Here is a 230,686-nt window from a genome sequence, read left to right as displayed (position 1 = left end):
CTGCTTGGCCCAGGGTTCCAGAAAATCCTTCTGGAAGCCATGGCTGGGCGGCAGGTAATGGCTGATTTTAAGGGTAATATCGGCGGCATTGGCACAGGTTGCCCCGGCAAGAGCAGTGGCACCGGCCAAAAGGCCAAGGATGGTTTTACGTAAATTCAGGCGATTCATGTTTCTCTCCCTGTTGTTTTATCTTGTTTGTTGGCTGCCGTTATTTATGCAGCCAGACTGTTTTGATCTGAATTGATGGCACATTAATATTCCGGGGCGGCATCGGCAAAGCCGGGTAGGGTGGTACAATGGGCATCCACCGCGCAAATGGCCGGATAAGGCGATAAATCGACGTCGAACCGGCGGGCATTGTAAACCTGCGGCACAAGGCAGACATCGGCCAGCGAAACATCGGCCCCCAGGCAAAACGGCCCTTTGTCGCGATGCGGTGCAATCAGCGCTTCAAGGGTGTCAAACCCCGAGCAAATCCAGTGGTGATACCATTCCAGCTTGGCCTCTTCTGACGCGCTCAGCGTGCCCGTGATGTATTTTAAAATGCGCAAATTGTTTAACGGGTGAATGTCGCAGGCAATGGTGTGGGCCACCTCGCGCACGCCAAGTGCGGCCAGCGGTTCCGATGGGATCAGCCGGGGCGACGGGTATATGGCATCCAGCCATTCAATCAATGCCAGCGACTGACCAAATGTTTTACCGCCAAAGGTAAAGGATGGCACCAGCCCCGAAGGCGCAACCGATTTATAGGGCTTTTGTGCGTGTGCCCCGGTGCGCAGATCAACGGTTTCGACCTTGTTCGCTTGCAACCCTTTAAGGTTAAGGGCAATGCGAACCCGATACGATGCCGATGAGCGGAAGTAATCATAGAATATCAGGTCGTCTGGTTTCATCCCTGGCTCTTTTTTAAAAGGTGGCCTTGGCGTGCATAGGAACAGTTCTGCACGCATGACAAAGAAAATCCCCCTTGCTGCTGTTTGTTGGAATGGCTCTGATTTTTGGATGCCGGGCAATCCCAACTTCATTGCAAAAGCGATTTCCTCTTTCAGATTGGAATTATGCTATATATAATGAATTACGCAATATGAAATTTTCACAGGCATTTTTTGATCGTGACCCCATCGCATATATCGCAACACGATGCCATTGACCCGACGGTTGAAGAGGTCGGCGACACCCGTAAAGGCATTCAGTCTATCGAGGTTGGTGGCCGAATTATTTCGGCCTTGTGCGATTTTCAATATCCCGTGCCGCTAAAGGATCTGGCGGCCGCGGTCGATATGCCTGCGGCAAAGGTGCATCGTTATCTTACCAGTCTGGCGCGCATCGGCCTGGCGTTCCAGGATGACCGGTCCGGTTTGTATGGCCTGGGGCCAATGGCATTACGCATGGGTCTGTCTGCGATTGAACGCAATGATGTGGTGATGCGGGCCGGGCGTTTGCTGCGCAGCCTGACAATTGAATGGCGATCATCCGGGCATTTGGCAATTTGGGGCGAACGCGGGCCGGTCCTTATCCGGACGGAACATGGCGGGCCGCCGGTTATTTCAACCATGGGGCTGGGAACGGTAATGCCGCTTTTGCGCTCTGCCACCGGGCAGGCATTTTTGGCGGCCATGCCACGGTCAGCCATTGAACATGTGATTGTCGCCGAACAGGAAATTCTGGGTTGGAACGATGCCAAGGTGGATCAGTTAATCACGGAAACCCGCCAGCGTGGGGCGGCCGTGATCGAGGGTGACATTGTGCCAGGGCTTTCAGCGATCAGCGCGCCGGTTTTTAATCTCGACGGGGCGGTCGCCTGTTGTGTGACCCTGATGAACCCGCAGGCCAATTATTTTCAGCCCGGTCATGCCGCCTTTGAGGCGTTTTTGCGCGAAATTGAAGTGTTTAATCAAAACTGGGGCGGGCGCGCACGCGCAACGCCCTGACGACCGGATTACATGTGGTTGAGTTTGCCAAGGAGGGTCACCAGCGTATCAAAGTCTTTGTCGCCCAGAAAATCGCGGGCTTTTTGATTATAGGTAACGCCCGCCTGGCATAGGGATAAAAAGGCACTTTGGCCCTGCTTTGTCAGTTCGATCAGGTGAATGCGCCGGTCGTTTTCATCCTGTCGGCGGTTCAGCCAGCGCCGCGTTTCGATGGAATGAACCGCGCGGGACACTTTGGTTTTATGAAGGCCGGTTCGGGTGCCGATATCGGTTGCGGTTTGTGGGCCGTATTGGCCAAGTGTGGCTAACACGCGCCATTCCGATCGGGTCATTTTATAGCGGTCCCGGTAAATGTCGCGAAAGCCAAGGCTGACCTTTTCGCTGGTGTGATGCAGCAAAAACGGCAGGAAACCGTGCAGGTTGAATTTTTCTGTCATCGCGTCTGATCGCTGTTTGATAGTTACAAAAATTATAGTTACGAATGTAACTATATCAAATAATGTTAGGGAGAAGGCAATGACTGATCACATTGTTTCTGCAAAAAAGGACCCGGCAGCAAGTACGGGCGAACTGCATTATATGTCCGGTTTTGGTAATGATTTTGAAACCGAATGTCTGCCGGGTGTATTGCCGCAGGGGCAAAACAGCCCGCAAAAATGCGCCTATGGCTTGTATGCCGAACAGCTTTCCGGCTCGCCCTTTACGGCACCACGTGGCACCAACGAACGGTCGTGGCTGTATCGCATTCGGCCCAGCGTGCGCCACAATGGCCGGTTTGAAACACTTGATTTGCCGCATTGGAAAACAGCCCCCTGCCTGAATGATCATAGTCTGGCACTGGGGCAGTTACGATGGGACCCGGTTGAGATGCCAACCACCCCGACCGATTTTATTGCCGGGATGCGGACCATTACCACGGCAGGCGATGCATTGGGCCAGTCGGGCATGGCGACACATGTTTATGTCTGCAATGCCGATATGGTTGACGATTACTTTTTTAATGCCGATGCGGAATTGCTGGTGGTGCCGCAAATTGGCGCGCTGCGCATTTTTACCGAATTGGGCGTTATGGATGTCGCGCCGTTAGAAGTGGCGTTAATCCCGCGCGGCATGATGTTTAAGGTTTCCATTCTCGATGCGGGGGCCGATGGCGGGGCGCGGGGGTATGTGTGCGAAAATTACGGGGCGAAATTTACCCTGCCCGAACGCGGGCCGATTGGCGCAAACTGCCTTGCCAATCCGCGTGATTTTAAAACGCCCGTTGCCGCCTATGAAGACAAGGAAACACCGTGCCGGGTGCTGGTTAAATGGTGCGGGCAGTTTCATGTCACTGAAATTGGTCATTCGCCGCTGGACGTTGTGGGCTGGCACGGCAATTACACCCCGTTCAAATACGATTTGCGTACTTTTTCGCCGGTTGGCGCCATTTTGTTTGATCATCCGGATCCGTCGATTTTTACCGTGTTAACAGCGCCATCGGGCGAAGCCGGCACGGCAAATATCGACTTTGTTATTTTTCCGCCACGCTGGATGGTGGCGGAAAACACCTTTCGCCCACCCTGGTATCATCGCAACATCATGAGCGAGTTTATGGGCCTGATCGAAGGCCAGTATGATGCCAAGGAACAGGGGTTTGTTCCCGGCGGCATGAGCCTGCATAACATGATGTTGGCCCATGGCCCCGATACCGAAGGTTTCACCAAGGCATCGGAAACAAAGCTGGAGCCGGTCAAACAGGAAGGCACGATGGCCTTTATGTTTGAAACCCGTTTTCCCCAGCAACTGACCCGCTTTGCAGCCGAACTGCCCGGCTTGCAAAACGATTATCAGGATTGCTGGCAAGGGCTGGAACGCCGGTTTGACGGCACCCCGGAAGGCCGTCAGGACTAGTGTTAAAGCTGGTTGATCGATTTCCGATCAACCGGCCCTCAATCGGCGGGCGGGCTTTTTGAAAGCCCTTGCCTTACGCGCATAAGCCGCGCGATGCCGTCGCACCTAACCACATCCCTGCGCGTTAACCTCGCAGAGATGTGGAAAACCCGAATTTCACTATTTGAAATATGATTTTAAAAATGACCGGAAACATTCGGCAAGGAGACAGGACCGATGAAATTTGCCACCCTGAAAGACGGCAGCCGTGATGGAAAGCTGGTTTTGGTATCAGGCGATTTAACCCGCTATATCGCGTGCGATCATGCCCCGAACCTGCAATTCGCCCTTGATCACTGGAATGATCTGGCGGCTCCGCTGGCCGATATTGCAACCCGGCTGGAAAGCGATACCGATTATGGCCAGCCGTTTGATCAAAAACAGGCCCATTCACCGCTGCCGCGTGCCTATCAGTGGGCGGACGGGTCGGCTTATGTCAATCATGTGGAATTGGTGCGAAAGGCGCGCGGGGCTGAAATTCCCGAAAGTTTCTGGACCGATCCATTGATGTATCAAGGTGGATCAGACAGCTTTCTGGCACCGACCGAGCCGATTGTGCTGGGTGATGAAGCCTGGGGCATTGATATGGAAGGCGAAGTTGCCGTGATTACGGGCGACGTGCCGATGGGTGTGTCCCCCGAAGAAGCCCGCAAATGCATTCGGTTGGTGATGCTGGTTAATGATGTATCGTTACGTGGTTTGATTCCGGGCGAACTGGCAAAGGGATTTGGTTTTTTCCAGTCTAAGCCGTCATCGGCCTTTTCACCTGTTGCGGTAACGCCTGATGAACTTGGCGATGCCTGGGATGGTGGCAAGGTGCATTTGCCCCTGAATGTGGATTTGAACGGCAAACCCTTTGGCCGTGCCAATGCCGGGATCGACATGACGTTTGATTTTGGCCAGCTGGTGGCCCATGCCGCCAAAACCCGCCCGCTATGCGCGGGTAGCATTGTGGGGTCGGGCACAGTTTCGAACAAACTGAACGGCGAACCGGGCAAACCGGTGGCCGATGGCGGGGCGGGCTATTCCTGCATTGCCGAAATTCGCATGATCGAAACCATTCGCGATGGCAAACCGGCAACGCCATTTATGCAGTTTGGCGATAATGTTAAAATCAGCATGTGCAACCGGGATGGACAATCGATTTTTGGTATGATTGATCAAACGGTTGAAAAATATAACGGTTAAACTTGCGGGCGTGCTCGACGTGGCCCAAAGACAAAACCCCTGCCAGCATATGCTTGCAGGGGTTTTGTTGTTAATCAGAACGTTTTAATGACGGCGAAAAAGGAGGGTCAGCTTGGGTCGCGGTCTAATACCACGCCTGCACGGTTTCCTTTGTTCGCTCCATCGGCCCAGCTTTCCCGGCCATTTACCCATACATTTTTAATGCCATGCGCCGGTGTTTTGGGTTTTTCGTAGGTTGCACCGGATTCAATTGTTGCCGGATCAAACAGCACCAGATCGGCATATCCGCCTTCCCTGATCCGTCCGCGATCCTTAAGGCCAAAGCGATCAGCAGGCATTGATGTCATGCGTTTTACACCTTCTTCCAGTGTAAACAGGCCGATATCGCGTACATAATGGCCCAAAACACGCGGGAATGTGCCCCACACGCGGGGGTGCGAATGGTCGCCGCGTGCAATGCCGTCCGAGCAGATGATGGTGTGTTCGAACGACAAAATGCGCCTTACATCACTTTCATCCATGATGAAGAAAATGCCGGTGGCGGGGAGTAAACGCTCCATCGCGGTATCGAGGTCGGTGTTCCATTCCCTGGCAATATCGGCCAGATCACGACCGGCCATTTTCGGATAAGCCAGTGATTCCGCCACAATCACGCGGGTGGCCTGGCGATGGCGCCCGGAATTAAGCATGGTCGAGGATGCCGTCCAGGGTGTGGTATCAAGACTGACATCCTGATCAAGCATCGCCTTGCTAAACATTGGCAGGGTAATTTCCGACTGACCGTGATTGGCGAGCCCGGCACATTTATGATGACTAACATGCACCCCGCAACAGGCTTCACGCCCGATTTCAAGGGTTTCTTCAAGGGCTTCAATGCCCTGGTCGCCTTCGTCGCGCATATGGGTGACGTAAAGTTTGCCATGTGCCCTGGCAATGCGGGCCATGGCAATGGCTTCGGCGGTGGTGGCCGCGCGCGCAGGCGGATAAAACAGGCCGGTTGAAACACCAATCCCGCCTTCGCCCAGGGCCTGATCAAGCGATTTTTCCATTGCTTTTAATTCGGCGGCGTCTGCCGGGCGGCCAAGGTCGGCAACCTCGTTGATACGCAGGGTGCCATGCCCGATCAGGCAGGCGGAATTAACGGCGGCGGGGGATTGGCGCAACTGGTTGCGATAATCGGCAAACCGGGCGAAGCGGGGGCGGCTGGATGTCAGGATCATGCCCAGGGGTTGGGGTAGAATATCAATGGTTGCCGTAAGGGGGGCAATTGAAAAACCGCAATTGCCCGCAATGATCGTTGTCACACCCTGGCTAAGCATACAATCCATGCCCGGGTCGGTCAGCAGGGCTTCGTCGTGGTGAACATGCGGGTCGATAAAGCCGGGTGCAAGGGTTAAACCGGTGCAATCAACATCGCGTCCGCCATGCCATTTTGACAGTTCGCCAACGGCGACAATCCGGTCGTCACGGATTGCGACATCACCGTGTATGCGCGGTTGGCCTGTGCCATCCACGATATCGGCGTTGCGAAAAATGACGTCAGCTTGCATCGTCGGAAACTCCAGAATGCTTATAATTTATTGTTGTTCAGGCGTGTTTATGGGCGACCCTTGGTTGGGCCATTATGAAAAATGCCTGCATATTCGGCCTTAGTTGAACGTCTCGGCTTGTGCGGGTGCAGAAGGCGGGGCGTCATCGCCCGCCCAACGGGCTATGACATGGACAAAGATGATCACGATCATGAGGGGCACCGCAATCGCGACCCAGAGTGTCGAGAAATCAAGCGCGTCGGCCATTGTCCGGCTGTGGCGCAGAAGAAACCCCCGGGCCGGATTATTGCCAGGGCCAAAAAAGCAGTACCAGAGAACCGGGGTAAGATAGATGATCACAACGGCAGACTGGACGGTGCCGGTTACAATGCCCATTAGTTTGCCACCATTGCCTTCGCTTGTGAAAAGGGCGGGGTCGAAACGGCGTTTAAAGCTCATGGTCGCGCCGATAAGACCCGCCCAGATCATGGCATAACGGGCCAGTTCTTCTGTCCAGGAGGGCGGCGAGGCGAACAGATAACGGGCGATAACCTGCAACAATACCGACCCCACCAGCACTGTCAGTGCGATAATGGCAATAAAGCATGCAAGTTGATCAAGACCGTGGCTGATTGCCATGGCTGTTTTTCGGATCGTGTTCACCTTCACCGCCTCCTGCTTAATTACGAACCAATTTGAGCGCGTCGAGATACTTTTGTAAGTCGTCGGCGGCCATGATTGACGTCCATGTCGGAGCTGTCGCCTTCACCATCTTGTCGCGCTCGCCCGGTTCCAGTTGGGAAATGGTAACACCGGCCTTTTCCATTCGGGCCATGACGCTGGTGCTCCAGTTCGCCAGCCATTCACGATTGGCCGCAATCCCGGCATCAAGTGCCTTGTCGATTTCGGCTTTTTCGTCGGCCGGTAATGTTTCGTACCAGTCGTTGGAAACAAAAACGGCACGGGTTGAAGGCGAAATATCGGCCGGTGTGAAATGCGTCAGAAAAGCAGTGTGACCGGTTCTAAGCGAGGAATTCGGCGGATTGAGATAGCCATCGGCAATTCCGACCTGAATGGCATTTGCAACTTCTGACCATGCGACGATTGTGCCATTGGCACCCAGGGCTTCTTCATATTCCAGCTGTTCGGCATTAAGGGCGCGCAACCGCAAACCTTTAAGGTCCGACATTTTGGTGACGTCACGCTGGCTGTTGTGAATGCCAATGCCGACGCCGATATAGTTGAACCCGGCAAGGCGAACGCCGTTTTCAAGCAGTGGCTTGTTCATTTCGTCAAGAAGGTCGCTTTTTTCAATAACAGCGTCAAATTCAGCGCTGTCCTTGAACATGAAAGGCAGCAAAATGCCTTTTAGAAGCGGGCTCATGCCAACACCGGTGGAAACGGTTGCCAGATCGATTTCGACCAGCCCCTGGGCTGTTGCGTCGAACCGTTCCTTTTCGCTGCCTAATGTGTCGGACGGGAAAACAACCGCCTTGAAGTCTGTACCTTTTAACGCATCGGCAAAGCCGTGAACAAAGGCGGCTTCGGCATTGGTGGTCGGGTCATCAATGCCGTTCATGGCGATTTTAACATCGGCGGCGAATGCCGGTGCCACCATTGTCGTCGTCAATAACAGGCTGAGAGAGGCAAGAGCCTTCCCGGATTTCATCAAGGTCATGTTACGTGAACTCCTCTGTTGTACCCTTTTTTTGTTATCAGCTAAGCCCCAGGGCATGTGGCAGAGCCAGTGAGATGGCCGGAAAGAAAGTCAGCACGACCAGCAGGATGACTTCGGCAAAGAAAAACGGCAGCGTTGCGCGGATCAATCGCCAGTAATTGATGTTGCACGTTGTCGCCAAAATCAGCAGGACCCCGCCGATGGGGGGCGATAAAAGCCCCGTTGAAATATTGAAGCAGATAACGATGCCGAGATGGACCGGATCAATGCCCATCGCCAGCGCAACGGGAACAAAGATGGGAGCGAACAATGCCACAGCAGCTTTGACATCCATTGCCATGCCCGCGATCAAAAATACCACATTGACCAGCATCAGATATTGCAGCGGGCCAAGGCCCCATTCCGTGATCTGGGCGGCAATGGCCTGCGGGAGGCGATCAAGGGCGGCAATATAGGAAAAGGTTGAAATCGCACATAAAATGATAAACAGCGCACCCAACAAAACAGCGGTGCGGATGGCACTTTGGCGTACGGCTTCCAGATCAAGTTTGCGATATGAAAAACCAATGATCAGGGCTGCGCCAACCGCAACTGCCGCGGCCTCGGCCGGTGTCATGATGCCAAAAAGCGTGCCACCCAAAATGATGATGGGCAGGGTCATTGCGGGCAGGGCGCGAAAAAACGATTTTTTGATCGGGGGGATGGTTGCCGGGTCGCCACCACCTGGATGATCATCGCGCCAGGCATAAAAGGCGTTCATTACCATCAGGACTGCGGCCAACAGAAGCCCCGGCACAACACCCGCAGCAAACAGCGCCGTAACCGATGTATTCATCAACGCGCCGTAAAAAATCAGGATGCTGGACGGCGGAATGATCGGTCCGATGATAGAGGACGCGCCGGTAATGGCGACGGCATAATCCAGCGAATAACCGCGTTTTTGCATTTCGGGGACCAGCGAATTACCAAGGGCCGCCGCATCGGACACCGCCGACCCGGATACACCGGCAAAAAACACGCTGGTGAGAACGTTGACATGACCAAGCCCGCCTTTGACCCGCCCCAACAGTGACATTGAAAAATCAATCAGCGCAGAAGCAATGCCGCCCCGGTTCATCAAATCCCCGGCAAAGATAAAAAGTGGCATTGCCAGAAAAGCAAAAACGTCGAGCTGGCTAAACAAGCGTTGAGGCAGGGCCGCCATGAAATTGGCATGGTCGCCCAAAATAAACGTCATGATCGATGCCGCACCGATGACATACGCAATTGCCGCGCCAGATAGAAGCCCCGCTCCGATTAGGATAAGCAGAAATACCGCCTGCATCCTATTCCCCTTTCTGTTTTTTATTTAAAGCAAGACTGAAGTGCTTTCCTGCGTTAGGAAATAGAAAATATTTATTTCATCCATAGTAATATACTATGGATTGCGACAATTTGGTAAGGTACAGGAGCGCATTATGCGCGGGATAACGCTTCAGCGATTGCAGGTATTTTGCGAGGTTTATGAACGCAATTCGATCAGTGCTGCGGCCCGCGCACTGGGGTTGTCGCAACCAACTGTTAGCAAGCATTTGCGCGATTTCGAGGCAGCATCGGGTCTGACGCTGTTTGTGCTGGAACGCGGGCGTATTTTACAAACGGCGGACGCCGATGCGATTTACAGCGAAAGCCGGTTTTTGCAGGATGGAATTGGTCAGCTTGAGGGGCGTATCGATGCGTTGAAAAAAGGGGTGGGTGGCAAACTTTCGGTGATGTCGATCGGCCTTATGATGAACCATTTTGTGCCACAGGCCTGCGCCCGGTTGATGCAGAAAATGCCCCAATTGCGCCTGATCCTTGATATCAGCAAGGCGGCGCATCAAATGGAATTGCTACATGCGGGGCTGATCGACCTTGGGATTATGGCCGGGCGGGTAACGATGCGCGACGAAGAATTTACCTTGTTGGGGCGTGGAAAGTTAAAGGCCATCGTGCCACGTGAAAACCCGCTTGCGCAAAAACGGCAAGTGACACTGGAACAGATTTTTGACTATCCGATGGTGGATACCACCGCACGTGGGCCGATTGGCAATGTTCTTGAAGAAGCCCTTAGAACACGGGGGCTGAGCATGGCCGGGGCCGTGACCTGTAATTCGCTGGAAGCGGTGCCGCCGATGGCGCAAATTCTGAAACGGTGTGCCATCATTGATGAATTTACAGCCCGTTGCCTGCTGCAAACCGATATTGTCTGTGTTGACCTGGAACCAGCGATAAATTTTGATATCTGGGCTGTGACTTTGTCCTCGACCGGGAACCGTAACGCCATTCGCCTTTTTTCCGATGCATTACGTAGTTTGCTGGCAGAACGATAAGACACGGGCGGCAACAGGTCAGTGTAAAATCCGGTTATATACAAACAAAACCCCTGCCGACAAGACGACAGGGGTTTGTATGAAATACCGGTTTTGTTGGCTGTTAAAATGCCAGTCTTGGCAAAAATAATACCAGGTCTGGCAACATCAGCAGGGCAAAAACCAGCAGCAAAATGGCGGCCAGAAATGGCAGGGATTCCCGCACGTAATGTTCAACCCGGACATTCATGATCGCGCAGACGGTATACATGGCAACACCGACCGGTGGTGTCATTGACCCCAATGTTACCAGCGTCATCATCAGGATGCCGAAATGAACCGGATCAACACCAAGCTGTTTAATGATGGGCACAAAAATTGGCGTCAGCAGCAACACCAGAACCGTGCTTTCAACAAACAACCCGGCGACAAACAGAATGCCCAGAATGGCAGCAACAATAGCGGTGGGGTTGCTTAAACCTGACAGCAGGGCGCCCGAAACGGTTTGCGGGATTTGTAAAAACGTAATGGCAAAACCGACCATGCCCGACATCAGAATAATCAACATGATCATGCCAATATCGGAAATAGCATCGGCCAATGCACGTTTGATATCGGTAAAGCTAAGCTCGCGGTGGCTGAAAACCCCGACAACAACGGCATATACCACGGCAAAGGACCCAACCTCGGACGGGGTAAACAGCCCGCCACGAATGGTAATGATCAGCAAGACTGGAAACAGCAACGCCCATTTGGCTTCCCAAAAGGCTACGGCCAATTCACGCACGGTGGGTTTGCGCGCGTCCTTGGCAACATAATTGCGCTTTTTGGCGATGATATAGGCAGTGACCATTAGCACAATCATCATCAGCACACCGGGAATGATGCCAGCCAGAAACAGTCGCCCGATGGAAACATTGCCGACATACCCATACAGGATCAGCCCGATGGACGGGGGAATGGTGGCAGTGATAAGGGAACTTAGCGCGATAACAGCCGCGGAAAAGCCTTTGGAATAACCGTTCTCGATCATTTTGGGGCCAATAACGCGGGCTTCCATAGCGGCGTCGGCCACGGCCGAACCGGAAATGCCGCCCATCAAGGTCGACAGAATGATGGAAACCTGGGCCAGACCACCGGCCATCCACGAAACGGCGATGTTGGAAAATTTAAACAGGCGGTCGGTGATGCCGCTTTCGTTCATCAAGTGACCGGCCAGCACAAAAAACGGCACGGCCAGCAGGGGGAAACTTTGCGACACAGCGGCAATTTTTTGCACACCAATTGATAGCGGCATGACATTGGATGTGACAAAAAATGCGAAACCGGACAGGCCAATGGCAAAGGCCACCGGGGCGCCAATGATCAGGAAAAACAAAAAGATGGAACCGATCAACAGCATGGTCAGATTTCCTGCGTGGTCGTTTTGGGTGTGGTCACGGGCGGGATGGCATCAATCCCTTCTTCCGGCAGCGAATAAACAAGAACCTGTTCGGCCCGGCGGTTTCGCCATGCATCGATAATATTGTATATGATGGTGCCACCCAGAATGACCGACCCGACCGGCACGGCAATGGTGACAAAGGCATAGGAAATACCGGAATCACCAAACTGGCGCTGCTTGTTAAGGATCGTCAGGTCGTAACCTTCGACCGCAAGAATGGCTAGCATGGCGCAGAAGATCAGACCAACGGCAGTTTCAATAATCAGCCGATAGCGATGCGGTGCAAGACGGACAAACAGGTCAACGCCAAGATGCCCGCGCTGGCGCATGGCGCGGATGGCACCAAAAAAGCACAGCCAGATAAACAGCAATTGCGCCATATCGACCGACCACATGACAGGATGACCAAAGGTCCGCATGATGGACGCGACAAAAACCAGCATGACGATGGCGATGAATATTGCGGAAACCAGTGCAAACTCGGCCTGAGCCAGACGTTTTTTCATGCCCGGTTTTCCTCCCTTTGCTTGGGCGCCCAAAAGCGCCATGGACCAATGGTGGGGTGGGTGAATTGGGGTGTTCGCGATTTTAAAATGCCATCCAGCGTGGAAACCGGATGTTTTAACGCTGATCTGACACCGGAAAAGATGCTGCTGCGGGGCCGCGATAGCCCGTTAGCCGGAATTATTAAATTATCACACCTGAACATCACATGCCGGTCAATTCAGGAAAATTTCCGCCTGATATTTGGAATGTATCAGGGAAAGAAACAGACGAAGGACCGTTTGGACGGCCCTTCGTCTGTTAAAATGCTTACTGGTTCAGGATTTCATCAACCTGCTTGTGCAGATCGCTGTAACCCAGTTTTTCGTAAACGCCCTGGGTGGCTTCCTTGAACGGGGTGGTGTCGACTTCGGAAACTTCAACGCCGTCGTCTTTAAGCTGTTGTTCAATCGATGCCAGCGCATCGCGCGTGCCGTATGATGCGATGTCACCGGCTTTAAGCGATTCCTCGCGCAGGATTTTCTGCAAATCTTCCGGCAGGCTGTCAAACCATGCGGCACTGGTCACCAGACCGGTGATCAGGTTGATATGGCCGGTTTTGGTGATGTGCGTGATAACTTCCTGAAGGTTCGCGCCGACCACAGCAGGAAGCTGGGCTTCGGTGCCATCAATGGTGCCAAGTTGCAGGGCGCTGTAAACATCGGAAAACGGCATTGGTGTTGGTGTGCCACCCATTGCCTTGACCGTTTCGGTCCAGACAGGTGCGCCTGGTGTGCGCAAAACCAGACCATTAAGGTCAGCCGGTTTGGTGATTGGTTTTTTGGTCAGCAAATGGCGTTCGCCCTGCCACCAGTTAAATGACAAAACCTGATGGCCCGATGCCTTGCGCAGTTTTTGCACCCAGGTTTCAAACAGGTCGGATGTGACAACCTTGCGAATGCCGTCATAGCCCTGTGCCAGATAAGGGGCGCCAAGAATACCGAATTCTTTTTCAAAAACGGCCAGGCGGCCACCATCAACAATAACAGCAACCGGGGCACCGGCACGGGCCTGTTCAAGAACGTCTTCATCCGGGCCAAGCTGTGAATTGGGAAACAGCGTTACCTTGATCTGGCCTTTGGTGCGTTCATCAACATTTTTAACAAAGGCTTCAAGGCCTTTGTAAAGCGGGTCGCTGGTGGCAAGGGCCGTGTTTACACTTAGCGTGTAATCAGCGGCATGTGCCGCCATTGCCATGGTCATACCGGCAACACCCGATACGATGAAAGTTGTCAAACGTGAGATCTTCATTCTTTCCTCCCTGAAGATGCCAGCTATGGATGCCAGCCTTATTTTTTTTCAAATAGCATACTAATATATCAGTGTCAATTAACAGAGGGGCAAAAACTGCCTTTCTGGTGGCTGGAGTATGTTTCAGACGTTTGGGGCGGTTATTATTGCTGTTCGGGTGAGGTGGCTGACGGGGAATACCCAGGCCAGGTGACATGGCAAAGACACTTATGTCTTTGCGGTCTTTTGTTGACAGAACTGGACCTGATGTTTGGTGCCGTGACCCTGGCGTGCGCGGATGGCCGGGCTTTTTGGGTGTTGTACCTAGGGCAATGATGTACGGTGCGTTATTTTACGATGTGGCGTTAAGCCACTGGTTTTGGTGCCGACGGTATGGCAGTGCGAAGTTAGGCACCAAACATTTCGCGGTTGTTTTGAATGATATTGTCGAGTTCGTTAAGCGAGCCGGAAAGATGGTCGCGGACGTGGGATTCGGCGGTATGAAGATCCGATGCATGGATGGCATCAATGATTTTGCCATGTTGGAAAATTACCCGTTCGATCTTGCCCGGTGTGGGCAGTTGCAGGCAGCGAACCCGGTCCAGATGACCGCTATGTTCGCGCACGACTTCCCATAAATCCTCGTATCCGGCGGCAATAAACAGGGCGCGGTGAAAGGCGCTGTCAAGGCGTGAAAAGGCGGCGGTTTCCGTGCTGCTGTGGCGTTGTTCAGTCAGAATTTTTTCTGCCGGGGCGATTTTTGTCTTGTCCATTGCCAGCGCCAGATTATGGGCCACCTCAAGTTCCAGCGACGTGCGCAGGAAATGGGTGGATTTAACCTTATGGATACTGATAGGGGCAATCAGGGTTTTTGATTGCGGGAAAACTTCGACCAGCCCATCCTTTTCCAGTTTTAAAAACGCTTCGCGGACCGGCGTTTGGCTAACACCATAAAAATCGGCCAGCACAGCGCGTGACAGGCTGTATCCTGGCATTAGGTCCAGCGAAACAATTCTGTCGCGCAGGTCTTCATATACCTGCAGCGCGACCGGGCGGTTCCGGCTGATTTGAAAAGGTGTTGTATCCAGGCTTCCCTCGGGAATGCCACCAGTGATCTTTTGTCTCATCGCGTTCTTTCCTATGCCACTTTGTCTTATCCTACAATATGCCTTGCACGCGCAATACTAATATTTTACTATCCGCATTAACGCGAAATAATTTAAAAACAAGGTGCCCGTGTTATCGGGATTGGAACCCGAAATCTGAAGTGACAGTTTTTCAGGCGATCAGTTTGTCGCCAGTTGTGCCAGATTTTGATTTCTGCCAGTTCTGATCAACAGACCATATGACCATCGACCACCGTTCCGAGGAATTCATGACAAACAAGAAAACGATCAAAGCCGAAGACCTGCGCAGCGCACGGTGGTTCGCCCCTGATGATTTGCGGTCATTCGGGCATCGTTCACGCGCCATGCAAATGGGCCTTGGCCCGGAGGACTGGGAAGGCAAACCGCAAATTGCCATTATCAATACCTGGTCGGACGCCAATCCATGCCATGCGCATTTCAAATTCCGTGTCGATGATATCCGCCGCGGGATTACCGAGGCAGGCGGCTTTCCGATGGAATTGCCGGCAATCTCGCTGTCGGAAAGCTATGTAAAGCCGACAACGATGCTGTATCGCAACATGCTGGCGATGGAGACGGAAGAACTTTTGCGGTCTCATCCGGTGGATGGTGTTGTGTTGATGGGCGGGTGCGATAAAACCACACCGGGCCTGATCATGGGTGCGGTCAGCATGGGGTTACCTACCATTTATGTGCCTGCCGGGCCGATGTTGCGCGGTAACTGGCATGGCAATGTGCTGGGCAGTGGGTCTGACGCATGGAAATATTGGGATGAACGCCGGGCCGGTAACATTTCGGACGAGGAATGGCAGGGGATTGAGGGCGGCATTGCCCGATCTTATGGCCATTGCATGACCATGGGCACGGCCAGCACCATGACCGCCATTGCCGAGGCGCTTGGCATGACGTTGCCCGGTGCAACCTCCATTCCGGCGGCGGATTCAAACCATATTCGCATGTGTACAGCATCGGGCCGTCGGATTGTGAATATGGTGTGGGAAGACTTGCGCCCGGACCAGGTCATCACGGCAGCATCGGTTGAAAATGCGGTAACGGTGGCGATGGCAACGGGGTGTTCGACCAATGCGGTGATCCATCTGATTGCGATGGCGCGCCGGGCCGGGGTTGACCTGGATTTAAACGATTTTGACCGGTTAAGCCGGACAACACCCGTGATCGCCAATATTCGCCCGACCGGTGATAAATATCTGATGGAAGATTTTTATTATGCCGGGGGGTTGCGTGCCCTGATGAGCCAGCTTGCCCCCAAGCTGGATTTGACTTGTCAGACCGTAACGGGTGTGTCGCTGGGTGAAACGCTGGAAGGGGCGAAGGTTCATAACGAAGATGTCATCCGCCCGCTTTCGAACCCGATATACAAGGAAGGGTCGCTGGCCGTGTTGCGGGGCAATCTGGCACCCGACGGCTGTGTGATCAAACCATCGGCGTGTGATCCGAAATATTATGAACATGTTGGCCCGGCCCTGGTGTTTGACAGCTATCCGGAAATGAAGGCCGCTGTTGATGACGAGAACCTGGATGTGACGGCAGACCACGTTATGGTGTTGCGCAATGTCGGGCCACTGGGAGGGCCGGGCATGCCGGAATGGGGGATGTTGCCCATCCCGACCAAGCTGGTGAAACAGGGCGTGCGCGATATGTTGCGCCTGTCCGATGCGCGCATGAGTGGCACGTCATACGGGGCATGTATGTTACATGCCGCACCTGAAGCCGTTATTGGCGGGCCGTTGGCCTTGCTTAAAACCGGCGATATGATCCGGGTCAGTATACCTGATCGCACCATTGAAATGCAGGTGTCGGACGAAGAACTGGCCAGGCGCCGGGCAGAATGGAAAAAACCGGAACCGGCCTTTGCGCGGGGTTACGGCTGGATGTTTGGCCGCCATGTCAAACAGGCCAATGAAGGCTGCGATTTTGATTTTCTTGAAACCGGTTTCGGCCCCACGGTTGGCGAACCCGATATTTACTGATCTGGCGGAGCGTTTAAAGATGACCACCAAACTAAGTGCGGAAACCCGCGAAAAATATATGCAGGTTAGTACAGCAACCCTGTGTACGGCCCTGTTCAAACGCGGCTTGCGCAACCAGTTTATTCAGGATGTGCGCCCGTTAAAGGCTGATGGCCCCAATATGGTCGGCGAAGCCTATACCCTGCGCTATATCCCTGCGCGCGAGGATTTAAACCCGATTACCGTGTTCCAAAACCCGCAACATCCGCAGCGGGTTGCGGTTGAGCAATGCCCCGAAGGGGCGGTAATGGTAATTGACAGTCGCAAGGATGCCCGTGCGGCATCGGCAGGGTCCATTCTGGTATCGCGCCTGATGGTGCGTGGTGTTGCTGGTATTGTTACCGATGGCGGGTTTCGGGATTCCCCCGAAATTGCCCAGCTTGCCATTCCAGCCTATCACAACCGCCCGTCTGCACCGACCAACCTGACATTGCATCAGGCGCTTGATATGAATGTGCCGATTGGTTGTGGCGATGTTGCGGTTTTTCCGGGTGACGTTGTGGTAGGTGATCGCGAAGGCGTGATAATTGTTCCCGCCGACATTGCCGAAGAAATTGCCGACGAAGCCATGGAAATGACGGCGTTTGAAGATTTTGTGACTGAACAGGTTCTGGCAGGTAAAACCATTGTTGGCCTGTACCCGGCAACCAACCCGCAAACCCCGCTTGATTTTCAGGCCTGGCGCGAAAAAAACGGTCGCTGATTTTTTAACGACCGATTTTTAACTATTCGGCGGCAAAATGCACCTCGTACATAGATGTACGAGGTGTTTTGTTTTGAGCCTGTCGCTGGGGCGCAGTGCTGCGGCGCAAGGTGTTGAACTGTTATTAAAATTCATGCCAAACTCGACCGGCCCGCTATTTTTCACAATGCCTCAAAGCTGGGCTTCTATGGCAACTTTATCAAGAACAGACCAGACATTGATGATTTTGCCGTCGCGAAATTCATAAAAAACGTTCTCTGCAAATTTGATTTTTCGGCCATTGATGGCAAGACCCAAAAACTCGCCCTTGGGCGTGCAATCAAACATCAATCGGCTGGCAACCATTGGCGCATCGCAGCTTAGTATTTCAATGTTAAAACGCAGGTCGGGGATTTGCTCGTAATCGTTTTCCAGCATTGCGCGGTATCCGGCAACACCAAGTTCAGTGCCGTTATGGGATGCATCAGCATGAACATATTGCTCGAGATTGTCCCAGTCCTGATTGTTTAAGCAGTCGATATAGCGGCGATAAAGTGTGGCGAGGTCGGATTGGTGCATTTTTGTATCCCTGTTTCGGTGCCGTGCAACTGCACCTGTTTTACGCTAGGATATAATCAGACACAAATCAGCGCGAGGTAGCGATATGAAAATTGGCATTGTTGGGGCCGGAATGGTCGGAAGTTCGGCGGGATATGCCATTGCGTTGATGGGCATCGCCAGTTCAGTCATTTTTGTGGACCGCAATGCCGACCTTGCCCGGGCGCAGGCTGAGGACATATCCCATGCCGTGCCGTTTATGTCATCGTGCATGGTTCATGCTGGCGATTATGCTGATTTGAAAGGGGCGTCAGTGATCATTCTTGCCGCCGGTGTCAGCCAGAAACCCGGTGAAACCCGGCTGGAGCTTTTGGGCCGGAATGCCGCTGTTTTTAGGGAAGTGGTGGGCGAGGTTTTGCGTGTAGCCCCGGATGCCATTTTGCTGATTGCCTCCAACCCGGTTGATATCATGACGCAAATTACTGCTCGCTTGTCAGGGTTACCCGCAAATCGGGTGATTGGCTCTGGCACAATTCTTGATACTGCACGGTTTCGGAGTTTACTGGGCCGACATTTGCAAATTTCGCCGCAATCTGTACATGCCTATGTGCTGGGTGAGCACGGCGATAGCGAAGTTTTGGCATGGTCAAATGCGCGTGCCGGGTCGGAGCCGTTATTGTCATTTGCTGCGCAAATGGGCGCGCCCCTGAGTGATGATGTGAAAGCCGGAATTGATGATGGCGTACGTAATGCCGCCTATAAAATCATTAATGGCAAGGGCGCAACCTATTATGGGATCGGGGCAGGACTGGCGCGGATTGTAAAGTCCATTGCGCAGGATCAGCAGGATGTTTTATCGGTTTCGGTTGTGACGGGTGATGTGGCGGGGGTGAAAGATGTTGCCCTGTCGATCCCGCGGGTGGTGGGGGCAGGGGGCGTGAAGGCCGATATGATGCCAACCCTGGATAATACGGAAAACGACGCCCTGCACCGCAGCGCGAGCCTGTTAAAAACAACCGTTGAGGCGGTTGAAATTTAGCCTGCGATGTTTGGCAGGGCTATGAAACGAAACATATTTGGTAGAAACGCATGACGGGTCCATTATCGCCGGTGCCGCAGGATGAAGGCATTATTGAGTTTCAAAAACAGGCCGATGCGTTTTATCCGCCAGATGCGGTAAGTGCATCCATCGCCCAGCAACGTGCCTGGTATGATGCCTTTTGTGCCAGTTTTAACCCGCCAGACCCGGCGGGGTCGGGGTTCGAGGATGGCACAATTGAGAATGTGCCGGTGCGGTATTTTCACCCGGCAAAGCAACGCACAAAATGCTGTTTGTTGTATTTGCATGGTGGTGGTTTTGTTGTGGGGTCACGCGATAGTCACCATGCCATTTGTGCCGAAATCGCCGACTTTACCGGTGCGGAGCTGGTGGCGGTTGATTATCGGCTGGCACCCGAATATGTATGGCCCGCCGCATCGGATGACGGGTTTACTGTATTGCGCCATCTGGTGGCGCGGGGGCACCAACTGGTTGTGATTGGGGACAGTGCCGGGGCCAATTTGGCGGCCGGGCTAATGTTGCGGGCGGTTGAAGCCGGATTGACCCGGGCGATTAACGGGCAGGTTTTGATTTATCCTGCATTGGGCGGTGACGTTGCCCGCGGGTCGTACCTTGAGATGGCACATGCACCGGGGTTAAGCACGCAGGATGTTTTATATTATCGCAATATTTTAGCAGCCCCGGATGCCGATGAGGTCGCCAACCCTCTGAAAGCGCAGGATGTGTCAAAGGTGCCTGCCGCCTATATCAGTGCTGCATTTTTTGACCCGTTGCGTGATGACGGGCGGGAATATGCAGCCCGTTTGGCACTGGCCGGGGTGAATGTAACATATCGCGAAGAACCGCAAATGGTGCATGGATGGTTGCGGGCCCGCCATATGAGCGACGGTGCCCGAGCCGGGTTTGACCATATGTGCCGGGCGGTGGCCGGGTTTTGCCAATAAGCCCTTACCGGTGGTGGTGAATTAAATAACGGCCCGCAATTGGTTTTGCGGGCCGCTTTGCAAGTGCATTGTCGTTACATAAAATCGCGCGGGATGGTGCGGTTCCAGTTTTTTTCAAACACTTCCTTGTCCTGTTCAACTGCAATTACGCGGGCTTCGACGTGCCAGTCGGTTTTGGTGCAGCTTAGCGTTGCGGTACAAACCGTGCGGGTAAACCAGCCATCGCGTTCCATATCGCATGTCCAAACGGCATGGCCACGCATTGATAACGGATCATCAAGCGATATTGCCCAGGTTTCATCGCGAATTTGCCGCGTCGACAGGCCGGTATCGGGATGTTCGACCGCGCCCGTGTCTTCCAGAATGCAATATTCGGTTTTATTTTGCGTCAGGTTATGCCGCACTTCGCGCCGGGTGGTGGCGGGGTGGTGTTCGATATAGGTGGGCAGGGGATTGGGATTTTCGGGTTCAGGCATGTCGATTGGGTCGTGGTCGCCCAACAGCGGCAGGGACAGATTGATGCTGGCTGTATCGATGGTTAACCCGGCATTGAACGGGTCAGGTAGGATCATGGGCCAATAGGCGGTGGACAGGGCAACCCGTAATTTGTGACCGGGGCGGAGGCGATACCCGCAAGCATCAAGAACGACGGTGACAGACGTTTTTTCGCCCTGTGGCATGGGCTGCGGGTTGTTATAATTCCCGGCAGGGTCGCGGTGAGCCAGGTTAAGGACACCAAAAGAAATGCGGGTTGCCGTACCGTCGGGGTGCACATCAACAAGACGGGCGCAAAGGTTGGCCCAGTCGGCATCGCAGGCAACATTTAACGTAATTTCAGCTCTGCCCAGTAAATCCAGATTGTCGGTTAAAGGGGCGCTATCAAAACAAAGTGATCCCGCATCGTCGCTGCGCTGGTCGATTGCCATTTCGGCATCGGGTTTCAGCGTGAAATATTCGCCTGCGGCCGTGCCTGTATCAAGCGGGGATTTAAGAAAAACATCGTGGTTTTTATGACTTTCGACGGGGGAATTTTCGTCGTCGATAACCAGCCTTTCGTCCCTGACCGTATAATGAACCATTTCGGGTGATTGCCAGGTTTTTTTGGTGACCCAGAAACCGGCATCATGGTCGCGCCGGGGGGCTGGTTTGATGGCATCGAGAATGTAGGCACGCATTTGCGGCAGGGTTTCGGCCGCGTTATCGGCATTGCGCAGCCATTTATCCCACCAGCGAATGGCTTCACCATGAAAATCGGCACGGGGTTTGGGCCACGCAAAGTGTGGGTATTTATGTACCCATGGGCCAATCAGGGCTTTGGCCCGGTCTGGCATCCCTTCGATGGCGCGTATTGGCGTGTTGCGGTATCCGTCGGCCCAGCCTGCCATCACCATTGACGGGATTTTGACAGCGTCGAAATCCTCGCAGATCGAGGCATGTTTCCAGAAATCATCACGTTGTTGATGATCGAGCCATTCTTCCATGAAAAACGGTTCTTTTTCCAGGCGTTCCATCCACATTTCACGCCAGCGACCGCCGACCAGTTCCGGGTCGGGCGAGCGGGACTGATAGGCCAGCATTGTGGCGGCCCATGAAAGCTGAACAGCCAGGTGGCAACCATTTTTGTAATGAATGTCGTCGTTATAGCGGTCCACTGTGGAGGCGATGGAGATGACGGCTTTTAGGGCGGGTGGCTGCAGGGCAGCAACCTGCAGACAGTTAAACCCGCCCCAGGATATGCCCATCATCCCGACTGAGCCATTACACCATGCCTGTTCGGCGATCCAGGCGATGATTTCGCAGGCATTATCGAGTTCCAGCGGGGTATATTCGCCGTCTATGACACCATCGGATTCACCCGAGCCGCGAATATCAACCCGAACACCGGCAATACCGGCACTGGCAAATACCGGATAAGTTGATTCATCACGCGGGCTGGTTCCATCACGTTTGCGGTAAGGCAGAAATTCCAGCACCGCAGGGACGGGGGTTAAATCGGCGCTGTCGGGCATCCAGATGCGGGCAGCAAGCCGGGTGCCATCCTTTAATGTAATCCATTTATTTTCAATGACGGAATAGGGGGCATTGGTCATTGTTTATCCAATCTTCGGGTGCATGGGGTAAGGCAGCCTTGATATCGCCAGCCTGAAATCGGTTTGCGGCAGCAATAGGGTAACGTTGGCAATATCGTGTTAGTCCAAAAATAAAACCACCGCCCGGACATAGCCCGGGCGGTGGTTAAAACAGCTGTAATTAGTTACCAGCGCTTTCCATGCGACGGGTTGCCAGAACCTTTTCCAGCCAGCCCAGTTCCATTTCCGGTACTGATTTAAGCAAAAGGTCGGTGTAATCGTCGAACGGGGGCGATAGCACGCTTGAACGTGGGCCAAAATCAACCAGTTTGCCTTGAAGCATGACAGCAACTGAATCGGCAATGGCGCGGACAATGGCGATATCGTGCGTGATAAACAGATATGACACCTGGGTTTCGGCCTGCAAACGCATCAGCAAATCAAGAATGCCTTCTGCTACCAGCGGGTCAAGCGCCGAGGTTGGTTCGTCACACAGGATCAGGTCAGGTTTTGCGGCCAGGGCGCGGGCAATGGCGACACGCTGTTTTTGCCCGCCGGAAAGTTCAGCCGGGTAACGGTCGTAAAAGCCCGAGCCCATTTCGATTTCGTCGAGCAGTTCCTGAACCCGCTGTTTCTTTTTCGTGCCATGCAGGCCGAAATAAAACGTCAACGGGCGACCAATAATTTGACCGACAGTTTGGCGCGGGTTCATGGCGGTATCCGCCATTTGATAAATCAGCTGGATACGGCGTAACTGATCGCGGGTACGCTGTTTGTGTTGGGGGGGTAATGCCTCGTTAGCAAAGGTAATAGACCCTTCGCTCGGAGGTAAAAGCCCGGTAATAACGCGGGCAAGTGTTGATTTGCCCGAACCGGATTCACCAACCACCGCAACGGTTTGCCCGCGGGGCACATGCAGTGAAACATCGTGCAGGACCTTAAATCCGTTGCCATAGGATGCCGAAATATTATCGACAGATAACAAGGCGTTGGACTGGTCCCTGGCTTCACGCTGTTTGGTTTGGCGTACCGAAATCAGGGCCCGGGTATATTCTTCCTGCGGGTTCTCAATGATTTGCTGGACACTACCATATTCAATAGTTTCACCGTGACGCAGCACCATGATGTCGTCTGAAATCTGGGCGACAACGGCCAGGTCGTGGGTGATGTAAAGGGCGGCGGTGCCGGTTTCCTCGATCGCATTTTTGATGGCCGCCAGAACGTCGATCTGGGTGGTGACATCAAGGGCTGTGGTGGGTTCGTCAAACACGATCAGTTCGGGGTTGGAACAAAGTGCCATTGCCGTCATGGCACGTTGTAACTGCCCACCGGAAACCTGATGAGGAAATCGGTCGCCAAAGGTGTCCGGGTCGGGCAGGCCGAGAATTTTAAACAGATAAAGGGCACGTTCCCGGGCTTCGTCACGTGTCATCAGGCCATGTTCAAGCGTGGCCTCAATCACCTGATCGCCCAGTTTATGCGCCGGGTTAAAGGCCGCCGCCGCCGATTGGGCAACATAGCACACCCGTGCCCCGCGAATTTGGCGAATGCCTTTTTTGTCCGTTTTTAAAATGTCTTCGCCGTCAAGCAGGACTTCCCCACCGGTGATGCGCACACCACCCCGGCCATAGGCCAGTGCGGCAAGGCCAATGGTCGATTTGCCCGCACCCGATTCCCCGATCAGGCCCAGGACTTTGCCCCGTTCCAGATCAAATGAAATGCCATGAACAATTTCGATGTCCTTGGGGTTTTCCCCGGGCGGATAGGTGGTGGCGCCGATTTTAAGATTGCGTACCGATAACATATTAGCCATCTCCGCGGCCCCCCTTTAAGCTGGACGTTCGTTTCAGAAGCCAGTCGACAACCATGTTTACACAAATTGCCAGTGCGGCAATGGCACCGCCAGGAATAAGGGCAGCTGAAATACCAAAGATGATGCCATCCTTGTTATCCTTGACCATACCGCCCCAGTCGGCCGCGGGGGGTTGAATACCCAGCCCCAGAAACGAAAGGGTGGATAAAAACAGGATTGAAAAGGCAAAACGCAGGCCAAATTCGGCCAGAAGCGGCGTTAAGGTATTGGGCAGGATTTCGCGGAAAATGATCCACATTTTGCCTTCGCCGCGCAGCTTGGCAGCCTCGACAAATTCCATCACGGCAACGTCAAGCGCCACAGCCCGGCCCAGCCGATAGACACGGGTGGAATCAAGTACGGCCATCACCACGATCAGGATCCACAGATTTTGCGGTAAAACGGCCAAAACGACCAACGCAAAAATAAGTGTGGGGATCGACATCATCAGATCATTAAACCGTGACAGGGTTTGATCAATGATGCCGCGCGAAACCGCCGCTGTGAAGCTAAGGAAAATGCCAATTGAAAACGACAGGATAGAGGCAGCAAGGGCAACAAACAAAGTTGTCCGTGCGCCAAAAATCAACCGTGAAAGCAAATCACGGCCAAGGTTGTCGGTACCAAGCCAGAACTGGTCATTGGCGGCCACCCAGATATCACCGACAATTTCGCGTTCCCCGTGCGGGGCAATCAGCGGGGCAAAGATGGCACAGAAGAACGCCAGAAAAATGCCGAAAATGCCGATCCAGGCGGTAATGGGAATTTCACGTAATCTCATCGCGGATGCCTCAGTTTCGGGTTGGCAATAATGGCGATCAGATCAGCAACCATGTTAAGCAGGATGTAAACAGCCGCAAAGATAAGGCCGCAAGCCTGCACAACCGGCATGTCGCGCACGGTTACGGCATCGACCATGTACTGGCCCATGCCGGGATAAACAAACACCACTTCAACCACGACAACACCAACCACCAGATAGGCCAGGTTCAATGCCACCACATTAACAATAGGGGCAATTGCATTGGGCGCGGCATGCTTGATGATGGTTTTAAAGGCTCCCAGACCTTTAAGTTCGGCGGTTTCCATATAGGCAGATGACATGACACTGATAATGGCGGCACGGGTCATACGCATCATGTGGGCCAGCACCACAAACACCAGCGTCGCCGTCGGCAGGGCAATGGCAGCCAGGCGGTCGCTAAAGGCCATGCCGTCATAAACGGTGGCGGGGAAACTGGCGACGCCAAATTTAACGGCAAAAAACAGGATCAGCAGATAACCGATAAAAAACTCGGGCAGGGAAATTGCTGCCAGAGAAACAATGTTGATGATGCGGTCGGGAACGCGATTGCGAAAATGAACCGCAAGCATGCCTAGGCCCACAGCCAGTGGCACGGATATGATTGCTGCACAAAACGCCAGAAACAGCGAATTGCCCAGACGTTTGCCGATTTGTTCTGAAACCGAATTGCCGCTGGCCCAGCTTTCGCCAAAGTCACCCTGAACAGCATTACCAAGCCATTCAAAATAACGCGTGGTTATCGGGCGCTCCAGCCCTAGTTGGGAACGAATGTTTTCAATGGCTTGCGGAGTGGCCGATTGCCCCAGATAGGTTTGGGCAAAATCCCCCGGCAAGGCTTCCACGCCACCAAAAATCAAAATCGACACGGCCAGCAAAAGACCCGCACTTAGTCCCAGCCTTTGCAGGATAAGAACCGTTAGCGGATAACGATGTTTCAGACGGCGACGGCTTGGTTTGCCGTCATCCATGGCTGTATCCATGGGGTGATCTCTCCTTGATGAGAGCCGGACCAGGAAGTCGGGGCATCAGGCATATTATCGTCGGATCAGCCGGTTGTGGGCCCGGCTGGAATTGGTGTGGCGTGTAACGATGATGTGCTTGGTACAACGAATGCTGCCGCACGGCATAAAATGCCGGCAAAACGGCACGTTGTTAATTCCTGTCAGGCAAAATCAGTTTAATCGAACTGCCGGGAATACCCCGGCAGTTCGCAGGCAGGCAGGTCGCGAAACATCTATGGATGTTTCGCAGGATCAATCAGCTATCCAGCCAGACGCGGGTTGCGACATAGCCGTTGGACATGTCGTTGCCGATGTCGTGAACATAGCCCTTGAGATTTTTATTCGAGGCATTCACGAAATCGTTGAACATTGGCAGGATCAAGCCGCCTTCATCGCGGACCATCATGGCCATATCGCGATACATTTCCTTGCGTTTTGCCTGGTCCAGTTCGGCCCGGGCTGCCAGCAGAAGTTTGTCGAAATCCTCGCGCTTGAACCGTGTGTCGTTCCAGTCGGCGGTTGACAGATAGGCGGTTGAATACATCTGGTCCTGGGTCGGGCGCCCCCCCCAGTAAGATGTGCTGAACGGCTGCACGTTCCAGACGTTGGACCAGTAACCATCACCCGGTTCACGTTTGACTTCGATATTGATGCCAGCCTTTTTCGCGCTTTCCTGATACAGCACGGCGGCATCGACAGCGCCAGGAAAGGCAACATCGGATGTCCGCAGCAGAACGGACCCGTCATGGCCGGATTTTTTGTAATGGAATTTGGCTTTATCAGGGTCGTACTTACGCTGTTCGATGCCTTCGGGGAACAGGGCATAGGTTTCGTTGATCGGAAAGTCATTACCGACCTTGCCATACCCGCCCAGGATTTTTTCAACCATGGTTTCACGGTCCATGGCGTATTTAAGGGCCAGACGCAGGTCGTTATTGTCAAACGGCGCGGTGTCGCAATGCATGATGAAGACATAGTGACCGCGACCCGAGGTTTGCAAAATATCAACACTCGGCGCACGTTTCAGCAAGCTGACGGTTTTAGGATCAACACGGTTGATATAATGAACCTGGCCCGATGACAGGGCGGCAACGCGGGCGGTTGCATCGTTCATGACGATCATTTCGATGCTATCGACATAACCGCGATCCGAACGCCAGTCATTTTCGTTTTTCTCGAACGTGGCGCGGACACCGGCATCATAGGTTTTAAGTTTGTAAGGCCCGGTGCCAATTGCTGCATTGGGGTCGTCGTTGCCGCCACCTGGCTGAATGACAAGGTGATAGTCGGTTAAAAGCAGCGGCAGGTCGGCGTTGCCTTCGGTCAGGGAAACAACCAGTTTATCGCCGTCGGCTTTGATATCGGTGATGGATTTCAAAATGCCAAGGGCACCGGATTCCGATTTTTTGTCGGTGTGGCGATGCAGGGTTTTAACCACGTCATCAATGGTCAGTTCCTTGCCATTGTGGAACTGAACGCCCTTGCGGAGGGTGAAGGTCCAGGTTGACGCGTCGGCCGATGATTCCCAGGATTCAGCCAGGGACGGAACCGCCGTGCCATCATGCGGGTGACTTTCAACCAGCGTGTCGCCCCAGTTGCGGCCTAACACAAAGGTGAATTGCGACTGCGATTTGGCCGGGTCCAGAATGTCGGTAGCGGCACCGCCCTGAAGGCCCAGTTTGAGGTGCCCGCCCCGTTTGGGTTCGGCGGCTTTGGCTGTTTTGGAATACAGGCTGGTCGCAGCAGTAAGTGTCAAACCGGCAGCCATCGAGCTTGCGATAAATTCGCGACGGCTGAGGCCATGCGCTTTTACGCTGTCGGTCAAATATTTAAGAGGGTCAGTCATCCCCGATTTCCTTTTTTGTGTTTAAATAATACTGATCCAGTTGGTGTGGCCCTTGTTGTTCGTTTTTATGGGCGTGACCTGGTGGGTATGGTCATTTTGCGACCGGTACCTGTCTTGTGCAGGTATTGAAAAATGGCCGTTATAAACCGTAATGGTTGTGTGCTTGTGTCCCCCCTTAAATGACCTGGATAATACCCTTAAAACTGTGCCGGTTGTTTCCGGGAAAGCAGCGTATCTTGCAGTCTAGCCAGCGCATTGAACGCCCGGCCCTGCGAATTGTTCCCCTTCGACAACCGTATAAACGTTACACCACATTTGGTGCAGCGTTGTTATGGTTGCACGACATGATTGCTCCTGACAACCCAAGGGGTGAGGGTTATTCGGTACTTTTTATTTAAACATTTGTTTTTAAAAGATTTTTGTTGGTGCGGAACGCCTTCGGACAGTGCCAAAAAGTACTTTGACATCAAATTAAATCGCGTTGTGCGGGAATGAACATTTTAACGAATCAAAAAATCGTTTCGGCTGGACCGGCTGTTTCATGATGTATCAGGTTATTTGAAACGGAATAATTATTACAGAAAGTTGTGTCGGCGGCCAGGATAGCATTTTCGCAATAACGGTTCCGGTATTGTGATTTTTAAGGTGCCGGGAAACCATGCCCGGGTATTTGCGGTTGCAATTTCAAGGTGCGTGGATGGTTGACGACAGATTTCCCGGTAATCGTGAAAACGATGCGACTTCCGTAGCGCTGGATGGCCTTGTGATCTGTACTTCTTAACGTGGGGAATTGACCGTGCGGTTTCGATGATGCGCGGGCAAATTTTGGCTTCGACCTTGTTACGTTCCCACCGAATGATGGGAAGCGTACCGGGGATTGTGCTCACGCGTTAGTGCATAGGGTGCTTTTTTACTGGTCACGACGGCTGAGGGTGACGCGGTTGGACCCGGCGGTTAGGGCGGGAACCCGCCGACCATAACCGATGCCCTGTAACTGGTGCAATAATCGGCCATACGCATCACATACATAATGTGATGATCAATCGGGCGGGCCATGTTGAAGCATTTGAATGCTTTATGATGCCGATGCTTTTGCACCCGATAAATGGTGACATCCGCAGTGAAACAGGAAGCAGATGTACTTATAAGGATAAGCGATCAGGCGAGTGAACTGCAGACGATAGCAGGGTTTATCGCCTTGCAGTTCTGGCCTTAATCCGGCGTATCAAATTTTGGGGGCAAACATGACTAGCGAAAATTGGTACGATTTAGATTATCAATAACATGCTTGATATGCTGGCGCATGGTGCTGCGTGCTTTTGTACGGTCTTTGTCGCGAATGGCGGCAAAAATGGCTTCGTGATCTTCGATCCACTTTAACCGCAATATCGGGCTGCGAATGTGGCGTTGCAGATTTTGCCATAAAGGCGAATTCATACTTTCCCAAATACGTTTTAACGTGTCCTGGGCTATCGTATTGCCGCAGGCTTGGGAAATGGCGTGATGAAACTCGCGATCGCCACGTTCGGTTTCTGCCGCATTGCGATGTTCGTCGCGCATAACGTCAAGGGTTGCCGCAATACGGGCAATGTCTTCCGCCGTTGCGTTGGACGCGGCAGCAGCACAAATCTCGGGCTCAAACATCAGGCGTGCGTCAAGGATTTCCTCAAGGCCGGGCAGGTCGGGTTGCTCGGTGATGGTGCTTTTTTCCGGCACGTCGGGGGACAGAACATAAACACCAGACCCAACCCGGATGGATACCAGACCCGCAATTTCCAGTGTGAGCAATGCCTCGCGCACACTGGTACGTGATACTGAATAATAGCTGGACAATTCGCGTTCGGTCGGCAGGCGGTCGCCCGCCTGGAACTCGCCCGCAACAATCCGTTCTTCCAGGGCATCGGCAATCTGGCGAAACAGCCGTTGCGGTGCAATGATGCGCTTGGGTGTGGGGCTGCTTGTCTTGTTAGCGGCCATTATTATAGAAACTCCCGGGATCGACCAGATTTACAGTTGTGTCGAAGTCCGCCCGATAGGCACCAATCGCTTTGCGATCAAAGGTGATGCCTAATCCCGGTTTGTCCGACAGGTGAATCCGGCCCCCTTGTACCTTCAAAGGTTCTTCAAGGATACCCTGATCTGTGAAAGCCCCGCCGTCAATATTTTCAACCGCATAACAGCCCGGAATGGCCGTTGCCACAATGGCAGAAGCCTCAAGTGCACCGTGCGGGGCGATGGTCAGGTTTGCCGTCATGCCAAGATGGGCGATTTTCAGCCATTCCGTAATGCCGCCAACCTTCAAAACGTTGGGTTGCAGGTAGCTGACCGCACCTGACGAGACATAACGCCAGAAATCATAACGGGTTGATACTTCTTCCCCAAGGGCAATCGGGATTTTGCATTGCCGGGCGAGGCGGGCATGGCTATCGGCGTCTTCCGAGATCATCGGTTCCTCGATCCATACCGGATCAAAGGGTTCATACATTGCAATCCGGCGCAAAGCTTCGCCCGGTTTGAAACGCTGGTTTGAATCAAGCATCAAGGGGCGGTTGCCAATGACTTTGCGCACGGCAGCAACGCGCGAAACATCCTCGTGCGGATCATCGCGACCGACCTTGATTTTGAACAGCTGGTTTCCGGCGTCAAGGAATGCGCGTGTTTGTTCAACCAGTTCTTGCTCGCCAAGGTGTAAATTTACGGCACTGGCATAGACGGGTAATTCGTCGACGCCGCCCCCGATCAGGCGGCGTACCGGCAACCCGGCCAGTTTGCCACGCAAATCCCAAATCGCCAGGTCGATACCGGCAACCGCAAGGGCACCCAACCCACCCGAACCGGGTTGATGGCATCGTTTCCACAGCGAAAGCCAAAGTGCTTCGTGATCAAAGACATTTTTGCCAATACACATTGGCGCAAGATAGCTGCGCGCAAGGGCTGCCACCGCCACCCCGCCAACACCCATGGTCGAGGACCAACCGGTACCTGTCATGCCATTTTCGAGGGTGATATCGATCAGAATATGTTCGTGATGCGTAATGGCGTGTGCCGCAGACACCCAAGGTCGGACCAATGGTACGCGAAACACCTCAACAGTAACTTCCGCGATAGAAAAAGGGGTTAAAACGGCCACAAACGCTCTCCTAAAATTGGTCCAATTGGTATATTGGTCTAATCAATTATTGACAGCATCCATTTCACATGTCAAGCAAGTCAGGCTGTTTGGCCGGTCTTTACAATGGTCGCAAATATTCAGAAACACTGGGAGGATATAATGACAAACTCTAGGAAACGTGGGTTGATGACCCGACGCGATTTGCTGCGCGGGACTGCCGTTTCGGCGGCATCTGCTGCCGCATTGGCGGTTTTTGGTTCACCGGGCATGGCGTGGGCAGAGTCGGTGGTTACATTGCGTGCCGCACATGTTGAGTCGACCGACAGTGCAACGCATAAGGCTTATGTTGCCTTTGCAGAAAAGGTTAAGGCTGCGACGAATGGATCGGTTGAAGTGCAGGTGTTTCCCGCAGGTCAGCTTGGCAATCTTCGTGATCTTTATGAAGGTCTCGGGCTTGGCTCTATCGATCTGACATCGTCGGGGCCGGATTATACTGCCAACATTGCCCCGGTGATGGTAACGGCGGCCCTTTATTATTCTTATAGCAGTCCCGAGCAAGCTGACCGTGCATTGCAAGGCGAATTTTCCAACCGTCTGTCTGATGCATTGGCAAAAAACGCCGGAATGCAGATTCTGGCGTGGGGCGAGCTTGGCTGGCGGTCAGTCTTTAATGTGAAACAGCCTATTACGGGCGCGGCTGATTTCAAGGGGCTGAAGCTTCGTGTGCCGGAGGCAAACCTTCATATTTTGCCGATGAAAGCATTGGGTGCGGCGCCAACGCCCATTCCTTATGCCGATGTTTACACATCCATGCAGACGGGCATTGTAGATGGTGCTGAAGGTACGCCCGCGGTGGTGACCCAGCAGAAATTTGACGAGGTCGCAAAATATTACAGCCTGACCCGCCATCTTTATAACCCGCTTCATCTAGTGATCAGTGATATTGCGATGTCACGGCTTTCGGACGAGCAGAAAAAGGCCGTTAAACAGGCGGCCCGTGAAGCCTTTAACGACCAGCGCATTCAGGCACGCGCTGATAACAAGGCTGCACTCGACACGCTGGTCAAGGGCGGGATTGCTGTTAATGAAGATCTTGATGCTGCGGCCTTGCGTGAAATTGTCAAGCCAACATGGGATGTTCTGACCAAGGATCTTGGTGCCGAAGGTCAGAATCTGGTGAATTTGTTGCTCAACGCCTAAGGTCATTGTCTGCGCCGCAAGCGCAGACAATCCTTTGACGGCTAAAAACGAGAGGGTTCATGATCCAGCTTTTTGAACGGATTTTGACAGCAATCATTGTGACCATTTTCCTGTTTTTCGTTCTGATTACGTTTGGTCAGGTCGTGATGCGGTATGTGTTTTCCGACTCTCTGGCCTGGATCGATGAACTTTCGCGCTATTGTTTCATCTGGCTGGTGTTTTTGGCCGGGGCCATAATGTGTCGCAAGGGCGCACATCTTGCTATCGACCTTATCGAGGAAATGGCACCGCCAAAGGTTCGCCGGTTTTTGTTAATTCTGGCCGATCTGGGACTTATCGGTTTTGCCGCCCTTGTTGGTATTCCCGGCAATACATTGATGCAACATAACTGGACGTCTTTGTCGCCCGCTATGGGGGTGCCAATTGCCTGGGTTCAGCTGATTTTGCCGATTTTCGGGGTTCTTGCCACGCTATTTTCGATTGCACATCTTGTCGACCTTATGCGCGGTCGCACTTCTGAGGGCGATGAGTTCTGACATGCTGATTACATTGATCGTTTCTTTTGTTGCGTTTTTGGTGTTTCGCGTTCCGGTAGCTGCGGCAATGGGCCTTTCAGGGGCTTTGGCGTTGTTAACATCGGGGATGCATATACCGATGGCCGTTGTGCCACAGCGCATTTTTGTTTTGCTCGATAGTACATCTTTGCTGGCAATTCCATTTTTCATTTTGGCCGGTGCGATTATGGAGCAAGGTGGCATTGCCCGCCGTATGATCGGCTTTGCCGAAAGTCTGGTGGGGCATTGGCGCGGCGGGCTGGCGCAGGTCGATGTTTTGTCGAGTTCGATTTTTTCAGCATTGACCGGCTCAAGTGCGGCGAGTGCATCTGCGACGGGTTCTGTTATGATCCCGGCGATGAAGAAGGCCGGTTATCCGGCAGGGTATGCGGCCGCCCTTGAATCCTGCAGTGCCTCGATTGGTCCGATTATTCCGCCGTCTATTATTATGGTTGTTTACGGGTCACTTGCCGGTGTGTCGGTTGGCGATCTGTTCATGGCCGGGATTGTGCCGGGCGTTTTGATTACGATTGGCCTGTTCATCGTTAATAATATGATGGCGCGTCGGTATGGCTGGGCCAGTGGCGAGCGGGTGGGTTGGGCCGGTCGCCTTAAGGCTTTGCGCTATGCGATTGCCGCATTGCTTGCCCCGTTGATTTTGATTGGGGGTATTTTAGGCGGAATATTTACCCCGACCGAGGCAGGTGCCGTGGCCGTGGTCTATGCTGCCTTGATCAGTTTGGGGCTGTATCGCGAAATTGGCCTTAAGCAGTTTTATCGTGTTGTGGCCGATGCCGCGATGACCACCGGCATTATTGGTTTGATCATTGCGGCAGCCGGAATTTTTGGATGGGTGCTTGCGCTTGCCCAGGTGCCACAAACGATTGTGCTTTGGGTTGAAAGTCTGACGTCAAATCCGCTGATTGCCGTTTTACTGGTTATTGCGGTGGTACTGGCGATTGGCTGTGTTGTTGATGTAACAGCTGCGGTTATTATTCTGGTGCCGGTATTTGCGCCGCTGGGCGCGCATTACGGGTTCGACCCGGTGCATTTTGGCATCATCATGTGCCTTGCGCTGGTTTACGGTAATGTCACACCACCGGTTGGGTTGTTATTGTTCATAACTGCCGGAATTGCCAAGTGCTCGGTCAAAGAGGTGATGCGTTATCTGTTTCCCTTTTACATCTTGCTGGGGACCGTTTTGACGATAACGGTCTTGTGGCCCGGTCTTGTTTTGATGTTTTCCAGTCACTAGACAAAAGCTGTTTTGATCGATGTTCCGCTCTCTCGTGAATGGCCAAGCAGCCGGACAAAAAACGTGTCCGGCTGCGTAAGCGAACCTTGGAATAACTGATGCGCAGATTTTATAACGTGTCGGTTACAGCTTTGCCAAAGTCGCTACAAGACAAGTGTCCACCCAGATCCCTGGTGCGGGTATCCGGGTTTTCCAGGGTTTTGATGATGGCTGATTCAAGCTTAATGGCTGCGTCTTGCAAATCATTGCGCCCGGTTTGAATTCCTTTCCAATCAAGCAATAGAACCGTAGAGAGCAGGAGGGATACCGGATTGGCGATATCCTGACCGGCAATATCCGGGGCCGAGCCATGTGATGCCTGCGCGATTGCATTTTGATCGCCGACATTAAGGGACCCGGAAAGACCTAGCCCTCCAGCCAGCTCGGCGGCCTCGTTTGATAAAATATCGCCGAACATATTTGTCGTGACGATTACGTCAAACGCATCGGGTGTTCTGATCAGCAGAGACGCCATGGCATCGACATGTTCGTCGCGAACCGTAAGTCCGTCTTGCAGTGCTGCGGCCTTTCTGGCTTCGGCCAGAAACAACCCGTCACTCAGTTTCAGGACATTGGCCTTATGCACAATCGTTAAATGTTTGCGGCGTTTTGCGGCCAGTTTTGCAGCAAAGGCTGCCACGCGATAGCTGCCCTTGCGGGTAACCTTGCGCATGGCAAGGGCAAGGTCTTCTGTCGGCATGACCTCTCCGGTACCTGCGAACATCGTGCGGTCAGCATAGAAACCTTCCGTGTTTTCACGCACAATAACCAAATCCATGGCTGGCGTACGTGCCGAAAGCCCGTTTATGGTGCGCGACGGTCGCACATTGGCATAAAGATCCAGATTGATCCGCAATGCAGCCGAGGGATTGATCCCGCCGTGGTCGGCGGGCGGATAATGTGCGGTGTCGACCGGTCCAAGGACGGTCATGTCGGTATTGCGGACCCGCTCGATCAAATCAGGTGTGATAGTTGCACCATGTTTTTCCAGCGACGAAAATCCGACATCCTCTTGCGAAAAGCAAAGGCCAAGTGACATGCTGCGATTGAGTTTCTCAAGGATCGTTCGGGTTGCGGCCGTTATTTCCGGCCCTATCCCGTCACCGGGCAGAAAAAGAACCTCCATTACGTGACGACCCTTTTCACAATGTTTTCCGGCACCAGAATCCTTCCTTCAAACAAGCGCCGTGCCGTACGCACCACACCGCCGGAAACAACAGAAAGATTGGGGCCAGATCCTTCAAGTGTCAGTTCTACAGCAATCATGCCGCTCGGATGTTCAATCTGGATCCATTGTTGCGGCATGGCCTTAAGGTCGATCATGCCGTCCGCGATGCTGCCCGAAAGGGACGCGCACGCGGCAACACAGATTGCCCCTGTTACGGCATGGGTGGCGTGGCAATTATGGGGAACAAAATAGCGCGAAGTAATGTCTCCGCCCCGGGTCGGGTTTGACAATATCGCCATTTTGGGCACCACCTTGCCCGTGCAATCTCCCAGCCCCATCAGTTCGGAGGCTTTGCGTCGGATTGCTTCAAGTCGCGCCAATAGATTGGCGTTTTCATCCAGTTCGGCCTTGCTTTCATGGCCGGTCAGGCCAAGGTCGTGTGCGCGAAACATCACCATGGGAACAGCAACATCGATGCAGGTTACTTCTACCCCGTCGATATAATTGATCGGCTTTCCTGTTGGCAGTAACTGCCCTGTTTTACTGCCCATGATGTTTTTAAAACGCAGGATTAGCGGGGACGCCGTACCCGGAACGCCGTCTATCGCGGCGTCCCCGTTATAGGTAACCCTGCCGTCTGGTGTGGCCACCAGCACGTCAACCAGGGCACCAACATTGCGGTTATAGATACGAACCAGTGTTTGATCCCCTGTAATGGGTACCAAACCTGCTTCAATCGCAAACGGGGCAACGGCGGCAGTCATATTACCGCAATTGGGGTTCACATCAACCTCGGCCCGGTCAATGGCCACCTGGGCAAACAGGAATTCCACATCGGCGTCCGGTCTGCTCGATGGGGCAACGATACAGGATTTGCTGGTTAAGGTATCGGCCCCGCCAATACCGTTTATCTGGCGTTTATCTGGTGACCCCATTGCCGCAAGCAAGATCTGGTCACGCAAGGCAATATCATGGGGAAGGTCACTTTCCAGGAAAATGGGTCCTTTTGATGTTCCGCCGCGCATCATGACGCAGGGCAGCGCATATTGATCATTTAATATTACGGTGTTTTTCATCATGCTCACCCTAACGGCCATGGAAGTTCGATCAGGTCCTGAAGCAGGCCCCCCGGAAAATCGAGAACCAGCGACCATGCCAAAAAGCACAAACCACCAATCGCCAGGGTTGTTAGCAAAATGCTTCGTACCCACGACGCTCCGGCCTTTAATCGAAGAAAGGCAACGAAAAACCCGGTAATGGCGATCAGGAAGCCGAACAGCGCGGTTCCGGCGACCAGTCCGCCAACCCAAAGGACATAGTGCCAAAGGCCTGCTGTTGGTTTTTCTTCGTGCTGTGCCAATTCGAATTCATGATCAAAATTCGCACCATGTGACGGTGGTGATGTGACCAGTTGCCATATCAGGATGGCGGTAACCACAAACATCACAACCGAAACAGAACCGGTAAAAACGCTGCCAAGGAATGAATGCTGGGTTGCATCCCATATGCCGAGGGAGAAAATCGCAAGGATCAGCCCGGCAAACAAAATTTGCGGGGTGCGATTTGGGGTATGGGAATGGCTGCTTTCTTCTTCTTCGACCGGATTGACCGGGTGTTTGCGCATGCCCATCAGAATGGAAATTACAGTCAGCGCCAGAATGATCATAACGCCCGGACGCACCAGAAATCCCCAGTCATAGAATTGCAGGGCCTGATACAGGTAAGTTTCGGTGTTGGATGCCAGAACAAAACCAATCAGAAATGCCGGGCGGGGCCATCCAAAACGTTTCATTAACACGCCGAAAACCCCAAGGACCAACAGAGCAATCATGTCGGAAAGGGAACGTGTTGCCTGAAACGCGGCAAAGCAGATAATGGTGATCATAAACGGCGCAAGATAGCCGTATTTGATCGTTGTCAGCCGCGAAACAAAAGGCGACAGCAACAGCGCGCCACCTGCACCAGCCACGTTGGCGATCGCCAGGGACCAGATAATTGTATAGGTGATGTCAAGGTCGCGGCCAACCATGGCCGGGCCTGCTTCAAGGCCAATCAGCACCATGCCGCCCAGAAAAACAGCCATGCTGCCCGAACCGGGAATGCCAAATAACAAGGTGGGGACAAGGCCGCCGCCCTCCTTGGCATTGTTTGCACTTTCCGGTGCCAGAACGCCGCGAATGTCGCCTTTGCCAAACTGGGATTTGTCCTTTGCCGTTTGCACGACATGGCCATAGGCGATCCAGTCAACAACACTGCCGCCAAGCCCCGGCAAGGCACCGACAATGCTGCCAAGCCCGGCACAGCGCAGGCATAGCCATTTATGGCGGATCATATCACGCACGCCATCGCGCCAGCCTGACCCCAGCGTGCCATTGTCGGAAATCGAGCGGTTTTGCCGGCAGAGATCAATAATTTCCGGAAAGGCGAACATACCCAGACCGACAATGACAAGCGGCAAACCGTCCATGAGATAAACGGAGTCAAAGCTCATGCGAAGTTCACCCGTTGCGGGGGCACCGCCAAGTGCGCCTAGCAACAGGCCAAGACCGGCTGCAATCACGCCTTTGGGCAGGCTTTTGCCCGCCAGCACACCGACCATCGACAGGCCAAGAACCGCCAGCATGAACAATTCGGCCGATCCGAACGCCAGAATGAGCGGCCTTGCAATGACAACAAAGCCAGTCAAAATAACGGCCCCGACCAGGCCACCGACCAGGGATGCTGAAAACGCGGCGCCAAGGGCACGGGCACCATGGCCTTTTTTCGCCAATGGAAAACCGTCAAGCACGGTTGCCTGTGACGCGCTTGACCCGGGAATGCCCATCAGAACAGATGTAAAGGTATCCGATGTGGGGATTACTGCTACCAGGCCGATCAGCATGGCAAGGGCTGAAATCTGGTCCATGCCATAGATAAATGGCAATAGAAGCGATAGCCCTACGATTCCTCCCAATCCTGGCAGGATACCGACAATCATTCCCATTCCAACGCCCAGCATCAGATACATCAAATGTTGAGGCTGCGTGAAATGAGACAATGCTGTCATCATTGCATCAAGCATTAAAAAAACTCCGGTAGAAGGCAAAGTTCGCCTGTTCCCTGCAAGCGACCGTAAGGTCGGCGGGTGAGAAAAGAGGGGTGGACGATGTCCACCCCGGATCAGGAAAAGGGAGACTTCAGGTTTTCAGGCTTAGAACTGAACCGAGTATTTTTCAGTCAGCCATTTTTGAACCCATTCACGTGCGTCGTCAGGAACGTCGACAGCCTGACGGAAAATGCGTTCGGCAGGCTCTCCGACAATTTGCTTGTATTTGCCAAGGGTGGCTTCACGGTCGGCAAGGAAGCTTTTGTCTTCGGTTGCTGTCTGTGCGGCAGTACGATAGGCCTCGACAATGTTTTCAGGCGTGTCTTTGGGCAGGAAGACCATTTTCTGTGCCGGGAACCCGGCGATGAAAAAGGCTTTGTATGCTTCCCAGGCCGGACCGGAAGGTTTTTCACCCTTCATCATTTCATAAGCTTCAGGGAAGCTTGGCAGATCTGGAAATGAGGGGTCACGGACAATATTGCCATCGTCATCCATCGCCCCCCACGAGAAGAGGGGCACGGCACTGCCAATATCGACCAGCGGGGTCACATTGTTGATAAATGCCGACGAGGTTTGATAGTCGATGTTGACTTCGCCCCGTTCAAAAGCCAGCCGCCCGGCACCACGCCCCTTCATGCCAAATACGGCATCAACATCAAGGTCAAGAAGTTCGAATGCCAGCAAGGGGACAAGGTCCAGCGATGTTGCGCCCTGGCTGCCATAGCGCAAGTGAATACCTTCCAGTGCTTTAATATCTGCTGCTGATTTAAGGCCGAGGTCGGAATTTACATAAACGACACCGCCCGTTGGTGATGCCAGCACAACGCGCCAGTCGCGCATTTCATATTGGACACGTTTGTCGCGCAGCAAATAGGGAAACTGTGTTGAACCCGAGGTGCCAATTACGGTTAATCCGTCGGGTTTTGCACGAGCTTCAAACTGGTTTGCCCCCGAAGTGGATCCCCCGCCTGGAATGTTTTTGACAACCACAGTTGGGTTGCCGGGCAGAAAGACACTGAAATAGGGTGCCCAGAAACGGCCCCAGGTATCTGTGCCACCACCTTCTCCAAACGGAATGATCAGTTCAACACGTTCGCCGGAAAAATCAGGTTCTTGTGCCATTGCGGTTCCGGCAAAACCAAAAACAATGGTGGCGGCAGCACATACTGCCTTTAGCGAATAACGAGTGGATCTTCCCCATGACATCAGGCATTCCCTCCAATAATGTTGTTGTTTCTCAACCGGAAGGATGCGAGCGGCACATAATATGCGGCATGTACAAACAAACGATTTCCTCCCGATCAGGCTTTCGGCTGTTTTTTATTCCGGTCATTGCCGGCGCCGCCGTGTGCCTGTGAAATTAAACCTAGTCGATAAATGCTGTCAGTTTGCTGTCGATGTTGTAATTTTTAATTTCTGCGTCGATTTTTGATGTTATTGAAGACATATGCGCATCCTGATCGTAGAAGATAACCTTGTTCTGGCCGACAAAATTGCTGCTGCGATGCGGCAAATGGATCATGCTGTTGATCTGGTGCATGATGGCGAAGACGCCTTGTCGCTTGTCGTGCAGGAAACCTTTGATCTTTTAATTCTCGATCTGTCATTACCGGGCATCGATGGTCTGGAAATTCTGAAAAGCGTTCGGCGCCGTAAAATCAATTTGCCGGTCTTGATATTGACAGCGCGTGGAAATCTTGACGAACGGGTAGCGGGCCTTGACGCTGGAGCCGACGATTATATGGTTAAGCCATTTGAATTGTCAGAACTCGAGGCGCGGGCGCGGGCGCTTTTGCGGCGCAATGTCGGGGTACGCAACCCGAATATTTCGGTGGGAAAACTGGTCTTTAATTCAATCGACCGATCCGTAAGCGTAAATGGCGCGTCCATTGCCTTAACACCGCGCGAACGGGGTGTGTTGGAAGTTTTGTTGCTAAATGTCAGTCAAGTGATCAGCAAGGAAAAAATCGCGCTGCATTTGTTTGGTTTTGATGATGAAGCCAGCGTGAAATCGATAGAGCTTTACATCAGTCGGTTGCGTAAAAAGATCGCAATGGCCGATGTGGAAGTACGGACAATTCGTGGTCTCGGTTATATGATTGACGAATGACGGAAAATATTAAGACAACTTCCCTGCGGGCAAGGCTGCTGCTTTGGCTTTTATTGCCAGGGCTGATTATGGCATTCGGTCTTCTTGCTAAAAACTACCTTTCGGTTAGTGAAGTCGCGAACCGTATTCAGGACCGCCTTTTGGTTGCGTTGGCTGTTACAATTTCCGAACATGCGATTAAATCCAGTGGTGATCTTTTATCGCGCGATATTGAACTGCTTTTGGAAGAATTTACCCGCGAGAATACCTATTACAGGGTGCAGGGGCCAAATGGGGCTTTTGTGACAGGTGACTTTGGTCTTCCGCGTGCCCCCAAAGATTTGGTTCTGCAACCGGGGGTTCCGTATTTTTACAATGCTTATTACCGGAACGAGGATGTACGGGCCGTTGCCATGAAATACCTCGTATCGGACCCATCGTCGAATATTCATGGATGGGTTACGATAGATGTAAGCCAAACGCGTCGGCAACGTGACACCCTTATTCATGATGAACTATTGGGGTCGACCACCGATTATCTGGTTTTGATGTTTATCAGCGGTGTTTTTGCATGGATTGGCGTAACGCATGGTCTTGCTCCGCTTCAACGTTTGCAACAGGCCATTCGACGCCGATCTACTGATGATTTGCGCCCCATCCGCCATGTGATGCCCAAAGAAGTGTCCGATGTGGTGATGTCGCTTAATGCGCTCTTGGCCCGTCTTGAAAGTTCAATTACGGCGAATCAACGCTTTATTGCCGATGCTTCCCATCAATTGCGAACGCCGCTGGCAACCGTGCAGGCCGAAGCAGAGTGGGCCTTGCGCGATATCAGAAACGAAGAAGACAGACAGGCGCTTGAACGTATTGTTCAGCAAACACGCCAGACCGCCCGTCTTACCTCGCAGCTTTTAAATCTGGCGCGTGTCTCGCCCGAAGGGCGCAAAGTGAGTTGCAATGAAAAGATTAATCTTCTGGCATTCGCGGCTGATGCGACATCGGAAATGTTACGATCTGCCGTGCGCCATAACGTTGATCTGGGATTTGAAGACCAAAGCGAGGGTCTGAGCTGCGACATTGAAACCGGTAACGAGGTGCTGTTGCACGAAGCTCTCGTGAACCTGATCGATAATGCGATTATGTATAGCCCTGCGGGCTCTGTCGTTACGGTTCGGGTGATTGGCAGTGGTGCCGCAACCGGGCCGATGCTGGAAGTTGAAGATAACGGGCCGGGTATCCCCGAGAAAGACCGGGACGCGGTTCTCGAACGGTTTGTAAGGCTTGATAACAATAATAAGCAAGGCTCCGGTCTTGGCCTTGCGATTGTTAAGGAAGTCGTCGAGGCGCACGAGGCAACTTTAAGTCTCGACGCAGGGGCAAATGGCAGGGGATTGCGGGTCCGAATTGCTTTTCGCTAACAAATTTACCGTTTGAGGCAATAAGGCCCCGCAATTGATAGGTGCTATTATTCTGGTGGTTGTGCTTTGGAAGCAATGGGGCCTATGACCGGTTTTTGCTGTCGCAGACACCGACAACTGCTTTGTGGTCATTCTTTTCAACCGCAAAAACAATCAGCGCGATCAGACGATAAAACCCGTGTATGAATTTGCCATAAGGCATCGACAAAAACAGGGTTAAAACGACACCCAGATGAAGGCAAAGTGCTATGCCAACATAGGGCGTGTCACGAACAATCATCAGGCCAAGCCCGGTTATGCTGGTAAGCAGCAAAAGTACCAGAAAGCTGATATCCATGCCTTTGTTGGTTTTGCCTTTTGGGGCGGTATCGGCCCTTTTTTTAAGCACAAGTAAGCCAATAGGGCCGACAATCAGGCCCAGACCACCCACAATACCAAACAGTTTAGGCAGGCTTGTAAAACCGTATGGGGCCTGCATGTCAAATCCGTAATGCATGATCGTACCTGACGATGTTGCCGCAAAACACAGCATGAAACCCCAGAATGTCATTTGATGGAACCAGCGGCGCGCCATCGACGGGGTTTCATCGGGATAAGAACACCCCTGTCCATTGCCGCCATCAAGATATTTGAGCGACAAGGCATCTTTGATGCCTTGATAAACCTGGGGATAATCAAGTTTCAATGGGTTTGGCAGTTGCATTGTTCGCCAAAATTTGGCGGTTGATGCGGCCAGTGCCAGCAAAACGAAACCACCCACAGCGCCAAACAGGGCGGCCAGAACATTGTGGGGTATTACACCGTAAAATGCAGTGTCGTGAACGGCAAAAAAGTCGGCACCGGTTAGAATAACTGTTGCGGCAAAGAATGCGGCGATGACGACAATTGACAACAGGCTGACCCAAAGGCCGTTATTGACAAACAATTTGCCCATGAAGCCAGGCCAGGCATAAACGCCATAGTTTTCCTGACGCAGTTCAGCCATGGCAGCTGGCACATTAAGCTGGAATTCGTGCGGGGGGGCATATTGGCAATTGTGATAACACGCCCCGCAGTTATGGCAAAGATTGGCCAGATAATCGACAGTGTCGGCATTAAATTCCAGTCGCAGTTCCATCGCCTGGAAAACAGCACAATGGCCCTCGCAATAGCGGCATGCGTTACAGATGGACATCACCCGTGCAGCTTCGGTTGTTTTATCGGTTGAGCGCATAATCAGCAGCCTCGCTTCCTGCAATTCGTCCAAATACATTGCCAATCGTCATGCCGATGCCGGCCAGATATCCTTGGCCTAGTACATTCCCGGCCATGATCTCGCCGGCGGCATAGATGTTGTCGCTTAGGGTGCCATCAGCCATTTTCATGCGCGCTTTCTCACTGACTTCGACGCCGAGATAGGTAAATGTAATACCCGGGCGCAGGGAATAGGCACTATAGGGGGGCTGATCAATGCGGCGGGACCAGTTGGTTTTGTTAACGGTCAGTCCGCTGGTATGAAGACCGTCCAGTGTTGTGTGGTCAAAATCACCGGGTTGAACCGCGTTATTGAAGTTCGAAACAGTTTGCTCCAACATATCGGGGTCCAGGCCGATTTTTTCGGCCAGTTCCTTAATGGTATTGGCAATAACCGCGGGAAATACCGGGGGCATGAAGCCGCCTTTGGCTTTTTGGTCAATGATCACATGGGCGACCTGCCCTGGCTGATCTGCGACCAGTCGTCCCCAAATGGCATAGCGTTTGGGCCAGAAATCTTCACCTTCGTCGTAAAAACGCTTGGCATTTTCATTGACCACAATACCAAGCGACACACAATCAACACGGGTGCAAATGCCGCCGTCAAATTTTGGCGCTCGCCCGTCAATGGCAACGGCATGGCACTGATTGGGTTCCCCGATCTGGCTGGCACCATTATCGAGCAGCATCCTTAAAAGATCGCCTCGATTATAAGGTGTGCCGCGGATCAGGAAATTTTCGGCGATGTCGCCCCAGGCTTCTTTAAGCCATTCAATATTGGCCTCAAACCCGCCCGCGGCCGCAATAAACGCCGTGGCTGAAACAGTGTCGTCCCCGATACGAAGGCTTTTAAATTCGCCATTCCGGATATCGATGCCGGTTACCATTGCATCATAGTGAATTTCGATGCCCAGTTTTTCAGCGTGGCGATAAAGCGCATTTAGCAGTTGTTTTCCACCCCCCATGAAAAACGCGTTTGTCCGCCCCAGGTGTAAAGTGCCGCCAAGGGGTGGTTGAAACTGTACGCCTCGTTCTTCAAGCCAACTGACCGCCCCGGCAGATTTGCGCAATGTCATGCGGGCAAGTTTTTCATTGGTTTTGCCCTTGGTGACGCGCATCAGGTCTTCCCAATATTCAGCTTCATCGTATGTGCCGCTTAGCACAGATAGCGGACCATCATGCAAGGGGCGCAGATTGCGGGTATGGCGGGTATTCCCGCCACGATAGGGCCGGGGGGCCCCTTCAAGAAGGCACACCCGTGCGCCTTTTTCGGCCGCAACGATGGCGGCAATAAGCCCGGCTTGCCCGCCGCCGGCGACAAGGACATCGTAATGATCATGCAGTGTTTTCACCAAGGCGTTACCTTTTTGTATTTTATAGAATACTATTGTATACAATTGTTCGCAAACTTGTAGTTTGAAAATGAATGTGTCAAGTTCAAACCAAGAAAAACAATCAAGGTACCTGGTCATGAGCTCTGATTCCGTTGATAAACAACCCCGCGGCGAAGTCGCTTATCGGAAGCTTCTGGCGGCCATCCAGCATGGAGAACTCAAACCCGGGACGCGAATCCGCGAGGTGGAGGTGGCGGAAAGGTTTGATATCAGCCGCACCCCGGTGCGTGATGCAATCCGCCGCCTTGAAAGTGACGGGCTTTTGATTCATGTGCCGCGCCACGGGGCCGTAATAAAGGAACTTGATCATCGCGAAGTGATCGAACTTTATGAAATCCGCGAGGTGCTCGAAGGTACCGCAGCACGCTATGCTGCGCGTCACGCATCAGAGCTGGAAATAGCCGAGCTTGAGGATTTAAACGAGCTGATGCTTAAAAACAGCCATGATCAGGTACAGGTCGCTGAAATTAACCGGCTGTTTCACCAGGCGTTATATCGGTCGGCAAACAACCGTTATTTGATTGATGCGCTTAATTCCCTGTCAAATTCAATGGCGCTTTTGGGCGGCACAACGCTGCAATATGACGGGCGTCCACAAAGTGCATATGACGAACATAGCGAGATAGTTGAGAATATTCGCAATGGTAATGCCGATGCAGCGGATAGCGCTGCACGCCTTCATATTCGCAATGCGCAAAGATTGCGCATGAAACTGTTGCGCAACACCCAGCAAGATAATCCGCAATTGACGCCATAATATTGGTGCGGGCGATGAAGATGCTGTGTTTGAACGAGTGTGCGAGTAGTTGACCAAGCAGGATTACCTTGGCGCATTTCCCGTTATGATTACGCGAGTTAAAATCGAAATCGTGTGCATCGGCCGAGATTTCGGTGTTTTTTTTGCGAAACTTAGGTTGGGTCGCGTATGGTCAGGGCCACATGACCTGTGCGTACAGTTGGACAGAGGTCTTGTTTCAGGTTTCGCTATGTTCCTGGAAACCCCGGGAAAGGTCGGCTAACTTTTAGAATTATCCGCTAAAATCCGGGGGATAATTTTCGGTGTCATTGAACGTGGTTTTGTTAATTTTCGCAACTTCGTGAACCGTAATGTCCGTCAATATTTTAATGGACCAGTTAACAAGAGGGTCGCTTTCCAGTCGTCTGGGCCAGATCATATAAAAAGTGACGGGTTGGAGGGCTAATGGCAGCTTGCGATGAACAAGATTGAAATGACGAATATGCGCCAGGGCGGTAACATATGGCATTGTCGTTACATAGTTACTTTGCTCGAGTACAAAACCTGTAATGCCAAAACCCGACAGATAGGCTGAAAACGGCAATTGATAGCCGGTACGTTTCAGGGCTTCGTCAAAGTTCGTGCGCTGCTGAAACATATTTGAAAAAGCAAAAAAGCTGTATTCTTTCAAATGACACAGTTCAATTTGTTCGCGTGAAGCAAGTGGATGGTTTGGCGACATCACGGCAACACGGATATCGGAAAATAAACGTTCGGCATTTATGCGTTTGGGAATGTCACGGAAAAGACCAATCGCTATATCGATCTGTTTGTTATCGATCTGGTCCGGGTCAAAGGCACCATGTACAGGATGCAACCGGGGAATAACCTCGGGTGCTTTTTCAGATAAAACACGCAACAACGGCCCGGCCAGCACTATTTCGAGATGTGCGCCGAGACCAATATTGATGACACCGGTCGCCTGGGCCGGGTTAAAACTTTCTGGCGCGTGAAAAGCGGCCTCAAGTGTTCCCAATGCTTCGCGAACTGTTGCGTGAAGTTCAAGGGCGCGCTCGGTTGGCTGAAATTGGCCCTGGTTCCATACAAGTAGCGGATCGGTAAATATCTCCCTTAATCGTGACAGATCCCGACTAACGCCAGGTTGTGTTTTGTTGAGCAACTGGGCTGATTCAGTCGCAGATCCCGTGCGCATCAAAACATCAAAAGTGACGAGCAAGTTCAGATCCATGCGGCGAAGGAAAGGCATCAGGTCTGCATTCACGAGCTTCTCCCATGGTTTTTTATGAATATACCAGTTTTGGTATAGCTCGTATTTATAATATTTATTCGCTATGGCCGATTTCATCTGCCACGCTTCTCGGGCCGGAAAAATGAAACTGTTTAAGGGAAACAGGAAGCAAACGGCAGGCCGAATGGTTTGCCAACATCCAGACGGGAGGAAAAATGAAAAATCGTTCCACAGCACTGACTGCAGTCTTTGCCACTGCCGCTGTTTTGATGGTAGCGCCTATGGCGCAGGCACAGGATGCCTTGAAATTAAAAATTCAAACCGCCGCAACAGCCAGCCATTTCAGCTTGCGTTATCTTAATGAAAACTGGACACCAAAACTTGCAGAAATGACTGATGGGCGCATTACCATTGAATTGCTGCCAAACGGGGCGGTTGTCCCCCATCGTGATACCCCGGATGCCGTTTCAATGGGCATACTTGACGGCGATTATACGTCGGTCATGTATTTTGCCGGTCGGGACCCGGCCTTTGCCCTTATGGGGGATTTGACGGCCGGTTACGACAGTGCAGATCAGACACAGGCATTTTGTTCGATTGGCGGCGGACGAGAAATGCTGCAAAAGATCTATGACGAAGAAAACCTTGATGTTCACGTTGTCGGATGCGGGGCCTATTCCCGGGAATCTTTTGTCTCGAAAGTGCCTATTCGCGGTGTCGCCGATCTTAAGGGCAAGAAAATTCGGGCACCCGAAGGGTTGGCCTCTGCGGTCTTTAAGGCCGCCGGTGCGACGCCGGTAGCGATCCCGGGCTCTGAAGTCTACACCTCGTTGGAGAAAGGCATCATTGATGCGGCGGATAATTCCGCCTATTCAAATGATAAAGCTAATGGAATGCACGATATTGCAAAATATCCGATCTTCCCCGGCATTCATTCAACGCCTTTTCAACAGTTTACAATTTCCAATTCTGTGTGGGACGGGCTTTCCAAGGCAGACCAGGAAATTTTGACCGTGTGGTACGAAGCCGCGACAAATGATCTTCGGCGTGCGGTTGACCAGCATGACCGTGAACTTGTTGCGATTGACCGGGCTGGTGATGATATCGAAGTCATCGATTGGTCGCAAAAAGATCGTGATGCCTTCCGGGAAATTGCCATGGGTGAATGGAAGAAATTTGCCGCAGGCTCGAAACTGGCGGGAGAGGCCTACGATACTCATGTGAAATTCCTGAAAAGTATTGGTCTTCTGGCAAACGATTGACGTGCTGGCCCGGGTGACGAATTAACACATCCGGGCCGTCTTCGTTGCCTGACCAAGGGAAGTTTTTGACCCCAACAGGGTAGTTTCAGAAATGAGTGATGCAGCCGCTTCACAAAGCCGCGACTATGAAGAGCACGGTCTCGACGGTTACGAAAACAAAGCACAAACCCGTAGCGGTATTATTGATCATCTAAGCCGTTATAGCGGTATATCGATTTCGGTTCTTATTGTTGTTGCGGCTTTCGCTACTCTATGGGAAGTCGGGTCTCGTTATATTCTGCACGCCCCGACTGATTGGGCCTTTGAAGTGGTGATGACCCTGATCGCCGCATCATGGATGTTCTCTGCGGGTTATATCACGTTGAATAAAGGGCATATCCGCATTTCTGTGCTGAGTGATATTGCCCCGCCCCGGATACAGCAATGCCTTGAGATTTTTGGCATGGTTGTGGGCATTCTGGCTCTGTTTCTGCTTTTAAGTGATGCATCGTTCCGCGCTTATGGGGCAATTGCAAAACTGGACCGTACCGGCAGCGCCTTTAATTCACCCTTGCCAACACTGACCAGCGCGTTCCTTGCCCTTGGTGCAGCATTGTATTTGATGCAGTTGATGGTCAATTTGCATCAAAGCCTGGCATCGGGTATTGGGAAATCGCTGGTTAAATTTGTTGCCTTGTTAATGGCTGTATATTTTGTTGCCGGCCTGGGTGTGGCGATCTTTGGGGATACCAGTCCTTTTGCCATCATAACCGAATTTGCCAGCAATATTGGCAAGGCACTTGATCCCTCCAAAGCCCTGGCGTTACGCAAGGTTGATCTTGGCACTCTCTCGATCATTATGGTGCTTATGCTCATCAGCCTGATGATGACAGGGATGCCGCTCGGGATTGTTACCCTCTTTGTTTCAGTAATTATCGCGATTGGCTTTTTTGGTCCGCGCGGCCTGTATCTTGTTTCAACCAATGCTGCGGGAATGCTGGAGCATTATACCCTGGTTGCGGTGCCGTTTTTCGTCTTGATGGCAGCCATTCTTGAACGCGCTGGCGTTGCCGAAGATCTATTTGATGCCATGTCGGTTCTTGCCGGTAATTTGCGGGGGGGTGTCGCCATTCAGACGGTTGTCGTGGCGGTTATTCTTGCGGCCATGTCTGGTGTCATGGGGGGCGAAATCGTCATGCTTGGCCTTGTGGCCCTGCCACAAATGATGCGCCTTGGCTATGATCGGAAACTGTCTATTGGTCTGATCTGTGCATCCGGGGCGCTGGCAACACTTATTCCCCCGTCGATCATTATGATTGTTTATGGTTTGTCTGCCGAAGTTGGCATTGGTCAGCTTTTTATTGGCGGGATCGTTCCTGGTGTATTGCTGGCATTCTGTTACGCCGCATATGTTCTTATCCGGGTTAATCTTAACCCGAAGCTTGCGCCAACTGCTGCCGAGGCGGTTCAGAATGGCCTTGTGCCTGTCAGAAAACTGGGGCGCCAAAAGCTGATCTCTGTTGCGATGGCGGTTATCCTTATTTTCTGCGTTATGGGTTCTATTTATGGGGGTATTGCTTCGGTCACCGAAAGCGCGGCTGTTGGTGTTGTAGGGGCTCTTCTGATTGCATTTTTGCGTGGGCGTCTGTTTCGCACCAGTTTGCTTGGTGACACGCTGGTTTCGACCATGTCGATGGTCGGAACCATTATGTGGCTGATTCTGGGTGCTATTTCTTTTGTTGGTATTTTTAACCTTGTCGGGGGCGGGGACTACCTGCGTGAGATGTTCCTTGATCTTGGGTTGCCAGCACTAGGTATCGTCATCGCCATGATGGCCGTTCTTCTGGTTCTGGGCACTTTCATGGAATGGATTGCGATCGTTCTGATTACCGTGCCGGTCTTTGCGCCTGTGGTCGTTGCTCTTGCGCCGGATCTTGGTCTTTCTCCAACAGAAGCCAAGTTGTGGTTTGGTATCCTGTTTGTTCTCAATATCCAGATTTACTTTTTATCACCACCATTCGGGCCAGCCTGTTTCTGGTTAAAGTCAGTGGCGCCAAAAGAAATTACGCTTCAGCAGATTTTTGCGTCGGTTTTGCCATTCATCGCCATTCAGTTCGTGGTTCTGTGCCTTTTCATTGCATTTCCTGACCTCGTATTGTGGCTTCCCGACCTGCTGTCACACTAGCGCCGGGATATAACAAGGAACCGTTCATCATGAGCAATCCTGAAAACAAACAGATATATCAGCCGTATGGTATCTGGCCCTGGGTGACAGGCGTTCTTCTCGCCTTTGTCCTTGTTGTTATTCTTTTTGCGGGTGCCGGGGGCATCTGACAAATCCGGGCGACCTATTTATCGTCCGGATTGCGATCTCTGAAAGAAAAAATGCTACAGTCATCAATTGAACAGCGCGATATTTCCCTTCGTTTGCGCGGAATGGGTTCATTCCATATCGGGGGAAAAGTTGTTGAACTTACCGATGGGGAGCCACGGCAGGTCCAGTTGACGCGTACCGGGCGACCCGCGACCATCGACCCCAACGGCAGCTATGTTGTCGGGCAGATGTATGTGCAATATTTTTTGCCTGATCCTGCCGTTCAGAAATTTCCATTACTGTTTTGGCATGGCGGGGGGTTAACAGGGGCGTGCTGGGAAACCACACCTGACGGGCGGCCAGGTTTTCGGGATATTTTTCTACACGCTGGTTGGGATGTTTACGTCAGCGATGCCGTGGAACGAGGGCGGGCGGGGTTTGCGCCAATCCCCGATGTTTGGGAGCCCCCGATTTCGCAAACCATCGAAACCGTTTTTGAACGATTCCGTTTCGGGAAATACCTTCCAAACGGAAAGACCTTTTGCGCGCAGGATTATGCATTTAATAAAATAGCTTTCCCGATGAATTCTATCGAACAGTTTGCAGCACAAATGGTTCCCCGGTGGACGCAAACCGACGATCTGATTATTGAAGCTTATCTTGAGGAATTACGCAAAGTCGGGCCGGGGGTTATTATCGCACATTCCCAAGGGTGTGTTTTTGCCCTGGAGGCTGCAGCCCGTCACCCGGAACTGGTTTCGGCGTTGGTTTTGCTTGAACCGGCTGCGATCTCTCATGTTGCAACCCTGGCTACTGAATGGCCTGTGCCGACATTGATTGTTCTTGGTGACCTGATTGAAAAAAATGCCAGATGGATAAGAATGCGCGAAGATATTCGAAATTTCGCCGGCAATTTTCCATCGGTTGAAATTATGTCACTGCCGGAACGTGGAATTTATGGAAACAGCCATATGTTAATGATGGATACGAATTCTGCCGATGTCGCAGCAGTGATTCAGACCTGGCTGGAAGGTTTGCCTGTATGATTGGATTTACCTTTGGTGAAAATCCCGCCAGTTGCGCCTGAGCGCGCTGTATTGGTGTTATTCTTGAGTGTATCACGTGGAATTCGGGGTAAAGATAAACACGATTGTCATGCTTTAGCCTGAAAGACGCAGAACAGTGACGCAATAGCCCGATCACACGGTGTTGGTTTCTAGGAAGTGGGTGTTTCCTCAGTTTCGATAGAAAAACGTGTTCCGGCTTTGTTGCGAATGATTTGTTCAAGGTCTTCTAGCGCGCCAATCGCGGCAAAGCCTTTTCTTGCTGCGGCAAAGCTGTTTGCGGCCTCAATTTTTGGGCCCATCGAACCGGCCGCGAAATCGACCGGGTTCAGGGTGCCAGGTTTTACATGGCGGATGGCTTGTTGTTGTGGTGTTCCAAAATTCAACATAACAGCGTTAACATCGGTAAGCAGGATCAGCCCGTTGGCATTGACATCGCGGGCCAAAACCGCCGAGGCACGGTCTTTGTCGATCACCGCCTCGACACCGTGCCATTTACCATTTTTATCCTTGGTAACTGGAATGCCGCCGCCTCCCACCGCAATAACAATTGTGCCGCTGGCTGACAGGGTTTCGATTGAACGTTGCTGTAAAATGCGTTTGGGCAGCGGCGAGGGGACAACACGGCGTTTTTTGCCGCCATCATCCACCATCGACCATCCCCATTTGGCTTGTAATACACGGGCCTCGTCATCGGAATATTGCGGGCCGATTGGTTTGGTCGGGTGTTTGAAGGCAGGGTCGTCAAACCCTACCTCCACTTCTGTCAAAAGTGTTGCAACATCGCGTTCGGTCGGCAGATTGTTACGCAGTTCGGTTTCCAGAAGGTAACCAATCATGCCTTCGCTTTCGGCATCGAGCACATCCATCGGATAGCCGTCTACCGCGCGATATGTGGCGTTTTGCAAGGCGATTAGTCCAACTTGCGGGCCATTGCCGTGGGTAAGGATAATGTCGTGCTCGCCCGCCAGCCGGGCAATGCCCGATGCCACCGCGCGAATATTTTCCCGCTGGTTTTCGACGGTCATTTTCTGACCACGACGTAACAGGGCGTTACCCCCCAGGGCAATGACGAACCGCATGATTTTCAGGCCCCCATTGTTGCCACAAGAATGGCTTTGATGGTGTGCAGGCGGTTTTCGGCCTGATCAAACACGATAGAGGCGGAAGATTCAAAAACCTCCTCGGTGACTTCCATACAACTGATGCCAAATTTTTCCTGTATGTCCTTGCCTGCGGTGGTGTCTGCATTATGAAATGCAGGCAGGCAATGCATGAATTTAACAGCCGGGTTGCCGGTACGTTTTAAAAGGGCGTCGTTGATTTGATAGGGGGTTAAAAGACGAATACGGTCTTCCCAAACCGCGTCATCCTCGCCCATGGAAACCCAAACATCGGTATAAACAAAATCACACCCGGCAACACCTTCGTCAATGTCCTCGGTGATGGTGATTTTGGCGCCGGTTTGTTGGGCAATTTGCCGGGACGTTTCAATCAGTTCTGACGATGGCCAGCAAGATTTTGGTGCACATAAACGTACATCCATGCCCATTTTGGCCGCACCAATCATCAGCGAATTGCCCATATTGTTGCGTGCATCGCCAAGAAAACAGAACTTCACGCTATGGAGCGGGCCGTCAAAATGTTCACGCATGGTCAGAAAATCGGCCAAAATCTGGGTCGGGTGAAATTCATCCGTCAGGCCATTAAAGACGGGCACGCCAGACCATTGTGCCAGTTCTTCAACCGAACTTTGAGCGTAACCGCGATATTCGATGCCGTCATACATACGGCCCAAAACCCGCGCGCTATCCTTAACCGTTTCCTTATGGCCGATATGCGACCCGGTTGGCCCCATATAGGTTACAAGCGCACCCTGGTCATAGGCGGCGACTTCGAAACCCGATCGGGTACGGGTTGAATCTTTTTCAAAAACCAGAACGATATGTTTGCCGGTCAGACGTGGTTGTTCGGTGCCCGCCCGTTTTGCGGCCTTAAGATCGGCGGATAATTGCAGCAAATAGCCAATTTCGGCCGGGGTGAAATCAAGCAGTTTTACAAAACTGCGACCTTTGAGGTTAAAAGCCATTTTCATTTTCCTTGATCAGACTGTTATGCGTCACGTTCGATGGGGCAGCTCATGCAATGGCTGCCACCACGCCCGCGGCCAAGTTCGGATCCTTCGAGGGTGATTACCTCGACGCCAGCTTTGCGCAGCAGAGTGTTGGTATAAACATTGCGGTCATAGGCAACGACGACCCCGGGTTCGAGGGCCAGAACATTGTTGCCATCATCCCATTGCTCGCGTTCGGCTTCGTATGAATCACCGCCGGTTGGCACAATGCGCAGCTTTTTAAGGTCCATCGCGCTGGCAACGGTTTCAACAAAGGATGTTTTTTCCGCACGCACATCAATGGTGCCTTCTGCCTCACCGGGCCGAATAGAGAACGCCTTGATGCGGTCGACAACATTGGGGAACGTCGTGACCAGGTCGCGGTCGCAGAAGGAAAACACCGTATCAAGATGCATGAAGGCACGATCACGCGGGAAGGCAGCGGCAATGACACGGTCGACTGCACCTTGACGAAACAATTCGCGCGAGAGTGATTCAACGGCTGTGGGGGTAGAACGTTCGCCCATGCCGATCAGAACCGTCCGGTGGCCAATCGGCATAACGTCGCCCCCTTCAAGGGACAATCCTGCCTGTGCCTGTTCGTTTTCGCCCCACCAGATCGAAAAGTCACCATCGCGAAACATGGGATGAAACCGATAGATCGCCGCCATATTCATGGTTTCCTGACGGCGTGCGGGCCAGTGCATGGGATTAAGGGTAACACCGCCGTAAATCCAGCAAGTGGTATCGCGGGTGAATAGCTGGTTGGGCAAGGGCGGTAAGACAAAATCATGCGGTTCCATCAGGGCGATGGGCAGGCTGGTACTTTTTAACGGCAATTCAGCAACGGCAATGCCACCGATCAGATATTCGGCCAGTTGTTCTGCGGGCATTTCCCCAAGCCAGGTCATCATTTCGTCGCGCAGAACGGCACCGAGATGTGCGACAGATAGCCGTTTGTCCAATAGCCATGCACGGGCGTTTTTGTCTGCGACCGTGTCGGATAACAGGTCTTGAACCAAATGGACCTTGATGCCGCGGCTTTGCATTTCATCGGCAAAGGCCTGATGTTCCTGTCGGGCTTTTTTGACCCATAAAATATCGTCAAACAGCAGTTCCTTGCAGTTTGCCGGGGTCAGACGCCGCAGCGACAGGTCGGGGCGATGCACGATGACCTGGCGCAGTGTGCCACATTCGGACTGAACAGAAAATTTTGTCATTTTACGCGGCCTTTCAGATGGAAACAGAGGTTTTGAATTTCTGTTTGGTCTTGGTTTGGCTAGGCTTCACGCACCACATAGGTGTGATAAACCACACGGCCGGTGCTATCGTGTTCTTTGTAAATGCCCTGAATTTCGTATTCAAAACCGGGGAAAAGATTGTCGTTTTCCTCGAACATTTTGAAATAATCCAGTTGCGGGCGGGTTTGTTCTGAATAGCGTTCACCGGGCACCATCACGCCAATTCCCGGTGGATAAACCACCGTCAGGGTTGCAGCGATGCGGTTTTCCAGTTCGGAAATCGGAATGTAATCCACCTCGTTGGCAACAAGGGCGGCATGTGCCTTTTGCGGGGTTAAAGCCAATTCTGGAAAATGGCCGAGTTCAAACTGCTGGCGTTGCAGGGATGGCAGGTTGTGCCCTTTGAAAAAAGCATGCATTTCCTTTGCCAGCGTCTGGATGCTGACAGTGCCGTATCTTTCCGGATAGGCCTTAACCTTGGCGGGCATCATTTTTGACAGCGGTGCATCTTCATCAAACAGTTTTTTGAAGTCACATAACGCCGATAGCAGCGTGCCTGCCTTGCTGCGTTCAATTGCCGGAGTGACCAGAAACAGGATGGAATAAATATCGTTCTTTTCGCAAACAATGCCGCGTTCGCGCAGGAACTGGGCCAATAAGGGGGCCGGAATGCCCAATGGGGCAAAGTCGCCGGTTTCTCGATCAAATCCGGGCATTAACAATGTCAGCTTGTTGGGGTCGGTCATGGCAAGGCCGCTGGCCATATCGCCAAATCCGTGCCATTTGGCACTGGGGGCCAAGGCCCATGCTGCCGGGTTCCGTGCCAGTTCGGATGTGTCAACATCTTCCCATGCGTGCTGCTCGCCCCGGGTGTCCGATAGTGAAATTTTGTCCGGGACGAACGGGTCAAAAAACCATCCGCCATCGGCTTCGTAGCGGCGTTTGTAAAACCGGATTTTTTTGCGAATTTCAATGGCCGTGCGAATGGCCTGATCCCACAAATAGGTACCGTTCGGCCCCTTCATCATTTGTGCGCCCACATCAAGCGATGCAAAAAGCGGATAAAACGGCGAGGTCGAGGCGTGCATCATAAACACCTCGTTGAAGCGCCGATGTGCGACCAGCCGTTTCTGATTTTGAATATGGCTGTCTTTGATGTGAATTTGCGATGCCTGCGAAAAACCGGCCAGCTGTTTATGGGTTGATTGCGTGGCAATCAGGCCCGGGGCATCGTCGCCAAGGTTTTCAAGCCCCATGGCAAAATGGTCTTTAAACAGGGGGTGGAACTTCATGAAGCCAGCCCAGGCTTCATCAAATAAAATATAGTCGCACAGCTTGCCAAGTTTTTCGATGATCTGGCGAACATCGTAAATTGTGCCGTCATAGGAACAATTTTCAAGTATGGCCAGGCGGAACGGGCGTTCGCGTTTCCAGGCATCGGGGTCATTCACCAAGGGGTGGTCCTTGATGCGCTGGCGCAGTTCATCTTCTGCCAAAGCCGCCATGTCCATCGGCCCGATCAGGCCATAGGAATTGCGAACAGTGGGAATGTAAACCGGAACGCCGCCTGCCATCATCAGCGCGCCGTGATGCTGTGATTTATGATTATTGCGGTCAAACAGCACAAGGTCGCCGGGGCTGATCAGCGCACCGGTGGCAATTTTATTCGAGGTGGAGGTGCCATTGAGGACGAAATAGGTGCGGTCTGCCCCGAAAATTTCGGCGGCCTGCCTTTGGGCTTCAAGGGCGGGGCCTTCGTGGATTAAAAGGTCACCCAGTTCTACCACCGAATTGTCCAGATCGGTGCGGAAAATGGCCTCGCCCATATAATCGAAGAACACTCGGCCGACGGGGCTTTTGCGATAGAACATACCCCCTTCGTGCCCGGGGCAGGTCCAAACTTCGTTTCCGGCCTCGGCATAGTCCAGAACCTTGCCGAAAAATGGTGTTTTGTGCTGATTGGCATATTCGTGGAAATGGCGGGCAACGAACTTGGCGATGAAATCCGGGGTGTCTTCTTCAAGGTAAATCACACCGCGCACACGTTCGATCAGGCCCGGGTCCAGTTCGGACTTTCCTAATTGGGATGCCAGCACAAACACCGGTGGCGACAGCCCCATAATGGTAAGCTGGTCGAGAAAGCTGTTAAGCCGGGTTATTTCTTTTGCGGTTTGCCCGGCGATCAGGAAACAGCCAAAGTTGACATCGCGGGCAAGCTGTATTTCTGCTTCCTTGATGCTGGTTGTCCGAACCACTTTCGGACCCAGTTTTTCAATTTCCGAAAGTATTTCGCTTAAGGCCGTGTTCTGTATGTCGTGATCGTGACTTTCGGGTTCTACAACCAGAAACTTAAACAGGTCATAAAAACTCATTTTGATCGCCTTTCAAAGGTAGGGGCCGGGGAAGACCAATAGGCGCGGTTCATTCCGGAGATCTGCTTGCAACATCTCCGGAACGAACAGGTATCAAAGCCCGATATTGCCACTGGCAAACAGGTAGATTGCGATAAGCGCGGTCAGGGTCATGAGAATGGCAAAGATTTTTTCGACGGCGTGAAATACCGGTGCATCGGGTTCCCAACTGCGCCGCGCCCACCAAAAAACCGGAATGCCCAGGGCATAAACAATCGTCGACATCAGGAAATAAACCGGCCCCGCAGCATAGAGAAGCCACAGGCTGTAAATCGTTCCTAATACAGCCGTTGTAATGGCCGCATTGCGCGAAGATATGCCTTCTGTCTTGAATTGCGGGGCAAAGGCCAGCTTGCACAGATAAAGGGTGCTGGCAACATAAGGCGGCAACACCATTACACCGGTAATGCTGATCAGGAAAATCCAGGCATCATTGGCAAAAAGGACAACAAAGATTGTCACCTGCATAACGATGCTTGAAAGCCACAAGGCGGGGGCGGGTGTGTGCTGTTTGTTTTCGTGTGATAGTGATTTGGGAAAAACACCATCACAGGCCGCTGCAAACGGCACTTCGGCAACCAGAATGGTCCATGCCAACCAGCACCCTAGAACCGAGATCAACAGTCCCAGATTGACAACAACAGCCCCCCAGCCCCCAATGATCTGATCAAGGATATAGGCGCTGGACGGGTTGGGAAGCGCGCTTAACTGTTCCTGTGACATGATGCCAAAAGGCAACAGCGAGATCAGTGCATAAATGGTCAGGCTGGCAATCAGGCCAATAAGCGTGGCACTGCCGACCATTTCAGGTTTACGCGCCCGGCCGGATATGACGACGGCACCTTCAATGCCGATAAACACCCACAATGTCACCATCATGGTGCTTTTGACCTGGTCCACAATCGGGCCTAATCCCTGTTCATTGCCCCAGGCATCAAAGGTGAACTGGTCCCAGTGTGCGGCGATGGCCGTAACAATCAGGATCAGGATGATCGGAACGATTTTGGCAATGGTTGCAACAACATTAAGCGAGCTTGCCTGTCGCACACCGCGTAAAACCAGAAAATTCATCGACCAGATCAGCAGCGACCCGCCAAGAACAGATTGCCAGTTACGCCCGTCACCAAAAACCGGCCAGAAATAGTTCAGGGTTTGCATGACAAGCACGGCAAAGGCAACGTTGCCAAATGCCGCCGACAGCCAATAGCCCCACGCCATTTCAAAACCAACGAATTTGCCAAAACCGTGTCGGGCATAGGCATAAATGCCGGTATTAAGGTTGGGTTTTTCATCGGCAAGAATGCGAAATGAATTTGCCAGAAAATACATACCGACACCGGTGACGACCCAGGCAATAAACACGGCGATCAGGCCTGCCCCTGATGCCATGTTCTGGGGCAGATTAAAAAGACCGCCGCCGATCATGGACCCGATAACCACTGCGACCAACCCTGCCAGACCGAGCTTTCGGGATTCAGGGTTTGCATTCTGTGTAGTGGGTTTGTCAGTCATGGAAAACTCCCTTGATCATGCTCATTTCCCTTATATTTTTGGGGTGAGGAAATGATTGTTCCGGGTCGATCAGGCACCGGATTTGTTCAGGACATACGTGTGATAGACGGGACGGCCATCGGCATCGCGCTGTGTTTCGACCCCATGTGTTTCGTGTTCGAAACCGGGGAAGCGGGCATCAAATTTTTCCATTGCCGACAGATAATCGAGGATGGATTTTGAAGATCGGGTGATTTTTTCACCGGGCATTAAAACCGGAATGCCGGGCGGATAAGGCACAATCTGAACGGCCAAAACCCGATCCATAATTTTTGAGACCGGCAATCTTTCGACATCACCGCGAACCATTTGGTTATAGGCATCACGGGGTGTCATGGTGGCAACGGGTAGTTCCATAAATGCCGCATCAAGATGGTCGAGAAGGGCGGTTTCTGCCAGAAACGCATGCATTTCGGCCGCAAATTCTTTAATGCCCAATCCTTGATACTGTTTAGGAAATGATTTGGTCAGGCTGGGAATAACGTCTTCAAGGGGGGCATTTGCATCATACGCATCTTTAAATTCCAGCAGCGCACTGACAAGCGAACCCCATTTGCCCTTGGTGATGCCTATCGAAAACAGGACCAGAATGGAATAGGGCTCGGTCTTTTCAACAACGATGCCGCGCGCATCAAGAAATGCCGATACAATGGACGCAGGAATGCCGTTTTCCGCAAGGCTGCCATCGGCATTAATGCCCGGTGTTAACAGCGTCACCTTGATCGGGTCTAGCATGCAATAGCCGGCACCAAGGTCGCCAAAGCCATGCCATGTGTCATCGTCCGCATTTAGCGCCCAAAATTTCGGGTCGTTGGCAAGCATGTCGGGGTTGGCATCCACAAACGATGCGGCGCCGGCATGTTGAGGCTGCCAGGTTTCAAACCACCAGTCATTACTGTTTTTGCCCAGAATTTCCTCGCCGATACGGCCAACTTCCTGACGAAAATCAATGGCCTCGCGAATGCATTCTTCGGTTAATGCCGGGCCGGCATCGTGCATCATTTTTGTTGAAATATCGGTCGATGCCATGATGCTGTATTGCGGCGAGGTGGAGGTGTGCATCATGAAGGCTTCGTTAAACAGGGCAAAGTCAATTGGCTTGCGCCCCTGACGCACATGAACCATGGATGCCTGAGACAGGGCTGCCAGCAATTTGTGGGTTGATTGGGTTGCGGTTACTGTCGGGTCCGAGGTTTTGTGCGGTTCATCATGCATGCCGAACCGTCCGGCATAAACCGGGTTAAAACGGGCATAGCCATACCATGCTTCGTCATAATGAATGCGATCAACGCTTTGACCCAGAAGCTGCGTTGTTGTTGTAATGTCGTAACATAATCCGTCATAGGTCGAATTCGTCAGAACCGCCAGCACCGGTTTGTCCCGGCCTTTTTTGACCAGCGGATTGGCCTTGATTTTGGCTGCGATTGCTTCCGCTGTCATTTCTTCACGCGGGACGGGGCCGATGACCCCGCGATGGTTGCGGCGTGGCATCAGATAGACAGGTACAGCGCCGGTCATGTTCAGGGCATAGTTCAGCGATTTGTGGCAGTTTCGGTCCACCAGAACGACATCGCCATCGGTTACAAAGGCATGAAGGACCATTTGATTGCTGGCCGAGCTTCCACCTACGGAAAATACCGTGAAATCCGCCCCGAATGTCTTTGCGGCGAACTGTTCGGCTTCCTTCAAGGCGCCTGAATGGTCATTCAAAGAGCCCAACTCGCCTACCGAAACCGAAAGGTCGGATCGCAGCATTTCTTCGCCGTAGAAGTTTAAAAAGGCGCTGCCCACGGCCGTTTTACGAAAAGCCGTTCCACCGGTATGCCCGGGCGTATGCCACGAATATTCGTGGACCTTGGCAAAATTGGCCAGCGCCCCGAAAAACGGGGGTAGCACAGTATCAAGATAGCGGCGGGCAGCGGCAACAATGCGCCCGGCAATAAAGGCGGGGGAGTCTTCAAACAGCCAGATATAGCCTTCGGTTTCTTTTAAAAGTGCAACGGGAAGGCGGCCAATGGCCATGCGCGATGTTGCGACAAAAACTGGCAGATTGCGGCCATGGCGCCGGATCGCATGGACCAGTGTTTCAAGCTGGTTAAGGTTATCGGTTTCGTGATCCAGTCCTAATATCGCGCAGCTTATTTGCGGTGTCGCGGCGATATAGGCGGCACCCTCGGCGTCGCTGTGGACAAGATCAACGGTTAACCCGGACAACGTAATGTCATCAACAAGTTCCCGTGCCCGGTTGGCCAGCGGGCTGTCCGTATCATTCGTGCCTGTAACAATTAAAACGGGAAATTTCTGCCCGAGGTGAGGGGGCATTGGCGTGTTGTGCATGGGGATTCTTCCGTGGGGCTGGAGGAAGGCATGGCGAGTGGGGTTAGAATGATGCACGGCAAGTTATTGTTACCGTTAAAGTCATTCCATTTCTGTGACGTATATCAAATATTATTAAATTAACTGATTATAATTAAAATGCAACTTCTTCCTGCTGCGTCATACAATCTTGCATTGAGTTTGTTTTTCGAATTTGCGACGTATGACCTGTTGCTGCGAGGTTGTTGACGTTGGCGCATCAGATCTTGGTAACCATATATAATGGCCTAACGACGCCGATGCAGAGCAAAGGCTAGAGAGATACAAGCGGGAATAAATCAGTTAATGCGGGCGGAGCACTTGCCAATTCAAACTTCAACCTGATATCTCACCAAATATCGTCTCATCTCTTTATAGCTGTAGCCTGTGCAACAGTTCATTATGTTACAGACCGGTAGGGGTTCAAATTCTTGGCGCCCAAAACAATTACCCTTAAGGATGTTGCTGCAGTTGCCAATGTATCCCGTGCAACGGCTGCGCGCGCATTAAACAGCTATGGATATGTCGGAGAAGAAGCCGCCGCACGTGTTTTGGAAGCAGCAGAAAAACTGGGCTATCGCGGTAACCGTGTCGCCCAGGCGCTCCGACATGGACAGCTGCCGATTATCGGGTTTGTGCCTGGTGACATTCAGAACCCTTTCTTCGCGCGGATTGCGCACGATCTTGACGTTGAGCTGCGCAAGCACCGCTATAACCTTTTGATTGCCAGCAGTGAGGAAGATGTAGACCAGGAAAAGGCGTTGCTCGACAATTTGCGCGCTCTTAATATCCGCGGTTTCATTCTGGCGCCAACATCTGGTGATGACAATCAGCACATCGCCAGACTTGCCAAAGACGGCGCGCCAATTGTTCTGATTGACCGTGTCGCAAAAGACATACAATGCGACAGCATCCTCGTCGACAATGAAGGCGGTGCCAAAGAAGCTGTCGATTATCTTATTGCAAACGGTCATCGCCGTATTGCGATCCTGCAAGATGATTCGCGTATTTTTACCGCACAGGAGCGTTTTGCCGGCTATACAAAATCTTTGCAGGAACACGGTATTACCGTGGACAAAAACCTGATTAGTGTTTCGCGATCAACTGTTAAACATGCCGTCGATGCAACCATACGCCTGTTTAGCCGTCGCGACCGCCCAACAGCACTGTTCACGGTTGACAGCCTGATGACACAGGGGGCCTTGCTCGGGCTGCGCACAATGGGGTTATCGGTTCCCAGAGATGTGTCTCTTGTCGGCTTTGACGATTTTGATCTTGCCACATTCACCGACCCGCAGATTACTGTTGTTGCACAACCGATTTCCAGGATCGGACCGTTGGCAGCCGAACTGATTCTTGAGCGGATCAAGGGCTCGCAAGCGGCACCCCGGAACACAACATTCCCGACAAAACTGATTATTCGCGGATCGGTTTCAAACCCCCAAATCTGAACAATTCAACTCTCCGCCAACAACATACATCCGAAAAGCGTTCGAAAAAGTTTCTTGCCAAACGGAAAATCGTGTGGCTAACTTTGCGTGTGAGACCGATCTCACTCTTCGCAAGCGCAAACCTGTTTCTCTTTTTTTTAGAAAATATGAGATCGATCTCATTGATTTGAAAACCGGTAGAACCATCCTGAACCGTGTTGCGGCACGCATGTCGCCGTTATCACGTTCTCCGATAACCGGAACACAAGGAACGACTAAATGCTGAATTTCGACAAGGACCGCTTTCTCAAGATTCAAAGTGGTGCCGTTGCCATCGCAGAGGACGTTCGCGCCCTTATGCGCAATGAACTCGCCAATGGCGTGGAACGGCTCTATTTCATGGGGACTGGAGGCGTACAATTGCTGACATTCCCGGCCATCGAACTTGCCCAGCGCTATTCGACGTTTCCTGTCAGCGCACAATATCCTGCTCAGGTGGTTCTTGATCCCCCTGCTGGTTTTGATGAAAAAGCGCTGGTTGTTTTGCCCTCCCTTTCCGGGACGACAAAGGAAAGCGTCGAACTTCTGGCTTTTCTGAAGAAGCGTGGTGTTCGCACCCTGTCACTGACAGGGCATTCTGACACACCGCTGGCGCAGGAGGCAGATTACAACTTTACCAATTTCGCCGAGGACGATACCTCGTCGGAATCTTTCTATCTTCAGACCTTGCTAATCGTTCTTGCTCTTTTGGCCGAGCGCGGTGAAATCGACGATTACGAAACCATCGTTTCCGAACTGCAAAATGTTCCCGTCCTGTTGGCTGATGCCAAGGCTGCTTATGAAGATCAGGCTGCCAAACTGGCCAAGGCCATCCAGAATGAAAGTTATCATATTTTTACCGGCGCCGGCGCTGTGTGGCCGGAAGCCCATTATTATGGCATGTGCATTCTTGAAGAAATGCAGTGGATCCGAACTCGTCCGGTTCATGCGGCGGACTTCTTCCACGGTACGTTGGAACTGGTGGAACCTGGCGTCAGTGTCTTTGTCTTCAAGGGCGAAGATGCGTTCCGCCCGCTTTCGGATCGCGTCGAGAACTTTGTGAAACGTTATACAGATCGCGTCTGGGTTCTTGATACGGCTTCGGTCGAACTGCCAGGACTTTCCGATCGGGTTCGCAGCCTGATCTCTCCTGTCGTTCTGGCGACCCTGCTTGAACGGCTTAGCGCACATCTTGAGGTTCTGCGCGACCACCCTCTGACCACCCGTCGTTACTACAAACGCGTCGAATACTGATGCCACAAAACATCACGGAGGCTTCACATGGGAAAATCAACTAAAACAATGACGGTCACAATGACCGCGCTGGCACTTTTTGGTCTATCCGCAACGAGCAGTTTTGCCCGTGAAAACGTCATTGCCGATCCGAATGCAAAGGTCGATTACAGCGGTACGGTGTCTATTCTGACCAAATTCGGTCTGCAACAGCTTTCACCCTATTTTGCCGATATTGCAAAAGAATATGAAAAGCTGCACCCCGATGTGACGGTTAAACTTATTCAGGAAACCGATGACAGCGTTAAAGACAAAACCAAGGCACTCGTCGCAACAAATTCACTGCCTGACATCTATTTTTCCTGGACAGGCAGTTGGGGAGGCAACTTTATTCGCGGAAAACGCGCTGTTGACCTGACTCCGGTGATCGCCCCGGACACGGATTGGGGTAGCAAAATGACACCCGCTGCAGTTAAGGCTTTCATTTACAACGGGAAATATTATGGCATCCCGTTATATCTCGACGCGAAATTCATGGGGTACAATAAGAAGATCTTCGCCGATCTGGGTTTGAAAAAACCCGATAATTTTGAAGATTTTCTCAAAAGTTGCGATGTCATTCGCCAATCGGGCATCACTCCGGTTTCCATTGGCAACAAGGAAGCCTGGCCGCTTGTTCACTATGTCGGTCAATTGCTGGCTTATAACGTCCCGCAGGAAACGCTTGAGCAGGACTTCGACCCCGACACTGCCAAATATGACAATCCCGGCTATGTTTTAGCACTCGAACAGTTCAAGCAGTTTCAAGATCGTTGTACGGAGGGTGCGGAGATGAATGGCACATCCTACCGGTCCGCACTTCAAGCACTGACCGACGCAAAATCGGCCATGTATTATCAGGAAATCATCGAATTTGACCAGTCAACGGGTGCTGACAGCCAGTTAAAAACCGGCGATTTCGGCTTTTTTCCGTTGCCTGCGCCGGAAAATGCAACCGGCGACCCGCATGCCATCGAAGGTGCGCCTGAAGGATATATGATCAACACGGAAGCCGAAAATGTCCCGCTGGCGATCGATTTTATGAAATTCGTCACCACCAGGGAACACGGTAAAATCCTTTCGGCACCCCCTTATGGGCAACCCAGCGCGGTTATCGGCGGTGCGGATGCATCCATGATGAACCCGTCTGTTGTTGAAGGCATGGCCGAAATCGAAAAAGCTTCGTACCTGATGCCCTGGCTTGACACCGTTAACCATCCCCGCGTTGCCGCAGCATGGTTGTCCAGTTTACAGGCCCTGGCTGGTGGATCAATGACCCCGCAGGATGTCATGGGAACAGTCCGAGAGGCCTCAAAAGCCGTAGCAAAGTGAGGTCAGGATGACACCCTTTCCTGAAAATATTGAAAGCGGCGCCTTAGGATATGGCGCCGCGACCCGCGGGCTGCCGGAAGCCGAGAGCACTTTCCATTTTTACATGGGTAAAATACTGTCATTACGCTGGGCTCTTCTTGCACTCATTGTTGTTGGCTGGTTCGTCTATTTTCCAATTATCGACAATTTCAGGGTCAGTACGACCAACCAGGACATATTCACCGGTGAACTTACCAATGTCGGGTTTGCAAACTATACCAGGTTGTTCCATGACCCCGTGGTATGGCAGGCGCTTTGGAACAACTGCCTGTATGCGATCCTGTCTATTGTTTTTCAGGTCTTCGGCGCGTTTATGGTTGCAGCACTTATTGAAGGGCTGGGGAGCGTTCGCTGGCGGAATTTCTGGCGTGCCATCTATTTTGTCCCTTCTGCCATCTCGACCACGGTCACTGGCTTGCTGTTTTACTTCATCTATCAACCCGATCTGGGCTTGCTTGATGGTGCATTGAAATTTCTTGGACTTGAACAGCTTTCGATCCCGTGGCTGGGCAACGAGCACACGGCAATCTACGCGATCATTGCAATGAGCCAATGGCAGGGATTTGGCTATTCAACATTGTTGTTCACCATCGCGATCCAGAAAATTCCCAAAGAACTTTATGATGCCGCAATTATGGATGGTGCGGGGCCGTTGCGTCGCCTGTTCAAGATTACACTACCCATGACCCGTGAAATGACCGGTCTTATGACCATCGTTACTATTACCGGCGCCTTTCAGGTTTTTAACGAAGTAATGGTGATGACGGCGGGCGGCCCGAACAACAGCAGTCAGGTTCTTGGAACATGGCTTTACCAACAGGGCTTCATTCAAAACGACTTTGGCTACGGCGCCGCAATTGCCGTTGTGATCTTTGTTGTCACGATGATCTGTGGGGCAGCACAGCTTTGGTATACCAAAAGCCGGAGAGTACAGTCATGAGCAGTACGACTTTTTCCCCGCCACAGACCGAACACGCAAATGCGTGGGCCGTCATCGCCAAAACTTTCCTGCTGGCGTTTCTGGTGTGCCTGGGCATCATCGTTTTATATCCGTTATTCTGGATGGCATTGAGCGGTTTCAAGTCCAATTCGCAAATCTTTAACCAGCCTTTTTCGTTTCCCGATAACTGGTCTCTCGACAATTATGTTGCCGCGTGGAACCAGGGTGTCAGCACCTTTTTAACCTCCAGCCTTCTGGTAACGATCGCCTCGACCATCTGTACGATCTTTATCAGCGCATGGACGGCCTTTGGCTTGACCAGAACAAAAATGCCGGGAAAACCGCTTGTGATCATGTTTGTTCTTGGCGGCATGATGTTAAGCCCGACAGTCGCGGTTATACCGTTGGTGCGCATGTTGCAGTCGCTTGGCCTGTACAATACGCACTGGGCACTGATCATTCTTTACACTGCCTTTCGCGTTCCCTTCACGACCTTTCTGATCCGTGCCTATATGCTTGAATTACCACGTGATCTGGATGAAGCAGCCATGATGGATGGTGCCACTGAAGGTCAGATTTTCAGAAAAATCATGCTGCCCTTATGTCAGCCCATCATCGTTTCATGTGTGATTTTACACATCCTGTTTTCATGGAATGAATATCTGTTCGCGATGATTTTCACCAGCGACGTCAGTGTTCAAACCTTGCCGGTCGGCTTGACATCCCTGATGGCAAAGCATGGCACAAATTATGCCCAGGTGTTTGCCGCCATGACGATTTCGGCCCTGCCTATTGTGATCATTTTCTTCGTTATGCAACGCTACTTCATTCGTGGCCTGACAGAAGGTATCGGCAAATAATTCTTCTCCAGACAGGAGCCATTCCCAATGTCGCAACTTACGTCCCGCCAGCTGATTGGGGCCAATTTCAGCTTTCAACATTTTCCTTTTGAAAAGGTCGCCGAAGTGCTGCGCGATTTTGGTTTCAAGGAAATAGAATTATGGGGCATTACCCCGCATCTCGATCTGTTTCATGGCGATGATAGTCGTGTAAAACAGGTGCGTGAAATTCTGGTCGAACATGGCTTGTCAACCTGGTGCTACACGCCAGAACAGGTAATTTATCCGATCAATATTGCTGCAGGTGACCCCGTATTGCGGCAAAAAAGCATCGATCTTTTTTATCGCGCCGCTGATATCGCCGCTGATCTGGGGGCCAAATATCTCTTTTTGACATCCGGGCGCGGTTTTGAAACCGACTGCATCGAGAAAGCCTGGGAACATTCGGCCCATGCAATTGGCCAGATTGCCGATCATGCCAGACGGAACGGCTTGCGCTGCCTTCTTGAACCGTTGCAACGGGTTGAAACTAACCTGATCACCGATGCGCGCGGTCTTGAACGCATGCTGAATGAGGTGTCACGCGGCAATATTGACGTTGTCCTTGATACGGTCGGAATGGCAACAGCTGGCGATACTGTATCGGATTATTTTGAAAAATTCGGGGACCGGCTTGCGCATATTCAACTGGTCGACGGTACACCGAACGGTCATCTGGTTTGGGGGGACGGCAATTTGCCCCTTGGCGACTATGTGACGGAAATTGCGAGCTTCGGTTATAAAGGGAAAATATCGTTCGAACCATTTGGCAATGGTAGCTATGCACTTGATCCGGTCACGGCTCTTAGCCGAAACCTTCAGGCGATCTCGCCGTATCTTTACGATTGCGCGGTGTCGGCATGATGTCCAACACATCCCCCAAACTGATTACGGTCGGAGATAACTGCCTTGACGTTTATCTGACCAAGAATGTCATGGCGGTTGGCGGCAACGCATTGAACGTTGCCGTACAATGGACACGAAAAGGATGGTCCGCCCGATATTTCGGGGCGGTTGGCAAAGATAGTGAAGGGGACGTCATTGTTGACGAGATTACCCGGATCGGCCTTTCAAACGATGATGTCGAGCGCCTCGCCGGGGATACCGCGGTAACCCTTTTGCAGGAAAAAGCCGGTGATCGCCGCTTCCTGCTCGAGGATCTCGGGATTGGTGAAAATTACCTGCCGTCAGTCAGCCGCTACAAGGCCCTGATTAATGCTGACTGGGTCCATCTTGGAACGAATTCTTCGCAACAACTGGTCCGGCAACTTGTCGCTGACGACATCGCCTTCAGTCTTGACGTCTCGACGTCTCATTTTGCCATAACACTTGTTGGTGTTCCTTTGGTTTTCGCAGCCGGGCCGGAAAACCCCGACGAACAGGTTACGCCAATCATCGCGGCACTGCGGCAGGCAGGAGCAAAAAATGTCGTTTTGACCTGCGGAAAGCGCGGCGCTTATTTTGACGATGGCGCAACCATCTGGCATGCACCGGCCGAAAAGATCGATGTTGTTGATACATGTGGCGCTGGCGACAGCTTTATTGCCACCTTCATCACCGCGTTCTGCTGCGAGCATAAATCTGCCGAAACAGCCCTTAAGGAAGCCACAGCCTCGGCGGCGGAAACCTGTCTGCATCAGGGCGGGTTCCCCCAGAAACTTCGCCGCATACCGGCATGGCTGTTTCATAAATACGCCAAAGTTATTACGTCCGCGGAGGACTGCTGACATGTCAAAAATTCAACTTCGTTTACCTAGTATTGCTGCACGGGATGACCGTTCTTTCTGGTTGCATGATACTGCAATTTCAGCCGCGACAAACCGGCAGGAAGGCGAACAACATGCCGATGTTGTTGTTGTTGGCGGTGGTTACACCGGACTGTGGACAGCTTTACGCATTCGGGAACAGGCCCCCGAAACACGTGTTGTTGTCCTTGAGGCAGATTTTTGCGGGTCTGGTGCTTCGGGCCGGAATGGCGGGCAAGTTCATTCCTGGTTTGCCGAACTTGACCACCTAAGTGCTGTTGTTGGCGAACAGGAAGCACAGCAACTTTGTGTCGCCTCGGTCGATGCCATTGCCGAACTGGAGCAATTGCAAAAATCAGGCATGATCGACATGGATTTGCGGCTTGACGGTTGGTTCTGGACGGCAAGTTCCAGGTCCCAGGAAGGCGCATGGGACCGGGCGCTTGCCCTGACGAAAGCCGCGGGTGTCGATCGATTTAAGGTATTATCGACGGCAGAGATAGAAGCTCGCACAGGCTCATCTGCATCTTATGCGGGAATTGTCGAGCCAAATGCAGGTACGGTCCACCCCGCAAAACTGGCAATTGGCCTTAGAAACCTTGCCATCGTCAAGGGTGTGATCATTCATGAACAAAGCCCGGTAACCAACATCACTCCCGGGAAATGTTGCAAAGTGCAAACACCTCGCGGAACCGTGCATGGCAAGAAAATTGTACTGGCGACCAATGCATGGCTATCAGCCATTCCCGAGCTTAGACAATATATGTATGTCGTCGACAGTCAGGTGATTGCAACTGCAGAGATACCGGATTTTCTTGATCACATCGGGTGGCGGGACGGTTCGGCGATTTGTGATTCACAAATGCAGGTTCTTTATTACCAGCGCACCAAAGGTGGCCGCATCGTTTTTGGCCGGGGCAGTGGCAATGTTGCCTTTCGCGGTAATTTCGGCGCTGATTTCAATCGAAGCCCGGAACATGGCCAGGATAACATACGGGAACTTCATCGTGTTTACCCTGCATTGCGCGATGTTCCGATAGAATTCGATTGGGCAGGGGCCATCGACTGCGTTGCAGATCATGTTCCGGTCTTCGACCATTTGCGTGAACATCCAAATATTTTTTACGGCATGGGGTTCAACGGCACGGGAATTGCCCAAACTCCGATTGCCGGGCGAATTCTTGCCAGTCTGGTTCTGGGAAAGCAGGACCGCTGGAGCAGCAGCGGCCTGGTCGGAATTAGCCGGCGTCTGAAACTGCCACCGGAACCTTTCCGTTATCTTGGTGCAAAACTGGTGCGCCGTGCCATTCGCCGCCGGAATGCTGCCGAAATTCAAAACCTCGCACCAGGTTCCATCACCCGCTTTATCTCGGAACTCACTCCGGGCCGCCGTGTACAAGACTGAGATAATCCGCGTCTGCGCAAATCTGGAATAATAAAAAGGGGAAGGCTTATGGCCGAATTAACATTGCAAAACGTGAAGAAATCCTATGGCGAATTGTCCATTCTTCACGGCATAGACCTTAAAATCGCCTCCGGCGAGTTCACGGTATTTGTCGGCCCATCCGGGTGCGGAAAATCAACATTGTTACGCTCTATTGCCGGTCTGGAAGACATTACATCCGGTGAATTGCGCATTGACGGGCAATTGATGAACAAAGTACCGCCATCTCGTCGCGGGATTGCGATGGTGTTTCAATCATACGCTTTGTATCCGCATATGACCGTGTATGAAAACATGGCCTTTGGCATGCGGATCGCAGGGGAGCACAAGAACCGGATCGACGAACGTGTGCGTCAGGCGGCGGCCAGTCTTCAGTTGCAAGACTATCTTCAACGCTTTCCAAAGGCGTTGTCAGGAGGGCAGCGCCAGCGCGTTGCTATCGGGCGGGCAATTGTCCGTAATCCAAGGGTGTTTTTGTTCGACGAACCGTTATCCAACCTGGACGCGGCCCTGCGTGTGGCAACGCGTATCGAGATCGCCAAACTGAAAAAGGCAATGCCGAACGCAACGATGATTTACGTAACGCACGATCAGGTCGAGGCCATGACACTTGCCGACCGGATTGTTGTGCTGAAAGACGGCAAGATCGAACAGATCGGGTCACCGACAGAACTTTACAGAAAGCCAGGTAACCTTTTCGTTGCCCAGTTTATCGGCTCACCTGCAATGAATATATTACCCGCGATTATCGACCAAACTGGCACCAGGACCATTGTACACCATATTGCGGACCGCAAAGTGCAGGTCCCAGTCACCACTGATACACAAACACATGGATGCGATGTCCACTTTGGCATCCGCCCGGAAGATTTGTTTGTTGCCCCGGGCGAGGAATATGTTGTCGAAGGCCTTGTTGACCATGTTGAACAACTTGGCGAAGTTCAGCTTGTCTATGTAAAGGTCGGCACGGAAGAGAGAACAATCGTGGCTAAATTGCCCGGTTATGCGGAAATCGAGATCGGCAGCACATTAAAACTCGATGCCAAACCTCAGGACCTTCATCTTTTTGATCAGGCAGGTCAGTCTCTGCTTCAATAGGATGCCTCGAAGATTAAATCAGAGACTTCGTCCTGTCGTGGCTCTGATACCTGCCATTGGATCAGAGCTTCCTTATGCACAACCTCAAGACCGGGTTAGAGCCATGTTAACAATCCTAGTGAAAGGGCCGGAATAAATGTCACCAGTCCCAGCACGACGAGCATTACCAGATAGAATGGCAATAGGGATTTGATTGTTCGTTCGATGCTGACGCCACCGACGCCGCAGCCGACCATGAGCGAAATACCAACTGGGGGTGTGCATAGTCCAATACCGAGATTAAGCATCATGACGATGCAAAAATGGATCGGATTCATGCCGATTTGGGTGACAATCGGTAGCAGGATCGGAGTGAGGATCAGAATAAGGACGCCCATATCCATCAACATTCCCAGAACCAGAAGAAGTAAATTGACCATAAGCATAATGGCAATCGGACTGGATGAGACGCCAAGAATGAAATCCGCAAGCGCAGAAGGAACCTGTAAATAGGAGAGCAGAAACCCGAACGCGGAGGATGTCATGATAATTGCGACAACCATTGCCAGCGTTTCAAGCGTGCCACTCATGATTTTACGAGCTTTTGCGCCGTCCATTGAACGGTAGATAAAGGTTGTCACCAGGAGGGCGTAGGCAACGGCTATGGCTGCTGATTCAGTGGCAGTGAATATACCGAAAATGATACCGCCTATGATGATAACGATAGTGAACAGTCCGACAGAGGCCCTGGTCAGAATGCCAACTGCATCTTTAAGGCGATAGCGCTCGCCGCGGGGGTGGTTGTGTCTGATCGCCATAATCCAGCACAGCAGCATCAGTGAGCCAGACAAAATCAGCCCGGGAATATAGCCGGCGATAAAGAGACTGCTGATTGGAAGGCCGCCTGCAGCAAGTGCAAAATATATCATGTTCTGGCTTGGTGGAATCAGAACGCCCTGTACTGATGAGGTAACGGTCACTGCAACCGAATATTCGGCAGGGTATCCCCTGTTTTTCATTCCCGGTATCAGAAAGGAGCCGATGGATGCAACATCGGCAACAGATGACCCCGAAATTCCGCCAAAAAACGTACTCGCAAGCACATTTCCCTGGGCAAGGCCACCTCGGAAACGTCCTACCAGTACATCTGAAAATTTCACAAGTCGGTCTGATATCCCACCTTCGGTCATAATATTGCCGACAAGGATGAAAAACGGGACGGCCAGAAAGGTAAAAGAGAAAAGCCCGTTAATCATGCGCTGACCGATCATCATCAACGGCAATCCCAGATAGAATGCTGTGATCGAGGACGAAAGGCCAAGGGCGAAAGCAACCGGAATCCGGATTACCATGAGTCCTGTAAAGCTGCCGAGAAGCAGCAGTATTCCGATTTCCTGTTCGCTCATCTGTGGGCTTCCGCTTCGGGGTTGGTATCTGTGCTTAGTGATCGGGTAACAAGGTTCGTGATTGCGTTTAGTCCCATAAGGCAACCACTAGAAAAGGCCGAGAAATAAAGCCAGCTTTTGGGGAGTTGAGAGGCGGGAAGCCGACTACGCCCGGTAACAGTTACCAGGTCCCATCCCTTGAATATAAGGATGGAGGCAAAAATCAGGATCGCGATCTGGGCCAATGCATCAACGACTTGTCTGCCACTTGGCGGCAGCAGATCGCGAAAAAACATGATGGAAATGTGGCTGTGTCGGCGTACTCCGATTGCCACAGCAAGCATACCGAACCAGACCAGGCTGATCATTGCCACTTCTTCGGACCATTTGGTCGGATTGTTAAATCCGAAGCGCAAGATAACCTGAAGCACGGTAACGATGACGATTAGTTCCAGCAGTCGATAGCAGATAAACTGCGCGACAAGATTGGCACCATCCACGATAGTGGCAATCTGCTTTAGGCGATTTTGCACTGGCACCACTTGGTTTGCCTCTTGGAAAAGCAGGTCAGGGGCAGTGCCCCCGGCCTTTGTTGGGGGAAATCAATTCACTTCGCTAATGCGATTGATGTAATCGCTCAGTTCGGGGAATTCGTCATAGATTGGCAGGATGGCCTGCTGGAAAGGCGTATTGTCAACCGGCAATACGGTAACGCCAGCGTCAATAACGGTCTGTTTTGCCTCGGCATTTGCTTCAAACATCAGTTTACGTTCGTAAAGAGCTGCTTCGTGGGCTGCACGTGAAATGGCATCTTGCTGTTCAGTGGGCAGGCCATCAAAGGTCTCCTTGTTCATGACAACAATGGCGGGAGGACTCAGATGTTCGTCTTCAAGAAAGTTCTTAGCCACTTCGTAGTGGCCTGAGGTCAGGAAGCTTACGAAATCGTTTTCCGCCCCATCCATGACGCCGGTTTGCAGACTGGAAAAGACTTCGCCATAGTTCATCGGGGTCGGGATTGCGCCCAAAAGCTCTACCATACGTATTGCAATAGGGGAGTTCTGGACGCGTATCTTCCGGCCTTTCAGGTCATCAAGACCGGTCAGCGGCAGGCCTTCACGTGTGTAGAAGCTGCGGGAACCAGCTTCCATGAAGTCAAAGCCGACAAGGCCTGCTTTGGTCATCTCGTTTCTGACGTCTTTGCCGATGTCTCCGTCAAGAACCGCATATTTGTGATTGGTATCCTTGAAAATGTATGGCAGTGCAAAAACGCCGACAGACGGTGTTACATTTGCAAGTGTTACGGCATTGACGCGTGTCATTTCGATAATGCCGACCTGGGTTTGCTCGATCGTTTCTGTTTCCTGACCAAATTGCCCGCCGGCATAGACCTGAATCTGGATTTCGCCATTGGAATATTCCTGTGCTAGTTCGGCAAACCGGTGCATGGCGATGGTTACCGGGTTGTTTTCAGGCTGGTTTTCGGCCAGACGCAGGACGGTTTCGGCCAATGCTGCCTGTGACGAGGTCACAAGAAACAAACAGGCAGCAAATGATTTTATTACGCTGGGGTATCGCATTAATAGGTCTCCGTTAATATAAAGCGTTGCTGAATGCTGTGTTCAAACAGCCCGCCCTGTTGGCATTAACTCTTGTATTCATTGCCGAGTTTTTCTGCGGAAGGTGCATCGAGAAAGAGATAGGTGTTCGAATGTTTTTGAAGCGAGGAGGCTGGGCACATGTCGCTGACCGGGCCTTCTAGCGCACCTTTCACGGCGTCGGCTTTGCGGGCGTCGGGAACGGTGCAGATGATGGTTCTGGTTTTCAGAATTTGCGGGATGCTCATAGTGATGGCGTATAGGGGAACGTCATCAATAGACGGGAACCAGCCCTCAGAAACCTGCTGGCTTCTGCAGGCTTCATCCAGTTGAACCCTGAGATAGGCCTGGTCAGTTTCCAGATCCGCAGGCGGGTCATTGAAAGCAAGGTGCCCGTTTTCTCCGATGCCGATAAAGGCAACATCGACGGGCCGGGAGCCAACCGTGTGGTTTAACCGCGCAATCTCCTGTTCCGGATCTGCAAGGCCATTGATGGCTTCGAAATGTTTAAGTGACGGAATTTGTTTCACAAAACGTTCGATCAGGTATCCGACGAAACTGGCCGGGTGATCCTTTGGCAGTCCGATATATTCATCCAGGTGGAAAACGCTGCATTTTGACCAGTCGATATCGGTGCGGGCGACCAGGGCCCGCAGCATATCGAACTGGCTTGCGCCAGTGGCAAGGATGATCCTGGCCTCTCCATGCTCAGCGATGGTTTTAACGATCAGGTCACCACCGATTGCCGCAGCTTGTGCGCCAGAGTCCTGTTTGGATTTATTGATAAAGATTTTCATATCATTCAAACTTTATAGTCAGGGGTTCAGGAATTTATGTGGACTTGCCAATTGCCGATACGTGCCCCGGTCACATGCCATTGGGCGTCGTGCTGTTGCCAGAAAACGCATTCGGCAATATCGCCGACAGACGGAATGGCCGATTTCCCAAGAACGGAGAGCGGGGTGTTGCGGGCCATGCAAAAGGTTGTGGCGAGGTCGTAGCCATGCCAGTTCATGATATTGCGGACGCACTGATCGAGCGTTACCCCTGATCCGGCAAGATAGGGCGATCCCGGTTCACGCACGATGCCATCCGTGCCACGTTCGATTGTGACATCTCCCAGGGTATAGGTGCCTGGCCGTGCCGCTGCGGCGGCGGTTGCATCGGTTACCAGGGCAACACGGCTTGCTTGTTTTGCCCTGATCCAGGACTGCAACATATAAGGCGGTACATGAACGCCATCGGCAATAAGTCCCGCAATCAACCTGTCTTCGCCAAGTTGCGCAAAAAGCGGATTGTTATTTTTCTCAAGCATGTGGGCGATGCCATTTCCCAGATGGGTCGACATTGTTGCCCCGGCTTCTATGGCTTGGAGGATTTGGTCGCGGGTGGCACGTGTATGGCCAAGGGAAACGGTCGTTCCCCGGCTGATAAGTTCACGTATGAACTGCGTGCTGCCGTCATGCTCCGGTGCCAGGGTCATCATCGCGATAGGAGTTCGCAACCCCTCGGTCAGATAATCAAAGTTTTCAATACTGGGCAGACGCATTGCATCTTTGGGGTGACATCCGGCATAACCGTCTTTGGCCGACAGGAACGGGCCTTCGATATGGATGCCGTCGATCATCACCGGGCCAAGGCGGCTGTTGCAGATTGCACTGTCAAGGGCGCGCAAGCGGGCGCGGAGGCATTCGGTGTGGGCGGTAATAATGGTCGGTAAACACCGTGTGACGCCGGTCGCAAGCATTGCTGTCAGGGCATGATCAAGTTCTTCGGCAGTCAGGTCATCTTTGTTGAAATCAATGCCGCCAAAACCGTTTACCTGTAGATCGACCATCCCCAATGTGGACATTTCATTTGCCTCCGTGTTTTTGGGGGTGTCCACGGATGCAATTCGACCGTCACCTGCGACGAAGAAGGCAAGGGGCTTTGTCGGCCCGGATATGATGACCCGGGATGTCGTCGTCTGTTGTAGTTCCAGCATGCTTACTCGCTTGTTATTCGCGTCTTCGTCGTTAGAGATTGTTGTTTTTCAACTGGTCCCATCAGCCAAGATGCCGGATGCGGGGGATGTATTTATCTTCGAGGACCTTGTTGGCAGCATCGCCGCCCGGCATGTTGGCGCTGCGCCAGACCGGTGGTTTCCCATCCATGGCAATGATTGCCCGGATCGCTTCGATCACAAGAAGGTTGAGAACAAACACGTTGCAGAAGGTTGACGTTGATCCCGTTTTTTCGTCGCAACCTTCAATGTCAACGATTGCATCGCCTAGTGGCAGATGGTTTTCGAGAAAGTAATCTGCTTCGGAATAAAGGTTTTTGCCGGACTCATGACGGGCAGGATGATCCGCTGGAAGATTATCGGCAAAAGACCGCGAAGTGACAGCAATCACCTGCATGCCGCGTTTTCGCGCTTCCAGAAGAGTATCAATGCACATAGCGTTTACGCCGTAGGCATTGACGATCACAATGACCTCGCCGGGTTTTTTACCAACCTGGTAAGAGTCCAGAACGCCTTTTGCATAGCCATGAGTTCGTTCGATAATGTTGGACCGTTTGGCGCCGTGGATCAGGTTTGTGCCCGGATCGAGGATTGCATTGATCGGGGCAAGGCCGCCTGCGCGCCACAGCAGTTCTTCGACACCCATGTTGGAATGACCACCCGGGCCGATAACATGGATCAGCTTGTCTTCCATGATGGCTTTTGCCATTACGGTGGCGGCCTTTTCAATTTCGGGCAGGCCCTCATGGATCTTGTCCATCAGCGTTTTAATCGTAGCGTGATAAAGTTCGGTTTCACTCGACATTTGAATTCTCCTTTTTGCGCATAAGGCGCAGGTTATCTGCCAGCCGATCAGCGCTGACGATAAAGAACAGGACGGCTGATACGGAAATGGCGGCGTAGGCATAGCCTGTTGGCAGATCCCATGTGTCAAAGGGGATGCGCATACGCTTTTGTGCGATCTCTATTCCTTTGAAAAACATGATTGCAAACAGGCTCATGGCCAGAAGTTCAATGAGAATGGCGATTGCCCGACGGGCCTTGTCTGGCAGACGGATGACAAAGGCATCCACCATCATGTGTCCGTTGGCGGCGTGCAGGACAGCAGCCCCGAGAAACACTAGCCAGACAAACATTAGTCGTGTGGCATCCGGCACCCAAAGCCAGGTGGTGCCAACAAGATAGCGCAGCACAATCTGGACTGTGAACAGACCGAAGATCGACATGAACAGCGTGGTGATGACAATTTTTGAAACGGACAGCAAAAATCTGATTATGGTTTTCATTGCCATCTCCTTAATTGCCGAAAACAAGATTGGGCAACCAGGTGACGAGTGCAGGGACATAAGTGCACAAAAGCAGAACCCCGATGAGGGCCAGCACAAAAGGCCAGATTTCTTTCAGAAGTTCTCCGAACCCTACCTGTGCAATCTTGCATTCGAGGAATAGCAGTACGCCAATCGGCGGGGTTAGCAGCCCGATCATCAGATTAAGGACCACGATCACGCCGAAATGGGTCGGATCAATACCGAGTTCGATGGCGATTGGAAGAAGCACAGGAAAGAAAATTAGCATTACCGGCACGGCATCGAGGATGCAGCCAAGGATCAAAAGAAAAATGTTGATCAGAAGAAGGAATGTGAAGGGCGACAGGTCCCATTCCCGTATGAGTTCGCCAAGTTGATCCCCAAGCTGGACATAGGCAATAAGGTATTGATAAAGGCCGACAACAGCGAAAATGATCATCACCGATGACGAAAATACAGCCGAATTGAAGAAGATGCCCGGCAGTTCTTTGAGATGGATGCTGCGATAAACGAAAAGGGAAATGGTCAAAATATAGAGAACGGCCAGAACCGAGACCTCGACAAGTGTAACGAAGCCGAAGATTAGACCGCCAAGGATGATAACAGGGGCCATGATTGCGAAGAAAGAATCCCGCAGAAGTAGCTTTAGCGCACTCATGCTTAGTTCTTTTTGGACGGTGGGGTAGTTGCGTCGTCGACTGATTACAAAAATTGCTGCGACTAATACGGTCCCCATAAGCAAACCGGGGACTATGCCGCCCAGAAACAACTTTCCAACAGAAATTCCGGAAATAATTCCGATAAAGATCATCGGGATACTAGGGGGGATGATTGGACCCAGTACGGCCGCAGCACCATTGATTGAAGCCGCAAAGGCCCGGTCATAGCCGCGTTTGACCATGGATGGAATAATCACGGATGAAACCGCACTTGCGTCGGCAACTGCCGACCCCGAAACCCCGGCGACGATCAGGTTGACGACAACTGCAACATACGCAAGTCCGCCTTTGGCGCGACCGATCAGGTAATCTGCCAGCTCTGTCAGTTTGGAGGTGATCCCGGATTTGTTCATAAGTTCGCCAGCAAGAATGAACATGGGGATCGCCACCAGCGTAGCAGAATCCACACCACCGACCATCGTTGATGCGACCATTCGAAGGGATATTTCACCTTCGATCAGGATATACAAAACGCCGCTGACACCCATGGCCAGCCAGATATTCATTCCGAGTGCAATCAGCCCGAAAAGAATAACGAACAGAAACGCAATCATGGCTCTGACAATTCTTGATGGAGGAAGATCGGAGGCGGATCAGGCTGTGGACCGATTATCCGCTCCTGCCTTATTCGTAGGCTGCTATGGCCTTGATCAGACCTTTGGGCCATTTGTCGCCTTCGAAATTATCGAATGCGCCTGACAAAGCATCACGGATGCTATCAAGGTCGGGGTCCACTATTTTCATTTTGGTGGACAAACGATCGTACACGCTTGCCATTAATTCATTTAACAGTTCTGTTTCGTAATTACCGGCTGTTTCGGCAGCATCGGCAATGATATTCTGTTGTTCGTCGCTTAATTCTTCCCATTTTTCCGAAGACATAAAGAATGTCTCTATGTCGCGGATGTAATCAGTTTTCATGTAATATTGCTGAACTTCATACAGGCTGGCGGAATCAACAACTGCGGCGCCGTTTTCCTGGGCATCAACCACACCGGTTTTCAGGGCAAGGTAAAGATCGCTGAAGGGAATTTGTTGCGGTATGGCTCCAAGGGTCTGCATGGCACGCAGAACGGTTGGGCTTGCTGCAGTGCGTATTTTCAGGCCTTTGAAATCTGCTGCGGTGGAAATGGCACGATTTGCCGTCAGGCCGCGAGGGGCTGTTTCGCCATTTATTGCGATGATCTTGATACCGGTATCTTTTTCCGCAGCATTAATGATTGGCGCAAATATTTCTGAATCAAGAACGCCCTTCATGTGAGCATAGTCACGATAAAGGAAAGGAATGGCTGTCGCTTCAAACGCTTCGCCACCATTGATCCAGGCAAGTGTATTGATGCCACCATAAACCATTTCAAGATCGCCGGTCTGCATCTGGACGAACATATCCTTGGCACCGCCAAGTTGGCTGTTTGGATAGATCTTTACCTCGATTTCTCCGTTCGTTTTTGCATTTACAATGTCTGCAAATTTCAAAGCGGCGAGATGCGTTGGATAATTGGTGTCGCGGATGTGGCCAAGGCGAAGAACTTCTGTTGCGTTTGCACTAACGTATGGGGCAACGGACGCGCCAAAGGCAATCAGGGCACTGGTGATGATTCCTATTTTCATAAAAGCTTCCCATGATGATCTATGTTATTAGGGCGATCTATGCCGCCTGAATTAATTAATATCATACGTTGTTATTTAATATAGTCAAGTGATCATGCAGCTTCCATTCGACACTATAATTTCCGATTTTTCAGCCAGTGCGTTGGACCGCGACAAAACGCGGATCTATCAGGCAATATGTGACCAGGATGAAGTCAGCCGAAAACGGCTGGCAAAACACCTGTCAATGCGGCCGACGACAATCTCGACTTTGGTAAATGAGCTAATCAAAGATGAGGTTGTTGAAGAAGTGAGCACAGTAGCATCTTCAGGACAGGGGCGGCCGGAGGTTGTGCTGGCACCGGTGCGCGATCGTTTTATTGTTATTATGTTGCAAGTTGTTTCGCGTACCATCCGGTGTCGTCTGGTTGATATGAGTGGTTCCCTCTTGGGCGAGGAAATCATCGAAATCAATCGCGACGAAGCCGATAACAGTATGATCCTTGCCGCGACGGAAAGTTTGATCGAAAAGCTGATCGCAAACACTCCGGAGCGATCGGAAATTTTGGGTATAGGTATTGTTGTGCCGGGGATTATCGACCGGCAAAACAGGCTCTGGATTTATTCCGCGCGGTGGCCCCGGATGCAGGCTCTTCCTTTTGATGAAATTGGCGAGAAATTTGGCTTGCCGGTAGGGGTCAATCGCAATCTTAACCTAGAGCTTCGCACAAGATTGTTGCGCAAGAAGGAAGAACGGGAAGGTAGCGTGCTGCTTATCCATTGGGGTTACGGGATTGGCTCATCATATGCACTGAACGGATCAGTAATTGAGTCGAGCATTGGTAGTTTCGGGGAATTCGGGCACTGGACGGTTGACCCGTCATCAATGCGGCAATGTCATTGTGGAGAAAGTGGATGCCTGGAGACGATTGCTTCCTTGTGGTCGCTTCTGCCGGAGCTAAGAACGATATATCCCGTTGTTCCATCTGAAGAAACCGCGTTTGAGGCATTTACGCGCGAGAATGATATTTCCGAATTGCCAATGATCGAACGCGCGGTTGATGCTTTTGCTCTTTCCCTTGCCAATCTGAACAAGGCGGTTTTTGCCGATCGAATTGTTCTGACCGGCCCGTTCGTTAATATTCCATCTGTTCTGAAACGTCTGGAGAGCCGGTTTTTCCAGCATTTGCCGCATTATGCACATGGTAAATGCCAGATGTATGTGGCCACACTTGGTGCCTTTGATATTACCCAGGGCTGTGTCATGCCTTTTTTCGAGGAGCGGATGCGCACCATTTTTACAGCACATGATGAAGCCAGATAGCCGTATCTTTCGGTATAAGCGGGTTATTCAGTGCTACAGTACGATGTGCAGGCTAACGTAAATGAGGTGTCATGCCCTGTTGAATTTGAACAGCACGAGAAAACCCCGCCTTTGTCGGGACGTTCTCGTCATTCAATTCGCTTGCACATCTCGGCAGTTATCTCGATATGCGGTCTCCAACATCCCGGTAATTAAGGAATAAACTGATGTCTGATCATTCTCGTCGTATTGTTGTGCTGGGGACGGGGGGAACCATCGCCGGCTCATCATCAGAGGCGGGTGCCAATGTCGGTTATACAGCGGGGACGGTACCGGTAACGGCACTTCTGGACGGTTTTTCTGCTCCGGCGGGGTTCGAATTGCATGTCGAACAGGTCGCACAGATAGACAGTAAAGATATGGATTTTGCGACCTGGCACAGCCTTCTTTTGCGCTGCCAATATTGGCTGAGGCAGGATGATGTTGCCGGTTTGATTGTCACCCATGGCACAGATACCATTGAGGAAACATCGTTCTTCTTGCATTCTGTTTTACAATCATCAAAACCTGTTGTCATGACCTGCGCAATGCGGCCTGCCTCATCCAACAACCCGGATGGGCCGCAAAACCTCCGCGACGCCATTAGCGTTGCGACAACACAAGGGGCAACAGGCGTTATAATCGTGTGCGCCGGTGAAATGCATGGTTCTAAAGACGTCAGCAAAGTCCATCCTTATCGGCTGAACGCGTTTAGCTCAGGCGATGCCGGGCCCATTGGTTATGTAGAAGAAGGCAAAGTTCGGTTGGTGCGTAACTGGTCATGCTATGACGCGCCTTTCGTTGGCAATACGGCATTTCCGTTGCCCGCCGCAAATGAATGGCCCCGTATCGAGATCATCCTTAGCCATGCCGGAGCTCGCGGCGAGATTATTGATACCTTGATACGCGAAAAGCAGGAAAATCACCCTGACGCAGTGGCGGGCATTGTGCTGGGTGCAACAGGAAATGGCAGTCTTCACCAGGCACTGGAGAAGGGGGGCATCGCCGCACAGGACGCCGGTATACAAGTGCTGGTCGCCACGCGTTGCATTGCCGGACATATTATTCCGTCATTAACCGAAAAACTGCCCTTAAGCACTGATCTATCACCGACAAAAGCAAGGATTGCGTTGCTTTTACAGCTTCTTAAAGACCGCAAGGAATTGGCTGTTTCATAGAAAAATAATTCTTCATTTTCAGCTTGTTTGAAGCATTCACCCAAACAAACATATGAAACTGAAAAAAGTGGGAACTTGGTTTCTCGAACCAACCGTTAGTGCCGAAATGGATTTACCGCGTAGCATCGGATGAACAGCCAAGTGGCATAAGTTAGCGAATGCCGTTTGACTGTATGGATATCTTGTTTACAGGAATCCGGTCGTTGGCGGGTACCGTCAATGCCGGGAAGGCCGCAGATAGCCACACGCAACATCAAAGCCAGGTCAATTTTTCAAGATTTGACCGACACATTCATTATAGAGATTGTAAAAATTCTGAGGTTTACTTTCCTCGACGATCTGGCCTGTTTCTATGGAAATAATGAGGTCGGAATAGTCCGCGCATACGTTTTACGTTTTTGCTGTCCGCCCGATACTAAATGTCAAAGAGAGAGGCAAAGGATAGTCACATCCTTTGCCTCTCTAAAACTTGGTTTTATAATGCGGAATTGTATTCGAAATTATTGCAATAAAATCAGATCATTAACCCATCTTTTCGGAAGCATAACTTCCTGGGCTGGCGGGAAAGACAATGGTTTTATTGCCATTTAAAAAAGCGCGCTGGTGAATATGGGCATGAATGGCCCGGGCCAGCACCTGCGCCTCAATATCGCGTCCCAGGCTGACATAATCTTCAGGGGACTGGGCATGGGTGATGCGCACGATATCCTGTTCAATGATGGGGCCTTCGTCCAGGTCCGCCGTTACATAATGCGCCGTGGCCCCTATCAGCTTTACCCCGCGCACAAATGCCTGCTTGTATGGGTTTGCCCCCTTAAAGGATGGCAGGAATGAATGATGGATGTTAATCACCCGTCCTTGCATTTTCTTGCAAACCTGATCAGACAGAATTTGCATATAGCGGGCAAGAACGATCAGTTCGGCTTCTGATTCCTCGACAACTTCCATCAGGCGCTGTTCGGCCTGTGGTTTGTTTTCCTTTGTCACCCGAATGTGGTGAAAGGGGATGTCGTGATTAACAATCAGCTTTTGATAGGTCAGATGGTTGGATACAACCCCGACAATATCAATTGGCAAGGCACCAATCCGCCAGCGATACAAAAGGTCATTCAGGCAATGACCGAAATTTGACACCATCAACAGAACCTTGGTCCGTTGCGCGCTGTTATTAAGCGCAAAAGTAATGTCAAATTCGGCCGCGACCGTTTCAAAACTGCTGCGCAGGGTTTCAAGATTTGCGCCTGTTTCCGACCGAAACGTAATGCGCATGAAAAACTTTTCTGTTTGCGGGTCATCAAACTGCGCGGAATCAGTGATGTTGCAGCCGTGATCGGCAAGAAACCCGGCAATTGCTGCTACGATCCCACGGCGGGACTGGCATTGAACGGTAAGGACAAAATTATCCACAAATTGCTCCTTCCAGGAGGTTGGCTAGCTGGCAGGCTGGCAAGCTCAGGCCGCATGTCCAAAATGACGGGTCAAAAGATTGCAAAGCGAAACGGTCCAGGTTGTCGGTATCAAAAGGTCAAAGGTTTGATCCCCCTTGCGATCCACCAGCACCCCAACATTGTGCATTCCTGCCTGAACAAACGTTCCCACCGGAAAGGCCGAAGCCGAAAAATCAATGGCCATCACCCGGGCCAGCAAACCCGCAGCACCGGCCCCTTCAAGGCGCAGACACCGGCGCGCATCGGATAGATTCAGCACAACCATGTCATCGACACTGGCGTGATCGACCGGCATAGCGGACTGAAGCAGCACACGGTTCGGGGCAATACGCCATAACACGCTGTTTTCATGGCGCATGGCAGTGCGATAATCGGCCGGCAGCGACAGGCCAAAGGATTGCAGGGCAGCATTCACCGCCGGTTCAAACCCGTCCCACCCGGCAAACTGGGTAATATGCCCGGTTGCGACCTCGCTGATGGTTACGGCTTCACCTGTGCTGATGGCGCCATTGACCGGCAATTTGTTATGTTTAACCATTTTGACGAAGCCCTTCGGGGTCAAAGAAATGATGCGAGACGACCTTTGCCTGCAAGGTGCTGTTACCGACAAAATCGACAACACGAATGGTTTCACCCAAGCGGGTGCGACCCCGTGATAACAGCGCCAGGGCGATATTTTTCTTCAGGGCAGGGGAATAGGTTGTTGACGATACCCAGCCTTCACCGTGCCCTTCGGCCGGGCCGGTTTGGGCAAATAAAAGCGACCCCGCCTTTGCCCCCTGATCGCCAATAATTTCCAGGCCGACCAGGGTGGGACGGTCGGGGTTTTCGAGATGCGGGCGCTTGCGCAACACCGCGCCCAGGAACGGCTTTTTGCCCGATGCCAGGCCTTCCAGCCCCAAATCCTGCATTGTGGTGCGGCCTTCAATTTCCGCACCGGCAACATGGCCTTTTTCGATGCGAAGGGCACCCATGGCTTCGGTGCCATAGGGTTTTAACGAATGCACCTTGCCCGCCGCCATCAGGCTTTCCCACACCATTCGGCCCGATTTGGCAGGCACATAAATTTCATAGGCCAGCTCGCCAGAATAACTCATGCGGTGAAGACGGCAGTTAACACCATTAACAAGCACATTGGTAAAGTGATTGTTGGGCAGGGCATCGCGGCTTAAATCGTCACCGGTCACATCGGCCAGCAATTGCCGGGATTTTGGCCCCGCAATGGCAAAGGTCGCCCATTGGTCGGTAATGGTGGTGACATGCACCTTCAAATCTCGCCAAGCGGTATCAAGCAGCAACTCGGCCTTTGCCAGAATTTTCGCCGCATTGGCCGTCGTGGTGGACATGAAATAGTCATTCTTGCCCAGCCGTGCAGTTGCGCCATCATCGAGGACAAAGCCATCCTCGCGCAGCATCACGCCATATCGCAGGCGTCCAAGTGCAAGTGTTTTAAACCCGTTGGTATAAACCCGGTTTAAAAATTCGGCCGCATCGGGGCCCTGAACCGCAATTTTGCCCAATGTTGACACATCAACAATGCCAACATGTTCGCGCACATGGGCCGCCTCGCGGATATAGGCACGGCGCAAATCCTCGCCATTTTCGGGGTAATACCGTGGGCGCAACCAGGCACCTGCTTCAGTAAATTCGGCACCATTTTCGCGGTGCCAGTCATGAATAACCGACAGGCGGGTGGGGCGAAAATGCAGGCCGTGTTCATGGCCGACAATGGCGCCAATGGTAACCGGCGTGAAGGGCGGCCGGAACCGTGTTGTCCCGACAGCAGGAATATCCATTTTACGCAGTGCCGCCATCCGCGACAGCGCATTCAAATTCGATGTTTTCCCCTGATCGGTCGCCATGCCCGATGTGGTATAGCGTTTCAAATGCTCGACCGAGACATAACCTTCCAGATGGGCCTGGTCGATATCTGCCAGTTTGACGTCATGCTGAAAATCAACAAAGGCTTTGCCCGGTGTGGTGCCATCCGGCTTGGTAATGATGGTTACCGGCGACAGGTCATTGCCCCAGAACGGCTCGGTAAGGGTCAATTCCGGCGCGTCACCGGTTTTGCTACCGGCATCAAACCCTTGACGAAGCGCGTCTTCACAGCTTGTCGTGCCCATCAATGCGCCAACACAGGTGATGTTTTCACGCTGACGTTGAGGTAAAAATGCCTCAAGGCTTTTATGGTAATCGGGCTTGCCGAAACGCTGACTCCATAAATGTAAAACGGGGGCCCATCCGCCTGAAACGGCAATAAGATCGCATTTGATCATGCGTGGGCTGCCCGTTGCGTGGCCAGCCGTATCAACCGGTACAATTTGCGCGCCGGTCACACATTTTTTGCCCCGGGCCTGCAAAATGCCGTGGCCTGCCAACACCGTAATCCCCGCCCGCACCGATTTTTGCACCAGAACGGACGAAATATTTTCCCGCACATCGCAAATGGTTACCGTTGCACCGGCATCGCGCAGGTCAAACGCGGTTTGATAGGCACTGTCATTATTGGTGGCGAGAACAACTTCCTGCCCGCACAAAACCGCATAGCGGTTCAGATATTCGCGAACGGCCGATGCCAGCATGACACCGGGCACATCATTGCCTGCAAAAACCAGCGGGCGTTCCAGCGCACCTGTTGCCAAAATGGTTTTGGCCGCGCGCAACAAACAGTAACGCTGGCGCGGTTTGTCCGCTTCTGGCACCTGCATATGGTCCTGCAGGCGTTCAACCAGGCCAAACACATCACCATCATAGGCACCAAAGGCGGTTGTGCGGGTCAGAATGCGCACATTATCCATAGCGCGCAATTCTGCCGCCGTCTGTGCCAGCCAGGCATCACTTACGGACCCAGCCTGTTCATCCAGCAAACTGCCGCCCAGCACGTGGTCCTGGTCCACCAGCACTACATTATCGCCCTTGCGCCCGGCAGCCAGTGCTGCCGCCAGGCCCGACGGGCCAGCACCAATGATCAGGGTGTCGCAAAATGCGTTGATCTTTTCGTAATGGTCGGGGTCATCGATTGTTTTGGCAAAGCCCATGCCGGCGGCCTTGCGGATGAACCGTTCGCAAAACATCCAGAACCCGGTGCCCTGAAACGGGCCAATAAAGGTTTTGTAATAAAACCCGGCACCAAAAAATCGCGACATCAGGCCAAGGGGCGCGCCTATATCAAATTCAAGGCTGGGCCAGGCATTTTGCGGGGTCGATGATAAACCGGCAAAGGCTTCGACCAGGGTTGCCTGGGCGTTGGGCTCGTGGCGGGCGCCATCGCGCAAATGCACCAGGGCATTTGGTTCTTCGGCACCTGCCGCTATAATCCCGCGCGGACGGTGATATTTAAAACTGCGGGCGACAACGCCCTTGTTTCCGGCCAGCAGGGCCGATGCCAGTGTATCGCCGCCAAAGGCCGTAAACTGTTTACCACCAAAACGGACGGCAAATTTCTGGCTGCGGTCAATGCGGCCGCCATTTGAAAGTCTGCGCGATGTCATTTGGAAACCTCACGAGCAAGGAAGCTTTGACCCATTTCATGGGTCAGGGTATCGCGTTCAACCACCAGCCACTGGCGGCACCCCGTCACGTGATGCCAGTATTCGCGGTGCGGACCACGGGGGTTGTCACGCATAAAGACGTAATCGAGCCATGCTTTCTGGTCGGTTTCGGCAATGTCGGGCTGCTGCACGGTGGCATCGGCACCATAGGTAAATTCGGTTTCGTCGCGTAAGCCGCAAATGGGGCAATGAATTCTCAGCATGATTAAACCTCAATGCGCGTTTGGTTGCGGGCCAACGCCCTTTTCGTCGATCTGATAGCCGCGCGCGAACCGGTCCAGGGTGAATTCGGCGTTGTCGGGGTGGGGTTCGCCCTTGGCAATTGTCCAGGCAAAACAAAAGCCCGACGCCGGCGTGGCCTTGAACCCGCCGTAACACCAGCCCCCATTCAGCCACAGCCCCTCGACCGGCATTTTCGAGATGATGGGCGAGCCATCCATACTCATATCCATCACCCCGGCCCAGTGGCGCAAAAGGCGCAACCGCGATAATGACGGCATCAGGGCCTTTGCACTTTGCAGGGTATGTTCCACAATCGTCAGGCCACCGCGCTGGGCATAGGAATTAAACCCGTCAAGGTCACCGCCCAGAACCAGGCCACCCTTGTCAGACTGGCTGATGTAAAAATGCGCCGCACCAAATGAAATTACGCTATCGACCAGCGGTTTTAGTGGTTCGGTGACAAAGGCCTGCAAAACATGGGTTTCAATGGGCAGGCGCAAACCGGCCTTGGCCGCCAGATGTCCGCTATGCCCGGCCACGGCCAGGGCAACCTTTTTCGCCCGGATCGGGCCGCGACTGGTTTCAACCCCCACAATCCGGTCCTGGTCCCACAAATAACCGGTCACTTCGCATTGCTGGATGATATCAACGCCATTCTGGTCGGCCCCGCGGGCATAACCCCATGCCACGGCATCGTGGCGGGCTGTTCCGGCGCGCGACTGGTAAATGGCCCCGTGAATGGGGAAACGGGCATTTGCCGAATAATCCAGATAGGGCAGGCGCCGCATCACTTCGGCACGGTCAAACAGTTCAGCGTCAATACCGTTGGACCGCATGATATTGCCGCGCCGCCGTGCTGCATCCATCTGGCCAGGCGAATGGCACAGATTATACTGCCCGCGCTGTGAGATCATGACATTATAGTTCAGATCCTGGCTAAGATTTTCCCACAGCTTCATGGAGCGTTCATAAAACATGGTATTGCCGGGCATCATGTAATTTGAACGGACAATGGTGGTGTTTCGCCCGGTATTGCCGCCACCCAGCCAGCCTTTTTCCAGCACGGCCACATTGCGAATGCCATGTTCCTTGGCAAGGTAATAGGCCGTTGCCAGGCCATGCCCGCCGCCGCCAACAATGATTACATCATATTCCGGTTTTGGCACCGGGTCGCGCCAGGCGCGGGACCAGTGCCTGTTCCCCGTTAGTCCATGGCGCAAAATAGACAGGGCAGAATAGCGGCTCATGCGATTTCCTCATGATAATCAGTGCTTTCACGAACCACCATGAGGACTTCGTCATGTGTGAGAAGGTCTCGCTCGATGGCCAGTTCAATGAAGGGGCGTTTGCTGGCAACGGATTCCTGAACCAGTCGTGCGACCTCGGCATAACCAAGTTTGGGCACGAACACGGTGGCAAGAGCCGATGATTGAAGAAGATTGGTAAGGGACTGTTCGGTATCGGCTTCGATCCCGGCGATACATTTATCAGCAAAAATGCGGGTCGAATTGGCCAGAAGCTCGATTGAATCAAACATGCGCGAGGCAATTACCGGCTCGAAATGGTTGATTTCCAACTGCCCCTGAAGGGATGCCAGCGACACCGCCGCATCATTGCCAACAACGGCAAAGGCAACCTGCTGCATCATCATGGGCAGTACCGGGTTAACCTTGCCCGGCATAATCGATGACCCCGGCTGAACCGATGGCAGGCGCAGCTCGCCAACACCACTATTGGGGCCGGATGCCAGAATGATCAGGTCTGATGCAATCTTGCCGATTACTTCGGCGCAAATGCGAATTTCGGATGATAGTCTTGCAAAGGCATCGGCGTTTTGCATGGCATCAAACATGTCTTCGCCGGGCGAAACATGGGCACCAACAATGGCCTTCAGGTGATAATAAACAGCCTTGCGATAACCCGCTGCCGCCCCCAGCCCGGTGCCAATGGCCGTCCCGCCCAACGGCAAAACCAGCATTTCGTTGCGCGCAATGCGCAATTTGGCGATCAGGCGGCGAATGGCCGCGGCATACCCGCCAAATGCCTGGCCCAGGCGCATGGGTTGTGCTGCCTGCATGCAGGTCCGGCCAATGCGCAACACATCGTCAAATGCGCGGGCACGATCCGAAAGCGTAACAGCCAGATGTTCCAGAACATCAATCAATGCATAGGATTTATCGTAAATCGCCAGTTTGACCGCAGCAGGCAACACATCGTTGGTGGACTGCCCCTTATTCACATGGTCGTTGGGATGAATGATATCGTAAGAACCAACCGGTTTTCCCAGTTTCTGAAGTGCGCGGTTCGCCAGTACTTCATTCATATTCATATTGATTGACGTGCCACCGGACCCTTCCAGCAGATCGACAATGAATTGTTCGCCATGTTCGCCACCGGCAATTTCGGTTGCCGCATCAATAATGGCATTGGCAATGGCGGTCGGCAGCACGCCAATATCGCGATTGGCTGCAGCGGATGCCTGTTTGATCTGCGCTAACGCCTTTAAAAGCTCGGGGGCGTCGCGCAGCTTGCGAAAGGAAATATTGAAATTTTCCTGTCCGCGTAGTGTTGCGACCCCGTACAGCGCGCCTTCTGGTATTTGGCGCGATCCCAGGCTGTCGGTATCTGTTCTTGTATGTGGCATGGTGGTCCCTGACTTCGGACTGTCGATGCGCAGAACCATGACAAAGCCGGGACGGGATTTGAATCAAATAAGCCAGACTTAAGTTAATTCACTTAACATCATAATTTGGATTAATAGTATAGCGAGAAAGCAGTGGGGTTTTCTGTTATCCGCGATCAGTTCTGGCACAGTTAAAATGACAAAACACCAATATATTTCATATGCTTAACTGAAATCATCCGGCTGGATCGATTTGAAAACCTTGTCAGCTCTGAAAAACGGGCGTTCCCATCCGAACGCGGATCAATCCGGCAATGATGGCAGACAAAAAGGTTAATCCCCGTCCTGATCGTGTTCCGCCCCAGGCGTCGCGTCCATATCCGCATCCAGCGACAAATCGGCCAGACTGGTAATTTCATCTGGCACCGGGGGCTGCCACACCATTTCGGTCGAGATATTGGCAAGCCAGGGAATTTCGCCAACAATTTGCGGCACGGTATGGTTTAGCAACATATCGCGTGCCGCCTGCGCAATGCGCGGACCCAGGGTATCAAACTCGCCCCGGCGGGTAACCAGCGTTAATTCACGCGAAAAGCCGGGGCTGGGCAGGGGCAATACCGCCAGGCCCGGCAGGTGCAACCCGCCCTGTATCAGGCATAGGGGTGTCGTAATGGCAACACCCACACCGCCTACCACCATTGCCAGCAAGGAATCCGAGGTATCAAACGATAAAACTTGCGAATGTTCGATCCGAAGGCGGCGCAAATGCCGCTCAACCTGCATGCCCATATGCGACCGCGCGCTATAGCGGATTAAGCGGTGGTCAATCAGAATATCGCGCAGGGGCCGGTTGCGCAGGGTATCACCCCAGGCAATGGGTGCTACCAGCACAAAGGGTTCACGAAAAAGTGGAAACCGCATTAATTCATCAAGTTCATCCATCGGGTCGGATGTAATGGCTGCGTCAATTTCGTGGCGCATCAGGGCATCGGCATGTGCGTTGGCAAGGCCGGAAAATGCTGTCACGCGCAGCGCGATTGAGCCTTCCATCAAATCGCGGATCAAAACCGGCCCAACGGCGGATGCAAATGTATCGACCATGCCCAAGCGCAAATTTTGCCGTTCCGGCCGCAGGGCAGTTGCCCGGACTTCCTCGATTGCGCGTTCCGCCCGAATGGCAATTTCGCGAATATGGGCCACCAAAACGCGCCCGGCTTCGGTGGGCACCAGGGGGCGACGGTTGCGATGCACCAGGGTAACATCCACCTGCGCCTCGGCCCGTTTCATGGCCTGCGAAACAGCGGATTGCGTCATGCCCAGTTGGGCGGCCGCCGCGCTCATGCTACCTTCTTCGATAACAGTTGCTGCAATTTCAAGGGCATGAAGATCGGGAAGGGGCATGATTAACTTTAACCGTATTAATGGAAATCAGTAATTCCACTACTACTAGGGAATTCCAATTGAAGCAACCGGCAAGTTTAGGGACAGTCAAATCCGTTAAAGGCATTTCTCTCCGCTCATAATAATAACAAGCCAAGAGAACGGATCGCGGCGATTAAAGCCACGTTTATCACCAAGGAATTATCAGGGGTATAACATGATCAACCTAAAAGCACTTGCGCTTGCCGCATGCGTTGCATTCATCAGCACGGTCGCGTCTGCTCAGTCACTTGAATGTGGAGACGACACACTTTGCCGCGTCAAAGCAGCGGGCACTTTGAAAATCGGCACCAAGGACGATTATGTGCCCTGGTCCTATCGCGCCTCGGATGGCAGCTTTATGGGAATGGAAGTCGATATCGGCAAAAAAATTGCCGATGGACTGGGGGTCAAGGCGGAATTCGTGAAGGTCACCTCCGCCAACCGGTTTGAATTTCTTGCCCAGGGACAGATCGACCTTATGATCGCTTCGGCATCCGATACGGCGGATCGTCGCAAGATCGTTTCGTTTGTGCACCCCAACTATTATTCGTCGGGTTATTCGGTGTTACTGCCCAAAACCATCAAGGCAACCGAATGGAAACAGATTTCCGGTCAGACTGTGTGTGCTGTTCAGGGCGCATGGTACAACAAACCCGCACAGCAGGAATTCGGCGTTAAAATTCTGGCTTTTGCCGGCACGGCGGAAACCGAAGCCGCGATGAAACAAGGGCGTTGCATCGGCCTTCTTGAAGATGACAACCAGATTAATGTCCGCCTGTCAAAGGAACAATGGGCCGATTACCAGATGCCGCTGCCCGTGATGGCCGAGACCCCTTGGGGCATGGCTGTTCGTCATGATGATCAGTTTTCACCCTTTGGCTATTTTGTTGCAGGCATGGTTGCCCAGATGCACCGAGATGGCACGTTGCTTAAACTTGAAGCCGATAATGGCATCAAAAACTCCGCCTATCTGATCAAAATGCATGAAGCGCTCAAAGATCACATCAACTGATCGTAAGCCCGCATTGGTCCGGCGTCATTGGACGCCGGACGCAGCAGAGTATCGGATATGATTACTGACATTCAGACTTTCTTCCGCGAACTGGCGAATTCGGGGATCAATCTGACTATTTTCTATGATGCGTTTGACTTTGAACGTTTCATTACAGGTCTGGGCAATACGGTTTTGCTCATTCTCGCCAGCACCTTTTTCTCGATCATTATCGGAGCGATCGGTACCGCCATTTTAACATCAGGGCGGGCTTTTCCCGGCTTTCTTGTACGTAGTTATGTTGCCATTTTTCGCAACACACCGCTGATCGTGCAGATGTATTTCTTCTATTTTGCCATCGGCAGCATCATGCCGGTCGGCCAGAACGAACTGGGCCTGCCCGAACCCCTGCTGGGCAGTTTCAGCTGGGCGGTCATTTCGTTATCGCTTTATGCCGGGGCTTTTAACGTTGAAACATTCCGCGCCGGGGTAGGGGCAGTTCATGGCTCCTACGAGGAAGCGGCGTTCGCCCTTGGTTATAATCGCAGACAGGCCTTTTTCGCCGTCACTGTCCCACTGGCACTCAGGTTCTCGTTTGCCTCGTTGTCAAACAACCTGGTTGATCTGACCAAGGCAACAACAGTTGCCTATGCCGTTGGTGTTGCGGAACTTTTATATGTTTCAAACCAGATCTGGTCAGACTCGCTCAACACTATCGAAATGATGAATGTCATGCTCGTCATCTATCTGGTTCTGACCGGGGCTGTTGTCTTTATCATCAACCGGGTGGAAGCCGCGATGCGCTTGCCGGGCTTTGGTCTGGGAGACAACCAATGACCACATCAAACCTGTATCTTCAGATCCTTGAATGGATGCCGTTTGTCCTGCAGGGCTTTGTGATGAACATCCTCATGAGCCTGCTTGCCATTGTCATCGGCACGGCAGTTGGTACTTTTCTGGGGCTGGGCCAGCTTTCGCTCAATTTCACAATCGGCCTGCCATCCAAATTGCTGACCCAGTTGTTTCGCAATGCGCCGTGGCTGGTTTTGTTGTTTTACTGCATTTTCCTGATGCCCTATCAGGTCAATATCGCAGGCATCACCATTGAACTGCCGAGCTGGCTTCGCGCCACCATCGGCTTTTCCTTTCCGGTGGCAGCCAATTTCTCGGAAATTGTGCGCGGGGCAGTCAAATCTGTACCGCGCGGACAGTGGGAAGCTGCCGAAGCACTGGGTTACAGCCGCAAGGCAACGCTTTTTCGTATTATTCTGCCGCAATGCCTGACCCGCATGATCCCGCCCTGGATGAACCTGTATGCTTTGCTGTTAACCGCAACGCCGCTTTCCATGATTGTCGGGGTAGAGGAAGCACTGGGCCGCACCCAGGCCGCCGTTCAGGCACAAAGTGATTCCCGCGTGCTGATCCCGATGTATGCAGCGCTTCTGGCAATGTTCTTTCTTTATACCTGGCCGATCAATCGCCTCTCGTTGGTGCTTGAACGACGCTTCCGCACGAAATGAGGTGCTGATATGACTATTTCTCCCAATTCTCAGCCATTGATTTCCCTTCGGGGCGTTCACAAATCCTTTGGTGCCTTCGAGGTGCTGCGTGGCATTGATATGGATATCCGCAAAGGCGAGGTCGTTGCCATTATCGGCCCGTCAGGCTCGGGCAAATCAACGATTTTGCGCACCATCAACGGCCTGACCCCGGTTAACAAAGGCACCATCAAGGTTGGCGATATCACGGTAAGCGACCCGGAACTTGACCAGGTCAAACTGCGCCATCGTGTTGGTATGGTATTTCAACAGTATAATCTGTTTCCCCACAAAACTGTGCTGGAAAACGTCGCCATGGCACCGATCCAGGTTCTCAAGCAACCGCGCCGCGAAGTTGAAGACCGCGCGCAAAAGCTTTTGGCCGACATGCGCCTGCCCGATAAAGCCAATTCCTATCCCGGCGAACTTTCCGGCGGGCAGCAACAGCGCGTTGCCATTGCCCGTGCGCTTTGTATGGAACCCGAAGTCATCCTGTTTGACGAGGTTACAGCGGCACTTGACCCGGAAATGGTCAAGGAAGTCCTTTCGGCCGTTCGCAAGGTGGCCGAAGACGGCATGACCTGCATTCTGGTGACCCATGAAATGGGCTTTGCCCGCGAGGCTGCGGACCATGTCTATTTCACCGATAAGGGCGTAATTGTTGAACATGCGCCCCCGGCAGAGTTTTTCTCGCAGGCCAGCGACCCGCGCACGGCCGAATTCCTGTCCAAGGTTCTCTAGCAATGGCAGCTATCATTGACGGAAAGGAATTTGCCCAGCGCATTCACGATTTTGTTCGCGAACAGGTGTGGCAAATTCAGCAGGATGCAGGGCGGGGCAGTGTGCCCGGCCTCGCCACCATTCTGGTGGGGGAAGACCCGGCATCCGAAGTTTATGTGCGAAATAAGGGCCGCAAAACCCGCGAAGCCGGCATGGCATCCTTTCAGCACCGTCTGCCTGCCACTATTGGCGAGGATGAATTGCTCTCGCTGATCGCGACCCTTAATCAGGATGCCGATATTCACGGCATTCTGGTGCAATTGCCGCTGCCTGCACATATCAACAGCGATAATGTCATTAACGCCATTGCACCGGAAAAGGATGTTGATGGCTTTCACACCCGCAATGTCGGCCTGCTGGGAAGTGGACAGAAGGCAATGTTGCCCTGCACACCCTTGGGATGCACGCTGATGCTGCGTGAACATTTCGGCACGTTAAAGGGCAAAAATGCATTGGTCATTGGCCGGTCCAACATTGTTGGCAAACCGATGGCGCAATTGCTGCTGGCCGATGATTGCACGGTGACCATTGCGCACCGATACACCGAAAACCTGATCGATCATTGCCGTCAGGCAGATATTGTTATTGTTGCCGTTGGCAAACCCGGGCTGATCCCCGGCAACTGGTTAAAGCCGGGAGCTGTGGTTATTGATGTGGGCATTAACCGTATTATCCAGGATGGCAAAACAATGCTGGTCGGCGATGTTGATTTCGCATCTGCCGCCACAGTTGCCAGCGCGATTACACCCGTACCGGGCGGTGTTGGTCCCATGACAATTGCCTGCCTGCTTTATAACACCTTGACGGCTTATTGCCGCATCCAACAGATTCCTGAACCAGATGAAACCGGCTTCACTCTTGCCGAAGGCATCGGCCAATTGCGCGAGTTCCGGGAAGCTGGGTGATCGCAACGATAAATTCACTTCATTTACACGGTAATTAAGTAACAGTGGGTATTCCAACATCGAGAATGCCCACTATTACTTATTATAGATGAGACGCAGGGCATAATTGGCTGGAAACTGGCCGCATGCAACTGTTGGCCAATGTTGTCTTACCTGTACCTCTTTCTCCAATTAGCAGGACAGGAACGCGTAATGGTACCCGTTTATTAAGTTGTTCCATCGCGTCTCTGAGTGCTTTACTGCTCACATTGGCGGAATTTCATGTCTGGTCGTGCGCCGAGGTAGCGTTGAAGAGTGGTATCAAGCGCAACAACAATATGGGAGTCCCTGTTGCGTTGGCGGATTTGTTCGGAACCCGGTCTGGTCATCAGGTTCGGCGGGCACCGTTCCGGACAATTGGTTGCATGTGTCGTCAAGGCGGGTAAAGCCCGTTACATAGGTGTGTCGTTGATGTATGCGGGGCAACTCTAGAAAATTTTCGCTGTCTCTCGGGCGAATGGATGGAAACGCTTCGTCTTCATGCAGAACCACGTGAAGCTGCTCTACGGTGAGGAGGAGAGAGAAATGCTTCTATTCTGCAAAGCTGAGAATATTGGCGGCGTCCCGTAGAGCCCGTTTGCGCGCGGTCGTTTGACTCGTGATTGGAGCGAGCAAAGCGTGTGCTTCCAAACCGACGAGTCTTCTGCACGCGGGTGAGTGAGGACGCCGACAGGCGCATGGCAGAGGCAGTTGCAGAAATTGTGCAGAACAGGGAGGTTTCCAGATCGCAGATCATACTAGCACGGGTTTTGTCGAAGTCCGACATATCGGGACGATGATGTTAATTAGCCTTGATCAATGACCTTGCCAAATCATAGACGGAACGTAAATCCGGCCATCAGCCAATTTGCGGGCAGTTCGTAATATGCCAGCGGATTTAAGAGTAAAGGTTTCAGCCAGGTCGAAGTCGACCAAAACGTCGATCGTGCCAGAAGCGTGCTCAAGCACCACGTTTGCAGGACTGCTGTCGGGACGGGTCAGTAGGCCGTCAGCGACACTTCCTGGCGTTAAAGCACAAGCGGCCAAACATTGCGCGCCGGTAACAGCCATACTGGGATGTGTGTTCCATGGCATGAAATAACGGGCGGCAATGGTGCCATTGGCTTTTGCCGGTGCTAAAAGGCCAAACTTCGGGGTAACCGATTGACGAACATCCCCCATCCCCATCTTTCTTGCGGCCTCGCGGCGTATACGCTCCATTCGAGCAAAAAATTCAGTGTTTTGATCCAGTTCGGAAGCACTTTCATAGCCCGATAATTCGAAATCGGATGCCCGCGCGATTACCATCGGCATCGCCACATCCATACAAGTGACTTCAATACCCTCAATTGTATCTCGTAAATTGCCTGTGGGGATAAAGCTGCCGGTGACCTTTCCTACAACTTCCATGAATTGCAATGTAACCGGTGCTGCGCTGCCTGGGACGCCAGCGATCGAGGTATCTCCGCCATATACCAGTGTCCGCTCAGGTGTTTGAACACGGGCTAATATCCGTGCCCCTGTATTTACCGCCCGAATTCGGATTTCTGTTTCGTTTTCCTGTGGTTTCACAAGGCTCATTTCAATTGCAGCAGGCCCCACGGCGGAAAGAATGTTTCCGCATGTCGGCTTAAAATCTACCAGTTGGTGCTCCACTGAAACCTGGGCAAAGAAATAGTCAATATCTGCCCATTCATCATTGGAGGGCGAAAGCATTGCGACTTTGGTTGTCACTGCTGCTCCGCCACCGATCCCGTCAATGTTTAACGGGTGGCCCGAGCCAATAGTTGCGAGCAGAACTTTTACCAGGGTGTCTTGGTCTTCTGGTAAATCGGAACGCCTGAAATATGGGCCGCGTGAGGTGCCCCCCCGCATGAAAACGAAGGGAATTCCAGTTTGTGTCACGGTAATTTCCACTCTTTCTAAATCGACAGAAATGTCTTTGTGGAGACTGCAATATTACTGTTTCGGCCATTTGGCCGGCGCTTAAACAAATGCGCTTCCCCTGTGATCCGACTTCATCCAAAACTGCTTCAACCAGTTGGATAAGGCCTTGTAAGCAGCGTTGCCGGGATCATGGAGCATCATGCAATGAGGGGCATCGGGAAGATGGCGATATTCGTATCCGAAGAACGCAGCGACTGCTTCATCCTGCCCCGCCGGGTGACGAAGCGGGTCTTCCAGTCCAGCTTCCAGGACAAGTCCTTTTGGAGGGCCGGCTTTTACGGATATTCGCAGATTGTAACGGTCATTTAATGCGCGTGGACTTTCAGAACACAATGAGGGCAACCACATTTCTGCATTTTCAGCTCCGCCCATGTAAATATCGCGAAAACGTTTGAGCGAAGGGGGAGGGTAAGGTTTGCCCGTCGGTAATTCGGATACAGCAGCAACGCCCGGCATATTGCCCGGAGGAGAGGGCGCAAGCAGTGCCATCGCCGCGACGTCACGGTGTTCTGCGGCAACGGCGAGGACGAGGGCCCCCAAAGAATGCCCAATGACAACCGGACGCTCAGGCAACTGGTCAATGCCCTCGCCGACAACCTTTGCAAAATACGGAATATCCATGCTTTCATATCCCGTCGGGGCAGGAAGACCACCATGCCCCGGCCAGTCCACAGCGGCGACCTGATACCCTTCCTGCAACAGGTAACGCATCCATTGTGCATAACACCATGCCCCGTGATATGCGCCGTGGACCAGTAGCACGACAGGTTTCGTTCCGGTTTGCGTGGTCGAGGTCCAAAGCCGTCCGCCAGAAGGCAACATGAAGGAGGAGCAGAAGTCGCGGAGATTAATCACGCCTGTTCTCCTGCCACCACTTCGGAATGGCTTGTCTTGCTGCAGAAGGCGACAATTAAAACGACGATTGCCCCAAGGCCGTTAATCACAAAAGAAGGCCAGAACAGCATCAAGCCGCCGAGGATGAGGGCACCTTGAAGTGTGCGTCCCAACGGTCCGAGGAACCACCGGGAGAAAGCGGCAGATAGAGAGATTGTTCCAATAAAGCATGCAGCAAGCGCCAGCACGATATTCAGTGTTGTTCCTTCAAGCAAAGTCTCGGGGCGAAAGACAAATAAAAATGGCAGCATGTATTTGATCACGGCAAAACGCATGGTTTGAACAGCCGTTTTCCACCAGGATGCGTTTGCCAGGCCCGCAGCGACGAAGACGGCAGAACAGACAGGGGGTGTGATGGCCGAGAGAACCGCGAAATAGAAAACAAACATGTGAGCCTGGAGCGGTTCAATGCCGATGGCATTCAAAGCAGTTAAAATCGTTGATACCGCAAGAACATAAGCTGCCGTTGTCGGCATCCCCATGCCGATGACCATGACCACAAAGCCGGCAAGGAGAAGGGAGAGAAACAGGTTTCCATTTGAAAGTGACAAAACGGCATCACCAAACTTCACGCCAATTCCCACAAAACCGATGACACCGATCAATACGCCAGCAGCAGCACAGAGCGTGCCAAGCGTAACGAGTGGTGAAGCGGCTTCCATAACCGCGTGACCAAGATCCATCACCCGTCGCTTTAAGCTCGACAGGCTCAAATCTCCGAGGGCCAGATACAATACGGTGAGGGTTACGCAGGCCATCAGGATGGATAGACTTACCGCGTATCCAGCAAGCAGCATGAACAGCAGAACACAAAAAGGTGCTGCAAGCGGTAGCCAGACCGATGGTTTTTTCAGCCGGGAAGCATCGGGCATTTCTTCTTCAGGAAGCGTTCCGACATTTGCACGTACGCTTTCAAAATGAACGGATGCCAGAACCCCCGTATAAAACAGGATGGCGGGTACCAGTGCCAGAGCCATCACGTGCCCGACAGGCATATTCAGGAATTCTGCCATTAGAAACAGGCCCGCACCCATCAGGGGCGGTGTGATTTGCCCCCCGGAAGATGCCGTTGCCTCAATACCACCGGCAACCTCCGGACGGTATCCCATGCGTTTCATCATCGGGATAGTGAAGCTGCCCGTCATTGCAACATTGGTTACGGATGAACCTGTCATCGAACCCACCATAGCCGAGGAAATCACGGAGATTTTTGCCGGGCCGCCACGCATGCGACCGCCGACAAGTTTCGCAATGTCCATCATCGTTTCGCCGGCGCCTGTTGCCATCATCAGGGCGGAAAACAGGATGAAGAGGACGAGAAAACTGCAGAAAATGTCAAAGACCTGGCCCCAGATGCCATCTGTTGAAAGGTAAAGCATCGAGGTCAGCATTCGTAGGCTGACACCGCCATGTCCGAGGCGCCCTGGAAGCATATCTCCAAACAGTGCATATGCCCCGAACACGCCAACGAGAATGGCAAAGGTCCAGCCGATTGTTCTTCGGGAAAGCTCAAGAATGGCCGCTGCCAGCGCCAGGCCAAGTACAATTGCCTGAGGCCTGTTTGCCACAGGGTTCATCATGACATCCCAGTAATTCCAATAAACCCATCCTGAGGCGATCAGGATTGCAAGAAGCATTACGATATCAAGTAGACGTCCCCAAATTCGCCCTGCCTGAGTGGGGCTTAAAAGGACAGCAAGGCCGGCGATGAGCGATAATATGATGGCCCGGTGTTGAATATTGGGGAGTTGGCCAAAAACCGCGCCCCAGGCTGTCAGGCCAATCAACCCGGCTGATAAACTGAATATTGCAATGGTTCGAATGCTGAAACTGCCAGGCTTGTATTCTTGCGTTTCGGCCCCGGACCTTGGTTCGGTTGTATTCATCCGTTCGTCCCTCTCCACGCGGATCTGTTGCCATTTGACAACAGATCCGGATGCTATCCCTGTGATGTTGGAATGATCAGTTCAGTCCGGCTTCAGTTTTTCATCTCGGGGGGCAGCAGGCGCTCAGGTACCTGATAGCCGGCTTCCCTGTAAGCCCGGACTGCACCGGCATGCAGAGGATATGTCGATACTTCCAATGTCTGTTTTGCGATGTCGACACCGTTGATTGCGCTAAGGGCGGCTGTCTGTGCCTTGGTGGAGGCAAGCATGCCTTTGACCAGTTGGTAGGCCATGTCTTCATCCATACGATCAGTGGCGGTAAAACCGATCCAGATGGCGTGGACTGTATAAGGTTCTGAACCTTCGGTAACGCCGGCTGGCATATTGTAAAAACTCATCCACGGCAGGGTTTCATGGATTTTGTCAATCTCTGCCTTTGTAAAGCCGATGGGGCGCAAGGGCGTTGTAAGGTTTAATTCTGCCGAGGCGCTGTCGAGACGCGGTCCCTGCGTGGCGCGCATTTGACCATCGCAGCGGCCATTTTTTAGTGCATTAATGGCATCTGTACTGTCTGACATGTAGAGTTTGGGGTGAATATTCAGGGCCTTGAGGATGCGTAGCATGTTGGTTTGTTGAGATGAGCCATTCATGCCCGGATGAAAGCAATTCCCTTCAAAACCAGCCAGATCGGTGATACCGCTTGCTTTTGTTGCCATCATGTTTTGGATGGCAGGAAGGGTCCACCACAACACGCGAAAACCTTTGTAGCCCTGTTCTTCAGCGTCGGCGATGAGATCGGGCGAAATTCCCCCGAAATCAAGCTCGCCTTCCTGCAAAAGGACCGAGTTCGCAGAAAAGCCTCCGGTGCTGACAACGGTGACATTCAGGTCTGGTTCGTGGTCAGTGATGCCATTCGCAACGGCGCTATAATACGGGTAAAATGCCGAGGTCGTTGTTGACCCGCCCATATTCAATTGGGTTTCCGCTGTTGCGGACCCTGCAGCAATAAGAAAAGTCATTGCGGCGATAGTTGATAGTAGTTTCATCGATTGGTTCCTCCCTATGATTTTTTTTTACAATTCCAGAAACTGACTGATAAAAAAAATTGTTTTTTTTTATTCTGTCATAAATTAAATCTATGGGTATGCAGCAACTTTCAACACGACATCTCATTGCAATTATAACGATCAGTGAAGCTGGTTCGGTAACTGCGGCGGCGGCGGAACTTAATGTTACCCAGCCAGCGCTTAGTGCGACCATTCGACAGGCAGAGGAAATCGTTGGAATTGCCCTTTTTGACCGCACATCTCGTCGCGCAAAACCGACGCCGGCAGGGCTTGCTTTAATTCCTGAGGCCCGTCGTATTCTTACTGATGTATCGCGTGCAACCCAGCAGCTCAGAGACCTTGCCGAGGGGCGTATTGGTCACCTGTCTATCGCCTCTTTGCCGTCAGCAATTTCTGAAATTGTGGCACCTGCATTACGCAGATTTATGGCGGAATACCCTGGTATTCGGGTTGCTGTTCGCGATGCCCTTAACACTGAAGTTGCAAGAGCCGTTAAATCCGGTGAGGCTGATCTGGGGTTCGGTATCCCGGGCGAGGAAGAAAACAATCTAAAAACAAAAACGCTGTTTGAAGATCGTTTCATTGCGGTTCTTCCCGCTGGGCACTTTTTGGGAGAACGGGAAACTGTTTACTGGGAGGACTTGCGATCAGAAACGCTGATTGAGGGTGCCAAAGGCTCAAACACACGTGCCAGTGTTCGCGAGAACCTGAAAATCGAAGGTGTCGGCAGTGCGATAGAATGTTCCTTTGTGCCAACCACGATTGGTATGGTTCGTAATGGTCTGGGTGTTAGCGTCCTCTCTGAACTGGCTTGTCGGATATTTGCAAACGACGATCAGATTGCTTTACGTCCTTTGTTGCCAATCGTCACAAGACCAATTTCTATCTTGCAGCGAGCGGACCGGGATCTCAGTCCTGCGGCTCAATTATTTATGAATTTTCTTGAATATTTAGGCGACAACGAGACCTAGATGGCGGCGCACGCAAACGAAGCCTGTGCGCGTTTCCCGAATGTTGGAGGTTGGAATAATGGCTCCGGTGCGCGCCCATGCACATATTGTGATGAGCATATTTAAGGCGATCACCAAAAACAGCCGGGATTTTGTTCCATATGTCGAAAGGCGGCGTTTTACCAACAGCCGCCTTCCCGTTAAATGTGTAATTTCCTGTCGGGCCATCGCACCGGCCAGAGCTTTTAGCTCTGGAAAAAGGCAGTCGGCATGAGGATTTTATTGACCTGACTGATCAGATAACCCGCTTCGGCAGACTTCTGTAGATATGCTTGCCATTCCGGGTCGGCTTTCAGGTTGGCACGCTTTTGCGCGCGATCCGATGCACTGTCATAGACCCAAATATGAATATAGGAATTTACATCTCCGGTTTCGGTTGCAGCATAAACAACCGGATCCCCCAGATGTTTCTTCTGGATATGCCAACCGGAATCTTCATAAAGTTTAAGATGCTTGGCGATGGTGCCAGGACGGCAAGTGTATGTACGATGATCGTAAATCATGGTCAAAATCCTTTTTGTGAGATCAGAGATCGTCGACGACATGACTCTCGTCAGCATAACGAGGAGAGTGCCGGAAAAGATCGGTGATGGCGTAGATCAGCATGATCGCCGCGCTTATGGGTACGCAGCAGTAGAGAAGGGCAACCGGAAGCCCTAAAATCGGTGTTGAAGCTGAGCTTTTCTGTGCGAGAAAGGCGCCCTCAAACAGCAGAAATGACAGAAACAGGATATTGACGAGAGCAACAAGGAAGGTGTGAAGGCGGCGTTTGGCCCGTGGTAATGTGTAGAAAAGCCAGTCAATTCGGAAATGCTGGTTTTCCCGCCAAAGTTCTGCCGCGCCAAAAAATACCATCCAGGCAAAACTCAGCTGAATGATTTCGTCATACCATCCCAGTGAAAACCAATTGGTAAACCGGGCGATAACGTTGCCGCCTAAAATGAACATTAAAATCACCAGACAGGTGATGGTGATTGTACGTAGAGCAATGCCAAGCGCACGATCAATGGAGTTCAGGATATTCATCAACGACCACCTCCCATTACTAACGAAGGCAACCAAGTTGAAACTTCCGGTATGCAAACAACGAGCAACAGCACGAACATAATACCAAGCAGATAGGGCCATAATTCACGGACCAGTGGTCCTATCGGGACATCTGTGACACTGGAAACCGCAAAAAGCACCATTCCGACAGGGGGGGTTAGCAGTCCGACCATCGAACACATGATCATGATGACACCAAACTGTATCGGGTCGACGCCAAGCGTATGCATAATCGGCATAAATATGGGAACGGTAATTACCAGAACGGCAATCCCTTCCAGAAACATACCCAGGACCAATAATATAAAGACAATAATTGCCATAATTACGGCCGGATTGTCGGAAAGCGACAGCAGCAGATTGATAACGGTGTTGGGAACGCGCTGATGGATCAACAGCCAGCCGAAGAACCCGGCCGCAGCAATAACGAACAGGACGCGCACCGTATGAAGCAACGTGTCCCATAAAATGCGGGGCAAATCCTGAAACGAGATTTCCCGATAGACAACCAGGCCAAGAAAAGCAGCATAGAAGCTTGCTGTTACACCGGCTTCGGTCGGCGTGAAAATGCCACTCAGGATGCCTGCGATGATGATGAAGGGGGTCCCCAACGGCAAGAATGCGCCTTTGAAGGAATCCCATATTTCGCGATAACTGGCCCGCATTTCACGTGGAAATTTGCGAATAACTGCCACCAGGTAAACGGCACACATCAACGCCAGGGCCATTAAAACACCTGGAATAACGCCGGCCAAAAACAGTTTTACAACTGATGTGCCGGTGAGGCTGGCAAAAATTACAAAAGGAATGCTGGGGGGAAATACCGGGCCAATCGTTGAAGAAGCCGCAGTAATCGCAGCGGAAAACCGTTCATCATATCCGCGATCGCGCATGGATTTGAATTCGACCTGGCCCAGCCCCGCTGCATCGGCAACCGCAGCTCCTGACATACCTGAAAAGATTAAACTGGCAACTACGTTGACTTGCCCCAATCCCCCCCGGACATGGCCGACAAGGGCTGCCGCAAATCGAAAGATGCGTTCGGTAACGCCACCGGTATTCATCAGGTTGCCAGCCAAAATGAAAAAGGGAATGGCCAGCAATGTGAAGGATGTTGTGGCCGAATACATGCGTTGCGGCAACATGGTCAGGATCGACGTTTCACCAAGTGCTAAATAAGTTCCGATAGCAGTCACCGCGAGGGAAACAGCAATGGGGACGCCAAAAATGATCAACCCGACAAGCGCAAGAAGCACAAACAGGGAAAGCATGGTCTCGGACTTTCTGAAAAGGTGGGAGCGGAAAAGCGAAGAGGACTTTCACATCCTCTTCACAAAGAAATCACCCTGTCTGAATGACTGGGCCAATGTGTTATTTCCCGAGAAATCCCATGAAAGTCTTCATGTTCTCTTCTCCGGCATAGGCTTTTACGCGTTCATATGCCGGGCCCATCTTGGCCTTGAACTTCGCAAGATCAGGTTCTGTAATTTCGACACCTGCGGCCTTGATTTTATCCAGATCAGAGGCTTCTTCATCCTGCACCAGTTTGCGCATCAAGTTCCCCGCCGAGACACTTTCCTCACGGACAATTTTTTGTTCGTCAGGCGTCAGGGAATCCCATTTGTCCTTGTTGATCACATGGACCATCGAATTGTAGACATGGTGGGTAAGTGCCAGATTGTGCTGCATTTCATAAAGTTTGTTGTGAAAGATTACACTGATCGGATTTTCCTGACCATCGACAACCCCGGCAGTCAGTGCACCAGGAAGTTCCGGAAAGGCGATCTGGGTCGTTTGAGCCCCAAGAGCTTCAAGAGCGGCAACAATTTGTATTTCCGGGGGCGTGCGCAATTTCAGCCCTACCATGTCCTCCGGGGAATTGATCGGGCGAACCGAATTGGTCACATTCCTGAAACCATATTCCCAGTTCGACAGCATGACCAAACCCTTCTTTTCAAGTTTGGGCGCCACCCATTCCATGAACGGACCGTCAAGCACCTGGTGGGCTTCGTCGTAGGATTTGAATGCAAACGGCGTCATGACGGTTGCGAATGCTTTTTCGTATTTATCAAGAGCGCCCTGGGTCGGCAGATTCATGTCGACCACACCAAGAACCGTCTGTTCAAGCTGTTCGGGCGGGCTGCCCAATTCGTTCGCCGGATACAGTTCGATACTGATGTCACCATGGGTGCGGTCTTCGACGTTCTTCTTGAATTGTTGTGCGGCAATTTGTGCCGGATGGTCTTCTGCAGCAAAGTGCGCCAGACGCAGCACCGTTTCTGCCTGGGCACTTTGAACCGTTGAGACAGTCAGGAATGTTGCCAGTACCGATATCGCGGCCTTGGCTATTGTTTTGTTTTTCAAGATGTTTCCTCCGTTGAAATAAAAATTACGCTTTGCACGTTTTGTATTTTTGGGGCTGCCAGCGTGACAGCCCGAAGAAACGAGATGTCGCTTCAGGAATTTTTAGGAAAGGCCGCTTCGACGCCCGACAGCTTTTCATAGGCTTTGATCACGGCAGTGCATCCTTCCGCCCCATGCCCCATGATTGATGCCAAGGCATAGGTCTGGTGAACAGATGCCGCCAGGAAGCCCGGAAGCCCTGCTTTTTCAAGCCAGCGAACGTAATATCCCACGTCCTTTTCAGCCCATTCGAGTGACATATGCGGTGTAAAATCACGCTCAAGCGTCTTGCGACCATATAGGTCCATCATGCCGCTCTTTCCGCCCGCCGCCGAGATGATGTCGATCACCTTGGTCATGTCGAGGCCCTCTTTCGCCGCAAGGGCAAAGCCCTCACAGAAAGATGCGACATTGGCAAAAGCGATGAAGTTATGAATCAGCTTCAAGCGAATTGCATGGCCGCTCGGTCCAACATGGAAAATGTTCTCGGCATATGTATCGAATAAGGGGCGAAGATCCTCCAAAAGGTCTGCTTCGCCGCCATAAAGCACATTCACACATCCCTGTTCTGCATGCATCGGGGTGCGTGTCATCGGTGCTTCGCAATACCTGATACCGGCTTTTTCACAAACCTTGCTCATCAGATCGACATGGTCGGGGCTGGTGGTCGTGTGATCGAGAATAATTTGTCCCGGGCGCATTTCCTTTAGACAGCCGGTTTCCAAATCGATTGTCAGTTTCTGAACATCTTCCGCGCGACCGATACAGAATGCGATCACATCACATTTCTGTGCCATTTCGACGACAGAGGATGCAATGCAGGCCCCGCGGCTTTCAGCAAGTTTTACCTTTTCCGGGTCGAGGTCCAGGACATGAACCGAGACTCCTTTCAGCAGCATGTTTTTAACCAAACCGCTACCCATGCCGCCCAAGCCGACAAATCCTATACTTTTTTCAAACGCCACGTTGTCCTCCATTTTTATCTTCGCCTTAATCGGATTTGGCGAAGTGCGATTTCATAATTAATCCGCATAACATGTCCCCTTGTTGTCTGACAACATGTTTTTATGTTGACAACGCATGATGCCGGCTTACATAAACCGGGAAGACGATGGCCGACGTTGATGTTGGCCAACGATTGGTAAAAAGGCATTTGGTCGTGGATTCTTTCACTCGAATAAACAGGCGCCCCAGCTTGACGGACGATATTTCGCAAAAGCTTTCTCGAATGGTCCTCGAGGGGGAACTGGCCGCCGGACAACAATTGCCGACAGAACAGAGTCTGGCCGAGAGTTTCGGGGTCGCCCGAACCGTTGTCCGGGAAGCAATTTCGCGTTTGAAACACGACGGTCTGGTCGATTCCAGACAAGGTGTTGGTGCCTTTGTCGCCGAGCCAAGCGCACGCAGCGCGTTTCGTATCAACCCCGCCTGCTTTGAAAAACGCCAAAAGCTTCTTGAAATTCTTCAATTGCGAACCGGGATTACCTCCGAGGCTGCCGGGTTGGCAGCACGTTCGCGCAGTGATGCTGATATTGAATGTATGGAACAGGCCTATCGGGATATGGAAAGTTCCCTTGCCGAAGGGCACGACGGTGCCGAACAGCTTGTTCTGGCCGAACGCACATTTTATCGCCACATCGCTGAAGCGTCGGGCAACCAGTACATTCTGGAATTTCTGTCTATGCTTGATGCGCGGATTGATATGGAATTGCGTTCCGTCGCTGTCAAAAACGCACGTGTGACAGAATGGAGTGCGGAAGTCCTGGTCGAACACCAAGCCGTTCTGGATGCGATACGCGACCAGAATGAAGATGCGGCATCCCAGGCGGTGCGGCACCATTACACCTATGCGGCACAACGTCTGGCGGATCGTGCTGATTTGGCAGACACTTAAAGTCGGGCGTTAAGCCCGCGCTATCATTTTAAAAATATCAAAGTCTGGAGGAGGCACCGATGCAACGCACGGGAGGCCAGCTGATCACTGACGTCTTGATTCAACAAGGTGCGGACCGAATTTTTGGTGTGCCAGGCGAGAGTTTTCTTGCTGTTCTTGATGCGCTTGTCGACGCGCCGCAGATCGAATTTATTGCGGCCAAACATGAAGGTTCAGCCGCATTTATGGCCGACGCTGATGGCAAGCTGACGGGACGTCCCGGTCTGGTTCTGGTCACGCGGGGCCCCGGCGCTTCGAACGCCTATTCCGGTATTCATGTTGCCTATCAGGATTCCACGCCATTGATTATGCTGGTCGGGTTGATCGGACGCGACGATACCGAACGCGAAGCATTTCAGGAATTTGACCTTAAGGCGATCTTTGGCACTCAAACCAAATGGACCGCAGTGATCGATGACGCCGCACGCATTCCGGAACTGTTAACCCGTGCATTTCAGGTCGCAACTTCCGGTCGGCCCGGTCCTGTTGTATTGGGTTTGCCCGAAGACATGTTGCGCGACGTCGTCGACGTTAAAAAACTTCCCCCCCGCATAACGCCTGTTCAGGCATCGCCGGCGGCAACGCAACTTGTCGATCTTGCCGCCATGCTATCCGATGCCAGTTCCCCTCTGATTATAGCCGGGGGTGAAACATGGGACGAGGACGCATGTAACAACCTCGCCAAATTTGCCGCAACATGGAAACTTCCTGTCGCCTGCAGTTTCCGCAGTCAGGATCGCCTCTCGGCGTTGCATCCCTGTTATATCGGTGATGCCGGATTGGCAATTAACCCCGATCTTGCGCAACGAATTCGCGATGCTGATACAATTCTGGTTCTTGGTGCCCGGCTGGGCGACTGCACGACATCGGGCTATACGCTGCTTGATGTCCCGGTCAGTACGCAAAAACTAATCCATGTGCATCCTGACCCCGACGAAATCGGGCGCGTTTATGCACCCGATCTCGGCATATGTTCCGGTATGAAAAACATGCTGGCAGCGTTGGTCGACATGAAGGTTCCGCAAGATGGCATAACCTGGTCGAGATGGACCGAGGCCGCCCGTGCAGACTATCTTGAATGGTCAACGCCCAATGCCGCCTCGCATGGCCCGGTCAATCTGTCCAAAATTATGGGTTATCTGAACGAAACGCTGCCCGAAGACGCCATTCTGACCAACGGGGCGGGTAACTACACCGTTTGGGTGCATCGTTTTTACAAGCATCGTCAATACAGAACACAGGTCGCCCCGACATCGGGCACCATGGGCTATGGCTTGCCCGCCGCAATCGCCGCAAGCCTGCGCCATCCGGACCGGCTGAGCATTTGTTTTGCCGGTGACGGTTGCTTTCAGATGACCTTGCAGGAACTTGCAACCGCCCAGCAGTTTGGTGCAAAGGTGATTGTGATGCTGTGCAACAATGGCATCTATGGCACCATTCGCATGCATCAGGAAAAGAACTATCCGTATCGTGTTAGCGGAACCGATATTGCGAGCCCGGATTTCGTTGCCTTGGCAAAGGCATATGGACTGGAAGTCGCCAGAGTTGAAGAAACCGGGCAATTCGCCGACGCGTTCGAAGTGATCAAGTCTTCGGGAAAATCCGGAATTATCGAAATCGTTACAGACCCGGAAGATTTAACCCCGCGGAACTCGCTTTCGCAAATTCGCGGAAACGCCAAATAGTGAAAATGACATAACATATCGTGACATGTGCCTCGGGGGTGATATGGCCTAAAATATCACAGGGGGCATGCATGCACGGACTGATGTGTTTGAATATATTGGCATGTTCTATAATCCCTGGTGCGAACTTGCCAATAAAGGGATGACGCCACGATTAAGCTGCAAATTTAGCGGCAAGGTCACTTCCGTCATCCGAACTGGCAAGCAGCCAGTTCGATCAACCGATGGCGCGTTCTGCCTGATTGGTATGGTCTATGTTGGATCGGCATTGGTTTAGTGCGTGCTGTCCGCATTATTATTGTTCCTAAGTCCAATATAAAACAGGAGGCTGGGACGTGCGGATATTTATATCTGTTGATATCGAAGGTGTTGCCGGGGTTTGTGAGACCCTGCAGGGTCGGCGCGGTAACCCGGAATACGAGGTTGCCCGCCGCCTGATGACCCAGGAAGCCAACGCCGCCATTGCAGGCGCATTTGATGGTGGTGCGACCGAGGTCACCGTGGCAGATTCCCACGGCCCGATGCGCAATATCATCGCCGAAGACCTGGATGACCGCGCCCGGCTGGTTTCGGGCAAACCGCGCCCGTTATCCATGATCCAGGGCATTGATGACAAACATGATGGCGTCATTCTGATCGGTTATCACGGTGCGGCATCAAATTTTGGCGTCATGGCCCATACCGTAAGCGGCCTAGCCTTTCATTCCATCATGATCAATGGCGTACAGGCTGGTGAACCAACCCTGTTTGGCGGGTATGCCGCCGAAATTGGCGTACCCCTTCTTGCCATAAGCGGGGATGACCGCCTGGCGCAGGAAATTTCCGCCCAGTTCCCGTCTGCCCGTAACATCACGGTCAAACAGGCATTGGGCGCTGGTGCAATGAACAGCCTGTCACCGAAAAAATCGCGCGAAATGATTACACAACAGGTCAGCGACGTCGTTGCCGCAGCAAAAGGTGCCCCGGTTGAGAGCCCGTGCAAGGTGCCGCTAACCATTTCGGTGCGCTTCCACAAACAGCTTTATGCCGATGGCGCGGCCCTATTGCCGCAAATGGAACGGTGTGATGCACAAACCCTCAAGTTTGTTGCCAATTCACACGCCGATGCCATCAGCACCATTTCCGCACTGGCGCTGATTGTAAACGGCCTGCAATAACAGCAAGGTCCCAAAACAAAAACCGGCTTTCTGGAATTTGCACCAGAAAGCCGGTTTTTTTATGTGCGTCATATTTCGCGGGTATCGGCGGTGATCAGACCGTACATGCCCGATAAAACGCCTGAAATTCCGGTAGGACTTTACCGTTATAGGATGGTGTTGCCTGCCCGTTCCACATGGCATTCAAAACGGCTTCTTCCACGGCCTCGACACTGCAATGGAAAAACGCATTCATGCAGCTTTCCGATACAAACTGCCCAGCATAAACCGCATCGCCGTCGCGCGCCTTGACGTTTTGGGTGGAAAAGGCCACTGCGATATCACCGCTTTGATGGCCAAGGTAACTGCCCAACCGCCCCAATGCCGCCGACGACCGGCGGCTCAGCCGCGAAAGCTGACGGGAGTCAAGCGGGGCATCGGTTGCCAGAACGATAATGATCGATCCCTTATCGAAATCCTCGGCCCCAGCGGAAGCAAGAACGACAGGAGCTGATGGTTTTTGCCCCAGCACCCGCAATTCGGATTTTTGGCCGAAATTGGATAAAACCAGCGCACCAACTTGGTAATGCACCCCGCCAGCAAGCTTTACCCGCCGCGAGGCCGAACCAATGCCACCAGCAAAGCCAAAAGTTTTCATGCCGGTCCCGGCACCAACCGTTCCCTGGTCAAACTGTGTACCGGCATTATCAATGGCCTTGTCCACCATGGCTTCGGTCACGTGAAATGCCTGAATGTCGTTTACCACGCCATCATTGCATTCCATCACCAGCGGGTTAACCGTTGCCATTTTGCGGCCCACATCGGGGTTTTGCCCAATTGTGCGTTTGATTACGGCCTTGGTGCAATCCGCCACGCCAAAGGTATTGGTTAAAATAATCGGTGTTTCAATCTCGCCCAGTTCTTCGACCTGGACCAAACCTGCACTTTTACCAAAACCATTTAAAATGGCGGTTCCGGCATGAACGGGCCGGTCAAACAGGTTGCCATCATGGGGCAAAATGGCCGTTACACCAGTGCGTGCCGTATCGCCGCTTTTATGGGTAAAATGGCCGACTTTCACACCGGGCACATCGGTAATCTGATTGGATGGTCCCGTAGGATGAACCCACCAATCGGAACACGCTATCGCGTTTCGCAAGTTTTCTGTCATGTTTTTAATCGCCTGGGATCAGGCTTATTCTTTTTCAAGTTTGGGGTCGAGCGCATCATGTAGGCCATCGCCCAGAATGTTGAAAGACAGGACCGTAATGAAAATGGCGAGACCGGGGAACAAGGTTAAATGCCATTCACCTGCCATCATGTAATCACGCCCGGTCGACAGCATCGCACCCCATTCCGCGGTCGAGGGTTCAACCCCCAAGCCCAGGAATGACAGACTGGTTGCCGTAATGATGGATGTGCCAATACGCATGGTGAAATAAACAATCACAGCACCCAGCACGCCAGGCAGAATGTGACGGAACATAATGATAAAGTCTGATGCGCCCGCTGCACGTGCCGCTTCGACATAGGTGCTTTCCTTATGGGCCAGCGTGCCCGAACGCACAATGCGCGCAAATGCCGGCACACTGAAAATCGCCACAGCCACAATCACATTGGTCAGGCCCGGGCCAAGAATGGCGACAATACCAATCGCTAACAGCATACCGGGAAAAGCAAACAGCACGTCGGATACCCGCATCGTGCAAGCATCCAGCCAGCCGCCATAATAACCGGCAAAAAGACCTGCCAAAACACCAATAACGGCACCGACCGAAACCGACGTAAACCCGATAAACATCGACAGTTTCGCCCCATTCATCAGGCGGGCAAAAATATCGCGGCCAAATTCATCGGTCCCGGCCCAATGCAGGGCCGTCGGGGTTTGCAGGGTGTTCATATAGTCAAAGCTATCGGGGCTGAACGGCAAAATAACCGGTGCCAGAAACGCCGTCACATACATCGCCAACAGGAAAATTCCCGCCGCTACCGCGACTTTGCGTTTGGCAAAACGTTTCCAGAATTCCTTGAACGGGCTGGTCGCCGGTTCGTTCAGGGCCGGTGGCGCATCAATAACGATTTCAGGTTGTTGCGTCATCACGGTATCCTAGCTATAGCGAATTTTCGGATTGATCAGCCCGTAAAGGACATCAACCAAAAGATTGATCAGCAGAAATTCAAGCGAGAAAATCATGATCTCGGCCTGAACCACGGTGTAATCGCGAAAACGGATGGCATCGAGCAACAACGCCCCCATGCCCGGCCAGCGAAACACCTGTTCGATCACAATCGACCCCCCCAGCAAGAAGCCGAACTGCAGGCCTGCCATGGTCACAACCGGAATCAGGGCATTACGCAGAGCATGCTTCCAGATGACAATTTTTTCCTTAAGTCCCTTGGCCCGGGCGGTTCGGATATAATCCTCGCGGACAACCTCGATCACGGCGGAACGTGTGAAACGCGCCATAATGGCGGCAACACCCGCACCCAGTGTCAATGACGGCAATACAAGGTCCGAAGGGCTGTCAAATCCGCTGGTGCCAAACCAGCCCAACTGGACCGAGAAAAACTGCATCAACAGCAGACCCAGCCAGAAAGGCGGCATCGAAATGCCGGAAACAGCGGCGAACATACCGGCATGATCACCTGCGCTGCCACGTTTAACGGCCGAAACCACCCCTGAAATCAAACCAAACAACACCGACCAGCCCAACGCGCATAATGCAAGCCATACGGTGGGCATAAAGGCCCGGCCAATCATGGTTGTGACCGGTTCGTGCGTTCGCAACGAAATACCCAGATTGCCGCTCAGGATATTACCGATAAATTTGAAATATTGCTGATAAAGCGGCGCATCAAGGTTAAGGGTCCGGCGAACAATTTCGACTTCTTCCAGCGTGGCATGTTCCCCGGCCAACACACGGGCGGGATCGCCCGGCAGTGCATGGACGAACATAAAAACAAATATCGAAATCAGAAAAAGAACCGGAATTAACGCAAAAAGCCGTCGCAGGAAATATTGAACCATCTGGTGCTCTTGGTGTCAGCGGCCCGGTAACATGTTGCCACATTACCGGGCCGGAAGTTTCAGGCGGGCTTATTTTTCGAAGGCAGCATGGGCATATTGCATGGTGCCATCGGGCATCGGGAAGGCACCGGTCAGGCCTTTTTTACGACCTGCCAGGGCGTTATCAACCGCCAGCCACACAACCGGTTTGTCTTTCCAGATCTGCTTCTGGGCGATTTCATAGGCCGCAGCGCGTTTTGCCGGATCAGCCGTTTCAAGGGCGTCATTGATGGCTTTGTCCACATCCGGGTTGGAATAGAACGCCTCGTTATACATATTCGGGATCCAGCCTTCGGTCGAATAAACCGGGCGCAGATGCCAGTCGGCATCACCGGTTGAAGGCGACCAGCCGCCAATAACCGAATCAAATTCGGCGGTTTCCGGGGTTACGCTGGAACCAAACAGCTTTTCAGCGCGGGTTGCCCCTTCAAGCGGAACGATATCAACCTTAACATTGATCTGCGAAAGCTGCTGTTTGATGAACTGCAGCATGCGCACTTCGGTCGAGTTGTTGCGCGCCCAAAGATTGATCGAGAAGCCATCAGCATAACCGGCATCCGCCATCAGTTCCTTGGCCTTGGCAACATCGGTGGTCAGGGCCGGGCTTTGGGTGGCATGGAACTGGGTTGCCGGTGCCAGCGGTGAGTCCGGAACGATGGCGTGGCCGCCATAAACAACCTGGGTAAAGGCGTTTTTATCGATCGCAAGGTTAAAGGCTTCGCGGACACGAATGTCTTTGAACTCTTTGCGCATCATGTTCATCGCCATGACCCAGACCGAAATGCCCGGCTTTTCCAGCACTTCATATTTGTCGGATTCACTGACACGTTTCATCAGCTCTGCCGGCAGGATCGGCACGAACTGCACTTCGTCAGACATCAGCATGGAAACGCGGGTACCGTTTTCAGCGACCGGAAAGAACGTCACCTTGTCGAGTTTCGGCCATTCGGAATCCCAGTAATTATCGTTCTTTACAACCACCAGCTTTTCGCCCGGCACCCATTCCTGAAATTTGAACGGGCCGGTACCAACCGGATGCTTGGCAAAATCCTTGCCATATTTTTCAATCGCAGCCGGGCTTTCCATCACAACAGACGGATGAGCCAGCGTGTTGATCATGGCGCCAAACGGTTTGCTCAGTTTGATAACAACGGTGTAGTCATCCGGTGTTTCAACGGATTCAACCAGTTTGAACAGGCTGTGTTTTTTCAGGTTCAGGCTGGGATCTGCCAAACGGTCCAGGTTGAACTTAACCGCTGCAGCATTAAAATCGGTGCCATCCTGAAATTTAACACCCTGACGGAGTTTAAGGGTGAAAGTTCTGGCATCTTCACTGCCTTCCCAACTGGTGGCCAGTTGTGGAACCAGTTTCATGTCGCCATCAAACGAGATCAGGCGTTCAAAAATGCCATTCGCGACCGAATAATCGACATTGTAGTTTGAATCCTGCGGGTTCAGACCCTGGATAATCTGGTTTAGGGCGATCGATAATTCCGCGGCCTGGGCAGCCTGATAAGTGCCAAAGGTTCCGGCCAACATGGTTGCGCCAAGGATTGCGGTTTTCAAAATCTTCATATTCTAATGCCTCTTTGCTGATTTATGTGGTTGTTATTGTTGTTATAACCATCGGTTTTGGGTTGGACGTTTATTCCGCGGCAACAAAATGCTTTGGTGAAATTTCCCGAAGAGAAAGCCGGGCAGGCGGGTTGTTAACAGAGCGCACCGGGCTGGGAACTTCACCGGTAATCAGGGGCCGGTTTTCAATGCGAAAGGCTGGATCGGGAATGGGGGCTGCATCCATCAGGCGCTGGGTATAGGCATGTCCGGGATTTTCAAAAACGTTGCGCCGCGTTCCGGTTTCAACGATTTGCCCCAGATACATCACGGCAATGCGATGGCTGACACGTTCGACGACGGCCATGTCGTGTGAAATGAATAGCCATGCAAGACCGAATTTTTGCTGCAAATCCATCATCAGGTTGATGACTTGGGCTTGTACCGACACATCAAGTGCGGATACGGCCTCGTCGGCGATGATCATTTTGGGATTGGTGCCCAGGGCGCGGGCAATGGCAATGCGTTGGCGCTGACCACCGGAAAAGGCATGGGGATACCGTTTGGCATGATCGGCCGAAAGACCAACCTGTTCGAGTAACCATACAGCCCGGTCCATGGCGTTTTTCGGGCTTTCCAGCCGGTGGATCAGCATTGGTTCGCAAATGGAATAGCCCACGGTAAGGCGCGGGTTAAGCGACGCGTACGGGTCCTGAAAAACAAACTGGATTTGGCGGCGCAGTTTTTGAAGGTCGGTGTGCGACATGGCCGACATGTCCTGACCATCAAAATGTAGCCGGGATGATTGCGATTCAACCAGTTTTAAAATTGATCGACCGGTTGTCGATTTGCCACAACCCGATTCCCCGACCAGGCCAAGCGTTTCCCCTGGCCAGATATCAAGATCAATACCTTCAACGGCATGGACACGTTTGGTGGTGCGGCCCAGTAAACCTTCCTTGATGTCAAAACGGGTGGTTAGATCCCGTACCGATAACAGCGGCGGTTTGGTGTAATCAATTGCCGAAATTGCGGCATCAGGTTCGCGTGCAAGCGATGCGGCAACCTTTTCGCCGGGAATGGCAAATCGGGCGGGCTGGTCCATGCCCTTCATCGATCCCAGTCGGGGGACGGCTTGTAACAGGGATTTGGTGTAGGGATGTTGCGGATTGGCAAACAGGGATTTTACATCACCTTCTTCAACCTTTTCGCCACGATACATAACAATCACACGATCAGCGATTTCGGAAACAACACCCATGTCGTGGGTAATAAACAAAACCGACATGTTATTTTCGACCTGAAGGTCGCGAATCAGGCGTAAAATTTGCGCTTGAATGGTTACGTCAAGGGCCGTGGTTGGCTCGTCAGCCAGCAATAATTGCGGACGGCAGGACAATGCCATTGCAATCATCACCCGCTGACGCATCCCGCCAGACAGATGATGAGGATAGCGTTTGAGAAGATTTCGCGCATCCGGGATACGCACCTTTTCCAGCATTTCCAGGGCAATTTCGGTTGCTTCGGCGCGACGTTTCTTCTGATGGGTGATGATTGGTTCAATCAGCTGTTCCCCGATAGTGAAAACCGGGTTCAGCGATGTCATCGGTTCCTGAAAAATCATGGAAATTTCATCACCGCGCAGGGTGCGAACACTTTCATCATCAAGCTGGCAAATGTCGTCAAATGCTCCGTTGCGGCGACGGAGTTTGATGGAACCGTTGGTGATGGCGCCATTGCCAAATTCGATCAGGCGCATCATTGACAGCGCGGTAACAGATTTCCCCGACCCGCTTTCGCCAACAATGGCAACGGTTTCACCTTTATAGACATCAAGATTAAGGCTATTAACCGCTGTTACAGGCGCAGCGTCATTACCAAATTCCACTGTCAGGTCGCGCACGGATAAAAGGGGGGATGTGGTCTGTTCTGCCATTCAAATTTCCCTGAAGTATTTCTGGCGTCATGCGGCCAAATTTGTCTTGCAGGGAACGTTACTGTTTTGAGTCAGTACGGGCCAAAGCTGTTTTGGCAAGATATATGCCGATTTTGCATAGTTTTGCCTGTGCAGGAATGTATGGTTTCCTTTACCGGTGCAAGATCAAGCGGTTCGGGTTTGTCTCTATGTGAGTGTACGGTGGCGTACTATATGCAATTTCATAATTATGCCAGTTTTGTATGACATCGCCAAATTGACAAAAACATGGCCTTGTCACCTTTCGGGCGCGGGACAATAGTGTCGGAAAACATAACCTCTTTTTTCCGGATTTTTGCTCGGAGCATCCATATGACAAATCGTTTCTCACTGGCCTTGCACGGCGGTGCCGGCACAATTTTGCGTTCTAAAATGTCCCCTGAAAAGGATGCAGACCATCGCGCAGGTATACAGGTTGCGCTGGCTGCTGGTCACGCTGTGTTGTCAAAGAATGGCAGCGCAATGGACGCGGTTGTCGCAACTGTTTGCGCCCTTGAAGACAATTCCCTGTTTAATGCCGGTCGCGGTGCCGTGTTTACGTCGGCGGGTAAACAGGAAATGGACGCGGCCGTCATGGATGGTGCAACCCGGAGTGTCGGGGCGGTTGCCGGTATTTTTGGGCCCCGGAACCCTGTATGTGCCGCCCGTGCGGTCATGGATACGACCGACCATGTTTTATTTGGTGGGGCGGCAGCAATTGAAATTGCGCGAAATGCCGGTTTGCCATTTGAAGACGCCGACTATTTTTATACCGATGCCCGTTGGCAGGCTTTACAGGAAACCTTGCGCCTGAGGGCAGAAGGCCGGGAAAGCGATGATCCGGCCCGACGACACGGCACCGTGGGGGCCGTTGCGCGCGATATGCACGGCAATGTTGCCGCGGCAACATCAACAGGCGGGATGACGGCAAAGGCACCTGGCCGTATTGGCGATACCCCGGTGATCGGGGCTGGCACCTTTGCTGATAATGAAAGCTGTGCTGTTTCGGCCACGGGCCACGGCGAGGTTTTTATCCGTTATTGTGCGGCACACGAAATTTCTGCCCGGATGCGTTTTGCAGGCCAGTCATTGGCAGATGCCGCGCAGCATGTGGTGATGGAAGACCTGGCAAAAAATGACGGATCGGGTGGTTTGATTGCGGTTGATCGCGCCGGAAACATCGCCATGCCCATGAACAGCGAGGGCATGTATCGCGGTTGTGTAACCGAGGACGGACAGTTTAAAACCTTTATTTACGCAGATGAATAGGCGTTTTAGCCCTGGTCACTGGTCAGGGCAGCCCATAACTTGCGGGTGATCGAGCGTTTGGTGTCCGCTTTGCGGTAAATCTGGATATCAAGGTTATGCGACCAGGTTTCAGATTGTATTTCAACAAGTTCGCCGCGCTGAATTTCGGCTTTTGCACAGCTTTCCGGGACGATGGTTAATGCACCAAATTCAAGCGCCATCCGCTTTACGAATTCGGACGTCGGGCTTTCGCTGATTTTTTTGAATTTTTTCCGGCATTTGGGATTTTGTGAAAACATCAGAGATTCAATTTCAGCGAAATATCCGCTTTTGGAATAGCCGATAAAAGGAATTTCCTGGTCCCTTTCAGGGTGTAACAACGGTGTTTTGCCGTCGGCGGCAAAGGGCGAAATCAGGATCATGCGTTCACGTGCAAGGGTCATCGCCTTGAACTGGGTGGTATCGAACAGGACGGGTGCTTCCTGGCTGCAATATTGCAGGACAAAATCGATGTCGCCATCTGCAAGATGGCGAACCATATCGTGGAAGTTTTCCGTCATGATATGGCTTGTGAACGGGCCTATTTTTTCCCGGATGTTTTTTAACCAGGCGGGGATAAAGCTGATGCTTAGCGTGCTTGCTGCGGCAATGCGGATGTCGGGCCTTTCGGCGTGTTGCAATTGGTGAAACTGGGCGCGGTCGTGATAAATATCATGCAGTACGGTTTCGGCCGTATCGCGAAACAGGCGACCTTCTTCGGTCAGGGTAATGGGATAGGTGCGCCGGTCAATCAGATCCGTGCCCAGCCAGGTTTCAAGGGCACGAATGCGGCGGCTGAACGCTGGCTGGGTAACATTTCGTTCCTTTGACGACCGGGAAAAGTTGCGGGTTCTTGCCAGCGAGACAAAATCTTCCAGCCATTTTATTTCCAATTGGTCTTTCTCCTTGGTCCGGTAAAATCCGATAAATAACGCAACCCGGCTATTGGGAACGGGATGCCGTTAAAAATACACTACTTAACCTGTCAATTCGCGCACAGCCAATATATTTACACCACAAACACGGGGGTTAGCATCATAAATACCCTGTTTGTCCTCGTTCTTAAACGATTGCACATACACGTATCTGGCGAACGGCCAGGCCGGTTTTAAGTGCTGTTTTTAATGGGAAAATTCCCCGAAAAAAGAAGGCAAAGTTTATCGTGTCGCCGCTATGTTTGCCAGTGCCGGGCAGAAAAAATAAAATGTTCTCTAATATAATTTCGCTTTCTGCTACATGCTGTGGGACGGCAGGTGGAAAATGACCTACGCACGAAACATAAATTTAAATAATTTTTTTCTACCGTCACTTGAAAACATGGTCAAATCAAACGCATAATCTAATTAACGGGTTGGGTTATTGTCGCACAAATTCAACCTGGAAAGAACGAGTGAACCAAAGCACTTAGGGTGAGTGCTTGGTAACGCGGCAACGTTTGAAGGGGCAGGCGTTGAACATTGAATGGGCACATTCGGGTGCGGAATCCGAAGAGGGTCGCTATCCTCTGACGTCACCGCAATCTGCAATCTGGTTGGATCGGGATAAGGGAAACGATCCTGCACGCTATAATATCTGCAATGTCATAACATTTGAGGGTAACCTTGATATTGCAGCCTTGCATCAGGCGATTATTCGCACTGAACGGGAAAATGATGCGCTGCGATTGCGATTTTGCGATGAAAATGGCGACATTTCGCAGTCATTTGCTCCCGCCTGTTTGCCCACGGACTTTAGCGTTGTTGATTTACGTTTTTCCGACGATATTGAGGCTTCTGCCTGTGAAGAAGTGCGTTATGCCCGCACCCGCCTGATTGGTCCCGATGGTAATATCCATTGTCGCCACCGGTTGCTGCGACTGGCAAATGACCGTTACTGGTGGGTTCGGGTTTATCATCACCTTGTTTGCGACGGGTTTGCTGGCAATTTAATGGCGGATCGGGTTGCAGAAATATATCGCGCTTCACAGTCTGACGTGGCAGCCCCCGATACCAGCTTCCGACCTTATCGCGAATTTATCGCCTCGGAAATTGCCTATGTGAACAGCCCCGCCTATCAACGCGATTTGGCCTATTGGACCGAACGTTTGGCATCCGATAAACCGGTCACGCGTTTTTCATCCCGGCCCGAGCGACAGGCCAGCCAGCAGGCGCAAGTGTTGCTGGGTTTTGACGGGGAGAAACTGGTCGCGCTTGAAGACGTCGCCAGCCAGTGCCAGACTTCACCGACGTCGGTGATGATGGCAACCTTTATTATGTTGCTGGCCGAAGTAAGTGGAAATCGCCATCCCGTGATGACCTTGCCGGTACTTAACCGGATCGGGCGTAATGAACGCAACATGCCAGGAACATTTTCCTGTGTTGTGCCGCTCGATGTTAACCTTGACCAGCATGCCAGCTTTGCCGAACTGGCCCAAAACATATTTACCAGAATACGTCGTGATGTGCGTCATATTCGCCTTGGTCCGGTGCGGATGCGCGCGGCAATGCTGGGTGCGAAAAGTCTGTCGGGTAGCGGGGCATTTTTTAACAGTCTCGGGTTGATCTCGGCGCCGGATTTTGCCGACATAAAAACAAAATACCAGCATGTTTATACCGGTCCGGTTGCTGATTTGGGGTTGGTCTTCCTGACCGAAGAACTGGGCAATGACGAACGGGAAGGCGCGCTGATTTGGCAATACAACGCCGAACGGATCAATCTGGACGAGGTTAAGAAAATTGCCGCCCGGTTTGAGGTGTTACTCGACGCAGTTATTGCCGATGGCGGACAACAACCGATCGCCACGATTAGCCATAATATGCAGGCTGTTGTTGATCTGGATTTGCCAGGTTTGCGCGGTGATCTGGCACAAACAGCAAAACAGGATGATATTCTTCCTGTTGTTCTGCCAACGCAAATGTCCGCCGCCCGGCAAGGTGAATTGATCATTGAAATTAGCCGTATCTGGGAAGGGTTAATTCAGGTTGATGCTATTGACCCTGATGCCAATCTGTTCGAAATCGGGGCACATTCGTTGCTGGTGCCGCGTGCTCAGTTTGCCTTGTCAAAACTGGCTGGCCGTAAAATTGCGTCGGTCGAAATTTTTGAGCATTCAACCATCCGGTCTTTTGTGCGGCATCTCGGCGCGCTTGAGGCACCAGATGAGATGGTCGACGAACGTGTCGTTGCAGTTGCAGGCGTTCAAGATGTACCGGCCCCCCAACATCAGATAATGGCTGATCCCATCCGCAAGGCAGAGCCAGCGGAGGCATTGGCGGCATCTTCTGACCCGTATGTTTGGCAATTATCCGCCAATACACCGTCGGCGCTGGACGACAAAATCGCCGACCTGCACAGGCGGGTGACGACCATGGTGGATCATGCCGATCTGCATGATGTGACTGCCGGGGTTGATGATAAACTGGATGGATCGGTTCGTGCGGTTGTTGTTGCGGCGGATAAGGCAACAGCATGCCAGGCTTTACGGGATGAAACATCCCCTGCCCGCATTTCGGGCACGGTGCCTGCGGTCGTGCCGCCGGTTGTTTTGATGTTTGCGGGGCAGGGTGCCCAAAAGCCGGGCATGGCCCGGGCCCTTTATAACACCGATATTCTGTCAGCCGATCTGATTGACCGTGCCTGCACGACGGTTGCGCGCCTTTCCGGCCCGCAAGATTTGCGCGATCTTTTGGTCGTTTCGGACGGCAATTCCGATGATGTTGAACGCCTTGCCCAAACAGCCTGTACGCAACCTGCATTGTTTATTTTTGAATATGCACTGGCCGATTATTTGATCCGCCGCGGCGTGCAGCCTGCTGCTTTGGTTGGGCATAGCATTGGTGAATATGTTGCAGCATGTCTTGCCGGTGTTATGTCCTTTGACGATGCATTGCGTTTGGTTGTTTTGCGCGGACGGCTGATGGAAGCCACAAAACCAGGGGCAATGTATGCCCTGTCAATGGTTGCGACCGATGTTGACGAATTATTAGCCGCATTTGGGGGCGATTTGGCAATCGCGGCGGCAAACGGCCCGCGCCAGCATGTTGTTGCAGGATCAGTCGAGGCGATTGAAAGGCTGGCAAAGTACCTGGACCAGCGCGGTAAACCTGGCCGAAGATTGACTGTTTCCCAGGCATTTCATTCTTCACTGATGGATCAGATTCTTGATCAGTTTCGCAATGTGGTTGCCAATGTAAATCTTTCTGCGCCGAAAATTCCGGTGCAGTCAAATCTGACAGGCCAATGGCTTTCAGATGCCAATGCAACAAGCCCGGATTACTGGGTTTCCCATTTGCGCAATACGGTTCGGTTTGCCGATAATATCACAGGGTTGCTGGCAACATTGCCGGGTGCTTTGTTGGTTGAATGCGGTTTTGGTAACACGCTTTGTCGGTTGGCAGCGGTAAATGGCGTTAAAGTCAGCAAGTGCATCCCCCTGCAGCCGGCATTAAACGCTGCCCAAACTACGGACGACGACACTACCGGTTCGCTCGCATTGCTGCGCGGTGTTGCTAAAATGTGGGTAAACGGGGTTGATGTTAAACCGGGTGCTGCAACGGCAAAGTTGCCCGATCGGAACGACGGGGAAGTTGCCGCATACCCACAGACAGGCATGACAAACAAGACATCCGGTTGTGTTTTTGTTGGCGGGGATACTGTCCGTGCTGGTGATGCCCCGATCACTGCCACATTTCCCGCGCATCCGGCGATAGAAGGCCAGTGGCTGGCCCGCCGCGACCTGCCGCCAGATGATCGATATCATATTGTGTCTAGCCTGCGTTTACCGGATGGAGCCGGGTTTGATGCATTGCGGTTGGTGCTTGATAAAATCGTTGCCCGGCACGAAGCATTTCGCTCAACCTTTGTCGAGCAGGAAGGAGAACTGGTTCAACGTGTTCACGCCCATATGGCTGTTCCGTTCATGCGCCTTGACCAGTTTGAGGATATTCGGACCGGGTTGTTTGACATTGAAAAGGGGCCGTTAGCCCGTTTTGGTTATGTTGAAAAAACCAGAACGCTACCAGCGCTTCTGGCGGTTGCCGTTGATCATTTGTGTTTTGACGGTCAGTCTTTTGGTTTGCTGCAAGCCGAAATCGAGGCCGAGCTTGCAGGCGAGGAGGTGCGTAAAACCTGCCCGGCCCAGGTTCTGGCCGAGCGGGCCCATCGTGACTTGAAAGGCGAGCGCGGCAACGAAGCCCGCGCATTCTGGCAAAGCCGGACAGAATATTTGCTTGCCGAACGGTTGCCATCTGACCCGATGGCCAATCATAATAACCATGACACGCACGCAGGAAAACGCTTGTTTTGGCGTTTGTCATCCCGGCAAAAGACCGCACTTGATACATTATCGAAATATGCCAGTCGCGCCACCCCGACAGCCTTGTGGACCGCACTGGTCATTGCGGTTATTGCACGTCGCAAGGAAAGTGGTGCCGCTGTTTTGGGCATGCCGTTTGCCGGGCGGGTTGATCAGGATAGCAGGCAATTCCTGGGGTGTTTCGCCAATGTTTTGCCATTAGCGATTACACCCGACATGTCACGTGGCCTTGATGATCTGGTGCAAAAGGTCGGACATGAAATTCTGTCGGTGATGGATGTGCAGGACTATCCTTTGTCGCGGCTAAGCATGGACCTTTCGACCATCTCACGCGGTCCGGTTGGTCTGCCATGTGATGCGGTTAGCATTATTGAAATTAACGAAGACATCTACGACCTTAACGACCTTGATTTTGGGGCTGGTAAGTTCCCGTTGATGTTGGCGCTGGTTAAATGCGGTGCAGGCACACATCTGGCAATCGAATATCAGACCTCGACTTACGGGACACGCTGGGTTGAGCATTTTGCCGAACATTTCCTAACCCTGATTTGTGCCTGGGCCGAGGAACCAAAACGCCCGCTGGGCACTGTTGAAATGATTCCGGCAACTGAAAAACAGCTTTTGTTATCAGACTGGAATGATACCGGGTCAGATTATCCGCGGGATTGTGGTCTTGGGACGTTGCTTGCAAAACGCGTTAATGACCCGCGTTACCAAGAACGCGTCGCCCTTGATGATGGCACAACGACCCTCACATATCGTGATATGGGCATCAGGCTGGCGTCGATCTCGGCGGAACTTGGCACACTTGGTGTCATGCCGGGTGATATCGTTGGTTTGGCCGCAGCGCGAAACATCGACAGTATCCTTACCTTGCTGGGCATTGCATGGCACGGCGCTGTTTATTTGCCGATCGACAAGGCATTGCCACCGCAGGCAATTAACGATTTGATGGCTGAGTGCGGGGCACAAACCCTGCTATGTGATGCGGATGAATATCAACGTCTGTCAGAACTGCAAAAAATATATAATATGGCAGGGCTACCGGATGGAAAAGAACCGGAAAGTACAAACGAGCATCCACTTGCAGCCAACAGGGCGGGCAATGATCCTGCCTATGTTATGTTTACATCGGGTTCTACCGGAAAGCCCAAAGGGGTTCTGATACCTAACCGGGCGGTTGCGCGGCTGGTTCTGAATAATAAAAGCCTGCCTTTTGATGAAAACGATGTCATTGCCCAGGCTGCTCCGCTTGGTTTTGATGCTTCGACACTGGAAATATGGGCGGCTGTTTTAAATGGCGGGCGTTTATGTATCATTGCCGATGATGCACTTTTTGACCCGGGCATGATGCGCGTGGCAATTTGCCGCGGACATGTATCGACGATGTGGCTGACATCCAGCCTGTTAAACCGCATTGCTGACGAGGCCCCTGAGAGTTTCCAGACGTTAAACCGCCTGTTAAGCGGTGGCGAAGCATTAAGCCCGGCTCATATCGCAAGGATCCGGGCCGCTTGCCCGGATTTGACGCTGATCAACGGGTATGGACCGACTGAAAACACGACCTTTACCTGCATGCACACTATTAGCGATGCGGATATTGCCACTGGTAATATTCCAATTGGCACGCCTGTTGGCAACAGCCGGGTTTACATCCTTGATGCGCGTGGGGAAGTTACCCCGATTGATGTCTGGGGTGAATTATATGCTGCGGGTGACGGGTTGGCGCTGGGCTATACCGGGGCGAAAGAACGCACCGAAAAAGCGTTTTTTACGGTAAATTGTCTGGGCGACGAACGGTTGTATAAAACCGGGGACCGGGCACGCTGGCGTGCAAATGGTGTGATTGAATTTGGCGGGCGCAATGACAGCCAGGTTAAAATTCGCGGGCACCGGGTCGAACTGGGTGCAATTGAAGACAAATTATCGATGCAAGATGGCATCCGTAATGTTTGCGTCATGGCGATCGGGAAGGGTGCTGATGCGTTTTTGGGGGCTGCTATTGCCGCCGACAATGACCAGCGTGATATCTGGACGGGTGCGCTTTCTCGCGATTTGCCTGGCTATATGATCCCTGAGCGTATCGTGGTGCTGGATCATTTGCCCGTTACAGTAAACGGGAAAGTGGATCGATCGCGCCTGCGTGAGATTTTGCTGGTGGCGGAAACACGTGTTGATGCGCAGGCAGATGCCGATGCCAACGACGTGCAACTGGTGATCAACCAGTTTCAAAGGTTATTTGGCGATAAGGAAATCACCCCGAATTCGGATTTCTTTGCCCTTGGCGGGCACAGTCTGATTGCAATGCGTTTGGCCGGGCTTATCGAAAAACAGTCAGGTTTTCGGCCAAAATTGCAGGATATTTTTGCCGCCCGAACGGTTGAAAATCTTGCGCGACTGGTTGCGAATAACCGCCAGGTTTCAACCGGGCAAACATTGTTGCGTACCCAGGGAGATGTTTTCCCATTATCAAGTGGACAGGCCAGATTATGGGTTTTGCAGCGATTGCAACCGGAACTGGCGGTTTATTCCGTCCCGGCGACACTGGAAATTACCGGGGCAATTGATGCAGCTGCATTACAACGTGCCCTTTTTGCCCTCGAAGACCGCCAGCATGCCTTGCGCCTGCGCTTTCGCGCAGACCCCGAACACCCTGATGGGGTAAGCCAGTATCTTGCGCCGGCAGGCAGCTGGATATTGCAGCGCCATCAGATGACCGAGGATACAGCGCGCCAGTTTGTCACCCGGGAAACAGCACGCCCGTTTGACCTGGATAATGCATCAATGAGCCGGGCTGATTTGATTACGCTGGCGCCGGATCGTCACTGGCTGATGATATCGTTGCATCATGCCATATGCGATGGTTGGTCGATGCCGGTGTTATTACGTGAAATTGCTGCTTTTTATGGTGCTGAAACAGGGGCTACACCGCCGCATTTGCCCGAAATTGACCGTCATTATGAAGATTTTGCCAGTTGGCAGCGGGGCTTTTTACAAAGTGATGCAGGCAAGGATGCCATTATCCGCTGGAAAGACCGGCTGGATCCATTATGTGAACCACTGAACCTGCCAACCGATTATCCGCGCCCGGCAGAGCGCCGGTTTTTGGGTGATTTTGTTGATTTTGATATTGATGCTGATAATGCCAGGTTAATTGACGCGGCAGCAATTCGTCACGGCACAACGGCCTTTAATATCCTGACAGCCCTGGTGCAGGTTCTGCTTTATCGCCATTGCGGGCAAACCGATATTCCACTGGGGATGCTGGTGGCTGGCCGCGAGCATGGCGCATTTGACAATACCATCGGCTTTTTTGTTAATACGGTTCCGTTACGCCAGAAAATTAACCCTGAGCAATCGTTTGATGCGCACCTTACCCAAACCGGTAAATGTATCAGCGATGCGTTGGCCGACCAGTCCGTGCCATTTGAAGTGATTGTGAATGCGGTTAATGCCCCGCGTGATCTGTCGCGTAACCCGTTATTTGATGTGCTTGTCGCGTGGCAGGACGGGACGCCTGAAATGGGCCATTTGGGTGGTGCCGGGCTGTCATTGGTCGAAATGCCATTTCCTTATGCCAAATTTGATCTTGGGTTCTATTTCTGGCGGGCCGCAGGGGCCTTGCGTGGTCAGCTTGAATTTGACACCGACCTGTTTGATCGAAATACCGTCAAAAGCGTAATTGCGCGCCTGAACAGTTTGTGCCGTGCGGCATTAAATAGTGAACAAACCACGTCGCTTGCGCATCTTGCCATAATGCCAGATGACGAACGCGCCCTGATCGACCAGTTTAACGCGACCACGCTGGACCTGCCTGTTGACCGTTGCATTTCCGAACCCTTCCTTGATCAGGTGGCGCGCACCCCTGATGCCATTGCCGTTGTCGATGAAGGTGGTGAATTATCCTATACGCAGTTTGCGCGTCGCGCTGCCGGTATTGCGGCACGGTTGCGGGCGGCAAATATCGGGCGCGGTGATGTCGTTGGCATTGCTGTGCGCCGTTCGATCAATATGCTGGCTGCTGTGCATGGAACTCTTTTGGCGGGTGCGGCTTACAGCCCGCTTGACCCTGATCACCCGGCGCAGCGCCGTCATGACATGCTTGAAGACCTTGGCAAGGAAGCCACCGTTATTACGACTGCCGACTGTGCCGGGTTGTTTGATGGTACCACAACCATCCTGATTGATGGTGCTGACGATGCCGATGTGCCCGTTCTGGCAAGCAAACCCGACGATTTGGCCTATGTGTTGTTTACATCAGGCTCGACCGGGCGCCCCAAAGGGGTGGAAATTATCCATCGGGGTGTTTTGAACCGCATATTATGGATGCAGGATGCATTCCCGATTGGCCCGGGTGATGTGATTTTGCAAAAAACGCCAATCACCTTTGATGTTTCGGTGTGGGAGCTTTTCTGGTGGTCATGGACCGGGGCAAAGGTTGTTTTGCCGTCCCCCGGTGCTGAACGCGACCCGCAACAAATCGCCAGTGAAATTGACCGGCATCAGGTGACGATTATTCATTTCGTACCGTCCATGCTGGCAACGTTTTTGTTTGCCATTGAAAGTGGCATGGTTGAAGCGGCCCAACTGTCCAGTTTGCGCCGGGTTTTTGCCAGTGGCGAAGCCCTGGATGCCGCGACGGTCAGGCGGTTTAATGAATTGTTACATCAGCCGTTTGGAACCGAACTTCATAACCTTTACGGACCGACCGAAGCCACAGTTGATGTAACCTGGCAGGCGTGTTCGCCCCATCAAACCGGTGGCATTGTTCCTATTGGCAAACCGATTGCCAATACCACGGTGCAAATTCTGGGTCAGGAAATGGATGTTCTGCCCATTGGTGTAACTGGTGAAATTGTTTTGGGCGGCGTCCAAATTGCGTTGGGGTATCGCAATCGGCCTGAACTAAGTGCGGAAAAATTCCCAAGTGACCCGCATAATGATGGCTGTCGCCTTTATCGCACCGGCGATCTGGGCCGGTGGCGGCGTGATGGCACGGTCGAGTATCTGGGCCGCATTGATCATCAGGTTAAAATTCGCGGTTTCCGTATTGAATGCGGCGAGGTCGAGGCGGCACTTGAAAGCCACCCATTTGTTGAACGTGCGCCGGTCAAGGCTGTGAAAGTTGGCGGTTTTGACGAATTGCATGCTTTTGTTCTGGGCAAGGATGGTCTGAGCGTTTCAGATTTGCGTGACCATTTGCGCCAGCGCCTGCCCGAATATATGATCCCGGCGCGGTTCTTTGCCCTTGATCATTTGCCGCAAACCAGCAGCGGCAAGGTGGATCGCAAGGCGCTGTCAGGCCAGCCGATGGTTGCGAGCAAAGCCCCATCGGATCGCCAGGAAAAGCAAGATGAAAAAACGGTGTTATCGGCCAGTGAACAGGGCCAGATCGAATTAAAAATACGCCAGTTATGGCAACAGGTTTTACCCGACATTGACCCCGGCCGGGACGACGGTTTTTTTGACATCGGCGGCAATTCCCTTTTGCTGTTAAAATTGTTTGAAAAGATCAACACTATTTGGCCCGGTAAAATGGGTGTTGCCGATCTGTTTGCCAATCCGTCGATTTCCCGCCAGGCTGATTATTTGACCGGGCAAAATGCACATTCACCCGCAAGTAATATGGCATTACGCGCGAACGGTCATTTTGCCACTGACGAACCGATTGCCATTATTGGCATGGGTGTTCGGGTGGCCGGTGCCGACGATTTTGATCGTTTTTGGCAAAACATTGCGACCGGGCGCGATCACGTCGGGGCGTTACCAGTCACACGCGACGCCGAAACCCGCGAACTTTTTACCGTAATGGGCAAAGCCGTTCCCAAACAGTTTCGCGAAGCGGCATATCTTGACAGTATTTTTGATTTTGATGCCGCCCGTTTCCGTATGGCACCGGTCGATGCCGGGTTGCTGGACCCGGAACAACGGTTGTTTATTGAAACGGCCCTGATGGCGATGGAAGATGCCGGTTATGGTGGCAATGCGTTGCGGGGCCAGAATGTGGGGGTTTTTGCAGGCGGTGGTGCCAACCCGGTGTGGCGGGTTGCAATGGAACATGTTGCAAAAACCCGGGCTGAACAGGTTTTTGCCCTGAATGTGCCGTCAAACATTGTGACACGGTTGTCGTTCCTGAAAGACTGGCATGGCCCGGCGCAGGTGGTGGATACGGCTTGTTCATCGTCGCTGGTTGCGGTGCATCAGGCCTGCCAGAATTTGCGCAATGGCACATGCACGGTCGCCATTGCCGGTGGTGCCAAATTATTACCCTGTCCGCCCGATGCGGCAGGCGGGTTTACAATTGATTCCTCAACCGCGCGCACGCGCGCCTTTGATGCCAGTGCCGACGGTACCGGCATGGGTGAAGGCAGCGTTATTTTCGTTCTGAAGCCCTTAAGTGCAGCCATGCAGGATGGCGATAATATCCATGCTATTATTCGCGGCAGTGCTGTTAACCAGGATGGTGCATCCAGCGGGGCGGCAGCCCCCAATCCCGCAATGCAGGCCGAGGTTATTGCGCAGGCCGCCCGGGCCGCTGACATTGACCTGACTACCATTTCATATTTCGAAGCACATGGAACGGGAACCGCGTTAGGCGACCCGATCGAAATTGATGGTCTAACGCGGGCATTTGCGGGTGCCCACCCCATCGCCGATCCAGCCTATATTGGTTCGGCCAAGGGGAATTTCGGGCATCTTGATGGTGCTGCCGGTGCCCTGGGCCTTGCACGGGCTATTATGGTGTTGCGCCATGGCGACGTACCGCCGCAGCCGTTTTTTGAAATGCCAAACCCGGCGATTGATTTTGGCCGTGCCCCGGTGCGTGTCACCGGGCATTTGGCAAAACTTCCTGATCGCGGCGCAGGTATTCCGCGCCGGGCCGGTGTCAGTTCGTTCGGGCTTAGTGGCATTAATGCCCATATTGTGCTTGAGGCGGCACCTGCCCGTTTGCAAGCCGATGATACCGGGCAAACTGACAGGGATCATTTTATTGTTTCTCTTTCTGCCAGCAGCCCTGACGCGTTGCGCGAATATGGTAAAAACTTACTGAGAATACTTAAAAAAACGCCCGCTCTTTCGGTTCGCGATATTGCTTTCACACTCGCTACCGGGCGAGATTCCCTGAAATATCGATTTGCGGTTGCAGTTCATGATTGTGATGCCTTGGAAAGTCATCTTGAACGCTTGGTAAACGGTAATGGGCACATTGGTGAAGCAACCAATGGCGGGCAAAACCACACGGTTGATGCCATTGTTGCCGTGACCGATGATGTAACCGCGCAATCACAAATATCAGCCTATCTTGATGGTGCGGTGCTGGCTTGGCCTGAAAATTACAGGGCGCGGCGGGTGTCCCTGCCGTCGGCCCCTTACGTTCGTAAACCCTGCAAACCGGTGTTTGATGTTAAAATAGCAAAAGCTGTTTCTATGTTGCAGGGGCCGGTTGACACTGCCACTGCTCGCAGTTTTGCAATCAACATTAACGATCCGGGATTTTGGCCGGCAAATGAACATCGCCTGAACGGCCAGCCAACCCTTGTTGGGATGGCGGTTCCTGCATTGATTGCACAGGCGGCTGCCCAAATGGGGAATGGTGCTGGTCCGGTTTGTCTGTCTGATCTGGTATGGCACCATGCTTTGATGGTAAACGCCGTTCCTGATGGCAACGTGACACTTTCATTCGGCAATGATGACAGCGTGGAACTGGGGGGACGCCTTAAAAATGGTCAGTGGCGTGTGTTCGCCAGTGCGCGTTATATGCAGGCCGCCTCTGATGTTGATGGTAACAACCTGTCGCTGGCGGCCTTTCGCGCGAAGGCAACTGTTTCTGTGCCGTTGGCGGCATTTACCGGGCATTTTGGGGCCATTACAACCAGTTCACGCTGGGATTGCACCGTTTCGCTATATTCTGACCCGGCCAAAACCGTTGCGATAAAACAGTTGCGCCTGCCATCGCAATATCATGCGGATCTGCAAAACTGGGTGTATCACCCAGCACTTGCCGATGTTGCATGTAGCATGGCCCTGGATAATCAGAACGGTCCGTCTGTGCCGGTTGGTGTGGATGAAGTAATTGTTTATGGTGTGTCTGGCACCGATATTTTGGCATGCGGAGAATTACAACCATCAGGCAAGCTGAATGTTACACTGTTTAACGGTGTAACCGGCCAGCCTGTTGTTGCTGTAAGAGGTATTCGCTTTGCCAAAACCGGCCAAAATGCCTTAAATCAGGGGCCAACGACCCTTGAAATAAGTTGGCACCCCGAAAATGTTGAGGCACATCCGTGCCCGGTCGGCTGCCTGTTTATTGCTGACGGTGATTTTTGGCCGGTGCCAAAACAATGTCGGCTTGTTCACCCTGAAACGCTGGATAAAGCAACCTTTGCCGGGGTTTCACACGCGATTGTTGCCTTGCAACCCGGCGTGGATGCCGTATTGCGCACGGCCCAGGTGTTGCGAAATGTTCTGCGAAATATAAGTGGGCCGTTGCGTCTGACAGTGGTTGGGTGCGGGGCATTTGCCCCGGATGGTGAATTTGCAATCGACCCGGACCAGTCTGCGGCGGCAGGTGTTGTTATTGCCGCTGCTCACGAAGAACCAAAATTGACCCTGAGTTATGCCGATATGCCGCCAGATACGGTTTCATCCGTTATCGGGTCGGAACTGGCGGCAATTCCTTCGCGGGACCCGGTTGTGGTTTATCGCAATGGACAACGGCTGGTCCGCGATCTGGCAATGTTTGAAAATTATGACGGTGCCAAACAATCCAATTGGCCCGATCACGGGGTATGCGTGGTTACAGGGGGTACTGGTGGTTTTGGCCTGGCGCTGGCGGTCGAAATGGCCGCAGGCGGCAAGGTTGAACTGGCTTTTATTGGCCGCCGTGACGAAGCATTGCTTGATGCTGAAACAAAAAGTCGGCTTGTCGCCTTGCGGGCCGAGGGCATCGATATTTCACTGTTTTCCTGTGATGTATCGGATCAAAAATCCCTTGATCAAACCCTGGCGCACATCAGAAGCAATCTGGGGCCGATTACGGCCATTGTCCATGCGGCAGGCCTTGCCGATGGCGGGTTTCTTGCCGTGCGGGATATGGACAGTTTTAACGATATTTTGTCGGCCAAGATTGCCGGTGCGCGGAACCTGGATCAGTTAACATTGAACGATCCGGTTCAGGCATTTGTCATGTTTGGCAGTGTTACAGCGATAACCGGTGCGCCGGGGCAATCGGCTTATTGTGCGGCCAACGGGTTTCTGGGCGGGTTTGCATTTTATCGTCGCGCACAGGGTCGCCCCGCAATGGTGATAGACTGGTGTACCCTTGCTGGTCAGGGTATGGCGGCGCGAAACAATGTTGTTCTTCATGACGGCGCATGGGTTTCACCGCAACAGGCTGTGTCTTTGTGGCGCAGGGCTCTTGAGTGTGGTTTGGCGCAGGTTGTTGTGCTTGATCCAGCGGTTCTGGGCCATAACCAGTCCACCGAAGCTGCCGTTAAAACCCCTGCCGTAGATGATCGTGTATTGCCAAAACCGACCCGCAATACGATCGCACGTATTGCCGCGATATGGGCCGAAACGCTGGGATATGACACACTAGACATAACCGAGGATTTCTTTGCGCTTGGCGGGGATTCGATTACAGGGATGCAAATCGTTGATCGAATGCAAAACGATTTATCCCTGTCCTTGACAATTTCCGATCTGTTTTCGGCATCGTCGGTCGTGTCGTTGGCCCGATTGCTTGGGGTGGACGAAACAGACGCAGATATTATGACGTCTGGCAGGGACGTGGATACCGACGGCAAGCAAGTGGACCCGATTGTCGCAATTGGCCGTATTTGGGCGGAAACACTTGGCTATGATGCCGTCGACCCGACCGAGGATTTTTACGCACTGGGTGGTGATTCAATAACCGGGATGCAAATTGTTGACCGGATGACGCAGGAGCTTGGCTATTCGCTAAGCCTGTCTGATTTGTTTGAACATTCTACTGTCGCAGGACTAGGCAAAAAGCTGCTTGATCCGTGGCCGGAGAATAGCGAGTTTGGTCATGACGGGCATAACCAAATTGCCGGTTTTGATGATGCGCCAGCGAATTTTGTACCGCAAGTAACCGCCGATCAGCCCGGTGACGACAGCACACACCGGATGGCGTTAATAACGTACCCGGCTGCCCCTGAACAATTGTCGGTTTTAAATGCCGGGCAAAAGGGGAATATGGGCACGGCATTTAATTTGCCCCATGCCTTTTTGCTTGATGACACCGTTGATATGGGGCGTTTGCGTGCAGTGATCACGCAACTGATTATACGTCACGAAATTCTTCGCACCCGGATATCCACACAGGGCGACAGTTGGCAGATGGAGGTTCTGAAACCTGAACACGCCATGCCCGACCTGACACCGGTTATGGTTGATGGTGAGGTTGAAGATGCCTGTGCTAGGTTGGTAAGAGCATTTGATCTGAACAGCGAAATTCCTGTTCGCTGGCAATTCCTGACGGACCAAACCGGCAAATTGGCTTTGTTTTTCGATATACATCACGTCCTGGCTGACGGTTCTACGACGGAACGGTTGTTGGGTGATTTGTTTGAATTGTATCTTGGCAAAACGTTGTTGCCGTTAAAACATCAGTTAAGTGATTATGCCCTGTGGTGCCAGCGGGGGGAAAACCAGGCCCGGTTGGCGGATGCCAAAAACTATTGGCAGGCAAAGTATCGCGGTGCGTTACCGATGATCAATTTGCCATCTGATCGGCGGAGGCCGGCATTTCATACTTTTAACGGTGAAATTACGTCGTTTGAATTGGACAGCAACTTGCTGGCTGATGCTCGTAAATTTGCTGCCACGCAGCGGGTGACGATGTTTACCCTGATCCTGTCGACCTGGTTTGCCGTTTTGTCACGGTTGGCCGAAACAAGTGATCTGGTTATCAGCGTTCCTGTAGATGCACGGGATGCGAACGGGTTCCGCGATATGCCCGGTATGATGGTGTCCCTGTTGCCATTGCGAACCTGCCTTGAGGATGGTGAAACTGTAAAATCACTGCTGGCTAAAATGCAGTCCCAGCATGTAGAGGCTTTACGCCATCGCGCTTATTTTCTGGACATGTTGCTAGACGATTTATGCCCCCCGGCTGCGCCAGATCGGACATTGCTGTCGGAAATATCGCTTTCCTATATGAACTATCGGGCTGCGGCAGATGATGCCAATACACATATTCGTCCCGTTGGCCTGATGCGGCACCATTGCAAAAATGATCTGTCAATTTTTGTGCGTGATCTTCCCGAGCGCATGACAATCTCGTTTGATTATTATGCCGATATGTTTGATCGCACCCGGATGGATGATTTGGGGCGTATTTTTGCCGCAACCTTGCGCCGCCTGATCCGTAGTGACAGTCAGAAACTTGATGCTATCAGCCTGTTACCGGCAGAACAGAGCGCACAGTTTGACCTGTGGGAAAATGGCCCCGATGTTCCGATATCGATGCACGAGGGGGTGTTTGCCGAATTTTCCCGGCAGGTTGCTTTGGCACCAGACAATTGTGCCGTGCGTGATGCTGCGGGTTCCTGGAGCTATGCCGACCTTGCAGCACGGGCCGGAGCCATTGCCCGGTATCTTGTGAATGCCGGTGTTGGACAGGGCGATCTTGTTGCCATGCATATTGATCGCGGGCGCGAAGCCATTGCTGTAATACTGGGGATTACGGCCCTTGGTGCCGGTTATGTCCCGCTCGATGCGGCTTATCCGGCGGAACGTAATCTGTTTATTCTTGGTGATAGTAACGCCACACTGGTTTTGGTTGATGACGTGGGCCGGGCCTCATTGGCAGATATTGCTAATGACGCGGTTCGAATGTGTCATGTCGCTGATATACCTGATATCGGAGGCGAATTTGTGGCCCCGGTTCTTGATGTTCCGGAACGTGCCCCCGCCTATCTTATGTATACATCCGGGTCCACCGGGCAGCCAAAAGGGGTGCTGATCGAACAGGGCGCTGTCATGCGGTTGGTGCAAGGGGCGGATTACACCGGGCTTTGCGCAGGTGGCGTGATGGCCCAGGCCGGACCATTGGCATTTGATGCGGCAACACTTGAAATATGGGCGCCTTTGTTAACCGGGGCCGAAATTGCGGTGATCGCGCGTGATACCGTGCTGGACCCGTCACAATTTGGCGCAGCGCTGGCAGCGTTTGGTATCACGACGATGTATATGAGCGTCGGTTTGTTTAATCGGCAGATTGATGCCGACCCGGCCAGTTTGTCGCGGTTGCGGACATTAATGATCGGCGGGGAAAGTATCAGCAAATCGCATGTATCCAAATTCATGGATATTTGCCCGGATACCAGTTTGATTAACGGCTATGGCCCGACGGAAAGTACAACATTTGCAACCGTGACGCCGGTTTTGCGTTCCGATATTTGCGAAGAAAGCGATTTTACAATCATTGGTCGGCCGATTGCCCATACCAGAACCGTGATCCGTGATGCCCACGGTTTGCGGACACCGGTTGGTGTATGGGGCGAGTTAATGATTGGCGGGGGCAGGCTGGCACGTGAATATTGGTGTCAGCCGGAACTGACAGCAGAAAGGTTTGTTCCTGATCCTGATAAACCCGGTGCGCGCCTTTATCGCACGGGAGATATTGCCCGCTGGACGGGTGATGGCCGGGTCGAATTTGGCGGCAGACGCGATAATCAGATCAAGCTGCGGGGGTTTCGGGTTGAACTTGATGAAATCGAACATCAGTTACAACAGGCACCTGACATTCAGAATGCGGTGGTTTTGTACAACCATGACGGGGTACATGGCGGCGAGATTATCGGGTGTATTCAGCAAGTACCCGGTAAAAACACTGTGCAGTCCGATGTGTTGTTAGGGGAACTGCAGGCATGGCTTGGCCAACGCCTGCCGGGCTATATGGTGCCGACAAAATGGTATCTGGTTGCCGATATTCCCGTTACGGCGAATGGCAAGGTTGATCGCAACGCATTACTTTCGCAGGTAAATTTGCAATTACCAGCCGGGGCGCAGGCCAGCAACGTTGATAGCAGCCTTAGCCCGGATGAACAGGTGATTGCCGATATTTTCAGCGATGTTTTCCAATTGCCGGTTTACGATCGCAACACCGGCTTTGCGGCGTTGGGGGGGCATAGCCTGATGGCGATCCGCATTGTAAACCGCATTGCTGACCGCATTGGTAAACGCATTAGCATGGCCGACTTTTTTGCCAGCCCGACGATTGCGGCCCTGGCCCGGCATGTGAACAGCCTGCGTCAATCGAACGCAAATACGCAAAAAGCGGGTATTTTACCTGCACCTGTTATGGATGAATATCCGGCCAGCCACGCCCAAAAGCGCCTTTACCTTCTATCCAGGATGGACCGTAACGGTAGCGCCTATGGCATGGTTTATGTGATGCGGTGCGATGGTTCCTTACGTGCCGATATTTTGCAAGAGGCCCTAAAGCGCCTGATTGTGCGTCATGAAACCTTGCGCACAGGTTTTCATGAACAGGACGGGGTGATTACACAACATATCCACCCGGTATCGGCGCCAAATGTTGTTGTTCAGGATGTTTCAAACCATGCCGACCCTGCGCGCGAGGCCCTGCGCCTGACCCGTGAAGAAGCGGCCACACCGATAATACTGGATCAGCCCCCGTTAATCCGGGGTCGTATGATTACAGTTGGCAAGAACGAAATTCTTCTGGTTTTAACCACGCATCATATTGTCGGAGACGGTTGGTCATCGCGCATTTTGCAACAGGAACTAGGTGCGTTGTATCAGGCTGTTTTGCATGAAACCGACCCTGTTCTTGCACCGCTTCCGATTAGTTATAAGGATTATGCCTGGTGGCAGGCGGGACAGGACTGGTCGGCGGCGGCTGCCTATTGGCAGGAAAAACTGCGTGGCGCGCCCGGGCAGATTGCCTTGCCGACAGATCGCACGGCACCCGATGTTCAATCCTATCGCGGGGCACATGCTCATTTGCAAATTGATCGCCCGGTGCTTGAGGGGCTGCACAAACTGGCGCAGACCCACAACACAACGCTGTCGGCGGTTGGTTTGGCCTTGTTTTCGGCCATGCTTTATCGTCTGACACGCCAGCAGGACATGGTTATTGGCATGGGCGTAGCCGGGCGCGAAAGGACCGAGACAGAAGGGTTGATCGGGTTTTTCGTAAATGTTTTGCCGATCCGGGTACAGCTTGACGATGAAACGGAGCTTGGCGCACTGATTGACCAGTTACATGCCAATATTGCCGCGGCGCTTGACCGGCAGGATTACCCGTTCGATGAACTGGTGCGCGCGGTTGCCCCCAAACGGAATGCCAACCGTCAGCCGCTTGTGAATGTCGTATTTGAATATCAACGGTTCGGCGATTTGCCAGGTATGTCAGATACCGGCGATACGTCCGGGCTGCCGCTGGCGAAGGATAACCGGTCGGGTCTGCTGCCCGATAATCTGGATGCCTTTGTCGATAATACAACAGCAAAACATGACGTTATTCTGTTCCTTGTCGAGGAGGCGGGTCAGGCCCGCTTTACGCTGGAATATGATACCGACCTGTTTGATGCCGAAACCATGCGACGCTGGCTTGCCTTTTTGGGCAAATTTGCCAGTGCCGCTGCGCTTGATACCTAAAGGGACAGCCAAATGAAAATCGCCGATTTTGATTTTGACACTATCGAGACGTCCCGGAATGCCGAGACCACCAAACCGGAAGCAACAATTGCCAGCATTGTTGAGCGGTTTGCCGATATTGCCCGTTCGTTTCCGGATCGTTTCGCGATTGTGGATGAAAACGCCAGTCTGACCTATGGTGCGCTTGACCGTGATAGCAACCGGATTGCGCAGTTTATAACCAGTCTGGAACTTGCGAAAACAGCGCCACTTGGCATTATGACGGGCCGTAATCAGCATTATATTACGGCTGTTCTGGCGGTGTTAAAGGCAGGGCATGCCTTTGTGCCGCTTGACCCGACTGTGCCGCTGGTTCGCCGTGCAGCCATGGTGCGCAATGCCGATATTGCATTGGTGTTGGCAGATCGCACCCATATTGGCGATTTACATCAGTTACAGTGGCGTTGCCAGGGGCTGGCGCATGTTTTATGCGTTAATCATTCTAACATTGACGCCCTATCGGAAATGCCCGGGTCGCTGATGTCGGTTGAATTGTGGGATCATCTGGCAGGTGATGATGCCGACAATATTCAGGCGGGGGGCTGGAAAAGTGCCTTTACGGGGCAGCCGATTGCACAAAGTGCGATGGATGCCTTTGGTGCCAATGCGCGCAATAAAATCACCGATCTGGTTTCCAAAGATGCACATGTGCTTGAAATCGGCTGTGCTTCGGGCTTTACGATGAAGCATGTTGCACCGGTGGTGGGGCGCTATGTTGCTACCGATCTGTCCCGGCGCAATGTTGAACGGACCGAAGCCCTGGCGATAGAATCCGGTATGCGTCATGTTGTCGGGCGTCAATTAGGTGCACATGATATTGATGTTTACGAACCGGGTTCATTTGATTTGGTCATTCTTAACAGCGTGATCGAGAATTTTCCCGGTTTTGGATATTTGCGGCAGGTTCTGGCCAAGGCCGCCCGTCTTTTGAAGCCGAACGGGGCGATTTATCTGGGCAATGTCTGGGATGCCGACAGTAAAGAGCAATATCTTGCCGATCTGGCAATGTTTGCGCGCGATAATGCAGGCAAAGGCTATGATACCCGGCTTGATTTTTTAGAAGACCTGTTTGTACCCGAAGCATTCCTTAAAGACTGGGTTGCCGAACAGGGCGGGTTCGTGGCTCAGCGCAGTGCCATTGCTGCACCAGGGTTTGACCCTGCACCTTATACTTTTGATTGTGTTTTAAGGCCTGATAGCGCGGTAAAACCTGCCTTGGGTCAAAAACGTCGTTACGATAGCACGCATCTTGCGCGTCAGGTGGATGACGCCGTTACAGTGGCAACAACCGCCCATGACCTTGCCTATATATTGTTTACCAGCGGTACAACCGGGACCCCTAAAGGGGTGATGGTTGAGCACGGTTCGGTGGTTAATCTGGCCCAGTCGGTATTTGATACCCAACTTGACCCGATTAAACATCACGATAGTAACCGCCCTTTGAACCTTAGTTGTGTTGCGCCATTTGCTTTTGACGGGTCCATTGTTCAAATATTTGCCGCCATTTTGAATGGTCAAAGCCTGTATATTCCCGGCTTGGAAACACGGACAGACCCCGAGAGCCTGCATCGTTTCATCATCGATCACGAGATTGACCAGCTTGATGCAACGCCAAGCCTGTTTTCCTTACTGCTTGATTATTGGCAGGAAAGCGGGTTGCATTGTGGCGCGCGGATGGTTGTTCTTGGTGGCGAAGTTGTTTCGGCCGATCTGGTCGAAACATTTTTTGCCAGTGCCCAACATGGCAATTGCAAGCTGGTCAATGCCTATGGCCCGACCGAATGTTGCGTTTCAAGTGCGCAATATGTGATGACATCCCATAATTATCGCCAAATTTTGCCGCCGCCGATTGGAAAGGCCATTCAGGGTGTGGTTATTGATATTTGCGATGATCAGGGGCGCGTATTGCCCGATGGCGTGCCAGGTGAAATTCGCATTGGCGGGGCCGGTGTGGCGCGGGGTTATTTAAACGATATGGCCCAGACCGGGCAGAAATTTGTGATCAATGCTGATGGTGACCGATGGTATCGCAGCGGCGATATCGGCCGTCGGCGTAGTGACGGCGAGATTGTTTTTGTTGGCCGCGAAGATGGCCAGGTCAAGGTACGTGGTAATCGACTTGAACTGGGTGAAGTTGAAAATGCGCTATGCCGACATCCGCTGGTGCGTCGGGCAACGGTTACCCTGCGCGCAGGTCGCGTTGCAAATAGTGCCGATATTGTTGCCTATCTTGTTGTTGACGCGGGTTTTGAAGCAGCTTCGTGCCGCAGCATGCTTGAACAAAGCCTGCCGGCCTATATGGTGCCAGGCCACTTGATATGTGTTGCTGACATTCCGCTAACGATTAGCGGTAAAGTCGACCTTTCAAAATTGCCCGCCCCGGACGAAAAGTCGGACCTGCGGAATGCCAAACCGGCCAAACCGTTATCGAACGACCTGGAGCGCACGGTGGCGGGGCTTATGTCGGCGGTGCTTGATTGCCGTATCGAGGATGCTGACGCTGACTTTTTTGAACAGGGCGGGCATAGTGTTCTGGCGGTTCAGTTTTTGTCAAAAATCAATCATATGACAGACGTTAAAATACCGCTCAGTGATTTGTTTAGTTGTTCCAGTGTTGCGAAACTTGCCGCCCGGATAGAGGACCGCCAAAAAGAACAATATGCGAAAAGTCCGATTGTTTCGGTGAATGCCGAAGGATCGGCCATTCCGATGGTTTGTTTCCATCCCGTTGGCGGAAATATTTTGTGTTATCAAAATCTTGCGCGGGAACTTGGCCCTGAACAGCCGATTTATATGGTCGAGGCACAAGGTCTGGAAGAAGGCCAAACCCTGTATCCGTCGGTTGAGGAAATGGTAGCGGCCTATTTGCCCCACATTCGCAACGCTCTGCCAGAAGGGCCGGTTCATCTGACAGGGTGGAGCTTTGGCGGGTTGCTCACCTTTGAAGCGGCATATCGGTTACAACAGTCCGGTGTTGATGTTCGCGGGGTTTATTTGCTTGATGCGGTAGCCGTGCCGGACTCGGTACGCGAGATTTTGCGCAAGGATGAAGCCGAATATCTTGCGGATATGTTTTCGGAACTTGGCTTGCTTGATGTTGATATGCTTCGGGCAATGACACCGGAACAAAGGATTGATTATTTGCTGGTACGTGGCAAAGATTCGGATCTTTTGCCTCAAAGTGCGGATCGCAGTGTTATTCGGCGTTTGTTGGCGGTATTCCAGAATAATGCGCTGGCAGCGATTCATTATGTACCGCCCAAACTTGACGATATCGATGTTTTGCTGGTGCGACCAACAACCGCAAGCCTGGCCGCACCGGGCATTGACGGCGACCCATATAGCGGTTGGGAACAGTTTGTTGGTGCGAACCTTACCCTGAAATGGGTGAGTGGCACTCATGGATCCATGATGATGGCACCAGATATTGTTGGCGTTGCCAAATGTATCCGTGAACAACTTGGCTGAAAATTCTGACCCGGGGCAGGTAACATCTGCCCCGGACCCCGATGTTAAGGGTATTTGGCGTTATGAACTGGCCCTTACGTCCAGCGAAAGTCTGACAGGGAAAGTGCTGTTTCGCGGGGAAGGGTAAGCCCGAACCAACCCTTAATGCCGGGCCAGATCAGGGTGCGGTATTGGGCAAAGTTTTCATATTGCACAACAAAAATTCCGTCCTGCATTTCGATTGATGACGGGGCATATATTGCTAACGGCGTCATCATGCCGGTTGTCAGGGTTTTTCCGATGCTTTCGCGCGCCACCCAGATCAGGCCAGCGCTGGCTTGGGTGCCAAGGTGCAGGCCGGCAAGCATTTCGGTGATGGCAGGTTTTAAGTCAGCCAGAATTAAGTTGGCATCGTCAGTGGTTGGCAAGTCGATATCAATTCCCATCGGATGAGCGCGATGAAACACCAATGCCGCCGCATAATGGCCAGAATGCGTGATTGAAACACCAAGGTCATTAAATGCGGTGTGGGCACTTGTGATGACAGGCTGATCAAAAACACCGTTATCGACTTGCGCCTGTCGCGGATTATGACCCGGGCAGTGATGAGAAAGTGCCAGCTTTGCCGCAAGCCTGCCAAACGTAAAACTTTGCTGGCGTTTGACATGTGTAAATTTGTTGATACGGGTAATTTCAGTTTCGTTTAACAGGGACGCAACCAAATTGTTACAGGTCGCCGGTATCAGGCAATCAAGGTCGATTATTGCCAGTGTTGCGCGTAGCAGTGTATCGCTTGCAAAGCTTCCGGGTGCCTTGTTGCGTGTTAATACAAGTGATTGAATGCTGATCGCATCCGGATTGGTCATCTGATGGTCTCGTACTGATTACCGGGATTAAATATTTAAAGTGAACAAAAATACTTGGGTGTGAACTCTATTATAAAACACAAATATATTTATCGCGATCTGGTCTGACAAACAGGTTCGGCACCAGATAAAAAAATGCCCAAAGCATGCTTTGGGCATTTTTAATAATATTACGATGTGCAGGCCAGAATCAGGCTTTGGCCGTTGCTGCACCACCGGTGGATTTTGCAGACGTTGTTTTGCTGCTGCCACCTTTAACAAATTCCGACGCTTTGCGTTTGCCTTCGGCAAATTCGCTTTTGAAACGGTCTTTCATTTCTTCTGAGTCGAAATCGCAAGCCGTGCCACCGCGGGCGAAATGCCAGGAAAAGACGCGCCCAAGGGCATAGGTGCTGGCGGCTGCAAAGGTTGGCATGGCAACCATACCAAACACAGTGCCCGCGACCGGGATACGACGGATAAGGCTTGCTGTTGCTACGCCAACGCCGGTAACCGGGAATACTGTTGCAACAAGGGTCGCAACCGAGTTTTTGATGGCATTTTCCGAGAACGGCACGCCGTAAATGTCACACAGCTTGGCAAGCATCCGTAACTGGATGGTGCTGCTTGTTGCCATTTCAAGGAAAGGAATTGGAACCAGACCACCCACCGCAGCATAAACGCTGTGGCGATGGATGCAGTCACGGGACTGAGCACGGAGCTCGTCAGCTTCTGCCAGCGTGACTTCTTCAGTCTCTTCGATTGTCTCTGCTTCGCTCATAATCGCCTCTTCGTAAATAGCTGTATGTCGATGGATGGGCTAAATAAACAGTGATAAGATATCTTTTATACTCTACCTCAACTTACGACCATTCGCAACGCGTAGAAGTAATTATCATTTTAGGACATTTTCATCAGCGGTTGAGGCAAGGTTTTTTTCGTTTGCGTTTTTAGGATTGAATATTTTTCCCGACATTTCGGACGCAATAATAGATAATAACGTGTTTTGATGGTCCTGAATAAAGAAATGACCGCCATGATAGGTGTGTATTGTAACGTGCGCATTTGTTGCCTGATGCCATCCGGCAAGTTCCCCCGGTCGAGGACTGGTATCCGTTGTGCCGCCGAAAACAGTAACAGGGCAATTCAGTTTTTGCAGGTTCCGGGAAGATGTTGTTTCGACCAGTTTGAAATCTGCCCGTAGTGAGGGTTCGAGCAGGGCACGAAATTCTGCGCTTTCCAGTATTTCTTTTGGTGTTCCGCCATAGTTGGCAATGTGTTGCCATAATTCATTCGATGGCAAGGCGTGAACCGGTGGCCTTGACAAGGGCAGGTCGGGGCCACGAAGAGCCGCAATAAACAGATGCGCAGGCGTGTGATGCCCCTGAATTGCCAGATGGCAGGCCAGATGATGGGCAATGATACCGCCCATGGAGTAGCCAAAAAATGCAAAGGGCAGGTCAAGTAACGGTAAAACTGCCTTTTCCAGGCCTGGAACCATCTGATCGATATGATCAATTGCAGGTTCCCCCAACCGCTGTTCCCGGCCGGGCAGACAAATAGGAATAACCTCAATATCGTCTGGCAGCTTTGATTGCCAAAGGCGATAAAAAGACGCCCCGCCCCCCGCACATGGCAGACAAAACAGGCGCATCCGCGTGGAATGTCGGGGTGTTGGCTGTATCAGCCAAGGTGTCTGGGTCATGTTCTGTGTTTCTGAATTTTATGCTTGCCGATAAAATCGCCAGGTAAAGGTAATACTAACAGGCCGTTGCATTTCATCGTGACGCAACAGGCCTGTCACAGGATGGGTTATTTTCTGGGCGCTTCTTTGGTGCCAGGTGTTTCAGGTGCGCCCGTCGGATCGGCCTGGGCCGTTGGCTGGGGTTCGCCATCGGGCCCGACTGGATTATTGCCAGGTGCGGCAGCCGATGACAGCGTTGCGGTTTTCTGGCTGGTTTGGTTGCCATTTGGCATGCCATCAACCGGTGCGGCAGGGGCCTCGGTGCTGGTAATGCCAGGTGAAATGGCATTTTGCGGCGAAATATCTGGCATTCGGGCATTAAGCTGTTGCCCGGATGGCAAGGTGTTCATTGTATCGCCAGTTAAATCTGTCGATGAACCCTGGTCTTTTTCCGGTTTATTGCCATCGTCGCTGATGTTGTTATCTGCGGTATTTAAAATAACCGGCAGGCCATCTTTGCCACCAATGATAATTGTTTTACTGTTTTTCGACGTTGCCAGCGCCATGGTTGCCTCGATACCGCGCAGGCGCAAATATTCCGGTGTAATTGTTTTGGCAACGATATCCTGAAATTCGCGAATACCTTCGGCTTCGATTTTTTTGCGCTGTTTTTCCTTTTCTTCGCGCGCAAGCCGGAAATCATATTCCAGCATCGATTGATATTGTTCAGCCTTGCGTTCAATCGCGGCAGAGACACGTTCCGGTAACGTTACCGAACGGATCAGCACATCCTCGACAATTACCAGCTTTCCCTGGAAACTTTGATTAACCAGCGATGACCCCAACTGGTTGACCATGCGTTCGAGAATTTCAGCCTGAATGAAAGCACGGGTTTCGGTGTAAAGCTGTTCAGGGGTATAGCGCGAAATCAGTTCACGCGCGTGCGAACCGATTTCGGGGTAAACAAGTACCTCGGGGTAACGGGGGCCGACCAGTTTGTGCAGGTTGCCGGCATTATCGCGGTTAATGCGGTAGCGTACAGCAATATCGACCTTCATCGACAGGCCGTTCGATGAAATGGTGTCATAGACACGTGACTGATTTTGAAGGCGGGCATCGTAAATATACATTTCATCCCATGGGAAGATCATGTGGATGCCTTCGCCATAGGTATGATCGGTTACAGTACCGCCAAAAAAGCGATACCACAGCACACCGACATGCCCGGATGGCACGGTAATGAATATCTGCGGCGCCAACGCAATCAAACCGATTACGAAAAACAGCAGTGTTACCAGTATTGACGTGCGATATCTGCGAAGCAAGGCCGCCAGCCCGTCGAGATACCTGTCGATGATGGCACGAAGGCCGCGATTTTGTTCCTGCCCGCTTTCTGTCTTCCCTGTGTCAACGCCAGGTGAAACAGTTGCCGTGTCGGCGCTCTCAACCATTCAATGTCTCGTCCAAACCGGGAAATGCCAGAAGCTGCATCAGCATGCTATTCGATGTCATAATCTTTTATTCTCCTGCGCAGCTCGCGGGACGGGCGTGCAACGAGCTGTACAAGAAAATCGCCAATCGGGGTAATGATCAGTGCAAGAATGAAATGCCCAAGAAACCCGAATGCTGTATTGCGCCCGAGCATGCCGCATATTGCTGCGGCGATGATATACAGAATGAGAACGACGAACTGCATTGCTTTCCCCTGCGGACGCTATGTCCTGCCCCAAAATTTCGGCACTATATTTTTGAACGCGCCTTGATAGTTATTTTCAAAATCAGGCAGCGGCGGTTTGCCGCGCCACAAATTCCTTACCTTCTTCAAATTTCTGGCGGAAATGCCGCTCTGTTTTTTGGGGGTCAAATGTCAGAAAAGTGCCACCCGCGGAAAAGTGCTGCTGAAAAACCTTGCCCAGTGCGTATGTTGCCGCACCGTTAAAACCGGGCATGGTTAAAATGCTTAACCCATAGCCAATGACCGGAACAGATTTGGCCATTGCCCCGAATACGCCGGTTGCCAGCAGGGATTTCCCCAAAGCACCACTGCTGAGACTGCATATCAAGGCCGCAATCGCCGACTTGCCGCTGTTGCGGTTAAATGGAACGTTATAAATGGCACTAAGTTCGGCAAGCATTTTTAACTGAACAGCAACAATTGTTGCACTGTCAACCAGGGGTATGGGAATAAAGCCGCTGCCCACTGCCCACATTGTATTGCGGCGCACGATAGCGCTTGCAAGACGATGTTGCTTTAACTGTTTTAATTCAGCAAGTTTTTCCGCACTCATGACGGGCAGTCCTCTGATCGCAACAAGGAATGAAAGCATACCGGCTAAGGACTGCTACTGCAAACCTTATCAAGTTGGGGTAGCAGTCATATACAATCTGCTGGTGGGTGCTTGACGTTGGTACAGGACACAGGCAAACATGCAGCCAGCGGGGGGATAGGTTTTCATGATATTTAACGTCAGGGTTAACAGCAAAACAGACCGGGCTGTCAGTGTTGGAGGATGGTCGTGAGTTTGGCTCTCAAGATCGGTCTTGCGCTGCTTTTGGTCTTTGGTGCGGCAATTGCCATGACAACCGGGCTGAATTATTTGCGTTTTGATCAGACATTGCATCACCTGCTGTCCCAGCGCATGACGGTTGTGTTGTCCGAAACCCGACGCGATATTGTTGCAGGCCTTGATTTGGGGTTACGGCTTGAGAACATGGAAAATCTGGATGCCATTCTTGGCAGGCGTCTTGATATGTCGGAAGGTATCAGGAACATTCAGGTTTTTGCCTGCGATGGATCGCAAATTGATGTCGCGCAGGCAGGTTCTGTTGCGCCACCGCCATTTTCTTTGCCAGATATGGATCAATGGCAAAGTTTTGATCATGATCGTGCGATTATGGGAACGTTACTGCGCGATAGTGTGGGGCAGTGCGCGGGCTATGTTCGGATTATCACCGATATTTCCGATGCAAATGCCCAACTTGACCATGTTTTAAGCCGGATGTGGCAGGCGGCCATGATCAGCCTTGGGACGATTGTGCCGGTTTTGCTGGTTCTGTTTGTATTGATGCGCCGACGGCACCGGGTTTTTGTCGAACTCAATGATGATCTCGAGCGTGCGCTGGACGGGAAAGCATCGGCTGTTTCTGCCCATGACGGCGATGTTCTGACCGGCGGTGAAATGCGCATGATTTCCCTGTATCGGCAATTGCGTGACCAATTGTCGCGTGAGAACGCAAATGCCGAAACCAGACATGATGACGGTTTGATTGACGGTGATGATCAGTCCGGGGATGGACAAAAACATGAAAAATGAACCTGTCATCCGTCGCAGCGGCCTGTTTCCCAAGGGCACGATCTGGGTTTTGTTGCTGGTCAGTGTGGTTGCCTTGTGTATTGCACTGGTTGGCATTTCCTGGCGTGCAGCTGATCTGGCACGAGATGACCTTCGCAGTGAAACCATCAAGAAGGCCACCATCGAGGCACAGGTTCTGGTCGAAAAGATTGCCCGTGCGCTCGACCTTGGTATTCCGCTTGATAAAATTACAGGGTTCGATGACCTGATCGTCGGGATGCAGGATGGTGACCCTGATCTGTTGTTTGGCGCGATCCTGACATCTGACGGACAAGTGCTTTTTAGTGGCGGGCTGGAGCCTGCTGCTTTTGAGAAAAGTCTGTCACTGTCGCAGGACGATCAGCAACAAAACCGGTTTATCCTGACCCGTCTGCCCCTGAAAACGGGCGACGGTGCGCTGGAAGCTGGCGATACCAGGTTGGGCAGTCTTGTCATCGGGCATGATCGCCGGGCGCTGATGCGTCCGTTGATTGACAATCTGTTTGATATTGGTGTGATTTTGCTGATTGCGCTGGCATTGTCATTTGAACTGATGCTGCTGGTGTTAACGGTCAATGTCACCATGCCGGTCAGGGTGGCATCGCGGGTCTTGGCCAATATCCATGCCCGTAAATTTACGCTTTTGCATGGTCAGTCAACGCGCGATGATATTGGCCAGTTTATGGGCCGTATTAATGCGGTGGTCGCAAACACGGCGCAAAAAGCCGGGATTATACCCCAACCCGCCCGCGAGGTTCGGCTGGTAGGGGTCAGGATGCTGGCCTTTATGTTTGTTCTGGCCGAAGAACTGGCCCGGCCAATTATGCCTGCCTATTTCAGCGACCTGACAGCGCACACGATGGGGGGGCAACTTGGTGCCGGCATTGTGATGGCGGTGCATCTGTTGATGATCGCAATTGCCATGCCGCTTTGCAGCCTGATACAGGGAAAAACCGGCCCGTTGCGTATGTATCTGATAGGGGCATGCCTGGCGACGGTCGGGCTTTTCGGGGCGGCCAGTGCCATCGGGTTCTGGGACCTGGTGATTTGGCGTGCTTTGTCCGGGCTTGGCTATGCCACTACCTTTGTTGCCTGTCAAAGTTATGTTCTCGATGCCACGACCGAAAAAAATCGCTCGCAAGGAACCGCGATGATGGTCAGCGGGATTATGCTGGCCGATATTTGCGGACCCGCGATAGGTGGCATTATCGCCGGATATTTCGGGGCATCGCTGACCTTTTTCATGGGTGGTTTTGTGGCGGTGTTTGCCACCGGCCTTGCCTTTTTCCTGATGGATAGCCAGGTCGGATTGCGTGGCGATATGGCTCCGGCCTTGCCTACACGGGCGGCGTTTGGGGCATTGTTGCGTAATCGCCGTTTGCAGGTAGTGATGGTGTTTGCCGCGATTCCTGCCAAATTAATCCTTAGTGCATTCTTATATTACCTTGTGCCGGTTTTGATGTTGCAGAGTGGGGCAACGATTGCCGAAATCGGCCGGGTTATCATGCTATACGGGATGGTTGCCTTGCTGTCAGGCTGGGGTGTTGCCCGCTGGACGGACCGTAAGCAACAAGAAATGCGGGCCGTTGGTATTGGCGGGGTTATAACGGCCATCGGGCTGGTAATGGCCGGAATCTTCCCCGCAGGGTCGGTAATTGCGGTTGCGGTTGGTATGCTGGGCCTGTCGCAGGCAACATCCATTCCGGCACAGGTTTCACTAAGCCTTAAACTTAGCCGTACATTCACGGAAAAACATGGCACGGGCCCTGTTTTGGCTGTTTTGCGGCTGGCCGAACGGTTTGGCGGTGCCAGTGGCCCCTTGATTGCCGCGATGCTGGTGCATTATTTCGGTCCCGAGAAGGCTATCCTTTATCTTGGGTGTGGTGCGGTTATTTGTATTTTGTGTTTTGAAGTGCTTATCGGGCGATCACCGGTCGACAAGGATATTGCGGATAAAGCAGGGGTGAAACAATGAACCGGTTTTATGCCTGTATTCTGCTAGTGTTTCTAACCATAATCGGGGCAGGCAATGGACCTGCCCATGCATCAGACCACCGCGCGTCCCCTGACCATCCTTTTCATATTGCGATGGTTCTCTGGCGGGGTGAAACCCAGGTCGAAGAAGGGTTTCGCGCCTATTTTGCAAGCCGTAACATCCCGGTGGATATTCAGGTTTATAATATCAACCGGGATATCAGTGCCATTCCCGATGTGATTGCCCAAATCCGCAAGAACCCGCCGGATCTTGTGTATACCTGGGGGACGGGTGTTACAATGGCGGTCGCAGGTCGGTATGACGCTGTTGACCCGGTGCAAAATATTACCGAACTGCCTGTGGTTTTTGTGATGGTGTCGGCACCCTGGAAAACCGGGATTGCTGCGCCGCCCGGTCAAATGCGCACCAATATTACCGGCGCGAGCCACATTGCCCCGCTTGCGGCACAGATTAATGCTATTCGGGCCTATCGCCCCATGAAGCGTCTGGGCGTGGTTTACAATGTTCAGGAAAGCAACTCGGTTTCGAATATTGCCGACCTTAGGGCGCTGGGCACGGAAATGTCGTTTGAGGTTCTGGCCGAACCCCTGGGTGAAAACGGCACCCCGGACCCTGACCGTATTGCCGGTGCTGTGGCCGATCTGGCAAAGAAGGGGGCCGATTTTTTATATATCGGGCCGGACAACTTTATTGGCACCTATCGCGACAACCTGACAGATGCGGGCTTTGCAAATGGCCTTGGCACGTTCAGTGCCACAGAACTTGAGGTGCGCGAGGGACATGCCCTGTTTGGTCTGGTCAGCCATTATGAACTGGTGGGGCGTCTGGCCGCAAGCAAGGCGGCAGACATTCTGATCAATGGTGCAAAACCGGGCGATTTGCCAATTGAAACATTAAACCGTTTTTCCTATCTGATCCGGCTATCTGCGGCAAAACAGTTGCAACTGTACCCGCCGTTGCCATTGCTTGATTACGCGGAAATTGTAAAATGACGACGATCCGTCGCCTTGGCACCGAACACTTGCCTGCAATTATTGGGCTTCATCACAAGGTCCTTGCATTATTGCCGACGAAAAACCTGGCCGCATGTGAAACAGATGGCTTTTTCGCGGATCATATTGCGACCTGCGGGCATATTTACGGGGCTTTTCGTGACGATACCCTGATGGCCTATAGTGTGTTGGGGCTTCCCCGCCGGGATGATCCCAATTTCGGTGTCGATCACAATTTGCTGCCGGGACAATTGGCCGGGGTGGCCCATATTGATGGTGTATCGGTGGCCCCTGAATGGCGCGGCCAGGGCTGGCAGCGTAAGATGATAAATCACAGGCTGGCCGCTGCTCTGGCTGCTGGTCGTTCTATTGCCCTGTCGACTGTCGCACCGGGGAATGTGCCCAGTTTGCGCAGTTTGTTGTCGTGCGGGTTAACCATACGGGGAATGGTCGAAAAATTCGGGGGTATTCGCTATCTTGTAAGGCGTGATCTGGCGGTGGATTTTGCGCCTGTCCCGGTTACGGGCAATGGCACCGGGGAACGACCGCAAAGTGACATGCAATGGATTAATCTTGATGATCTGCCAAGGCAACGCACAGCGATAGCGGGGGGGTGTATCGGGATGGGGGGGCGTGTTGACGGGGGCAAGATCCAGATTGGTTATGTCCCTGAATAATCGTCCCGGTCGGCTTATTGATCATCTGTAAGGTATTTTGATTTGGCGTTAAGCAGTCTTGCCGCCTCTGCATCGCGTGCAATATAGGCTTTTTGCCAGTCACAGGCGTGCGGGTCGGTTTCCCAATAACAGGCTGCACCACTGTGGAACGGCAAGAAATTGCCTTTTTTAAACATGTCATCGGCCTCAACACTTAGAAACATCGGCATCATTTTGCGCAAATCGGCAAGATGCTCGTGCACGATCCGTGTTAACCAGTAAACAACATAGGAATTGGCCGGTTCATAAGCGATCAGGGATGCCTTGAAACCGAAAGATTTAACCGGTTTATTTTGACCGGGATACGTGTTGGCAGGCAGGGTTTGGTTAAAGAAATAACTGTTGTCTTTAACCAGTTCCTCGGTCGGGCCGCCGCCCATGCCAACGACTTCTGCATCGCAACCCAATGTGTCGTTAATCGGTTCTGCCGGATGTCCGATCCATAGGCCGAACGCATCGAGATAGTTATTGCAAATGCCAATGCCGTTGTAATCCTGTGCAACGCCATAAACCTGGCCCAGGTCCTTAAGGCCGATATCGTATTTTTTTAACAGTTGCAGCCACAATCCCCGCGAAGCTGATCCTTCGGGGCCAACATTGATGCGTTTGTTGCGTAAATCAGCAACGGAATGAATGCCCGAATCCTTACGCACGACCAACAGGCCCATTTCATCATGAAGTGACATCACAGAACGGGCACCGGGAATTGGACTGATGCCGTTCTGGGCCTCCCAGTTCGTATTGGACTGGACGATGGCAACCTGAACGCGGCCTTCTTTCATCAATTCAACATTGCTGCCAACCCCTTGCGAACGCAGCGGAACACAATGCACGCGATGTTCCTCATAGGTTTGGCGCATGAGTTCGCAAATCCTGGCCGCGACCTGAAAGTAAACACCGTTGGTACTGCCGCTATAGATGGCAAGGTAATAGGAAGGGCGTGTGTCGCCAGTTTCAGAGATTTTCTGGCTCAGGCCGCCTATCCCTTTGTAATCGCGCCGATATTGCGACAAAGGGATTGCATCGGGCTTATAAATCAGCCCGTCTATCATTTCGGGATTTGTCGGTATTTTTTCTGTGGGTTGATTATCGAACTGATCAATATTGCCGGTCGCATTATTTTGGTTGGCCAGCCGCGATGATGTATCTGGCGATGCATCGGGCAGGTCACTGCCTTGCGCGCAGGCAACAGAAATCGCGCCAGTCGATGCCACAATAAGCAGGCTGACCAGCAGCGCGTTTTTCAGAAGCCCGAATTTTTTGCCCATTGTGACCTGTTGCATTGGATCGCCCTGTAACCCCCTGGTTGCAAAAGAGAGTGTAATGGACCGCAGCATCCCCCGTCGAGGACGAAGTTACGCTGTTGTCGTCTGATATCAATTTCACGATTTGGGGGCGCGGTATAGCCCGGCAATTGTATTTTCATAATAATTCACGACATATGGATAGTGTTGTGACCAATTGAGTAGTAAAAACTTTGTTGCTTTACGGGGGCGATGGCGTGAACAGGCGGGTGTCTGAGACGGTCATAATAGATGCGGGGTATGGAATAATTGTCGAAACAACCGGATTCAGGCATCGATGCCCTTTTTCCCGGCCGGGATGAAATCTATCGGGCGCTGGACTTGATTTCAGACTGGCAGGAATATCGCCCCAGTCCGCTTCTTTCCGCTCCGGGTTTGGCAAAACAGCTCGGTATCGGATCGGTTCTGATCAAGGACGAAAGCAGGCGTTTTGGACTGGGCGGTGTTAAGGCACTTGGTGCGCCTTATGGGTTGAAACAACAGTTGCTGGACCTTGGGCTTGTGCCGGGCAGTACCGATTGTTCAGGCTTTACGGCCGTTGCGGCAACAGACGGGAATCACGGGTTGGCGTTGGCGTGGGCGGCAGCAAAATTTGGCTGCAACGCCCGTATTTATGTCGGCACAGATGTGAATGTGGGTCGGGTGCAGCGCATGCGCGACAATGGTGCCGATATTGTGGTGGTTGCAGGCACCTATGACGATGCCGTGCTTGCCGCAGAAAACGCCGCACGCGACGCTGGCGTATTACTGATTACCGATACCGATTATCACGGTGGCATTAAAGTAACCCGCGACATTATGGCCGGATATGCAGTTATGGGCATTGAATGCGCCCGGCAACTGGAACAGATTGGCGTTTGGCCCGAACATGTTTTTTTGCAATGCGGGGTGGGCGGCATGGCGGCAGGCTGTGTGCTGGGCCTGTGGCATGAAAGTGGTTGCAAGCCCGGTGTGATTACTGTTGAAGCCACCAACGCGGCTTGTGTGAAACAAAGCCTTGCACAGGGGCGCCCGGTCTCTGTCGCCGGGCAGTTGCTAACCCGGATGGTCGGTTTATCCTGCGGGCGACCAAGCCTTCCGGCATTCGATATTTTGCAAAAGGTTGCGCGAGGCAGCATTGCGATTGATGATGCCATTGCCCTTCATGCCCAGACAGAACTGGGACGGGGAATAAATGGGGATGTGCCGCTTGATTGCTGGGACACGGGCATTGCCGGTATCGCCGGGTTATGGCATGTGGCGCAAAGCCCGGTTTTGCGGGCGCAATTTAACCTGGACGCTAACAGCACTGTTCTGGTGGTTAATAGCGAGGGCGCCATGCCCGCACGGTATGCCAGTACAATTACACCTGTTCCCGCCTATGCGATCACTGGACAGCCATAACGCCGGCAGCTACACTCGCCGGGTTAATTCGGCCCGGGACACAATATCTTAATGGCCGGACCAGGGGGACTTCAAACCAATGAAATTGCTTGATCTGTTGTCGTCGGGGGATAACAGGCTGTTAACCCGTCTGACGCTTGCCGGTGGACTGGCAGGGGGCGGCAGTGCTGTGTTGCTGGCAATCGTAAATGCGGCAGCCGAACAGATTGAACAAACCGAAATTGACAAGGTTAACTGGTTTCTGGCCGGGGCATTTATTGCCGTATCAATAGTGTATTTTTTTTCCGAGATTTATCTGGTTGCCCATATTGGCGCGCGCATTGAAAATGGTATTCACCGTGTGCGCGCACGCCTTTTGACAGGTTTGGCAAATGCCGACTTTGCCCGGATAGAACGTTTCGGGCGGACCCGCCTTTATGAAAGCATCACACAAAGCAGCCAGGTAATTTCGCAAAATTCACAATTGCTGGCCCATGCGTTTCGCTCGTTGCTGCTGGTTTTGGCGGTGATGTTGTATGTCTTGTGGTTGTCCCCGCTGGCCTTTTTTCTGATCGTGATAGTGATCGGGTTTGGCACGATGATTTATTTACGGATGGGGCGTGAATTATCGACTTGTTATCATCGGCTGGCAGCGGCAGAAAATTCCCTGTTTGAAAGGGTTGCCGACCTGTTTTACGGCATCAAGGAAGTGCGGATGTCCTCGGCACGCAGTGATGCGTTAAATACTGCTTTTGCCGCGACGTCGGCCCATAAGGAAGAAACCGCCGTTCAGGCGCATGATCTTACCTTTCGCCAGCAGGTAATGGGCATGATGGCGTTTTATATTCTGCTTGCGGTGATTGTGTTTGTTGTTCCGGTTTATTCCCCCGGCTTTTCCGGCACGGTGATGAAGGTCAGTACGGCAGTATTATTCATGATCGGGCCCATTAGTGCCGTTGTGCAAAGCTGGACTGTGCTTGGCGCGGCGGAAAACGCGGCATCGCGAATGATCTCGCTTGATGCTGACCTTGCCGCAATGGCGGAACCCGTGGCCGAAGATGATGGCGCGATGGTTGCCCGTGATTTTACCCGCATCGGTTTTCATAACGCGATTTTCCGCTATGCTCATCGGGATCAGAACCATGGTTTTCAACTGGGGCCGGTAACGCTTGAAATTGCGCGCGGGGAACTGATTTTTATTACCGGTGGCAATGGTTCGGGAAAATCAACCCTGATCAAATTGTTGACCGCTTTATATTATCCGACCGACGGCCATATTGAAATTGATGACATTCGTCTTGGTCCGCAAAGCATCGGCTCGTATCGCCATCTGATTTCAACTGTTTTTTCCGATTTTCATCTGTTTTCCTGTCTTTATGGTTTGGGCGAAATTGACCGCACCGAAGCGGCCTTCTGGTTGCGAATGTTTGAACTCGACCATATTACCGGCATAAATATTCCTGACGAAAAAGACCCGGCAGAGACAGATAGTGCGAACACCCTGTCGGTTGGACATGCCCGCTTCGTTCGTCAGGATCTGTCACAGGGACAACGCAAACGTCTTGCGCTGATTGCGGCCATTCTTGAACATCGTCCGATCCTGGTGCTTGATGAATGGGCAGCCGACCAGGACCCGCATTTTCGACGGAAATTTTATCGCGAGATTTTACCTGAGCTTTGCAAACGTGGCCTGACGGTTGTGGCAGTAACCCATGACGACCATTATTTTGATGCTGCTGATCGTTGTCTGCATCTTGAAGCCGGGCAATTGCACGATGTGGCAGGCAAAAGCAAGGCCGATAGCGTTCATGACGCAGGAGGCCCAACAGCATGATTTTGGTCGATCTGATCCGGCAAAGAACGCGGGTTAGCCTGCGCGGAGTTGCGATGTTGACCGCCCTGTCGGGCATTGCGACCACCATGATTTTGATGGTGGTTAATATGGCGGCCGAGCAGGCGGCACAAGGACAGGCCAGTGTACGATTGCTTGCGCTGATGGGCGTGTCGCTTTTGGCATATGCGTGGTCGCAACGGCAGTCTGATGTCATTGTTGCGCGCGAAGCCGAACATATTTTGCATAATTTGCGGCTGCGGTTGTTTGATAATGTACGCAAGGCCGGGCCTGATACCCTTAATGATATTGGTCAGGGGCCACTGCAAACGGCACTGACCCAGGAAATGCAGACGATTTCCGGGGCCTTGCCGATGATTCTGACGGGGCTGCAACAAATGGTGTTGCTGGTTTTCGTCAGTCTTTATATGGCTTGGCTTTCAATGCCGGCCTTTATCATGGTGATGGGTTTTAGCGTAATTGCCGCTGTGGTGCATTTACACCGTGCCCGCAAGGTAAGTGATGCCACCCGCGATGCCGTGGCAGAAGAAAACAAGCTGTTTGATGGCCTGACGGATTTGCTGCAAGGATTTAAGGAAGTCCGCATGAGCCGGGCGCGCCGTGATGATTTGATGGTGCAACTATATGACCTTTCTGATCGTACACGCCTTGCTAAAACAGCAATCAAACGTCAATGGGGACGGGAATTTTCATTAATTCAGCTGGCATTCTATGTGATGATGGGGCTCATGGTGTTTGTGGTGCCAATATTCACCACGGATTATCACGAGGTTGCCACCCAAACGACAACCGCGGCCCTTTTCATGATCGGGCCGATTGGATCGTTATTGTTTGCCATTCCGTCTTTTGGCAATGCAGAGGCATCGCTTGCCCAGATTTCCCGGCTTGATCAGGCACTGATCGCTGCGGCGTCACTGCCAACAGGTAAAGATGGTGTGGTAAAAACGGGGCAAGGTGCCGTTTTGCCCGTAGATGATGTGGTTCGCGATATTACATTAAGCGATCTTTGTTTTGCATATCGTGATCAAAACGGGGGTAAAGGGTTTGCTCTGGGCCCGCTAAATGCAAAATTCGAGCGCGGCAAGATCAGTTTTATTACCGGTGGCAACGGGGCTGGTAAATCGACCATGATTTCGCTGTTAACCGGTCTGCGCAGCGCAGAAAGTGGTGATATCCTGGTAAACGGTGTGCCGTTGGCACCCGACCAGTTGCAATCCTACCGTGACAGGTTTGCCACTGTTTTTAGTGACTATCATTTGTTTCGTGACCTGTTCGGGATTGCTCCGGTTGACCCGGAACGGGCACAAATGTTGCTCGAAAAGATGGAAATCGACGATAAGGTTGAACTGGTCGATAACGCCTTTTCGACAACAGATTTGTCCCAGGGGCAACGTAAACGGCTGATGCTGGTAACAGCAATGCTGGAAGACAAACCGGTCCTTGTGCTTGATGAATGGGCGGCGGACCAGGACCCGTATTTTCGCAAGATTTTTTACGAATATCTGCTGCCGGAATTACGGGATCAAGGCAAAATTGTTATCTGTGTTACCCATGATGACCGCTGGTTTCATATTGCAGATCAGGTCTGCTACCTTCGGGATGGTGCGTTCGAAGGTTAGAGGGCGCCTAACATGTAATGCCGCGGGATTCAGTGTTGAAACCCGCGGCATATATATGATTTATCAGATGCTTCACGCGATCCTGTTGCCATCTTTTGCAAAGGCATGAACATTATCGGCTTTGGCATTAAGCGATATTGTTGTTCCCGTGGTTATTTTTGTGCCAACGGGTTGCTCAAGAATAACCGGGTCATGTCCTTCTATGTCGGCATGGATCAGGCAAGCATTGCCAAGATATTCGTTCAGGCGAACCTTCCCTGACAATATACCTTCTCCGGGTTGCACAATTTCAAAGCTGTCTGGTCGTATTCCGAAATAATGCGCGTTACGGTCCAGTTTCAGGCTTTCCCGCAGGTTTTGGCATTCATCGGTCAATTTGAAAATGTTCATCTTGGGCGCACCGATAAACTGTGCCGCAAACAGGTTTTGGGGGCGCTCATACAGATCATGCGGTGTTCCAACCTGTTCGATACGCCCGTCTCGCAAAAGAACGATTTTGTCGGCCAGCGTCATCGCCTCGACCTGATCATGGGTCACATAAATCATTGTCCGTTTCAAACGCTGATGCAGTTCGGAAATTTGGGTACGCATATGGACCCGAAGTTCGGCATCAAGGTTTGAAAGGGGTTCGTCGAACAGAAAAGTTTGCGGCTGTCCGACGATGGCACGGCCAATGGCCACGCGTTGCCGCTGCCCGCCGGAAAGCTCACGCGGATAGCGCTCCGTCAGTTTTTCAAGCTGCAACATGGTTACGGCCTCGCCAACCCGTGTTTTGATTTCGCTTGCCGATGTTTTGCGAACCTTTAAGCCAAAGGCAATGTTTTCATAAACGGAAAGGTGAGGATAGAGCGCGTAGGATTGAAACACCATGGCGACCCCGCGTTTGGCGGGGGCGAAGTCGTTCATTCGGCTGCCATCAATTTCAAACGTTCCGCCGGTGATGTCCTCAAGCCCGGCAATCATACGCAAAAGTGTGGATTTCCCGCAGCCGGACGGGCCGACAAAAACGCAGAACTCGCCATCTTCAATGGTCAGATCAATTCCCTTGATGACATCGACGGTGCCATAGGATTTGCGGAGTTCCTTTAGGTGTAGTTTCGCCATCGTTTTACTCCACACGGCCAAACAGTTCGAGCCTTGGGGTTTCGCGGATGTGTTTTGGCCAGGAAAGGGGCACTTCAAAACGCGTCGCGAGCAGGTCCTGGAAAGCGGTGAGTTGGCTTTCTGTTTCGCGCACGGCACGCGGTGTTATTTTGTGGTCAAGGCAATAGGCCGCCAGCGCGCCAACACTTTCGCCAATATTCCATTCCACCGGATGCAAACGGTAACAGCCGTTGGTCAGGTGGGTTGTGCCAATATTTTTACAGGCAGGCAGCATGTTTTTGACGCGCTGCGGTATCAGGCTGCCGAGTGGTATTTGAAACGGCCAGTTGGCAATATCGACATAGTTGCGCGGTGCCGTTGACGGGTGAAGGTCGATGCGATAACTGCCAACACCCACTGAATCATGGAACTGTTCTGCCCCGACAAGGCCATCTCGCGCATCAATACCAACATGATTTTCGGTAACAGTGAACAGCGCCTTGATCCGCCGACTTTCGCGGATATAGGGGGCAATGGTCAAACCGTCTAGTGTGCCCATTGCGTTTCCAGCGGGTTTAAGGCCGCGGTAACCATAGCCACCATCATGGCGGGGGGCTTCTGTTTGCATCCAGTAAAGCATGGACAATGATAGCTGACGTGCCCCTTCCAGGTGTTTTTGGGCTTCTTCTGCCGAAACGCCAACAATCGGGCCATCGCAATAATCAATTTGCGGCCAGTTAACCAGGCAAATATCGGATGGATACTGATCGCCGACATGATTACGACGATAGAAAATGCGCCGATAATGCCAGTTGTCAGGGGCGAATTTTTCATCGCTGTCCCCCACGAAAAGCGGGCGGTTGTCTGGTTCCAGTGTTACCGGATTGGGGCCAACAAATGAAAGTTGACGGTCGGGCCAGAAATCCAGCTTGTAATCGCGCCAGATATCGTAATCGCGCGGGCGTTCTATCGTATGATCTTCATCGGGGTGGTAGCTCATGGCAAAGCACCAGCTAACGGCCTGCTGGTCGAACGGGTCTGCGTCACCGGGTAACGCCGATGGCTCACCGGTTTGGGCCTGGCTTTCCGCACCAATGACATGTTCAACCTTGCCAAGCTCTAAAAGGTCGCCAAGTTCAGTGGCGTCAATGAAGTAGGCGCCCGTCAGAACAATGTCACCATATTCGGCAGAATGAACCGTAACAGAGGTAAATTCGTCGTCCCTGGTTTCTACAGCAACGGGCTTTGCATTCATCAATATTGTCAGGCGGCCGGTTGCAAACCATGGTGCCAGCATGGCGTCGATCGCGGCAACGCCTGCGCGCGGTTCAGCACAAATGGGTGATACATTGCCACTGCCAGGGTTAAGGGCCTCATCGGCCATTGCCTCGTCGGTCAGGGGATAATTACGGCGATAATATTCGCGAATATGCTGCCGAAGCTCGCGGTAGCTTGCGGTTGAGCCATCAGATTCAATCCACGGATTTTCATCAGGCGGGACGGCCTGTGTGGTTAATTGCCCGCCCAACCATTTAAATTCCTCTGTCAGGATGACGCTTTTGCCAAGTTTCAATGCGGACAAGGCAGCGGCTATCCCTCCCAGTCCGCCTCCGATGATTACGATATCAGAGTTAAGTTCTTTCATTTTTTATCCTTTCACGCCTGACAGGGCGAAACTTTCGACGATTTGGCGCTGGGCCAGAATGTAAACAACAAGCATGGGAATAACGGCAAGCGCGGTTGCTGCCAGTTGCAGATGCCAGAGCGGCAAGCCGTAGGTGTCGGTAAAATTGGCAAGGGCAAGCGGGAGGGTGAACAGTTCGATGTCGTTCACAAAAACCAGTGGTTCGAGAAACAGGTTCCAGGAAAACAGGAAGGTGATAATGCCAACGGCTGACAGGGCCGGCCTGGACAGGGGCAGCGCCACCTTGAAGTAAACCCCGAAACGTGAAAGCCCGTCCATGCGCCCGGCTTCTTCAAGTTCTTTGGGCAAGGCCAAAAAGAACTGCCGCATCAAAAAGGTTGCCATAACCCCCTGCGAACCAAAAAGCGGCAACAGGATGAGCGGCATATGGGTGTTCATTAACCCAAGCTTTTTCATCAGGAAAAAATTGGGAATGATGGTGACTTCCTCGGGCATCATCAGTGCGGAGATCAGCAATAACAGTACCAGCGCACTGCCGGAAAACCGTAAACGTGCAAGCGCATATCCGGCCATTGATGCCAGAAACAGGGTTAACCCCGTTACAAGCACAGCAATGTAAAGCGAATTGAAATATTGCCGGGCAAAAGGCTGGTAGGCGAAAATTTCTGAAAAATTCGACCAGTGTATTTGTGACGGGATCAGGGATGCCGAGGAAAATACGTCTGCCTGCCCTTTCAGTGCACCGGCAAGCATCCAGATGAAGGGAAAGACAAAGGGGATAGCCAGCGCGCAAAGACCGATGATCCAGCAAATACGGGTGATTTTCTGTTGGGTGCGATAGGTCATTTACGCGCCGCCTTCAGGATCGTTTGCAGGATGGTAAGCGCCAGAATCAGCACGAACAGGATGACGGCAAGCGCTGATGCGTAACCGGTATTGAAGAATTTGAAACCCTGTTCATAGATGTAAAAGGCAAGCACCAGTGTTGCGTTCTGTGGTCCACCGCCCGTCATCAGATAGATGTGGTCGAAAACCTTCAGGGAACCGACAACTGTAATCACCATGATGACAAGTGTGGTGGGGGCAAGAAGAGGCCAGGTGATCCGGCGGAAAATTTCCCAGCCATTGGCACCTTCAAGTCTGGCCGCTTCCGTATAGTCGCGCGGGATGGATTGCAGCGCTGCGATATACAGGATCATGTTCAGCCCAACTGTTTTCAAAACACGGGTGAAAATGACAGAGGCCATGGCCCAATGTGGTTCGTGTAACCAGTTTGGCCCGTTAATGCCAATGACGGATAATGCCCGGTTAACAGCGCCACTTTCATGTTGAAGCAGGAATGTCCAGATGATGGCCCAGGCAACGGCCGAGGTAATAACCGGTGCAAAAAACACAGTACGGAAAAACACAGCCCCGCGAATGGACCTTGAAAGGGCTAGTGCCAGTCCAAGTGCCAGTAACATGTTAAGGGGCACCAGCCCTGCTGCAAAGATCAGCGAATTTACCAGTACGTCCCAGAATGTGTCGTTGCGGGTCAGGGCATCGACATAGTTTTCCATCCCCACAAAGTGCGATTGCTGGCTCAGCAAATTCCATTCGGTGGTGCTGTAATAGAATACTGCGATCAGGGGACCGACGAAAAAAATCATAAAGCCCGTTAGTATCGGACTTACGAAGAGCCATCCCGATATCGCTTCGCGCGCTTTCAGTGTCAGGGATGGCCCCTTGATGGCAGCGGACATGTTCGCTTCCTTTGTAGGGCAATGTTGGATGCAGGTTTTACGCGTGCCGGGTTAAGGGCGACGATAACGGGTGGTATCGTCGCCCATCCTGGTGGTGCGTTACAAAAGGGGCTGAATGCCCTGGCAAAGTTTGGTCATGGTTGCCTGAATGTCGGCATCCTTTGACCAAAGCGCATCGAACTCCGGCCGGGCTTTTGCTTCGATTTGTGGGAAATGTTCATGGCTTGGCAGGACGGAACCGTTTTCAATGCCCTGGGCAACAATTTTCATTTGTTCCGGGGTGATTGCCGGGTTACTGGACAGGAACGCGTCTCCTTCAAGCACGGATTTACGTGCCGGCGGAAAAAATTCGGCCATCTTTGCAACGTTTTTTGCGTTGGTCATATAGGCGAGAAATTCAGCTGCGATATCTTTGTTCTTACCCTGTGCAAAGGCAACGACAGCTGCCTGGCCAACGGTTGCCGCATTTCCGGCGGGGCCGGCGGGCAGGGGCGCAATTCCCCAGTCAAAATTTGCGTCGGCCAGTTTGGAAACGCGTGAAATCTGGGTAACGGTCAGGGCTGATTTACCTGAAAAGAAATCACCCTGTTCGCCAGGGGGAACGGCTGATCCATCGACATAAATCATGTCGTGAAACAACTTGATGGCCTTAACGGCCTCGGGGCTGTCAAGGTGGCAGGTTTCGTCCGTCCATGCATTCCCGCCATAGGCGCGGATGATCGGGATCAGGTTATGCCATACGCGTGCGCTATAACCCTGGCCATCAACTGTTTCATAACCCCATACCCCTGCATCTGCGTTGCGCAGGGTGGCTGCATCTTTTTTAAGCTGTTCCCAGGTCCAGGTACCATCTGTCGCACGCTGGTCCGGTGTTTCCAGTCCGGCGGCATCGTAAAGCGATTTATTGTAATAGACGAGAAACGGCGACGTCGAAAAAGGAATGCCATAAACACCATCGTCTTTGGTCCAAAGGCCCATGGCAGATGTCGAGAAATCGGCATAGTTGTAATTTTCTGTGGCGTGCAGTGTCGTTGAAACGTCGGCCAATGCGCCCGCTTCGACAAAAGCCGGGGCCGAGTTTTCAAGCAGCCAGCCAAGATCGGGCGGATTGCCCCCTGCCATTTGTAATGTCAGCTTTTGCACGTAATCCCCAAAGGGAATGGTGTCGTAGCGGACGGTTACATCAGGATGGGTTTGCCTGAAACCGTCGGCGATATCATTTAACATATCAAGATGTGCCTTGCTGCCGGTCCAGACGGTAAAGCGCAGTTCCTCGGCGTTCACGTTTGTTGCTATGGTTCCACTAAGCACAGCTGCGCAAATTAAGCGCTTAATCATTATGGTTGACATTTTTTATTACCTCCCGTTTCAGATTAAATTTAGATGGCTTGCAGGGTGCTGCCTGGTACGAAACCGCAAGGCAACGTGGTTTTTATGGGGGTGTTTTCAGGACTTCTGATTTGGGCAATCAGGTTGCGCACGGCGACTTCGCCCATTTCTTCCCGGGGAACGGAAATACGGGTCCAGCGTTCCACATCGGCGGGGCGGGTTAACGGAGATGCCAAGGCAACGATGGAAATGGTTTGCGGGACACTGCCTGACATTGCAGCCACCTGGCGTTCCAATGCAACCGCATGCTTGAAGGTTTCGGTCAGAACAACAGTATTTCCGTCGTCCAGACACCGGCGAAGCCATGCACCGTCGATGTCATCAGTTTCAAGTCGTTCAACAGAAAGGGTCAGGTTTTCTGCCTGCCGATCCATAAAACCACGTTCGCGGTCAATATTTTGTTCGCGTACTTGCGTTGCGCCCACAAACTTTAATTTACGATGGCCCAATGCGGCACAGCGTTTTACAACGTCGGCAACTGCAGCGGTGTAATCGGCAGCGACCCAGTTAAGTTCCGCCTTGTCAGTGTCACGTCGGCCAATCGTTACAAACGGAAACCCGGTATCGTAAAGCCGCTTTAGTTCGCGTTTGTCGGGTTCTTCGCCCAGCAGAATGGCCCCGTCGGCAACGCCCATGCGATTGGCCCCACCCGGAAAAATGCTGCGCGGCCCTTTTTCAAGCGACGATGACGTAAAAAGCAGCAAGTCCTGCCCAAGTTTCATCGCGCCACGTTCAATGCCAAGCAAGAACGGATAGAAAAAGTTTTCGCTGTCGGAGGGAAAGATGGCTTCATAGGTAAAAACGCCAATGATATTGCGTTTTCCCCCTGCCAGTGACTGGGCGACAACATCGGGGGCGTAGCCCAATGTTTCCATCGCCGCACGGACCCGTTTTTCGGCTTCTTCCCCAACCCGGATGGTTTTGCCCGGCTTTGGCGAAATCACAGCAGATACTACGGCGGTTGAAACACCGGCCATCGCGGCGACATCGCTTTGGGTGACGCGCTTGATGCGACTTTGCTTGACGGACACGCGAATTCTCCAGATTTGATCTTGATTAAGCGTATAATCAAAAAGAAAAGCGCTGTCAATACGGTGTGAAACTGTAGCGTCAATGACTTAAGCGATCTGAACCAAAGGGTGAAAATGCCTTTGGGGATCCAGCCACCATTTTGATGGGAAAAGATATTAAGTTTGCTGTTAGCGGTCGTTGTGCATGTGCAGGGCGTGAAATTTTCCACGTTTGCTGTGCGCGCAAAAAGTGTTTTTTAGAAAGACAAACTGGAATAATTCCATTTTCAGAATGGATGTTAAATGTCATATGATGACATTTGAATAAGTCATAATGCACTTTTGTGTGTCTTCTTTTCCTGGTCCGGAATGCTTGTCGAACGAACAGGGCGCTTGGTGATTTGCACAATGCCCATGTTTTGATTGGGGCAGGGAAGACATTAAAAAGCACATGATTGACGCTGGTTACTCAATGCACAACTTGATATCCCCCTATTAACAAAAAATTGCATCCGAGGAGAAACGTTCGTGATTCTTCAACTTTTTCCGGTTTGGGCATTATTGCTCTCTTTGCTGGCTTTTTTCGTTCCTGGTCCATTCACCTCGCTAAGTGCGGGTATTGTGCCGCTGCTGACGGTGATTATGCTGTCCATGGGCCTTACGCTGACGGCGAAAGATTTTGCCAATGTTGCTAAAAGCCGCAAGGCATTGGTTGTTGGTGTTATTTTGCAGTTCCTGATTATGCCGGTTGCAGCCTGGTTGACGGCTAAGTTGTTCGGGTTCGATGCCGAACTGACTGTTGGCATGTTGCTGGTGGGCAGTGTTGCGGGGGGAACTTCGTCCAATGTGATGTGTTACCTGGCAAAGGGTGACACCGCACTTTCAATTTCAATGACGGCAACTTCCACCATTATCGGTGTGTTTCTGACCCCGGTTCTGGTGTCGCTTCTGGCGGGGCAAAGCATTGATGTTCCCGTACAGCCGATGCTGCTGGCATTGGTCAAGGTTGTTCTTGTGCCGGTTATTCTTGGCGTTGTTTTGAACGAACTGGCATCAAAATGGGTTCGCAAGATCGATATGATCTTTCCCTATGTTTCGATGGTTGCCATTTTGCTGATCATTGCCATCGTGGTTGCGCTTAATGCCGGTACGATAGCAAGTGTTGGTCTGATCGTGGCCTGTGCGGTGGTTTTGCATAATGCCATTGGTCTGTGCCTTGGCTATGGGGTAACCGCACTGCTTGGATTTGATCGCAAAATTTGCCGGACCATTGCCTTTGAGGTTGGGTTGCAAAATTCCGGTCTTGCAACGGCGTTGGCAATGAAGTTTTTCACCCCGGTTTCGGCCTTGCCCGGCACATTGTTCAGTGTCTGGCACAATATTTCCGGGTCGTTGCTTGCGGGTTACTGGAGCCGCAAGCCGCTGGGTGATTTAACCGACGATAGCACACCCGAACGTCGCGTTTCCGAGACCGTTTAATCAAATAAAAACCCGGACCGGATGCTGCAATGGCAGAATCTTTGGTCCGGGTTTTCGTTTTAATATGTCAGGTATGGCAACGGACATTCCACCATCAAAGATGCCGTTGTGTTATCGCTGATCCATCCTGATCAATGTGCCTTGGAACGTCCGGTCGGGCACAGAACGCCACTGGTCCCCCCCAGAACATCCCCATTAAGGTTTAGGCCCAAAAACCGGTGCCGGTCAAAATAACCGGGCATCGACAGGCCTGCTGCCGGTGCGGCCATAAAGCCGAACCGGGCGTAATATTGTGGATCCCCAACCAGCAGAATGGCCCGGTGGCCCGCGTCAAAGGCGGCATTGATGGCAGCGTACATCAAACCAGCCCCGACACCGGAACCATTATAGACCTTTTCTACCGCAAGCGGGCCTAGCATCAGGGCCGAACCGCCATTGCCCGCCTCGACATTCCACAACCGGACAGTACCGATCATGTGTTTGCCATCATGGGCAACAAAGGCCAGCCCGTCGGCCGGAAGGCGGCCTGCACGGATCACTTCGGACGATTTTTTAAACCGTTCCGGTCCCATCACGCGATCCAGAAGCTTTTCCCGGTCGATATGGGACGAAGCACCTTCGCGATCAATGACAATCATTGGCGGGATGCCTAGATGATATAGGCGGCCAACGGCGAAAAGCCGTTAAACGCCACCGATGCATAGGTTGTGGTGTAGGCGCCAGTGGCTTCGATCAAAACCTCGTCGCCAATTGTCAGGGCAATCGGCAGGTCGTAGGGTTTCTTTTCGTACATCACATCGGCGGAATCACAGGTCGGGCCTGCCAAAACACACGGGGCCACATCGCCGCCATCATGAAGGGTGGTAATCGGATAGCGAATGGCTTCGTCCATGGTTTCGGCCAGGCCACCGAATTTACCAATATCAAGATAAACCCAGCGCACCGGATCATCTTCGTGCTTGCGCGAAATCAGCACCACTTCGGCTTTGATAACGCCAGCATCCCCCACCATACCACGGCCCGGTTCAATGATGGTTTCGGGCATATGATTGCCAAAATGATGATGAAGGGCATCAACAATGGCGGCACCATAGGCCTCGGTTGCCGGAACATCACGCAGGTAACGGGTCGGAAAACCGCCGCCCATATTGACCATGCGCAACGTAATGCCTTTTTCTGCCAGGGTGCGGAAAATCATTGCGGCTTCGCCAAGGGCGGTATCCCACGCATCAAGGTTGCATTGTTGCGACCCGACATGGAACGATACACCATAGGCATCAAGGCCGAGGTGATGGGCATGTTGCAAAACATCCAGTGCCATGCCTGGTGCGCAGCCAAATTTGCGCGACAGCGGCCATTCGGCGCCAAAACCATCGGTCAGAATGCGGCAAAACACGCGCGACGCCGGCGCAACACGGGAAATTTTTTCAACTTCTTCGATGCAATCAACGGCGAACAGGCGCACACCCAGCGCATAGGCACGGGCAATGTCGCGTTCTTTTTTAATGGTATTGCCAAATGAAATCCGCTCGGCAGAAGCACCAGCAGCCATCGCCATTTCAATTTCCGGCACCGATGCGGTGTCAAAATTGCTGCCAAGGTCGGCCAGAAGGCTTAAAACTTCCGGTGCCGGGTTGGCTTTGACGGCATAAAAAATGCGCGAGTCAGGCAGGGCACGGGTAAAGGTTTCGTAATTGCGCTGAATCACGTCCAGATCAACAACAAGGCACGGACCTTCCGGTCGGTTCTGGGCAAGAAAATCAATAATACGCTGCGTTGCCATGGGGGCGTTCTCCCATTCCACTATAAAGAGCATAGCGACACCTGATGCATCCTGACGCGGTGGAGGCGCAGAATGCGGTCTATCGTCATGCCAGACGTGAACACCGATGATCCGGGTTCGCGAAAGTTGCCTCGATATAAGAATGGGAAAATGCCATTCCGCACGGCGGGCAATGATGGTGTGCCTCTTCAGTGTCGGTGGTATTTGGACAACCACCTGAGACCAAAAAAGCCCTACACCGTCGTTGCTTTAAGTAAGTCCTACAGGGTTCCTGATCAGGACCACCACAGGCACGTGCGACTTTGGGCAAGTCGGGATTTACGCCTGTTCTAACCTTTGTGCAAGTGAAATTTTCAACCATTTTGTCATGGTTCAATCGCAGGATCGTCGAACAAGTCCACGTCCTACGCAAAAAATGGCGTAAATGGCCGTGTTTTGCCCGGTCGGCTTTTTTATTCAAGGTGTTTTGGAATGGGGCATTGCAATTTGCGCATATCACACGACCTGAACAACCGCGTTTGATGACCAGGTGTGTGTCTGTCAGTCGGGGACCGTTGCAATATAATGCGGGTAGGGGCCAACAATGTGCCATCCCAGGCGTTTTTGTAACCGGATCGAGGCCGCGTTGCGGCGTCGGGTAACACTCCATAACGCGTCAAACCCGCGTTCGCGATACAGATCCATCGTATAGCCAATGATCCACTGGGCAAGTCCGGTGCCCCACCAAGGCCGCAGCACCGCGACGCCGGAAAACAATGACGTCCTGGTGCCTTCGGTATAGGCCGCGATCTGACCGCTGGCATCGTCGCGGGCATAAACCATCCAGACGTCATCATCGGTAATCAGGCGTCTGATTTTTGCCCCGGTGAACGCGACACCTAATTGTTCATTGGCATAGGCGCGATTGTAAAAATTGGCCAGTTCATCATCGATCTTGTCATCAAGACAGCTGGCGTCATAGAGATGAAAAGACAGGCCGGGGACTTCCTTATAGGAATAATCATCGCCGTCCCATGCAAGCTGCACCACGTCATCTTCGGCGACAAAGCCGGTTTTTTTAAAAAAACCGGCTGCGGGGAGGGATCTTTCATCAAGCATCGCGATCTGATGGGTCAGTCCGCGTTTGCGAAAGGCGACATCCATTCCGTTTTTCAGGGCCGTACCGATACCTTTTTTCTGGCAATCGTTGGGGACGAGATAAACGACGGAGCGTGCATTCTCATTGCGGTAGGGACGCCAGTTGGCAAATGCGACGCCCTTTGCCTGATCATCCTTTACGGCCAGCAAAACGACTTCCATGCTTTTATGCGGCGCTGCAATCACCGATTGCCAAAAATCATAGTAAGGCGATGCCGGATCATTTCCACCCCATCTCGCGACCAGTGCGACCAGCAAGTCTTGCATGCAAGCCGGATCATATTCGACAATCTGGCAGGCTAAGGGCTGTATCGTGGTCATGAAACGTTTCTTTCTTAAATGCCGCGGAAGCAATATGCGGTGGAATGGCGCAGCACATTTTGAGAACAAAAAAGCGCGATTGCCAAATCCAAATGGCAATCACGCCCTTGTCAGATAATTTTTAGCCTGCCGACATCAGAATTGTCACATCAGAGACCACGCATATCTACTAGAATTGTGGGGCCTGTTCGCTGATGCCGCAAGCGCAGCCGCTGGGAACGGGCCAAGCCGACAGGTTCTGATCGTCGCTGATGGAACGGCAAGCCGATATCGGCGGCCTAGGGCCGCTGGCGGAAAGCGTTTCTTCGGCATTGGTCCAACAGAAAGTTGGCCGCACCGGAGCTGCCACTGTCAGTTTCTCATCCTTGATATTCATACAGGGGCCGAGGCACATGGTGTTCGGATTTGGCACAGGGCCGGATAGTACGGCAAGAGCCTCAACATCGCTAATGCGCGATAATAGCGGTGTTGGGAGACTGGTTGAAACCTGAGCGGTTTCGTCGTCATTAAAACGAGAAAAAACCGGCGGGGGCAAGTGACCTGCCCTGATGGAATTGTTCTGTGTCATAACCCCTGCTTCTCCTGATTGTGTGTCTACGCCAATAAGGACCGCCCTTGCGGCGTAATCCGGAATTCAGGCTGAAAATCCTTGCTAAAGGACTGCCCGCCTATTGTAAAATTTCAAGAAACTTTATTTTAGTTTATTGATCTCCCAAGACTTTTTATTGCATGACCTTACGCGATGAATGAAAATGATGCAACTGAAGGATGATTTGGGTCTTGGGAAATTGTCGGGTGTTAAACCCGGACAAAACAAACAACACAAGACGGGTTACAGCTCGTCAAAAAGAGGGGCCGGGTCACAAACCGGCAAAGATCGGTTTATGGGACAAAATAGCAGTCATTATTTGGCCATCGCACCGCATTTTAATGTGCATCGTATGGGGGATGACCAGTTTATTTTATTGTCCGAAGATCAAAGTTTCCGGCTGTCCGGGGCAGGGTATATGATGCTCATACCCTTGCTTGATGGTCAGTTTACCCGTGCGCAAATCCTTGAACAAGTGGCCGGGCGTGCCCCTGTTGACGAGCTTAATGCTTTGATCGATACCATGCTCGCCAAGCGCTATGTCGTCCCGGTCGAGCCATGGGCAGATAGTGCGCGATCCGCATTCTGGAGTGCACAGAACCTGCCGCCGGTTGATTGCGAAAGCCACTTGGCGAAGTACCGCGTAGCGGTGGTGCCGTTGGGCAAGGATGGACCGGCTGGGTCCGTGCAGGCATCGCAACTGGCTGCCATGTTGATGGCGGCGGGGTTTTGCATCAGTGATTATAAAAATGCCCATGTTTCGATCGTGCTGGTCGAGGATTATCTACAGCCCGCCCTTGGCGATTTCGCCCGGTCAGCCGCACAGCGAAAAGCCCTGTGGATTCCGTTCAAGCCGGGCGGTATGTCCGCATGGTTCGGGCCGGTCATGGGCAGCCACAGCGGCGAGTATAATTGTTATTTCTGTCTGGCACGACGGCTGGCGGAGCACCGGCCAACTGAGCATGTGCTAACCCCGACCATGATGGGTGTTCGCGCGGCAAAGGCATGGACCCCGGCCACTTTGGCGATTGCAAGTGGTCAGGCAACGCTGGAAATGACCCGCTTCGCCCTTGGTCAGTCGCAACAGATCGAACAGCGCCTTATGACCTGGGGCATTGTTGACGGTCAAAATGCGGTGCACATGGTGCCGTTGTTTGACGATTGCCCCTCACAAGATCGCGCGCAGGCGCATGGGCAGAACGGGGGGGCTGATGGGACAAAGAATACCGTCGATGCCGTTCCGATCCGGTTGCTGCCGGTTAAAAATTTCGATGGTGCCGACAGTGGCTGGCGTGCCCTTTCGCCAGAGCAAGCATTGGCGCGGTTAGAACCGATCGTCAGCCCGATTACCGGAATTGTCGCCTATATAAGTCCGGTTGCCCTTGGCGAAGGGTTGCATGTTTACAGCGCGTCCCAAGGGAGCAGGAGTGCGATTGATCCGCGCCAGAACCGCACCCTTGGCCGTGCGGGCGGGGCAGCAGGCAAAGGATTAAGTGCAAAACAGGCAAAAATCAGCTGTCTGGCCGAGGCGGTCGAGCGATATGGCGCGCAATGGGTGGGCAGTGAACCCCGGCGACAGGCAAGCTGGCGCGATCTGGGCACACTTGCCCCACATCCCCGTGATTTGTTGCAATATAGCGACTTTCAATACGAAAACCGGGCCGAATTAAACAAAACGATTGGCATGATGGGCCGGATTGCCGAGCCGTTTGATGAAACCGCATTGGTTGACTGGAGCCCGGCATGGTCGCTGCGTGATGACGCTGCGCGCTGGTTGCCCAGCCGGTTTTGTTTTTATCAATATCCCGACGGTCTTGCGCCGGGCGATCATAAATTCTGTTGGGCGGATTCCAATGGCTGTGCCACGGGGGGCAGTCTTGAGGAAGCCATCCTGCAAGGGTTCCTTGAGGTGGTTGAACGCGATGCGGTGGCGATCTGGTGGTATAACCGCCTGCAGGTTCGACAGGTTGCGTTTGACGGGCTTGATGATACCTATGTGGCGCAGGTTCAGGATTATTATCGCGGCTTGGGGCGTGATATCTGGTTGCTCGATATCACCACAGATCTTGGGATTCCGGTGGTGGTTGCGGTTTCGGCAACCTTTGATGGTCGTCGTATCCTGACCGGTTTTGGGTCGCATATTGACGGGCGGATCGCCGCCTTGCGCGCCCTGACCGAAATGCATCAGATTATATTGTTCGATCAATCCCCCGATACGGAGCGCAGTGCAAATCATCTGGTTGATGATGCGCTTTGGCAATGGCTTGATCAGGCCAGTCTGGATGATCATCCCTATTTGAAACCCGATGGTATGATCACGGTGCATGAGATGCCCGCCCATCAGTTTGACAGCATCGATCAGGCGGTACGTTATGGCGTTGACCGCGTGGCGCAGGCAGGCCACGATTTTATTGTTGTTGATTACAGTCGTAATGACTTGCCGCTGAATTGTGTGCGGGTAGTTGTGCCCGGCTTGCGCCATTTCTGGAACCGCCGCGCGGTGGGGCGTTTGACCGAGGCACCGGTGCGTATGGGGAACCTTGCCCGGCCTTTACGCGAAGACGAACTTAATCCTGTTAACTTTTTCATTTAGGGCATTTTTTATGACATTCGATGCGGCCGAACCGATACCCGGTATCATGCTGTCGCCCATGATTACCGCGGTTTCGTATGATGCAGATCGTCTTTTGCTGTCAGTGCATTTTCAAGATTGGCCAAGCCGGGATTTGCCCTGGAATGATGCAGCGCTGGCCGAATTGATCGGGAAGATGCCGGGGACTGCGGGTATGTCGCTTTCAGACATTGGGCGCGCAATGGGGAGCTTGTATCCTGGCATGTCTGATGCTGATCTTGGCAAAGCCACCGACACTTTTTTGCTTTTTCTGTCTCAGAACGACATGCTCCACTGGTGGTTTGGCATGGCACAGCAACCCTTGTGCATTCTTCATCCGCAATCGCATCTGTTTTTCCCAAGATTTAGCTTGGGGCCGTTGCCCGATGGGGTGGTTTTGTCGCGTTTTGTCTTTATGCGGCGTGACGGGGATGCTGTTCTTCTGGAAAATCCTGAATATCATGCGGTGTTGCGCTTTACTGCCGCCGGGCGGGATTTGCTGCCGGTGGTTTTTGCTCATTCTGCATCTGACGCGGCAGCAGAAGTAATTTCATCCCATCAGGCCTTCTGGCATTTTCTGTGGTGTTCAGGGTTTCTTGAAACTGGCGCAACCGATACGCCATCCCGGCAAGCGTGGGATTTTCATGACCGGGTTTTTCATGCCGGATCACGGTCTTTTCTTGGATTAGCGCGCCTCGGTATCCGGGAGCACTTAAATGACACGGTTGCACCGCCCCCCGCTCAGAAACCGGCAATGTCGAACCGCAAGATTAACTTGTTGCGCACACGCGACGGCGAAGCAACACCGCAATCTCGGCCCTTAAGCAGTGTGATGGAAACCCGGCATTCTGTGCGCCACCCCGGCCACTTTCCGCTCAGCCTTGCCGATTTGGGTGTGTTTTTATGGCGCACAGCTTCTGTCCGTGGGCAAGGGTCTGGCGGGGGGCAGGAATTGTTAAAACGGCCGATGCCCGCGGGTGGTTCGATCCATGAGCTTGAATTTTATATTGCGGTCCATCGCTGTGACGGGCTCGAACCGGGGCTGTATCACTATCATGGCAGCGAACACGCCCTTTATGCCCTGCCGACCAAACCACCCTATGTGCAAGCGATTGTATCCAGGGCCGCCGGCGGCATGGGACAGCCCGACATTTTGCCTGATTGTGTGATTGTCATGGCGTCCCGGCTGTTGCGACTGGCGTGGAAATATCAGGCAATTTCTTATCGGCTGTCGCTTTTGCATGCCGGGGTGGCGATGGAGACATTTTATCTGGTGGCCGAGGATATGGGGCTTTCGCCCTGTGCGGTCGGCAACGGCGATTCATCCCTGTTTTCGATTGCCACGGGCCTGCCCGAGGACGAAGAAGCGGCAATTGGCGAATTTGTTTTGAGCGGTCGTCAGTTAACTGGAACGGCAGGGGGTGAAAGCGGGCTGCTGCAATAAAAAGCCCGGAACCGGCACGACCATCATATTATTGTCACCGTCATCGCTGATTTTTGCCTAAACCATTTGGGACGTTATAGTAGGGATACTCGCCCATGATCACGACTGTCCGATTGTTTAAATCCTGTATCGTGATGGCGGGCCTGTCGCCGTTTGTTTTGACTGGATGCCAGACATTTATGGCCGATGACGTTGCTGCCAACCCGGATCGTCAGCCGCCAGCCCTTATTATGCCCGACCGACCGGCGGTGGCTGATGACTGGTCGGACAATTTGCCGATCATTTATAATCAGGTGGCGGGATGCCTTAATGCAGACCCGACACCACCGGCGCGTGTGGTTGATGCCGGGCAAAATGCGGATGGGCAAATTGTCATTGATATGCTTGGTGACAGTGGCAGTTATATCCGTTGCATCAGCGATTCCTCGGGCAAAAGCAAACCGGTATTGCTCGATCAGGTGGCCCCGGCCGATTTGCCCGGCCCTGTTTACACATCTACCCCGTATCCGCCCCCCAAATCGCCCGACGCTGCAATATGTTATGAACATTTTCCAGTGTTGGACAAAACCGGTTGGCAACTGGGGTGGCTAAGTTATGCGCAAGCGGCAGGTGACTGCACCGATCGGACCGTTGCCAAACCATAAACCGGAATTTACGGTTGCTCGAACCGGGCCGCACCTGTGTTTTCTTTCATATTGCCGGGTGGTCTATGTGACCGCTATTTTAAAGCTGTAAACACCGCAAGGATGAAAGAAACCTGGAATGACCAAACTGAAAATCACGGCAGGCCCGTTTGTATTTGATGGCAAACTGGAAACCGAAGCCGCACCCAAAACCTGTGCTGCTTTTGTGGAACGCCTGCCGTTTGAAAGCAAAGCGGTTCATGTGCGCTGGAGCGGCGAGGGAGTATGGATGCCGCTGGGGGATTATCAGTTTGGTGTTGATTATGAAAATCATACCAGCTATCCGGCACCGGGGCAGATTATTCTATATCCCGGCGGGATCAGCGAAACCGAAATCCTGCTGGCTTATGGCGGTGTTCATTTTGCATCCAAGGTCGGCCAGCTTGCCGGCAACCATTTCATCACCATCACCAGCAATCTTGATGACGTGGTTAAACTTGGCAAAATGACCTTGTGGGAAGGGGCGCAGGATATCCGGTTTGAGCTGGCTTCCGATTAGTCCGTGATCGTGTTTGGGCGGGATGCGGGCCGTTTAAGCAGCATTGATGTACCGCCCGAAATATTTAATGACCAGCGGGTTTATGACAAACACGATGCTAACGACCGTGGCGGGTGTTAATAGCAAGGTTTGATGCCAAATCTGCCAGCCCTGGGTGAATGGCGCGATCACATAAATCAGCATTGTCACCAGCGGATAGACACATGCGATCATGATGATTACCAAGCGGCGTTTTAGAGGGCGCACTGCTGGCGGGTTGCTTTGGCAAGGGTGTTGTGGCCTGGTGGGACCAGGATATTCATTTGTTTGCATCATATGTTTTCCGGCTTAATAATCGGCGCTGGGCCGTTTGCGGAAATTTGTAAACCATGCATCAAGTCGTGGGTGTTCAGTGCCAAACGGCAGATTGAAGCGTTCGCGCGCTGTCTGGAAAATTGCAAATACGGTGAAATCCGCGATGGTTGGCTGGTTACCAGTCAGAAATTTGTTATCCCCAATTGATTTTTCCAGTGCATCAAGAATTTCTGTAACATGCCTGAACATGATGTCGGCGGTTTCTGGCGAAGGTTTGGGCTGCATATGCGGGAAACTAGTCGTTACATTCCATAGCCAGACCTGCGTGCGAACCACAAGATCGGTACCCAGCCGTTCAAGGGCACGAACCTTGGCCCGCGTTTCGGGATCGTCACCGATCATTGAATTGGCGGGGTAAAGCTCCTCGAGATATTCAACAATTGCGGCAGAGTCCGTTATAACCTCGCCATGATCGGTTACCAGTGCGGGTGCGCGACCGGCGGGATTAATTGCCAGATATTCTGGCGATTTGTGTTCTCTGTTGGCGTAATCAAGTTCGTAGCGAGGAATATCCAGTTCCTTTTCCGCCAAATAAATCGAAACCCGCCTTGGGTTTGTTCCGGCTTTAAACTGATAGAGTAACATTCAAAATCATCTTTCTAGGAGGCATCGGACAAACAGGAAGACGGGGTGTTTACGCATCTTCCTCTGGGGGCAGTATGTGCCCGTTGGTGTAAATCTAGATTTGAATTTATTATGTTACTATATAGCCTTTATACTATTACTAAAGTGATGGTGAGCGGGAGGGATGTATGCCGTCAAACCGGTTGATTCGTTCGGATGACAAAGAAGAACTGGCGAAATTTTTACGTTCCTGCCGTGAACGCATTTTGCCCGAACAGCTTGGTTTGCCAGCAACACGTCGGCGCAGGACAAAAGGACTGCGCCGGGAAGAAGTCGCGACATTGGCTGGTGTCGGGTTGACCTGGTATACCTGGTTTGAACAGGGGCGCGATATTCAGGTTTCGGATGATTTTTTGCTGCGCCTGTCACAGGGGTTGCGGCTTAATCGTGCGGAGCAGGAACATTTGTTTGCACTGTCTCAACATAAGTCCGGGCAAGCTGTTCCGCGTGCGGCTGATTTGCCGCCAAGCTTGATTGCAATCGTCAAACGGTTACCAGATGCAGCATATGTGCTGGATAAATGCTGGGACGTGCTGGCTTATAACGATGCAGCGTTAAACCTGTTTGAGGATTTGAGAGCCGATAAGCCAAATATGTTGCGGATCGTGTTTTTCTCGGACGCGTATCGCCATAAAATCAAGGATTGGGCATTTGCCGCCAGACTGGTTTTTCTAAAGGCCCGGCATGACTTTTTCACAACGGGGCGCAGTCCTGTTCTAGGTTCTTTGCTAGACGAGGTGATGGAGGCCTTTCCCAAAGCCAGAGACTGGTGGGACGACCCCCAATCCCTGCGTATTGGCGATACTAAAATAGAGCTGAATGACCCCAAGACAGGATGGACAACCTACCATCTGAGCATCTTTGCCCATGAAGACCATCCGAATCTTCGATTGGCGATCTACACCGCCTAGCATCGTAGCATCAGGCGTGGACATCCGTGCTTAACGTGGGTGTGAAATATTGCTTTCAGAATACCGGGCACGGGCAATTATCGGTGCGTTTCGTGTGGTCCACAGTACAAAAACGGCAGCAAAGGAAACCGATGCTGCCGTTTTTTGTTTGAGACGAGTTAGGCGGTTTACTCTGCCGCCACCGTCTTGCCGTCATGTTCCAGCATTTCGCCCTGTTTGCGTTTGCCAAGGATTTCGCGGGCTTTGGCGTATTGCGGGTCGTGCCAGAAAATCAGGCAGCCATTACAGCCCCGGCCACAACAGCCCTGGGTGCCAACGCGCGGGGTGCGGAAGCTTCGGTCTTTCTGGCGGTCATCAAGGGCGGTTTGCAGGGCTTCGCGTTTAACGTCGTAGCGTTCCGGGTTGCCCTTGCCCATTTCAATTTTATGGCCTTCCTGATCCAGCTTCATGCGTTGCCATTCATCGGGCGTTAAGGCTTTTTCCTTGCGGATGATGGTCAGTGGCGGGAAGGCGGTGCGCAGATAATCCGGGTCTTCCTGTTCAAGCAGGGAAAACGGAATGCGGACCATGGGTTTGGCCCCGGCATGAACGGCTTCGCCGACCTTGCCGGTATTGGCATCGATGAATTCATACATGCGGATGAAAATGGTTTTGCGGCCCTTGGGCGGCACAATTTCCAGAACATCCCCGGCCAGCAGGCGATTTTTGACCGAAATGACAAAGGCATCGTCTTCAACCCGTTCAATCAGCCCGGCAAATTCCCAGTCCGATACGTTTGATGCATTGTCATAACCGTGCGCGTAATTGGTCAGGCGGCCTTCATGGAAGGCCAGCGTATAGCCCCGGTTGGGGATGGTTGCCAGTTCCTTCATATAGGGTTCGGGCGACCAGTTTTCGGGGTCTTCGTACCAGTCATCAATTGCCATGCGATAGGCGCGTGCGACCAGCCCGGCATAATAAGGGCTTTTACCGCGACCTTCGACCTTCAGGCTGTCCACACCGATTTTCAGGTAGTCTTCAAGTTTCGGCATGATGCACAGGTCGCGCGAGTTCAGAATATAAGACCCGCGTTCGTCTTCCTGAATTTCCATCAATTCGCCGGGGCGCATTTCTTCTTCAAGGAAGAAATCAAACATTTCCATGTTTTCTTCAGACAGCTTCAGTTCCTTAACTGTGCCGTCTTTCAGTTTCATATGGACCTTGTATTTCCAGCGGCATGAATTGGCACATGCGCCCTGGTTCGCCCCGCGTTCGGCCATGAAGTTTGACAGCAGGCAGCGCCCGGAATAGGTCATGCACATCGAACCATGCACGAAGGCTTCCAGTTTGATGTCCTGGCATTTTTCGCGAATTTCGGTCAGTTCCTCGTAGGAAACCTCGCGGCCCAGTACCACCAGCTTCGCGCCAATCTGCTGCCAGAATTTTACGCTTTGCCAGGAGCAAACATTGGCCTGGGTTGACACATGCAAATCAAGTTCCGGGGCATGTTCGCGCACAAACATGAAAACACCGGGATCAGCAACAATCAGGCCATCTGGCATCACCTTGCGCACGGTATCAACATATTCCGGCAGCTTGGCGATGTCTTTATTGTGCGAAAACAGGTTCAATGTCAGATAAACGCGCACCCCATGTTCGTGGGCAAAGCCAATGCCTTCCACCACATCATCGAGCGACATTTGGCTTTTGACCCGCAACGACAGATCGGGCGTGCCCATGTACACGGCGTCGGCCCCATACAGCACGGCTATTTTTAGCTTTTCCAAAGAGCCAGCAGGCATCAACAATTCGGAACGGCGCGATTGATCACTCATATCGTCGGGTCTTTTTTCATGGAATGCGGGGAAAGTCTCTCTCTTACCTGCGCGTCATATCACAAATGCACGCCAGATTGCGCCCAAAATCGCATATTTCAGGCATTCTGCAAAGGCATGGCTTTGCAAGGCTGCGTTGTGAGAGGCCAACAGTCGCTGTTATTTTGCCAGTTTTGGGCAAAACCGGGCCAGGTTTTGCAAATAATTGGCCAGAACATAGGCGGCAATATCGGCGTCGGCTGCCGTAATTGCTTCGTCGGGATGGTGGCTTAACCCGTCTTTACAGCGCACAAACAACATGCCGATGTCGCATAAATCATGCATGGCAAGGCCGTCATGGCCGGCACCACTAAACAGGCGTAACGGGGTCAGGCCCTGTTTGGTAATTGCGGCTTCCAGCCCGTTCATCATCCAGCCAGCACAGGGTACACCCTCGGCCTCGTAGGTTTGATCGGCCGTAATGGCGACAGTGCGGTTTTGGGAAATGTGCCCAAGTGCAGACAAAATGGCACCCCGGCCATTCACACGTACCGCACGTTCGGGCGCGCGCAGTTCAATCGTCAGATCCACAGTATCGGGAATAACATTGACCGCGTTTGGCAAAACCTCGATTTTTCCGACCACACCTACCATGCCCTCGGTTTCCCGGCAGACCTGATTGACCTTGTGAATAATATCGGCTGCGGCAAGCAGGGCATCCTGGCGTTTATCCATTGGTGTGGTTCCGGCATGGCTGGCTTTGCCCTTGATCAGCACGCGGTGACGTTCAATACCGGTGAGCGCGGTGACGATGCCAACAGGCAGGTGGCGGCTTTCCAGCACCGGACCTTGTTCGATATGGATTTCCAAAAACCCAAGGGTGTTTTTGCGATCGCGTTTCAGGGGCGCGATGGCATCGGGGTTACAGCCAAAGTCGTGCAAGGCGGTGCGCACCGAAATACCATTATCATCGGTTGCATCCAGGGCTTTGGGGTCAAACGTGCCCGCCAAGGCGCGCGAGCCGACAAGGGTGGATTGAAAACGGGTACCTTCCTCGTCCCCGAAGGCAACGATTTCGATGCCGAAGGGAAGGTCGATGTTGCGATTGTAAAGGTCACCAACCACCGCAATTGGCAGGGCCACACCCAGCATTCCGTCATATTTTCCGCCAGAAACCACCGTATCCTGATGCGACCCCGTGATCAATGTGGGCGCCCCTTGTTGTGCCTTGGCATCGCGGCCAACAATGTTGCCGGCGGCATCAATTTCAGTGTGCAAGCCGGCTTGTGTCATCCAGTCGTGGATCAAGGTGGTGACCTGTTTATGTTCGGGGCTGAGAAACAGGCGGGTGACGCCGGGGCCGGATTGCGAAAATTGCGCGGCTTGTTCCAGGCGGTCATAAACAAGTTGTCCCAGCATGGGGAGTCTCCGATATGTGATGCGGCGATTATGGCGGGTTATGTTCTGGTGGCACAGTGTTGATAGGAATTAATGTTGGTGCGGATGATCCGGTGTGGGCAGGCGCACAAAGAAAGATTGATAATCGCTTTGTTGTGTCATGTCGTAAAGCCGGTGCAGCTCGGTAATCGGCTGGGGATGATCGTCAACGCGCAGATCCAGTGGCAGGGCATTTGGCGCAACAACCTTGATCACAGCTGAACTAGTGCCACGTTTGTCCCCACCCGCCTCAAACGCCGCCTTTAATGCACACAGCAGGGCACGCGAAAACGGGACGCCGTTTTTCAGTGCCTGTTCAAAGCCCGATTTCATGGTGGGAATAACCTCATCATTCGCCAATATATTGCCCCCGGCGACAAGATTGGGGGCAATGATATGGGCATGGTGCGCGGTGTTGGCATGGCCCGTCCAGGCGGCCCCGTTGCCCTTTGCATCAAGCAACAACATTTGCCGATAATCCCGGCCCTTGTCGGCGTCGGTCAGATTTTTAACCACCGAATCGGCATTTTCGCCGTTTTCCAGCTGTTTTAGCCCGTTACCACCATACCAGTAGTTGGTAGAGAACCCCTGTGTGGCAATGGCGCCCACCCCGGCGCGCAGATGCGGAACAAAGCCCCCTACGGCAAGGTTGCCGGTGGCGGTAACCAGGCCAAGGGCGTTGGTTTGCGGGTCTTTCGCGATAAGAGAGTAGGTCATGTTTCCTGCCTGGTCAGAGGGGCGGCAATGCGGGTTGGTTAAATTTATTATGATAAATAATTGCCGAAATCCAATTTATCATTATAAATAGAGTTTGCAACCGTGATGGCCAAAAGGACGGGCAACGGCTTTTGGTTCGGGAAACGTTCAGAACAATAACAAGCGGTCGTTGCCGCAAGGTTCGGATTCTGATCCGGGCGAGATCGAGAGGCTTAATAACAGGGAGGCTTGAATGAAAAGCCTGTTTAAGGGGGCGCTGATCGCAGCAGCCCTGACAGTTTCAGCATTCTCAGCCGGGCAGGCTGAGGCACAGACACCACCGGGCGTTCTGCTGGTCGGACAAATTGCCGAACCAAAATCGCTTGACCCCGCAGCGGATACGGCGGTTAACGACTTTCGCATTCTGGTTAATATGTATGACGGTCTGGTGCGCTATAAGGATGGCACGCTTGAGGTCGAGCCCGACCTTGCCACCAGCTGGACCATTTCGGACGATGGCAAGGTTTATACCTTCAAGCTGCGCGACGGGGTGACGTTTCACGACGGTACGCCGTTTAATGCCGAGGCGGTAAAATACAATTTTGACCGGATGCTGGATGAAAAGCACCCGGAACATGACACAGGCCCGTTTCCGCTGGCGTTTTTCTTTAGCACCGTTGATAAAATCGACGTGCTTGACGATCTGACGGTGAAGTTTACCTTAAAAGAACCTTATGCGCCGTTTTTGTCCAATCTGGCTTATCCAACCGGCCTGATTGTATCGCCCGCAGCGGTTCAGAAATACGGCAAGGATTTTGGCCGTCACCCGGTGGGGACCGGGCCGTTCAAATTTGAAGAATGGGACAGCAACGCCAAAGTGGTTGTCAGTCGTAATGACGATTACTGGGATGGTGCACCAAAACTTGACGCTGTTGTTTTTCGACCGATTACCGATGCCAATACCCGTGTGGCTGAATTGATGGCCGGTGGCATTGATTTGATGGTTGAGGTGCCGCCCGACAGTTTGACCAACCTTGCCGGTGACGACAATTTTCAGGTTTATCAGCAGGCGGGGCCGCACCTTTGGTTCCTGATTTTGAATATGAAGGAAGGCCCGTTCAAGGATAAGCGTGTTCGCCAGGCGGTTAACTATGCCATTAATAAAAAGGCATTGGTGGACAATGTGTTGCAAGGCACAGCCGAGGTTGCAGCCGGGCCAACACCCCCTGCCTTTGCCTGGGCCTATGACAAAAGCCTGGATCCTTATCCCTATGATGTGGAAAAGGCCAAACAACTGATCAGCGACGCCGGGGCCACAGGCAAGGAAGTGACTTTTTATGTCACCGAAGGCGGTTCCGGTATGCTTGATCCGATCCCGATGGGGGCTGCCATCCAGGCAGATCTGGCGAAGGTCGGTCTTAAAGTTAAAATCGAAACCTATGAATGGAATACCTTTCTGGGCAAGGTTAATCCGGGTTTGGCAGGCAAGGCTGACATGGCCGAAATGGCCTGGATGACCAACGACCCCGACACCCTGCCTTACCTGGCCCTGCGCACTGATGCCTGGCCCGATAAGGGCGGTTTTAATTCCGGCTATTATTCCAACCCCAAGGTGGATGAATTACTGGAAAAGGCCCGCACCTCGACCGATCAGAATGAACGCGCGAAGCTGTATCGCGAGATGCAGCAGATTGTTCATGATGACGCCCCGTGGGCCTTTATTGCCAACTGGAAACAGAATGCTGTGAGCAGTTCGGCGGTAAAGGGCTTTAAACTGCAACCGTCATTCTTCTTGCTGTTAAAAGACGTTAGCAAGGATTAAGGCCGTTTGCCGATGACATTGTAACGTCATGGTCCTTGTGACCATACCGACATGTGGCCGGGTGTGAAATATCATGTCTTTTGCACCCGGTATCTTTTCCCGCATTCACACCGACGAGCCGTAATCATGCACGTCTATATCCTTCGCCGACTGGTTTTGATGGTCCCGGTACTTTTCGGGCTGACCGTGATCGTGTTTTTAATCATGTCGCTTATTCCCGGCGACCCGGCCCTGGCGATTTTGGGATCTTATGCCACCCCGGAAAATGTTGCCAAATTGCGCGCTGATCTGGGTCTGGATAAATCACTGATCAGCCAATACTGGATCTGGCTGACCCATATGTTGCACGGTGATTTTGGCCGGTCCTACAGCCTTAACCGCCCGGTTTTAGATGAAATTCTGGAACGGTTTGGTGCGACGCTGATTTTGGCGGGAACATCGTTGGTGTTGTGTACGATTTTGGGCCTGCTAACCGGTGTGGTGTCGGCTGTGCGCCAATATGGCTGGGCCGATAAAACCCTGACCTTTGTGGTGTTGATCGGCATTTCCGTGCCGTCATTCTGGTTGGGGCTGATGATGATGTTGCTGTTTGCGGTCAATCTGCGCTGGTTGCCGGTTAGTGGCATGTATGCGATTTACGGCGGGGGCGACTTGCCCGATTTGTTGCGCCACCTGGTGATGCCGTCGATCACGTTGGCGGTGGTGGCAACCGGGGTGATAGCCCGGCTGACGCGGTCAAACATGCTGGAAGTTTTACGACAGGATTATATCCGCACCGCACGCGCCAAGGGCCTTGATGAAAGACGGGTGATTTATCGCCATGCCTTTAAGGCGGCACTGGTGAATGTCATCCCGGTGATCGGGGTGCAAGCGGGCTTTGTGCTGGGCGGGGCGGTTTATATTGAAACCGTGTTTCAGTGGCCCGGTATTGGCCGGATGCTGGTAACTGCCATCGCCACCCGCGATATTTTGCTGGTGCAAGGGGGCGTTGTGATTGTGGCGGCAAGTTATGTGCTGTTCAATCTGTTTGCTGATGTGTTGCAACATCTTATCGATCCGAGGGTCAAGGCATGAGCAACCCGGCAGCAACCGCAAAAATGGCGGCAAAACCCCGTAAATCGTCGGCCCGTCCGTCGGCATTTAAATTGCTGGCGCGCAATCACCTCGCCCTGCTGGGCGCAGTGATTTTGGCCGGTGTTATTATTGTCGCCCTGATCACACCGTGGCTGCCTTTGACAGACCCGGACGCAACCGACCCGGCCAACCGGCTTTTGCGGCCCTTAACAGACGGGCATTTTCTGGGAACCGACCATTTGGGCCGTGATTTGTTATCGCGGCTGTTATGGGGCACACGGGTTAGTCTGGCTGTTGGCATTTCGGCATCGTTGTTTGCTGCGGTGTTTGGCTCGGCGATTGGTATTATTTCGGGCTATTTCGGCGGACGCACTGATAATGTTTTGATGCGCGGCATCGATATGGTGATGGCATTTCCCTATATCCTGCTTGCTCTTGCAATTGTCGCCGCCCTGGGACCGGGATTGATGAATGCGCTTTATGCCATTGCCGTCGTCAATATTCCGTTTTTTGCTCGCAATATTCGCGGTGTCACGGTTGGGATTGCCCATCGCGAATTTGTTGATGCTGCCCGTTTGTCGGGCAAGGGGCATGTTCGCATTTTGCTAAGCGAGATTTTACCAAATGTGATGCCGGTGATTGTGATCACCATGTCGACCACGGTGGGCTGGATGATTTTGGAAACAGCAGGGCTAAGCTTTTTGGGCTTGGGCGCGCAACCCCCACAGGCCGACCTTGGGTCGATGCTGGGCGAGGGGCGCAAGTTGATTACAACCGCCCTGCATTTATCGGCCATTCCGGGCGGTATGATCTTTTTATTGGTTATGAGTATCAATTTACTGGGCGATGGTATTCGTGATGTGCTTGACCCGCGTTTAAAATCGGGTGCATTGGCCCGCCCGGCACCTGTTACCCGTATTGATCGTTCCAAGACCATGACGAACGGGAACGTTACCGATGCAAACCCAAACATAAATTCAGGCCGTGATCCTATTTTGTCGGTCGAGGATTTACGCACGGAATTTGTGCAGGGCGACGATGTTTACAAGGCCGTTGGCGGTGTGTCTTTTAGCGTTGGCCGCAATGAATGTGTTGGGCTGGTGGGGGAATCCGGGTCGGGTAAATCCGTCACGGCTCTTTCGTTACTGGGGCTTGTGGCATCACCACCGGGCACCATTGTTGGCGGGCGGGTTATGCTTGAGGGCCGCGATGTGTTTGACATGCGCGAAAGCGAAATTCGCGCCATTCGCGGAGGCCGTGCTGCCTATGTGTTTCAGGACCCGCTTTCAACCTTGCACCCGTTATTTTCGGTGGGGGATCAATTGGTTGAAGCGATCCGCGCCCATAACCGGGTCAGTTACAAAGATGCCTGGGCCAAGGCCGTATCGCTGTTGCGAATGGTGCGTATTCCCAACCCCGAACAACGTGCAGATAGCTATCCGCATCAACTTTCGGGCGGGATGCGCCAACGGGTGGGCATTGCCATGGCGCTGGCCAATGAACCCGAACTGATTATTGCCGACGAACCCACAACCGCACTTGATGTGACAGTACAGGCGCAGATTTTGAAATTGATGAACAATCTGCGCACGGAACACGGTACATCGGTGTTGTTTATTACCCATGATTTTGGTGTGGTATCGGAAATTTGCGACCGGGTTGCCGTGATGTATGCGGGCCAGATTGTGGAAATGGGCACCACTCAACAGGTTTTGCAACAACCCGCCCATCCCTATACCAAACGCCTGATCGATTGTGTGCCCCGGTTGGGCGAAGCCAAACGTGACGTGGCGGCCATTCCCGGTTTGCCCCCGGCGGTGAACAATTTACCCGCAGGATGTGCCTTTGCCGAGCGCTGCGACCGCGCGGATGATACCTGCCGGGCAGGGGCCGTCGCCCTTGATGATTTAGGGGCGGGGCATGCCGTTCGCTGTTTGAAACCGATGGGAGGCGAAGATGCCTGATATTGTTCTTCAAACCCGTGATCTGGTGCGTGTTTTTGGCGGTGGACGCACTCTTTTTATGGGCAAAAAACCATCTGTTTATGCCGTGCGCGGGGTGGATATTGCAGTGCGTAAGGGCGAAACCCTTGGCGTTGTCGGGGAATCCGGTTGTGGGAAATCAACATTGGCGCGGATGCTGGTTGGGTTGGACCGGCCCAGTGCGGGCGATGTGACTGTATCGGGTGAACCGTTAAATGATTTGCTGTCACGTGATCGTCATGCGCTGTCGCGGCGTATTCAATATGTGTTTCAGGATCCGATCAGTTCGCTTAACCCGCGCAAGCTGATCCGCGAAACATTATCGGCACCGCTGCGCTATTTGCGCAATCTTTCGGGTCAGGCCCTGACCGAGCGTTTGGAAGAATTGATGGATTGCGTTAATTTGCGGCCTGAATTTCTGGATCGCTATCCGCATGAATTTTCAGGCGGGCAGGCCCAACGTGTGGGCATTGCGCGGGCCCTGGCAGCAGAGCCGGAAATTATCGTGCTTGATGAACCGGTATCGGCCCTTGATGTGTCGGTGCAGGCGCAGGTTTTAAACTTGTTAGATGACCTGAAAAAACGGTTTGGTTTAACCTATATTTTCATCAGTCATGATTTATCGGTGGTCGAGGCGGTAAGTGACCGTGTGGCTGTGATGTATTTTGGCCGGGTTGTTGAACAGGCCGCCGGACAGGCCCTGTTTGTGGCACCGCGCCATCCTTATACCCGGTTGCTACTTGATAGTGCGCCGGTACCAGGCAAACGGGGATTGCAAGGCGAGGATGCCAATGCCGAACTGCCAGATCCGATGGCACCCCCGCCGGGCTGTGCGTTTGCGCCGCGGTGTCCATATGCGCAGAATGATTGCCGAAAAAAAGTACCCGAAGCCGACTTTGGAATGGATAATCATGCCGCGGCCTGTTTTCACCCGCTTGGCGCGATGACATAAGACAGACTGGCCCGCAAAATTGATTTGCCTGAATGGGGCAGCATACAGGTCGCACTAGCGGCATATGGAGCGTGAATGACCGACCGACCGACATTTCCCAAATCCCGGCAGGATGCGCTGGATAAAACGCGCAAGCGGGACCGCAAACGTCCCGAAGCGATTAGCGAGGCGATAAAGGATTATATTGCCCAGAAACGCTTGCGACCGGGATCACGCCTGCCCCAGGAGGCAGAGCTGATTTCGCTGCTCGGCGCATCGAAGGGCACCGTGCGCGAGGCATTAAAATCGCTCGAAACGCAGGGCCTGATTGCCACCCGGACCGGGCCGGGGGGTGGGGCGTTTATTGACAGCGTGCCCGAACAACGCGCTGTGGAATTGCTGGGCAATTACTTCTTTTTCAAGGATTTATCGATCCGCGATATTTATGAATTACGCATTTTGCTGGAACCTGAAATGGTTGCCGCCTGCATTGGCCGGATGGACGAAGCCGATTTTGTGCGCCTGGAAGAAAAGATGACATGGTACGCTCGCCAGCCAGCTACCATCGAAGAAGCTCATCGCCAGCGGATCAAGGAACTGGAATTTCATCTGGTTCTGGTTGAGATTTGCCCCAATCCGCTGTTGGCCTTTGTGTGCCGGTTTATGATTGATCTTTTGATGAACCTGACGGTTTGTAAAAAGATCTATGATCAGCCCAATACCGAATTGCGCGAGGTTGGCCGCAGTTATCAGTTGCGTTTGATTGAGGCATTGCAAAATGGCGATGGCGAAACCGTTCGTGCTGTTACCTATCAGCATATGTGCGCCGCCCAACGCCTGATGGAAGAACAGGAAGCGGTGGTTGAACGCCGCTTTCTTCGGGTGGGCAGCAATGACGTGCCGCCCGATCAGCCGTTAAGTCCTGAATTGCAGGCGCTTTCCTCGATTATCACCAAACACTGATTTGGCCGTAGATGTAATTCGGCCCGATGACTGACAGGAGTTTTCATGTCCGCCCCGCATATTGACCGTGACTATCTGGCTGCCATTCTGGGTCGGATGCTGCAAATTCATAGCCCGACGGGGATGACCGACGACATCGTTGCGCTTGTTTGCAACGAATTGAAAAACTTTGGCGTGACGTTTGATTTAACCCGGCGTGGTGCCATCGTGGCAGAATTACCCGGTAAGCGCCAGGTCCCTGATCGTGCCGTGGCTGTTCATGTTGATACGCTAGGCGCGATGGTCAGGGAAATTAAGGATAACGGGCGTTTGGCGGTGGTTGCCGTTGGTCACTGGTCGTCGCGTTTTGCCGAAGGTGCCCGGGTGACCGTGCATGGTGATGACGGCAAAAGCTGGCGCGGGACGATTTTGCCCAAAAAGGCATCGGGCCATACCTATAATGCCGAGGTTGATAGCCAACCTGTTGATTGGGCACAGTTGGAAGTACGCCTTGACGCGCGGGTTGCAAACAAGGCCGATGTGGTGGCAGCCGGGGTCAATATCGGCGATTTGATCGCGGTTGATACCAATGCCGAATTTACCGACAGCGGATTTGTGGTGTCACGCCACCTTGATGACAAGGCCGGGGTGGCATCGGTGTTGGCCATGATGAAGGCGGTTATGGAAAACCGGCTGGAACTGCCGGTGAATTGCCATGTTATTTTCACCATCGCCGAAGAAGTGGGGCTGGGCGGGGCCCATGTGCTTGATCAGGACGTCGGTGAACTGGTTGCGGTGGATAATGGCACCTTTGCACCGGGCCAGAACACCAGCGAATATGGTGTCACCATTGCGATGATGGACATGTCCGGCCCGTTTGACCGGCGTTTGAACCACCATCTTATGGATTTGTGCCGGGCAAACGACATTGACCATTCGCGCGATGTCTTCAAGTTTTATCGCAGCGATGTCGCCTCCGCCCTCGAGGCCGGATACGACACCCGGGCGTCGTTGATTTGTTTCGGGCTGGATGCCTCGCACGGGCATGAACGCGCCCATATGGACAGTTTTGTTGCCGTGGCGCGGTTGTTGCTGGCCTATGTGCAAAGCCCGCCTGTCGTTTCCTGATAAACGGGTTGGTTAAGAACATTGCGGCAGCCAGGATGACTGCCGCAATGTGTTTGAATGTATCGTCACATACGATGTTATTTGATCTTTTTGATCTCGCCCCGGTCAATTTTTTGCCAGTATTGAACAGCCTCGCGTTTGACGATTGGCATTAGAAAATAAAGGCCAATGACATTGGGCAGGGCCATGGCAAAGATCATGGCGTCGGAAAAATCAATTACCGGGTCCAAATTCATGCTGGCCCCAAGAATGACGAACAGGCAGAAAAACGCCTTAAAGGTTATTTCCTTGCCTTTGCCTTCGCCAAACAGATAGGTCCAGGCCTTTAACCCGTAATAGGACCAGGACAACATGGTGGAAAAGGCAAAAAGGACGACAGCAAGGGCCAGCACGATCGGGAACCATGTAAAGGCGGTTGCATAGGCCGCAGATGTGAGTTCAACCCCGGTCAGGTCGGTTTGCAATTGGCCGGATATGGTAATGACCAACGCCGTCATGGTGCAAATCACCACGGTATCAATAAAGGGTTCAAGCAGGGCAACATAACCTTCGGTAATGGGTTCTTTGGTGCGCACGGCAGAGTGGGCGATTGCGGCTGAACCAATCCCGGCTTCGTTGGAAAAGGCGGCACGTTTGAACCCCTGGATCAGCGCACCGACAATACCACCGGCAACACCCGCGCCTGTGAAGGCGCCATCAAAAATACGATAAAAGGCATCGCCGACATGTTCGATATTCATTCCGATGATGACCAACCCTGCCAGCAGATAAATTACCGCCATGAAGGGCACGATTTTTTCGGTAACCTTGGCAATGGACCGAATGCCGCCAATGATGACCATGCCGACAATGATGGCCATCACCAGCCCGAACAGCCAGCCGCTATCGGCTATGAAACTTTGTTCACCGCCAGTTACATTTACAATTTGCTGAAAAGCCTGGTTGGACTGAAACATATTGCCGCCGCCCACAGCGCCGCCGATACAGCAAATGGAAAATACAATGGCAAGGGTGCGGCCCAGACCGGGTTTTCCCTGTTCCGTCAGGCCTTTGGATAAATAATACATTGGTCCGCCCGACACACGGCCATCGGGATATTCGTTACGAAATTTAACGCCCAGGGTGCATTCGGTGAATTTTGATGCCATGCCAAGAAGGCCGGCCAAAATCATCCAGAATGTGGCACCCGGCCCGCCAATGGAAATGGCAACAGCCACTCCGGCAATATTGCCAAGACCGACAGTACCCGAAAGGGCAGTGGCCAATGCCTGAAAGTGCGACACCTCGCCAGCATCGTTGGGGTCGGAGTAATCACCTTTGACCAGCGAAATGGCATGACCAAACATGCGAAATTGCACAAAACCAAAATAAAGGGTGAAAACTGTGGCGGCAATAACCAGCCAGCCAACAATAAGGGGGAATTCTGTGTCGCCAATGGAGACAGAATAAAAAATCGCCCCGGCGATTACATTCGAAATCGGGGCGATTGCTTCGTTAATGGCCTGGTCCATGCCGCTTTCCTGCGCATGGGCCAGTTGCGAATAAGATAAAATGGCGACACCGGCCGTGGTGGCAGGAATCCATTTGGGCGAAAACATGAGGTGCTCCTGATTTTGTCTTTTTTGTTTGCTCGTGTTCTTAACGGCGACGGGGCCGGCTTATGGGACAACGGTAACCGGCAAGGGGGCTGCCTGAACCAGGGTTAGGGCCAGACTGCCAAGTAACCTTGCGCCGAGTGCAGACCCGCCTTTGCGGCCAATGATGATCTGGGTGGCCTGCTGTTCCTTGGCGATTTTGCACATCAGTTCACCCGAATGCCCGTATCGGACTTCATAGGTCACGGCGATGTTTTTTGTTTTAAGGATTTCAAGGGCGGGGTTAAGGGTGGTTTCCGCGCGTCCCAGTTCTTCGCTGCGGCGTTGATGGCGTTCTTCAAGTTCCTGGGCGGACAGGAAACTGTAGGGGGACCATTCCAGAATATAGGCAATGTGAATGGGGCAGCCTTCGGCCTCGGCGCGGGCGCCGGCAAATTTTACGGCCCGATGGGCCGCGTCGGTGCCGTCAAACCCGACCAGTATGGGGTGTTCGGACATTTTTCTTGCTCCATGAACGGGGAAGGGTGTGGGTTTTCATGTTGTGGGCGATACTCCGTCTCTGCCCGGTAATGCCGGGTGATACACATGGACAGGCCGCAAAATACAGGCGCACCACTGACGAAGGGATAATCGGAAGGGAGAGCGGGCAGGCAGGTACTTAAACCCGGAATATTGACGGTAAATTGCATCCCTGATTTCCCTGACCAGCAGGCATTTCGCCGCGTGCTGTTCGTCCCTGACGGGGTCGGAACGGGGGTGCCGGATTGAATTTCCCCATTATGTCGCAACCCGCAGATTGAAGGGTGCAACGCTTCAGGTTGTTAAATGTTCCAGAAAAACTATCTTAGATTTAATTTTAATCTGGTTCAAATACCGATATAATTCCCCTGGGCCGGTGATATCCGGGCTTTTGGGCACGTTTTTATCGCCGTTTTTACCGGTTGATTTTTAATCTTGACCAAATGATCAGGATTGATCATGCTGTAAAGGTCAGAGAGAGGCTTCTGACCGCGTATGCAAAGTTTAATGACAAAAACGCGGCAGAATAAAACGGGATCGACGGCCTGATCGCAAAATGCGACGGGTTTGTTGAAAAACGCCAGGAATACATTTGCCGGATATGTCAGGGTTGGCAGGCTTTGCTGTGCCAACAACACCCGCGATGTATCTGCGATATGTATTTCAATCCGCACATGTCTCTCGCTGACACAGGAGAGGACGCCTTTACGGCAGGGAGACATGAAATGACGACCCAGCAGGCAAAGCCCGCTTTGCAAACCGGCCAGATGTCGGCGGTTGCCATCGACGATAATTTTACCGATCTGCACCCGCCTTTTTCCACTTTGCAGGCGATGGCAGAAAGCAATCGCTGCCTTTATTGTTACGATGCGCCTTGTGTTACGGCGTGCCCGACATCGATTGATATTCCAAGTTTCATCCGCAAAATCAGCACTGGCAACCCGGACGGGGCGGCAAAAACCATTTTGTCGGCCAATATTATGGGCGGCACCTGTGCCCGGGCCTGCCCGACAGAAGTGCTGTGTGAGCAGGCCTGTGTGCGCAATGTTGCCGAGGACGAAGCCGTTGAAATTGGCAGTTTGCAGCGTTACGCCGTGGACCATTTAATGGCACGAAACCTGCCGCACCCGTTTAAGCGCGCTGCGGCAACCGGCAAAAAAATTGCCGTTATTGGTGCGGGGCCCGCAGGGTTAAGCTGCGCGCATCGTGCTGCCATGCTGGGCCATGATGTGACGGTGTTTGAAGCCAAGCCAAAGCCGGGCGGCCTTAATGAATATGGCCTTGCCGCCTATAAAATGACCAACGATTTCGCCCAGCGCGAGGTTGAATTCCTGCTGGGTATTGGCGGCATCACCATCGAATATGGCAAGGCGCTGGGCCGTGACATAGCGCTTGCCGATGTCAAAGCCGCCTTTGATGCCGTTTTTGTTGGTGTGGGTCTGGGGGCGACCAATAATCTGGGCCTTGCCGGTGAAGCCGCCAGCGGCGTTGATGATGCGATTGATTTTATCGAGGAATTGCGCCAGGCCAGCGACAAATCCACCATGCCGGTGGGCAATTCGGTTGTTGTGATCGGCGGGGGCAATACCGCGATTGATGCCGCTGTTCAGGCCAAGCGCCTGGGCGCGGATGAGGTCACATTGGTCTATCGTCGCGGGCCGGAACATATGTCCGCTACCGAATTTGAACAGGAACTGGCCAAAATCAATGGTGTCATCGTGCGCTATTGGGCCAAACCGGTCGAGATCAAGGCCAATGGCCGTTTGATGGGCATGGTGTTTGAAAAAACTGCGCTGGATGACAGTGGCAAGCTGGTGGGAACTGGCGAAACGTTCGAGATCAAAACCGATCAGGTCCTTAAGGCGATTGGTCAGAAGATTAAAACCGATGATCTGGCCGGGATGGAAATTTCCGGTGGCAAGATTGTGGTCGATCACACTTACCAGACAACGGCACCGGGCATTTTTGCCGGCGGTGACTGCATCAAAAGCGGCGAGGATTTGACCGTGCAATCGGTTGAAGATGGCAAATGTGCCGCCATCGCCATGGATGCCTTTTTGAAAACCGCCTGAGCATTGCCCGCCGAGGAGAGAGAACATGGCTGATTTAAGCTGCAAGATTGCCGGTATTGATAGCCTTAACCCGTTCTGGCTGGCATCTGCGCCGCCGACTGACAAAAAATACAATGTCGTGCGCGCCTTTCAGGCCGGTTGGGGCGGCGTTGTTTGGAAAACGCTGGGCATTGATCCGCCTGTCGTTAATGTATCGTCGCGCTATGGCGCGCATCATGACCAGAACCGCCGCCTGTTGGGCATTAACAATATCGAACTGATTTCCGACCGCCCGTTGGCGCTTAACCTTCAGGAAATTCGCGAATGCCGGGCTGAATGGCCCGATCATGTGATTATCGGGTCGATGATGGCACCGATTGAGGAACGCGCCTGGAAGGACCTGGCCCAGCAAATCGCCGAAAGTGGCGTGCATGGCCTGGAACTGAATTTGGGCTGCCCGCATGGCATGTGCGAACGCGGCATGGGCTCTGCCATTGGTCAGGTCCCCGAAATGGTTGAACAGGTCACACGCTGGGTCAAGGAAGCGGTGGATATTCCCGTTTTCACCAAGCTGACGCCGAATATCACCAACATTCTGTGGTCGGCCGAGGCCGCGTTAAAGGGCGGGGCGGATGCCGTGTCGCTGATTAACACGGTTAATTCGATCATCTCGGTCGATCTTGATCAGATGGTGCCCGAACCGGTGGTGGATGGCAAAGGGACGCATGGCGGATATTGCGGATCGGCGGTGAAGCCGATTGCGCTCAATATGGTGGCTGAAATTGCCCGCGCACCGGAAACCCGGGCGCTGGAAATTTCGGGCATTGGCGGTATTACCACCTGGAAAGACGCCGCCGAATTTATGGCGCTGGGGTCCAATGCGGTGCAGGTTTGCACGGCGGCGATGATTTATGGTTTCCGTGTGGTCGATGATCTGATTGATGGCATGTCGCAATGGATGGATGACCAGGGTTACACCAGTGTTGACCAGTTTACCGGCAAGGCGGTGCCACAGGTGGCGAACTGGAACGAACTGAACATGAATTTCGATACTAAAGCCGTGATTGACCCGGATAAATGTATCGAATGTGGCCGCTGCCATATTGCCTGCGAAGATACCTCGCATCAGGCGATTGCGATGAATGCCAAGCCCGAAGGCGGCAAGGAATTTGTGGTGATCGACGAGGAATGCGTGGGCTGTAACCTGTGTTACCACATTTGTCCGGTGCCTGATTGTATCACGATGGAGCCGGTCAAAACCGACAAACCCTATATGACCTGGCCGCAACATCCGCTGAACCCGATGCGTGACGCCGCCGAATAGGCGCAGCACCCCGCAAGTTTTGCATTTATATGCCCCACATATGAAAGGACTTTGATTTATGACTGCTGCGTCAACCGCTCGTAACCTGAACATCAATGCGGACCGCCTTTGGGACAGCCTGATGGAAATGGCAAAAATCGGTAAAACCGCCAAGGATGGTGTGTGCCGCCTGGCCCTGACCGATCTGGACCGCGAAAGCCGCGATTTGTTCATCAAATGGTGCAAGGATGAAGGCTGCTCGATCCGGATTGACAAGATGGGCAATATCTTTGCCCGTCGCGAGGGCAAAAACCCCGACCTGCCGCCGATTGTCGCCGGGAGCCACCTTGATAGCCAGCCGACCGGCGGCAAATATGATGGTGTTTACGGGGTGTTAAGCGGCTTGGAAGTGATCCGTACCCTGAACGATGCCAAATATGAAACCGAAGCCCCGGTGGAAGTTGTGTGCTGGACCAACGAGGAAGGATCGCGCTTTGCTCCGGCAATGGTGGCATCGGGTGTGTTTGCCAAGGTGTTTGACCTGGAATACGGCCATTCCCGTGCTGATGTTGATGGTAAAACCATGGGCGAGGAACTTAAACGCATCGGCTATATGGGCGAAGACGAGGCCACGATTGATGCCCATCCGATGGGGGCCTATTTTGAAGCCCATATCGAACAGGGGCCGATCCTGGAAGATGAAGGCATGGATATCGGCATTGTCACCGATGCCCAGGGCCAGCGCTGGTATGAAATCACCCTGACCGGGGTGGAGGCCCATGCCGGACCAACGCCGATGACCTCGCGCAAGGATGCGCTTTTGGGGGCGGCACGCATCATTGAACTGGTCAATAAAATTGGCCTCGATCGCGGGCCGCTGGCCTGTGCCACGGTCGGCATGATGCAAATTCACCCCAATTCGCGCAATGTTATCCCCGGTCGGGTGTTCTTAACGGTCGATTTCCGCCATCCGGATGACGCGGTTTTGGCCGATATGGATGCTGCCCTTCGCAAAGGGGTGGAAGACATTAAATCCGGCATCGGCCTTGATTGCGAATTCGAGCAGATCTTCTATTACGCACCAGTACCGTTTGATCCGTCCTGTGTGGATGCGGTGCGCAAGGGGGCGGAACGCGGTGGTTACAAGGCACGCGAAATCGTCTCGGGTGCCGGGCATGATGCCTGCTATCTCGCCCATGTCACCCCGACAGCGATGATCTTTATCCCCTGTGTTGACGGTATTTCCCATAACGAGATCGAGGAAGTCCATAAACACTGGTCAGATGCGGGCGGTCAGGTGCTGCTCGATGCCCTTCTGGCCAAGGCGGATGAAAAACCGGCGGAAACAACGGTGTAATGTATAAAAGATTCACGGACTATTGAGGCAGATCGATATTATGAACTACTGCTCTTGTTCGGGCCGCCTTTTGGGGCGGCTCGTTTTTTATGACGAAGTGCAAAATCAGATTTGTAAATCAGAATGTGAGTTGTCGATAATATCATAATATTCTGGTATTATGATGATCTGATCAGGGTTGCCCATTTGCATGTACTTTAGACAGTCTGGTAGTCGGAACTCTTTTTTTATAAAAATCGATAAATCATTTTTTGAAATTTTTGTTTTCATTGATATTTCTTTTAGTATTAGATCGGGCCAGTTCTCGGATAAAGGGTCAAGGTAATTGTATATGGAAAAGTTTAGAGCGTGTTTTTCTTGATTCGAAATTTTATTTTTTTTCTCTAATAGGTCAGTTAGTTCCGAATAATACGTTCTTCTGATCATTCCAGTTACAACGTTGGACCATCTTATGGGCATCTTGTATTCTTCGACTCTTTTCGGTAGATAAAGTTGAATTCGAATTAATAACCTAGCGATGAATGATGAAGCTTCGTGACTAAGTAAAGGCAATGCACTTGATAATACGGTGCGGGCACCTGCTAAGAAAAAAGCATTTGTCGTTGTTTGGTGATCTCTGTCAATGGGATTGGTGTCGCAAGAGCTCAGAATGACGATTGGTGAAACCGCAGCGTAATTACCTAGATCAAAGGCCGGTATTGATTCATCCTTTAGAAGAATTCTTCCTCCATTTTCGTCGTGTGCGCCATGGAGGTCAAAAATGGTAATGGCGACTTTGTTCTCCTTTATACATTTAATTAGTTCATCTTTATTTGCTGGGGTCTTCCATATTATTTCAATATCAGTTTCTGGGGAAGCATTTTTTAGTAAATCAATAACCTTGTTGACTTTTTCTTTGGCATGATCTTTTATCGGGTCATCGTCGGGAAAGGAACTTATGAACAGTATTTTTTTGAAAGATCTTATTGTTAAGTATATCTGGTCTTGTGAGAGTTGTAATAGAGTTGTTATGTTTCCCGGGGTAACTGGAATGCGACTAACGTTGTGTCTTATCATTAAAGGGAGGTTGTCATGTTCAGCCCATTCAATTGGTAAATTTGAAATTATCTTTAAATTTTTTTCTGTGCGTTGCTTTATATGAGGTAGTGCGACGGCCATGTGATGGTTTAAAATTCCTTGTATGCTTTCCATTGTTTTGTTGATTTTTTTTCTATTTTCTCCTCTGTATATATCTCCTAAGTTTTTCAATTTGAAGCAAATATCATTATTTGATAGTTTCGTGTTTATGTTGGGCGCTACTTTTGATGAGCAATAAATTGAAATTAGAGATGTTAACGTTTCTCTTTCAATTTTAAGTTCGTTGATGTACGGATTCAGGCAGTTATCTTCGATATTTTTCCCTTGATTTGCGGTTCTGATTGCGAGTTCAATTTCTTTTCTGTCGTGATTGTGGTCGGATCCCAAAGAATTTTTGTTGTATCTACTTTTGTTAAATGAAAATCCCGTATTTGAGGATAGATCTGATATCACATAGTGAATGTCTGGTAATAAAGCATTGGGTTTCATTTGTTGTAATAGGTAATTTTTTATATTGTCAATCGCATTAACTTGACTTTCTATTTGTTTTTTATCGTCGATATTTTTGTGATTTAACTTTTTTGATTCTATTTTGATGCTTTTTAGTAGGGTAATGTTTGGTTCAGTAAAGAGATTTGGGTGGGTTTCAATGTTTGATTCTTTTGTGTCTGTGTTTCTTTTCCCTGGTTTGATCGTTGTTATTTTTTTTAGCTCTGTGTAGTAGGCAATATCTTTTTTTGACAGCCTTGAGATTAATTTTTCAATGCAGTCATAAACTTCATTGATAGTGAAGGTGGATCTGTTGATTGTTAGTGAATCTAGATCTGTTGTCAGTGAATTTCCTATATATATTGCATTCTTATGGCTGGTGCTGTTTTTTTCTGCGATTTGATTTGTTATAGTGTCGTTTATTAAAATTTTAATTTTTTGATGTTTTTTATGTAAATCTTCTATGTCATTTAAAAAAGATATTTCATAGCCGTCATGAAACCCAATAATACGGTGAAGTATCACGTGCTCAACATCGGAGTGTATTTCTGCGAAATTTTTTGGAAGGGCGCATATGCTTTTTATGATTTCTCTGTTGTCTATCGTGCGTGATTCGTATTCGTTAAAAGTTGATGTCTTGTGCGATTTAGATAATAGAAAGTACGATATTTTATTGTGCGGATATTGTTTCATTTTTTTCTTCTTGAAATATATGTTTCGTGTTGAAAATTTAGCATAATCCAACCCCCTTCAAAATAATCCTAACCACATTCTCCTTTGCTTCCGCAAATTCTGCATCACTCAACGGCTGGTTGTCATTGAAAATTTCGATTTGGCTGGAAAAGTCGGCATAGTGTTGGGTGGTGGCGAAGATCATGTACATCAGGCTGTAGGGTTCAACATCGTCCATTTTGCCTTCCGCGATCCAGCGGCGGATGATGCGTACCCGGCCATCGAGCCAGTCCTTGACCGTGGTGGAGATATAATCGGACGAGAATTTGGCGCCACGGACAATTTCATGGGCCCAGACGCGCGAGCCATAGGGGGTGCTGCGCGAGAGGTCCATTTTGGCTTCGATATAGCCGCGCAGGATGGTGGCGGGGTCGGTGGTGTTTTCAAATGTCATGGCCGCTTCAAGCCATTGCGAGCAGACATTTTCGATTACGCGGCGATAAAGCGCCTCTTTGGTGGCGAAGTAATAATGGACATTGGCCTTGGGAACATTGGCAACCTCGGCAATGCGGGCGGTGGTGGCCCCCTTGAAGCCGAAATCGGCAAAAACCCGTTCGGCTGCGGCAAGAATCTGGACTTCGTTTTCCAGACGGATGGCAGCTTTGTGTGCGCCGTTTGCCGGTCTGTTTGATGCGGTCATCAACCCCGTCCCGTGTTTATATGTATTTATCTTGACCGTTTGGTCAGGTTCAAATAATCTCTGTTTTAACAGCTAAAAAGCAAGTCTGAATTTGCGAGGCATGTTTTCATCCCACATGTGCGGAAACAACCGCGCCGGGCAGTGAAGATAGACATAAATGTGTCGCAAACAATAAAAAAACAGGGATCGCTTCGATGTCATGCTCTTACGGGTTAGTTGCACGAAATCGGTACTGACAGCTACAGTCATTGTGCTGTAGTTTTGCATGTCTTGATCGCAAGATGTCATGCGCGATGTGGTTCTGGTGCCGGGGAACAGGCGATTGTAATTGCTTGTTAAATGCCGGTAATGCCATGATCGACCAGTTGACTGGCATATGGTTGCCAGCAAAGCCAAACCGGGTTCGGGAGACCTGATAAAATGACTGCCGCCACTTCAAACAACCGCCCCAATGATTTATCCGCCTTCTGGATGCCGTTTACGGCCAATCGCCAGTTCAAGCAAACTCCGCGCATGCTGGTTTCGGCCGAAGGCATGTATTACACCACCGATGATAACCGCCAGATCCTGGATGGAACGGCGGGTTTGTGGTGCTGTAATGCCGGGCACAAGCGCGCCAAAATCAATGAAGCCGTTCGCGCCCAGCTTGAAGAGCTTGATTACGCCCCGGCCTTCCAGATGGGCCACCCCAAGGCGTTTGAACTGGCAACGCGCCTGGCACAGTTGATGCCCGGTGATTTGAGCCATGTCTTCTATACCAATAGCGGATCGGAATCGGTTGAAACCGCCCTTAAAATCGCCATTGCCTATCATCGTGCCCGTGGCGAGGGCCAGCGCACCCGCCTGATCGGGCGTGAGCGCGGCTATCACGGGGTGAACTTTGGCGGCATTTCGGTGGGCGGCATTCCGACCAACCGGAAAACCTTTGGCACCATGCTGGGCGGTGTTGACCATATCCGCCACACCCATCTGCCCGAAGAAAACAAATTTGTTCGCGGCGAGCCGACAAATGGCGAATGGCTGGCCGAAGACCTGGAACGCCTGTGCGCCTTGCATGACCCCTCAACCATCGCGGCCGTGATTGTGGAGCCGGTTGCAGGTTCGACAGGTGTGTTGATCCCGCCGCAGGGTTATTTGAAACGCCTGCGCGAAATTTGCACCAAGCACGGCATCCTGCTGATTTTTGATGAAGTTATCACCGGCTTTGGTCGTATTGGTGCCCCGTTTGCCGTCGATTATTTCGGTGTGCAGCCCGATATGGTGACGACGGCCAAGGGCCTGACCAACGGCACCATTCCGATGGGCGCGGTTTTTGCTACCGATGCCATTTATGATGCCTTCATGACCGGCCCGGAAAACATGATCGAGCTGTTCCACGGTTATACCTATTCGGGCAACCCGGTTGCCTGTGCGGCGGGCCTGGCAACGCTTGAGATTTACGAGGAAGAAGGCCTTCTGACCCGGGGCGCGGAGCTTGGTAAATATTGGGAAGATGCGGTGCACAGCCTGGCTGACCTGCCCCATGTGAAGGACATTCGTAACCTTGGCCTGATTGGCGCGATCGAGCTTGAAAGTATCGATGGCCAGCCGACGAAGCGGGCGTTTTCGGCCTTTTTGCAGGCGTTCGAGAAGGGCATTCTGATCCGCACGACGGGCGATATCATTGCCTTGTCGCCGCCGCTGATTATTGAAAAATCGCATATCGACGAATTGTTCGGAACCCTGCGCGATGTTCTGAAGAATCTTGACTGATCCAGCACGGAAAGAAGAGTTATGAAACGTATTGAACATATCATTGGCGGCGAACATACCAGTGGCGAGAGCACACGGACCGGCGCCATCTTCAATCCGGCAACCGGGGAGCAGACCGGCGAAGTGGTGCTGGCATCGGAAGCCGATGTTAATACCGTTGTTGCCACGGCCAAGGCCGCGTTTGAAAGCTGGTCGGCGACGCCACCGGCCAAACGCGCCCAGGTGATGTTTGCCTATAAGGGCCTGCTTGAAAAACGGGCCGATGAAATTGCCAGCACCATTTCGGCCGAACATGGCAAAACCCACCCCGACGCCCTGGGCGAAGTGGCCCGTGCCTTGGAAGTGGTGGAATTTGCCTGTGGTATTCCGCATTTGCTGAAAGGTGATTTTAGCCGCAATGTCGGAACATCGGTGGATGCCTGTGCCGATCGTCATGCCCTGGGGGTTGTTGCCGGGATTACTCCGTTTAACTTCCCGACCATGGTGCCGTTATGGATGATCCCGATGGCGATTGCGTGTGGCAATACCTTCGTTCTGAAGCCGTCCGAACGCGACCCGTCGGCGGCCAATCTGGTGGTGGAATTGCTTCATGAGGCCGGGTTGCCCAAGGGCGTTTGTAACGTTCTGCATGGTGACAAGGTCGCGGTTGATGGCCTGTTGCATCATCCGGACGTGCAGGCCATCAGCTTTGTTGGCTCCACCCCGATTGCGGAATATGTTTACAAAACCGGCACGGCGAATGGCAAACGGGTCCAGGCGCTGGGCGGGGCGAAAAACCACATGATCGTCATGCCCGATGCCGATATTGACCAGGCCGTGGATGCCCTGATGGGCGCTGGGTATGGTGCGGCGGGTGAACGCTGCATGGCGGTTTCGGTGGCGGTTCCGGTGGGTGAAGAAACAGCGGATCGTTTGGTCAAGGCGCTCGCACCCAAGGTTGCCGCGCTTAAAATTGGCCCGTCAACCGATACCGATGCCGATATGGGCCCGGTCATTACCGAAGCACACAAGAACAAGGTTCTTGGCTATATTGATGCCGGTGTGAAGGAGGGTGCCGAACTGGTTGTGGATGGCCGTGGCTTTAAGCTGCAGGGCTATGAAAACGGCTATTTCGTGGGTGGTTCTTTGTTTGACCGCGTCACCCCGGACATGTCGATTTATACTGACGAAATTTTTGGTCCGGTTCTGTCGGTTGTGCGGGCAGATAGCTATGACACGGCGGTTGATCTGATCAACAAGCATGAATATGGCAATGGCACCGCGATTTTCACCCGTGATGGCGACGCGGCGCGTAACTTTGTTGACCGTATCCAGGTTGGCATGGTCGGTGTGAATGTGCCCATTCCGGTGCCGGTTGGCTATCACAGCTTTGGCGGCTGGAAACGGTCGATTTTCGGATCACACGGAATTTACGGTCCCGAAGCGGTGCATTTCTATACCAAGCTTAAAACCGTTACCATGCGTTGGCCGACAGGCATTCGCTCCGGTGCGGAATTCAACTTCCCGTCCAACGGGTAACAGGCAGGCGTGGCCCGGTTCGGGCCGCGCCTTCTTATTTTGTCGGGGTCGGTTGCATCCTGGCAAACAAAGATTCCGGTTTTCGCCATGAACCGGGTTTGATGGCGAAAACCAACACAAGCGTTCACATCCAGATCGGTAAAAACCGGCAAGAACGCATACATTATCAAGGAGGTATCTCGCATGTCGATGCTGAGAGGCGGATTGATTCAGATGTCTTTGAAAGGCAGCACGGATCAGTCACCAGAAGAAATTCGCCAGGCCATGATCGAGGCGCATCTTCCCTATATCGAGGAAGCTGGCAAGAAGGGGGTGCAGGTCCTGTGCTTTCAGGAAGTGTTCACCCAGCCCTATTTCTGCCCGAGCCAGGATGCCAAATGGTATGCGGCGGCAGAGAAAATTCCCGACGGGCCGACCACACAACTCATGTGTGAACTGGCCGCCAAACATAAAATGGTGATTGTCGTTCCGATCTATGAGGAAGACATTACCGGGGTTTATTACAATACCGCCGCTGTGATTGATGCCGATGGGACCTATTTGGGTAAATATCGCAAAACCCATATTCCGCAGGTTTCCGGGTTCTGGGAAAAGTTCTTTTTCAAACCGGGCGCGTCCAACTGGCCGGTGTTTGAAACCCAATATTGCAAATTGGGCGTTTATATCTGTTATGACCGCCACTTCCCCGAAGGCTGGCGCGCATTGGCCCTAAATGGTGCGGAATATATCGTTAATCCGTCTGCTACGGTTGCCGGGGTTTCCGAATATATCTGGAAGCTGGAACAGCCGGCATCGGCCGTTGCCAATGGCTGCTATATTGGTGCGATTAACCGGGTGGGCCGCGAACAACCCTGGGATATTGGCGAATTTTACGGGCAAAGCTACTTTGTTAATCCGCGCGGCGTGATTGAAAAGGAAGCATCACGCGATCAGGACGAGCTGATTGTCCATGACATGGACATGAATATGGTGCGCGAAGCCCGCAATAACTGGCAATTTTTCCGTGACCGTCGCCCTTCGACCTATACCCGCCTGACGGACGGCAACTGATTTCTAAAGGCGAACGGCCCGGTCGTTCGCCAGACTGCTTTGACCGGTAAAACACCTGTGCGCCATATGTGCAAGCGGGCCATAAAATAAATCGGCAAAGTTCAGGGCAACGTCCCTGAGGGAGGTTTTTGAGAGACATCGATCAGGGGAACACCCATGACGTTACAGGCAGTCGTCAATAATGTGGCGCCGATGGCCGCATCGAAGGATGTGGTTGTTGATATTCAAAAAATGTCGCTGACATTTCAAACCGCCGATGGCCCGGTTTACGCGTTATCCGAGGTGGATTTAACCATTAACAAGGGTGAATTTGTTTCGTTTATCGGCCCGTCGGGCTGTGGAAAAACAACGCTTTTGCGTGTCATTGCCGATCTGGAGAGGGCAACGGGCGGCGATATACTTATAAACGGGGTGTCGCCACAACAGGCGCGTGAAGACCGTTCCTATGGTTATGTGTTTCAGGCCCCGGCTTTGTTGCCGTGGCGCTCAATTGAACGCAACGTGACCTTGCCACTGGAAATTATGGAACTTTCCAAAGAAGAACGCCTCCGGCGCGCCCATGAAGCCTTGAAACTTGTGGAATTAAACGGGTTTGAGAAGAAATTCCCCTGGCAGCTTTCCGGCGGCATGCAGCAACGCGCCTCTATTGCCCGCGCGCTCAGCTTTGATGCCGATTTGTTATTAATGGATGAACCGTTTGGTGCGCTTGACGAGATCGTGCGGGATCATTTGAACGAACAATTGTTGAAATTGTGGGCGCGGACCAACAAAACGGTTGCGTTTGTCACTCATTCCATCCCCGAGGCGGTATTTTTATCGTCGAAAATTGTGGTGATGTCGCCGCGCCCGGGCCGGATCATTGACGTGATTGAAACCGATTTCGCCAAAGATCGCACCCTGGATATTCGCGAAACCCCGGAATTTCTGGAAGTGGCCCATCGTGTACGCGAAGGGCTGCGGGCAGGGCATAGCTATGACGACTGATGCCGCAACCTTGCCAACTGCTGCGGCGGGGCCAACCCTTTGGGGCCGCATGATGAAAGGCCAGACCGGCCCGGTTTGCGTAATGCTGATCGGCTTGTTTGTCCTTTGGTATGTTGGGGCTGTGTTTATGAACATGCCTGGTCAGATTGACCGTTATGCCCGTGCCAAACAGGACTGGACGCCATTGCAACTGGTGGAAGCAACCCTTGCGCAGGATCGGCCGGTATTACCCGCCCCGCATCAGGTGGCGCAGGAAATGTATAAAACCATTTTTGCCACTAAAATTACGTCCAAACGCTCGCTGGTTTACCATACCTGGGTAACGTTATCCTCTACCTTGTTGGGGTTTGGCATTGGCACGCTTCTGGGTATTGTGCTGGCTGTCGGCATTGTTCATGTGCAAACACTTGAAAAAAGCCTGATGCCGTGGGTGATTTCATCCCAAACCATTCCCATTCTGGCCATTGCACCGATGATTATTGTCGTGCTGGGGGCGATTGGTCTTAAGGGTTTAATCCCCAAGGCGATGATTTCAACCTATCTGTGCTTTTTCCCTGTGACCATTGGCATGGTTAAGGGGTTGCGCTCCCCAGATCATATCCAGCTTGATTTGATGCGCACCTATAATGCATCACGCTGGCAAACCTTTGTCGCCCTGCGCTGGCCATCGGCGATGCCGTTTTTGTTTGCCAGCCTGAAAGTGGCGATTGCCATCAGCCTTGTTGGTGCCATTGTTGGCGAATTGCCAACCGGCGCACAATCGGGCCTGGGCGCACGCTTGCTGGCCGGGTCCTATTACGGGCAAACGGTGCAAATCTGGGCGGCATTGTTAACCGCAGCTTTTGTGGCTGCGATGATGGTGGTTATTGTGGGTTTAATGGAAAAACGGGTGCTTGAACGCATGGGGGTGCGGGCATGACCGGTAAACTTGATAAATTTTGCCTGGTGGCCGCAGTTTTTGCGTTGCTGTCACTGGTGTTTCCATTATCGGGTGTCGACATTGATACCGGCAAGAATGTCGCCTTTGTTTCTGACTTGCCCGGGCTTGCCAGTGCGATGGTGGCCTGTGTGGTCGCCGGTGTTATTTTTACCTGGTATGGCGTCACCAGCGTTCTGCGCGCCTGCATTGTATTGACAGTTGTGGTTTTTGGTGCCTGGCAGGCCGTGGCGGCACTCTATCATCAGGGGCTGGCAGGGTATGCATCCTATGGTTTCTGGATGTTCATTTTTTCGTTATGGGCGCTGGTGTGGCGCGCGATAGACGTTATTGCCAATTATCACAGCCTGGAAAACGGTAAACAGCAAACCGCTAATATTATTGTGCCGGTGGCCTTTGGTATCTGGTTGCTGTTTTTATGGGAAGTTATCACGGCCGGGTTTGGTGTGCCGCAGGTATTGCTGCCGCCGCCCAGCATGATTGGCGCGCGCTTTGCCAGTTCGACCGGCATTTTGTGGGATGATTTCCGGCAAACCTTTTTGAAGGCCGTGATTGCCGGGTATGTTTTGGGATGTGGCAGTGGCTTGATCGTGGCGATTGCGGTTGACCGGGTGCCGTTTCTGAAACGCGGGCTGTTGCCGTTGGGCAATATGGTTTCGGCTCTGCCGATTATTGGTGTCGCACCGATCATGGTGATGTGGTTTGGCTTTGACTGGCAGTCAAAGGCCGCGGTGATTGTGATCATGACGTTTTTTCCGATGCTGGTGAATACCGTAAGCGGTTTAAGTGCGGCAGGAAGGCTGGAAAAAGATCTGATGGCGACCTATGCGTCGGGTTATTGGTCCACGCTGTTTCGCTTGCGCTTGCCAGCGGCCCTGCCGTTTATCTTTAACGCCCTTAAAATTAACTCTACCCTGGCGTTGATTGGCGCAATTGTGGCCGAGTTTTTTGGCACACCCATTGTTGGCATGGGCTTTCGCATTTCAACCGAAGTCGGACGCATGAATGTAGATATGGTGTGGGCAGAAATTGCATTGGCAGCCCTTGCCGGGACTGCCTTTTACGGAGCTGTGGCCTTTGCGGAACGCAAGGTAACGTCGTGGCATCCGTCATTTCGGGTACGTCGCCATTAAGGCAGAAAAAAAGACGACCCGTCGGGAGGATTGAATTTCAACCTGTGGAGAGGCTTCAATAAAATGAAAAAAGTGTTTGCGACGGCTCTGGGGATGGCATTTGGCCTGACATCGCTTTCGGCGATGGCGGCTGATGAAGTGACCTTGCAGCTTAAATGGGTAACCCAGGCGCAGTTTGCCGGGTATTATGTGGCCCAGGATAAAGGATTTTACGAAGACGCCGACCTTGATGTCACCATTAATCCCGGTGGCCCCGACATTGCGCCGCCGCAGGTGATTGCCGGTGGTGGTGCCGATGTGGTGGTGGACTGGATGCCGTCAGCCCTGGCATCGCGTGAAAAGGGTGTGCCGCTTGTCAATATTGCCCAGCCCTTTGCCAAATCGGGTATGGAGTTAACCTGCCTGAAAGATACCGGCATTACCTCGCCCAAGGATTTTCCGGGACGGACCCTGGGTGTCTGGTTTTTTGGTAATGAATACCCGTTCCTAAGCTGGATGTCGAAACTGGGCATTCCGACCGATGGCAGCGACAAGGGTGTTACGGTTTTAAAACAGGGCTTTAACGTTGACCCGTTGTTGCAAAAGCAGGCCGATTGTATTTCAACCATGACCTATAACGAATACTGGCAGGTGATTGATGCCGGTATTCCGGCCGATGATCTGGTTGTTTTCAAATATGAAGATCAGGGTGTCGCGACGCTTGAAGACGGCCTTTATGTGATGGAAGACAAGCTGAAAAATCCGGCTTTTGTTGATAAAATGTCGCGTTTTGTTGCTGCCAGCATGAAGGGTTGGACATGGGCCAAGGAACACCCGGAAGATGCCGCGCAGATTATTCTGGATAATGATGCGACCGGGGCGCAAACCGAAAAACATCAGATCCGTATGATGAAAGAAGTTGGCAAACTTCTGAGCACGGATGGCGTTTTGAGAGAGGATGCTTATACCCGGACGGTTGACAGCTTGCTGTCGGGCGGTTCTGACCCGGTTATTACCAAAAAACCGGAAGGTGCCTGGACCCACGTCGTTACAGATAAAATGTAAGCCTGCGGGCGCATAATAACCTGTGTAACGCCCGGCGGCGGCCCCAATGTTGCCGGGCGACTTTACCTGAAGTTACAGGGACCGGGTGCCAGCGCGTACCCATTCAACCCCGATACCGATAGATAAGGAGCCACCCATGTCCATGGTTATTCGTGGCGGAACCATCGTTACCGCAGACCTGACCTATGAAGCCGATATTCTGGTTGAAGATGGCAAGATAGCCGCGATTGGCAAGGGCCTTTCGGGCGACAAGGTGATTGACGCCGACGGGTGCTATGTCATGCCTGGCGGGATCGACCCGCACACCCATATGGAAATGCCATTCATGGGTACCTATTCGGCCGATGACTTTGAATTTGGCACCAAGGCCGCGGTCGCCGGCGGCACCACGATGGTTGTCGATTTTTGTTTGCCATCGCCCGATCAATCGCTTTTGGAGGCGTTGCAGGCATGGGACAATAAATCATCCAAGGCGGTATGCGATTATTCGTTCCATATGGCGATCACGTCGTGGAGCGAACAGATTTTTGACGAGATGAAAATCGTCGTCGAGGAAAAGGGCATTAACACCTTCAAACACTTCATGGCCTATAAAGGGGCCTTGATGGTGGATGATGATGAAATGTTTGCATCCTTCTCGCGCTGTTCGGAACTGGGAGCCATGCCGCTGGTTCATGCGGAAAATGGTGACGTGGTTGCGACCTTGCAGCAACGCCTGCTAGATGCCGGTAATAACGGCCCCGAAGCGCACGCCTATTCCCGCCCGGTTGATGTGGAAGGTGAGGCGTGTAACCGTGCCATCATGATTGCCGATATGGCCAATGTTCCGCTTTATATTGTGCATGTATCGTGTGAACCGGCCCATGAAGCCATTCGTCGCGCCCGCCAGAATGGCAAGCGTGTGTTTGGCGAACCGCTGATTCAGCACTTGGTGCTTGATGATAGTGAATATGCCAATGCCGATTGGGACCATGCGGCACGCCGGGTTATGTCGCCGCCGTTCCGCAGCAAACTGCATCAGGATGGTTTATGGAACGGACTTGCTGCTGGCAGTTTGCAAGTGGTGGCAACAGACCATTGTGCCTTTACTTCGGAACAAAAGCGCATGGGGATGGGGGATTTCACCAAAATCCCCAATGGAACCGGTGGCCTTGAAGATCGTATGCCGTTGCTGTGGACCAATGGTGTCAATACCGGTCGTTTGACACCCAATGAATTTGTTGCGGTGACATCAACCAACATCGCCAAGATTTTAAATATCTATCCGCGCAAGGGTGCAATTCTGGTTGGGGCCGATGCTGATTTGGTAGTGTGGGATCCGAAGGCTTCAAAAACCATTTCGGCGAAACATCAGGTTTCATCCATTGATTACAATGTTTTTGAAGGCATGGAAGTGACTGGCTTGCCGCGTTACACCATCAGCCGGGGGTGTATTGCTGCCGAAGAAGGCGTTGTGGTTGCCAAATGCGGCGATGGCGAGTTTATCCGCCGTGATCCGTACCCGGCCGTTAACAAGGCCCTGTCCAAGTGGAAAGAAATTACAGCCCCGCGCAGGGTGGAACGTAAAGCTGAAAACATGCCTGCCGGGGTGTGATTTTTGCACGACTTTTGGTTTACAAGAACCTTGATATTAAGGGGTGGCTGGGTGCCACCCCTTTTTGATGCGTGATATTTATTACGTTGAAACAAAACATGTCACTTGTGACACCCTAAGCACGGAGGGTGATGCAAAAGCAGATAGTTTTACTCTGGAATACTTGCTGAAATAGATGAGGGTTGTATGCGGGGATCGCGGTTCAGGGGTTATGATTGTCGGTCAGCCGGATTTATTGATACAACCGGTCATCCCACCAGATCGGCTGTTCCAACCCGGTTGTGATCTGGCTGAAATCAGGATGAAGAGTATTAATTAGAATATTGTGTTCGTCGCGCGCAACAATGGATGGAACCAGCAAAATGCAGGAACGCTTTTCGTGGAACCATTTGCTGCCAAACTGACGGGCGGTTTGTTCGTTTTCTGCGTGCCAGTCGGAGTGGTGGGCCGCGCTAAAAACTTCATAGGAAATCCCGGCCGGAAAGATGATTTTTACAAAGTGCTGACCATTGGGAACTTCGCCATTGAAATGCACCAGTTTTTCAAGCATCGCAGTTGAATAATGTTCGCTGCAATAAATAACAGGCTGCCCGACATCGTTCCAGCGCCCGGCAAACAGACGGGCACCGTCGGCGGAATATACGGGATAAATGCCTGTTGGGTCACCGATGCGGTACCCATATCGCACAGCAGGCAAAAGGCGGTGCGTCATACGGTAAGGCCAGCCTGAATCCGGTTAAACAGGTTCATGACCATATCGGCCCCGGCGCCCGACTTGCGGGCCAGTTCCAGCGGGGCAATACCCCCTAGCATCGGGTGCGGCTTTTGCAAAAACCGGACGGCTTTTTCCGGCTCGTTCGGGTATAGTTCCATTGCTTTTGCGGTAACTTTGATCACCGGATAAATTTGTTCGGTCGCTGCACGCGAGAAACGCAAGTTTCGGCTGCGCTTTATCCGCTCGATCGTAGAACGTGAAACCAAATGTTCAACAGCACGGCTTCCGGCGTCTGGAAACAAAAAATCGGCCAGTTTACGCACACCGGCAACCGGTATGCCTTTTTCAATCTGGTCCAGCAGGGCATGGGGCGATGTTCCTTGCTCGGGCAGACCGACAAAGGAATAAATCGGATTCGCTGGCGGTGCTGGCTGGACTGTCATGAGATGACCTTTTCAGGTATCGATGTATCAAGTGACGTTAAATTATGTATCATATGACGCAATCGGACACAAGAAAAGGATATTCTCGCGAAGCCGGGTCGGGTGGTAAACGGTGTTGCAGGTAAAACAGGGCACGGCTCAGGGGTGATTAAAAGCTGTAATGCACCTTAAGCGCGACATTGTCGTTACGGCGATAACTGCCAAATGCCGTTTCTTCGCCGCCGTGAAAATCCATGGCGGTGACAGACAGCCATAGATTGTCGGTGGGTTCATAGCGGATAAACAAACGGGTTAATGAATCGCGATCACGGATCGAACGATCATAGGCGCCGCCAAATTTCCATTCGTCATTAACAGTTACGGTCAGTGCAGCAATGATGTTTTGCGGGTTTGGGCGTGTATCTTCCGAAGACACCGAATAATCAGGGTGCGATTGCTTTTGCAGGCGCCATTCCTTGTTGAATTCAACAATAGGTGTAATTTCGTTAAGGCCCAGAGAATTGGCAAATTTTGTTTCGCGATACTTGGTGCCCAGCATTATCCGGGCAACATCGTCATCCTTGCCGTGTTGGGCCCAATACCCGACACCTTCACCGTAAAACTTCCATGATCCTTCGGTGAATGTCGCCCCGGTTGATGCGATGCTAACCCTTGGATGTTCCACAGTAAACAGATTAAGTTTGGTTAACCGGGGATCCTTTAACACTGCATAGGGGCCGGGGCCGGTATAGGCGCTGGCGAAATAATCAAACCCGGTTGCGGTTCCTTTATATTCGGCAAGATACCCCCAATTGCCGGGGTCATCATTGTTATAGCCAGCATCTTGTAGTTCGGCGCTCATGCCGAAGGGAACGGCAGGCAGTTTAAGGCTGGTAAATTCGGACCCGCTTGAACCGCCTGCATACCAGCGCGATTTGTCGCTGGCCGATGGCCCGCTTTCTGAAAGGGGCAGGACGATGAATGTTAGGCGGTCACTGCCGACATAAATGTCGGTTCGGGCCTGCCAGACACCAACATCGACGCTTTGCTGCGGATTGACCAGGTTGGTATTGCCATAAAGATCGGCGGGGGAATAAAGTTCGCCTACTCCCATCGGGATGGTGTCCTTGCCGAACAGGAATTCGGCATCATCTCCCAGATAGGAAAGGGTTAAACGGTTTAAGTCAACATATCGACCCTGACCTTCACCTTTTCCTGGGGCTGTGAACATGCCTCTTTCGCCGCCCCGATAGGTTGAGGCAATGGCATCCAGTCCCAGCCCGAAGGACCAATAATCGCCAATGAAACTGTTGCTATCCATTGAAAGATGGGACCAGCCTTCAATTTTGTCGTCCTCAATTCCTTTGTTATCAGGGTCATTGGGGGCTTCGCGAAAGGCGGTTACAACGGCTTCAGACTGATAGGTGGCATTGCTGATAACCTGTTTGAAAAAGTCAGCAACACCATCCTGGGCCGCAACGGCGGAAACAGGCAGCGCGCTTAAACCGGCTATTCCAACGAAAATGGCTGTCAGGCCGCGAACAGAACCAACGGAATTTTCCATGCTAAACTTCCTTCTCCTGATCGAATTGGGAAAGTCGTTGGGAAGTTTCAGCCAAACGCGCGCCGAGAATGCGGGCAATGTTGAGGTTCAGCTTGCTGGCAATATGCGGGTAAAGCCGCATATTGCGCCGGACGGTATCGGCATTGAACAACAGCATTTCGCCATCGCTAAGCGCATCGACATTTGCGGTGCGTTCCTGTTCCTGAACAAAACCAAGTTCACCAAGAACAGCCCCTTCGTTAAGTGTGGCCAGTCGTGTTGTACGGCCTTCGTTTTCGAGTGTGACGGCGGCACTGCCCTGTAACAGCAGATACATATCGCGGCCTAATGACCCTTGACCCACCAGCCGGTCGCCGGCTTTAAATTCAACCATTTCCGCAAGAAGGATAGCCTTGCGGATTTGATAGGAACTCATATCGGTGAAAAGCGGGCTTTTGGTCAGCACATCCTTGCCCACCTTAAGTGACAGGATTTCATAAAGGCCAACCAGCCGGACATAGGATAGCAGAACGGGTGTAATGATCAGATCGGCGGCCAGGGCCGCGATCATGGCGATGGCTGAAAGGCCGCCAAACTGGGCCAGAATGGTGAAATTGGACCATAACAGCACAATGAAACCGGCCGTTAATGCGACGGATGTTGAAATGGCGGGTATCGCCTGGCTGCTTACGGTGCGGCGCACGGCTTCAAGGCGATCAACCGTTAAGCGGCTTTCATGGGCATAGGACGATAAAAGATGAATGGTATCATCAATGGCGATGCCAATCGCGATTACAGCCACAGTTGCGGTGCCGGGATTTAACGGGATGTCAAACATTCCCATGATGCCAAAGACGATCACGATGGGAATGATGTTGGGGATAAGCGACAACAATCCGCCAATGGTGGAAGTATAGACCAGCGACATCATGATGAAGATTACGACCAGCAATAAACCTACCGATTGAACCTGTGCCTTTATCAGGTCTTCGGCCGCATTATTGATCATAAGGTTCTGCCCGACCAGATTAACCCGTAAATCCGGGCCGGCAATGTCGCGGACCCTGGCGTCAAGGTCGGCGACGGCCATTTTCAGGTCGTGGCTGTTATGGATGTTGTGGCGGACAACGATGTTAACGCGTTGAAAGTCGTGGCTGACATAGTTTTCGAGATCAGATCGCTGAAAAAACAACAAATACTGGTCAACCAGCGCTTCGCTGTCTGGAACGATCATCATGGCCGGGTCCCCACCATGAAATTCGCGATTTACCAGTGACAGATGGTCGGCAATGGACAGCGCGTTATCAAACCGGCCATCGGCCAGGATGTATTTTTTGATATCAGCCAGACGTTGCAGGTTTTCAGGTTGCTTGAAAGCGTCGGGTTTTGAGGATTCCAGATTGATATAAAATATTTCCATGCCCGACAGCGTATCGGCCAGTTTGTTCACATCCTGGACCAGCGGATGGTAGGATTTGAAAGCGGCGATGGGGTCGTTGGAAACTTTGGTTTGCAAGGCAAAAAGGCCAAAGATAATGACAACAGGTATGGTGATACCGATGACCGTGCGCGGGTGTCCGGCTGCCGCCCGGCAGAATTTAAGGATAGTGGCGACAGGCCCGCGAATGTGGTGTTCCTGGTTGCCGGTATCGGACGAAATGGCATCTTCATTGCGGTGCAGGCGGCTGCGTAACGGGCCAACGGTAGACAGAATCAGTGGTACCAGCAGCAGGGTAATAATGCCGTTAGCGGCAATTGAAACCGAGGCGGCAAAGGCAAAGTCGCGTACCAGCGACATATCGGCCAGGCCATTTGCAGCAAAGCCCAATGTGGTGGTGACCGACGTTAAAATAAGGGGCAAACCCAGATGTCGAATTAGAAACAGGGTTGCCAGACGTCGTTTTTCACTGGCGACGGTATGGGCCTGGCCATGTTTTAACCCGCTTAGATACCCGGCCAGCATGTGGGTGTCTTCGGTAGACCCGATTACTATGACAAGGGAGGGAACCATTGCGGATAGAATATTGATTGGAATGCCCATATGGCCCATTAGGCCAAAAGCCCACACCAGGCTGATTCCCGATGTGATCATGGGAATGATCGGTGCAAATGCGCTACGCACAAACAAAACGATGGTGGCGGTTAATACGCCTAGTGACAGCGGTATAAGCAGTGCAAGATCATCAAACAGGTTTGTTTCGGTATCCTGATTAACCCGTGGGGGGCCGACCTGAAATACTTCGTCAAATGCGCTGCGATAGGGTTTGATGGCGTCTTCAATTGCCAGATACGCATTACGGTCAAAATCGGGATCGTCAGGGTCTTTGACAATACTGACATTTATGGCGGTTACGTTGCCGTCTTTGGAAATAAAGTTGCCTACAATCAACGGTGAATACAGGGCGTTGTCGTGGGCTGCTTTCATTTCAACATCATCGTATGGCACCCCGTCCAGTACGGTCGAAGACTGTATCATGCCATTTTGGTCACGAATGCTGCGCACATTGAAAAGACTATCGACCCTTTCGACAAAAGGCAGGTCTTCCAGTGCATAATGCATTTCCTGAAGGGCTGAAATGCGGTCTTCTGTCCAAAGGTCAGACGCCCGGACATAAATTATGGTGGTATTGTCGGATCCGAATTCCTGTTTGATCTTTTCATAGATCACCTTGGTCGGATCACTGTCGCTGATCAGGCTATCGAAGCTGGTATCGACGCGAAGTTTGTTCAGTCCCATACCACAAGCAAGTGTGATTGCTGCAATAAACAATGCAGTCAGGGCACGATGACGAACCCCCAGTGTCAGGAAATTTTGCACGAAAGATCCCCCCTTCCGTTGCGCAAAGGATCATCACACCATGTATCTTGATGGTTGTGACCTTGGCCTGTCATGTGTCGGTGACTGATAAAACCAGATCAGCACATGTCATTTTGTTTGATAGGAAAAATGGCCGGATTGGTATCGATACGAACACGGCCGGCAAGTAATGGTCACAAAGCCCCTGGTGTTTGTAACCATTACGTATTTATTGACGTGGGTATGTGTTTATTGGCGTAAATGGCGGCCGCTTGTGACCCAGCGTTGTTCAAACATACGTTCCGGTACAGCATCTTCTGACAGATCGCGGTTTTGAATATGAACCAGCGTTTGGTGTTTTTCCCTGGCGTTATCCATTAGTACGGTGTTGGCACGCCATGTGTCGCCCTCGATTTGTTCCATGTCCCAGGCGTACTGGTTTTTCAGGAAACGACCGCGACGGTCGTAAAAATCGATGCGGCGAATATAAAAACGGTCCTTGCTGATATAAAGACGACGGTACTTATAGCCCGTTTCAGCGGCCAGTTCCTTGTCTTTAGGGTAGGCATCTACGACGTAACTGTCGATGGTATCAATTACTGTTCCGTCCTGATTTTTCAGTTCGGCGGTCTCATCAGGCTGGCGTTCATATTTGAATTTGTCACGATCTTCCGATGTCATATCCTCGAACGCAAAATCGGTGCCCATAAAATAGTTGCGTTTTCCACCATCGGCAGATCGTTTCATTTCGCGGCCATAGGCGGGAAGGTGGATCCATTGATCATCACTTGCGCCACGGTTTTGCCAGGTTAACAAAGCAACCCCGCGAACTCCGGCTGGTTGATCAAAAACCAGTAAATAACGATAAAGCCCATTGTCCCACTCGCGGGCGTAGCGGCGTAATGTACGTTCTTCGGTGTTCCCGCGATTATCGATCAGGGTCATGGTCTGGTTTTCTGTTTCATAGGGCCGATCATGGCGTGATGAAACTTCGTCCAGAATTTGCCGCCCTGTCATTTCGTCGGCGTTGGCATTGTTGATTGCAATAAATAAAAGTGCAAAGGCAAGCAGTGGTGCTGCCCATCTACGCGACTGGCTGAAATTCATGTTCCGGTATCCCCAAAATCCCCATATTTCCCAATGGTTAACATGTTTTAGTTCCTTTTTCTACCTCTAGAGGCGGATGTGGGGGACGGTAATACGCGATATGGTTATTGGTGCGGGGTGACGTATTGCCGTGATGTGTTCGGCTATTTTGGGCTGTTTCTGGAACCGGGCCTGGCCTGTAGCGTTTTAGCGATATGTATTTTCAGCATGATCGGTGCAATTTGGGTTGCAAAGCCGGTTAAAACCGCGTCACATATCGATCATCAAATAGGGCCGTTTCGTGCTCTGATTTTTCAAAATATCAGGAGGAAACATGGTTTCGCTCAAGGATCCGTCGTTGTTTCGTCAACAGGCTTATGTCGCTGGTGAGTGGATAGATGCTGCTGATGGCAAAACCGAAGATGTTACCAACCCCGCCACAGGGGAAAAGTTGGGAACCATTCCTGTTTTGGGGCGTGATATCGTCAAACAGGCGATTGAGGCGGCAGAAAAAGCCCAGAAATTGTGGAAGAAACGTACCGCCAAGGACCGTGCCGGCGTTTTGATGAAATGGTACGACCTGATGATGGAAAATCAGGAAGATCTGGCTCAATTAATGACCGCCGAGCAGGGCAAGCCGATTAATGAAGCGCGCGGTGAAATTGCCTATGGTTCTTCGTTTCTGCAATGGTTTGCCGAAGAAGCCAAAAGAGTTTACGGCGATGTAATCCCGACTTTTGCCGCCGATAAACGCATTGTCGTGTTAAAGGAACCTGTTGGTGTGTGCGCGGCCATCACACCGTGGAATTTCCCAACTGCCATGATCACACGTAAGGCTGCACCTGCATTGGCCGTCGGGTGTTCGATGGTGGTTAAGCCGGCTTCTGAAACGCCATATTCGGCATTGGCAATGGCGGTGTTGGCTGAACGGGCCGGGGTGCCCAAGGGACTGCTTTCGATTGTTACGGGCGATGCCAAGGAAATTGGCCTGGAAATGACGGAAAGCAATATTGTCCGTAAACTGACCTTTACCGGCTCGACGCCAGTTGGTCGGTTGTTGATGCGCCAGTGTGCGGACACCATCAAAAAAGTCAGTCTTGAACTGGGTGGCAATGCACCGTTTATTGTGTGTGAAGATGCCGACCTCGATGCTGCTGTCGAAGGGGCAATGGCATCGAAATATCGCAATACCGGGCAGACCTGCGTTTGTGCCAACCGCATTTTTGTACATGATGCCGTGTATGATGCCTTTGCTGAAAAACTGGCGGCAAAAGTTAGCCAGCTTAAAGTTGGCAATGGCACCGAAGATGGTGTTGAAATTGGGCCGCTGATTACGGAAAAGGCCGTTCAGAAGGTGGAAAGCCACGTTAAGGATGCGCTTGAAAAAGGTGGGCGTGTTCTGACGGGCGGTAAACGCCATGAAAAGGGCGGGACCTTTTTTGAGCCAACCGTAATTGTGGATGCCACCCGCGACATGCAGGTTTTTGGTGAAGAAACCTTTGGCCCAATGGCACCGTTGATCCGGTTTAAAACCGATGATGAAGTGCTTGAAATGGCGAACGATACCGAGTTTGGCCTCGCGTCGTATTTTTATTCCCGCGACATTGGCCGGATTTGGAAAATGGCCGAAGGGCTTGAAAGTGGTCTTGTCGGTGTGAATGCGGGTGTGATTTCAACCGAAGTTGCACCATTTGGCGGCTATAAACAGTCCGGGAACGGGCGTGAAGGCTCCAAATACGGCATGGAAGATTATCTTGAAACCAAATATGTCTGCATGGGTGGTCTTGACGCCTGATTGTTGACCAGTTGGCCGGATTTCACATAATAAAAGGCCCGGACGGTAACGTCGTTTGGGCCTTTTATCTGTTTTAATATTCGGGGTCAGGGCCGTGTCACCAGGTGCCGGTTTTAAGTGCGGGTTTGTTCGCATCAACAGGCTGGTTTTCCATTTGTGCCGCGCTGCACTGGTCCTGTTCCTGCATCATGGTTAGAACTGCATACATTTTCGGATCAAATGACATTTGGGCCAGGTTTTGGTCCTGCTTTTTCATGCCCGATTTATCGTCGTCTTCGTCGGACTGGTTGGCAATTGTGCCAACGTTTAGTTGTTGCTGGATGCGTTCGGTAATAGCAGTTTCGATGGCGGCACGCTGATCGGCGGGCATGGCGGCAAGTTTTTCCTCGTCCAGGCCCATCGATTGTAAAATCTTGTCGCGCATTTCCTTTATTTTTTGTTCTTCGATTTCCTTCACATAGGCCGTAAAGCCATGTTCCCGGATATACTCGACCTCGGCGGAATGTCCGGTGTCATCGGATTTTGTGCTGTATCCGGTGCTGCTCGATGCGATAATTCCTTTGGCAGAGTTATTGGTATTCTGGTTCTGTGTGCCGATTAGTCCTGAGACAGATTGAAATGCAGACATGGCTTTATCCCGGTAAAAATTGCCATACATGGTTGAATTAGTAATTAAATAAGCAATTTATGTGCCGGTTAGACAGGCAGGTTTTGCAGTCTTTTTGATAAATCATGCAACATGCGGTTTGCAGCCTTGCCATCCCATCCTTTGGGGCGAAAAAGGGCAGGGGTGCGGGATAATGCCTGCTTAAGGTTGGTGACGATGTTTGCCGGATCGCAATGGTGAAATCCGCAATGTGCCATGGCGTGTGCGCGTTCGGTTTGCGGGCGCACGATAACAGCCGGCTTGCCCAGATACGCACATTCTTCTAATATTCCGCCGGAATCCGTGATGACCGCAGAAGCAGCATTGAGGTGCGTCATAAAGGCCGGATATGGCAGGGATGGCAAGAACTGGATGTGGTTTGGCGGGATTGCTTCAAGCGGCGATGTTAAGTTGGCTTGGTCCAGCATTTGTTTCGTGCGTGGGTGCAAAGGCCAGATGACTTTGCAGGTTTGGCTAATTTCATGGATTGATTGAACAATACGTATAAAACGGGCTCGGTCGTCAACGTTTTCAGCGCGATGAATGGTAACCAGGATGGTTGGAATTTCAACGTTTTGGGGTAAGTATTCGGGCCGTGAATGGTGTTTGGTATCTGTTTCTTCATTGTGTGGCGCAAACCGTAACAGGGCATCAATCATGATGTTACCTGTGACGGTGATACGCGACTGTGGAATGTCCTCTGCCGTTAAATTGCCTGCTGCAATTTCGTCCGGTGCCCATAAATAATCACATAAATGGTCAAGCGCATGCCGATTGGCTTCCTCGGCTTTGGCATCGGTTCCGCCTCGCAAGCCCGCCTCAAGATGAAATAACGTGATGTTATGCTGATGCGCTGCCTGTGCGACGCCAACCGATCCGTTAACATCGCCAATAGCAATTGTGGCGGCTGGTGGCGCAGACATCAGTAATGAATCATAAGCCTGCCTTGCCGCAATAATGGTTGCCTCGCGCCGGGTTGGTCGGGCTATTGTCGATCTATGATCGGCGTTTGCCAGAAGGGTGCCAATGTGCAAATTGAAGGCGGGGGCAGGCAGGCCAAGAATGCTGCTTTGCGCCGCAGACAGGGTATTATCCCAGTGTTGGCCGGTGTCGATCAGGCGTAATTCAAACGGCCATTCATTGCGGGTTTCCTGCCATTTGGCATATAGGGCAGCGGCCTTGATGATATTGGGTCGTGTGCCGTAAACCAGATCCACAATCATAAAATTTGGCTTTTCCCTGCTTCATGAACTGTAACTGATTGATCAGTTTGCTAAAATTGTCAAACATCGCGACAGGTGATGACGGCAGATGGCAATGTTTAAAATTTTCACCAACGAACTCAAAATGTGTTTTTGTGTTGGATAATGAAAATTTCTTGACTTAATGCTGATGTTATCTGACTTTTACCAAAACTGAATGTGCGCGGTCTGCAACGTGATGTCTGATGGCTGACGCACCGGGAGGAACGAAATGTCAGATAAAAAATACATCCTTGCCATTGATCAGGGAACAACCAGTTCGCGTGCCATTATTTTTAACAGTGATGGCAAATCGGTTGCTGTGGCGCAGCGCGAATTTCCCCAACATTTTCCAAATTCAGGGTGGGTTGAACACGATCCGGAAGATTTATGGGATACGGTGGTTGAAACCTGCCGGGAGGCGATCTCTCATATTGACGTGCATAGCATAGCCGCGATTGGCATTACCAATCAGCGCGAAACCACCATTGTCTGGGATCGCAAAACAGGGAAACCCGTTTATAACGCTATTGTCTGGCAGGATCGCCGTACAGCCGCCCTGTGTCGTGATTTACGCCACAAGGACCCGAAACTGGAAGAACACATTAATGGCAAAAGCGGCCTGTTGATTGACCCGTATTTTTCTGCCACCAAAATTGCCTGGATACTGGACCATGTAACCGGTGCGCGTGCACGGGCAGAGCAGGGAGATTTGGCCTTTGGCACGGTGGACAGCTTTTTGTTATGGCGCTTAACGGGCGGAAAGGCGCACGCAACGGATGCGACAAATGCTGCCCGCACCAACCTTTACAATATTCGCGAGGATCGTTGGGATACGGAACTGTGTGATATTTTTCGGGTACCTCGTCAGATGCTGCCAGATGTAAAGGATTGCGCGGCTGATTTTGGTGTTACCGATGCCGACCTGTTCGGGGCGGCAATTCCGGTTTCCGGCATTGCCGGGGACCAGCAGGCGGCTGCTTTTGGTCAATGCTGCTTTGCCCCTGGCGAGATTAAAAGCACTTACGGTACGGGCTGTTTTGTTATTTTAAATACCGGTAAAGAAGCCGTAACATCGCAACATCGTTTGTTAACCACCATTGGATACCGCCTGAATGGCGAGATAAGTTATGCGATGGAAGGGGCAATTTTCGTTGCCGGTGCGGCGGTGCAATGGTTGCGCGACGGACTGGGTATTATTAAATCGGCGGCAGAGACCGAAGGGTTGGCGGCGGATATTGCCGACAACCGTGGCGTGTATATGGTTCCAGCCTTTACCGGGCTTGGTGCGCCTTATTGGGATGCCGATGCGCGCGGTGCCATTTTTGGTTTAACCCGCGATACCGGACCACGTGAATTTGTTCGTGCGGCCCTTGAAAGTGTTTGTTATCAAACCTTTGATCTGTTCGAAGCCATGGCTGCCGATGGGGTAGCCCCCAAGGCTGTGCGGGTTGACGGTGGCATGGTGGCCAATGACTGGATTTGTCAGTATCTGGCCGATATTTTGGCAATTGATGTGGAACGACCCCAAATTACCGAAACAACAGCTTTGGGGGCGGCATCACTTGCCGGGTTGCAGGTTGGGATGTTTGCGAACCTTGAAGAAATCCGTAATCGTTGGCAGCTTGATGCGCGTTTTTCACCAAAAATGGCGCAACCCCAGCGAGATCATGCCCTTGCCGGTTGGAAGGATGCGGTTGAGAGAGTGCGCAGTGACGACGATTAGGGTTGCGTCAAGCTGACTGGTCAGAACATAAAACCCCCTGTAATATTTGCAAAATCAGGCGGCACAGTTGCTGTGTCGCCTTTAATTTGTGCAGCAGTAACGATGTTCTGTTGATAAACGGGGTGATGCGCAGCCTGGTGTTGCGTTTGGGGGATATATGCTGGATTTGATCTTCAGTAAGGTTGGGCCCGTCTTTTTGACGATCCTGTGCGGTTATTTACTGATGCGAACCCGCATTTTATCGCGCGAGGGTATCCCGGTTCTTGCACGGATTGCGATGAATGTTTTCATTCCGGCGATGCTGTTTCAAACTCTCTCACAGTCTGACATCCGCGCTCATTTCGATTTGCGCCTGTGGGGGGCCTATTATGGCGGTGCGCTGTTAAATTATGCGCTGGTATATTTTACAGCGCGCTTTACCCTGAATGCCAGAAATGACGAAGCAGCCATTACCGCTGTTGGCGGGGTGTTTTCCAATGTGGTGTTGCTGGGCATACCGCTGGTGCAGGCTGTTTACGGCGAAGAAGGGCTGGTGCCACTTTTGATCGTTTTGGCGATCCATCCGTTGACGCTTTTGGGCATTACAATTTTTCTGGTTGAAGGTAGCCGCACGTCGGGTGAAACCCGATTGGCGAATGTTGCCAGCAGTATGATTCGGGTTTTGAAAAATCCAATTATTATTGCCATTATTGCCGGTGTTGCGGCATCGCTGATCGGATTGAAGCTACCTGAAATTGTTAATAATACGTTTGAACGTTTCCGTGTCGCCGGTCCAACGGTGGCTTTGTTGCTGGTAGGGTGCGGGTTATATGGACAAAGTGTGCGCGGGAACTTGAAGGCGAGCCTGATTTGCACTTGTGCCAAAATGTTTATTCAGCCGCTTCTGGTGTTTTCTGTCGCTTATTTCATTTTCGATTTACCGCCGTTGTGGTTAACCGTAGTAACCCTTATGGCGGCCTTGCCTGCCGGAGCCAATGTGGCAATTTTGGCCGGGAATTATCAGATTTGTATTGATCGTTCTGCGACTACCATTCTGATTACCACGCTCATCAGCGTCATCACACTGCCATTGTTGGTTCTTTATGCTGGCGTGCCATAAGCCGCTGTCAGGATCATGCGGCATAATCTGATGTCATCTGCAGCCGTTGGGTGGCCGCCTTCCGTGGAGGGCTTTTCGACCTTTTGAATGCGGTTGATAAAATATTGCAGGGCCTGTGCATGGCCTTTTTGCGGCACCTTTAACCATAATTTGCCGGTTTTATGTGTTGTTTTTTTGCCTGCTTTATCAATTATCAATTGATGCCAGTCTGTCAGGGTGATGGTCGTTTCTTGTGCTGTGATGTGCAGGGTTTCCTTGGCGTCCCGTTTTGTGCCGCCATGCGCATAATGCAGGGTGGCGTGGCTGTTATCGGCAAATAACATGTTCCAAATACTGTCGCCCGTGGCACGGTTAATCCAATGACATTGCAGGTCGGTCAGGGGTGATTTTGCCAGTCTAGATATTGCGTCGATAAAATGGCTAACCTCGCCAATTGCGCGTCCCCCTTGAGCAGGATGATCAAGCCAATGCCCGGCGGTTAACGGCGATAAACGAACATTATAGGTAAAATTTTTCGGGCCGTCGGGCAGGTGACTGTCCATGATCGTGGTGAACGGGGCATAACGGCGGTTATGGCCAACCATTAAAATACGGTCAGGATGCCGGGACACTGCTTGTTCCAGTGTTTCCAGTTGGGCGATATTTATTGCCAATGGTTTTTCTACCCACACATGTTTGCCGTGTTCCAATGCCCGGGTGGCAAGGGTACAATGGCTGTCGTGGCGGGTTGCAATAATAACAGCATCAAGCGCGGGATCGTTTAACACCTCGTCGTAATTGCTGCCCGGTTTTGCGTCTGGAATGCGGTGACAGGCCCCGATCGCGGCCAAACCATCAGGGCTGATTACATATGAAATTTTGGCATCAGTAATGGACTTTAATGCCGGCAACAGGGTTGCCCCGGCAAAATTACCCGCACCAATCAAAGCAAGGGATATGGGATTTGTGGCATATTGTTCAGGTATTTGCTGCGCAGGTGTATTGGCTGTGATCGTCCGCGATATATGGTTGTGTGGGTGAGATGTTGTTTCATAAGAAATTACAGTCGCCAGTGGCGTGGCGGTTGTTGATATTGGCTTTGCGGCTTCTTCAAGGGTTTGTCTGGCGTCAATCAATGTATGTGGTGTAATGCGACGATCCGCCATCAGATCAAGAACCGCGCGCATGTTGCGTTTTATCGTCCAGCGTACATACCCAACCGGGTAATCCTGTCCGTCCTGCTCATAGTTGTCATCATATCGGCCAGGGCCGTAGGACCTAACCTGTCGCAGGGTTATTTCCTTGCGAAATAAAAGGTTACGGGTTGCCTGGGCTTTGACATCGCCAACACAAATGATAATTGCACGGTCACGGCAAAGGCGGGTTGCAATGTCAATCAATTTGCCATTCGGGTCCGGGGCGCAAATAAGGACAGCGTCGCAGCCGATATCGTGGGTAAGTGTTGCAAGTGCGAGGTCGGAAAGGGCATTGGCGTTATTAAATGTGGCGATAGCCCCATTTTCAGTTGCTCGGTTGCGCCGGGTTATATCGGGGTCAATCGCGATGGTGCGCGCGCCTGCGCAGCTTGCCAGTTGAATTGCCAATTGCCCGATCAGTCCACAGCCGATTATGGCAATTGTCATACCGATACCGGTTTCACCTTGTCGCAGCGCGTGTAAGGCAATGCTGGCCAACGTGGTGAAAACGGCATCGTCCTCCGTAACTTCCGATGGTACCGGGCAGGCGAGGTTTTGCGGAACAACATTCCATTCGGCATGACAGGCATGGTTGATGCCACCACATGCTACCCGCATCCCAAGTGTAAATCCTTTAACATCGGCGGCAATGGCGGTAACAATACCGCAGCTTGCGTAACCTGCTGCAATGGGGCGGTCCAGCCGATGTTGTACTGCATGGCGGGTTGCGGTAATCCCGTCGCGACGGATTTTATCAATAACCTGTGCCGTCAGGTCCGGGCGTTGCCATGCCTTGGCAATCAGGGGCAGGCGGGTTTCATGGTTCTGGGTTGTTTCGGTGCCATTACTGATTAGTGATCGGGTGGTTTGAACCAGTATGCACCCCGGGCGCAGGGCCGGAATTGGGCAATCGGCAACCGATATCCGCTTTTCACCCGGAAATCGTAATAAGGCGCGCATGGTTGTCATTGCTGTATTTCTGCCCCCGGTTTCACCCGTAAAGGATGTGATTTGATTGTTGAATTAAATCATAATGTTTTACGAGGGTCGATCTGTCATTGACGGATGTATAAACCGTCAGTAGCAACAGCATATAAATTAAAACCTAATGTGCTGTTTGTTCGATGATCTAGCACAGGCCACAGTCCGGAAACTAAAATGACCCGTTTATTCGCTAATACCATTCCTAAAAAGCGTAAAAAGCTGCTGTTTGTCTGTAGTGAGGATTGGTATTTTGTGTCGCATCGCCTGGCGCTGGCACGTGCGGCTCAGATGCGTGGGTGGGAAATTGTTATTGCTTGCCGCGCCAACGAGGCTGCAATTGGCCTTCGTGAAGAAGGTTTCCGAGTGATTGATCTGAAAATAGCACGAGGCGGGTTAAGTCCTGTTTCGTCCCTGGCGACAATTAGTGCGCTATGGAAAATAATGCGACGTGAGAAACCGGATGTCGTGGTCAATATTGCCATTCAGTGTGTTATTTTGTCTGTGCTGGCAGGGCTGCTGGCGGGTGTTTCTCATTCAGTCAATATGGTCACCGGTCTCGGTTTTGTTTTTGTTTCCAATGATCGCAAAGCCCGCCTCGTTCGGGCTGTGATTTCATTTATTTTGCGTATCTATGCCTTTTTCCCGTCTGTCGGGGTCATTGTGCAGAACCGGGACGATCACGCATTAATTAGTGAGTTCGGTTTCTCTGGAGCACGATTGTCTTTGATTAAAGGGTCTGGGGTTGATTTGCAAAAATACATTCCCAAGCTTGTTGTTCGCGAGGATGAAAGTCAAAGCCCGAAAACCGCAATTTTTGTGGCGCGCATGTTGTGGTCCAAGGGGTTGCGGGAACTTATTGCCGCTATTGACCTGCTTCAGAGGAAAGGTCGTCGTTATCGTGTCTGGTTGGTCGGTGATGTCGACCTTGCAAATCCGGATAGCGCGGCCGTAAGTGATCTTGAGAAATGGCAGCAACAGGGACTGGTAGAATGGCTGGGGCGGAGAAGCGACATTCCAGCTTTGTTAAATCAATCTGATTTGGCGGTATTACCCTCCTGGCGTGAAGGCTTACCCAAATCTCTGCTCGAGGCCGCAGCGTGTGGTCTTGCCATGGTTGCAACGGACGTTCCCGGGTGCCGGGAAATTGTAAAACACAATGAAACCGGCTTGCTTGTTCCTTTGCTGGATCAGCAGGCGCTTGCCGATGCCATTGAAGCACTTATGGAAGACGATACCCGTCGTTATCGTCTTGGGCGTCAAGCCCGTATAATGGTTGAGGAAGAGCTTTGTGATGCGGTTGTGGTACAGAAAACCCTTGCTGTAATTGAGGCTGGCACTTCCTGATCGAACGTGGACGTACAACCGCGCTATCAAATAAGGAAGGCAGCCAATAAATATTGGCCGCATTTTTACGATTGTATACAATATCCAAATATGAGATATGTGATGTCAGGCAATGAATGGCGGGCTCACAGTTTGGTGTGATCTCGCATCAACAAAAAGGAATTTGGATCATGCAGGTAAACTGGACTGGCGTATTTCCCGCCGTTGCAACCCAGATGTTTGAAGATGGCAGCATCGACTATGATATGACCGCCACTCAAATCGAATCATTGATTGATGCCGGTGTTGACGGCCTGGTCATGTTGGGCTCGGTTGGTGAAAATACCGCACTTGAGATGGATGAAAAAATTGCCGTTCTCAAACTTGCTGTTGATCTCACCAAAGGTCGAATTCCGGTTTTGTCCGGTGTGGCCGAAACCACAACCCGGGCTGCTATTACTTATGCGCAGAAATGCGAAGAACTGGGTGCGGACGGGCTGATGTTGCTGCCCGGTATGATTTATACCGCAGATACCCGCGAAAATCTTGAGCATTTCCGGGCGGTTGCGGCCAAAACATCCTTGCCGATCATGATTTACAACAATCCTGGTGCCTATCGCGTCGATATTAAACCTGAAGAATTCAATCAGCTTTCCGATGTTAAAAATTTGGTTGCGATTAAGGAAAGTTCAGGCGATCCACGCCGCATTACGGATATCTATAATGCTTGCGGGGACCGTTTTGTCCTGTTCTGCGGCATGGATGATCTGGTTATGGAAACCCAGGTTCTCGGTGCCGTTGGCTGGATTTCCGGTTTCACCGATGCGTTTCCCAAAGAATCGGTCGGTTTGTGGAAACTTCTTTCCGAAGGGAAATATAACCAAGCCTTGGCAATTTATCGCTGGTTTACGCCGGTTCTTCACATGGATGTTCATGCCAAGCTGGTTCAGTATATTAAGCTGGCACAGGCCATGACCGGCGTTGGCAAGGAATATGTTCGTGCCCCCCGTTTAACGCTGGTTGGGGAAGAACGCGATACCATTACCAAAATCATCCGGAAGGCCATCGACACACGCCCGTCAGTGTGATTGCCTGCCTGTAAATAACGAAGCCCTGCCGGTTTTTTCGCGACGGTGATCGCATTTCGGCGGGGCTTCGGATTGTCGGGTCATTTTGCATGTTTAACGGATGAAATATCATGTCTGAGCCGCAGCACGTTCTTGTTATTGGCGCCGGGATTATCGGGGTTAATGTTGGCCTTTCCCTGCAAAAACAAGGTTTTGCCGTGACATTGGCTGACCGGGATGCACCGGGACGTGGCACATCCTTTGGCAATGCAGGCGGAATTGCGGCAACAGAATGTGCCCCCATATCGATGCCGGGCACATTGCGTCATGTTCCTGGCTGGTTGATGGACCCGACTGGCCCGCTATCGTTGCGGTTATCCTATTTGCCGCAAATGTTACCCTGGTTGTTGCGTTTTCTTGTCGCGAGCCGGCGGAGCAATGTTGAAAAAATTGCCACGGAACTGGCTGCTTTGCTCCATTGCGCCTGGGATGACTACGCACCGTTAATTCTTGATGCCAAATTACAGGACGCGGTTTTTAAAGATGGAGCACTGGCTGTTTATCGCACCGCGCAGGGGCGTCGTGCTGCGGACTATTCTATCGATTTGCGCCGCCGAAATGGTGTCGTCCTGACAGATATTTCGCGCGATCAAATTTACGAAATGGAGCCAGATCTCGCGCCGATATTCACGTGTGGTGTGATCGAGGAGAACTGGGGCCGTGTTTTGGACCCGTTTAAAATTGTGACCGGCCTGTATCAGCTGTTTCTTGATCGTGGCGGAAAATTTGAAACGGCTGAAATTGTGGACTTTGTTTATCGTGATGGCCGCCCGCACGCTGCCATCAATCAAATTGGCGATAATATTACCTTTGACAAGGTGGTGGTTTGTTGTGGGGCGTGGTCAAAACAATTGGCCTCTCGTCTGGGTAACAAGGTTCCGCTTGATACCGAACGGGGATATAACACAACGGTTCCGTATCATGGCGTTACCCTTAATCATATGGTGATCAGTGCAGATGACAGCATTGTCCTGACGCCAATGGAGATGGGTATTCGGGTTGGTGGAGCAGTTGAACTTGCCGGTTTAAAGGCCGCCCCTAATTATGATCGGGCAAAGGCCCTGTTTGCCAAAGGCCAGCAGGTATTGCCGGGCTTGCGTGACGAAGGTGGCACGCAATGGATGGGTTTTCGCCCTTCCATACCGGATTCAAAACCGGTTATTTCCTCAAGCTCGCGGCACGATAATACCTTTTTCGCATTTGGCCATGGCCATCTTGGCCTGACCATGGCGGCCACAACCGGCCGGTTGCTGGCTGACCTGGTGGCGGGCAATCCCGCAACCCTCGATATGACCCCTTATCGCATTAACCGTTTTTAAGCGGAGTAGGCCAGACATGGCAAAACACAGTTTTTTTTGTATTGATGGACACACCTGCGGTAATCCGGTGCGGGTCGTTGCAGGCGGCGGGCCTCGTCTGACGGGGGCCAATATGCGCGAAAAGCGCGCTCATTTTCTTGCCGAATATGACTGGATCCGCACCGGATTAATGTTTGAGCCGCGCGGCCATGACATTATGTCAGGATCTATCCTGTATGAACCGACCCGTGATGATTGCGATGTTGCTATATTGTTTATCGAGACATCGGGCTGTTTGCCCATGTGCGGGCATGGTACCATTGGCACGGTTACCATGGCGATCGAACAGGGGCTTGTTAAACCGAAAACACCCGGTGTGCTACGCCTTGATACGCCTGCGGGGCTTGTAATTGCCGAATATAGCCAGATTGGCGAATATGTCGAAAATGTCCGGCTGACCAATGTTCCGTCATTTCTTTATAAAGAAGGGATTGAAGTCGACTGTCCCGATCTTGGCTTGATAAAGGTCGATATTGCCTATGGGGGTAATTTTTATGCCATAGTCGAACCTCAGGAAAACTTCCGTGATATGGCGGATTTCACTGTAGGAGATTTTCAGCGCATCAGTCCTGAACTCCGCCGCCTTCTCAACGAGATTGAGACGTTTATCCATCCGCTGCACCCTGAAATTAACGGGTTGTCTCATATCCAGTGGACAGGTGTCCCCACCCAACCGAATAGCACACATCGCAATGCCGTGTTTTATGGCGATAAGGGGATTGACCGCTCACCTTGTGGAACGGGAACATCTGCGCGTCTGGCGCAGCTTTCTGCACAGGGGCGTTTGCCTGCTGACGGTAAAATTACGCATGAAAGCATTATCGGATCGCAATTTGAAGCGTCGGTCGTTGAGCATACAACGGTAGGTGATTACCCGGCGATCGTGCCTTCCGTTGCGGGGTGGGCACGTATTCATGGGTTTAATACCATTTTTATCGATGACCGAGACCCATATGCACATGGTTTTATTGTTAGATGAGCAGTGACAGGGTGATTAATTTGTGCGTCGGGCCAGGTTAAGCTGGTAATTTTATTGCCACATACCGGTCGCGCCGCTATGACTAATCCAAATGGAAGGGTGCCTTGCAACCTTCCATCCTGGCCACGGCAACAAGATAGACACAAAACAATATGGTTGCATCCCCCCGCTTTACCCGACGGACGATAACTGACCAGGTTACCGAAGATTTACGTGAGCGTATTTTGTCCGGTGATTTTCTGGCTGGAACCCAATTGCGCCAGGATGCCATCGCGACTGAATATAATGTGTCGCGCATTCCCGTCCGCGAGGCCCTGCAACGTCTTGATGCCGAAGGACTGGTAACCTTTCAACCGCATAAGGGCGCCATTGTTGCGCAATTATCACTTGATGAAATCGAAGAGCTGTTTGAAGTTCGCCGGTTGCTTGAATGTGAATTGTTGCGTCATTCGGTTCCACGCCTGGGCGCAGAGGATATTCGTGCTGCCACGGAAATTCTTGATGTCTATGACGAGGCTTTGCGTGCAGGTGATATTGCCCGCTGGGGAGAATTAAACCGTCAGTTCCACGAACGGCTTTATCAGGCGTCCAACCGGCCAAAGACGTTGGAAATTGTTCGTACGATTGGAAATAACACGGTACGCTTCACCCGTGCGCAGCTTGCCCTGTCCGGTGCGACCGAACAGGCGGAACGTGAACATCATGATATTCTGGATGCCTGTCGTGCGGGGAATGTTGCCCTTGCGGTATCCTTGCTGGATCAACATATTTCAGATTCTTGTAAAAGCCTGATTGAATGCCTGCGCATTGCCCGCGCCGGGAATGAAAGCTGATTTTCGTTTCCAATCAACATCTAAAGCGGGTTTGTCAAGGAAGGCGAGCTACACTTACCGGGTGCTGGTTTAGCGTACCTTAAACCCTTTGCCGATGTGGTCCCCATCATCCAGCCAAAATCGGCTTTGGCCACTGTAATGCGCTGTTCCACCAACACAGGCAATGATCGCGTCAAATTCACCGCATCGTGTTATGGCGGCTACTTTCCCTGTAAACTGCGATCCAATGACACTGTTAAACTGGCGTTGCTGTTGCAGGCCGATTTGGCCCCTGGCATATTGAGCTGCCAGTCTGGCGCTTACGCCAGATCCGGTTGGGCTACGATCAACCTGATCTTTGGCGAACACACATATATTTGTGGTGGCCTTATTTGCATCGGTGTCGTTTCCATCTGTCAAAATGGCCCCGTATAAAAATGCCAGATCGTTATGGTCAGGGTGAACCAGCTTAACAACTTGATTTACCGCTATGCAGATTTGTCTGGCAATACTGATTATCTCATTGATGGTTGATGGCAATATCGGCAGACCAAATTGTCGGGCATCGACCAGGGCATAAAAGGCACCGCCATAGGCAATGTCACAGCTAAATTGTTTTCCATCCGGAAGGTTCAGCATATAGTCACGACCAAACAGAAATGATGGTACCGACGAAAATTGTACGCTATGGCTGTGTCCGTTTCTTACGCTTACTTCGGTTCGCACCAGTCCGCACGGGCATTCAATATTAACAACGGTTACAGGTTCAATCACCGGGACCACCCCATAATCCACGGCATATCGACCCAGGGCGATGATGGCGTGACCGCACATGGTCGAATAACCCTCATTATGTATAAACAGTACTGCGATATCGGCCTCTGGCAGTGACGGTTCTACCAGGATGGCGCCATACATATCTGCGTGACCGCGTGGTTCAAGCATCAGAAATTGGCGTAAATGGTCAAAGTTTTCGCGCATATAACGTCGTTTGGCTAAAATATCGTCGCCAATAAGGTGCGGAAAGCCGCCGGTTATAATGCGCAAAGGCTCGCCACCGGTATGCATATCGATAACCTCAATTGGGTTTTCCCGGTTCGGAAAACCCGCTTTTTCAGATAAATCAGGCATTAAACAGTCTCCAGCAGGTCGCATTGCCGCGAAGGAGGGAACGATAACTTCGTGTTCCGGATTATCCGTAAAGGAAGATGAAAATCCGGTCGGGTGAAAAATCGCACAGTCCGTCTTGAATGGGGTTGTTTGTGACATATATATGGATATCCGCGCTAATATTTTGCGTCCTTACATTTTTTACCGGTTTCCGCAAAAAAGGTGTTTACAGGTGAGGGAATGGTGCCTATAACCCGCCTCCACCGACGGGGTGCGGCGCTGGTAACTAGGGCGACGCGGACTGGTCGGGGCGGGGATTTCCCCCGGAGTTCTTTGACATTGTTGATCAGTAGGAAGGGATGCGCGGGCGGCGTTATGGCGCTACAGTCTGTGCATCCTGGAGACGACGGACCTTTTGGTTTGTTGGGGTTTTGGCCTCAATTGATTG

Annotated in this window: 177 protein-coding genes (1 of these 177 cut by a window edge); 79 read left to right on the top strand and 98 right to left on the bottom strand. The window is 52.2% G+C overall.

Translation table 11 applies throughout. The features are described from left to right. Window positions 1-168: the 5' portion of a TRAP transporter substrate-binding protein gene (locus J4E05_RS21505; RefSeq protein ID WP_085594048.1), read on the bottom strand. 891 nt of this gene lie to the left of the window's left edge; the window shows 168 of its 1,059 coding nt (coding positions 1-168); the start codon lies at window positions 166-168; its stop codon lies off the left edge, out of view. Between the two features lie 83 nt (window positions 169-251). Then, window positions 252-893: a maleylacetoacetate isomerase gene (gene maiA, locus J4E05_RS21500; protein WP_349600007.1), complete on the bottom strand. Its 642-nt coding sequence runs from the start codon at window positions 891-893 to the stop codon at window positions 252-254. Window positions 894-1,112: 219 nt separating this feature from the next. On the opposite strand from maiA, the gene J4E05_RS21495 reads away from it, so the two are divergent. Continuing rightward, window positions 1,113-1,931, top strand: coding sequence for an IclR family transcriptional regulator (locus tag J4E05_RS21495; RefSeq protein WP_349600004.1), 819 nt, complete (start codon window positions 1,113-1,115; stop codon window positions 1,929-1,931). 8 nt (window positions 1,932-1,939) lie between these two features. On the opposite strand, the gene J4E05_RS21490 is transcribed toward J4E05_RS21495, so the two are convergent. After that, window positions 1,940-2,368, bottom strand: coding sequence for a MarR family winged helix-turn-helix transcriptional regulator (locus J4E05_RS21490; RefSeq protein ID WP_349600001.1), 429 nt, complete (start codon window positions 2,366-2,368; stop codon window positions 1,940-1,942). 79 nt (window positions 2,369-2,447) lie between these two features. On the opposite strand from J4E05_RS21490, the gene hmgA reads away from it, so the two are divergent. Both hmgA and J4E05_RS21480 read left to right on the top strand, forming a co-directional pair. Beyond that, a complete protein-coding gene (gene hmgA, locus J4E05_RS21485; protein WP_349599998.1) occupies window positions 2,448-3,821 on the top strand; it encodes a homogentisate 1,2-dioxygenase in 1,374 nt (457 codons plus the stop codon). 216 nt (window positions 3,822-4,037) lie between these two features. Next, window positions 4,038-5,048 (top strand): fumarylacetoacetate hydrolase family protein, encoded by a 1,011-nt coding sequence (locus J4E05_RS21480; RefSeq protein ID WP_349599996.1) that lies wholly within the window; start codon window positions 4,038-4,040, stop codon window positions 5,046-5,048. A gap of 107 nt (window positions 5,049-5,155) precedes the next feature. Here J4E05_RS21480 and J4E05_RS21475 read toward each other — a convergent pair whose 3' ends face one another. The 4 genes from J4E05_RS21475 to J4E05_RS21460 all read right to left on the bottom strand — a co-directional run bounded on the left by J4E05_RS21475 (window position 5,156) and on the right by J4E05_RS21460 (window position 9,579). Continuing rightward, window positions 5,156-6,598: an N-acyl-D-amino-acid deacylase family protein gene (locus J4E05_RS21475; protein ID WP_349599994.1), complete on the bottom strand. Its 1,443-nt coding sequence runs from the start codon at window positions 6,596-6,598 to the stop codon at window positions 5,156-5,158. Window positions 6,599-6,697: 99 nt separating this feature from the next. Next, window positions 6,698-7,240 (bottom strand): TRAP transporter small permease, encoded by a 543-nt coding sequence (locus tag J4E05_RS21470; RefSeq protein ID WP_349599991.1) that lies wholly within the window; start codon window positions 7,238-7,240, stop codon window positions 6,698-6,700. 16 nt (window positions 7,241-7,256) lie between these two features. Further along, window positions 7,257-8,255, bottom strand: a complete 999-nt coding sequence (locus J4E05_RS21465) for a TRAP transporter substrate-binding protein (protein WP_349599988.1) — start codon at window positions 8,253-8,255, stop codon at window positions 7,257-7,259. 37 nt (window positions 8,256-8,292) lie between these two features. Next, window positions 8,293-9,579, bottom strand: coding sequence for a TRAP transporter large permease (locus J4E05_RS21460; RefSeq protein WP_085594066.1), 1,287 nt, complete (start codon window positions 9,577-9,579; stop codon window positions 8,293-8,295). Window positions 9,580-9,712: 133 nt separating this feature from the next. Here J4E05_RS21460 and J4E05_RS21455 point away from each other — a divergent pair, with 133 nt between their 5' ends. Then, entirely contained in the window at window positions 9,713-10,606 is an 894-nt protein-coding gene (locus J4E05_RS21455) for a LysR family transcriptional regulator (protein WP_349599985.1), read from the top strand. 103 nt (window positions 10,607-10,709) lie between these two features. Here the strand turns inward: J4E05_RS21455 and J4E05_RS21450 are convergent, their stop codons facing one another. The 4 genes from J4E05_RS21450 to J4E05_RS21435 form a co-directional block, all read right to left on the bottom strand. After that, window positions 10,710-11,987 (bottom strand): TRAP transporter large permease, encoded by a 1,278-nt coding sequence (locus J4E05_RS21450; protein ID WP_085594070.1) that lies wholly within the window; start codon window positions 11,985-11,987, stop codon window positions 10,710-10,712. A 2-nt stretch (window positions 11,988-11,989) separates the two neighbouring features. Further along, the gene (locus J4E05_RS21445) at window positions 11,990-12,535 is read right to left on the bottom strand and encodes a TRAP transporter small permease (protein ID WP_349599982.1); all 546 of its coding nucleotides are present in this window, start codon (window positions 12,533-12,535) and stop codon (window positions 11,990-11,992) included. A 307-nt stretch (window positions 12,536-12,842) separates the two neighbouring features. Next, window positions 12,843-13,823, bottom strand: coding sequence for a C4-dicarboxylate TRAP transporter substrate-binding protein (locus J4E05_RS21440; RefSeq protein ID WP_349599979.1), 981 nt, complete (start codon window positions 13,821-13,823; stop codon window positions 12,843-12,845). A 386-nt stretch (window positions 13,824-14,209) separates the two neighbouring features. Further along, a complete protein-coding gene (locus J4E05_RS21435; RefSeq protein WP_349599976.1) occupies window positions 14,210-14,929 on the bottom strand; it encodes a GntR family transcriptional regulator in 720 nt (239 codons plus the stop codon). Between the two features lie 248 nt (window positions 14,930-15,177). On the opposite strand from J4E05_RS21435, the gene araD reads away from it, so the two are divergent. Then, the gene (gene araD, locus J4E05_RS21430; protein ID WP_349599973.1) at window positions 15,178-16,920 is read left to right on the top strand and encodes an L-arabinonate dehydratase; all 1,743 of its coding nucleotides are present in this window, start codon (window positions 15,178-15,180) and stop codon (window positions 16,918-16,920) included. A 19-nt stretch (window positions 16,921-16,939) separates the two neighbouring features. Beyond that, window positions 16,940-17,662 carry a ribonuclease activity regulator RraA gene (locus tag J4E05_RS21425; protein ID WP_349599970.1) on the top strand — a complete coding sequence of 241 codons (723 nt, stop codon included), beginning with the start codon at window positions 16,940-16,942 and terminating at the stop codon, window positions 17,660-17,662. A 171-nt stretch (window positions 17,663-17,833) separates the two neighbouring features. Here the strand turns inward: J4E05_RS21425 and J4E05_RS21420 are convergent, their stop codons facing one another. Then, a complete protein-coding gene (locus J4E05_RS21420) occupies window positions 17,834-18,220 on the bottom strand; it encodes an ester cyclase (RefSeq protein ID WP_349599967.1) in 387 nt (128 codons plus the stop codon). Window positions 18,221-18,305: 85 nt separating this feature from the next. On the opposite strand from J4E05_RS21420, the gene J4E05_RS21415 reads away from it, so the two are divergent. Together J4E05_RS21415 and J4E05_RS21410 are read left to right on the top strand one after the other, a co-directional pair. Then, window positions 18,306-19,238 carry an L-lactate dehydrogenase gene (locus J4E05_RS21415; RefSeq protein WP_349599964.1) on the top strand — a complete coding sequence of 311 codons (933 nt, stop codon included), beginning with the start codon at window positions 18,306-18,308 and terminating at the stop codon, window positions 19,236-19,238. A gap of 50 nt (window positions 19,239-19,288) precedes the next feature. Then, window positions 19,289-20,203, top strand: coding sequence for an alpha/beta hydrolase (locus J4E05_RS21410; RefSeq protein ID WP_349599961.1), 915 nt, complete (start codon window positions 19,289-19,291; stop codon window positions 20,201-20,203). 74 nt (window positions 20,204-20,277) lie between these two features. Here J4E05_RS21410 and J4E05_RS21405 read toward each other — a convergent pair whose 3' ends face one another. The 7 genes from J4E05_RS21405 to J4E05_RS21375 all read right to left on the bottom strand — a co-directional run bounded on the left by J4E05_RS21405 (window position 20,278) and on the right by J4E05_RS21375 (window position 30,906). Further along, window positions 20,278-22,293: a CocE/NonD family hydrolase gene (locus tag J4E05_RS21405; protein WP_349599958.1), complete on the bottom strand. Its 2,016-nt coding sequence runs from the start codon at window positions 22,291-22,293 to the stop codon at window positions 20,278-20,280. 160 nt (window positions 22,294-22,453) lie between these two features. After that, the gene (locus tag J4E05_RS21400) at window positions 22,454-24,085 is read right to left on the bottom strand and encodes an ABC transporter ATP-binding protein (protein WP_349599955.1); all 1,632 of its coding nucleotides are present in this window, start codon (window positions 24,083-24,085) and stop codon (window positions 22,454-22,456) included. Continuing rightward, complete coding sequence (locus tag J4E05_RS21395) at window positions 24,078-24,905, bottom strand: ABC transporter permease (protein WP_085595110.1); 828 nt, start codon at window positions 24,903-24,905, stop codon at window positions 24,078-24,080. Before J4E05_RS21395 ends, J4E05_RS21400 begins: the two co-directional genes overlap by 8 nt. Continuing rightward, on the bottom strand, window positions 24,902-25,909 hold the full coding sequence (locus J4E05_RS21390; protein WP_139835724.1) for an ABC transporter permease: 1,008 nt from the start codon (window positions 25,907-25,909) through the stop codon (window positions 24,902-24,904). Before J4E05_RS21390 ends, J4E05_RS21395 begins: the two co-directional genes overlap by 4 nt. A gap of 277 nt (window positions 25,910-26,186) precedes the next feature. Continuing rightward, window positions 26,187-27,776 carry an ABC transporter substrate-binding protein gene (locus J4E05_RS21385; RefSeq protein WP_085595108.1) on the bottom strand — a complete coding sequence of 530 codons (1,590 nt, stop codon included), beginning with the start codon at window positions 27,774-27,776 and terminating at the stop codon, window positions 26,187-26,189. 1,248 nt (window positions 27,777-29,024) lie between these two features. Next, a complete protein-coding gene (locus J4E05_RS21380; RefSeq protein ID WP_349599950.1) occupies window positions 29,025-29,753 on the bottom strand; it encodes a FadR/GntR family transcriptional regulator in 729 nt (242 codons plus the stop codon). Further along, window positions 29,743-30,906, bottom strand: coding sequence for a mandelate racemase/muconate lactonizing enzyme family protein (locus J4E05_RS21375; protein WP_349599947.1), 1,164 nt, complete (start codon window positions 30,904-30,906; stop codon window positions 29,743-29,745). Before J4E05_RS21375 ends, J4E05_RS21380 begins: the two co-directional genes overlap by 11 nt. A gap of 168 nt (window positions 30,907-31,074) precedes the next feature. Here J4E05_RS21375 and J4E05_RS21370 point away from each other — a divergent pair, with 168 nt between their 5' ends. From J4E05_RS21370 to J4E05_RS21360, 3 genes are read left to right on the top strand one after another with little or no spacing between them, the layout of a single operon-like run. After that, window positions 31,075-32,088 (top strand): TRAP transporter substrate-binding protein, encoded by a 1,014-nt coding sequence (locus J4E05_RS21370; protein ID WP_349599945.1) that lies wholly within the window; start codon window positions 31,075-31,077, stop codon window positions 32,086-32,088. A gap of 59 nt (window positions 32,089-32,147) precedes the next feature. Continuing rightward, a complete protein-coding gene (locus J4E05_RS21365; protein WP_085595100.1) occupies window positions 32,148-32,624 on the top strand; it encodes a TRAP transporter small permease in 477 nt (158 codons plus the stop codon). Window position 32,625: 1 nt separating this feature from the next. Further along, on the top strand, window positions 32,626-33,897 hold the full coding sequence (locus J4E05_RS21360; RefSeq protein ID WP_349599942.1) for a TRAP transporter large permease: 1,272 nt from the start codon (window positions 32,626-32,628) through the stop codon (window positions 33,895-33,897). 109 nt (window positions 33,898-34,006) lie between these two features. On the opposite strand, the gene J4E05_RS21355 is transcribed toward J4E05_RS21360, so the two are convergent. The 4 genes from J4E05_RS21355 to J4E05_RS21340 form a co-directional block, all read right to left on the bottom strand. Beyond that, window positions 34,007-35,062 (bottom strand): isocitrate/isopropylmalate dehydrogenase family protein, encoded by a 1,056-nt coding sequence (locus tag J4E05_RS21355; RefSeq protein ID WP_349599939.1) that lies wholly within the window; start codon window positions 35,060-35,062, stop codon window positions 34,007-34,009. Then, the gene (locus J4E05_RS21350; RefSeq protein ID WP_349599936.1) at window positions 35,062-36,183 is read right to left on the bottom strand and encodes a 4-oxalomesaconate tautomerase; all 1,122 of its coding nucleotides are present in this window, start codon (window positions 36,181-36,183) and stop codon (window positions 35,062-35,064) included. Before J4E05_RS21350 ends, J4E05_RS21355 begins: the two co-directional genes overlap by 1 nt. Before the next feature lie 2 nt (window positions 36,184-36,185). Beyond that, window positions 36,186-38,165 (bottom strand): tripartite tricarboxylate transporter permease, encoded by a 1,980-nt coding sequence (locus J4E05_RS21345; RefSeq protein ID WP_349599934.1) that lies wholly within the window; start codon window positions 38,163-38,165, stop codon window positions 36,186-36,188. Between the two features lie 129 nt (window positions 38,166-38,294). Continuing rightward, window positions 38,295-39,395 (bottom strand): Bug family tripartite tricarboxylate transporter substrate binding protein, encoded by a 1,101-nt coding sequence (locus tag J4E05_RS21340; RefSeq protein WP_349599931.1) that lies wholly within the window; start codon window positions 39,393-39,395, stop codon window positions 38,295-38,297. Window positions 39,396-39,636: 241 nt separating this feature from the next. On the opposite strand from J4E05_RS21340, the gene J4E05_RS21335 reads away from it, so the two are divergent. Together J4E05_RS21335 and J4E05_RS21330 are read left to right on the top strand one after the other, a co-directional pair. Further along, complete coding sequence (locus tag J4E05_RS21335) at window positions 39,637-40,299, top strand: response regulator transcription factor (RefSeq protein ID WP_085595580.1); 663 nt, start codon at window positions 39,637-39,639, stop codon at window positions 40,297-40,299. Window positions 40,300-40,367: 68 nt separating this feature from the next. Next, window positions 40,368-41,696 carry a sensor histidine kinase gene (locus J4E05_RS21330; RefSeq protein WP_168185008.1) on the top strand — a complete coding sequence of 443 codons (1,329 nt, stop codon included), beginning with the start codon at window positions 40,368-40,370 and terminating at the stop codon, window positions 41,694-41,696. An 82-nt stretch (window positions 41,697-41,778) separates the two neighbouring features. Here the strand turns inward: J4E05_RS21330 and tcuB are convergent, their stop codons facing one another. Further along, window positions 41,779-42,909, bottom strand: coding sequence for a tricarballylate utilization 4Fe-4S protein TcuB (gene tcuB, locus J4E05_RS21325; RefSeq protein WP_349599927.1), 1,131 nt, complete (start codon window positions 42,907-42,909; stop codon window positions 41,779-41,781). Then, window positions 42,893-44,281 carry an FAD-dependent tricarballylate dehydrogenase TcuA gene (tcuA, locus tag J4E05_RS21320; protein WP_349599924.1) on the bottom strand — a complete coding sequence of 463 codons (1,389 nt, stop codon included), beginning with the start codon at window positions 44,279-44,281 and terminating at the stop codon, window positions 42,893-42,895. Before tcuA ends, tcuB begins: the two co-directional genes overlap by 17 nt. A gap of 118 nt (window positions 44,282-44,399) precedes the next feature. Between tcuA and J4E05_RS21315 the strand changes: the two genes are divergently transcribed. Next, a complete protein-coding gene (locus J4E05_RS21315) occupies window positions 44,400-45,080 on the top strand; it encodes a GntR family transcriptional regulator (protein ID WP_349599921.1) in 681 nt (226 codons plus the stop codon). A gap of 271 nt (window positions 45,081-45,351) precedes the next feature. Here the strand turns inward: J4E05_RS21315 and J4E05_RS21310 are convergent, their stop codons facing one another. Continuing rightward, window positions 45,352-46,341 (bottom strand): LysR family transcriptional regulator, encoded by a 990-nt coding sequence (locus J4E05_RS21310; protein ID WP_349599918.1) that lies wholly within the window; start codon window positions 46,339-46,341, stop codon window positions 45,352-45,354. 182 nt (window positions 46,342-46,523) lie between these two features. Here J4E05_RS21310 and J4E05_RS21305 point away from each other — a divergent pair, with 182 nt between their 5' ends. The 3 genes from J4E05_RS21305 (at window position 46,524) to J4E05_RS21295 (ending at window position 50,909) form a co-directional block, all read left to right on the top strand. Beyond that, window positions 46,524-47,570, top strand: coding sequence for a TRAP transporter substrate-binding protein (locus J4E05_RS21305; protein ID WP_349599915.1), 1,047 nt, complete (start codon window positions 46,524-46,526; stop codon window positions 47,568-47,570). A gap of 91 nt (window positions 47,571-47,661) precedes the next feature. Next, on the top strand, window positions 47,662-49,734 hold the full coding sequence (locus tag J4E05_RS21300; protein ID WP_349599912.1) for a TRAP transporter large permease subunit: 2,073 nt from the start codon (window positions 47,662-47,664) through the stop codon (window positions 49,732-49,734). Window positions 49,735-49,934: 200 nt separating this feature from the next. Continuing rightward, window positions 49,935-50,909 (top strand): alpha/beta fold hydrolase, encoded by a 975-nt coding sequence (locus J4E05_RS21295; RefSeq protein ID WP_349599910.1) that lies wholly within the window; start codon window positions 49,935-49,937, stop codon window positions 50,907-50,909. A 170-nt stretch (window positions 50,910-51,079) separates the two neighbouring features. On the opposite strand, the gene J4E05_RS21290 is transcribed toward J4E05_RS21295, so the two are convergent. The 6 genes from J4E05_RS21290 to J4E05_RS21265 all read right to left on the bottom strand — a co-directional run bounded on the left by J4E05_RS21290 (window position 51,080) and on the right by J4E05_RS21265 (window position 60,580). Next, the gene (locus J4E05_RS21290; protein ID WP_349599907.1) at window positions 51,080-52,009 is read right to left on the bottom strand and encodes a carbamate kinase; all 930 of its coding nucleotides are present in this window, start codon (window positions 52,007-52,009) and stop codon (window positions 51,080-51,082) included. A gap of 5 nt (window positions 52,010-52,014) precedes the next feature. After that, window positions 52,015-53,016, bottom strand: a complete 1,002-nt coding sequence (gene argF, locus J4E05_RS21285; protein WP_349599904.1) for an ornithine carbamoyltransferase — start codon at window positions 53,014-53,016, stop codon at window positions 52,015-52,017. 23 nt (window positions 53,017-53,039) lie between these two features. Further along, window positions 53,040-54,260, bottom strand: a complete 1,221-nt coding sequence (arcA, locus tag J4E05_RS21280; protein ID WP_349599901.1) for an arginine deiminase — start codon at window positions 54,258-54,260, stop codon at window positions 53,040-53,042. Window positions 54,261-54,319: 59 nt separating this feature from the next. After that, window positions 54,320-56,653, bottom strand: coding sequence for an Orn/Lys/Arg family decarboxylase (locus J4E05_RS21275; RefSeq protein WP_349599899.1), 2,334 nt, complete (start codon window positions 56,651-56,653; stop codon window positions 54,320-54,322). A gap of 93 nt (window positions 56,654-56,746) precedes the next feature. Beyond that, window positions 56,747-58,204, bottom strand: a complete 1,458-nt coding sequence (locus tag J4E05_RS21270; RefSeq protein WP_349599896.1) for a basic amino acid/polyamine antiporter — start codon at window positions 58,202-58,204, stop codon at window positions 56,747-56,749. 69 nt (window positions 58,205-58,273) lie between these two features. Beyond that, on the bottom strand, window positions 58,274-60,580 hold the full coding sequence (locus J4E05_RS21265) for an Orn/Lys/Arg family decarboxylase (RefSeq protein WP_349599893.1): 2,307 nt from the start codon (window positions 60,578-60,580) through the stop codon (window positions 58,274-58,276). A gap of 449 nt (window positions 60,581-61,029) precedes the next feature. Between J4E05_RS21265 and J4E05_RS21260 the strand changes: the two genes are divergently transcribed. The 9 genes from J4E05_RS21260 to J4E05_RS21220 all read left to right on the top strand — a co-directional run bounded on the left by J4E05_RS21260 (window position 61,030) and on the right by J4E05_RS21220 (window position 70,815). Further along, window positions 61,030-62,049: a LacI family DNA-binding transcriptional regulator gene (locus J4E05_RS21260; protein WP_085594998.1), complete on the top strand. Its 1,020-nt coding sequence runs from the start codon at window positions 61,030-61,032 to the stop codon at window positions 62,047-62,049. Between the two features lie 258 nt (window positions 62,050-62,307). Beyond that, complete coding sequence (locus J4E05_RS21255; protein WP_085595000.1) at window positions 62,308-63,321, top strand: SIS domain-containing protein; 1,014 nt, start codon at window positions 62,308-62,310, stop codon at window positions 63,319-63,321. Between the two features lie 27 nt (window positions 63,322-63,348). Continuing rightward, window positions 63,349-64,671: an ABC transporter substrate-binding protein gene (locus J4E05_RS21250; RefSeq protein WP_349599889.1), complete on the top strand. Its 1,323-nt coding sequence runs from the start codon at window positions 63,349-63,351 to the stop codon at window positions 64,669-64,671. A 7-nt stretch (window positions 64,672-64,678) separates the two neighbouring features. Beyond that, window positions 64,679-65,650, top strand: coding sequence for a carbohydrate ABC transporter permease (locus J4E05_RS21245; protein ID WP_085595004.1), 972 nt, complete (start codon window positions 64,679-64,681; stop codon window positions 65,648-65,650). Beyond that, entirely contained in the window at window positions 65,647-66,510 is an 864-nt protein-coding gene (locus tag J4E05_RS21240) for a carbohydrate ABC transporter permease (RefSeq protein WP_085595006.1), read from the top strand. The genes J4E05_RS21245 and J4E05_RS21240 overlap by 4 nt, the downstream gene beginning before the upstream one ends. 27 nt (window positions 66,511-66,537) lie before the next feature. After that, complete coding sequence (locus J4E05_RS21235) at window positions 66,538-67,392, top strand: sugar phosphate isomerase/epimerase family protein (RefSeq protein WP_349599886.1); 855 nt, start codon at window positions 66,538-66,540, stop codon at window positions 67,390-67,392. Further along, window positions 67,389-68,255 carry a PfkB family carbohydrate kinase gene (locus J4E05_RS21230; RefSeq protein WP_349599883.1) on the top strand — a complete coding sequence of 289 codons (867 nt, stop codon included), beginning with the start codon at window positions 67,389-67,391 and terminating at the stop codon, window positions 68,253-68,255. The genes J4E05_RS21235 and J4E05_RS21230 overlap by 4 nt, the downstream gene beginning before the upstream one ends. 1 nt (window position 68,256) lies before the next feature. Then, window positions 68,257-69,678 (top strand): NAD(P)/FAD-dependent oxidoreductase, encoded by a 1,422-nt coding sequence (locus J4E05_RS21225; RefSeq protein WP_349599880.1) that lies wholly within the window; start codon window positions 68,257-68,259, stop codon window positions 69,676-69,678. A 48-nt stretch (window positions 69,679-69,726) separates the two neighbouring features. After that, window positions 69,727-70,815: an ABC transporter ATP-binding protein gene (locus J4E05_RS21220; RefSeq protein WP_349599878.1), complete on the top strand. Its 1,089-nt coding sequence runs from the start codon at window positions 69,727-69,729 to the stop codon at window positions 70,813-70,815. Window positions 70,816-70,910: 95 nt separating this feature from the next. Here J4E05_RS21220 and J4E05_RS21215 read toward each other — a convergent pair whose 3' ends face one another. From J4E05_RS21215 to J4E05_RS21175, 9 genes are all read right to left on the bottom strand, one after another. Next, window positions 70,911-72,200, bottom strand: a complete 1,290-nt coding sequence (locus J4E05_RS21215; RefSeq protein WP_349599875.1) for a TRAP transporter large permease — start codon at window positions 72,198-72,200, stop codon at window positions 70,911-70,913. Continuing rightward, window positions 72,197-72,712 carry a TRAP transporter small permease gene (locus J4E05_RS21210; RefSeq protein WP_349599872.1) on the bottom strand — a complete coding sequence of 172 codons (516 nt, stop codon included), beginning with the start codon at window positions 72,710-72,712 and terminating at the stop codon, window positions 72,197-72,199. Before J4E05_RS21210 ends, J4E05_RS21215 begins: the two co-directional genes overlap by 4 nt. 69 nt (window positions 72,713-72,781) lie before the next feature. After that, window positions 72,782-73,756 (bottom strand): TRAP transporter substrate-binding protein, encoded by a 975-nt coding sequence (locus J4E05_RS21205; protein ID WP_349599870.1) that lies wholly within the window; start codon window positions 73,754-73,756, stop codon window positions 72,782-72,784. A gap of 65 nt (window positions 73,757-73,821) precedes the next feature. Then, window positions 73,822-74,571 (bottom strand): glucosamine-6-phosphate deaminase, encoded by a 750-nt coding sequence (locus tag J4E05_RS21200; RefSeq protein ID WP_349599867.1) that lies wholly within the window; start codon window positions 74,569-74,571, stop codon window positions 73,822-73,824. A gap of 26 nt (window positions 74,572-74,597) precedes the next feature. Next, window positions 74,598-75,626, bottom strand: coding sequence for an N-acetylglucosamine-6-phosphate deacetylase (locus tag J4E05_RS21195; RefSeq protein WP_349599864.1), 1,029 nt, complete (start codon window positions 75,624-75,626; stop codon window positions 74,598-74,600). Between the two features lie 193 nt (window positions 75,627-75,819). Beyond that, window positions 75,820-76,581, bottom strand: coding sequence for a sugar isomerase domain-containing protein (locus J4E05_RS21190; RefSeq protein ID WP_349599861.1), 762 nt, complete (start codon window positions 76,579-76,581; stop codon window positions 75,820-75,822). Beyond that, entirely contained in the window at window positions 76,571-77,062 is a 492-nt protein-coding gene (locus tag J4E05_RS21185) for a TRAP transporter small permease (protein ID WP_349599858.1), read from the bottom strand. Before J4E05_RS21185 ends, J4E05_RS21190 begins: the two co-directional genes overlap by 11 nt. Window positions 77,063-77,072: 10 nt before the next feature. After that, window positions 77,073-78,356 carry a TRAP transporter large permease gene (locus tag J4E05_RS21180; protein WP_349599855.1) on the bottom strand — a complete coding sequence of 428 codons (1,284 nt, stop codon included), beginning with the start codon at window positions 78,354-78,356 and terminating at the stop codon, window positions 77,073-77,075. 70 nt (window positions 78,357-78,426) lie between these two features. After that, the gene (locus tag J4E05_RS21175; protein ID WP_349599852.1) at window positions 78,427-79,413 is read right to left on the bottom strand and encodes a TRAP transporter substrate-binding protein; all 987 of its coding nucleotides are present in this window, start codon (window positions 79,411-79,413) and stop codon (window positions 78,427-78,429) included. 94 nt (window positions 79,414-79,507) lie between these two features. Between J4E05_RS21175 and J4E05_RS21170 the strand changes: the two genes are divergently transcribed. Further along, window positions 79,508-80,716: an ROK family transcriptional regulator gene (locus tag J4E05_RS21170; RefSeq protein ID WP_349599850.1), complete on the top strand. Its 1,209-nt coding sequence runs from the start codon at window positions 79,508-79,510 to the stop codon at window positions 80,714-80,716. A gap of 206 nt (window positions 80,717-80,922) precedes the next feature. After that, window positions 80,923-81,912, top strand: coding sequence for an asparaginase (locus J4E05_RS21165; RefSeq protein ID WP_349599847.1), 990 nt, complete (start codon window positions 80,923-80,925; stop codon window positions 81,910-81,912). Between the two features lie 522 nt (window positions 81,913-82,434). On the opposite strand, the gene purU is transcribed toward J4E05_RS21165, so the two are convergent. From purU to J4E05_RS21130, 7 genes are all read right to left on the bottom strand, one after another. Beyond that, the gene (gene purU, locus J4E05_RS21160) at window positions 82,435-83,319 is read right to left on the bottom strand and encodes a formyltetrahydrofolate deformylase (RefSeq protein WP_085594859.1); all 885 of its coding nucleotides are present in this window, start codon (window positions 83,317-83,319) and stop codon (window positions 82,435-82,437) included. A 45-nt stretch (window positions 83,320-83,364) separates the two neighbouring features. Next, on the bottom strand, window positions 83,365-83,898 hold the full coding sequence (locus tag J4E05_RS21155) for a sarcosine oxidase subunit gamma (RefSeq protein WP_349599844.1): 534 nt from the start codon (window positions 83,896-83,898) through the stop codon (window positions 83,365-83,367). Then, window positions 83,891-86,854, bottom strand: coding sequence for a sarcosine oxidase subunit alpha family protein (locus J4E05_RS21150; RefSeq protein ID WP_349599842.1), 2,964 nt, complete (start codon window positions 86,852-86,854; stop codon window positions 83,891-83,893). Before J4E05_RS21150 ends, J4E05_RS21155 begins: the two co-directional genes overlap by 8 nt. Next, complete coding sequence (locus J4E05_RS21145; protein ID WP_349599839.1) at window positions 86,851-87,117, bottom strand: sarcosine oxidase subunit delta; 267 nt, start codon at window positions 87,115-87,117, stop codon at window positions 86,851-86,853. The genes J4E05_RS21150 and J4E05_RS21145 overlap by 4 nt, the downstream gene beginning before the upstream one ends. Before the next feature lie 9 nt (window positions 87,118-87,126). After that, window positions 87,127-88,383: a sarcosine oxidase subunit beta family protein gene (locus J4E05_RS21140; RefSeq protein WP_349599837.1), complete on the bottom strand. Its 1,257-nt coding sequence runs from the start codon at window positions 88,381-88,383 to the stop codon at window positions 87,127-87,129. Continuing rightward, a complete protein-coding gene (locus J4E05_RS21135; RefSeq protein WP_349599834.1) occupies window positions 88,380-89,780 on the bottom strand; it encodes an aspartate ammonia-lyase in 1,401 nt (466 codons plus the stop codon). The genes J4E05_RS21140 and J4E05_RS21135 overlap by 4 nt, the downstream gene beginning before the upstream one ends. Window positions 89,781-90,092: 312 nt before the next feature. Further along, complete coding sequence (locus tag J4E05_RS21130) at window positions 90,093-91,160, bottom strand: LysR family transcriptional regulator (RefSeq protein WP_349599831.1); 1,068 nt, start codon at window positions 91,158-91,160, stop codon at window positions 90,093-90,095. Window positions 91,161-91,356: 196 nt separating this feature from the next. Between J4E05_RS21130 and J4E05_RS21125 the strand changes: the two genes are divergently transcribed. Genes J4E05_RS21125 through folD form a run of 5 tightly spaced genes read left to right on the top strand, consistent with a single transcriptional unit; the run spans window position 91,357 to window position 95,395 of the window. Next, the gene (locus J4E05_RS21125; RefSeq protein WP_349599828.1) at window positions 91,357-92,193 is read left to right on the top strand and encodes a transporter substrate-binding domain-containing protein; all 837 of its coding nucleotides are present in this window, start codon (window positions 91,357-91,359) and stop codon (window positions 92,191-92,193) included. A 57-nt stretch (window positions 92,194-92,250) separates the two neighbouring features. Beyond that, window positions 92,251-93,009, top strand: coding sequence for an amino acid ABC transporter permease (locus J4E05_RS21120; protein ID WP_349599825.1), 759 nt, complete (start codon window positions 92,251-92,253; stop codon window positions 93,007-93,009). Further along, entirely contained in the window at window positions 93,006-93,692 is a 687-nt protein-coding gene (locus tag J4E05_RS21115; RefSeq protein ID WP_085594877.1) for an amino acid ABC transporter permease, read from the top strand. Before J4E05_RS21120 ends, J4E05_RS21115 begins: the two co-directional genes overlap by 4 nt. A gap of 9 nt (window positions 93,693-93,701) precedes the next feature. After that, window positions 93,702-94,451, top strand: a complete 750-nt coding sequence (locus J4E05_RS21110) for an amino acid ABC transporter ATP-binding protein (protein WP_101267098.1) — start codon at window positions 93,702-93,704, stop codon at window positions 94,449-94,451. Window positions 94,452-94,453: 2 nt separating this feature from the next. Beyond that, window positions 94,454-95,395, top strand: a complete 942-nt coding sequence (folD, locus tag J4E05_RS21105) for a bifunctional methylenetetrahydrofolate dehydrogenase/methenyltetrahydrofolate cyclohydrolase FolD (RefSeq protein ID WP_349599820.1) — start codon at window positions 94,454-94,456, stop codon at window positions 95,393-95,395. A gap of 82 nt (window positions 95,396-95,477) precedes the next feature. Here the strand turns inward: folD and J4E05_RS24145 are convergent, their stop codons facing one another. The 5 genes from J4E05_RS24145 to J4E05_RS21085 all read right to left on the bottom strand — a co-directional run bounded on the left by J4E05_RS24145 (window position 95,478) and on the right by J4E05_RS21085 (window position 101,186). Beyond that, window positions 95,478-95,642, bottom strand: coding sequence for a sigma 54-interacting transcriptional regulator (locus J4E05_RS24145; RefSeq protein WP_503012360.1), 165 nt, complete (start codon window positions 95,640-95,642; stop codon window positions 95,478-95,480). A gap of 587 nt (window positions 95,643-96,229) precedes the next feature. Next, window positions 96,230-97,318, bottom strand: a complete 1,089-nt coding sequence (locus tag J4E05_RS21100) for a 4-oxalomesaconate tautomerase (RefSeq protein WP_349600168.1) — start codon at window positions 97,316-97,318, stop codon at window positions 96,230-96,232. 81 nt (window positions 97,319-97,399) lie between these two features. Next, window positions 97,400-98,215, bottom strand: coding sequence for an alpha/beta hydrolase (locus J4E05_RS21095; protein WP_349599817.1), 816 nt, complete (start codon window positions 98,213-98,215; stop codon window positions 97,400-97,402). Further along, on the bottom strand, window positions 98,212-100,140 hold the full coding sequence (locus tag J4E05_RS21090; protein ID WP_349599814.1) for a TRAP transporter permease: 1,929 nt from the start codon (window positions 100,138-100,140) through the stop codon (window positions 98,212-98,214). Before J4E05_RS21090 ends, J4E05_RS21095 begins: the two co-directional genes overlap by 4 nt. A gap of 92 nt (window positions 100,141-100,232) precedes the next feature. Then, entirely contained in the window at window positions 100,233-101,186 is a 954-nt protein-coding gene (locus J4E05_RS21085; RefSeq protein ID WP_349599812.1) for a TAXI family TRAP transporter solute-binding subunit, read from the bottom strand. A gap of 92 nt (window positions 101,187-101,278) precedes the next feature. Between J4E05_RS21085 and J4E05_RS21080 the strand changes: the two genes are divergently transcribed. Then, on the top strand, window positions 101,279-102,178 hold the full coding sequence (locus J4E05_RS21080) for a LysR family transcriptional regulator (RefSeq protein WP_349599808.1): 900 nt from the start codon (window positions 101,279-101,281) through the stop codon (window positions 102,176-102,178). Window positions 102,179-102,402: 224 nt separating this feature from the next. On the opposite strand, the gene J4E05_RS21075 is transcribed toward J4E05_RS21080, so the two are convergent. From J4E05_RS21075 to J4E05_RS21055, 5 genes are all read right to left on the bottom strand, one after another. Further along, window positions 102,403-102,720, bottom strand: coding sequence for an NIPSNAP family protein (locus tag J4E05_RS21075; protein WP_085594895.1), 318 nt, complete (start codon window positions 102,718-102,720; stop codon window positions 102,403-102,405). A 22-nt stretch (window positions 102,721-102,742) separates the two neighbouring features. After that, the gene (locus tag J4E05_RS21070; RefSeq protein WP_349599805.1) at window positions 102,743-103,243 is read right to left on the bottom strand and encodes a TRAP transporter small permease; all 501 of its coding nucleotides are present in this window, start codon (window positions 103,241-103,243) and stop codon (window positions 102,743-102,745) included. Further along, window positions 103,243-104,535: a TRAP transporter large permease gene (locus J4E05_RS21065; protein WP_349599802.1), complete on the bottom strand. Its 1,293-nt coding sequence runs from the start codon at window positions 104,533-104,535 to the stop codon at window positions 103,243-103,245. Before J4E05_RS21065 ends, J4E05_RS21070 begins: the two co-directional genes overlap by 1 nt. 100 nt (window positions 104,536-104,635) lie before the next feature. After that, entirely contained in the window at window positions 104,636-105,628 is a 993-nt protein-coding gene (locus tag J4E05_RS21060; protein WP_349599800.1) for a TRAP transporter substrate-binding protein, read from the bottom strand. Between the two features lie 92 nt (window positions 105,629-105,720). Further along, a complete protein-coding gene (locus tag J4E05_RS21055; protein WP_349599797.1) occupies window positions 105,721-106,644 on the bottom strand; it encodes an NAD(P)-dependent oxidoreductase in 924 nt (307 codons plus the stop codon). Window positions 106,645-106,862: 218 nt separating this feature from the next. On the opposite strand from J4E05_RS21055, the gene J4E05_RS21050 reads away from it, so the two are divergent. The 4 genes from J4E05_RS21050 (at window position 106,863) to J4E05_RS21035 (ending at window position 110,442) form a co-directional block, all read left to right on the top strand. Further along, window positions 106,863-107,561, top strand: a complete 699-nt coding sequence (locus tag J4E05_RS21050) for a FadR/GntR family transcriptional regulator (RefSeq protein ID WP_168184904.1) — start codon at window positions 106,863-106,865, stop codon at window positions 107,559-107,561. A 59-nt stretch (window positions 107,562-107,620) separates the two neighbouring features. After that, a complete protein-coding gene (locus J4E05_RS21045) occupies window positions 107,621-109,285 on the top strand; it encodes a thiamine pyrophosphate-binding protein (RefSeq protein WP_349599794.1) in 1,665 nt (554 codons plus the stop codon). A gap of 67 nt (window positions 109,286-109,352) precedes the next feature. Continuing rightward, window positions 109,353-109,562: a hypothetical protein gene (locus J4E05_RS21040; protein WP_349599791.1), complete on the top strand. Its 210-nt coding sequence runs from the start codon at window positions 109,353-109,355 to the stop codon at window positions 109,560-109,562. Window positions 109,563-109,620: 58 nt separating this feature from the next. Further along, entirely contained in the window at window positions 109,621-110,442 is an 822-nt protein-coding gene (locus tag J4E05_RS21035) for a M55 family metallopeptidase (protein ID WP_349599789.1), read from the top strand. Window positions 110,443-110,536: 94 nt separating this feature from the next. On the opposite strand, the gene J4E05_RS21030 is transcribed toward J4E05_RS21035, so the two are convergent. From J4E05_RS21030 to J4E05_RS21010, 5 genes are all read right to left on the bottom strand, one after another. Further along, complete coding sequence (locus J4E05_RS21030) at window positions 110,537-111,592, bottom strand: DmpA family aminopeptidase (RefSeq protein ID WP_349599786.1); 1,056 nt, start codon at window positions 111,590-111,592, stop codon at window positions 110,537-110,539. Between the two features lie 24 nt (window positions 111,593-111,616). Then, entirely contained in the window at window positions 111,617-112,519 is a 903-nt protein-coding gene (locus J4E05_RS21025) for an ABC transporter permease subunit (RefSeq protein ID WP_085592003.1), read from the bottom strand. A gap of 9 nt (window positions 112,520-112,528) precedes the next feature. Then, the gene (locus J4E05_RS21020) at window positions 112,529-113,449 is read right to left on the bottom strand and encodes an ABC transporter permease subunit (RefSeq protein ID WP_085592001.1); all 921 of its coding nucleotides are present in this window, start codon (window positions 113,447-113,449) and stop codon (window positions 112,529-112,531) included. 69 nt (window positions 113,450-113,518) lie between these two features. Continuing rightward, a complete protein-coding gene (locus J4E05_RS21015) occupies window positions 113,519-115,063 on the bottom strand; it encodes a glutathione ABC transporter substrate-binding protein (protein ID WP_085591999.1) in 1,545 nt (514 codons plus the stop codon). Between the two features lie 70 nt (window positions 115,064-115,133). Further along, window positions 115,134-116,978, bottom strand: a complete 1,845-nt coding sequence (locus tag J4E05_RS21010; RefSeq protein WP_349599782.1) for an ABC transporter ATP-binding protein — start codon at window positions 116,976-116,978, stop codon at window positions 115,134-115,136. Window positions 116,979-117,329: 351 nt separating this feature from the next. Here J4E05_RS21010 and J4E05_RS21005 point away from each other — a divergent pair, with 351 nt between their 5' ends. After that, window positions 117,330-118,265 (top strand): isoaspartyl peptidase/L-asparaginase family protein, encoded by a 936-nt coding sequence (locus J4E05_RS21005; RefSeq protein WP_349599779.1) that lies wholly within the window; start codon window positions 117,330-117,332, stop codon window positions 118,263-118,265. 5 nt (window positions 118,266-118,270) lie between these two features. Here the strand turns inward: J4E05_RS21005 and J4E05_RS21000 are convergent, their stop codons facing one another. After that, window positions 118,271-119,176: a LysR family transcriptional regulator gene (locus J4E05_RS21000; RefSeq protein WP_349599776.1), complete on the bottom strand. Its 906-nt coding sequence runs from the start codon at window positions 119,174-119,176 to the stop codon at window positions 118,271-118,273. A 557-nt stretch (window positions 119,177-119,733) separates the two neighbouring features. On the opposite strand from J4E05_RS21000, the gene J4E05_RS20995 reads away from it, so the two are divergent. After that, complete coding sequence (locus J4E05_RS20995; protein WP_349599774.1) at window positions 119,734-138,228, top strand: non-ribosomal peptide synthetase/type I polyketide synthase; 18,495 nt, start codon at window positions 119,734-119,736, stop codon at window positions 138,226-138,228. 12 nt (window positions 138,229-138,240) lie between these two features. Continuing rightward, entirely contained in the window at window positions 138,241-141,735 is a 3,495-nt protein-coding gene (locus tag J4E05_RS20990; protein ID WP_349599771.1) for an AMP-binding protein, read from the top strand. 74 nt (window positions 141,736-141,809) lie between these two features. Here J4E05_RS20990 and J4E05_RS20985 read toward each other — a convergent pair whose 3' ends face one another. The 6 genes from J4E05_RS20985 to J4E05_RS20960 form a co-directional block, all read right to left on the bottom strand. Further along, window positions 141,810-142,580, bottom strand: coding sequence for a hypothetical protein (locus tag J4E05_RS20985; RefSeq protein ID WP_349599768.1), 771 nt, complete (start codon window positions 142,578-142,580; stop codon window positions 141,810-141,812). 190 nt (window positions 142,581-142,770) lie between these two features. Beyond that, entirely contained in the window at window positions 142,771-143,340 is a 570-nt protein-coding gene (locus J4E05_RS20980) for a YcjF family protein (RefSeq protein ID WP_085591985.1), read from the bottom strand. 114 nt (window positions 143,341-143,454) lie between these two features. Further along, window positions 143,455-144,264 carry a thioesterase II family protein gene (locus J4E05_RS20975; protein ID WP_349599764.1) on the bottom strand — a complete coding sequence of 270 codons (810 nt, stop codon included), beginning with the start codon at window positions 144,262-144,264 and terminating at the stop codon, window positions 143,455-143,457. Window positions 144,265-144,371: 107 nt separating this feature from the next. Continuing rightward, window positions 144,372-145,694 carry an SPFH domain-containing protein gene (locus J4E05_RS20970; RefSeq protein ID WP_349599761.1) on the bottom strand — a complete coding sequence of 441 codons (1,323 nt, stop codon included), beginning with the start codon at window positions 145,692-145,694 and terminating at the stop codon, window positions 144,372-144,374. 47 nt (window positions 145,695-145,741) lie between these two features. Further along, window positions 145,742-145,939, bottom strand: coding sequence for a hypothetical protein (locus tag J4E05_RS20965; RefSeq protein ID WP_085591978.1), 198 nt, complete (start codon window positions 145,937-145,939; stop codon window positions 145,742-145,744). Window positions 145,940-146,021: 82 nt separating this feature from the next. After that, window positions 146,022-146,531, bottom strand: coding sequence for a YcjF family protein (locus J4E05_RS20960; protein WP_349599757.1), 510 nt, complete (start codon window positions 146,529-146,531; stop codon window positions 146,022-146,024). A gap of 228 nt (window positions 146,532-146,759) precedes the next feature. Between J4E05_RS20960 and J4E05_RS20955 the strand changes: the two genes are divergently transcribed. From J4E05_RS20955 to J4E05_RS20940, 4 genes are read left to right on the top strand one after another with little or no spacing between them, the layout of a single operon-like run. Beyond that, window positions 146,760-147,557, top strand: a complete 798-nt coding sequence (locus tag J4E05_RS20955) for a hypothetical protein (RefSeq protein WP_349599754.1) — start codon at window positions 146,760-146,762, stop codon at window positions 147,555-147,557. Beyond that, complete coding sequence (locus J4E05_RS20950) at window positions 147,547-149,550, top strand: MFS transporter (protein WP_349599751.1); 2,004 nt, start codon at window positions 147,547-147,549, stop codon at window positions 149,548-149,550. The genes J4E05_RS20955 and J4E05_RS20950 overlap by 11 nt, the downstream gene beginning before the upstream one ends. Next, on the top strand, window positions 149,547-150,563 hold the full coding sequence (locus J4E05_RS20945; RefSeq protein WP_349599748.1) for an ABC transporter substrate-binding protein: 1,017 nt from the start codon (window positions 149,547-149,549) through the stop codon (window positions 150,561-150,563). Before J4E05_RS20950 ends, J4E05_RS20945 begins: the two co-directional genes overlap by 4 nt. Beyond that, window positions 150,560-151,240 (top strand): GNAT family N-acetyltransferase, encoded by a 681-nt coding sequence (locus J4E05_RS20940; RefSeq protein WP_349599745.1) that lies wholly within the window; start codon window positions 150,560-150,562, stop codon window positions 151,238-151,240. The genes J4E05_RS20945 and J4E05_RS20940 overlap by 4 nt, the downstream gene beginning before the upstream one ends. 14 nt (window positions 151,241-151,254) lie before the next feature. On the opposite strand, the gene J4E05_RS20935 is transcribed toward J4E05_RS20940, so the two are convergent. After that, window positions 151,255-152,562: a TAXI family TRAP transporter solute-binding subunit gene (locus tag J4E05_RS20935; RefSeq protein WP_349599743.1), complete on the bottom strand. Its 1,308-nt coding sequence runs from the start codon at window positions 152,560-152,562 to the stop codon at window positions 151,255-151,257. Window positions 152,563-152,832: 270 nt separating this feature from the next. On the opposite strand from J4E05_RS20935, the gene J4E05_RS20930 reads away from it, so the two are divergent. From J4E05_RS20930 to J4E05_RS20920, 3 genes are all read left to right on the top strand, one after another. Further along, complete coding sequence (locus J4E05_RS20930; protein ID WP_349599740.1) at window positions 152,833-153,966, top strand: diaminopropionate ammonia-lyase; 1,134 nt, start codon at window positions 152,833-152,835, stop codon at window positions 153,964-153,966. A 79-nt stretch (window positions 153,967-154,045) separates the two neighbouring features. Next, window positions 154,046-155,779, top strand: coding sequence for an ATP-binding cassette domain-containing protein (locus J4E05_RS20925; protein WP_349599737.1), 1,734 nt, complete (start codon window positions 154,046-154,048; stop codon window positions 155,777-155,779). After that, complete coding sequence (locus J4E05_RS20920) at window positions 155,776-157,416, top strand: cyclic peptide export ABC transporter (RefSeq protein ID WP_349599734.1); 1,641 nt, start codon at window positions 155,776-155,778, stop codon at window positions 157,414-157,416. Before J4E05_RS20925 ends, J4E05_RS20920 begins: the two co-directional genes overlap by 4 nt. 72 nt (window positions 157,417-157,488) lie before the next feature. Here J4E05_RS20920 and J4E05_RS20915 read toward each other — a convergent pair whose 3' ends face one another. From J4E05_RS20915 to J4E05_RS20890, 6 genes are all read right to left on the bottom strand, one after another. Next, window positions 157,489-158,520 carry an ABC transporter ATP-binding protein gene (locus J4E05_RS20915; RefSeq protein ID WP_349599731.1) on the bottom strand — a complete coding sequence of 344 codons (1,032 nt, stop codon included), beginning with the start codon at window positions 158,518-158,520 and terminating at the stop codon, window positions 157,489-157,491. A 4-nt stretch (window positions 158,521-158,524) separates the two neighbouring features. Further along, complete coding sequence (locus J4E05_RS20910; protein ID WP_349599729.1) at window positions 158,525-160,144, bottom strand: FAD-dependent oxidoreductase; 1,620 nt, start codon at window positions 160,142-160,144, stop codon at window positions 158,525-158,527. A gap of 3 nt (window positions 160,145-160,147) precedes the next feature. Next, window positions 160,148-160,990: a carbohydrate ABC transporter permease gene (locus tag J4E05_RS20905; RefSeq protein ID WP_349599726.1), complete on the bottom strand. Its 843-nt coding sequence runs from the start codon at window positions 160,988-160,990 to the stop codon at window positions 160,148-160,150. After that, window positions 160,987-161,886, bottom strand: a complete 900-nt coding sequence (locus tag J4E05_RS20900) for a carbohydrate ABC transporter permease (RefSeq protein ID WP_349599723.1) — start codon at window positions 161,884-161,886, stop codon at window positions 160,987-160,989. Before J4E05_RS20900 ends, J4E05_RS20905 begins: the two co-directional genes overlap by 4 nt. A gap of 99 nt (window positions 161,887-161,985) precedes the next feature. Further along, complete coding sequence (locus J4E05_RS20895; protein ID WP_349599720.1) at window positions 161,986-163,224, bottom strand: ABC transporter substrate-binding protein; 1,239 nt, start codon at window positions 163,222-163,224, stop codon at window positions 161,986-161,988. 41 nt (window positions 163,225-163,265) lie between these two features. Then, the gene (locus J4E05_RS20890; RefSeq protein ID WP_139835588.1) at window positions 163,266-164,306 is read right to left on the bottom strand and encodes a LacI family DNA-binding transcriptional regulator; all 1,041 of its coding nucleotides are present in this window, start codon (window positions 164,304-164,306) and stop codon (window positions 163,266-163,268) included. A 507-nt stretch (window positions 164,307-164,813) separates the two neighbouring features. Here J4E05_RS20890 and J4E05_RS20885 point away from each other — a divergent pair. Then, window positions 164,814-165,764, top strand: a complete 951-nt coding sequence (locus J4E05_RS20885) for a bile acid:sodium symporter family protein (RefSeq protein ID WP_349599717.1) — start codon at window positions 164,814-164,816, stop codon at window positions 165,762-165,764. Window positions 165,765-165,895: 131 nt separating this feature from the next. On the opposite strand, the gene J4E05_RS20880 is transcribed toward J4E05_RS20885, so the two are convergent. From J4E05_RS20880 to J4E05_RS20870, 3 genes are all read right to left on the bottom strand, one after another. Next, on the bottom strand, window positions 165,896-166,402 hold the full coding sequence (locus tag J4E05_RS20880; RefSeq protein WP_349599715.1) for a GNAT family N-acetyltransferase: 507 nt from the start codon (window positions 166,400-166,402) through the stop codon (window positions 165,896-165,898). 11 nt (window positions 166,403-166,413) lie between these two features. Continuing rightward, window positions 166,414-167,547, bottom strand: a complete 1,134-nt coding sequence (locus J4E05_RS20875) for a type III PLP-dependent enzyme (protein ID WP_349599713.1) — start codon at window positions 167,545-167,547, stop codon at window positions 166,414-166,416. Window positions 167,548-168,087: 540 nt separating this feature from the next. Then, window positions 168,088-169,005, bottom strand: coding sequence for a GNAT family N-acetyltransferase (locus tag J4E05_RS20870; RefSeq protein WP_349599710.1), 918 nt, complete (start codon window positions 169,003-169,005; stop codon window positions 168,088-168,090). An 884-nt stretch (window positions 169,006-169,889) separates the two neighbouring features. Between J4E05_RS20870 and J4E05_RS20865 the strand changes: the two genes are divergently transcribed. The 4 genes from J4E05_RS20865 (at window position 169,890) to J4E05_RS20850 (ending at window position 174,831) form a co-directional block, all read left to right on the top strand. Continuing rightward, entirely contained in the window at window positions 169,890-172,187 is a 2,298-nt protein-coding gene (locus tag J4E05_RS20865) for a TOMM precursor leader peptide-binding protein (protein ID WP_349599707.1), read from the top strand. A gap of 10 nt (window positions 172,188-172,197) precedes the next feature. After that, the gene (locus J4E05_RS20860) at window positions 172,198-173,649 is read left to right on the top strand and encodes a SagB family peptide dehydrogenase (protein WP_349599704.1); all 1,452 of its coding nucleotides are present in this window, start codon (window positions 172,198-172,200) and stop codon (window positions 173,647-173,649) included. 95 nt (window positions 173,650-173,744) lie between these two features. After that, window positions 173,745-174,293: a hypothetical protein gene (locus J4E05_RS20855; RefSeq protein ID WP_349599701.1), complete on the top strand. Its 549-nt coding sequence runs from the start codon at window positions 173,745-173,747 to the stop codon at window positions 174,291-174,293. Window positions 174,294-174,411: 118 nt separating this feature from the next. Then, on the top strand, window positions 174,412-174,831 hold the full coding sequence (locus J4E05_RS20850) for a DUF3830 family protein (RefSeq protein WP_349599699.1): 420 nt from the start codon (window positions 174,412-174,414) through the stop codon (window positions 174,829-174,831). Window positions 174,832-174,864: 33 nt separating this feature from the next. Here the strand turns inward: J4E05_RS20850 and J4E05_RS20845 are convergent, their stop codons facing one another. Both J4E05_RS20845 and J4E05_RS20840 read right to left on the bottom strand, forming a co-directional pair. Beyond that, window positions 174,865-175,146, bottom strand: a complete 282-nt coding sequence (locus J4E05_RS20845; protein WP_349599697.1) for a hypothetical protein — start codon at window positions 175,144-175,146, stop codon at window positions 174,865-174,867. 12 nt (window positions 175,147-175,158) lie between these two features. After that, window positions 175,159-175,770: a glutathione S-transferase family protein gene (locus J4E05_RS20840; RefSeq protein WP_349599694.1), complete on the bottom strand. Its 612-nt coding sequence runs from the start codon at window positions 175,768-175,770 to the stop codon at window positions 175,159-175,161. A gap of 167 nt (window positions 175,771-175,937) precedes the next feature. Between J4E05_RS20840 and J4E05_RS20835 the strand changes: the two genes are divergently transcribed. Beyond that, entirely contained in the window at window positions 175,938-176,720 is a 783-nt protein-coding gene (locus tag J4E05_RS20835) for a helix-turn-helix transcriptional regulator (protein ID WP_349599691.1), read from the top strand. A gap of 167 nt (window positions 176,721-176,887) precedes the next feature. On the opposite strand, the gene J4E05_RS20830 is transcribed toward J4E05_RS20835, so the two are convergent. The 3 genes from J4E05_RS20830 to J4E05_RS20820 form a co-directional block, all read right to left on the bottom strand. After that, window positions 176,888-178,534 (bottom strand): peptidase U32 family protein, encoded by a 1,647-nt coding sequence (locus J4E05_RS20830; protein ID WP_349599688.1) that lies wholly within the window; start codon window positions 178,532-178,534, stop codon window positions 176,888-176,890. A gap of 159 nt (window positions 178,535-178,693) precedes the next feature. After that, entirely contained in the window at window positions 178,694-179,932 is a 1,239-nt protein-coding gene (locus J4E05_RS20825; RefSeq protein WP_349599685.1) for an allantoate amidohydrolase, read from the bottom strand. Window positions 179,933-180,001: 69 nt separating this feature from the next. Then, window positions 180,002-180,667, bottom strand: coding sequence for a DUF1028 domain-containing protein (locus J4E05_RS20820; RefSeq protein ID WP_349599682.1), 666 nt, complete (start codon window positions 180,665-180,667; stop codon window positions 180,002-180,004). 232 nt (window positions 180,668-180,899) lie between these two features. Between J4E05_RS20820 and J4E05_RS20815 the strand changes: the two genes are divergently transcribed. The 6 genes from J4E05_RS20815 (at window position 180,900) to J4E05_RS20790 (ending at window position 188,525) form a co-directional block, all read left to right on the top strand. Next, entirely contained in the window at window positions 180,900-182,468 is a 1,569-nt protein-coding gene (locus J4E05_RS20815; protein WP_349599679.1) for an ABC transporter substrate-binding protein, read from the top strand. A gap of 126 nt (window positions 182,469-182,594) precedes the next feature. Next, the gene (locus tag J4E05_RS20810; protein ID WP_085591920.1) at window positions 182,595-183,542 is read left to right on the top strand and encodes an ABC transporter permease; all 948 of its coding nucleotides are present in this window, start codon (window positions 182,595-182,597) and stop codon (window positions 183,540-183,542) included. Further along, complete coding sequence (locus J4E05_RS20805; protein WP_349599676.1) at window positions 183,539-185,506, top strand: dipeptide/oligopeptide/nickel ABC transporter permease/ATP-binding protein; 1,968 nt, start codon at window positions 183,539-183,541, stop codon at window positions 185,504-185,506. The genes J4E05_RS20810 and J4E05_RS20805 overlap by 4 nt, the downstream gene beginning before the upstream one ends. Further along, window positions 185,499-186,476 (top strand): ABC transporter ATP-binding protein, encoded by a 978-nt coding sequence (locus tag J4E05_RS20800; RefSeq protein WP_349599673.1) that lies wholly within the window; start codon window positions 185,499-185,501, stop codon window positions 186,474-186,476. Before J4E05_RS20805 ends, J4E05_RS20800 begins: the two co-directional genes overlap by 8 nt. Before the next feature lie 75 nt (window positions 186,477-186,551). After that, the gene (locus tag J4E05_RS20795; RefSeq protein WP_085591914.1) at window positions 186,552-187,418 is read left to right on the top strand and encodes a FadR/GntR family transcriptional regulator; all 867 of its coding nucleotides are present in this window, start codon (window positions 186,552-186,554) and stop codon (window positions 187,416-187,418) included. A gap of 45 nt (window positions 187,419-187,463) precedes the next feature. Next, a complete protein-coding gene (locus J4E05_RS20790) occupies window positions 187,464-188,525 on the top strand; it encodes an osmoprotectant NAGGN system M42 family peptidase (protein ID WP_085591912.1) in 1,062 nt (353 codons plus the stop codon). 77 nt (window positions 188,526-188,602) lie between these two features. Here J4E05_RS20790 and J4E05_RS20785 read toward each other — a convergent pair whose 3' ends face one another. Both J4E05_RS20785 and J4E05_RS20780 read right to left on the bottom strand, forming a co-directional pair. Then, the gene (locus J4E05_RS20785) at window positions 188,603-190,123 is read right to left on the bottom strand and encodes an alanine/glycine:cation symporter family protein (RefSeq protein ID WP_085591910.1); all 1,521 of its coding nucleotides are present in this window, start codon (window positions 190,121-190,123) and stop codon (window positions 188,603-188,605) included. Between the two features lie 60 nt (window positions 190,124-190,183). Next, a complete protein-coding gene (locus tag J4E05_RS20780; protein ID WP_085591908.1) occupies window positions 190,184-190,618 on the bottom strand; it encodes a universal stress protein in 435 nt (144 codons plus the stop codon). A gap of 746 nt (window positions 190,619-191,364) precedes the next feature. Here J4E05_RS20780 and J4E05_RS20775 point away from each other — a divergent pair. From J4E05_RS20775 to J4E05_RS20765, 3 genes are read left to right on the top strand one after another with little or no spacing between them, the layout of a single operon-like run. Continuing rightward, window positions 191,365-192,711: an NAD(P)-dependent oxidoreductase gene (locus J4E05_RS20775; protein WP_349599669.1), complete on the top strand. Its 1,347-nt coding sequence runs from the start codon at window positions 191,365-191,367 to the stop codon at window positions 192,709-192,711. Window positions 192,712-192,736: 25 nt separating this feature from the next. Further along, window positions 192,737-194,014: an NAD-dependent dihydropyrimidine dehydrogenase subunit PreA gene (preA, locus tag J4E05_RS20770; RefSeq protein WP_349599666.1), complete on the top strand. Its 1,278-nt coding sequence runs from the start codon at window positions 192,737-192,739 to the stop codon at window positions 194,012-194,014. A gap of 58 nt (window positions 194,015-194,072) precedes the next feature. Then, window positions 194,073-195,350 (top strand): Zn-dependent hydrolase, encoded by a 1,278-nt coding sequence (locus tag J4E05_RS20765; protein WP_349599663.1) that lies wholly within the window; start codon window positions 194,073-194,075, stop codon window positions 195,348-195,350. A gap of 105 nt (window positions 195,351-195,455) precedes the next feature. On the opposite strand, the gene J4E05_RS20760 is transcribed toward J4E05_RS20765, so the two are convergent. Both J4E05_RS20760 and J4E05_RS20755 read right to left on the bottom strand, forming a co-directional pair. Continuing rightward, window positions 195,456-197,609 carry a hypothetical protein gene (locus J4E05_RS20760; protein WP_349599661.1) on the bottom strand — a complete coding sequence of 718 codons (2,154 nt, stop codon included), beginning with the start codon at window positions 197,607-197,609 and terminating at the stop codon, window positions 195,456-195,458. Between the two features lie 37 nt (window positions 197,610-197,646). Next, entirely contained in the window at window positions 197,647-198,288 is a 642-nt protein-coding gene (locus tag J4E05_RS20755) for a TetR/AcrR family transcriptional regulator (protein WP_349599658.1), read from the bottom strand. A gap of 420 nt (window positions 198,289-198,708) precedes the next feature. On the opposite strand from J4E05_RS20755, the gene aptA reads away from it, so the two are divergent. From aptA to hydA, 8 genes are all read left to right on the top strand, one after another. Continuing rightward, window positions 198,709-200,040, top strand: a complete 1,332-nt coding sequence (gene aptA, locus J4E05_RS20750) for an omega-aminotransferase AptA (protein WP_349599656.1) — start codon at window positions 198,709-198,711, stop codon at window positions 200,038-200,040. Between the two features lie 21 nt (window positions 200,041-200,061). After that, entirely contained in the window at window positions 200,062-201,558 is a 1,497-nt protein-coding gene (locus J4E05_RS20745; RefSeq protein WP_085595469.1) for a CoA-acylating methylmalonate-semialdehyde dehydrogenase, read from the top strand. Window positions 201,559-201,741: 183 nt separating this feature from the next. Beyond that, window positions 201,742-202,608 (top strand): nitrilase-related carbon-nitrogen hydrolase, encoded by an 867-nt coding sequence (locus J4E05_RS20740; protein WP_085595467.1) that lies wholly within the window; start codon window positions 201,742-201,744, stop codon window positions 202,606-202,608. A 192-nt stretch (window positions 202,609-202,800) separates the two neighbouring features. Next, entirely contained in the window at window positions 202,801-203,592 is a 792-nt protein-coding gene (locus tag J4E05_RS20735; RefSeq protein ID WP_085595472.1) for an ABC transporter ATP-binding protein, read from the top strand. Further along, window positions 203,582-204,511: an ABC transporter permease gene (locus J4E05_RS20730; protein ID WP_349599651.1), complete on the top strand. Its 930-nt coding sequence runs from the start codon at window positions 203,582-203,584 to the stop codon at window positions 204,509-204,511. The genes J4E05_RS20735 and J4E05_RS20730 overlap by 11 nt, the downstream gene beginning before the upstream one ends. Then, entirely contained in the window at window positions 204,508-205,662 is a 1,155-nt protein-coding gene (locus tag J4E05_RS20725; protein ID WP_349599649.1) for an ABC transporter permease, read from the top strand. Before J4E05_RS20730 ends, J4E05_RS20725 begins: the two co-directional genes overlap by 4 nt. A gap of 63 nt (window positions 205,663-205,725) precedes the next feature. Next, window positions 205,726-206,706 carry an ABC transporter substrate-binding protein gene (locus tag J4E05_RS20720; protein ID WP_349599647.1) on the top strand — a complete coding sequence of 327 codons (981 nt, stop codon included), beginning with the start codon at window positions 205,726-205,728 and terminating at the stop codon, window positions 206,704-206,706. 136 nt (window positions 206,707-206,842) lie between these two features. Then, window positions 206,843-208,300 (top strand): dihydropyrimidinase, encoded by a 1,458-nt coding sequence (gene hydA / locus J4E05_RS20715; RefSeq protein WP_349599644.1) that lies wholly within the window; start codon window positions 206,843-206,845, stop codon window positions 208,298-208,300. 232 nt (window positions 208,301-208,532) lie between these two features. Here hydA and J4E05_RS20710 read toward each other — a convergent pair whose 3' ends face one another. The 5 genes from J4E05_RS20710 to J4E05_RS20690 all read right to left on the bottom strand — a co-directional run bounded on the left by J4E05_RS20710 (window position 208,533) and on the right by J4E05_RS20690 (window position 214,884). Beyond that, entirely contained in the window at window positions 208,533-209,012 is a 480-nt protein-coding gene (locus J4E05_RS20710) for an RES family NAD+ phosphorylase (RefSeq protein ID WP_349599642.1), read from the bottom strand. Beyond that, window positions 209,009-209,458 carry an Xre family toxin-antitoxin system antitoxin gene (locus J4E05_RS20705; protein WP_349599639.1) on the bottom strand — a complete coding sequence of 150 codons (450 nt, stop codon included), beginning with the start codon at window positions 209,456-209,458 and terminating at the stop codon, window positions 209,009-209,011. The genes J4E05_RS20710 and J4E05_RS20705 overlap by 4 nt, the downstream gene beginning before the upstream one ends. Window positions 209,459-209,606: 148 nt before the next feature. Further along, window positions 209,607-211,001: a hypothetical protein gene (locus tag J4E05_RS20700; protein ID WP_349599636.1), complete on the bottom strand. Its 1,395-nt coding sequence runs from the start codon at window positions 210,999-211,001 to the stop codon at window positions 209,607-209,609. Between the two features lies 1 nt (window position 211,002). Further along, window positions 211,003-213,798: an MMPL family transporter gene (locus J4E05_RS20695; RefSeq protein ID WP_349599634.1), complete on the bottom strand. Its 2,796-nt coding sequence runs from the start codon at window positions 213,796-213,798 to the stop codon at window positions 211,003-211,005. A 228-nt stretch (window positions 213,799-214,026) separates the two neighbouring features. Continuing rightward, a complete protein-coding gene (locus J4E05_RS20690) occupies window positions 214,027-214,884 on the bottom strand; it encodes an outer membrane lipoprotein-sorting protein (protein ID WP_349599631.1) in 858 nt (285 codons plus the stop codon). A gap of 313 nt (window positions 214,885-215,197) precedes the next feature. Between J4E05_RS20690 and J4E05_RS20685 the strand changes: the two genes are divergently transcribed. Then, on the top strand, window positions 215,198-216,658 hold the full coding sequence (locus J4E05_RS20685) for an NAD-dependent succinate-semialdehyde dehydrogenase (protein WP_349599629.1): 1,461 nt from the start codon (window positions 215,198-215,200) through the stop codon (window positions 216,656-216,658). A 97-nt stretch (window positions 216,659-216,755) separates the two neighbouring features. Here the strand turns inward: J4E05_RS20685 and J4E05_RS20680 are convergent, their stop codons facing one another. Beyond that, window positions 216,756-217,286: a hypothetical protein gene (locus tag J4E05_RS20680; protein ID WP_349599626.1), complete on the bottom strand. Its 531-nt coding sequence runs from the start codon at window positions 217,284-217,286 to the stop codon at window positions 216,756-216,758. Window positions 217,287-217,354: 68 nt separating this feature from the next. Beyond that, complete coding sequence (locus J4E05_RS20675) at window positions 217,355-218,527, bottom strand: UDP-N-acetyl glucosamine 2-epimerase (protein ID WP_349599623.1); 1,173 nt, start codon at window positions 218,525-218,527, stop codon at window positions 217,355-217,357. 250 nt (window positions 218,528-218,777) lie between these two features. Between J4E05_RS20675 and glpK the strand changes: the two genes are divergently transcribed. Beyond that, window positions 218,778-220,271 (top strand): glycerol kinase GlpK, encoded by a 1,494-nt coding sequence (gene glpK / locus J4E05_RS20670; RefSeq protein ID WP_349599621.1) that lies wholly within the window; start codon window positions 218,778-218,780, stop codon window positions 220,269-220,271. A 157-nt stretch (window positions 220,272-220,428) separates the two neighbouring features. After that, the gene (locus tag J4E05_RS20665) at window positions 220,429-221,370 is read left to right on the top strand and encodes an AEC family transporter (protein WP_349599618.1); all 942 of its coding nucleotides are present in this window, start codon (window positions 220,429-220,431) and stop codon (window positions 221,368-221,370) included. Here the strand turns inward: J4E05_RS20665 and J4E05_RS20660 are convergent. Further along, window positions 221,352-223,514, bottom strand: a complete 2,163-nt coding sequence (locus tag J4E05_RS20660) for a bi-domain-containing oxidoreductase (RefSeq protein ID WP_349599616.1) — start codon at window positions 223,512-223,514, stop codon at window positions 221,352-221,354. The genes J4E05_RS20665 and J4E05_RS20660 overlap by 19 nt on opposite strands. A gap of 189 nt (window positions 223,515-223,703) precedes the next feature. On the opposite strand from J4E05_RS20660, the gene J4E05_RS20655 reads away from it, so the two are divergent. The 5 genes from J4E05_RS20655 to J4E05_RS20635 all read left to right on the top strand — a co-directional run bounded on the left by J4E05_RS20655 (window position 223,704) and on the right by J4E05_RS20635 (window position 229,149). Beyond that, complete coding sequence (locus J4E05_RS20655; RefSeq protein ID WP_349599613.1) at window positions 223,704-224,873, top strand: glycosyltransferase family 4 protein; 1,170 nt, start codon at window positions 223,704-223,706, stop codon at window positions 224,871-224,873. A 170-nt stretch (window positions 224,874-225,043) separates the two neighbouring features. Further along, the gene (locus tag J4E05_RS20650; RefSeq protein ID WP_349599610.1) at window positions 225,044-225,940 is read left to right on the top strand and encodes a dihydrodipicolinate synthase family protein; all 897 of its coding nucleotides are present in this window, start codon (window positions 225,044-225,046) and stop codon (window positions 225,938-225,940) included. A gap of 110 nt (window positions 225,941-226,050) precedes the next feature. Then, a complete protein-coding gene (locus J4E05_RS20645; protein WP_349599607.1) occupies window positions 226,051-227,298 on the top strand; it encodes an NAD(P)/FAD-dependent oxidoreductase in 1,248 nt (415 codons plus the stop codon). Between the two features lie 16 nt (window positions 227,299-227,314). Further along, entirely contained in the window at window positions 227,315-228,316 is a 1,002-nt protein-coding gene (locus tag J4E05_RS20640; protein ID WP_349599604.1) for a 4-hydroxyproline epimerase, read from the top strand. A gap of 152 nt (window positions 228,317-228,468) precedes the next feature. Next, a complete protein-coding gene (locus J4E05_RS20635) occupies window positions 228,469-229,149 on the top strand; it encodes a GntR family transcriptional regulator (protein WP_085595183.1) in 681 nt (226 codons plus the stop codon). Window positions 229,150-229,218: 69 nt separating this feature from the next. Here J4E05_RS20635 and J4E05_RS20630 read toward each other — a convergent pair whose 3' ends face one another. Beyond that, window positions 229,219-230,259 carry a proline racemase family protein gene (locus tag J4E05_RS20630; protein WP_349599601.1) on the bottom strand — a complete coding sequence of 347 codons (1,041 nt, stop codon included), beginning with the start codon at window positions 230,257-230,259 and terminating at the stop codon, window positions 229,219-229,221. Between the last annotated feature and the right edge of the window lie 427 nt (window positions 230,260-230,686).

It is taken from the genome of Thalassospira sp. NFXS8 (assembly GCF_040148805.1).
In the GTDB taxonomy this organism is placed as follows: Bacteria; Pseudomonadota; Alphaproteobacteria; order Rhodospirillales; family Thalassospiraceae; genus Thalassospira.
This window is presented reverse-complemented; position numbering and strand designations above follow the sequence as displayed.

Bases quoted from the DNA above. Each gene is read 5' to 3' on its own strand.
- maiA (WP_349600007.1), bottom strand. From the start codon at position 893: ATGAAACCAGACGACCTGATATTCTATGATTACTTCCGCTCATCGGCA.
- J4E05_RS21490 (WP_349600001.1), bottom strand. From the start codon at position 2,368: ATGACAGAAAAATTCAACCTGCACGGTTTCCTGCCGTTTTTGCTGCAT.
- hmgA (WP_349599998.1), top strand. From the start codon at position 2,448: ATGACTGATCACATTGTTTCTGCAAAAAAGGACCCGGCAGCAAGTACG.
- J4E05_RS21480 (WP_349599996.1), top strand. From the start codon at position 4,038: ATGAAATTTGCCACCCTGAAAGACGGCAGCCGTGATGGAAAGCTGGTT.
- J4E05_RS21475 (WP_349599994.1), bottom strand. From the start codon at position 6,598: ATGCAAGCTGACGTCATTTTTCGCAACGCCGATATCGTGGATGGCACA.
- J4E05_RS21465 (WP_349599988.1), bottom strand. From the start codon at position 8,255: ATGACCTTGATGAAATCCGGGAAGGCTCTTGCCTCTCTCAGCCTGTTA.
- J4E05_RS21460 (WP_085594066.1), bottom strand. From the start codon at position 9,579: ATGCAGGCGGTATTTCTGCTTATCCTAATCGGAGCGGGGCTTCTATCT.
- J4E05_RS21455 (WP_349599985.1), top strand. From the start codon at position 9,713: ATGCGCGGGATAACGCTTCAGCGATTGCAGGTATTTTGCGAGGTTTAT.
- J4E05_RS21450 (WP_085594070.1), bottom strand. From the start codon at position 11,987: ATGCTGTTGATCGGTTCCATCTTTTTGTTTTTCCTGATCATTGGCGCC.
- J4E05_RS21445 (WP_349599982.1), bottom strand. From the start codon at position 12,535: ATGAAAAAACGTCTGGCTCAGGCCGAGTTTGCACTGGTTTCCGCAATA.
- J4E05_RS21440 (WP_349599979.1), bottom strand. From the start codon at position 13,823: ATGAAGATCTCACGTTTGACAACTTTCATCGTATCGGGTGTTGCCGGT.
- J4E05_RS21435 (WP_349599976.1), bottom strand. From the start codon at position 14,929: ATGAGACAAAAGATCACTGGTGGCATTCCCGAGGGAAGCCTGGATACA.
- araD (WP_349599973.1), top strand. From the start codon at position 15,178: ATGACAAACAAGAAAACGATCAAAGCCGAAGACCTGCGCAGCGCACGG.
- J4E05_RS21425 (WP_349599970.1), top strand. From the start codon at position 16,940: ATGACCACCAAACTAAGTGCGGAAACCCGCGAAAAATATATGCAGGTT.
- J4E05_RS21420 (WP_349599967.1), bottom strand. From the start codon at position 18,220: ATGCACCAATCCGACCTCGCCACACTTTATCGCCGCTATATCGACTGC.
- J4E05_RS21415 (WP_349599964.1), top strand. From the start codon at position 18,306: ATGAAAATTGGCATTGTTGGGGCCGGAATGGTCGGAAGTTCGGCGGGA.
- J4E05_RS21410 (WP_349599961.1), top strand. From the start codon at position 19,289: ATGACGGGTCCATTATCGCCGGTGCCGCAGGATGAAGGCATTATTGAG.
- J4E05_RS21405 (WP_349599958.1), bottom strand. From the start codon at position 22,293: ATGACCAATGCCCCCTATTCCGTCATTGAAAATAAATGGATTACATTA.
- J4E05_RS21400 (WP_349599955.1), bottom strand. From the start codon at position 24,085: ATGGCTAATATGTTATCGGTACGCAATCTTAAAATCGGCGCCACCACC.
- J4E05_RS21395 (WP_085595110.1), bottom strand. From the start codon at position 24,905: ATGAGATTACGTGAAATTCCCATTACCGCCTGGATCGGCATTTTCGGC.
- J4E05_RS21390 (WP_139835724.1), bottom strand. From the start codon at position 25,909: ATGGATACAGCCATGGATGACGGCAAACCAAGCCGTCGCCGTCTGAAA.
- J4E05_RS21385 (WP_085595108.1), bottom strand. From the start codon at position 27,776: ATGACTGACCCTCTTAAATATTTGACCGACAGCGTAAAAGCGCATGGC.
- J4E05_RS21380 (WP_349599950.1), bottom strand. From the start codon at position 29,753: ATGGCCGCTAACAAGACAAGCAGCCCCACACCCAAGCGCATCATTGCA.
- J4E05_RS21370 (WP_349599945.1), top strand. From the start codon at position 31,075: ATGACCCGACGCGATTTGCTGCGCGGGACTGCCGTTTCGGCGGCATCT.
- J4E05_RS21365 (WP_085595100.1), top strand. From the start codon at position 32,148: ATGATCCAGCTTTTTGAACGGATTTTGACAGCAATCATTGTGACCATT.
- J4E05_RS21360 (WP_349599942.1), top strand. From the start codon at position 32,626: ATGCTGATTACATTGATCGTTTCTTTTGTTGCGTTTTTGGTGTTTCGC.
- J4E05_RS21355 (WP_349599939.1), bottom strand. From the start codon at position 35,062: ATGGAGGTTCTTTTTCTGCCCGGTGACGGGATAGGGCCGGAAATAACG.
- J4E05_RS21350 (WP_349599936.1), bottom strand. From the start codon at position 36,183: ATGATGAAAAACACCGTAATATTAAATGATCAATATGCGCTGCCCTGC.
- J4E05_RS21345 (WP_349599934.1), bottom strand. From the start codon at position 38,165: ATGCTTGATGCAATGATGACAGCATTGTCTCATTTCACGCAGCCTCAA.
- J4E05_RS21340 (WP_349599931.1), bottom strand. From the start codon at position 39,395: ATGTCATGGGGAAGATCCACTCGTTATTCGCTAAAGGCAGTATGTGCT.
- J4E05_RS21335 (WP_085595580.1), top strand. From the start codon at position 39,637: ATGCGCATCCTGATCGTAGAAGATAACCTTGTTCTGGCCGACAAAATT.
- J4E05_RS21330 (WP_168185008.1), top strand. From the start codon at position 40,368: ATGGCATTCGGTCTTCTTGCTAAAAACTACCTTTCGGTTAGTGAAGTC.
- tcuB (WP_349599927.1), bottom strand. From the start codon at position 42,909: ATGCGCTCAACCGATAAAACAACCGAAGCTGCACGGGTGATGTCCATC.
- J4E05_RS21315 (WP_349599921.1), top strand. From the start codon at position 44,400: ATGAGCTCTGATTCCGTTGATAAACAACCCCGCGGCGAAGTCGCTTAT.
- J4E05_RS21305 (WP_349599915.1), top strand. From the start codon at position 46,524: ATGAAAAATCGTTCCACAGCACTGACTGCAGTCTTTGCCACTGCCGCT.
- J4E05_RS21300 (WP_349599912.1), top strand. From the start codon at position 47,662: ATGAGTGATGCAGCCGCTTCACAAAGCCGCGACTATGAAGAGCACGGT.
- J4E05_RS21295 (WP_349599910.1), top strand. From the start codon at position 49,935: ATGCTACAGTCATCAATTGAACAGCGCGATATTTCCCTTCGTTTGCGC.
- J4E05_RS21290 (WP_349599907.1), bottom strand. From the start codon at position 52,009: ATGCGGTTCGTCATTGCCCTGGGGGGTAACGCCCTGTTACGTCGTGGT.
- argF (WP_349599904.1), bottom strand. From the start codon at position 53,016: ATGGCTTTTAACCTCAAAGGTCGCAGTTTTGTAAAACTGCTTGATTTC.
- arcA (WP_349599901.1), bottom strand. From the start codon at position 54,260: ATGACAAAATTTTCTGTTCAGTCCGAATGTGGCACACTGCGCCAGGTC.
- J4E05_RS21275 (WP_349599899.1), bottom strand. From the start codon at position 56,653: ATGAGTTTTTATGACCTGTTTAAGTTTCTGGTTGTAGAACCCGAAAGT.
- J4E05_RS21270 (WP_349599896.1), bottom strand. From the start codon at position 58,204: ATGACTGACAAACCCACTACACAGAATGCAAACCCTGAATCCCGAAAG.
- J4E05_RS21265 (WP_349599893.1), bottom strand. From the start codon at position 60,580: ATGCACAACACGCCAATGCCCCCTCACCTCGGGCAGAAATTTCCCGTT.
- J4E05_RS21255 (WP_085595000.1), top strand. From the start codon at position 62,308: ATGCTGAATTTCGACAAGGACCGCTTTCTCAAGATTCAAAGTGGTGCC.
- J4E05_RS21250 (WP_349599889.1), top strand. From the start codon at position 63,349: ATGGGAAAATCAACTAAAACAATGACGGTCACAATGACCGCGCTGGCA.
- J4E05_RS21245 (WP_085595004.1), top strand. From the start codon at position 64,679: ATGACACCCTTTCCTGAAAATATTGAAAGCGGCGCCTTAGGATATGGC.
- J4E05_RS21240 (WP_085595006.1), top strand. From the start codon at position 65,647: ATGAGCAGTACGACTTTTTCCCCGCCACAGACCGAACACGCAAATGCG.
- J4E05_RS21235 (WP_349599886.1), top strand. From the start codon at position 66,538: ATGTCGCAACTTACGTCCCGCCAGCTGATTGGGGCCAATTTCAGCTTT.
- J4E05_RS21230 (WP_349599883.1), top strand. From the start codon at position 67,389: ATGATGTCCAACACATCCCCCAAACTGATTACGGTCGGAGATAACTGC.
- J4E05_RS21225 (WP_349599880.1), top strand. From the start codon at position 68,257: ATGTCAAAAATTCAACTTCGTTTACCTAGTATTGCTGCACGGGATGAC.
- J4E05_RS21220 (WP_349599878.1), top strand. From the start codon at position 69,727: ATGGCCGAATTAACATTGCAAAACGTGAAGAAATCCTATGGCGAATTG.
- J4E05_RS21215 (WP_349599875.1), bottom strand. From the start codon at position 72,200: ATGAGCGAACAGGAAATCGGAATACTGCTGCTTCTCGGCAGCTTTACA.
- J4E05_RS21205 (WP_349599870.1), bottom strand. From the start codon at position 73,756: ATGCGATACCCCAGCGTAATAAAATCATTTGCTGCCTGTTTGTTTCTT.
- J4E05_RS21200 (WP_349599867.1), bottom strand. From the start codon at position 74,571: ATGAAAATCTTTATCAATAAATCCAAACAGGACTCTGGCGCACAAGCT.
- J4E05_RS21195 (WP_349599864.1), bottom strand. From the start codon at position 75,626: ATGTCCACATTGGGGATGGTCGATCTACAGGTAAACGGTTTTGGCGGC.
- J4E05_RS21190 (WP_349599861.1), bottom strand. From the start codon at position 76,581: ATGTCGAGTGAAACCGAACTTTATCACGCTACGATTAAAACGCTGATG.
- J4E05_RS21185 (WP_349599858.1), bottom strand. From the start codon at position 77,062: ATGAAAACCATAATCAGATTTTTGCTGTCCGTTTCAAAAATTGTCATC.
- J4E05_RS21180 (WP_349599855.1), bottom strand. From the start codon at position 78,356: ATGATTGCGTTTCTGTTCGTTATTCTTTTCGGGCTGATTGCACTCGGA.
- J4E05_RS21175 (WP_349599852.1), bottom strand. From the start codon at position 79,413: ATGAAAATAGGAATCATCACCAGTGCCCTGATTGCCTTTGGCGCGTCC.
- J4E05_RS21170 (WP_349599850.1), top strand. From the start codon at position 79,508: ATGCAGCTTCCATTCGACACTATAATTTCCGATTTTTCAGCCAGTGCG.
- J4E05_RS21165 (WP_349599847.1), top strand. From the start codon at position 80,923: ATGTCTGATCATTCTCGTCGTATTGTTGTGCTGGGGACGGGGGGAACC.
- J4E05_RS21155 (WP_349599844.1), bottom strand. From the start codon at position 83,898: ATGGTTAAACATAACAAATTGCCGGTCAATGGCGCCATCAGCACAGGT.
- J4E05_RS21150 (WP_349599842.1), bottom strand. From the start codon at position 86,854: ATGACATCGCGCAGACTTTCAAATGGCGGCCGCATTGACCGCAGCCAG.
- J4E05_RS21145 (WP_349599839.1), bottom strand. From the start codon at position 87,117: ATGCTGAGAATTCATTGCCCCATTTGCGGCTTACGCGACGAAACCGAA.
- J4E05_RS21140 (WP_349599837.1), bottom strand. From the start codon at position 88,383: ATGAGCCGCTATTCTGCCCTGTCTATTTTGCGCCATGGACTAACGGGG.
- J4E05_RS21135 (WP_349599834.1), bottom strand. From the start codon at position 89,780: ATGCCACATACAAGAACAGATACCGACAGCCTGGGATCGCGCCAAATA.
- J4E05_RS21130 (WP_349599831.1), bottom strand. From the start codon at position 91,160: ATGCCCCTTCCCGATCTTCATGCCCTTGAAATTGCAGCAACTGTTATC.
- J4E05_RS21125 (WP_349599828.1), top strand. From the start codon at position 91,357: ATGATCAACCTAAAAGCACTTGCGCTTGCCGCATGCGTTGCATTCATC.
- J4E05_RS21120 (WP_349599825.1), top strand. From the start codon at position 92,251: ATGATTACTGACATTCAGACTTTCTTCCGCGAACTGGCGAATTCGGGG.
- J4E05_RS21115 (WP_085594877.1), top strand. From the start codon at position 93,006: ATGACCACATCAAACCTGTATCTTCAGATCCTTGAATGGATGCCGTTT.
- J4E05_RS21110 (WP_101267098.1), top strand. From the start codon at position 93,702: ATGACTATTTCTCCCAATTCTCAGCCATTGATTTCCCTTCGGGGCGTT.
- folD (WP_349599820.1), top strand. From the start codon at position 94,454: ATGGCAGCTATCATTGACGGAAAGGAATTTGCCCAGCGCATTCACGAT.
- J4E05_RS21090 (WP_349599814.1), bottom strand. From the start codon at position 100,140: ATGAATACAACCGAACCAAGGTCCGGGGCCGAAACGCAAGAATACAAG.
- J4E05_RS21085 (WP_349599812.1), bottom strand. From the start codon at position 101,186: ATGAAACTACTATCAACTATCGCCGCAATGACTTTTCTTATTGCTGCA.
- J4E05_RS21080 (WP_349599808.1), top strand. From the start codon at position 101,279: ATGGGTATGCAGCAACTTTCAACACGACATCTCATTGCAATTATAACG.
- J4E05_RS21075 (WP_085594895.1), bottom strand. From the start codon at position 102,720: ATGATTTACGATCATCGTACATACACTTGCCGTCCTGGCACCATCGCC.
- J4E05_RS21070 (WP_349599805.1), bottom strand. From the start codon at position 103,243: ATGAATATCCTGAACTCCATTGATCGTGCGCTTGGCATTGCTCTACGT.
- J4E05_RS21065 (WP_349599802.1), bottom strand. From the start codon at position 104,535: ATGCTTTCCCTGTTTGTGCTTCTTGCGCTTGTCGGGTTGATCATTTTT.
- J4E05_RS21055 (WP_349599797.1), bottom strand. From the start codon at position 106,644: ATGGAGGACAACGTGGCGTTTGAAAAAAGTATAGGATTTGTCGGCTTG.
- J4E05_RS21045 (WP_349599794.1), top strand. From the start codon at position 107,621: ATGCAACGCACGGGAGGCCAGCTGATCACTGACGTCTTGATTCAACAA.
- J4E05_RS21040 (WP_349599791.1), top strand. From the start codon at position 109,353: ATGCATGCACGGACTGATGTGTTTGAATATATTGGCATGTTCTATAAT.
- J4E05_RS21030 (WP_349599786.1), bottom strand. From the start codon at position 111,592: ATGACAGAAAACTTGCGAAACGCGATAGCGTGTTCCGATTGGTGGGTT.
- J4E05_RS21025 (WP_085592003.1), bottom strand. From the start codon at position 112,519: ATGACGCAACAACCTGAAATCGTTATTGATGCGCCACCGGCCCTGAAC.
- J4E05_RS21020 (WP_085592001.1), bottom strand. From the start codon at position 113,449: ATGGTTCAATATTTCCTGCGACGGCTTTTTGCGTTAATTCCGGTTCTT.
- J4E05_RS21015 (WP_085591999.1), bottom strand. From the start codon at position 115,063: ATGAAGATTTTGAAAACCGCAATCCTTGGCGCAACCATGTTGGCCGGA.
- J4E05_RS21010 (WP_349599782.1), bottom strand. From the start codon at position 116,978: ATGGCAGAACAGACCACATCCCCCCTTTTATCCGTGCGCGACCTGACA.
- J4E05_RS21005 (WP_349599779.1), top strand. From the start codon at position 117,330: ATGACAAATCGTTTCTCACTGGCCTTGCACGGCGGTGCCGGCACAATT.
- J4E05_RS20990 (WP_349599771.1), top strand. From the start codon at position 138,241: ATGAAAATCGCCGATTTTGATTTTGACACTATCGAGACGTCCCGGAAT.
- J4E05_RS20985 (WP_349599768.1), bottom strand. From the start codon at position 142,580: ATGACCAATCCGGATGCGATCAGCATTCAATCACTTGTATTAACACGC.
- J4E05_RS20980 (WP_085591985.1), bottom strand. From the start codon at position 143,340: ATGAGCGAAGCAGAGACAATCGAAGAGACTGAAGAAGTCACGCTGGCA.
- J4E05_RS20975 (WP_349599764.1), bottom strand. From the start codon at position 144,264: ATGACCCAGACACCTTGGCTGATACAGCCAACACCCCGACATTCCACG.
- J4E05_RS20970 (WP_349599761.1), bottom strand. From the start codon at position 145,694: ATGGTTGAGAGCGCCGACACGGCAACTGTTTCACCTGGCGTTGACACA.
- J4E05_RS20965 (WP_085591978.1), bottom strand. From the start codon at position 145,939: ATGCAGTTCGTCGTTCTCATTCTGTATATCATCGCCGCAGCAATATGC.
- J4E05_RS20960 (WP_349599757.1), bottom strand. From the start codon at position 146,531: ATGAGTGCGGAAAAACTTGCTGAATTAAAACAGTTAAAGCAACATCGT.
- J4E05_RS20950 (WP_349599751.1), top strand. From the start codon at position 147,547: ATGAAAAATGAACCTGTCATCCGTCGCAGCGGCCTGTTTCCCAAGGGC.
- J4E05_RS20945 (WP_349599748.1), top strand. From the start codon at position 149,547: ATGAACCGGTTTTATGCCTGTATTCTGCTAGTGTTTCTAACCATAATC.
- J4E05_RS20940 (WP_349599745.1), top strand. From the start codon at position 150,560: ATGACGACGATCCGTCGCCTTGGCACCGAACACTTGCCTGCAATTATT.
- J4E05_RS20935 (WP_349599743.1), bottom strand. From the start codon at position 152,562: ATGCAACAGGTCACAATGGGCAAAAAATTCGGGCTTCTGAAAAACGCG.
- J4E05_RS20925 (WP_349599737.1), top strand. From the start codon at position 154,046: ATGAAATTGCTTGATCTGTTGTCGTCGGGGGATAACAGGCTGTTAACC.
- J4E05_RS20920 (WP_349599734.1), top strand. From the start codon at position 155,776: ATGATTTTGGTCGATCTGATCCGGCAAAGAACGCGGGTTAGCCTGCGC.
- J4E05_RS20915 (WP_349599731.1), bottom strand. From the start codon at position 158,520: ATGGCGAAACTACACCTAAAGGAACTCCGCAAATCCTATGGCACCGTC.
- J4E05_RS20910 (WP_349599729.1), bottom strand. From the start codon at position 160,144: ATGAAAGAACTTAACTCTGATATCGTAATCATCGGAGGCGGACTGGGA.
- J4E05_RS20905 (WP_349599726.1), bottom strand. From the start codon at position 160,990: ATGACCTATCGCACCCAACAGAAAATCACCCGTATTTGCTGGATCATC.
- J4E05_RS20900 (WP_349599723.1), bottom strand. From the start codon at position 161,886: ATGTCCGCTGCCATCAAGGGGCCATCCCTGACACTGAAAGCGCGCGAA.
- J4E05_RS20895 (WP_349599720.1), bottom strand. From the start codon at position 163,224: ATGATTAAGCGCTTAATTTGCGCAGCTGTGCTTAGTGGAACCATAGCA.
- J4E05_RS20880 (WP_349599715.1), bottom strand. From the start codon at position 166,402: ATGATTGTCATTGATCGCGAAGGTGCTTCGTCCCATATCGACCGGGAA.
- J4E05_RS20875 (WP_349599713.1), bottom strand. From the start codon at position 167,547: ATGGCAACGCAGCGTATTATTGATTTTCTTGCCCAGAACCGACCGGAA.
- J4E05_RS20870 (WP_349599710.1), bottom strand. From the start codon at position 169,005: ATGACCACGATACAGCCCTTAGCCTGCCAGATTGTCGAATATGATCCG.
- J4E05_RS20865 (WP_349599707.1), top strand. From the start codon at position 169,890: ATGGGACAAAATAGCAGTCATTATTTGGCCATCGCACCGCATTTTAAT.
- J4E05_RS20860 (WP_349599704.1), top strand. From the start codon at position 172,198: ATGACATTCGATGCGGCCGAACCGATACCCGGTATCATGCTGTCGCCC.
- J4E05_RS20855 (WP_349599701.1), top strand. From the start codon at position 173,745: ATGATCACGACTGTCCGATTGTTTAAATCCTGTATCGTGATGGCGGGC.
- J4E05_RS20850 (WP_349599699.1), top strand. From the start codon at position 174,412: ATGACCAAACTGAAAATCACGGCAGGCCCGTTTGTATTTGATGGCAAA.
- J4E05_RS20845 (WP_349599697.1), bottom strand. From the start codon at position 175,146: ATGATGCAAACAAATGAATATCCTGGTCCCACCAGGCCACAACACCCT.
- J4E05_RS20840 (WP_349599694.1), bottom strand. From the start codon at position 175,770: ATGTTACTCTATCAGTTTAAAGCCGGAACAAACCCAAGGCGGGTTTCG.
- J4E05_RS20835 (WP_349599691.1), top strand. From the start codon at position 175,938: ATGCCGTCAAACCGGTTGATTCGTTCGGATGACAAAGAAGAACTGGCG.
- J4E05_RS20830 (WP_349599688.1), bottom strand. From the start codon at position 178,534: ATGAGTGATCAATCGCGCCGTTCCGAATTGTTGATGCCTGCTGGCTCT.
- J4E05_RS20825 (WP_349599685.1), bottom strand. From the start codon at position 179,932: ATGCTGGGACAACTTGTTTATGACCGCCTGGAACAAGCCGCGCAATTT.
- J4E05_RS20820 (WP_349599682.1), bottom strand. From the start codon at position 180,667: ATGACCTACTCTCTTATCGCGAAAGACCCGCAAACCAACGCCCTTGGC.
- J4E05_RS20815 (WP_349599679.1), top strand. From the start codon at position 180,900: ATGAAAAGCCTGTTTAAGGGGGCGCTGATCGCAGCAGCCCTGACAGTT.
- J4E05_RS20810 (WP_085591920.1), top strand. From the start codon at position 182,595: ATGCACGTCTATATCCTTCGCCGACTGGTTTTGATGGTCCCGGTACTT.
- J4E05_RS20805 (WP_349599676.1), top strand. From the start codon at position 183,539: ATGAGCAACCCGGCAGCAACCGCAAAAATGGCGGCAAAACCCCGTAAA.
- J4E05_RS20800 (WP_349599673.1), top strand. From the start codon at position 185,499: ATGCCTGATATTGTTCTTCAAACCCGTGATCTGGTGCGTGTTTTTGGC.
- J4E05_RS20795 (WP_085591914.1), top strand. From the start codon at position 186,552: ATGACCGACCGACCGACATTTCCCAAATCCCGGCAGGATGCGCTGGAT.
- J4E05_RS20790 (WP_085591912.1), top strand. From the start codon at position 187,464: ATGTCCGCCCCGCATATTGACCGTGACTATCTGGCTGCCATTCTGGGT.
- J4E05_RS20785 (WP_085591910.1), bottom strand. From the start codon at position 190,123: ATGTTTTCGCCCAAATGGATTCCTGCCACCACGGCCGGTGTCGCCATT.
- J4E05_RS20780 (WP_085591908.1), bottom strand. From the start codon at position 190,618: ATGTCCGAACACCCCATACTGGTCGGGTTTGACGGCACCGACGCGGCC.
- J4E05_RS20775 (WP_349599669.1), top strand. From the start codon at position 191,365: ATGACGACCCAGCAGGCAAAGCCCGCTTTGCAAACCGGCCAGATGTCG.
- preA (WP_349599666.1), top strand. From the start codon at position 192,737: ATGGCTGATTTAAGCTGCAAGATTGCCGGTATTGATAGCCTTAACCCG.
- J4E05_RS20765 (WP_349599663.1), top strand. From the start codon at position 194,073: ATGACTGCTGCGTCAACCGCTCGTAACCTGAACATCAATGCGGACCGC.
- J4E05_RS20760 (WP_349599661.1), bottom strand. From the start codon at position 197,609: ATGAAACAATATCCGCACAATAAAATATCGTACTTTCTATTATCTAAA.
- J4E05_RS20755 (WP_349599658.1), bottom strand. From the start codon at position 198,288: ATGACCGCATCAAACAGACCGGCAAACGGCGCACACAAAGCTGCCATC.
- aptA (WP_349599656.1), top strand. From the start codon at position 198,709: ATGACTGCCGCCACTTCAAACAACCGCCCCAATGATTTATCCGCCTTC.
- J4E05_RS20745 (WP_085595469.1), top strand. From the start codon at position 200,062: ATGAAACGTATTGAACATATCATTGGCGGCGAACATACCAGTGGCGAG.
- J4E05_RS20740 (WP_085595467.1), top strand. From the start codon at position 201,742: ATGTCGATGCTGAGAGGCGGATTGATTCAGATGTCTTTGAAAGGCAGC.
- J4E05_RS20735 (WP_085595472.1), top strand. From the start codon at position 202,801: ATGGCCGCATCGAAGGATGTGGTTGTTGATATTCAAAAAATGTCGCTG.
- J4E05_RS20730 (WP_349599651.1), top strand. From the start codon at position 203,582: ATGACGACTGATGCCGCAACCTTGCCAACTGCTGCGGCGGGGCCAACC.
- J4E05_RS20725 (WP_349599649.1), top strand. From the start codon at position 204,508: ATGACCGGTAAACTTGATAAATTTTGCCTGGTGGCCGCAGTTTTTGCG.
- J4E05_RS20720 (WP_349599647.1), top strand. From the start codon at position 205,726: ATGAAAAAAGTGTTTGCGACGGCTCTGGGGATGGCATTTGGCCTGACA.
- hydA (WP_349599644.1), top strand. From the start codon at position 206,843: ATGTCCATGGTTATTCGTGGCGGAACCATCGTTACCGCAGACCTGACC.
- J4E05_RS20710 (WP_349599642.1), bottom strand. From the start codon at position 209,012: ATGACGCACCGCCTTTTGCCTGCTGTGCGATATGGGTACCGCATCGGT.
- J4E05_RS20705 (WP_349599639.1), bottom strand. From the start codon at position 209,458: ATGACAGTCCAGCCAGCACCGCCAGCGAATCCGATTTATTCCTTTGTC.
- J4E05_RS20700 (WP_349599636.1), bottom strand. From the start codon at position 211,001: ATGGAAAATTCCGTTGGTTCTGTTCGCGGCCTGACAGCCATTTTCGTT.
- J4E05_RS20690 (WP_349599631.1), bottom strand. From the start codon at position 214,884: ATGAATTTCAGCCAGTCGCGTAGATGGGCAGCACCACTGCTTGCCTTT.
- J4E05_RS20685 (WP_349599629.1), top strand. From the start codon at position 215,198: ATGGTTTCGCTCAAGGATCCGTCGTTGTTTCGTCAACAGGCTTATGTC.
- J4E05_RS20680 (WP_349599626.1), bottom strand. From the start codon at position 217,286: ATGTCTGCATTTCAATCTGTCTCAGGACTAATCGGCACACAGAACCAG.
- J4E05_RS20675 (WP_349599623.1), bottom strand. From the start codon at position 218,527: ATGATTGTGGATCTGGTTTACGGCACACGACCCAATATCATCAAGGCC.
- glpK (WP_349599621.1), top strand. From the start codon at position 218,778: ATGTCAGATAAAAAATACATCCTTGCCATTGATCAGGGAACAACCAGT.
- J4E05_RS20665 (WP_349599618.1), top strand. From the start codon at position 220,429: ATGCTGGATTTGATCTTCAGTAAGGTTGGGCCCGTCTTTTTGACGATC.
- J4E05_RS20660 (WP_349599616.1), bottom strand. From the start codon at position 223,514: ATGACAACCATGCGCGCCTTATTACGATTTCCGGGTGAAAAGCGGATA.
- J4E05_RS20655 (WP_349599613.1), top strand. From the start codon at position 223,704: ATGACCCGTTTATTCGCTAATACCATTCCTAAAAAGCGTAAAAAGCTG.
- J4E05_RS20650 (WP_349599610.1), top strand. From the start codon at position 225,044: ATGCAGGTAAACTGGACTGGCGTATTTCCCGCCGTTGCAACCCAGATG.
- J4E05_RS20645 (WP_349599607.1), top strand. From the start codon at position 226,051: ATGTCTGAGCCGCAGCACGTTCTTGTTATTGGCGCCGGGATTATCGGG.
- J4E05_RS20640 (WP_349599604.1), top strand. From the start codon at position 227,315: ATGGCAAAACACAGTTTTTTTTGTATTGATGGACACACCTGCGGTAAT.
- J4E05_RS20635 (WP_085595183.1), top strand. From the start codon at position 228,469: ATGGTTGCATCCCCCCGCTTTACCCGACGGACGATAACTGACCAGGTT.
- J4E05_RS20630 (WP_349599601.1), bottom strand. From the start codon at position 230,259: ATGCCTGATTTATCTGAAAAAGCGGGTTTTCCGAACCGGGAAAACCCA.